Raw genomic sequence first — 165,660 nt, forward strand, 5'->3', positions numbered from 1 at the left:
CACCGCCGGACAACCTTTCCAATTAGGGCCACCCCCATCAGGGGTGGCCCTAATTGCGTTTCCCACCAATCTCTTGGACCTGCGCCGATGACCGGCACCAGCCGGGCCGCGGCACGTCGAGTCGGGGGATGGACCTGCACGCCGTCAGCCGTGACCATAGGTAGCTGACAGGGCGCGTTGCGTGGTGTCGGCGGCCCGCGGTTGGACGTACCGCCCGCTTGGCGCCGGCGACGACTCGGGTCCCCGACGAGGAGGCACGTCCGTGACCGAAACTGCCACCCACGCCGATCGCCCACCATCCGCAGGGCAGCCGGGTCCAGCCTCGGCCGAGTCGTTGCTGCCGGAGTTGCGGGCGATGTGGTGGGAGACGGGGGTGCGTGCTCGGGCCGAGGCGGGACTGTTCGCCGTCTTCGCCGAGTTGCCCCGACTGGTCTGGGCAGCGATCGGGATCAGCTGGCGGGCCGACCGGCTGCGTACCGGGGTGGTGGCCGCCGCGACGGTCGGCGCCGGTGTGATGGCGGCCTTCGGGCTGCTGGCGACCCAGCGGGTCCTGGTCGAGCTGTTCGCCGGCGGGCCGACGGCCGACAAGGTGATGGCCGCCCTGCCCGCGCTCGCGGCGTTGGGCGTGGCGACCGCGCTGCGCGCCGGAATGGGCATCGCGACCGGGTACGCGCAGAACGGCCTGACCCCTCGGGTGAGCCGTGAGGTGGAGCGGGGCCTGTTCGAGGTGACCACGGCGGTGCGACTCGAGGCGTTCGACGCCGACGCGTTCGCCGACGACATGGAACGTGCCTCCCGTGGCACCGACTCGGCGATCGACCTGGTGCAGGCGTCGATGAACCTGCTGGCCGGGATGGCCGGGCTGCTGGCCGTGACCGTCGCCGTGGTGGTCGTCCACCCGCTGCTGTTGCTGGCGTTGCTCGTCGCGACCCTGCCGAACGCGTGGGCGTCGCTGCGGGCGGGGCATCTGCGGTACCAGACCTACACCGCCGGTTCGGTACGGCGTCGTCGGATGTGGCTGCTGCACCGCCTGATGGCTGAGCGGGCCTCGGCGCCGGAGTTGCGCTCGTACGGGCTGCGCCGGTTCCTGCTGGACCAGTACGACCGGGTGATGGGTGTGGAGACCGACATCCAGCTGGCCCTGGCCCGCCGGGTCACCACGACCACCACGGTGGGCTCCATGATCGGGGGACTGGCCACCGCCGTGGTCTACGTCCTGCTCGGTCTGCTGCTCGTCGACGGGCAGATCCCGCTCGCCGCCGCGGCGACCTGCGTGATCGCGGTGCAGTCCGCGCAGCGGTCGCTGGCCATCGTGACCTACCAGGTCGACCGGATCTACACCGAGGGCCAGCACTTCGGTGACTACACCGGCTTCATGGCCCGTGCCGCCGCCTACCTCCCGGACCCGGTTGACGACTCCCGTACGGCGGTCGAGGAGCTGCGGGAGTTGACCATTCGTGAGGTCAGCCTGCGGTATCCGGACCGCGCGGAGCCAGCCGTGGACCGGGTGACGTTGAGCATCCGGGCGGGGCAGACGGTAGCCCTCGTCGGGGAGAACGGGTCCGGCAAGACCACCCTGGCCGCGATGATCGCGACCCTGCGCGTTCCCAGCGAGGGCGTCATCGAGTGGAACGGGCGACCGCTGGCCGACTGGCACCCCGATGGGCTGCGGGCCCGCATCGCGGTGGTGACCCAGGAGTACCACAAGTGGCCCTTCACGGCGGCCACCAACATCGCCGTCGGGGACGTGGAGACCGAGGCCAGACAGGACCGGATCGAGGTCGCCGCCGCCCGCGCGGTCGCCCATCAGATGATCGAGGAGCTGCCCCACGGGTACGAGACGCTGCTGGACCGTACCTTCGCGAAGGGCCAGGACCTTTCGGGCGGCCAGTGGCAGCGGATCACCGCAGCCCGCGGCTTCCTGCGCGACGCCGAACTGCTCATCATGGACGAGCCCTCGTCCTCCCTCGACCCCCGTGCCGAAGACGCGCTGTTCCAGGCCATTCGTGACCGCCAGGGCCGGGCCACCACCATCCTGATCACACACCGGCTGGCGAACGTGCGACACGCCGACCGGATCTTCGTTCTGCACCACGGCGCTCTGGTCGAGGCCGGCAACCACGACGAGCTGATGGCCGCCGGCGGCCGGTACGCCGAACTGTTCGCTCTCCAGGCCGCCGGCTACGACGCCACCCGTACCGGGCAGGCACCGGCACCGCCCCACCAGCGCCCGACCGCCTCCTGAGGACCACCGCGGCGGGCCAGGGGCGGGTCAGAGGTTGAGCGGCCCGGGGTCGGTGGCCAGCTCCCGGAACCGCTCGCGCGGGTTGGGCACCAGCCGCCGGGCCGACAGGTCCAGCAGGCCGGCCACTCCGGTCAGTCGTGCGACGGGCGTGCCGTCCGCGCGAGTGTAGTCCTGCTCGATGTGGAAGGCCCGGCCCTCACCCCAGCGGAACTGGCAGGTCACATCCACCTCGTCCCCGCCGCGCAGCTCCCGCAGGTACCGCACGGTGACCTCCATGGCGACCGGCCCCACGCCGGCGGCGAGGAGTCGGTCCTGTGCGATGCCGGCGGCGCGCAGGCACTCCCACCGGGCGTGCTCGCCGTACTGCAGGTAGACCGCCTGGTTGAGGTGGCCCTGGGTGTCGAGCTCGTAGCCACGGACGGTGATGCGTACCCGGAATGGATCTCCCATGCGCCCGAGGGTAGCGGGCCGCCCAGGCCCGTTGGCGGCACGCGGCCTCGCTGTCGCGAGTGTAGAGATCGACCAACCCCGCACCGAACACGCTGGACGGCGAAGGAGGATGACCGGTACGCGCTGGAAAGGCTGTGACGGCGGCCCGACGAGGTTTCTCCAGCGTTCGGCTGGCCACTATCGACGGTCGCGGCGCCACTGACCAATCGCGAGGACCAGGACCAGCAGCGGGACGATGACCCACAATTGGGCCACCGTGTAGTGGCGCAGCTCAGCGGGAACGTCGACGCCCTCGATCTCCGCTTCCAGCGCTCCCGGGCGGATGAGCGAGAGCGCGTGCGCCGAGAGGGGCACGTAGTTGGCCGCCAGGCCGATCAGCCAGCACCCCGCCACCGTCTGAAGGCCGCCACCGGACGCGAGGGAGACGAGGCCCAGTGCGGCGGCGCCCACGACCCCCAGCAGGAACTCGCCAAGGATGACCCACCGGCGCCAACGGACGCCGGCGGATCCCCACATGTCGATGGCGGCGAGGCGGCGCACGTCGAGTCCGAGGGCCATACCGGCATGCTGACATGGGGCCGCCCCGGCTCGCCATCCGGGGGGCGGGGACGGCGTACCGTTCCCGCGGGACGGCACGGGCCAGATCCCGATGGCACCCCTGGCTGGATCAGCCGGGCTGCGGCCAGGCGGGTCCGACTGGGCAACTGCGGCGCGACGGTAACAGGCCCTGCGGACAGAATGATCAGCAGCGGCGCGTGGTGGACACCATCCCCGAGGAGCGACCCGTGCGGGATCCCCCGGCGGCCCCAGGGTCCTACTCTCTCGACCATGAAGACGCGTCCATCTGTACGCCTGGCCCTGCTCGTCGGGGCGACCGGTCTGGTGGTGGTCGTCGGCACCGGATTCATGCTGACGCGGGGCGATTCGGCCCGGTCGCGTACCTGCGAGGAGTCGGCGGCCCTCTCGGCGGCGAAGGTCCGCACCGATCTCGGAGAACTGGCGGAGGAGGTGCCGGGCCTCGGCGAGCCGGTGGAGATCCACTGGCAGGTACGCGTGCGGGGCAACCCGTGCAGCCGCGTCCCCGGTCCGACGGACCGGGCATACCAGGGCGTCGTCACGCTACGGCCGCAGGACGCGCGCAGGCTGTCGGAGCAGCACGGGTTCACGCCCTTCTCGGCGATCGATCCGGGCGAACTCGACCACTCGAGCACGCCCGCGGACGTGTGGCCCGATCTTGTGCCGTTCCTGCCGCCCGAGCCCCGCTGGCGGTACAGCGCCTCCTACAACGCCCTGCCGCCCTCCTACCGCTGGCGGGTGGCGTTCCTCGACCTGGAGCACCACACGCTGGCGTTCATGCTGTACGACCACTAGGCGGTGCCCTTGCGCACTCACCCCCTGTCGTGGCTGGGGGTGGCTCAGCCCCGCGAGCTAGTCTTCGGCGCGCGTCGTGCCTGGTGACGGCCCTGGGAGCGGCGTACGCCCATGATTCGTGTCGCGGTGTCCGGGTCTGCCCGGACGCGGCGAGCGGTCGATGGGTGCTGGGAGGGGCCGCGGGGGCGGCTGGGGCGGGCGAACACTGCGCGACGCCGATATTGCCGGATTGTTACATTTTCAACACGCCCTCGCCTTGCGGATTACCCTCCCACCGCAATACGTTGCCGTCAACAACAAACCAAGTGAAGGTTCAACCTTCCGGAGGCAACCGATGACGTTGGCGAGGTGGTACGAACGATGAGCGACGTGCCCATCCTCCTGGAGATGCGCTCCATCACCAAGGAGTTCCCCGGAGTCAAGGCCCTCTCCGACGTCAACCTCGTGGTTCGCGCCGGCGAGATCCATGCCATCGCGGGTGAGAATGGCGCGGGCAAGTCCACCCTGATGAAGGTCCTCAGCGGGGTCTACCCGTACGGCACCTACGAGGGCCAGATTGTCTACCAGGGCGCGGAGGCGCGGTTCTCCGACATCCGCGCCAGTGAGAGCGCCGGGATCGTGATCATCCATCAGGAGCTCGCGCTCATCCCGCACATGTCGATCACCGAGAACATCTTCCTCGGCAACGAACCGCGCAAGCGGGGCGCGATCGACTGGAAGGCCGCGAACCGGATGGCGCTGGACCTGATGGCCCGGGTCGGTCTCCAAGAGGACCCGGACACCCTGATCAAGGACATCGGCGTCGGCAAGCAGCAGCTGGTGGAGATCGCCAAGGCGTTCGCCAAGGACGTCAAGCTGCTCATCCTGGACGAGCCGACGGCGGCGCTGAACGAGGCCGACTCCCGGCACCTGCTGGACCTGCTGCGCGGGTTCCGCTCCAAGGGCATCACCTCGATCATGATCTCGCACAAGCTCAACGAGATCGCGGCGATCGCCAACCAGATCACCATCCTGCGGGACGGCCGGACGGTGGAGACCCTCGAGGTCACCGAGGACGGCATCGACGAGGACCGGATCGTGCGGGGCATGGTCGGCCGCGAGCTGAGCAGCCGGTTCCCGGACCACACGCCGAAGATCGGCGAGGTCTTCTTCGAGGTCCGCAACTGGAACGTGCGGCACCCGATCTCGGCCGAGCGCATGGTGTGCAAGGACGAGAGCTTCGTGGTCCGCCGCGGCGAGATCGTCGGTTTCGCCGGTCTGATGGGCGCGGGTCGTACCGAGCTGGCCATGAGCGTCTTCGGTCGCTCCTACGGCGTGTACGAGTCGGGCACGATCATCAAGGACGGCAAGGAGATCGTGCTCAAGTCGGTGGCGGACGCGATCCACCACGGGCTGGCGTACGTCAGCGAGGACCGCAAGGCGATCGGCCTCAACCTGCTCGACGACATCAAGGCGTCCACGGTGGCCGCCAAGCTGTCCAAGATCTCGCACCGTGGTGTGCTGAGCGAGGTCGAGGAGTACCAGGCCGCCGAGAAGTACCGCAAGGAGTTGCGGACCAAGGCGCCGACGGTCGACGAGGGCGTCTCCAAGCTCTCCGGCGGCAACCAGCAGAAGGTCGTCCTGGCCAAGTGGATGTTCACCGACCCGGACCTGCTGATCCTCGACGAGCCGACGCGCGGCATCGACGTGGGTGCCAAGTACGAGATCTACGGCATCATCCAGCGGCTCGCCGACCAGGGGAAGGGCGTCGTCGTCATCTCCTCGGAGCTGCCTGAGCTGATCGGGCTGTGCGACCGCATCTACACCGTGTTCGAAGGCACCATCACGGGCGAGATCGCCCGTGCGGACGCCGACCCGGAAACCCTCATGAAGCAGATGACCTCGACGAAGAAGATGTTGACACGATGAGCCGATTGAAGGACCTTCAGAAGAACCTCTTCGGAGGTACCACCTCCAACGCTCGCCAGTTCGGGATGATCTTCACCCTGGTGGCGATCGTCGTCCTGTTCCAGATCCTGACCGACGGGCTGACCCTGCGATCGGACAACCTGATCGCGCTGTTCCAGCAGAACTCGTACATCCTGATCCTGGCCATCGGCATGCTGATGGTGATCGTCGCCGGGCACATCGACCTGTCGGTTGGTTCCGTCGCGGCCATCGCCGGCATCCTGGTCGCCAAGTCGATGGCCGAGTGGAACCTGCCCTGGCCGGTCGCCATCCTGTTCGGCCTGGCCATCGGCGCGGTGATCGGCGCCTGGCAGGGCTTCTGGGTGGCCTACATCGGGGTGCCGGCGTTCATCGTCACCCTGGCGGGCATGCTGCTCTTCCGGGGCGGCAACCAGTACATCGGCAACGCGAACACGATCCCGGTGCCCGAGGGCTTCCGAGAGATCGGCTCGGGGTTCCTGCCCGAGTTCGGGCCCAACACCGGCTACAACAACGCGACGCTGCTGCTGGGTCTGGCCGCCGCGTTGGCGGTGGTGTGGCGCGAGCTCCAGGCGCGCAAGACCCGCCGGGCGATGGACGCGGACCCGGCCCCGATGTGGATCTCGATCCTGCGGATGGCCGTCATGGTCGGGGTGATCGCCTTCGCGGCGCTGCGCTTCGCCAGCGGTCGTGTGGGCACCAGCTTCCCGATCTCCGGGATCATCCTGGTGGCGCTGGTCATCGCGTACTCCTTCTACACCCGCAACACCGCTGGTGGCCGGCACATCTACGCGGTGGGCGGCAACTCCCGCGCCGCTGAGCTGTCCGGTGTGAAGCTCCGGCGGGTCAACTTCTTCGTCATGATGAACATGTCCGTCCTGGCCGCCCTGGCCGGCATGATCTTCGTGGCGCGTTCGGCGGCCTCCGGTCCGCAGGACGGTAACGGCTGGGAGCTGGACGCGATCGCCGCGGTCTTCATCGGTGGCGCGGCCGTCTCCGGCGGTATCGGGACCATCAGCGGCTCCATCGTCGGTGGTCTGGTCATGGCCGTGCTCAACAACGGCCTGCAACTTCTGGGCGTCGGCACCGACCGCGTCCAGATCATCAAGGGCCTGGTCCTGCTGTTGGCCGTCGCGCTCGACGTCTACAACAAGAGCCAGGGACGTTTCTCGGTCATCGGGAGCATCACGCGCTCGTTCCGCCGGGACACGCCGACCACACCCGATGGACAGCCGGACGCGGAGCGCCAGCCCGCCACGGCGTCGGTGCCCGGCTGAGGCCCCACCGACCGCACCCCCCGTATCACCTCTTAAAGAAGGGCAAGTAGCTCGCCATGCGTAACTTCATTGGCAAGTCGGTCGCCATCGGCGCCGTCGCCATGCTGGCTCTCACCGCCTGCGGCTCCGGCCGCGACGAGGAGTCCGGCTCCTCGGGCAGCGCCGCCAAGGGCTTCCCGGCGAACTCCGTGATCGGTGTGGCCCTGCCGGCCAAGACCTCGGAGAACTGGGTCCTCGCCGGTGACCTGTTCACCAACGGCCTGAAGGAGGCCGGCTTCCAGAGCGACGTGCAGTACGCCGGCGCGTCGACCACGGTCGCCGACCAGCAGGCCCAGATCACCGCCATGGTCACCAAGGGCGCCAAGGTCATCGTCATCGGCGCGACCGACGCCGCGCAGCTGTCGACCCAGGTCGCCGCGGCGCACGCCGCCGGCGCGAAGGTCATCGCGTACGACCGCCTCATCACCAACACGCCGGACCTCGACTACTACGTCGCGTTCGACAACTTCAAGGTCGGCCAGCTCCAGGGTCAGGCCCTGCTGGACGGCATGAAGGCCAAGAAGCCGAACGGCCCGTACAACATCGAGCTGTTCTCCGGTTCGCCGGACGACAACAACGCCGGTGTCTTCTTCAACGGCGCGATGAGCGTGCTCAAGCCGGAGATCGACAAGGGCACCCTGGTCGTCGGCTCGAAGCAGGTCGACGTGAAGCAGACCGCCATCCAGGGCTGGAAGGCCGAGGGTGCGCAGGCCCGCATGGACCAGCTGCTGACCTCGACCTACGGCAACAAGGAGCTGGACGGCGTCCTCTCCCCGAACGACACGCTGGCCCGGGCGATCATCACCTCGATCAAGGGTGCTGGCAAGACCGTCCCGGTGGTCACTGGCCAGGACTCCGAGGTGGAGTCGGTCAAGTCGATCATGAAGGGCGAGCAGTACATGACGATCAACAAGGACACCCGCAACCTGGTGAAGGAGACCATCAACATGGTCAAGGCTCTCCAGGCCGGTAACACCCCGCAGGTGAACGACACCAAGTCCTACAACAACGGCAGCAAGGTCGTCGACACGTACCTGCTCCCGCCGGTCGCCGTCACCAAGGCGAACGCGGCTGAGGCGTACGCCAACGACCCGAAGCTCTCGCCGCTCACCAAGTAAGCACCGCGAGGTAGTCATCGACGGCCGATGGGTCCCGGAGTCTTCTTCCGGGACCCATCGGTCGTGATGGGCCCCGCGCACCGCGTGGAAATGGAAATGACCCGGAAGGAGGGCTGACCGTGGCTGCACCCGTACGGTCGCGGCCCTCGGGGGTCGGCCGTAACCCGGAGTTCGGACTGCCGTCGGTGCCCGGCGCCAGCCAGGAGGAGATCCGCCGGCAGAACCTCGGTGCCGTGCTGCGCTACGTGCACCTGCACGGCCCGACCTCCCGGGCAGAACTGACCAGTCGGCTCGGCCTCAACCGCAGCACCATCGGAGCGCTCGCGATGGACCTCGCCGCCAGCGGCCTGGTCACCGAGGAGGCACCGACCACCGCCCGCCGCGCCGGCCGGCCCTCGCTGGTGGTCAGCCCCCGCTCCGACCGCGTCTACGCGCACGCGCTGAGCATCGAGGCGGACCGGCTGCGCGCCGCCCGCGTCGGCCTCGGCGGTCGCATCCTCGACCTGCGTGAGGCCAGCCGCCCCGGTGGCATGTCCGGCTGCGAGGCCGTCGCCCCGCTGGCCGAGCTGGTCCGCGACATGCAACGGTCGGTCGTCCCGGACGCCCTGCTGGTGGGTGGCGCGGTCGCGGTCACCGACACCACCCGTGGCCGGGACGGGACGATCCGCATCAGCGGCGCCGACGAGGCGCTCAACGCCGCCCTCGAAGCCGAGTTCGTCGCCGGCCCGGGTTTCGTCGCCGGCGACATGGCCGACCTGGCGGCCCTGGCCGAGCACGTCCGGGGCGTGGCGACCGGCATCAACGACCTCGTGTACCTGCACGGCGACGTCGGCGTCAGCGCCGGCATCATCATCGGCGGCCGGCTGATGGTCGGCCACCGGGGACACAGCGGCAAGGTGGGCCACATGGTGGTCAACCCCGACGGGCTGCCCTGCGGGTGCGGCTCGCGGGGGTGCTGGGAGACCGAGATCGGCGAGGCCGCGCTGCTGCGGCACGCCGGCCGGCAGCCGGGTGGACCCGAGGTGGTCGCCGAGGTCCTGCGCGCGGCCACCGACGGCGAACCCGCGGCGCTGGCGGCCGTCGAACGGGTCGCCGACTGGCTCGGCTTCGGCGTGGCGAACCTGGTCAACGTGGTCAACCCGGACGCTGTCGTCTTCGGCGGCTCGCTGCGCGAGGTGTACACCATCGGCGCGGCGACGGTGCGGCGCCGCCTGGACACCATGGCGCTGCCCGCGTCCCGCGAGCACGTACGGCTGCTGGCGGCGGCGCTCGGCCGCGACGCCGCCCTGATCGGCGCGGCCGAACTCGCCTTCGACAAGCTGCTCGCGGACCCACTGAACGTCGACGTCGCGGGACGGGTGGGCACGGCCGACCCGGCGTAGGCTCCGCCGGCCCCCGCCGCCTCGTCCAGACGGTCGCGACCGGCTCCCGGCCCCGTCGGAGGTCGGGGAAGACCTCGGGCCCTCGGCCTGGTGATGCGGGGCCAGGGGGCGGTCGCCGGGGTGCAGGTCCTGGAGTTCCCGCTCGGCTTCCTGTCCAACGGGTTCGTCGCGCCGTCGACCATGCCCGGCTGGCTGGGCGCGGTGGCCGAGTGGAATCCGCTGTCGGTCACCGTCGGCGCGACCCGGGAATTGTTCGGCAACGCCGGCTGGGGCGGCGACTCCTGGGTGGTGCAGCAGTACCCGTTGCTGGCCGTGGCCTGGCCGTTCGTGCTGGTCGGTGTCTTCCTGCCGCTCTCGGTCGCCCGGTACCGGCGGTTGAGCCGTTGACTCCGGGGGCCCGGCCGGGCGGGAGGACGTCCCCGCCCGGCCGGGCCCGCACGTCGGCGTTCAGCCGCCCGGGCGGAGGACCCGTCCCGCACCGGCGGCGTTGTCGGCCGCGGCCTGACTGCGCTGGGTGCCGGTGACGCAAACGTCGTCGCCGAGGAACGCCTCCCGCCACACGTAGCCGGCGACGCAGGTGTGCGGGCCGTACGGGCCGCTGACCCAGCGGCTCGCGGCGACCGCGTTGTCCGCGAGGACCTGCGAACGGGTCGCTCCGGTGACGCAGACGTAGTCGGAGAGGTCGGCGTCGCGCCAGACGTACCCGCTGACGCAGGTGTTCGGGCCGGACACGAGCCGCGCCGGGTTGCGGCGGGACGCGGCGGCGGCGTTGTCCGCGGCGGCCTGGGTGCGCTGGGTGCCGGTGACGCACACGTCGTCGCCCGCGTACGCCTCGCGCCACACGTAGCCCGAGAGGCAGGTGTGCGGGCCGTACGGTCCGTTGACCCAGCGGCTCGCGGCGGCGGCGTTGTCCGCGGCCACCTGGCTGCGGGTGGCGCCGGTGACGCAGACCAGGTCACCGGGTCGGGCCTCCCGCCAGACGTACCCCTGCAGGCACCGGTTGACGACGTCGGTGGTGATGCTGACCGACGCGGCGTTGCCGGAGACCCAGTTGACGCCGATCTGCACGCCGTTGGCGTTCAGTGACTGCGCTGGCCCGCCGCCGGGTCCGGTACGCAGCAGGTACGGGGTGCCGTTGCGGACCTCGTGCAGCAGCACGGTGTCGGCGGGAATCCCGGCGCTCCAACCGGTCTTACGGCGGAACTCGACGGTGTAGTAGTGGAACAGGTCGGCCGGATCGAAGGGGATGCGGACCAGTTGCGGGCCGGCCGCCGCGGGCACCTCCAGCGGCGCGAGCGTGAGGTTCCGTGCGCCGACCCCGTCGGCGGCCATGGTGAACACCCGGTTCTTCGGCAGCCAGCCCAGCTCGTCGCGGTGGAACCCGTTGAGCCCGACGGCGCTGGTGCTGTAGTTGGCGGTGCCGAAGGCGTAGATGTGCATGGCGCTCATCTCGTCCCACGGGTCGTCGTACTCGCCCGGCTGCGACCACGGCGCGTTCTGGTAGCTGGTGTCGTTGGAGAACGAGTGCCCCAGGTTGTAGCCGTGCAGCATCTCGTGGGCGGCGAAGCCGACGTTCCAGGCGCCCGGGTCGAGCAGCACCCGGCCACCCGCCGCGCCGGAGTCCACCCAGTCGTTGAGCATGACCGCGATCCGGTGCCCGGCCGGCACGCTGTAGCCGGCCGCCGCAGCGGTGTCCACGCAGCGCTGGATCCGGGTCCAGCGGTCCACCGACTGGTTCTGGGCCAGCGTGGTGGGCATGGTGTACCAGCCGCGCACCACGGAGCCGGCCAGCGACACCCGGCCGCCGGACTGGTCGGCGAGGTAGTCGGCCACCCCGCCGGTGCCGAGCCCGGTGTGGGTGAGGAAGTTGGCGAAGAACGACGGCGGTCTCGGCTCGGCGGCTCGGTCGCTGAACTTGCACAGCAGCACCGACCAGGCGGTGTTGTTCCGGATCGGGCTGGCCGAGGCCGGCGCGGCCGGCAGCGCCACCGCGCCGATCGCCGCGCAGACGACCGCCACGGCCGTCGCGCCCATCCGACGGAGGAGTCTGGATCCCACTCGCGTGCTCCGTTCCCTGCGGCCCGACCGGCTCGGGCCTCGTGGTCCACATCGGAGCACCCTTCGTGATGGCGTCACCACACCCAGTCGCATTGGCGACGGGCCGGAATCCGACTTCGCCGGGCCGGCCGGTGTCGGGGGCCGCCGCTAGGCTCGGCGACGTGGGAGTGCACCACCGGCGGACGTCGGCGACGCGGGTGAGCCGGCGGTCGTCGAGGGTGTGCCGGGGATGTGGCGGGTGGACCCGGCCGCCCTCGGGCAACCCTTCACCGGTCGTACCGCGGTGTTGTCGCCCTTCGACCGGCTGGTGCACGACCGGGTCCGCCTCGCCGAGCTGTTCGAGTACGAGTACGCCCTGGAGATGTACAAGCCGAAGGCCAGCCGGCGGTGGGGCTACTTCGCGCTGCCGGTCCTGCATGGCGATCGGCTGGTGGGCAGGGTCGACGCCACGGTGGACCGCCGGCGCGGCACGCTCACCGTGCACGCCATCCACGAGGACGTGCCGTTCGACCGGGACGCGACCCGGGCCGTGCACGACGAGCTGCGCGACCTCGCGGGTTGGCTCGAGCTGACCGCCGAGGGTCTGCGCTGCCGGGTGGTCGCCGGCCCCGTGGCCCGGCGACCACCCGGCCCGGGCTACGCGATGCGGCGCACCCGGCGGACGGCGAGGAAGAGCAGGAGCAGGGCGAGCGCGACGAAGATGCCGGTCTCGATGCCCTGGAACAGCCAGAACCGGTCCGCCGGCTGGTACAGCTGCCAGTTGTAGGCGCCCGGCTTCGCGCCCAGCTCGGCGCCGCAGAGCTGGCCGGTCGGTCCCTTGCCACCCGGCGGGCACATGATCCGGGTGTCCTCCGCCACCGTCGTCCCGTCCGGGTTGCGGATCGCCATGGAGAGGATCCAGTCGCCGCGCTCCACCTGCGGCTCGGTGAGCCCTTCGATCGGGAAGGTGAGGGTCTTGGCGGGTTGGTAGTGCGGTCGGACCAGCACCTCCACCGCCGTCCGTACGCCGATGTACGCGGCCAGGGTGATGCCCATGGCGGGCAGCATCCGCTTCCACACGGTGCCGGCGAAGATGCCGAGCGCCACCGCGAAGAGGGTGTAGCCGATCGGGGCCACGCCCTGGAGGTCGAAGACGATCATGCCGAGCCGGCCCTCGCGGGCGGCCTCGGTCAGCGGGTCGACCCACCAGGACATGCCCAGCCCGTAGCAGACCGCCGCGAACAACGCGCCCGCGCCGACCAGCCCGAACTTCACCAGCGCCCAGCGGGTCCGGCCCACGCCCTGGGTCCAGACGAACCGGTGCGTGCCGTGCTCCACCTCGCGGGCCACCAGCGGGGCGCCCCAGAAGAGGCCGACCAGCACCGGCAGGGTGAGCAGCAGCACGGCCACCAGGTTCAGGCTGTCGTACCGGTTGCTGAAGCGCCGGTAGCCGGCCTCGCAGGTCTCCTGGGTCGCCGGGGTCACGTCGGCGGCGGCCAGTTGGCGTGCGCAGTCGGTGAGCCCGAGGTCGCTGAACGAGTGCCGCATCGACAGGCCGATGGGCACCATCAGGGCGGCCAGCGCCGCGAGGCCCAGCAGGGTGAAGAACGCCTGCTTGCGGTGTTGCCGCCAGGTCAGCCAGATCATGCCGGCACCCCCCACTCGTCGTGACTGGTCTGCGCGTGGCCGTCGGCGAGGTAGGCCAGGATGACGTCCTCCAGACCCACCTCGCGGACCGTCCAGGCCGGATCGGTGACCGGGCCTCCGGTGCGGACCAGCAGCGTGGACTGCCGGTCGGTGTGGCTGGCACGTACGACGGCGGCGACGCCCCCGATCGGACCGCCGTCGTGCCGGGGGCCGATCAGCTGCCGGTGGCCCGCGACCAGGTCGTCGACCGGGTCGGCGAGCTGCACCTCGGCGGCGTTGAGCACGATCAGGTAGTCGCAGACGCGCTCCAGGTCGGCCAGCAGGTGCGAGGAGAGCAGGACGGTGGTGCCGGAGTCGGCGACGCTGCCCATCAGCGACTGGAGGAACTCCCGCCGAGCGAGGGGGTCGAGGCTGGCGACCGGCTCGTCGAGCAGCAGCAGCCGGGGCCGCTTGGCCAGTGCGAGGGCGAGCGCCACCTGGGCGCGCTGCCCACCGGAGAGCTTCCCAACCGGCCGGTCCGGCGGTATGCCGAGCTGGGCCAGCCGGTTGCGGGCCAGCCCCGCGTCCCACCGCCGGTTCAGCTTGCCGCCCGCGACGACCAGTTCCGCGGCGGTGAAGTCCCGGTAGAGCGGCGTGTCCTGGGCGACGAACCCGATGTCGGCCAGCCCATCCGTGTCGCCGTACGGGACTCTGCCGAACACCCGTACCGCGCCAGCGTCGGGCTTGAGCAGCCCCACGGCCAGGTGCAGCAGCGTGCTCTTGCCGGCGCCGTTCGGCCCGACCAGCGCGGCGATCCGGCCGGCCGGCAGGTGCAGCGAGCAGTCGCGTAGCGCCCAGGTCTTCCCGTACCGCTTGCCCAGCCGGTCGGCTTCCAAGACCACGTCCATCCTCTGTCCTCTCGTTTCGCTCACGCGGGCTCCTTCTCCGGTGCGTCATCGGCGAGGGTGGCCCGCATGGTGGTCTCCACCAGGGCGATGACGTCCTCGGCCGTGAGGCCGGCGGCCTGCGCCCGGTGCAGCCAGGTCACCAGGTCGTCGCGCAGCTCGGCCTGGTTGGGCAGGGACGCGCCGGCCAGGGTGCGCTCGACGAACGTGCCCACCCCGGGTCGGCCGCCGACCAGACCCTCGATCTCCAGCTCCCGGTACGCCTTCAGCACCGTGTTCGGGTTGATCGCCAGTGACTGCGCGACGTCCCGGACCTTGGGCAGCTGGTCGCCCGGCGCCAGCAGACCCACGCGCAGCGCCTGTTTCACCTGCTGCACGAGCTGCATGTAGGTGTTCACCTTGGACCGGCTGTCCAGCACAAACTCGATCACTCGAGACGATCCTTCCTGTTGTCCTACGACAGTAGGACTAATAGACAGGATCGGGTCGGACGAGGGCGCTGTCAAGGGCCGTCCCGGCGCGCCGCGTCCCGACACACCCGCCCGGGCGCGCCGTACAGCGGCGGCGGCGCCGGTGGGCACGGCGCGACCGGGGCGTGTAGGTCGGGGGGCAACGGGTACCGCGATCGGGCTGGTCGGGGGCTTGGCCGGCGACGACCTGAGACAGCCGTAGCACGGGAGGGTCCTGCCGTGGGGTCATGCCGGACAGGGTGGATGGTTCGACCGGAGGCCATCGGGCGCCGGCCGCTGACCCGGCTCGCCACCGCGGGGCTGGCGGCACACGTCTTCTTCGAACTCGGCGCCGGCGTCGGCATGCCGGCGGCGTCGGTCCTCGGGCCGGTACCCGCCGCCGGATTCTGGGGGCTGAGCAGTGGGACGCTCTGGCACGCCGCGCGCACCCGTCCGGCGTCCAGCGACGCTGTCTTCGCGGTCGTCAACGGGCTCGGCCTGGCCGCGGTGATCGCGCACCTGCGTGGTTGGCCGTCCCGGCGGACCCGGCTCGGGCTGCCCTGGCTGCGCGAGTGCGAGGGGATGGGGCCGGAGCTGATGGCGTACTACAACCCGATCCTCTACGTCTCGGGCGCCGCGGCGCTGGGCGCGCTGCTGCGGGAGAACCGCTCGGCGCCGCGCTACCTGCCCCTGCTGGCCCTCGGCCTGATGCCGGTGTTCATCGTGACCCAGCACGCCGAGCACTGGCGGCTACGGGACCTGGCCCGTCGGCGGCCGGGCTGGTGGAACCGCAGACTGAATCGACTCGGCTGACCCGCCGCACGCGGGTCGTCCGGGCCGACCCGCCGCGCGGCGACGGCTATCGGCGGTCCTCGTCGCGGGTCGGGATCTGCTGGCGCTGTTCCAACGCGTCCGCCGGGTTGGCGTCCGCCGGCAGCGACATCTCCTCCTCCAGCGCGCCCGCCGGCAGGGCGCCGTGCTCGGCCAGGTCGGCCTCGGTCGCCTCCGGGTCGACGTCACCCGACATCCGATCCGGCGGCCCGTCGTCGACGGCGTCCTGGCGCTGCTCGGCGGCGTCGGCATCCGGCGGTCGACGGAGCGGATCGTCCTGGTACGTGCTCATCGCGGCCTCCTGCCCGGCGGCGTCCAGCACGCCGCCCGGCGGCTGCCTACCCGTCGCCGCCCCGCTCACGCGTGGTGGACCGGACGAGGCGTCGGGTGGGCCGTGGGCCCCGGGAACGTGCTGCCCCGGGCCCCGGCGCGTCGGTTCAGCCGACCGGGACGCAGACGGCGCGGACCACCAGGTGCCAGGTGGTGAAGTTGTCCGGCACCGCCTCGAAGGCCTGCACGTCCCAGCTGTCGTTGGGCCCGTTCAGTGAGAGCGGGAGGCTCGTGTGCACCGCGACCCGGTCGGCGACCCCGGAGACGCCGGTGTCGAAGACCACGAACGAGCCTCCGCCGACGACCTGCTTGCCGGCAGGGCAGGTGGCCACGTGGACCTTCGGGTCGGCGACGCTGGACGGGCCCGCCGACTGGACGATTTCGTAGCCGGTGAGCCCGGCCGGGCCCGCCGGTCCCTGCGGTTCCGCCGGACCGGCCGGCCCCGCGGGCCCAGCCGGCCCTACCGGCCCTGCGGGTCCGGCCGGCCCGGGCGGACCGGTCTGGCCCTGCTGGTTGAAGGTGATGGGGTGTCCGTCGCCTTGCACGCCTCCCCGATGGACGGATCGATGACCCGCAGGGTGCCGTTGCTCTTGGCGACGCAGTTACCGGACCTGGTAAGCGAGGCGGACGCGGGAAGTCTCTGATCATAGTCAACCTTCGTCCCGGAGCCGTCGTCCTTGGTTGCGACGGAAGGAGAGCCCCGTGCGGTGGAAGAAACGCTTTGAGGGTCTGGACACCCTCGTTGCTGAACGCGGCAGTTCCCTGCTCGCGACGGCAATACTGCTGACCGGCAGTCGCGCCGCCGGTGAGGACCTGTTGCAGGGCGCGTTGGAGCGGCTGATGCGGCACTGGAACCGGGTGCACGGCGACCGGGAGGGCTACCTGCGCCGCACTCTGTACCACCTCGCGGTGGACCAGTGGCGCCGCCGACGGCGCCGGCCGGAGGTGTTGGCCGACGTGGAGCCACCCGGCCAGCCCGACGCCACCGAGGCGCTGCACCTGCGCCAGGCGCTGGTCCAGGCGCTCGGCACGCTGCCGCCCCGGCAGCGGGCGGTGCTGGTGCTGCGCTACTGGGAGCAGTGCAGCGAGGCCGAAGCCGCCGAGATCCTGGGGTGCTCGATCGGCACCGTCAAGTCCACCGCCTCGCGAGGGCTGTCCCGCCTGCGCGAGGTCACCACCGCCTGGACGGTCGACGACGTCCCGGCCTCGAACGGAGCGAGCAGATGACCAACGACATCGAAGAGCAGTTGACCATGGGGATGCGCCAGGAGGTGGCTGGCGTCGAGTTCCGGACGGACGTGCTGGACGCGGCGACCCGCCGGAACGGGCGGCGGGTCGCGGCGCGGCGCGGCGCGTACGCCCTCGGGGTTGTGGGGCTGGCGGGGGTGCTGGCCGCCGCGGTCACCGTCAACGGGCCCGGACCCACGGCGCCGGGCGCGAACCCGGCGCCGGTGGCCAGCGCCGACTCGCCCCGGCTGCAACTGGCGTCGGCCATCACGGCCAGCCAGAACATCAGCTACCGGCTGAAGATCACCGCAGGGGACAGGGACGACCCGGACGCCTGGGGGAGCGCGGAGGGCGCCTGGGACCCGGCCGCGGCCACCGGCTGGCTGACCTCCACCGAGCCGGGCGGGGCGGCCTACCACCAGCGGTTGATCGACGGGAAGCTGTACCTCGGCTCCACCGGCACGAAGACTTGGAAGCAGGAGCCGGGCAACGGCAACTTCGAGTACGGCGACGTCCTCGGCGGTGCCTCGGGCGCGTCGGCCGACCCGCAGGAGTTGTTCAAGGCGTTGCGCGAGGTGCAGGCCAAGATCACCCGAACCGGCGCCACGAGCTACCACTTCGAGAGCACCCGCCCCTTCGACGACGAGTACGCCACCGGTACCCGGGGCCTGGTCGGCGACGTGACCCTCGATTCCGACCGGCGGATCGCGAAGGTGACCTACCTGTCAACGTACAAGGGGCGGGTCAAGCCGGGGGTGAAGAGCCCGAAGAGCGGCGTCAGCTTCGACAGCAGCCAGCGGCTGACCCTGGAGTTGTCCGACTACGGCACCCCGGTACGGGTGGAGAAGCCGACGGATGTGATCGTCGCCCGCTGACCGGGCCGGCACGGACCCGGTGCGAACCGCCCGCCGCACTCGGCGGCGGGCAGTGCGCCGGACGGGTCGGTTGCCAGCACCCACTCGTGAACACGATGGTGCCCAGCAGTCGGTGCGACTGCTGGGCACTGTCGAGAGCGCATCGATGCGTGGGCAAGACTTGATCGTTTCGACGCACCGGAGGAGCCAGGATCGGCCAGGATGGTGCTGGTGGCCGGGCCGGCCACGGGGCGAGGAAGGCGGGCGATGCGGGTACCTGACGAGATGATCCGGGGCGCGCGCGCCGCGACGGCGGCCGCCGCCCTGCTCGCGGTGGCGGTGGCGCCCGCCCCGGCGGCGGCCAGCCCGTCCGGTGCGCCGGTCTGCCAGGTACGCGACGACCGGCTGACCGAGATCTCCGGGATGGTCGCCACCGACACCGGCTTCGTGGTGGTCAACGACGGCGCCGACGAGGAGTCCCGCCGGCGGATCTTCTTCCTCGACGAGCGCTGCGCGGTGGTGCGCGCGGTGCCCTTCCCGTCGGAGCCCCGGGACACCGAGGACCTGGCGATCGGTCCCGACGGCACCGTCTGGGTGGGCGACATCGGCGACAACGACCGGACGCGGGAGACGGTGGCGCTGTGGCGCCTCGCACCGGGGGCGGACCGGCCGGTGCTGCTGCGGTTGGCGTACCCGGACCGCCCGCACGACGCGGAGGCGCTGCTGCTCACCGGGGACGGCCGACCACTGATCGTCACGAAGGGCACCGCCGAGGTGTACGCGCCGACCGGTGCGCTGCGTCCCGGTGCGACGGTGCCGCTGGCGAAGGTCGGCCAGGTGACGCTGCCGCAGACCACCACCAGCAACCCCTACTCGTTCGTGGGTCGGGGCGTCGTCACCGGCGCGGCGACCGCCCCGGACGGGCGCCGGGCCGTGCTGCGCACCTACGCCGACGCCTTCGAGTACGACGTCCGCGACGGCGACGTGGTCGCCGCCCTGACCCGGGGCACCCCCCGGATCACCCCACTGCCGGACGAGCCCCAAGGCGAATCGATCACCTACAGCACCGACGGCACCTCGCTGCTCACCGTCTCCGAGAGCGCCGACCAGCCGGCCGGCGCCCGGGCCACGATCCTGCGCTACCGCGCGGCGTCGGCGACCGACACCACCTCGAGCGGGGCGGCGCCCACCAGCCCGTCCGGGACGACGCCGGCGACGATCGCCAGCGCCGGAAACGGTCCCGCCGCACGGTCCGACGTGCCGGTGGGAGCGGGGATCGCCGGGGCGGCCCTGGTCGCCGTGGCGCTGGCCGGCCTGCTCTGGTGGCGTCGCGCGTCGCGTCGGTGACGGGGCCCGAGGACCGGGCGGTGCGGCAGGATGGGCGCATGTCCCTGCTGTCCACGTTGCGCTGTCCGATCGTCGCCGCCCCGATGGCCGGTGGCCCGTCCACGCCGGCCCTCGTGGCGGGCGTTTCCGCCGCCGGTGGGCTGGGTTTCCTGGCCGCGGGGATGATCGGCACGGACCGGATGGTCGCCGACGTCGCCGAGGTCCGCGCGCGCACCGATCGCCCGTTCGGGGTCAACGTCTTCCTGCCCGGCGACACCGACGTCGACGAGGCCGCCGTCCGGGCGTACGCGCAACGGCTCGCCCCGGAGGCCGCACGGCACGCGGTGACCCTCGGCGAGCCGACCGGCGGCGACGACGCGTACCCGGAGAAGCTGGCCGCGCTGCTCGCGGACCCGGTGCCCGTGGTGTCCTTCGCGTTCGGGCTGCCCGACCGGGAGGCCGTGGCCGCGCTGCGCGAGCGGGGCACCGAGGTCTGGGCCACGGTCAACCGGCCGGACGCCGCCACCGCGGCGGTCGGGCTCGGGGTGGACGCGGTGGTGCTGCAGGGCACCGAGGCGGGCGCCCACCGCGGCGGCCTGCCGGACGACGACGATTACGGCGTGCTGCCGCTGCTGCGCCTGGTCGCCGCCGCCGGCTGCGACCGGCCGCTGGTGGCCGCCGGCGGCATCGCCGACGGTGCCGGGCTCGCCGCCGTGCTCGCCGCCGGCGCGGCCGCGGCGCAGATCGGCACCGCCTTCCTGCGCTGTCCCGAGGCGGGCACCTCGCCGATGCACCGGGCGGCGGTGGCCAGCGCCGCGCCGACCGCGCTGACCCGCGCGTTCACCGGCAAGCGGGCGCGCGGCATCGTGAACGACTTCCTCCGCCGGCACGACCCGTCGGCGCCGGCCGGCTATCCGCAGGTGCTGCACCTGACCCGGCCGCTACTGGCCACCGCGCGTCGCGACGGGAACGCCGAGGTGGCGAACCTGTGGGCGGGTCAGGCGCACTCGTTGGCGCGGGAGGTGCCGGCCGGTGAGGTCGTGACCGAGCTGACCGCCGACGCCCGGGCCGCGCTCGCGGTGGCGGCCGACCGGTGGGCCCAGCGGGACTGAGCAGGCCGTCCTCTCCGGCCGTCGGGTCGCCGGCGGATCCCCCGTCAGCGACGACCGGCGACCGCGACCCGTAGAGTCGCGCCGTGATCGAGATCGGTGCCCAGGTCGAGCTGTCCCACCCTGCCGACAGGGTCTGGCTCGCATTGACGGATCGGCAGGTGCTCGGGCGGTGGTTCACCGAGGTGGAACCGGTGGCCGGTTCGCCGGACCGGCTGCTGCTGCACACGGCGGCGCTGCCCGGCTTCGAGGCCGCCCTGCAGGCGGAGGTGACCGAGCGGCGGGTGCCGGAGCTGCTCACGTTGCGCTGCGACGAGGCCGGCCGGCTCAGCATGCTCACCTGCGAGATCACCACCACCGCCCAGGGCTGCCGGCTGTCGGTCCGGGAGACGCTGGAGCACGGCATCTGGCCCGACGAGCTGCGCGGTCACCGCGAGCAGCAGCTCCGCCAGGCCGTGACCGTACGGTTGCCCGCCATTCTCGACTGGCTGGCCTTCCAGCAGGTCGACCTGCGTCGCGGCGAGGGCGGACTGACCGCCGAGCTGCCGATGGTGCCGGCGCCCGAGCGGCCCGGAGCTGACCGTCGGCGGCGCACCACCCTGATCGCGGTGGCGGCCGTGGCCGTGCTGGTCGCGGGCGTGGCGTTCTGGGCGGTCCGGCCGGGCGAGCCGCAGCGCTCCGCGGCTCCGGTGCGGGCGCCGCTGTCGGTGCCGACGGCCACCGCGGTCGCGAGCGCGGCACCGCGGCCCACGCCGTCGGTCCGCCCGTCGCGGTCCACCGCCGTCGCGGCCACCACCCGCCCGAGCCGCAGCCCGACCCCCACACCGTCGCGGACGCCCAGCTCCGCCGCCCCGCCACCGGCCGCCGCGCTGGCCGCCCGCTACCAGACCGTGTCGACCCGGCTCTTCGGCTACACCGGCGAGGTGGTGTTGGACAACAGCGGCAACGCCCCGGCAGACGGCTGGACCGTGGTGGTCGCCCTCGCCGACGGCAACACGGTCGACGACGTCGACGGGGCGGACTTCCGCCAGGAGGGACGGTCCGTCACCTTCACCGGACCCCCTCTGCCGGCCGGGCAGTCCCATACGTTCACGTTCGACGTGCGCGACACCCACCCGAAGGCCAAGGGGCCGGAGGGCTGTTCGGTGGGCGGCAAGCCGTGCGCGGACGGGTGATCCGCGATCGGCCGTCGTCCCTAGGATGCCCGGCATGGCTCTGCTGCACCGCGCGACGCTGCGCCCCTCGAAGCTCGACCTGCTCGCCGCATGGCTGCCCGACCGACGCTGGTGCCGGGGGGCGACCGGCGCCGACCTGGTGAGCGTGGGCTCCTACCGATTCGACGACCCGGCCGGGGCGGTCGGCATCGAGACGATCCTGGTGGGCACCGCGGACGGAACGATCCACCAGGTGCCGCTGACCTACCGCGACGCGCCCCTCGACGACGCCGACGAGTGGCTGGTCGGCACCACCGAGCACTCGGTGCTCGGCCCGCGCTGGGTGTACGACGGGTGCGCCGACCCGGTCTACGCCGCCGCCCTGGCCCGGGCGGTGCTGACCGGCGCCGGCCAGGCCGAAGAGTACTTCGAGGTCGACGGCCGGCGTCAGACGCGCGAGCCGAACATGACCATCACCGGCGGCGGCGACGCCGACGTGGCCCCGGCCGGCACCGTGCTGCGGGTGGTGGACGGCGAGGACGCGCTCATCGTCGCGGACACCGTCGAGCTGACCGTCGTCCGGCGGCCCGGTGCCGGCTCGGTCACCAGCACGCCGCCCGGCGCCACCCTCACCGGCGTCTGGAATGGGCAGTCGACACCGGTGCCACTGGCGTACGCCCGGCCCCGCTGAGGCCACGCGGGATCGACGGGCCTGCCGCGCGCCGCTACCGTCGGGACGTGGTCACCGTCGCCGACGTCCGGGCCCTGACCCGGACCCTGCCGCGCAGCAGCGAGCACCTCATCCGGGACCGGGTGAAGTTCCGGGTCGAGTCGATCGTCTACGTCGCGTTCTCCTCCGACGAGACCACGATGGGCTTCGGGTACCCGAAGGAGGAGCGAGCCGGGCTGGTCGCCGCCGAGCCGGAGCTGTTCTTCCTGCCCGGCGAGTCGGACCTGCGCTTCCACTGGGTGTGCTGCCACACCGCCCGGCTGGAGCACGCGTACATGACCGAGTTGGTGTGTGAGGCGTGGCGGATGGTGGTGCCGAAGTTCCTGGCCCGGCAGCGGCTGGGTGGCTGACCGCGGGCTCACCACGGCGAGGGCGGCGCGGGCGGCACCACCGGCGGGCGGTCGGCGCAGGTGATGGTGTTCGGCAGCAGCCACGGGGCCAGCCATCCGCCGTCGTTGCCGCCCAGGTCGGTGAGCGCGAACTCGGAGCCGGCAGGGGTGAAGTGGAACGAACCGCAGTTGTTGACGCCCACCGCACCGACGTTGCGGGCGTCCACGTTGGCGAAGGACGCCGAGCCCGCCGTGCGGGCGCTGACCACCGAGGTGCCGGTGCCGTCGACCCGGATATCCGTGAAGCGCACGTTGGTGATCGAGTAGAGGTCCTTCACCGGCCAGTCGCTGACCAGCATGATGGCGTTGTAGGTGCTGTCCAGGTAGGCGTCACCGACCACGTCGATGGTCGCGTCGATGCTGCGGTCCAGGGCGAAGAACCAGATCGCGCCGAGCCCGATGTTCCAGTTCAGCTCGTACGTGCCGGCCCGAGCGGTGGTGTTGCCGGTGATCCGCAGGTGCCCGGTGAACGGCTGGGCGCCGAACCGGGCGCCGACGTGGATGCCGCTGCCCTCGCGGACCGGGTCGGCGATCAGGTTGTTCGAGACGGTGTTGTCCGTGCCGCCGTAGATCGCGATGCCGTTGGCCAGCACCGGCGACTGCACGGTGTTGTGGTCGAAGGTGTTGCGGGCGTTAGCCGTCGTCTCCGACCACATGGCCAGGCCGTCGTCGCCGGTGTTGCGGACGAAGTTCTGGGCGACCAGCGAGTCGGTGACGCCGGTGTGGAAGTTCAGGGCGTCCGCGATCTGGTCGACGATGACGTTGTTGGTGATCCGGACGTTGCGCATCGGCCCGTCGAGCCAGATGCCGACCTTGGTGTGGTGCAGGTGGAGACCGTCGATGGTGGAGTCGTTCAGCGCCCCGCCGATGGCGTTGACCTGGTCGGTGTCGATGCGCTCCCGCACGTCACCCTCGATGGCGAAGCCGGACAGGTGCACGTCGTGGCTGCCGCCGTCCGCGGCGTCCCTGCCGTAGAAGCCGACGCCGGTGTGCACCGAGCCGTCCGGCGCCGGCGTCGGCAGGGTGACCTGCCGGCCCTTGATCGTCGTGTACCAGTTGCCGGCGCCCTCGATCCGCACGTCGTCCACGATGATGTGCCGGTTGACCTGGTAGGTGCCCGGCGGCAGGTAGACGGTCAGGTTGGCACGACGGGCGAAGGCGATGGCCCGCTCCAGCGCGGGGGCGGAGTCGCGCCGGCCGGTGGGGTCTGCGCCGAAGGCCAGCACGTTGGCCGCGACGAGACGGACGTGCGGCGGCGCGACCAGTTCGGAGTCGAGCAGGTCGATGACCGTCCAGGCGGCGGCGCTGCCGGGCGGAGCGGTGAGCCGCACCCGGTCCCCGGCGCGGTAGGTACGGCCGAGCAGCAGGCGCTGCTCGTCGTAGAAGTGGCTGGGCCGGAACGGCGTGCCGATGCTCGGGTACGGGGTGGTGGCCGACGGCACGCACGAGCACTCGGTGATCCACCAGTCCGGGTGCAGCAGCCCGGCCGTGGGGTCGTTGGAGAACGGGTACTGGTTGTAGAGCCACGAGTACTGCGACGTGAGGGTCATGGTGCGCGGATGCCGGCCGTTGACCGTGACGCCGAGCGGCGCCGTGATGCCGCCGCCCTGCGGCGCGTCCGGGATGCTGTAGCGCACCGTGATCGCGTTCGCCGCCCGGGGCAGGACGAACTCCACGTACCGGCCGGGGGTCAGCCGGACGGCCCGGCGGCCGGAGGCCTCCGCCGGCAGGGTGTACGCGGCCCGGTCGGGGCCGATGATCTCGCCGTCGGTGCGGGCGTTCTCCGCCTCCTGCTCGACGAAGTCGACGTCGGCGCCGCGACCGGCGACGAGCTGCGGGTCGAGGGCGGCCCGGGTGACCACCGGTGCCGCGGCGGCGTCGGGGGCGGCGCCCGCCGGGGTGGGCGCGGCGGCCAGCAGGGCGAGGGTGGTCGCGACGGCCACGGTGTACACAACCACCGGCCGGCGGTGGCGTGGCCGCGTCGGCTTCGTGCTCCGGGACATCGGGCTCTCCTCTGGGGTCCGCGGGCGCGTCGTGCCAGCGCTCGGCATCGAGCGTCATGATGCCAGTGTCTGACGTCAGACTGCAAGAGATGAATGGGTCGGTGAAAGCAATCGACGGAACGATGGAAGGAATGGACTCCTCGGTCCGCCACGCTCGGTCCGCGACCTGCCCTCCGCCGACCCGGCCCGGGCGTAGGCTGACCGGCGTGGAGCAAGAAGATCGAATCGCCCTCTTCCTCGACTACGAGAACCTGGCGCTGGGTGCCCGCGACCACCGGGGCGGCCTGGCCTTCGACTTCAAGCCCATCGCCGACGCGCTGGCCGAACGGGGCCGGGTCGTGGTGCGCCGCGCGTACGCCGACTGGTCCTACTTCGACGAGGACCGCCGGATGCTCACCCGCTCGCACGTCGAGCTGATCGAGATTCCGCAACGGATGGGTGCCTCCCGCAAGAACGCGGCCGACATCAAGATGGCGGTGGACGCGGTGGAGTTGGCCTTCGAGCGCGACTACATCTCCACCTTCGTGATCTGCACCGGCGACAGTGACTTCACCCCGCTGGTGCACAAGCTGCGTGAGCTCAACAAGCGGGTCATCGGCGTGGGCGTGGAGAAGTCCACCTCGGCGCTGCTGCCGCCGGCCTGTGACGAGTTCCTCTTCTACGACCGGCTGGAGGGCGTGGACATCCCGCCCACCCGCGCCCGGCGCGGCCGGCCGGCGCGGCCCGCCGGCGTGGAGCAGCGGCCACCGGAGCCGGAGCCCGTGCAGGAGCCGGAGCCGCAGCCGGTGGGGGAGGAGCCGGCGGCCGAGGAGCCGGTCCGCGACGAGGACACCCTCGCCGTGCTGGTGGCCCAGACCGTGGCCGGCCTGCAGGGCAGCTCCAGCGGTGAGGTGACCGCCTCCCGGCTCAAGCGCACCCTGCTGCGCAAGGACCCGACCTTCAGCGAGTCCGACTACGGCTTCCGCACCTTCGGTGAGCTGCTGCGCCACCTCGCCGGCCACAACGTGGTCGAGCTCGCCGAGGGCCCGGCCAAGGGCGACCCCGAGGTCTCGCTCCCCGAGCACGGCGACCGGGAGGTGGCGTTCGGCCTGCTCCACACGGTGGTGCTGGACCTGAGCCGCGGAGGCCAGCCGGTGGCGCTGTCCGGCCTCAAGAACCAACTGCGTCGCGCCCGCCCCGACTTCAGCGAGCAGAAGCTCGGATACCGCAGCTTCCTTCAGTTCTGTAAGGCCGCCGCCACCGGTGGGCTGGTCGACCTGCGGTGGAGCCCCGAGGCCGACGACTACCTGCTGACCGCGCAGGGCTGAGCGAGCGTTCGGGTTCTGAGTCGTCGATCAGCGCCGGCGAGGGTCCGCGAGTGTGGATTCCGGCCCGTTCCACGGCTCGACGGGCGCCCCGTACACCCCGAATGTGGCATTCGTCGCCGTGACCGCCCACCTGCGCCGTACCCCTCGCCGGGGAATTGCTATACGGTCGGCGAATGAAGGTCGAGGAGCACTGGTGGAACGGTGACACGACCGCGCGCGGGCGCCGGGACGTGTACATCCGTACCGACGGACAGGGATGGGAGGTCCGAGCCCAGATTGGCGGGGACTCGGGCCGTTACAAGGTGCAGCAGTGCCCCAGCCGGGCCTCGGCGGCGATTCTCGCCAACGCATGGCGCGGCAGCCACCCGTCCTGGCGGGAACTGACCCGCTGATCCGCCCCCGGGCCGGCTCGGCGGCGCACCGCCGACAACGGCCCGGTGTGACCACGGGCCGGCCCGATCACCTGGCTGTCGACCGCCAGGCAACCGCTCGGCCGTCCGGTGCACCCGGCGTCCGACCGGACGGTCGGCATCTGCCGCCCGCGAACCGTCGCTCATTCTCGGCCTGCCGTGTCGGCGGTCGACCTCCCGGGGACCGGTGTCCCAGCCGCAAGGCGGGGTAACCCGACCGGCAGGTTCCCGTCCGATGGAGGTCGATCATGTCCGCTGGGCCCGACAAGGAGAATCCCCGGATCGACGAGCAGGTGCGCGAGGCCGAGCGCCGGCTGGACCTGCCCGCCGACCGGCCCGAGGACGCCCTGACCGACGAGGAAGCCCTGACGCCGGACACCGAGCCGACCGAGCGGGACGCCCGGTAGCGGACGCGACCCGGACCCGACCGTGACCCGTCGCAGGTGTCGCGGCTCGTCGGTTTGACGAGGCCAGACGGTGGGCACGGGTGACGATCGGAGCGGGCACCGCTGTGACCCGCGAGACCGGACGGAACCGCGGGCCGGGGGGCCGCGGCGGAAGGAGCGTGCCATGGTCGACCGGATCGCCGACCCGTGGGGTCCCCGCACCCCCTACGGCCCCGGAGAACGATGGCCGACGCGGGTGGACCGCTTCCTCGACGGCGGCCGGAGCGAGGCTGACGTGGACCGGTGGGTGCAGTCCGCCTCGGTGCTGCACTCCAACGGCGACGCGCTGGACATCGCGGTGGCCGACGGCCGGATCGTCGGGGTGCGTGGCCGGGCGGTCGACCGGATCAACCGGGGTCGACTCGACCCCAAGGACCTCTACGGCTGGCAGGCCAACAACAGCCCCGACCGGCTGACCCGACCGCTGGTCCGCGAGGGCGGCCGACTGGTGGAGACCGACTGGGACACGGCGATGGACCGGATCGTGACCCGCTCGAAGGAACTGCTCGACGGGCCGGGCGGCTGGGGGCACTTCGGCTTCTACACCAGCGGCCAGCTCTTCCTGGAGGAGTACTACACCCTCGGTGTGATCGGCAAGGCCGGCCTCGGCACCCCGCACATGGACGGCAACACCAGACTGTGCACCGCTACCGCCGCGGCGGCGCTGAAGGCGAGCTTCGGCGCCGACGGGCAGCCCGGGTCGTACACCGACGTGGATCACTGCGACGCGATCGCGCTGTGGGGGCACAACGTCGCCGAGACCCAGACGGTGCTGTGGATGCGGATGCTGGACCGGCGGCGGGGGCCGAACCCGCCGGCGATGCTGGCGGTCGACCCGCGCGCCACCCCGGTGGCCCGGGAGGCGGACCTGCACCTCGCCGTGCGCAACGGCACCAACCTCGCCCTGCTGAACGGCCTGCTCCGCGAGATCATCCACCGGGGCTGGTACGACCAGGGGTACGTCGACGCGCACACCCTCGGTTTCGAGGAGCTGTGCCGGGTGGTCGACGGGTACCCGCCGCGCCGGGTGGCGGAGATCTGCGACGTGCCGGCGGCGGACGTGGAACGGGCCGCCGAACTGCTCGGCACCGCGCAGCGGCTGCTGTCGACGGTGCTGCAGGGTTTCTACCAGTCCAACCAGGCCACCGCCGCGTCCTGCGGGGTGAACAACCTGCACCTCGTGCGGGGGATGATCGGGCGGCCGGGCGCCGGGATCTACCAGATGAACGGCCAGCCCACCGCGCAGAACACCCGGGAGACCGGCGCCGATGGCGACCTGCCCGGGCTGCGGAACTGGGACAACGAGCGGCACATCGCGGAGCTGGCCGAGCTGTGGAACGTCGAGGTCGACACCATCCCGCACTGGGCGCCGCCGACGCACGCCATGCAGATCTTCCGGTACGCCGAGCAGGGCTCCATCAAGCTGCTCTGGATCAGCGCCACGAACCCGGCGGTGTCCCTGCCGAACCTCTCGCGGATCCGGCGCATCCTGGCCCAGCCGGACCTCTTCGTGGTGGCGCAGGACCTGTTCCGGACCGAGACCACCGAGCTGGCCGACGTGGTGCTGCCCGGTGCCACCTGGGGCGAGAAGACCGGCACCTTCACCAGCGTCGACCGCACCGTGCACATCTCCGACAAGGCCGTCGACCCGCCCGGCGAGGCCCGTGCCGACCTGGACATCTTTCTCGACTATGCCCGGCGGATGGACTTCCGCGACCGCGACGGCGCGCCGCTGATCCGCTGGACCACGCCGGAGGAGGTGTTCGAGGCGTGGAAGGAGTGCAGCCGCGGCCGGCCGTGCGACTACACCGGTATCACCTACGACCGGCTGCGCGGTGGCTCCGGCATGCAGTGGCCGTGCAACGACGAACACCCGGACGGCACCGAACGTCTCTACACCGACAGCGTGTTCCACACCGACCCGGACGACTGTGAGACCTACGGGCACGACCTGGCCACCGGCGCCGAGTTCAGCGAGTCGGAGTACCGGGCCCGGGAGCCGGGCGGGCGGGCCTTCCTGCAGGCCGTGGACTACCAGCCCTCGCCCGAGGTGCCCGACGACGAGTACCCGATGCTGCTGACCACCGGACGCACCGTCTACCAGTTCCACACCCGCACCAAGACCGCCCGGGCCCCGCAACTCGACGCCGCCGCTCCCGACGTGTGGGTGGAACTCAACCCCGCCGACGCGCAGCGGCTCGGCATCTCCGAGGGCGACCTGGTCGGCATCGCCTCGGCCCGCGGCGGCATCCAGGCCCGGGCCCGACTCTGCGGCATCCGGCCCGGAGTCGTCTTCCTGCCGTTCCACTACGGCTACTTCGACCAGGACCCGGCCGAGCGCACCCCCCGCGCGGCCAACGAGCTGACCATCACCGCCTGGGACCCGGTCTCCAAGCAACCCCTGTTCAAGGTGGCCGCGGTCGCGGTCGCCAAGATCGCGGACGGCGGAGGCGTACCCGCGCCGGCTCCCATGGTGGGCGGCAGCGCACCGCTGCCCGGTGCCGGGCTACCGGCGACCGTCGGCGGACCGGCCGCCGAGGCGACCAGCGGAACGGAGTGACCCGTGCACCTCGCCCACTACCTCGGCCTGCTGCACCGCGCCCAGATCAACCTGGCCGACGCGTTCCGCCAGGTCGCCGACGCGCATGCCGAGGAACCCGACCTGCACCACCTGTGCGAGCGGCAGGCGCAACGCTGCGACCAGCACGCCGCGCGGCTGCAGCCGTTCGCCGCCCGCTACTCCGAGGACGCCCCGAGCGAACCGGACCGGCTGCACTCCCAGCTCTTCTCCGGCACCCGCACCGGCGGCCTCGGCCTGCTCCGCGACCTGCAGGACCTCTACCTGATGGCCGCGGAGTGCGACATCGCCTGGACCGTCGTCGGTCAGGCCGCCTACGGCGCTCGCGACGAGGAGCTGATCGCCGTGGTGCGCGACTGCGAGGGGGAGACGGCGATGCAGTTGAAGTGGCTGCGTACCCGGATGAAGCAGGCGGCCCCGCAGGCCCTCGTCGTCGCCGAGTGACCCGCGGGGCCAGCGGTCAGGCGGCCGGGCCCGTGGGGACCGGGAGCACCGCACCCTCGACCGCCGAGCGGTGCGCCAGCTCGATCAGCTCGACGGTGGCGACCGCGTCGCGCGGGTCGACCGGCATCGGCGTTCCGTCGCGCAGCGCCGCCGCCACCTGCTGGTAGAAGCTCTGGTACGCGCCCGGCTCGGTGGGCACCGGCCGCAGCTCGCCGTCGACGCCGAGCTGGCCGTACTGCTCGGGGGAGACCTCGCCCCAGCCCGGCGCGTCGGGTCGCCCGCCGGCGTGCAGCGCCGCCTCCTGCACGTCCAGCCCGTACGTCGTGTAGCCGGCGCGGTCGCCGAGCACCCGCAGGCGCGGCCCGAGCTGGGCGGTGATCGCGCTCATCCACAGGTGCGAGCGGACGCCGCCGGTGTGGGTCAACGCCACGAACGCGTCGTCGTCGACCTGCGCGCCCGGGCGCCGACGGTCGACCTCGGCGTAGACGCTGCGCACCGGGCCGAACAGCTGCACCGCCTGGTCGATGAGGTGGGCGCCGAGGTCGAAGAGGGCGCCGCCGGCCTCCTCGGGACTGGCGAGCTCCCGCCAGCCGGGCTTGATGGTCGGACGGAAGCGCTCGAAGCGGGACTCGAAGCGGAGCACCCGCCCCAGCTCGCCCTGCTCGACGAGGCGGCGGGCGGTCAGGAAGTCGCCGTCCCAGCGGCGATTCTGGAACACCGTGAGCGGCACGCCCCGCCGGTCGGCCTCCTCGACCAGCGCCCGACTCTCCGCGCTCGTGGGGGCCAGCGGCTTGTCCACCACCACCGCCAGGCCGGCGGCCACCGCCGCCCGGGCCATCGGCACGTGCTGGCTGTTCGGCGTGGCCACCACGATCAGGTCCAACGCGTCCGACGCCTGCCACAGCTGGTCGGCGTCGTCGACCAGGCGGGCACCCGGGTGGTCCTGGCGTGCCTGCTCCTGGCGCTGCGGGTCGCGGGTCAGGATGGCGTCCAGCCGCAGCCCGGGCGTCGCGGCGATCAGCGGGGCGTGGAACACCCGACCGGCCAGCCCGTAGCCCAGTAGCCCGACCCGCAACGTCTCCGCCATGCCCGTCCTCCGTCTTCCGGTCCGCGCCTCGGTGACGGCGGTACCGCTGGTCGAATCTACGCCCGCCCCGGCGGGCCCGATGGGTGACCGGCGCGACCGTGATCAGCGCGACCGTGACCACCGCGACCGTGACCGGCGCGACGAGACCAACCCACCTACCCACCCACGCCGCCTTTGCTCTGCTTACCTCACCGCACCACTTTGGCAGCGTTGGTGGTGCGTGGAGGTAAGCAGAGCAAAGGCAGCGGTGTGGGTGGGCCCGGGCGCGGCGCGGTGGCTGCGGACCAGGGCGGTCGCCGCCGGGGCGGTCCCGGCTGGCGGTCGTGGTCGGGGCGGTCGTGGTTGGGGCGGTCGTGGTTGGGGCGGTCCCGGCTGGGGCGGTCCCCGGCTGGGGCGGTCACGGTCACGTTCGGTAGGGACCGGGGCCCGGCGGGGCGGCGCGCGGGAAGGTGAGTACCGCGAGCACCGACGGTTGGTGTCGTCGCTGAGGGCAGGTCGAGCTTCAGCAGGATGTTGCCGACGTGCTTGCCGATCGCCGCCTCGGTGACGTGCAGCCGGGCGGCGATCGCCGCGTTGGAGCGGCCCTCGGCCACCAGCGCCAGCACCTCCCGCTCGCGGGGCGAAAGCGCGGCCAGCGGATCGCGCGGGCGGTGCAGCAGGCGGTGCAGCAGCTGCCGCACCACGTCGGGGTCGATGGCCGTGCCGCCGGCGACGACCCGGCGCAGCGTGTCGACGAACTCGGTGACCTCGGCGACCCGGTCCTTGAGCAGGTAGCCCACCCGCCGGCCGTCGCCGCTGTCCAGCAGCGCGGCGGCGTACCCGGTCTGCACGTACTGGCTGAGCACGACGACCGCCAGGTCGGGCCGTTCGGCGGCCCGGTCAGGCCGGTGCCGCGGGTCGGGTCGGCGCCGCCCGTGTCATGCCGCTGACGCTAATCGGGGCGGCCGGGCCGACCCAGCCGTCCAGGGCCACGTCGAAGGTGGGTCCAGCCCTACCTCACGGCCCGGCCCGTCCGTGTTGAGCGCCGAGCATGAACCAGTCGAAAACGGGAAGAAGCCGTCGTCGTGCGCCTCGCGCGCCCGTTCGTTCGCCGCGGTGGCTGGAGAGACATGAGTGCGAAGACCGTCGCCGAGCCACGGTCCTCGGCGTGGGCGCCCCTGCGGACCGCGGTCTACCGCAACCTGTGGCTGGCGCTGCTGGCCGCGAACATCGGCACCTGGATGCAGACGGTCGGCGCGCAGTGGCTGCTGATCGACCACCCCAACGCCTCGACGCTGGTCGCCCTGGTGCAGACCGCCAGCCTGCTGCCGGTGCTGCTGCTCGCGCTACCGGCGGGCGCGCTGGCCGACACCTTCGACCGCCGGCACCTGCTGATCTCGGTACAGCTGTTCCTGGTGGCGGTGGCGGTGGCGCTGACCCTGCTCACCGCGACCGGACGGATGCCACCGGCACTGCTGCTCACCCTCACCTTCGCGTTCGGCGTCGGCCAGGCGCTCACCCTGCCGGCCTGGGCGGCCGTCATCCCGGAGCTGGTGCCGCCGGCGCAACTGCGGTCCGCGTCCGCGCTCGGGTCGATCAGCGTGAACGTGGCGCGGGCGATCGGCCCGGCGGTGGCCGGGGTGCTGATCTCCCGGACCGGCGTGGCCCCGGTCTTCGCCCTCAACGCGGTGGCGTTCGGAATCTTCGCGTACGCGCTGGTGCGCTGGCGGCCCGGCACCGCCCGCGCGGTCGAGGTGCCCGAACGGTTCACCGCCGCGCTGCGCGCCGGCGGCCGGTACGTACGGCACTCGCCGATCGTGCGGCGGCTGCTGCGCCGCGCGCTGGTGTTCGTGGTCCCGGCCAGCGCGATCTGGGCGCTGCTGCCGCTGGTGGCGAGCCGGCGGCTCGGGCTGGGCTCGGGCGGGTACGGCGTGCTGCTGGCCGCGCTCGGGGTGGGCGCCGTCGTGGGTGGGCTGCTGCTGGCCTGGATCCGGGACCGGCTGTCGGCCAACCAGTTCCTGCTGGTCGCCGGGGTGCTGTTCAGCGCGGCGCTGATCGTGGTGGCGACGGTCCGGTCGATGCCCCTGGTGCTGCTGGCCCTGCTGCCGGCGGGGCTGGCCTGGGTGACCGTGCTCGCCAACGTCAACGCGGAGATGCAGCTCTTCCTGCCCGGCTGGGTGCGGGCCCGTGGCCTGGCCGTCTACCAGGTCTTCTTCGCCGGCGGGCAGGCGGTGGGCGCGGTCGTGTGGGGTCTGCTGGCCGACCTGGCCGGCCTGGAGGCCGCCTACCTCACGGCGGCCGCGCTGATGCTGGTCGGCACGGTGACCAGCCAGATCTGGCCGTTGCCGGACCTGCGCGGCGTGAACAAGGAACCGGCGAGTTACTGGCCGCAGTTGCACCTCGCGCACGAGCCGGACCCCCGGGTGGGCCCGGTGCTGGTGACGGTGGAGTACACCGTCGCACCGGAGCGGACGCAGCAGTTTCTGACGGCCATGGACCTGGTGCGCGCCGCCCGGCAGCGCACCGGCGCGATGCGCTGGGGGCTGTTCCGACCCGGCGAGGAGTCCGACCGCTTCGTCGAGGTCTACCTCGTGCCGTCCTGGGACGAGCACCTGCGCCAGCACGGTGGCCGGTTGACCGGCGAGGACCGGCAGGCCGAGGAACGGGCCCGGGAGTTGACCGACGGCCGACCGCAGGTCCGCCACCTCCTGCCGGCCGCGGCCGGTCCGGCGCTTACCGACGACCGCGAGGCGCTCTGATCGACCGCTTCGGGCTTTCCGTGTGCAGACGCGGTGGGCCTGGAGGCCAGCCACGGCAGCGCGCACGTGCACGCGTACGACCGGGTCAAGCAGGCGGTCCGTTCGGAGACCGAGCGGCCGCACGCGCTGCGGCAGGCGATCCTGTCCTGCCGTAGCGGCGGCATCGTCTCGGTGATCGGGGCGTACGGCGGCCTGCTGGACAAGTTCCCCGCCGGCGCCTTCATGAACCGGTCGCTGACCCTGCGTACCGGGCAGTGTCATGTCCACCGCTACATGGCGCCGCTGCTGCGGCACATCGAGCGCGGCGAGCTGGACCCCACCCGGGTGATCACCCACACCCTGCCGCTGGAGGAGGCGCCGCGCGGCTTCGACATCTTCAAGAACAAGCAGGACGACTGCGAGAAGGTGGTGCTGAATCCCTGATCCACCGGACACCCGGTGGCGGGGCCCCGACCCACCACGGTCGGGGCCCCGCCGTCACCTCGTACGGCGTACGGGGCGGGGATAGGATGGCGGCACTATGTCACGTGAGCGCAGGGGCAAGGTCGATCCCGCCCGCAGCCTGGCCCTCCTCTGGCGCACCCGGGAGCCGACCAGCCGCAGCGCGGGGCCCGGGCTCACCGTCGACCGGATCGTCCGTGCTGCCATCGACGTCGCCGACGCGGAGGGCATCGACGCCCTGACCATGCGCCGGGTCGGCGAGGCGCTGGGCGTGGGCACCATGTCGGTCTACACCTACGTGTCGGGCAAGGCCGAGCTGCTCGATGTCATGATCGACACGTTGTACGGCGAGATGAGCCGCCCGCCGGACGTCGCGGGCGGCTGGCGGGGGCGGCTGGAGCAGATCGCCCGGGAGAACCTGGCGCTCTACCGGCGCCACCCCTGGATGCTGCGGGCCGAGACGACCCGGCCGGTGCTCGGCCCCAACCTGCTGGCCAAGTACGACTACGAGCTGACCGCGGTGGCCGGCATCGGGCTCACCGACGTGGAGATGGACGCGGTGCTCACGCTGCTCCTCGGGCACGTCAAGAGCGCGGCCCGCGCCGCGCTCGACGTGGTGAACCTGGAGCGGGAGACCGGCATGACCGACGCTCAGTGGTGGCAGTTGCACGCGCCCTGGCTGGAGAAGTTCATGTCCGCCGGCAGCTTCCCGACGGCCGCCCGGGTGGGCACCGCGGCCGGTCAGGCGCACGGCGCCGCGTACGGGCCGGAGCACGCCTTCGAGTTCGGCCTGCAACGGGTGCTCGACGGCATCTCGGTGGTCGTCGCCGAACGGGCCGCCATCGGGGCGGACCAGCCCGGTTGACCGGGCCTCGTCGCCCGGTCAGTGGTACTGGGTGACCAGCGGCTCGTTCTCGTCGACCAGGTACGTCGAGAGCATCCTCGTGGTGGTGTCGTCGGTGATGTTGCGGGCGTTGTGGATCGTGTGCGGGGGGATCAGGAACGGTTCGCCGGCGTGGATGGTGAGGGTCGGCCGGTCGTCGAACTCCATCGCCACCGTGCCGTGGATGAGGTAGCCGACCTCCTCGCCGGGGTGGCTGTGCCGCCCCGACGCCAGCCCGACCGGGATCTCGAAGAGCGTCTGCACGATCAGCTTTCCCGGCACCGAGGCCGGATGGCGTTGCAGCTCGGTGCGCTTGACGCTGGGCGCCGACGCGTCACCGGGATCCTTCGACATGGCGGCTCCTCCGGGTCTGCGGCACGGGCCGAACTGTCCAGATACGCCCGACTCTAGAGCTGTCCGCCGGGAGTGGCCGGGGAAATCGGCCGGGCGCGACCGGCCAACCGGGCCAGCGCCCGCAGCGAGCGTGCGGAGGTGCTGCCCGGCTCGGCGTGGTAGACGACAAGCGACTGGTTGGTGCCGGCGATGGTCAGCTTCTCGTACCGCAGTTCCAGCTCACCTACCCGCGGATGACGGAACATCCTGATCCCGCCGCCGGCGCGGGCGGTGACGTCGTGCCGGGCCCACAGCCGCCGGAACCGCTCGCTGCCGGTGGACAGTTCCTCGACCAGCTCGGTGAGGCGCGGCTCGTCCACCTCGGCGCCGACCAGCGAGCGCAGGCCGGCCACCGCGTTCGCGGCGACCGCCTCCGAGGCCGGATAGAGCGCCGGCACGCCCGGAACCAGGAAGACCGCGCGGAGCAGGTTCACCCCGACCGCGTAGATCGGCGCCAGCTCGGTCGCCACCGGGTTGGCGAACAGCACGTCCAGGTAGCGGCCGTGCACGAACGCGGGTGTGTCGGTCCACGAGCCGACCAGCTGCCGGATGCCCACCGGCACCCGCTCCGGGCGTCGCGCCGGCCACCGCGCCGGCGCCGGCCGGGCCAGCCGGTGCAGGTGCGCCGCGGCCTCGGCGTCCAGCCGCAGCGCCCGGGCCAGCGCGTCGAGCACCTGAGCCGACGGGTGCCGGTCGCGGCCCTGCTCCAGCCGCAGGTAGTAGTCGGCGCTGATGCCGGCCAGCAGGGCCAGCTCCTCCCGCCGCAGCCCGGGCACCCGGCGTCGCCCGTGTGCGGGCAACCCGACGTCGCCCGGAGCAATCAGCTCGCGCCGGGCACGCAGGTACTCGCCGAGCGGACCGGCCTTGCTCACCCGCCCATCGTAGGAGGCCCCGGCCCGGCCCAGCCTGGTCCTGGCACTACCAGGAAAACCGGGAACCCGGCTACCGGCGGCTGACCGGGTGACAGTGTCTGTCGTAAGCGTGATCGAGAGAGATGGGGCCTGTCATGACAGACCGGATCAAGACCCCGTTCGGTTTCGCCTCGACCGCCGACGAGGTCATCGCCGGGGTCGACCTGACCGGACAGCGGGCCATCGTCACCGGTGGCGCCGGCGGCATCGGCGTCGAGACCGCCCGCAGCCTGGCCCGCGCCGGCGCCGAGGTGGTACTCGCGGTGCGCCGGGTCAGCGCCGGCGAGCAGGCGGCCGCGGACATCGCGGCCAGCATCGGCGCGGACCGGGTCACCGCCCGCGAGCTGGACCTGGCCGACCAGGATTCGGTACGCCGGTTCGTCGCCGGCTGGGACCAGCCGCTGCACATGCTCATCAACAACGCCGGGATCATGGCGCTGCCCGAGCTGGAGCGCACCGCCGAGGGCTGGGAGATGCAGTTCGCCACCAACTTCATGGGGCACTTCGCGCTGACCGTCGGGCTGCACGACGCCCTGGTCGCGGCCGGGCGTGCCCGGGTGGTGTCGGTCAGCTCCAGCGGCAACCTCTTCTCCCCGGTGGTCTTCGACGACCTGCACTTCGCGTTCCGGCCGTACGACCCGCTGCTGGCGTACGGGCAGTCCAAGAGCGCCGAGGCGCTGCTCGCCGTCGAGGTGACGCGCCGCTGGTCCGCTGAGGGCGTCTACTCCAACGCGCTGAACCCGGGCGCGATTGCCACCGGCCTGCAGAAGCACACCGGCGGTCTGAAGTCCCCGAAGGAGATGCACAAGACCCCGCAGCAGGGCGCCGCCACCTCGGTGCTGCTCGCCGCGTCCCCGCTGCTCGACGGCGTGGGCGGCCGGTACTTCGAGGACTGCACCGAGGCGCCGGTGGTCACCGAACGGCCGGCCGACTACGCCGGTGTCGCGGCGTACGCGGTCGACCCGGGCAACGCCGAGCGGCTCTGGACCGTCGCGTCGGACCTGCTCGCCGCCCGGGCGGGTGCCCGATGACCCGGGTCGGTTTCATCGGGCTCGGCGACCAGGGCGCGCCGATGGCCCGCGCGGTCGGTGACAGCGCGCACGACCTGCACGTCTGGGCCCGTCGTCCGGAATCGTTGCAGGCCATCGAGGGGACGCCGTACACCGTCGTGGCGAGCGTCGCGGAACTGGCCGAAGCGGTCGACGTCCTGCTGCTGTGCCTGCGCGACGACGACGACATCCTCGACCTGCTGGACCATCGTCAGCTCCTGGACGGGCTGCGGCCCGGCAGCGTGGTGGTCAACCACGGCACCGGCGACCCCACGCAGAACGTGGCGTTCGGGGAGCGCTTCGCCGCGCACGGCGTGGCGTACCTGGACGCTCCGGTCAGCGGCGGTGGGCCCGGCGCCCGCGCCCGGACGCTGACCACGTTCGTGGGCGGCGACCGGGCGGCCCACGACCGCTGTCAGTCGATCTTCGACACGTTCTCCCGTCTGGTGGTGCACATGGGTCCGGTCGGCACCGGCCAGCTCACCAAGCTGCTGAACAACTCGATGACGATGAGCAACCTCAAGAACGCCGCCGACATGCTGCGCATCGCCGAGAAGCTGGACGTGGACATCCTGGCGCTCATCACGGCGCTCTCGGTGAGCAGCGGGGCCAGCTTCATGCTGGGCGCGCTGAACACCGAGATCACCCCGGATCTGGCGCCGCACCTGCAGTCGCTCATGCGCAAGGACATCGAGCACTTCGCCGACGCGGTCCGCGCGCGCGGGGTCGACCCGAGCGAGCTGCGCGACCGGGGCCTGGCCGGCGCGGACAGCCTGGTCGAGGCCGTCGCCATCGTCGCCGGGCGCCAGGAGCCGTCCCGCTGAACCCGACCGCCGGGCGCCGCCGGGGCGCGGCGACTCCCGGCGCATCGAGGAGGTGTCATGACCCAGCCCGACCCGCTGGCCCCGGGCGACCACACCGTGGTCATCGACGGGGTGCGGCAGAGCTACCACGTGGCCGGCTCCGGGCCGGTCTGCGTGGTCCACCCCGGCGGCCCCGGCTTCTCCTGGGACTACCTGCGGATCCCCGCCGCCGAGGGGCAGCTCACCATGGTCTACGTCCGGCCGATCGGCACCGCCGGCTCCGGCCGGCTGCCGAGCCACCCGCACGGCTACACGCGTGACCGCTACAGCCAGTTCCTCGACGGGCTGCTCGACCACCTCGACCTGCCCCGGGTGCACCTGCTGGGGCACTCGCACGGCGGCTTCGTCACCCAGCACTACGCGCTCCACCATCCGCAGCGGCTGGCCGGCATCATCCTCTACGAGAGCGCGCCGGCCGTCGGCGAGGAGCACTTCGCGGAGGCGATGCGCAACTTCGACGAGTTCGCCCGGCGCAACGCCGACAACCCGCAGCTCGCCGACGTCCTCGCCGCCTGGCAGTCGGTGCCCGGCATCACCGACGACGAGGCGTTCACCAGCGTCGCCCGGCGGCTGTTCCCGGCGTACTTCGCCGACTACTGGGCCCGGCAGGCGGAGTTCGCCCCGGCCCTGGCCAGCGTCGGCGGGGCGTACATCTCCGGGCTCGACGCGGACGCGGCACCGGTCGCCATCGACGACCGGTCGGCGCTCGGGTCGCTGCGCGTCCCGACCCTGGTCGTCGTCGGTCAGCAGGACTTCATCTGTGGGCCGCGGTGGGGCCAGGAGCTGCACGACCTGATTCCGGGCTCCAAACTGGTCGTCCTCCCGGAGAGCGGTCATTTCGGCCACCTGGAGGAGAGCGAGACCTTCACCCGGGTCGTGGTGGATTTCGTGACGTCCCGGCCGGCGTGACGCCGATGTCGGACGGGCTGACCTGGCAGCTACTGCGGCAGCGCGAGCGGCCGATCCGGGCGTCCTTCCTGGAACTCTTCTTCGACCTGGCGTTCATCTTCGCGTTGACCCGGCTGTCCCAGATCCTGCTGGCCGACCTGAGCGGCGTCGAGGCGTTCCGGACACTGCTGCTGTTCGCGGCGATCTGGTGGGTGTGGTTCGTGACCGCCTGGTCGGCGGACTGGTTCGACCCGCGTGCTCCGCTGATCGTGGTCCTGCTGCTCTGGGTGATGTTCGGCGACCTGCTGATGGCCGCGGCGGTGCCCACCGCGTTCACCGAGCACGCCCTGCTCTTCGCCGGCGCCTACGTGGCCATCCACCTCGGCCGGGCGGCACTGCTGATCCCGGCCCTGCGCGGGCACCCGCTGCAGGTGCGCACCGCGCGGGTGGCGATCTGGTTCGCGGTCTCCGGCGTGCTCTGGCTGGTCGGGGCGGCCGTCGCCCCGGCCCGGGAGGCGCTCTGGGCGACCGCGCTGGTGCTGGAGTACGCGCTGGCCCGGCTGGGCTGGCCGACGCCGGGGCTCGGCCGCAGCTCGTGGCCGGACCTGCGGGTGAGCGGCGAGCACCTTTCTGAGCGGTACGAGCAGATCTTCATCATCGCGCTGGGCGAGCTGATCCTGATGTCCGGCGTCGCTTACAGCCAGGGCGGTCTCGACCGGGACCGGACCGTGGCATTCGTCCTGGCGTTCCTCACCGCGGTGGCCCTCGGCCGGCTCTACCTCGTGCCCGCCGGCGCCCGGTTGGGCCGGGCGATCGACGAGGCCGGCCCGCCCGGCAGCAAGCTCGCGCTGCTCGCCGGCTACCTGCACCTGATCATGATCGCCGGGGTCCTGGCCACCTCGATCGCCATGGAACTGGCCATCGCCGAGCCGAGATCGCACGACCCGGCCCGGTTGTTCGTGTCCGCCGCCGGACCGGTGCTGTTCCTGGTCGGCCGCGTGCTGCTCACCGCCGTGGTCCACCACCGCCTGCCCTGGCCCCGGCTGATCGGGGTGCCGGTGCTCGTCGCGGGCGGCTTCGCGAGCGCCGGGCTGCCGTTGCTCGGCGCCAGCTCGGTCACCGTGGGACTGCTGGCGCTGATCATCGTGGCGGACGCGTTCGTCGACCGGCACACGCGCGGGGCGGTTGAGCTCGGGACGGGCGGGTAGTCCTCCCGGGCCAGCCGGGTGGTGGCCAGCGTGCCGCCACCCGCCACGAACTGCTGGCCGCGCCGCGGGGGTGGCAGGGGTGATGTCGCAGGTGTCACCACCGGGCCCCGACCACCCCGGCCCGGACAACGTGGTGCAACTGCGAGTGCACGGCGTATCCGGGGCCGGACCGAAGCAGGTGCTCGAACGCCCGGACGTCCGGCAGGTCGCCGGGGACCGGCGCGCCGGATTCCATCGCCCGGCCCCGGAGACCATCGGCTCGGACGGGACGGTGCTGGAAGCGTACCGGTGGAACGACCTGCCGTCGGGCACCATTGCCCGGACGCTGTCCCTGGTCATCCTGCTGCCGTTCATGCTCGCCAACCTCGCGGTGTGGATGCGCCCCGCCGGCCGGCGGACCGGCCCGGGCGTGACCGTGCTGTGCCGGCTCCTCGCGCTCAACCTCACCCTGCTGTACGTGCTGTCGGTCGCCGGCGTCGCCCTCGACCTGCTCGCCTGGCGGTGTCTGGGCGCGGGACGCTGCTCGGCCTGGGGCGGCTGGGCGGACGGGCTCGACGGATGGTCGGTCGGTCAGCGGCTGGCGGTGCTGGCACTGGTGCCGGTCGCCGCCGTCGTCTTCCTCCGGCTGCTCGGCAGCCGTCGGCGTCGCCCGACCGGCGCCACACCCTGGGCCGTCGAGCCACTGGTGGTACGGCTGCGGGCGATCCACATCGCCGCCGCGCTCGGCACGCTCGACCTCGTGCTGCTCGCAGCGCGTGGTGCCGGCGGCCGGACCCTCACCACGACCGTGCTGCTCGCGCTCACCGTGGCGGTACTGCTCTGCTGCGTCGGCCTGCTCGGCGCCCCGGGGCTGCTGGACCGGGCGGCGACCGCGCCGGCGGCCGACCGGTCCACCCAGGCGGTACGCGCGGTGGCGTACGGGGTGTCGGCGGCCACCCTCGCCGCCCTGGTCCTGGACCGGCGCGGCTGGCCGCAGTCGGCCGGGCTGCCCCGCTACGCCGAGATCGTCGCCTGGACGCACCTCAGCCAGATGACGCTGCTGGTGGTGCTGGGCGGGATGGTGCTGTGGCAGAACGGGCGGCGGGAGCGCCGCTCGGCGCTGCCGCGCGGGTTGGGTGCGGTCGTCATCGCGGCCATCGCGGTCGGCCTGGCCGGCGCGTTCTCCGCCGAACTGGCCTACCGGAGCGCCGAGCTGCTGCACCAGCGCAACGACACCAGCGGGTTGCCGCTGGCGTACCGCTGGACGATCCTGGCCATCTTCGTCCACATCGCGGCGGGGACGGTGGTGTGCGGGGCGATCGTCCTGTTCTCCCGCCCCCGCCGGCGGCGGGCCGCCACGGCGATCGCCGCCCGGGACTTTCCGACCGCGCCGCCCGAGGCCGCCCACCAGGTTCAGCGGGTGGCGAAGGCCATCGCGCGGGCGCGGTTCACCGAATGGCTCGGGCCGCTCTCCGTCGCGTTCGCGGCACTGGCGGTGATCGGCTTGATCGCGGGCGTGCTGGGCCTGACCCGACTCGACCCCGACCAACTGGCGCCGCGACTGTTCGGGATGCCCGCCCGGTACGTCGGCGTCGTGCTCGCGGCCGGCAGCTACCTCATCGCCGGCATCCTGTTCAGCCTGCTGCTGAGCGGGTTGTTCGCGTACCGGACGACGTGGTTCCGCCGCTACGTCGGGGTGCTGTGGGACCTGGGCACGTTCTGGCCGCGGGCCGCCCATCCGTTCGCGCCGCCCAGTTACGCCGACCGGGCGGTACCGGAGTTGGCGGCCCGGATCACCCAACTGACCGAGCGGCACGCCGGTGTGCTGCTCTCCGGGCACAGCCACGGCTCGGTGCTGCTGGCCGTCGCGGTGCTGCGGCTGCCGCCGCGGGTGCGGCGCCGGGTCGCGCTGCTGACCTACGCGTCCCCGCTCGACCGGCTGTACGCCCGGCTGTTCCCGGCCTACCTCGGCACGGACGTGCTACGCCAGGTGGGGGAGCGGGTCGGGTGGCGCTGGCTGAACCTGTGGCGCGACACCGACCCGATCGGCGGTTGGATCTTCGCCGCGCACCGGCCCGGCGACGCGCCCCCGGACCCGGCGGACCCCGCCGCGGGGGTGGACCAGCGGCTGCGGGACCCGGCGGACGTGGTGCCGGCGCCGGGGGAGGACCGCCCGCCACCGCTGCGGGGGCACCGGACGGTCGAGTCCGACCCCGAATACACCGCGGCGGTACGGGAACTCGTCGGGCGGCTCCGGGACGCGCAGCCCCGGTGAGCGATGGTGGGCGTCCGGCTGGTCGTTTCCGAGGCCCGTACACGGGGATGGGCCCAGAGGCGAGAGAGCCGTGGAATCCCGTTCGTCCGGCAGGAGGGCGCAGAGCCCCGCTCTACCTCTGAATCAGCCAAAACGGAGAAGGAGACCCACGTGGCTGTCAAGACCGCAACGCGAGTGGACACGAGCATCCGGCCGTTCAGCATCGAGGTTCCCGAGTCGGAACTCGAGGCGCTGCGCGCTCGTATCGCGGAAACCCGCTGGCCGGAGAAGGAAACCGTCGCCGACCAGTCGCAGGGCGTGCCGCTGGAGACGAGCCAGGCGGCCGCGCGCTACTGGGTGGACGGGTACGACTGGCGCAAGGTCGAGGCGCGGTTGAACGCCCTACCGAATTTCATCACCGAGATCGACGGGCTCGACATCCACTTCATCCACGTCCGGTCGAAACACGAGAACGCGCTGCCGCTCATCGTCACCCACGGTTGGCCGGGCTCGGTCATCGAACAACTGAAGATCGTCGGCCCGCTCACCGACCCGACGGCGCACGGCGCGGACGCGTCGGACGCCTTCCACCTGGTGATCCCGTCGATGCCCGGGTACGGCTTCTCCGGCAAGCCGAGCGAGCCGGGCTGGGGTCCCGAGCGCATCGCACGCGCCTGGACCGAGCTGATGAGGCGCCTGGGCTACGACGGGTTCGTGGCGCAGGGCGGCGACTGGGGCGCACTCATCACGGACGTCATCGGCCTGCAGGCGCCGCCGGAACTGCGCGGCATCCTGACGAACATGCCGGGTACCGTCCCGCCCGAGATCGACACGCTGCTCCAGTCCGACGTCACCGGAGTGGTCAACGCGCTGGACAAGCTGCCGTCCGGTCTCTCCGCGGAGGAGCGGAGGGCGTGCGAGCAGCTCGACTTCTTCTGGAAGCATTCCGCGTACGCCCTCATGATGGGCACGCGTACGGAGACGCTCACCGGTTTCGCGGATTCGCCCATCGCCCTGGCCAGCTACATGATGGACCATGACGCGGCCAGCCTGGAGCTGGTCTGCCAGGCCTTCGCCGGGAATCCGGGCGGCATCACGCGCGACGACATCCTCGACAACATCACGCTCTTCTGGCTGACCAACACGGGAGTCTCCGCGGCTCGCATCTACTGGGAGAACAAGCTCTCCTTCTTCGCCGCCAAGGGCGTCAAGGTCCCGGCCGCGGTGAGCGTGTTCCCCGACGAGCTGTACCAGACCCCGCGAAGCTGGGCGGAGCAGGCGTATCCGAATCTCATCCACTACAACCAGCTCGACCGGGGCGGGCACTTCGCGGCCTGGGAACAACCGCAACTGCTGACCCAGGAGCTTCGCGACGCCTTCCGCTCGCTCCGATAGCCCGGCCACGGTCGGAACCTGACGTCGCCCGGCGAAGCCGAATCGGCTCGTCTCCGAGCCGCCCGGCCCGTCGGGCGCGTCACCGGTCCTCCGGTAGCCGTTCGGACTCCGCCACCACCGCGCGAACCTTGCGCAGCGTGGCGTCGGGGGCGCGAATGGCGGTACGCCACCGCTCCAGCGTGCGGGTGAGCGTCCGGACCGCGAACTGGAGGTGGTTGACCTGGTCGCGCAGAATGCCCAGCTCCGACCGGGCATTCCAACTGCGCATGGCACAGCGGGCCGGTCTCGTGGCGGCCGGGCTCGCCCCCTTCGACGAACCCGGACGATCCGGGTCGGCTACCGGGTCAGCAGGGCACGCAACGCCTTGACCACCTCGGCGGGCGCCTCCTCGGCCATGAAGTGGCCGCAGGTGACCGTCGCGTGCGTCAGGTCCGGCGCCCACGCCCGCCACAGCGCCGCGGCGTCGTACCCGAGGGCGGCGCCCCAGTCCTGTTGGAGCACGCTCACCGGCATCCGCAGCCGGTTGCCGGCCGCCCGGTCGGCGGTGTCGTGCGTGACGTCGATGCCGGCCGTCGCCCGGTAGTCGGCGACGATCGACGTCACCGCGCCACGCGACGCCCGCAGGTAGGCGGCCCGTACGTCGGCCGGGATGGCCTCCGGATCACGGGTCCAGACGTCCAGGAAGTGGCCGAAGAAGGCGTCGGGGCTGGCCCCGATCAACTGCTCCGGCAGACCGGCCGGCTGGGCCATCAGATAGAGGTGGAAGCCGACCGCGGCGCTCGTGCCGTGCAGCACGTTCCACATGTCGAGGGTGGGCAGCACGTCGAGCAGGGCGAGGTGGCTGACCGCGTCCGGGTGGTCCAGGCCGGCGCGGAACGCCACCAGGGCGCCCCGATCGTGCCCGGCGAGGGCGAAACGCTCGTGCCCCAACGCACGGGCCAGCGCCACCACGTCGGCGGCCATGGTGCGCTTGGCGTATGCGGTGCCGTCGGGGTCGGCGGGCTTGTCGCTGTCACCGTAGCCGCGCAGGTCCGGGACGATGACCGTGTGGTCGGCCGCCAGGTCCGCGGCGACGTGCCGCCACATCAGATGGGTCTGTGGAAAGCCGTGCAGCAGCACGATCGGGCTGCCCGAGCCGCCGACGGCCGCGTTGAGCCGCACGCCGTCGGCGACGGTGACGCGTCGGTGGTCGAAACCGGTGATCCTGGGGTCCACGGGGAAACCTTCCTGGTGGGTGTCCGGCTCGGGGCGGTGCCCCTCGCCGCGTACGTCATCGAGCCTGCCCGGCGGTGATCAGTGCGGGATCAGCGTCCGATCAGTGCGGGCGGCGCGGGAGAGGGACGCGGAGCGCGCCTAGATTGGGGCCATGACCAGGCCGCCGACCGCACCCGAGGTGACCTTCGGGGTGCTGGGTCCGGTGATCGCCGCCACCCGGCGCGGTCCGGTGGCGCTGGGCGGGCCCCGACAGCGCACCGTGCTGGCCCGACTGCTGATCTCCCGGGACCGGGTGGTCCCGCTCGACCGGCTGGTGGAGGACCTGTGGGAGGTGCCCCCGCGGGGTGCGGTCGGTGCGGTCCGCACCTTCGTCGCTGACCTGCGCCGGGCGCTGGAGCCCGACCGCCCGCCCCGGCAGCCGGCCCGCCTGCTGGTCACCGAGCCACCCGGGTACGTGCTGCGGGTGACCGCGGACGCGGTGGACGCCGGGCGGTTCGAGGCGGCCGTCGGCGAGTCGGGTCCGCTGCTGGCGGCCGGATCAGCCCGGGCGGCCCTGGCCAGGCTGGACGCCGCACTCGGGCTCTGGCGCGGCCCGGCATACGCCGACAGCGCCGGGGAGATCTGGGCCCGCGCCGAGATCAACCGGCTGGACGAGCTGCGGCTGCTCGCGGTGGAACGGCGGGCGGAGGCGCTGCTGGCGCTGGGCCGGGCCGCCGAGGCCGCCGCCGACCTGCCGGCGCACCTCGACGACCAACCGCTGCGCGAGGACGCCTGGCGGCTGCTGGCCCTGGCGCTGTACCGCTCGGGTCGGCAGGGCGAGGCGCTGGCGGTCCTGCGCCGCGCCCGGGACACCCTGGTGACGGAGCTGGGTGTGGATCCGGGGCCGGGTCTACGGCAGGCGGAGGCGGACATCCTGGCCCATGCGCCGCACCTCGACCCGGCCGCCGAACCGCCGCGCACACCGTCCGCCACCCCGACCAGCCCGAACCCGCCGGTCTCCGCCAATCCGACCCTGGCCGCGCCGGTCCCCGGCGGTCCTTTGCCAGCCCGGGCCGGAGGGTCCGGCGCCACGGGCGGGCGGCGACCGTTCGTCGGTCGGGGCGCGGAACTGGACCGGCTGCAGGACGCGGCCGAGCAGGTCGCCCGGCGCGGCCGCCCCGCGCTCGCCCTGGTCAGCGGGGACGCTGGCGCGGGAAAGACGGCCCTGGCCGAGGCGCTGACCCGGCGGCTGAGCGCTCAGGGCTGGTCGGCGGCGTGGGGTCGCAGCCCGGAGTACGAGGGCGCCCCGGCCGCCTGGCCCTGGGCGCAGATCATCGAGACGATCGCCGGGACCGCGTCGGCGCACCCCGCTGCGGAGACGGCGACCATCCTGGACCCGGCATCGCCGGCCGGGGGAGCCGCGACGGTCGAGGACCCGGCCGTGGCCCGGTTCCGCCGGCAGCGCGCCGTCTCGTCGCTGGTCACGGCGGTCGCCGAGCGGCACCCGCTGGTGCTCGTCCTCGACGACCTGCACCGCGCCGACGCGGACACCCTGGACCTGCTGACCGCGCTGCTCACCGGACCGGACCCGGTCACCGGCCCGGTGCTCGTGCTCGGCACCTACCGGACCACCGCGATCACCCCGGAGCTGACCGCCGCCCTGGCGCGGTCCGCCCGGCTGGAACCGCTGCGCGAGTACCTGTCCGGCCTCACCGCGACGGCGACCGGGGACCTGGCCCGTGCGGTCGCCGGGACGGAGCTGGACGAGCCCACCACCCGGATGATCCACCGCCGCAGCGGCGGCAACCCCTTCTTCGTCCGCGAACTCGCCCAGCTCTACGCGGCGGAGGGCGCCGCCGCGCTGGAGGCGGTGCCGGCGGGGGTACGCGACGTGATCCGGCACCGGCTGGCGCAACTACCGGAGGCGACCCGCACCGTGCTGCGGCAGGCCGCGGTGCTCGGCCGGGACATCGACCCGGCGCTGCTCACCGCCCTGGCGGCCGGTGACCCGGACGGGGTCCTCGACGCCCTGGACCGGGCCTGGCAGGCCGGCTTCCTCACCGACCAGGAGCCCGACGGCCGGCTGCGATTCACCCACATCCTGGTCCGCGACACGCTCTACGCGGACCAGTCCGCGCCGCGTCGCGCGCACTGGCACGCCGCCGTCGCCGAGGAGCTGCAACGGCGCCAGCCACGCGACGCCGCCGCGCTGGCCCATCACCTGCTCCGCGCCGGAGACCCGGCTGCCGCCGGCCGTGCCGCCGGTTACGCGCGTACCGCCGCCGAGCAGGCCGAACGGCGCGGCAACCCGCATGAGGCGGCCCGACTGTGGGGGCAGGCGCTCGACGGGTACGACCGCGCCGACGACGCCGACCCGCGCGAGCGGCTGGTCGCGGTCCTCGGGTCGGGGCGGGCGCTGGCGGTGATCGGGCATCTGGCCGACGCGCGGCGCCGCCGGGCCGAGGCGATCGACGCCGCCGAGTCGCTGGGCGACCCCGGGCTGGTCGCGGAGGTGCTGGCCGGCTTCGACGTGCCCGCGGTGTGGACGCGCAACGACGACGAGCCCCTGTCGCAGCGAATTGTCCGGGCCGCCGAGCGGGCGCTGCCCGCCCTCGACGGGTCGGCCTCGGCCCAGCGCAGTCGGCTGCTGAGCACCTTCGCGCTGGAGTTGCGCGGCGCCACCACCGACCGTGGCCGCCGGGCGGCGGAGGAAGCCGAGGCCATCGCGCGGACCCTGGGCGACCCGGGGCTGCTCGCCTTCGCGCTCAACGCCCGGTTCATGCACACCTTCCACCGCACCGGCCTCGCCCGGCAACGGGCCCGGATCGGCGCCGAACTCGTCGAGCTGGCCGCCCGGCACCACCTGGTGACCGTCCAGGTGCTCGGTCACCTCGTCGGTCTGCAGGCCAGCTGCGCACTCGCCGAGCGGGCCGTCGCCGACCGCCATGCCCGCGCCGCCGACCGCCTCGCGGAGCGTTACGACCTGCCGCTGGTCGGCCTGTTCACCCACTGGTACGCCGCCCTGCGGCTGGCCATGGACGGCGAACCGGCCGCGGCGGCTGTCGCGTACCGGGCCGCGGCGGCCCGGCTGCCCGTCGAGGACATGCCGGGTCTGGCCCAGGGGCTGCTCCCGCTCGCCCTGCTCTGCCTGCGACTCTCCGCCGACGGACCGACCCCTGGCCCCGCCGACGAGCCGATCCCCGGGCCGGGCGACCGGGTGGGTGCCGGCCCGGCCGGTCGGGTCCTGGACGACTGGACCGGGTCGGACTGGGGGCCGCACGAGCCGTGGGTGCGCCCGCTGCTGCTGCTCTTCACCGGTCGCCGCGACGAGGCCGCCGTGGCGCTGCGTAGCCTGCCGGAAGGGCCGCACGACCTGCTCCGGGAGGCGCGGCTCTGCCTCGTCGCCCGGGCGGCGCTCGCCCTCGACGACCGCTCCCTGATCGCGCGGGTGTACGACGAACTGCGCCCCGCCGCCGACGAACTGGCCGGCGCCGGCAGCGGACTGCTCACTGTCGGCCCGGTCGCCGGCCACCTCGCCGACCTGGCCGCGGCCCTCGGTCGCGGGGACGAGGCAGCCGCCCACCGCCGTACCGCCCGCGCGGTCACCGCCCGGTCCCGCGGCGCCGCGCCCGCGGTCTGACGGTCCCGGCCGGCCCGCCACGGCGAGTTGCCGGTTTCTCAGGCAGCCCGCCGTTGTGGTGGCGTCGAATGGAAGCACCGGCGGGCTGCCGGCGGCGCGGCGTCGAGGGGGGTACGGCGTGGAGGTGCTCGTCCTGATCGTGGTGCTGGGCGTCACCGTCCTGGTCGGCACCACGCTCGGCGGCCGGTACAGCGTCGCGCCACCGGTGCTGCTCATCGCGATCGGCGTGCTGCTCGGACTGGCGCCGCCGCTGTCCGAGTTGACCCTGGAGCCGGAGCTGGTCCTGGTGATTTTCCTGCCGGCCATCCTCTACCGGGAGAGCCTCACCATCAGCCTGCGCGAGATCCGGGCCAACCTCCCGGTGATCGGGCTGCTCGCCGTGGTGCTGGTGGTGCTCACCATGATCATGGTGTCGGTGACCGTGCAGGCGTTCGGGTTGAGCGCCGCCGCCGCCTGGGTGCTCGGCGCCGTCCTCGCCCCGACCGACGCCGCAGCGGTCACCGGGCTGGCCAAGCGGCTGCCCCGGCGCGTCCTGACCACCCTGCACGCGGAGAGTCTGATCAACGACGGCACCGCGCTGGTGCTCTTCTCGGTGACCGTGGGTCTGCTGGTCGGCGCCTCGCCGCCGGGAGCGCTCGGCATCGGTGAGAAGTTCGTCGGAGCCAGCGTCGGCGGGGTGCTCGCCGGGCTGCTGGTCGGTGGCCTGGTGGTGCTGGTCCGCAAGCGGCTCGACGATCCGCTGCGGGAGGGCGGGCTGAGCGTGCTGACGCCGTTCGGTGCCTTCCTGCTCGCCGACGCGGTGCACGCCAGCGGCGTACTGGCGGTGGTGGTCGCCGGCCTGATGCTGGCCTACGCGGGGCCCCGGGTCATCCGCGCCCGGTCCCGGGTGCTGGCGTACGCGTTCTGGGACCTCTCCACCTTCCTGATCAACGGTGGGCTGTTCGTGCTGCTCGGCACGCAGATCCCCCGCGCGGTGCGGGGCGTCGCCGGCACCTCGGTGAGCCGGGCGCTGCTGATCGTGCTGGCGGTCACCGCGGTCGTCGTCCTCACCCGGATGGTCTTCGTCTACCTGGCGGCGGCGGCGACCAAGGCGCTCGAACACGGAAGGCATGCCACGGGGCCGGTGGAGTCGAGCTGGCGGACACGCACCGCGGCCGGCTGGTCCGGCTTCCGGGGCGCGGTCTCGCTCGCCGCCGCACTGGCCGTGCCGGCGACGACGACCGCCGGTGATCCGGTGCAGGAACGCGATTTGATCATCTTCACCACGGCGCTGGTGATCGTGCTGATCATGCTGATCCAGGGCACCACGCTGCCCCTCGTGGTCAGATGGGCCGGGCTGGTCGGTGACATCGAGCGCGCCGACGAGAGCCGGCAGGCACGGATCCAGGCCACCCGGGCCGGCCTGGCCGCGCTGCCCCAGGTGGCCGCGGAGGTCGGTGCCGGCGAGGATCTGGTCAACCGGCTGCGCGAGGAGTACCAGCGCCACGTCGACAAGATCGACGAGGGCGGTGAGCGGCTCGCCATGGACGTGGAGCTGGATCGCCGGCTGCGCCTCGGCGTCCTCGAGCACAAGCGGCGCGAGGTCACCCGGCTGCGCGACATCCGGCAGATCGACGACATCGTGCTGCGCGACCTGCAGGCCGCGCTGGACATCGAGGAGATCCGGCTGCTCGGCCCCACGGTCAACGACTGAGTCAGCGGCGTGGGGCCGGGCGACGACCCGATCCCCGCCGCGGCTCAGAGCACCTGGTCGAGGAAGCGGCGCAGCCGCGGATGTCCGGCCCGCTCGAAGACCTCCTCCGGCGGGCCGGCCTCCAGCACCACCCCCCGGTCCATGAAGGCGACGGTGTCGGCGACCCGCCGGGCGAAGCCCATCTCGTGGGTGACCACCACCATCGTCATGCCGGCCGCGGCGAGGTCCGCCATCACACCCAGCACGCCCTTGACCAGCTCGGGGTCGAGCGCGGAGGTCGCCTCGTCGAAGAGCATCACCTCGGGCCGCAGCGCCAGCGCGCGGGCGATCGCCACCCGCTGCTGCTGACCGCCGGAGAGCTGCGCCGGGCGGGCGTCGGCCTTGCCCGCCAGCCCCACCAGCTCCAGTTGGGCCCGCGCGACCGCCACCGCCTCGTCCTCGCCGAGCCCGCGCAGCCGGCGCAGCGCGAGGGTGACGTTGCGCAGCACATTCATGTGCGGAAAGAGGTTGAACTGCTGGAAGACCATGCCGATCCGCTGCCGCAGCGCGTCCGGGTCGTCGCGCAGCACGCTGCGTCCGTCCAGCAGCACGTCGCCGCGGTTTGGCTCGATCAGCCGGTTGATGGTGCGCAGCAGAGTGGACTTGCCGGAGCCGGAGGGCCCGATCACGCAGGCGGTCGTGCCGCGCGGTACGTCCAGGTCGACGCCGCGCAGCACACGGTTCGGCCCGAAGGCCAGGTGGACGTCGCGCACGCTCAGGCTCACCGATCCGGTGGTGCTCATCGCCCGCTCCCTTCCACCGCGCCGGGCAGCGCCGGCTCGGTGTCGTCCTCGTCGATGGGCGCGCCGGCCGGTCGGCCGTGGCGCAGCCGCCGGTCGATCCAGTTGACCGCGTGGGTCAGCGGCACGGTCAGCGTCAGGTAGAACAGGCCCGCCAGCAGCAGCGCGGACTCGTTGCCGGTGGTGGCCGCGTAGTCCTGCCCGATCCGGAACAGCTCCCGTTGGCTGGCCACCAGGCCGAGGAAGTAGACCAGGCTGGAGTCCTTGATCAGTGCGATGAGCTGGTTCACCCAGGCCGGCAGCACCCGGCGGATGCCCTGCGGGACGATCACCAGGCGCATCGCCTCGGCCCAGGAGAAGCCCAGCGCGCGGGCACCCTCCAACTGGGCGGCCTCCACCGACTGGATGCCGGAACGGAAGATCTCGCCGATGTACGCCGCCGCGATCAGCGACAGCGCCAGGATGCCCAGCGGGTACGGGTCGGGCCCCCACACCCGCATGCCCAGCGGCGCCAGCCCGACGCCGATCAGCAGGATCGTCGCGGCGGCCGGCAACCCCCGGAACACGTCGGTGTAGACCCGCGCCGGCCAGCGCAGCCACCGGCTGCGGGAGATGCCGGCGACGGCCAGCAGCAGGCCGAACACCGAGCCGAGCAGGGCGGCGGAGACCGCCAGGATCAGCGTGTTGGGCAACCCGACGGTCAGCATTTCGGGCAGCGCCGCACGCATCGCGTCGAGGTCGAAGAAGGTCTCCCACAGGGTGCTCAACGGATCCATGATTCGCCTCTCCTACCGCCCTGCTCGCTCGTCACCGGGTCAGGAGGCGGCCGACGCGGACGCCGCCGGCGCGGCCGGCACCGCCACCGTGCCGCTGCCCGGCTTGAAGTCCGCCGGGATCGGCCGGCCCGGGTAGTACTGGGACTGCAACCGGCTCCAGGTGCCGTCCGCGATGACCTCGTCCAGGCCCTTGTTCAGCGCCTCGCGCAGCTTGTCGTTGCCCTTCGCCACCGCGTACGCGGTCGGCGCTGGGCTGAGCTGCTTGGCCGCCACGGTGATCTTGCCGTTGCTGTCCGCGGCGGACTTCTCACCGATCTCCGCCGGGGCGATCCAGGCGTCGGCGGTACCCGCCTTGAGCTGGTTGATCGCGCCGTTGTAGTCCGGCACCCGCACCGGGTCGAGCTTCCTGCCGGTGGCGTAGTCGTCCTGCACGGTGCCCTGCACCACCACCACGCGCTTTCCGGCGAGCTGGTCGAAGCCGGTGATCGGCGAGCCGGCCGGCACGTCGAGGCCGAAGTAGCCGAAGTCGTAGCCGTTGCCGAAGTCGACGGTCTTCTTCCGCGCCTCGGTGATGGTGATCGAGGAGCTGCCGACGTCGAACTTGCGGTTGTTGACCTGGGAGAGCAGCGCGGAGAAGTCGGTGCCGACGAACTCCACCCGCAGGCCGACCTTGTCGGCCACGGCGGTCAGCAGGTCGTTGTCGAAGCCGGTGAACTTTCCGTCCTTCAGGTACACGTTCGGCGGGGCGTCGGTCAGCGTGCCGGCGCGCAGCACGCCCGGCTGGGCCAGGCCGTAGGGGTTGTCGGCCGCGCCGGAGGACGCGTCGTCGCCGCAGGCGGTCAGCGCGGTGGCGGCCAGGACGGCGGCCGCGCCGAGGGCGGCGGCCCGGGTCAGGGCAGGAAGGAATCGCACGGGTGTCTCCGAGAGGGTTGCGCGGGCGGGCACGGACGTGCGCCGCCGACGGTGCGCCCGGTGGGCGTACCGCTGGAAGGGTTTTCGGGTTGCGGGGTGCGCTAGTGCGCGGTGCGGCGGCGACAGGCCGCGCTGCAGACCCGCATCATGTCCACGTGCCGGCGCCGGGTCAGTGCGGGCGGCGGCGGCCAACCGACGCGGGCATCCGCGGCGTCGGCCGATGGGGTGGTGCTGAGAGTGATCATGGGCTCTCCCCGGGTCTGTGCTGACCTGGGTGCCAGGCCACGCTTGCACCGGCGTCGTGCCGGTGCCTGGTCTTCACCCGGGGCACCCCACCGCGGAGGAGGGTTGCCGGCCAGCGAGCCGGGGCTTGACGCTGGCGCTCATGACCTGCCGCCGAGGCTAGCAGCCCGGCCGGGTGGATCGTCCAGCCGTTATGACCACGCTCACCGACTGGCGGCCACAGCCGGCTGGGACGCCCACTCCGGCGGGCGGCGCGAGCGGGGTTTCGGTCTGGAGGCACGGGGGATGCAGCGCCTCCCGGCGTGCCCCCGGTTCGACCCTGCGCGGGTCCGCCGGCCGCCGGGTGGGACGTCGCCGGGAGGGGGCAGGGGCATGGTCGGCGGCCGTCGGTTCCGCCCGGGCGGCGGCTTCGGCCGTCAGCTCGACGAGCACGAGATGCGGTCGGGTGAGCCGCTTCCGCCGCAGCAGGACCATCCGGTTGCCGGTGGGCTGGTGGACAGCGCCGTCTACATCCGGGGACACCGGTACGCGTCGCCGGCGGGGCTGGCCGAGACGTACCGCTGCCTGCAGGAGCAGGACGACGCGGTGGCCTGGATCGGGCTGTACCGGCCGGACATCGACCAGATCACCTCGCTGGCCCGCGAGTTCCGCCTGCACGACCTGGCGGTGGAGGACGCGATCAACGCCCACCAGCGACCCAAGCTGGAACGGTACGGGCACACGCTGTTCGTGGTGCTGCGCGCCGCCCGCTACGACGACCAGCGCGAGGAGGTCGAGTTCTCCGAGCTGCACCTGTTCATCGGCCCTGGTTTCGTGGTGACCGTGCGGCACGGCGAGGCGCCGGACCTGGCCGCGGTGCGGCGCCGCATGGAGGCGGACGCGCCGATGCTCGAGCGGGGGCCGCAGGCGGTCCTGTACGCGATCCTCGACCAGGTGGTCGACGGGTACGCGCCGGTGGTGGCCGGGCTGGAGAACGACATCGACGAGATCGAGACCGAGGTCTTCGGCGGCGACCCGAACGCCAGCCGGCGCATCTACGGGCTCAGCCGCGAGGTGATCCAGTTCCAACGCGCCGCGCGCCCGCTGCTCGGCGTGCTCGACACCCTCGCCGACGGCGCGAGCGGCGTCGACACCGACGAGGAACTGCACCGCTACCTGCGCGACGTGACCGACCACCTGACCCAGGTGGTGGAACGGGTGGACGGCTTCCGGCACCTTCTGCAGGGCATCCTCACCGTCAACGCTACCCTCGTGTCGCAACAGCAGAACGAGGAGATGCGAACCCTGACCGCGGCCAGCTACGCGCAGAACGAGGAGCTGAAGAAGGTCTCCTCGTGGGCGGCGATCCTGTTCGCCCCGACGCTGATCGGCACCGTGTACGGGATGAACTTCGTGCACATGCCGGAGCTGCAGTGGCGCTACGGGTACCTGTTCGCGCTGCTGCTGATGGGGCTGGTCTGCGGCACGCTCTACCTGGTCTTCAAGCGCCGCGGCTGGCTGTGAGCCGGCGCCGCCCGGCGCGACTCAGTCGATGCCGCGCAGGATGTGGCGCTCGTCCTCAATGTCGTCCTCGCCGGTGCCCATCCGTCCGAGCAGGACGGCGGCGGCCCAGATGGTCAGGGGCGTGGCCGCTCCGGTGACGCCGCCGTCGGGCCGGTCCTCGCGGGTCCGGCTCCGCTCGATCCGCGGTGGTCTGCGCTGAGCCTGCATGGCGCTGCCTCTCCTCGTCGAAGCCGTCCCCGGCGGTGCGGCGTACGCCCCTTCGCCACCGGGCGGGTCACCCGCACACGAGCGGGCGGCCAGCGGTACGGCATCCATGTCGAACCATCCCACGTCCGGCCGCGTCCGCACCCCCGGTTTTCGGTTTCCCGACTGTCGCCGTCAGCGACGACGCTCACCAGCGGTGCAGCTGCGCCCAGGCGGCGGCGCGAGCGAACGCCAGCGCCCGGCGGCGTGCCGTGGACCGCCGGGCGTCGCCGTCCGCCCTCCGGCTGCCGAGCATCCTGCCCAGCAGCGCGAGCGGGCCCGGCCCTCGCCACCTGCGCCGGTCGCCACCGTTCGTCATGACCGTCTCCTCGCCCCGGCCCGCCCGGTGCGGGCCGTCCATCGAGATGACGAAGCCGTAGCCCAGACGCCGAGCTGAGCGACGGCTTGCTGTCGGACCCGGCCGCGCGGTCAGGCCAGCGGTTGGGAGATGTCGCGGGCGTGGTCGGTGAGCGCCGCGCCGACCACGGTCGCGGACAGCGGCAGCACCTCCAGGCAGCGGCGCACCGCGGCGGCCATCAGCGCGTACGGCAACCGCAGGGAGAGCGTGCAGTGCGGCACCCAGCGTCCCGGCTGGTAGTGCTCGACCAGGGTGATCCCGGCGGCGGCCAGCCGAGCGTGCACCATCCGGTGGTGGGCCAGCAGATCCGCGGTGGGTGTCACGCCCAGCCAGAGCACCCGGCCGACGAACTGCCCGGCGTGCTGGAAGTCCAGCCGCAGCGGTGCGGCCACCACTGTGTCGCGCAGCGCCGCGGCTACCTGCTCGGGGTCGAAGCGGGGGGCCACCGCCAGCGACACGTGTGGCCGGTGGCGCTGTGCCAGCAGCGACCGCATGCTCTGCACGCCCTCGGCCTCGAGCGCGTCCCAGAGCACCCGGATCCGCCGGGTGGCGTCCGGGTCCAGGTACAACTCGAGCGCCGCGACCACGTGATCACGGTAGCGGCCGAGGTTTGGTCGCCGCCGGTGGCGGTACCCGATCGGGGAGCGGAAGACCCTGGAGGTGCGGCCCATGGACGTGAGTGACCTGCTGACGGAGGCGTACGACCGGCTGCCCGACCTCGTGCGCGCCGCGGTCGACGGGCTCACCCCGGAGCAGTTGCGCCGGGCGCCCGGCCCGGGCGCCAACCCGGTCGGCTGGCTGGTCTGGCACCTCACCCGGGTCCAGGACCACCACGTCGCCGACCTGATCGGCACGGAGCAGGTATGGGTGAGCGGGGACTGGGCGGGCCGCTTCGGGCTCGTCGCCGACCCGGACGACACCGGCTACGGGTACTCCGCGCAGCAGGTGGCCGCGGTCCGGCCGGAGAGCGCGCAGGCACTGATCGACTACTTCCAGGCGGTCGCGGAGCGTACCCGGGCGTTCCTCGCCGGGCTGCGACCGGCGGACCTGGACCGGGTGGTCGACGAGGCGTGGGACCCGCCGGTGACCCTCGGGGTCCGGCTGGTCAGCGTGCTCGACGACGACCTGGAGCACGTCGGCCAGGCCGCCTACGTCCGTGGCCTGATCGCGGCCGACTGACCCGCTGACGGTCGGCCCGCCGCAGTCACCCGGTCCGGGTGATCCGGCGTCACCCGGATGCGGGTGATCCTGCGGGGAACGGGGGGAGGGCGCCGATGGGCACCACGATCGCGGAACGCCTGGACCGGTTGGACCCCGGGCGGCGGCCCGAGCTGCCGGAGACCACCGGGACGATACGGCTGGACGTGCGCGAGGACGGCCGGACCGAGCACTGGTACCTGCTCATCGCCGACCAGCAGGTACGGGTGATCCGGTCGGCCGAGGACGCCGACCTGGTGGTCCGCGCCGACCGGCGCATCTTCGACCGGCTGGCCGGCGGGCAGGACCATGTGGCGGCGTCGCTGCTGCGCAACGATCTGACGGTGCACGGCAACGTGGGACTGCTGCCGATGCTGCGCCGGATCTTTCCGGGGCCGGCTGGTGCCCGGCATCCGCGCGAACTGGGGCGGGCAGCGGTCGCCGGTCGGGATCAGCGATGAAGCAGGAACGGGTGCACGTGATCGCGGGCAACGTCTTCGCGATCAGCGACGCGCAGGGCGACGTGGAGGTCGACCTGCAGGCCCCGGTGGGGCTCTTCTCGTTCGACACCCGCTTCCTGTCCCGCTGGGTGCTGACCGTCGACGGTGAGCGGCTCAACGCGCTCTCGCGCGACGACATGACCTACTTCGAGACGCGGTTCTTCCTGGTCCCGGGCACGGCGAGCCACTACGTCGACGCGGACGTGTCGGTGATCCGGCACCGCTCCATCGATGACAGCTACAACGAGCGGCTCACCGTCCTCAACCACGCCCCGCACCCGGCCGAGCTGACCGTGCGGATGGAGATCGCCGCCGACTTCGCCGACATCAGCGAGTTCGGGCAACCCGCGCGGCGCTCCGTCGCCGTCACCGCCGACTCCGCGGGCCGGCAGCTTCTGCTCCGGTACGAGCGGGAGCGCTTCGGCCGGGAGACCGCCGTCACCAGCACCGCCCCCGTCGACGTGGACGAGCACGGCATGACCTTCCGGATCCGCGTCGAGCCCGGTGGACAGTGGGAGACCGACCTGCACGCCGCCATGATCATGCCGGGTGAGAGTGGGCGGGACCTGCGCGCTGACCTGAACTCGCACCGGCAACACGTACGCGTGGACATGCGCCGGGATCTGGCGGACTGGCTGGACCACGCCCCCGAGCTGGTCGCCGCGCGGGGCGGGCTCACCGCGACCTACCGGGGCAGCCTGGCGGATCTGGCCGCGCTGCGGTACGCGCCGCTGGCGAACGTCGGTCGGGTGCCGGTGGGCGGCCTGCCCTGGGCGATGGACCTGCACGGGCGGGACAGCATCATCACCTGCCTGCAGACCATGGCGTTCACCCCGGAGCTGACCCCGGCGACGCTGCGGATGCTGGCGATGCTCCAGGGCAGCCAGCTCGACGACGAGCACGACGAGGAGCCGGGAAAGATCCTGGCCCGGTTCAGCTACGGCGAGTCGGCCGCCTTCGGTGACCTACCGACCGCGCTGTACTACGGCGCGGCGGACACCACTCCGCTCTTCGTCGTCCTGCTCGACGAGTACGAGCGCTGGTCCGGCGACGCCGACCTGGTCCGCGAGCTGCGCCACCCGGCGCGGATGGCGCTGGACTGGATCGACGAGTACGGCGACCTGACCGGCGACGGCTACCTCCGCTACCAGCGCCGCAACGAGCGCAACGGCGTGGTCAACCAGTGCTGGAAGGATTCCCCGGACGCCATCACCGACCGGCAGGGGCGGCAGCCGGCGTCACCCCGGGCCACCTGCGAGTTGCAGGGCTACGCGTACGACGCCAAGCGGCGTGGGGCCCGCCTGGCCCGCGAGTTCTGGGGCGACCCGGCGTACGCCGACCGGCTGGAGCGGGAGGCCGCGCAGCTCAAGGAACGGTTCAACCGCGACTTCTGGCTGGCGGACCGGGAGTACTACGCGCTGGCCCTGGAGCCGGACGGGCAACCGGTCGACGCGCTGTCGTCCAACATCGGGCATCTGCTCTGGAGCGGGATCGTCGACGAGGACCGCGCCGGGGCGATCGCCGCGCACCTGGTCGGGCCTCGGCTCTTCAGCGGGTGGGGCGTGCGGACGTTCGCCACCGGGCAGCTCCCGTACAACCCGGTGGGCTCGCACCTGGGAGCGGTCTGGCCGTCGGACAACGCGCTGATCGCCGCGGGGCTGCGGCACTACCGGTGCGACGCGCAGGCGGCCCGGATCGCGGAGGGGATCTTCGACATGGCGCAGTTGCTCCGCGGCCCGGTGCCGGAGGTGATCGCCGGGTACGAGCGTGACCTGACCCGGTACCCGGTCCAGTTGCCCGCCGCGGGCCGACCCCAGTCGTGGTCCTCCGGGGCGCTGCTGATGCTGCTCGGCACCCTGCTCGGTCTGCGTCCATCCGGCGACAATCTGCTGGTCAACCCGGCCCTGCCGGAGGGATTCGGGCGGATCGAGCTGTTGGACATCCCGGGTCGCTGGGGGCGCTCGGACGCGTACGGCCGGGACCGGTCGGCCGCCGGACGTGGGCGTCGGGCCCGCTTGCGCTGACCTCCGGAGTCCCGCCCGGGGCGACCGGCGGCACTATCATCGCCGTCGGTCGCGGCGGACCCCGCCGGACCGTGCCGCCCGCTACCGATGGTTGGCGGTGGGCGGAGCGGGTCGGGCTTTCGTCGGCGGGACCGGAAGGGCGGTGGGCCGCCTGACGCGTTCGGATCCGGTGGCGGTGGGCTTACCGGTGGGGGGTACCGACGGTGGTTGCACCGGTGGCCCCGGCCGGCTCGGCGTGACGTCGGGCCGCCGGCTGGGGCGCAGGTCGCTTGGGGTCGGCCCCCCGGCCAGCACCCGGTCGCAGTACTCGCCCACCCGCTGCCGGTCACCGGCCGCGGTGATCAGCTCGGAGAGGACCGGATTGTCGAGGCTGCGCCCCGGGTTGTCGCCGGCATCCGCCCGGTACGCCCGGCACAGGTTCAGCAGAGCGGCGGCCGGCGTGGGCGTCGTCGGCCCGCCGGGGCTGCTCGCACCGGGACCCGGCGCGGGTCGCCCGTCGGGGGCGGTGCCGCCCCCCGGAGAGCCGGGAGGTGGCGGCGGGGTGGCCGTGGACGGGTGCGGAGGCAGGGGCAGAGTGCCGGTGGCGGCGGCCAGGGCCACCCCACCGGTGGCGACGAGCGCCACGGCTGCCGCGGTCGCCCGGATGCCGAAGCCAGCGAGGCGCCGCGTCGGGTGGAACGCCGTTGCCCTCTTGGTTGGCTGGGCCAGCGCGTCACGGTAGCCGCGGAGGGCGGCGCCCTCGCCGGCCAACTCGGCGGGGCGGGGGGCGGCGCGCACCGCGGTCAGCAGCAGCACGACCGGCCGTGGGCCGGCCGAAGGGTCGACGATGATCCCATCGAGCAGCCGCTCGACGGTTTCCTGATCCATCCGGTCCACGTTCATCTCGTGTCCCTCAGCGCCGCCCCCGGGCAGGGCGTCACATCAGTCCTGCTGACGGGACGAGCGAGGCTTGCCGGGAGCGGCCGGTGGGGCACCCGCCGGACAGGACGGCGGCCCGGGCAGGTCAGCCCATGGTCTTGGCGCCGTCGATGGACTCGCGCAGGATGTCGGCGTGCCCGGCGTGCTGGGACGTCTCGGCGATCAGGTGCAGCAGCACCCGCCGCACCGTCCAGCTCGCCCCCGGCTCGAACCAGGGCGCCTGCGGCAGCGGGTGGGCCGAATCCAGGTCGAGGGTGCCGATCAACTCGTCGGTCTCGGCGGCGACCTGCTGGAACCGGTCGACCAACGCGGCCAGCGTCTCGCCCTCGGCCATCCGGAACTGGCCGACCCAGTCGATCTCCTCGCTCTGCATCGCCTCCGCGCCACCCACGGCGAAACGCATCCACCGCTCCTCGGTGCCGGCGACGTGCTTGATCAGACCACCGAGGCAGAGCTCGCTCGCGGTGGGGCGGCTGGCCGCCTGCTCGTCGGTCAGCCCGTCGACGGTCTGCAACAGGAAACCCCGGTGCCGGCGCAGCGTCTGCAACAGATCAACCCGCTCGCCGGTCGTCACCTGCTCGGTACTGGTCATGCTCCGCCCCTCGGTCGATGTCCGCTGGCGTCAGCCTAGGACCGACGACCGTCACTTCCCCGGCTCCGACACGGCCGCGGCGGCGCCGCCCAGCGGTTGCCGATCCGCGCGCCGGGCGGTCCACTGAATGACATGGGTGTGATTAAGGTGGGTACGTCCTCCTGGGCCGACCAGTCGCTGCTGCGCTCCGGGTGGTACCCGCGCTCGGCGAACACCCCGGCCGGCCGGCTGGGCTACTACGCCGGCCGGTTCCCGCTGGTCGAGGTGGACACCTCCTACTACGCCGTCCCCGTTCCGGAAACCACGCAGGGCTGGGTCGACGCCACACCGGCGGAGTTCACCTTCGACGTCAAGGCGTTCAGCCTCTTCACCGGCCACCCGACGCCGGTGGCGGCGCTGCCCCGCGACCTGCGGCCGGCCACCGGCCCGAGCCGGGTCCGCCGCCGCGACCTGCCGGAGCGGGCGTACGACGAGCTGTGGTCCCGGTTCCGGGCGGCGCTGGACCCGATCGCGGGCGCCGGCAAGCTCGGCGTCGTGCTGCTGCAGTTCCCGCCGTGGCTGGTACGCAGCGCCGCGGCCGAGCGTCGGATCGTCGAGCTGGCGCGGCGGTGCCGGCCGTGGCGGGTCGCCGTGGAGCTGCGGCACGGGTCCTGGTTCGACGGTCGGGCGGCACTGGACACGGTGGAGCTGCTGCGCACCAACGACCTCAGCCTGGTCTGCGTCGACATGCCGCAGGGAAACCCGTCCTCGGTGCCGCCCATCCTGTTCACCACCGCCGAGCCGGCGGTGGTCCGGTTCCACGGCCACAGCGACGACTGGCGCGGCGGCGACAAGCAGGAGAAGTTCCGCTACGCCTACGACGAGGGTGAACTGCGGCACTGGGCCAGGCTGCTGTCCGAGCTGGCCCGGCCGGCCGACGAACTGCACGTGCTGTTCAACAACTGCTGCGCCGGCCAGGCCCAGCGCGACGCGACCCGGCTGGCGCAACTGCTCACCGAGCACGAGCTCGAGCTCGCGCAGCGGGCCGACCGCCGGCCACGACCGGGACGCCAGCCGGGGACCGCGGACCAGCCCGACCCGGCCCGTGCCACGACCGGCCGCTGACCGGTTTCCCCACCGGCCCTCCGGGTACCGCCGCTGGTCAGTGGTCAGTTCGCCGGCGCGACCTCGATCACCAGGCCGTCCACCGGGCGGGTGGGGATGCGGTGCAGCGGGATCCGCAGGTCCTGCTCGGGCACCCGGTACGACAGGCGGGCCAACCGGACCGCGAGGTCGCGCAGCAGCGCCACCGTGATCATCTCGCCCGGGCAGCGGTGCCCGGTACGCGGATCACCGCCGCCCTGCGGTACCAGCTCGAACGGGCCGATCTGCCGGCCGACGAAGCGGTCCGGGTCGAAGCGGTACGGTTCCGGCCACGACCGGGGGTCGTGGTTCTGGCCGTACAGGTCGAGCAGCACGATCGCGCCGGACGGGATGCGCTCGCCACCCCACGTCAGGTCGGCCACCGCCCGCGCGCCGACGAACGGCGCGAACGGGTAGAACCGGCGGATCTCGTGGGCGTACGCCTCCGAGAACGCCGGGTCGCCGACGCGCAGGCGGTCCCGTTGCGCCGGCCAGCGGTGCAGCGCGTGCCCGGCGAAGGCCACGAACCAGCTGACCGCCACCGTGGGTCGGATGATGTTGAGCAACTCGACCGCGGCGGTGCGCGCGTCCAGCGGCGCGCCGTCGGCGTCCCGGTGCTCGGCCACCGCCGCCGCCGCGGAGCCCGCAGGGGCCTTGAGTTCGCCCCGGCGTACCCGCTCGACCAGTGCGGCCAGCCAGTCCTCGCGTCGGGTCCGGGCCCGCCGCGCCCGCCAGTGCCGAGGCCCGGCGGTGGCGAAGCCGTCCACCATGGCCACCAGGTCGCCGGCGAGCGCCGGCACCTCGTCGCGGGTGAGCGGGATGCCGGTCCAGTCGCAGACCGCGCGGGTCAGCACCCGGCTCGCCTCGTCGAAGAGCACCACCCGCCGGCTCGCCCAGTCCCGGGCGGCCTCGTCCCAGGTGGCCTCGACCCGCTCGACCAGGCCGTCGATGCTCCCGTCCATGAGCAGCGCCACGAGCAGCGCCTTCCGGACGCGGTGCGCGTCGCCGTCGAGGGTGTGCACCGCGCCGTGTCCGAACAACGTGCTCTGCACCGGGCCGGGAATCGCCCCGTGCCGACGCACGTGCCGCTCGTCGTAGAAGAACTCGGCCGCCGCCGGCCCGTGCAGCGCGACCATCGGCAGCCCCAGCACGCGGGTCCGCAGCACGTCGGCATCGGCTCGGCGCAGGCGGTTGGGCAACCACGCGTAGCCCTCGAGGGCCAGCGGCAGAGAACTGTCGAGGCGGGTGGTCCGGGGCGTCGGCATGGGACCAGTCCTGCCCACCCGGTCGGTCGGCAAACCGCCAGCGCGCCCGCGTTTCGCGCTCCACCCGGCCGTCCGCACCCACCGGGAGGCGGATCCGCGGGTCGCCGCTGTCGCTACGAGCGCCGGCCCCGGCTGCGCAGCGCGTCCTGGGTGCGCTCGTTGACGTCCGCGTCGTCCGGGAACGACCGGCCGCTCGGTGCCGGGTCGGGTGGTGCCCCCGGTCCGGCCGACGGCGTCCGCGTCGGTTCCACCGAGCCGAAACCGTGCCGGCCGGCGGGCCCGCTCCGCCCGTCCGGGGCGCCAGCGCGGCGGTCCCCGCGCCGTCCCTCCGGCACCGCCGTCTCCTCGCTGCCCTCGTCCATCGGCGAGTCCTCGTCCGTGCCCCAGGGCGGCTCGGCGTCGAAGCCGTCGCGGGTGCCCCACGGGTTGAGTGCCTCCGGCTCCAACCGGTCGCCGCCGCCATCGCGTCCCTCGTGCGCCGTCATGGCCACCTCGCTCGTCGGTCCGTCGCTGTCGGCGGACGATTGCCCGTACCCGGGCGGGTTACGCCCGCCCGGATCCGCCCTTCGGGGCGAACCGGGGACGCGACCGGCCGGCGTCCCGCCGTCGAGGAGTCGGCGGGATGCCGGCCGGGCCGGTACCGGTGCGTCAGCGTCCGGCCATCGCCATGTTGCGCTTGTGCACGTTCCCGCCGTTCATGCCGCGCTTCCGCGCGCCCATGCCCGCCATGCCGCCCTTCTTCGCGCCCAGGCCCGCGAGCGTGGCGATCCCCATCGGGGCGGCCGCCACCTTGCTGACCCGGCCGAGCACCCCGCGCCACTGCTGGGTGGGCTTCTGCTGCTCACCCATGTACGAGGTGACCACGACCAGCGCGCCGGTCAGCGCCGGAATGGCCCACTGGAGCAGCTTCATCTGCCGCTGCGTGGACGCCACGTGGGCCGGCGTCTGGTGGTGGGGCTCGGTGGTGCCGTTCACCGGTGGACCACCGGCCTTCTCCAACTTCATGCCGAGCAACCGGCTGTAACCGGTCACCGCGAGCGCGCCCACGGTCAGTGCCGTCTTGATGGCGCTGGCCTGCGCTACTCCCCGCTGGGAGGCCACCCGTGGGCTCTCGGTCACCAGTTCGCCGACCGCGCCGGCGAGGTGCGCGCCGATGGCGGCCGCGTTCATCGGAGTCCACTTGGCCCAGGCCGCCGAGGCCACCGGGAGCCGTTGGGACGAGTCGTTGATTTTCGCCGCCGCGCTGTTGACGCCGAGCGCTCCCATGAGGGAGCCCCCGAACCAGGCCGCCAGGCCCAGATCGTGCATGGAGCGCAGTGCGGTATGCCGTTCGGACATGTGATCCCCTTCCGCCGTGTCGGGCGGTGCGGCTTACCCGCCGCCCGGGGGGCTAATCCCTGGTCGACGGGGCGAACCTGCCGACCTACGGCGCACCAGGGACGGCCGCCGCGGACAGTGCCGCCCGCGCCCCCGGCCGGGTGGCCTCCCGGCCGGGTCAGCATCGCGCGTCAGGCCCGTCCTGCGTCGGCGAGCATGTCGAGCGAGACCTGCCACAGCCGCTCGGCTGCCGCGGGGTCGACGGCGTGGTCGGCGACCCCTTGCAGCGGTGTCTCGGGGCTGTGTCGCGCCGCCTCGTTGCAGTCCTCGAAGTACCGGCCCCCGATCTCGTCCAGCCCCGGCCAGGCCGCGAGCAGCACCGAGGTGGCGGCACCCTGCTCCGGGGTCTTGAAGTCGTACGCCGGAAGCTGCGCGTAGTCCTCCTCAGTGAGGTGACGCCCCAGGTTGGTGGCGACCGCCCCCGGGTTGGCCGCGTTGACGGTGATGCCGTCGCCGGCCCAGCGCCGGTTCGCCTCGACCGCGAACAGCGCGGTGGCTGTCTTCGACTCGCCGTAGGCGAGCATCCGGTCGTAGGGGCGTTCGCGGAAGTTGACGTCCTCGAAGACCATCGGCGCCTGGACGTGTGCGATGGAGCTGAGCGTCACCACCCGCGCCCGGTCGGCCGCCGCGAGCGCCCGGTGCAGTCCGGTGGTGAGCGCGAAGTGGCCGAGGTGGTTGGTGGCGAGTTGCAGCTCCCAGCCCTCCGAGGTCCGCATCTCGGGGGTGGCCGACACCCCGGCGTTGTTGACCAGCATGTGCAGGGGGCCTTCCCAGGCGGCGACGAAGGCGGCGACCGACCCCTGATCGGAGAGGTCGAGCGGGGCGACCCGGACCAGCCGGTTCGCCGTGGTGGCGAGGATGTCCCGCGCCGTCCGTTCGCCGGCCGCCACGTCCCGCACCGCCAGGGTCACCTCTGCGCCCGCTGCGGCGAGGGCCCGGGCTGTCTCGACACCGATGCCCGAGGAGGCGCCGGTGACGATGGCACGCCGCCCGGTGAGGTCGATGCCGGCCACCACGTCGGCGGCGGTGGATCCGGCGTTGAACGGCGTGGTGACGCGTGGTGCGGTCATGATCGGGATTCCTCCGGTGCGTGGTCGTTGCGTCCTCCAGAAACGATCCTGCGGGGCCCGCGGAGCGGCCAACACTGTCTTCCTGGGGTGGTTACAGTCTGTTCCTGTGACCACCCCTGAACTGCGGCAACTGCGGTATTTCCTGGTTCTCGCGGAGGAGTTGAGCTTCACCCGGGCCGCCGCTCGCCTGATGATCGCCCAGCAGTCGCTGTCCCAGCAGATCACCGCCCTGGAACGGATCGTCGGGGCGAGACTGTTCGACCGCGACTCGCGCGGCACCACCCTGACCGATCTGGGTGCCCTGTTCGTCCCCGAGGCCCGCGCGGTGGTGGACCGCGCCGAGGAGGCCGTCGCCGTCGTGGAGAGGGCCCGGCGGGGGGAGGTCGGCAGACTCCGGCTCGCCTTCCTGACCACCGTCGCCAACCACCTCCTGCCCCCGGTGGTCCGGGCCGTGCGCCACCACCTTCCCGACCTCCAGTTGGCGACGGAGTCCACCAGCATCGCGTCCCTCGTCGAGGGCGTACGGGGCGGGAGCTATGACGCCGCCTTCACCCGCCCCCCGCTCGTCCCCGATCTGGAATCCAGGACGCTCGCGACCGAACCGGTGTGCGCCGTGCTGCCCGAGGATCACCCGCTCGCCGGCCGTGCCGAACTGGAGCTGGCCGAACTGGCCGACGAACCCTGGGTCATGACGCCGCGCAGCTCCTGGGAACCGTGGCACCGTTCCTACGACGAGCACTTCCGCCGGGCGGGTTTCGTGCCGAACGTCGTCCAGGAGGACGCCAGCGTGCAGAGCCTCCTCGGCCTCGTCGCCGCCGGGCTCGGCGTCACCCGGCTCGCCCGTTCGGCGCGGAGTCTGCGCCGCACCGGCGTGGTGTTCGTCCCGCTGACCGGCGCGTACGCGGAGACCGAAATGGTGTGGCGGTCGGGCGACACCTCGCCGGCCCTGCACCGGCTGGTGGCCGTGGTCACCGAACTGGCGGCGACGACCGACCTGACCGAGGCCGGCTGACCCGGTCCGGAAGGAGTCGTCCGGTCGGTGGCGGGTAGATCGTGACCTACGCCGAGCGCAGGAGAGGGGTACGGGATGTCACAGCCCGAGGAGAGCCGGGAGAAGACCGCCACCACGGACGCGGTGCTCATGCACCCCGACGACGACCTGAACCGGACCACGGCGGAGGTTCCGCCGCGCAAGGACCACGGCGAGATCCGGGTGGAGCGGGACGACGAACTGGTGCCGCTCGACCCTGAGGAGTGAGCCGGCCGGCGGCCGCTCAGCGACGCGGCAGGCCGCTGGCGAAGCGGGCGATCCGCTGCGCCAGCGGTGTGGCCGCGCGTACCCAGGTGAAGTGGTCGAGCGGGGCACCCGCCTGCGCGCTGGTGTAGCGCTCCCGGGTCACCGGTGCGGCGGCCAGCCTGCCGCAGAGGTTGTCCATGGTCTCGTGCGGGGTGTACTGGTCGTCGTCGACGCTCACCGCGAGGACCGGGCTCCGCACCGCGCGTACCGCCGCCTCGGTGTCCATGCCGTCCAGCCGGGGGAAACGGCCGGTCCGGGCGGTGTACGCCCAGTCCCGGATCACCCCGCGCGCCTGCCGGCCGCCGAAGCCCCAGCCGGGCCAGACCCGCAGCAGCGCGGTGGTGGCGGCGATGCCCTGGGTGTACGGCAGCACCCCGTAGCCCCGCAGGCCGGGATAGTTGCGCCAGTAGGGCAGGCCCACGGCGATCAGCGCCAGCCCGTCGGCCGCGTCGCTGCCGTCCAGGGCGAGGTGCAGGAGTGCGGCCTGCCCGCCGAGGGAGTGCCCGAGCAGCAGCCGGGTGCGCCCCTCCAGTCGGGGCTTCAGTGCGCGGAGCACGGCGCCGACGTCTCCGGCCAGCTCGGCGTAGCCGTACCGGTCGGCCCGGCTCGGCGCCGGCGTGCTCGCACCGGTGCCGCGCAGGTCGGCGACGACCACGGCGAGCCCGGCGGCGCGCAGCGCCGCCGCGAAGGGGCGGTAGTAACGCGCCTTCACCCCCATCGCCGGCCAGATCACCACCACCGGCGCGCCGGGCGGGCCGGCCGGCTCGGGATACATCTGCACGCCGAGCCGACCGCCGTCGACGTCCACGAACTCCTGTGTGTACTCCGGCTCCCCGTTCACGGCGCCAGCCTACGGCCCTTCGTTACCGGCGGGTAGCCACCTGTTCGACCCGCTCCACCGCGTCGAGCACCTGCGGCACCTGCACCGCCGCCAGCGCCGGGTGCGGGGCGCTCTCCACCGGACCGCGCGGGCGGGGACCCACCCAGAGCGCCCGGTGCCACGGCCGGTCCGGCGGTGGCCCCCACTGCGCCGGTGGCACCGGCCCGAACAGCAGCACCGACGGCGTGCCGTACGCGGTGGCCAGGTGCCCGATCCCGGTGTCCCCGCTGAGCACCAGCCGGGCGTGCGCGACCAGCGCCGCCAAATCGCCCACGTCGGTGCGTCCGGCCAGCACCGCCGCCGCCGGCAGCCCGGCCAACTCGGCCACCCGGACGCCGATCTCCCGCTCGTCGGTGCTGCCGGTGACCACCACGCGGTGCCCGCGCGCGGTGAGGTCCCGGGCCACCGCGGCGAAGCGGGCCGGTGGCCACCGGCGCTGCGCCGCCTTCGCGCCCGGGTGCACGATGCTCACCCCGGTGGGCAGGCCGGCCGGGTCCGGCCGGCGCAGCGCCAGGTCGGTGCGGTCGGCCTCGATCCCGTACCACGCCAGCAGCCGGCACCAGCGGTCCACCTCGTGCTCGTCGGCGGTCCACCGGGGGCCGTCGGCGTGCCCGGCGTCGGCGTTGGCGAAGGCGAGCAGCCGCCCGGGGCGCAGCCCGGCCAGCATCCGGTGCGACTGCGGCCCGCGACCGTGCAGGTTGACCGCCAGGTCGGGGGCCGGACCGGACCACGCCAGGTGGCCCAGCCCGGGAGCGTCGACCAGCCGGTCCACCCCGCCGACCAGCTCCACCAGCGGCGTCAACCAGCGCGGCGCGACCAGCACCAGCTCCCGACCGGGGTACGCGGCGCGCAGCGCCCGCAGCGCGGGCACCCCGGTCGCCAGGTCGCCCACGCCCAGCGCCCGCAGCACGACGATCACGGGTACGACGACTCCTGCTCGGCGCAGACCACGAGTTCGCGTACCGCGCAGCCGGGCGGTTGGCTCAGTGCGAACATGATCGCGGCGGCGGTGTCGGCCGGGTCGTTGAGGATCGCGTCCGGGCCGGGCTTGTAGCGCTCGTCCCGGTCGTCGAAGAAGGCGGTGCGCATCCCACCCGGGATGAGCAGGGTGACTCCGACGTGCCCGGCGAGTTCGGCGGCGAGGGCGCGGGTGAAGCCGACCACGCCGAACTTCGCCGCGCAGTACGCGGTGGCGTCGCTGACCGCCTTGACGCCCAGCGTGGAGGCGACCGTGACGACGGTGCCGTGCGAGCGTTCCAGCCACGGCAGGGCGGCCCGGATCACCGCGGCGGTGGCCAGCAGGTCCACCGCGACGATCCGGTCCCAGGTCTCCCCGGGCACGTCCGCCAGCCGGCCGGGCACGTCCATTCCGGCGGCGGTGACCACGCCGTCCAGGCCGCCGGCCTGCTCGGCGAGCTGCCGGGTGGCCGCCTCGGCGGCCCGGGTGTCGGCCAGGTCGCACTCCAGCCAGGGCACCCCCTCGGCGGGCGCCTGCCGGTCGAGCACGTACGGCCGGCCACCGGCCTTGGTCACCGCGGTCACCACTGCGGCGCCGAGGCCGCTGGATCCGCCGGTGACCAGGACCGCGGATCCGTTCAGGTCCCTGCTCATGCTGTCTCCTTCACACGCTGCACGAGGTGTCCGCCGCGCGAGCGCGCGGCGCTGATGGTGGCGGTCGTCGACCGCCCGTCCAGGTAGGGCACGGTGACCACCCGACCGCCCCAGCCGCGGATCAGCTCGGCCTCGGGCAGCTCCGGCGCGCCGTCCCCGGCGTAGTCGCCGCCCTTGACCCAGACGTCCGGCCGGAGCCGCGCGAGCACCGTGTGCGGGGTGGACTCGTCGAAGACGACCACGGCGTCCACGCAGTCCAGCGCGGCCAGCAGCCGGGCCCGGTCGGCCTCGGTGTTGATCGGCCGGCCCGGCCCCTTGAGGGCTCGCACGCTGCGGTCGGAGTTGAGGCAGACCACCAGGGCGTCGCCGAGGCGTCGGGCCGCCTGGAGGGTGGCCAGGTGCCCGGCGTGCAGGATGTCGAAGCAACCCCCGGTGGCGACCACGGTGCCGCCGTCGGCACGGACCCGGGCCACCAGCTCCATCCCGGGGCCGGCAGGGTCCGCCGGTGCCGGTGCGTCGACGTGCAGCCCGGCGGCGCCTCCGGCGGCGACGTACGCCGACGCGGCGGACACCGCCTCCCGGACCGCCTCGGAGACGAGTGCGCCTCCGGCGAGCGCGGTGGCGGCGGTGGCCGCGAACCGGTCCCCGGCTCCGCAGGTGTCCCGAACCTGATCTGGTGTGGACGATGGGGGCACCACCAGCGGGGTGGTGCCGGAGTGGCAGAGCAACGCCCCGTCCCGGCCCATGGTGACCGCCACCGCGCCGGCCCGCCACCGGCTGCGCAGCTCGTGCCCGGCCCGGGTGGCGGTGGACAGCGGCGAGCCGCCGCCGGCGTCGCCGGTGAGCTGCCGCAGCTCGGCCAGGTTGGGGGTGGCCAGCCGAACACCGGGCACCGCGGCCGGCCCGCGGGGGTGCGGGTCCCACACCACCGGTGCGGTCGTCTCGCCCAGCGCCGCGCGCAGCGTCGGCTGGCGCAGCAGCCCCCGGCCGTAGTCGCTGGCCAGCACGGCGGCGGCGGTACGCAGCGCGGCCAGCGCCGCCGCCGGGGGTTCGGCCGGCGGCTGCGGGGCGCCCCCGCGGTCCAGCCGCAGCAGGGTCTGCCCGTCCGCGCGCAGCCGGATCTTCTCCGGTGTCGCCCCGGGCAGCCGCAGCGGATACAGCGTGACCCCGGCCGCGGTGAGCAGGTCGGCCAGCCGGGCGCCCCCGGCGTCGTCGGCGAGCGCGGTCACCAGCACCACCTCGGCGCCCTGCGCGGCGGCGAGCAGCGCCGCGAGACCGGCACCGCCGGGCCGGTCGGTGGCGTCCCGCTCGTCGAGCACCGGCACCGGGGCGTCCGGGCAGACCCGGGTCACCCGGCCGGCGACGTCGCGGTCCAGCAGGGCGTCGCCGATCACCACCAGCGGCCCGTTCACGACCCGCTCCCGTCACCGTCACGGGCCGCCGGCACGTGCAGGTTGAGCGCGTGCCCGTTGGCACCGTGCCCGTTGGCGCCGTGCCCGTTGGCGCCGTGCCCGTTGGCACCGTGCCCGTTGGCGCCGTGCCCGGCGGTGGCCAGCGGGCGTTCACCCGGCCCGGGCCGGTGCGGGGCGCCGACGGTACGCGTCACCGGTGCCGGGAACCGGGGCAGGTCCTGCACCAGTGGTAGTGCCTGTTCGACGTATTCGCAGAGCAGGTGGCTGGTGACGAGGTGGAGTTCCTGGACGACCTGGGGGTCGGGGGAGTCGATGGCGAGGGTGTCGTGGCAGGTGTCGGCGAGGGGGTTGGGTGTGGGTCCGGTGAGGGCCCAGGTGGTGAGGCCGGTGTGGTGGGCGGTGTGGGCGGCGGTGAGGAGGTTGGTGCTGGTGCCGCTGGTGGTGAGGAGTAGGAGGATGTCGCCTTCTCGGCCGTGGGCTTGGACTTGGCGGGCGTAGACGTGGGGGTAGCCGTAGTCGTTGGCGATGGCGGTGAGGGCGCTGGTTTCGGCGTGTAGGGCGATGGCGGACAGGGGTTGGCGGTCGTGGTGGAGTTTGCCGACGAGTTCGGCGGTGAGGTGTTGGGCTTCGGCGGCGCTGCCGCCGTTGCCGGCGACCAGCAGCCGCCCACCGTTGGCCAGGGTCCAGGCCAGCTGGGTGCCCCACCCGACCAGCCGCTCGGCCTCCCGCCGGTACGGCAGCAGCGCCGCGGCCAGCCCGCTCAGGTGCGCGTCGATGATGGCGAATCCGTCGCTCATCAGACCACCGCCGGGGTGGGCCGGCCGACGGCGGTGACCGCGGCGTAGACGGCGCTGAGCTGCTCGGCCGCCCGCTTCCAGGAGTAGCTGCTGCGGATGCGGTCCAGCCCGGCGGTGGCGTACGCGAAGCGGCGCACCTTGTCGGCGAGCAGCCGGCGGATCGCCAGGCCCAGCGCCCGTGGGTCGCGCGGCGGCACCAGGTCCCCGGTCAGGCCGTTGACCACGGTGTCGGCGATCCCGCCGACGGCGGTGCCGACCACCGGCACGCCGCAGGCCATCGCCTCCAGCGGGGTCAGCCCGAACGGCTCGTACCAGGGAGCGGCGACCAGCAGGTCCGCCGAGCGGTACCAGCGACCCATCTCCTCACGCGGCACCGCACCCACCAGCCGCACCCGGTCGGCCACACCGCACGACTCCGCGAGGGTGCGCAGCCGCCGGGCGAACGCGTCGGCGGGCGGCAGGTCGGCCGAGGGGCCGCCGACCACCACGCACTCGGCGTCCGGCACCGCCGGCAGCGCCCGGATCACGTCGGGGAAGCCCTTGCGCTCCACCATCCGGCCGACCGTGAGGATGCGCGACCGGCCGGCGAAGCGCGGTTCGGCGGGACCGTCCGGGCGGAACATCTCCAGGTTCACCCCGGACGGGACGAGCGCCATCCTGGACCGGGGCACGCCGAGTCGGACCAGCTCGCCGACCTCGTCCTGGCACTGCACGATCACCCGGTCGGCGGCCCGGCCGAGTGTCCGTTCGTACCCGATCCGGCCTGGTGGACTGGTGTCGCGGGCACCCTGGTGGCGGCGCTTCACGGTGCCCAGCGCGTGGTAGGTGAGCACCACCGGCACCCCGGTACGCCGGCCCGCGTGCAGGGTCGCGAGCCCGCTCATCCAGAAGTGCGCGTGCGCGACGTCCGGCGTCCAGTCGCCGTCGCGCCACTGCTCGGCCAGCCAGCGACCGAACTCGCCCATGAACGGCAGCAGCTCGTCCTTGGGTACCCGCCGCGTCGGGCCGGCCGGCACGTGCCGCACCTGGTAACCGTCGGGGGTGGACACGGTGTCGGCGAGCGCGGCGGAGTCCCGCCGGGTGTAGACGCGTACGTCGTGACCCTCGCCGACCAGCGCGGCGGCCAGTTCGGCGACGTGCGTGTTCTGCCCACCGGCGTCCTCCTCGCCCAGGACGGCGAGCGGACTGGCGTGCTCCGAGATCATCGCGATGCGCATGTCTCCTCCTCCATCAGTCGGTCCCAGTCGGCCAGGAACCGGTCGAGCCCGAAACGTTCCTTGGACACCTCGCGCGCCCGCGCGCCCAGCCGGTACGCCGCGTCGCGGTCCTCCACCAGCCACCGGGCCGCCTCGACGAGCGTGTCCACGCGGGTGGAGAGCACCCCGGCGTCCGGCGGGACGGCGTCGACCGCCTCGGTGGTGGCCAGGGCGATGACGGGCATGCCCATCGCCATGGCCTCGATGAGGCTGAGCCCGAGTGAGGTCCACCGGCACAGGTGCAGGTACGCCCTGCGCCGGGCCAGCTCGGCGTGCATCCGGTCCTGCGGCAGGTCGTCGTACCCGGTCACCGCCAGCCCGTCGGACGCGGACCCGGTGGGGCGGGCGGCGATCAGCGCGTCGCGCAGCCCGGCCACCCCCATGCCGAAGACGTCCAGTGGCGCCACCCGCGCGAACCGGGGCATCAGGTCGGTGCCGGTGACCCGCCACCGCCGGACCGGCTCGTTGGTCACCACGGCCAGCCGGTCCAGTTCGCCGTTCCACTGCACCCGGGGCGCCACGATGCCGTGCTCGATGACGGTGGTGCGGGTGGCGCCGGTGTCCCAGAAGAGGTGGTTGAAGTGCGTGACGTGGGCGACGAGCAGGTCATCGCGGTCGGCCATGGGGTGGCGGGTGTCGGGGACGTCGCCTTTGGGGGTGTTGTGTTCGACGTAGATGGCGGGGATGTCGCGGCCGGGGCGGCGGTGCAGCCATTTCTCGGCGAGGTCGATCTCTTCGGGGCGTTGCAGGATGACCAGGTCGACGCCGGCGTCGGGTAGGTCGTCGGGGGTGACTTCGACGGCGGTGTCGGGCCAGGGGTAGGTGCGGGCGCGGCCGAGGCCGTAGGGGCCGCGGTCTGGGGTGGTGGGGATGAGGTAGCGGTGGGTGCCGTGCACGAACGAGGTGGTCCAGGAGCCGTGCACGTGCCAGAGCAGAACGTTCATGCCTCTCCTGTCGCGGATGTCGCGGATCTCGCGGATGGTCGGCGGGGCGGGTACGGGGCTGCCGTCAATCGGGGGAGGGTGGCGCCAGCCGGCGGACCGCCTCGACCACCTGGGTCGGGTCGATGCCGCTGAGGCAGGGGTGTCCGGGTACCGGGCAGTGCGCGGCGCGGGTGTCCCGGCAGGGTGCTCCGGCGTCGCCGAGGCGGACCGTGGGCACCCGGTACGGGCCCCATTGTCCGAACGGGACGGTGGGTGCGAAGAGGCTGACGACCGGGGTGCGGACCGCCGCGGCCAGGTGCGCCGGCCCGGTGTTGCCGACCACCAGACAGCGGGCCCCGGCGAGCAGCCGGGCCAACCCGGCCAGGTCGGTCCGGCCGCCCAGGTCGACGCCGCCGGCCGCGGCCACCCGGGCGGTGAGTTCCCGCTCGTCAGGGCCGCCGGTGACCAGCACCCGGTGCCCGGCGGCGGTCAGCGCCGCAACGATGTCGGCGTACCGGCCGGGGGGAGCGGCGCGGGCCGGCACCGACGCGCCCGGATGCACCACCACGTAGTCGCGGTCGGCGGTGTCCGCCGACCGGCTCAGCTCGGGGCGGAGGCGCAGGACCGGTTCGTCGTCGGTGGGCAGGGTGTGTCCGGCGGCGGCGGCGAGGGACAGTGCGCGTTCGGGTTCGGGGACGCCGACGGGGACCCGGTGGCGTACGTCGAGCAGGCTGCCGGGGTAGTCGTCGCTGATCGCGGCGATGCGGGGTACGCCGGCCATGCGTAGCAGCAGGGCCAGGGGCAGTGGTGACTGGTGGAACGAGGTGAAGATGATCGCCTCGTCGGCGTCGACCGTGGCGAGGCGGGCGGTCAGCGCCCGCATGTCGGCGGGGTCGACCGGGTCGGGTGTGGCCTCGATCCAGGGCAGCGGGTGTTCGATGATCTCGTCGACGCCGGGCAGCAGGGTCGCGGCGGCGCGTCCGCGTGGCCCGCACAGCAGCACCACCCGCTCGGCGTCAGCGGCCACGGCCCGGATCGCCGGCCCGGTGACCAGCACGTCCCCGGCCGAGTCCGAGCGCACCACCAGCACCGTGCCCGCCCGCCCGGGGATCCCGGCGGGCGGCGGGGTCGACGCCGGGAGCAGCGCCACACGCTGATCGGCGTCCGGCTCCCGCCGGCGTACCGCGTCCTGGCGGCGCAGGATCTCCCGCACCGCCGCCGGCAGGTCGGCGGCCACCCACCCGGCGGCCGCGACCTCCTCGGGCCGGGTCACCGGCGTCGGCACCAGCACCCCGGCCGCACCGGCGGCCAACGCCGCCTCCACATCCCGACCGATGTCCCCGACGAGGACGCACCGCGACGCGCTCGCACCCAACGTCCGCGCCGCCGCGTGCACCAGACCCGGCGCCGGCTTACGGCACCCGCAGCCGTCCGAGTCGTCGTGCGGACACACCAGCCACGCGTCGAAGCGACCCAACAGGGCCTCGATCCGCGCGTGCACCGCCTCCATCTGCTCAGTCGTGAAGTAGCCCCGGGCCAGGCCCGACTGGTTGGTCACCACCGCGAGCCGCAACCCGGCCGACCGCAACCGGTCCAACGCCTCCCGCGCCCCCGGCACCGGCCGCACCTTGTCGGGATCACCGTTGTACGGCACGTCCTCGACCAGCGTCCCGTCCCGGTCGAGCAACACCGCGTCGTACAGGCGGGGGGTCACCATCCGGTGCCGATCCGTGCGCCGCGGGCGCGCCACCAGCCGCGTACCCAGTGGGCGATCGCGACCGGCGGGATCAGCGCGCTGGTCACGAGCATGGTGGCCACCTCGTCGGCGGACCGGGGGCCGGGCGCGATCCGCAGCCGGGCGAACTCGGCGGTGCCGGCGGCCCAGCCGAACGCGGCCAGGCCGGTGCCGACTCCGAGCACGCGCCGGGTCGTGCCCCCGGGCGGCGCCGACCGGGCGGCGACCGCCCCGGCGACGGCGAGCACACCGGCGGCGGTGACCGCGGCGTGCCGGTGCCGACGCCCCGGCGGCAGCCCCAGCTCGGTGCGCCAGCGCGGGCCGTACAGCCGGCGCAGCAGCGCGTCGTCGGCGTTGCCCCGCTGGGTGCGCAGGCTGATCCAGCGCCCCTCGGGCCGTACCGGATGGGTCACCACACGCTGCCCGCGCAGCAGGTCCCAGCCGGCGCGGCGGACCCGGTGGGCCAGCTCGGCGTCCTCGCGGTAGGCGCGCGGAAAGCGTTCGTCGAAGCCGCCGACCGCGGCCAGGGCCGCCCGGCGGTAGGCCATGTCGGCGGTGATCCAGACGCCCTCGGCCAGGCCGGCGGTGCCGCGTTCCCAGTCGGTCGGCCGCCGGTGGGCCGGCAGCGGCACCCGGACGCTGCCCTGCACGCCGCCGAAACGCTCGCCGACGGCCAGGTCCGCGCGCAACCGGCGGGCCCAGCCGGCGGCCGGCACCACGTCGTCGTCGAGGAAGACCACCCAGGAGCCGCGGGCCGCCCGCCAGCCGACGTTGCGGGCCGCCGCCGGGCCCGCACCCCGACCGGTCAACACCTTGGTGTACGCGGCCAGCGCCCCCGGCACCGACAGCTCGCCGGTCTCGTCGCGCCGGTCGTCGACCAGCAGCAGCTCCACCTCGGGCAGCTCGGTGACCTGGTCGGCGAGCGCGGTGAGCAGCACGTCGAGGCTGGGTCGGCCGAGGGTCGGCACCACGATGCTGATCACCGGCCACCGCCCAGCGCCCCCCGGCGCACCGCGAACGGGCCGAGCGCGAGCAGCTCCACCGGTGCCGAGCCGAACAGCTCCATCGCTTCGCGCGGCGTGTCCACCATCGGGCGGCCGGCGGTGTTCAGCGAGGTGTTCACCACCACCGGCAGCCCGGTCAACCGTTCGAACTCGGCCAGCAGTTCGGCCACCACCGGCTCGGTGTCGGCGGAGACGGTCTGCACCCGGGCGGTGCCGTCGACGTGCGTGACGGCCGGGATCCGATCGCGCCACTGCGGGTTCACCCGGTGCACGAAGAGCATGTACGGGCTGGGCAGCACCCCGTCGAAGATCTCGGCGGCCCGTTCGGCGCGGACCATCGGCGCGATCGGGCGGAACTGCTCGCGGCCCTTGACGTCGTTCATCCGCGCGGTGGTGGCCGGGTCGCCGGGGTGCGCCAGCAGGGAGCGGTGGCCCAGCGCGCGCGGGCCGTACTCGCTGCGTCCCTGGTACCAGGCCACGATGCCGTTGTCGGCCAGCACCCGGGCGGCCTCGGCGGCGATCGACGCCGGCCGGGTGTACGGCAGGGCCGCTCGGCGCAGCTCCGCCTCCAGTTCCTCGTCGGACCAGCCCCGGCCGAGGTCCACGCCCGACATGGGCGTGGACCGGTCGCCGAGCGTGCCGGCCACGTGCAGGGCGGCGCCGAGCGCGGTGCCCGCGTCGCCGGCCGCCGGCTGCACCCAGACCCGCTGGTACGGGCCCTCGGCGGCGAGCCGGGCGTTGGCCACGCAGTTCAGCGCGACGCCGCCGGCCAGGGTCAGCGTGGACGCCCCGCCGGAGGCGGCGTACAGCCAGCGGGACAGGTCGAGGACGACCTCCTCCAGCCGGGCCTGGACGCTCGCCGCCAGGTCGGCGTGGTCGTCGGTCATCTCGCCGTCGGGATCGCGCGGCTTGGCCAGGCTCGCCCAGTCGATCTCATCGACGGTGAACCCGCCGTCGTCGGTGACCCGGACCAGCTCCCGCAGCAGCCCCAGGTGTCGTGGCCGGCCGTAGGAGGCCAGCGCCATCACCTTGTACTCGTCGCTGGAGTGCAGGAAGCCGAGGTGCCGGGTCAGGTCCTCGTACAGCAGGCCGAGGGAGTGCGGCAGCTCCTGCGTGCGCAGGGTGCGCAGTGCGCCACCGTCGTACACCCCGGCCAGGTGGCTGGCCACCTCGCCGCGGCCGTCGAGGACCAGCACGGCGGTGTCGTCGCCGGCCGTGGGTGCGGCCAGCCCGGCGGACGCGGCGTGCGCCACGTGGTGCGGGACGAAGCGCACCTTGGCCGGGTCGAGGCCCGGCAGCGCGGCGGCCAGGAACTGCGGCGCGCGGTTGGCGTACTCGATGCGCAGCCAGTCCCACGGGTCGCTGAGCCCGAGTTCCGCTGCGTCACGGCAGAGGCCCGGATCGAAGGAGTACGCCACCGCGTCGAGGTCGTCGACGTCGCACCCGGCGTCGGCCAGGCACCAGGCGGCGGAAAGTTCGGGCAGTTCCCACGCCGAGAAGGCGACCGGGCGCTTGCCGTGTTTGCGGCGGCTGAACCGCTCCTCTTCGGCGGCGGCCACCGCCCGTCCGTCGACCACCAGGGCGGCTGCCGGATCGTGGAAGATCGCATTGATACCGAGGACCCGCATGGCAGCTCGGTACCCCTGGTTCGCGCACCTAACCTGTAGATCATCGACTTCTCCGTCGAAGCGGACCGGCTGGTGACTGTCGTGATCGGACGATCACCGTACGTGGCGTCCCGGTGATCCCTTTCGATGGGGTTCGCCCCCTTGGGGGGGCACGACGGAGGCCCCGCCGAGCGGCGGGGCCTCCGGTGGTGGCGCAGGTCAGGAGACCGTGATCGTCCCGTTGCCGGCGCGTACGCAGGCCACCGCCCGGGCGCTGGTGGCGGCCGCCCCGGCGAGGCACTGCCCGAGCACCCGGTGCCCGGTGGCGTTCGGGTGCCACGACTCCTGGCAGGTCTGGAAGTACGTGACACACGTGTTGGCGATCCGTTGGATGGCGATCTTGTCCTTGCCGTCGAGGCTCGTGACGAAGGTGCCGTTCGGGTCGTCCTGGAGCCGGATCGGGGTGGCCAGCGCCCCGCTCGGGCTGGCCGGCGACTCGCACAGCCGGGCGCCGTCGAAGGCCCGCTGCACGTTGAGATAGACCAGGTCGGCGGCGGGGAACTCGGCGGCCAGAGTGTCCCGGGTGGACTTGACCAGGGTGCCCAGGTTCTGCGAGAAGTGGTGGCCCGGCAGCAGGCTGGCCCGGTGGATCGGGCAGCCGGCCGCGTACCGCTCGGCGCCCAGCGCCCGGAACTTGTCCCGGGTGTCGTCGCGGCTGTCCTCGCTGTGGAAGGTCGGGTCGAGGTCGAGCGGCAGCGGGTTGGTGTAGTCCTGGAACACGATCCGGTGCTGCCCGTCCGCGTCCACCTGGTCCAGTGTGGTGAGCAACTGGCGTACCGCGGCGGTGGTCTCCGCGGTCGCGGCGCTGAGCTGGGCGGCGGTGGCGAGGTCCGCGTCGCTGCACGGCTTCTGCTCCACCGGCCCGTTCAGGTACGCCCAGAACTCCCACCACCCGGTCCAGGCGTCGGCGATGAACCGGTTGGCGCAGGTCTCGGCGACGTTGCCGAAGGTGAACGAGCTGTTGTTGGAACCGAGACCGAGCAGCACCAGGTCGATGTCGTTGGTCTGCGCGACGGCGCGGAGTTGGTCGAGCTGCGCGGCCACCGTCCGGCCCTTCGCCCGGGCGGCGGAGGCGGTGGCGATGTCGTGGGGCTGGCCGCCGGAGCAGGCCAGGTTGAACCGGGCCTGGATGCCGGGCAGCGCCGCCTGGTGCAGCGAGGCGTTCGCCGAGCGGTGGCAGAAGTACGCGTTGCTGTTCGGCGCGGTCCAGCCGGGGAAGCCCTGGGCCACTCCGTTGGCGTCGACCACGGAGGTGTACGCCCCGGCGCCCTCGCCGCTGACGAAGCTGTCGCCGAGCGCCACCGCGGCGGTGGGCAGCGCAGCGGAGGCGGGTGCGGGCAACGCGACGGTTGTCGACAGCGCGGCCGTGGCGATCGTGAGTGCCGCGGCGAGCGTGGTACGCCGGAACCTGGACATGTGTCCCCCATCCATCCATCGAAAGATGAAAGATTCTCTGAGGGCGCGATCAGATCACCTTGGCACGACGGACGTCAATGCCTCGCAACAGAATCGTTCGGTGACCGACCACCCGCCCCCGACATCAAGGAGCCCGAGTCGATCAACCGCGAGCCGTTCGGCCCTTCAACACCGCCGCGCCGAGGGCGTTCAGACCGACACCCCAGATCAACAGGACGGTCAGCCACTGCGCCCACCTGAGCGGGCTCATGTCGCCGGAGAGCAGTTGGCGGACGCTGCCGTACGGCGTGAGCCACGGCTGGACGGGCCGGAGGGCGTCCACGGCACCGAGCAGGGCCCACAGGCCCAGCGGCAGCACGATGGTGGCGAGGAACGCGACGACGCGCGACCGCAGCAGCAGGCCCAGCCCGGTGCCGACCAGCCCGGCCACGATCTGCACCAGCACGCTGCCCACCGCGACGGTCCCGGCGTGCCGCCACGGCTGCCCGGCGATCTCCGCCGGTGCGAGCAGGAGCGTGGCGGCGCAGATGAGGACCCCGAAGACGCCCACGACGGCGGCGAGCACGATCGTCGCCAGCAGGATGGGGGTGACCCGGGCCGGGCGGGGCGCCCGCCGCAGGTCGTGGGCCAGCAGGATGCCGAAGAGCGGCACCACGACCGACATCAGGCTCTGCACCGTGTCGGAGAACGCGGCGAACGTCCGGTCGGCCGGGTTCGCCGCCGCGATCAGCGCCACGCCGGCGAGCAGACCCGCCAGCAGGGTGGCCCCGACCAGCCAGCGCCGGGCCCGCGTCCCGACCGAACGCCGGATCGCGGCGCCGACCGTCCCGTCCAGGGCGGTGGCCTCCGGGCCCGCCGTCCCGGTCGCTGCGGTCGCCGCAGTCGCCAGCGGCCCCTCCTCGCCCATGGTGACCCCCGTCTGCCGCCGCCCCGGCCGGGCGCGACCGTCGCTGACAGTACCGGCCGGCTCGCTCTCCCGCTGTCCCGCGACAACCGGCCGGCGACCGTGCCCACGGCCACCCGGAAATGTTCGTTGGCTCACGTCCGGCCTCCGGCGCGCGGCGGGTCGCGCGGGGCCTCCGGGCGTTGTCGGGGGCGCGGGCTAGGCTCGCTGCGGCGCGCCACGCCGGCCGATGCCGCCGGTGACCGGCAGCACAGCCGTCGGTGACCGGCAGCACACCGCAAAGACCGGGGAGTACGACCAGTTGACCGCAGAGCCTGACACCCTGTACGGGGCCGACGACCTCACCCACCTTGAGGGGCTGGACGCTGTCCGCAAGCGGCCCGGCATGTACATCGGCTCCACCGACAGCCGTGGCGTGGGTCACCTCGTCAACGAGATCCTCGACAACTCCACCGACGAGGGCGTCGCCGGTCACGCCACCAGCGTCCAGGTGACGCTGCACGCCGACGGCTCGGTGCAGGTCGACGACGACGGCCGCGGCATCCCCACCGACGTGCACGCCAAGTCCGGCATCTCCGGCGTCGAGCTGGTGCTCACCCGGTTGCACGCCGGCGGCAAGTTCGGTGGTTCCGGCTACAAGACCTCCGGCGGTCTGCACGGCGTCGGCGCCTCCGCGGTCAACGCGCTGTCCCGCCGGTTCGACGTGACCGTCCGTCGGGCCGGCAAGATCCACTCGATGTCCTTCCGGCACGGCGTACCGGGGATCTTCGACGGCGACGGGCCGGACGCCCCGTTCACCGCCGGCCCCGGGCTGCAGGTGGTCGGCGCCATGAAGCGCGGCCAGCGCACCGGCACCTCGATCCGCTGGTGGCACGACGCCCGCTACTTCGAGACCGGCGCCGCGCTCGACGTCGACGCGGTCCGGATGAAGCTGCGCAACACCGCCTTCCTGGTCCCCGGTGTCGGCTACCTGCTGCGCGACCTGACCGGCGAGGCACCCGCCGAGGAGCGCTTCCACTACCCCAACGGCCTGACCGACATGGTGGAGTTCCTCGCCCCGGCCGGCGACCGACCGGTCTCCGGCACCCTGCTGGTCACCGGCGAGGGCACCTACCGGGAGAACGCCGCCGACGCCAACGGCGTCATGCAGTCCAACGTGCAGCGCCGGGCCGAGGTCGAGGTGGCCTTCCGCTGGGGCACCGGCTACGAGCGCACCGTCGAGTGCTTCACCAACACCATCCGCAACGCGCACGGCGGCACCCACCGCAAGGGCTTCGAGCGGGCCCTGGTGCGCACCCTCGCCGACGCCGTGCGCAACACCCGCGGGCTGCTCAAGGCCAAGGAGGAGCCGCCCACCCTGGACGACGTCCTGGAGGGCATGACCGCGGTGGTGCACGTACGCATCCCCGAGCCGCAGTTCACCTCGCAGACCAAGGACGAGCTCTCCACCACCGGCATCACCAAGGTGATGCACAGCCTGGTGGAGGCGCACCTGAAGTCCTGGCTGGAAGACAAGCGCACCAAGGCCGAGGCGCGCACCGTGCTCCAGAAGATCGTCGACGCGGCCCGGGTCCGGCTCACCCAGAAGCAGCAGAAGGACGCCGCCCGGCGCAAGACCGCCCTGGAGGGCGCGTCGATGCCCCCGAAGCTGGTCGACTGCCGCGCCACCGGCATCGACCGCAGCGAACTGTTCATCGTGGAGGGTGACAGCGCCCTCGGCACGAGCAGAATGGCGCGCTCCTCGGAATACCAGGCGCTGCTGCCGATCCGGGGCAAGATCCTCAACGTGCAGAAGGCCAATCTCCAGCAGGTGCTCGACAACGCCGAGTGCGCGGCGATCGTGCAGGTCCTCGGCGCCGGCTCCGGGCGTACCTTCGACCTGTCCGCGCTGCGCTACGGCCGCGTGCTGATCATGGCCGACGCCGACGTGGACGGTGCGCACATCCGCACGCTGTTGATCACCCTCTTCGCCCGCTACATGCGTCCGCTGATCGAGGCCGGCCGGCTCTACGCCGCGATGCCGCCCCTGCACAAGATCACCACCAAGGGGCGGAACCCGCAGACGGTCTACACCTACACCCAGGCCGAGATGGAGACGACGGTCCGCAAGCTGGAGAAGTCCGGCAAGCAGATCGTCACCCCGATCCCGCGCTTCAAGGGTCTGGGTGAGATGGACGCCGACGAACTGTGGGACACCACGATGAACCCGGCCACCCGGGCGGTCCGCCGGATCACCCTCGACGACGTGGACGCCGCCGAGCGGATCCTCGAGCTGCTGATGGGCGAGAAGGTCGAGCCGCGCCGCAACTGGCTCATCGACTCCGCCGACCGCGTCGACCGCGAGGCGATCGACGCATGAGCACGGGTTCCGTACGAGGGGAAAGCTGAGTCATGGCACGCCGCAAGGAAAACAAGGTCGACCTCTCCTCGTTCGACCAGGCCGGCGCGCGGGTCTTCGACAACCCGCTGGTCACCGAGGTCTCCGACTCCTACCTGGAGTACGCCTTCTCGGTCATCCACTCCCGCGCGCTGCCCGACGCGCGCGACGGCCTCAAGCCGGTGCACCGGCGCATCCTGTGGTCCATGTACGAGCAGGGCCACCGGCCCGACCGCGGTTACGTGAAGTCCGCGCGTGTGGTGGGCGACGTGATGGGCAAGTTTCATCCGCACGGCGACACGGCGATCTACGACGCCATGGTCCGCCTCGCCCAGGACTTCTCGCTCAACGTCCCGCTGATCGACGGGCACGGCAACTTCGGCTCGCCCGACGACGGCCCGGCCGCCTCGCGCTACACCGAGGCGCGAATGTCGCGGGAGGCGATGCTGCTCGTCGGCGAGTTGGGCGAGGACACCGTCGACGTCGAGCCCAACTACGACGGCTCGCTGACCCAGCCCACCGTGCTGCCGGCCGCCTTCCCCAACCTGCTGGTCAACGGCGCGTCCGGGATCGCGGTCGGGATGGCCACCAACATGATCCCGCACAACCTCGGCGAGGTGGTCTCCGCCGCCCGCTGGTTGATCAACCACCCGGACGCCACGCTCGACAAGCTGATGGAGTTCGTGCCGGGTCCCGACCTGCCGACCGGCGGTGTGCTGCTCGGCCTGGACGAGGTGCGCCGGGCGTACGAGACCGGGCGCGGCGTGGTGCGCATGCGCGGCAAGGTGGAGATCGGCCCGATCGAGGGCAGCCGGGGCCGCCAGGCGATCACCGTGGTCGAGCTGCCCTACGGGGTGGGTGCCGAGAAGGTCATCGCGGCGATCACCAACGAGGTCACCAAGACCAAGCGGCTGACCGGCATCGCCGACGTCAAGGACCTCACCGACCGGGAGAGCGGCACCCGGCTGGTCATCGAGTGCAAGGTCGGGGTCAACCCGCAGGCGCTGCTGGCCGACCTCTACCGGCTCACCCCGCTGGAGCAGTCGTTCGGCGTCAACAACCTGGTGCTGGTCGACGGGCAGCCGCGCACCCTCGGGCTGAAGGCGCTGCTGGAGGTGTTCCTGGCGCACCGCTACGAGGTGGTGACCCGGCGCAGCTCCTACCGGCGTCGTAAGCGCCAGGAGCGGCTGCACCTGGTCGACGGTCTGCTGATCGCGTTGCTGGACATCGACCGGGTGGTCCGGCTGATCCGGAGCAGCGACGACGCGCAGGCCGCAAAGGACGGCCTGATGAGCCAGTTCGGCCTCTCCGACATCCAGGCCACCTACATCCTCGACACCCCGTTGCGCCGACTGACCAAGTACGACCGGATCGAGCTGGAGGCGGAGCAGGAGCGGCTGCGCACCGAGATCGCCGAGCTCTCCACGATCCTCGACGACGAGCGGGTGCTCAAGAAGCTCGTCTCCGACGAGTTGGCGTCGGTGACGAAGCAGTTCGGCACCGCGCGGCGCACCACGCTTGTCGACGGTGACCTCAAGGAGGTGCTGGCCGCGTCCGCGCCGGCCGGCCCGCTGGAGGTGGCCGACGACCCGTGCCAGGTCATCCTCTCCGCCACCGGCCTGGTCGCCCGCACCGCGGCCGAGTCGGAGGAGAGCGCCGAGGGGCGCCGGCGCAACGGCCGGGTCAAGCACGACACGGTACGCGCGGTCGTGCACTCCACGGCCCGTGGTCGGGTGCTGCTGGTGACCAGCGCCGGCCGGGCCTTCAAGATCGACGTGCTGCCGCTGCCGGTGCTGCCGGAGCAGGCCGGCACGGTGTCGCTGCGCGGCGGGATGTCCGCCGCCGAGCTGGTGCCGCTGGAGCCGGGGGAGACCGTGGTCGGCCTGGCGCCGCTGGGTGGCACGGCGGAGGGTTCCCCGGGTCTGGCGCTGGGCACCCGGCAGGGCGTGGTGAAGATTTGCGCGCCCGAGTGGCCGGTGCGCTCCGACGAGTTCGAGGTGATCGGCCTGCGCGACGGCGACGAGGTGGTCGGGGCGACCTGGCTCACCGACGGCGCCGAGACGCTGACCTTCATCACCTCGGAGGCGTCGCTGCTGCGCTTCGCCGCCGGGCTGGTCCGCCCACAGGGTCTCAAGGGCGGCGGGATGGCCGGGATCAACGTGCCCGCCGGGGCGCGCGTGGTCTTCTTCGGTGCGGTCGCCACCGACGATCCGACCCACGGTGAGCCGATGGTGGTCACGTCCACCGGCGCCACGGTCAAGGTGACGCCGTTCCAGGCGTACCCGGCGAAGGGGCGGGCGACCGCCGGAGTGCGCGCGCACCGCTTCCTCAAGGGTGAGACGGACGTGGCGGTCGCCTGGGTGGGGCCGCGGCCGGTCGGTGCGACCGGCACCGGCGAGCCGGTCGAACTGCCGGCCGCGGATCCGCGCCGCGACGGCTCCGGCTTCGCCGTGATGCTCGGCCCGACGGTGGTCGGTCACCTCATCGAACGCGACTGACCCGGTCCAGGGGTCGCCGCGCATCACCGAGGCGCCAGCGCGGCTGACCCGGCGCAGGGCCGCCCTGGTGGGCACGCGTCCCCGGGGCGCTAGCGGGGGCGGGCCCAGCCGGCGAACCGTTCGGCGACGTCGACGCGTGGTGTCCCGCCGTCCAGCTCGGCGAGCTGGACGGCGGCCTCCCGCTGGAGCGCCGTGAGGTGGGCGATCAGTGCCGCGCGGTCGTGCCGGTACCGGCCGAGCAGGCGCAGCTTCGCCGCCGAGCAGGGCCAGGCGATTCCGCACGCCTGGCAGCGCCAGGTCGGCCGGGTCGGCAGGTGCTCGGGGCTCCGCGTCACGCGCGCACCCGGGCGGCCTGGCGGCGGACCGGGAGCGCCGGAGCCGGCGGGTGGGCCCGCGACAACCACTCGACACCCTCGCGCAGGACGAACAGCTCCCGCCGGGCCACCGCCGTGTCGCGCGGACCCAGCTCGTACCCCTCGATCCAGGTCCACCCGTGGTACGTGGGCCGGTCAGTCAGCTCGCGGATCACGCGGACCCGGATCGGGCGGAGGAACTGGGGGCTCGCGGCGCGGATCAGGCGGATCATGTCGCCGGCGTGGAAGCTTCGGCCGGTCATCGCGAGACCCCGCGGGTCGCGGCGCGACGACGCCACGGTGGTCGGGCGCGGGGATGCTCCCGGTGCCGGGCGGGTGGGTGTGGGCTGCGGTTCGTCACCCGGCATGTCGTCTCCCGTCGGTGGGTGGGGTGGGGCCGCCCCGCACGTGCTCGCCCACGAGGCGGCCCCGGCACGAACGCGACCACCGGGCTTCGCACCGCCACCGGCCGCGCCGTCTTCCGCTAATCTGCCCTCTGTAGTGGGACCGGGACACTGCGTTAGTTCCGTTCCAATGGACGCTCCGGACGTCCATCCGGGAGGCACGGTGAATCACGGACTTGTCGCGGCCATGGCGGAGGCGGGCGAGACGGCGGAGAGCCTCGCCGCGCGGGTCGGCGTCGACCCGAAGACGGCGCAGCGGTGGGTCAGGCCGGGGCGGGTGCCACGGCCTCGCCACCGCGCGCAACTGGCCGCCGTCCTCAAGCGGGACGTGGCGGACCTGTGGCCGGACGTCCTCAAGCGGCGCGAGCCGGCCTGGTTCCGGCCGTGGGCCGACATCGAGCACGAGGCGGTGGCGCTGCGAGCGTTCGAGCTGGTGTGGGTGCCCGGCCTGTTCCAGACCGAGGCGTACGCCCGGGCGACGCTCGCCGGTGAGGCGTTGACGCCGGAGGAGGTGGACGAGCTGGTCGCGGCACGTTTGCAACGGCAGGCGATCCTGCGTCGGCCTCGGCCCCCGCAGGTCGTCGCGGTGCTCGACGAGGCGATCCTGCGGCGCCCGGTGCAGGGTGACGCCACGCTGATGCGCGAGCAGTGCGCGCGGATCGTGGCCTGCGCGGAGCTACCCGCCGTCCAGGTGCACGTGGTCCCGGCCGACACCGGCATGTATCCCGGCTTCGGCGGGCCGTTCGTCATCGCGGAGTCGCCCGACGGCACGCGGGTGGCGCATGTGGACGGTCAGGTCCGGGCGCAGATCATCGATGACCACGCTGACGTCGCTACGCTGGAGCGGCGGTGGGCGCGCATAGTGGGCGAAGCCCTCCCTCGGGCGCGATCTCTCGACCTCATCAGGAAAGCGGCGGCATCATGGACATGAGCGGAGCGCGGTGGCGCACCAGCACCCGGAGCGGCAACAACGGCGGCAACTGCGTTGAGGTCGCCGACAACCTGCCCGGTGTCGTCCTGGTGCGGGACTCCAAGGACCGCGACGGCGGCGTGCTGGTCATCGGGCCGGCGGCCTGGCAGGGGTTCGTCAACCTGGCGAGGGCCATCGGTCCGCTGGGCTGACCGCCACACCTGCGTCCCCGGCTCCGCCACCCGGCCCTCCCGACCTCCGGCTCGCTCGTCGATCATGAGCTTGACGGTGGATTCGATCACCAGACCACCCGTCAACCTCATGATCAACCGACGCGGGCACGGGGTGCGGTCAGGCGACGTTGACGGGGCGGAACTGGACGCTGACCCGGGGGCCGACGGGGCGGGCCGTCTTCGGGATGGCGTGCTCCCAGGTGCGCTGGCAGGAGCCGCCCATCACGATCAGGTCGCCGTGACCGACCGGGAAGCGCAGGCTGTCACCGCCGCCGCGCGGGCGCAGCAGCAGCGGCCGGGGCGCACCGAAGGAGACGATGGCGACGATCGTGTCGGTGTGTGCCGACCGGCCGATCGTGTCGCCGTGCCAGGCCACGCTGTCGCGCCCGGTGCGGTAGAGGCACATGCCCGCGGTGACGAATGGCTCGCCCAACTCGGGCGCGTAGTGCCGGCTCAGTGCCGCCCGCGCCTCGGTCAGTACCGGGTGCGGCAACTGCCGCTCGCCGTCGTACCAGCAGAGCAGGCGGGGCACGTCGACCTCGGAGTCGAACATCGTGCGGCGCTCGGCCCGCCACGGCACGTCTTGCAGCAGGGTGTCGAGCACCGCGTCGGAGCCGCGCACCCAGCCGGGAAGGTGGTCGACCCACGCGCCCCGGGTGAGCTGGTGCCGGCGCACCTGGCCCGGCAGCGGCCCCAGGCTCGGCGCCGCGCCGGCCAGGTCGAGCAGCGACGGCTGGTAGGCGGCCTGCGTCATCAGCCCACCCTAGCAGCACTTTCGTACACCCGTACTACTGCTCGGCCGTGTCCACCGCGCGGTCGGTGAGCTGGGCGCCTGCGGCGTTGTGCTTCGCGACCAGGTCGGGGAGTTCGTCCAGCGCGCCGATGCGGAACAGGCACCGCTCGGACACGGCTGGGTCGTCGAGGATGTGGCCCCACGGGCCGCGCCGGATCAGGCACGCCTTCATGCCGGCCTCGATGGCGGGGCGCGCGTCGTTGTCCGGCCGGTCGCCGACGTAGAGGATCGACGACGCGTCGCCACCGCCCTCGCGAACGACCCGCTCGAAGAAGCCCGGTGACGGCTTCGCCACGCCCCACCCCTCCGACGTGCCGATCACGTCGACGGAGAGGTCGAGAGCGCGCAGGATCGGCTCGGCGTGAGTCGGCTGGTTGCCGGCCAGGCCCACGAACAGGCCCTGATCCTTGAGGGAGGCCAGGCACGCTCGCGCGTCGGGATAGAGATCCTCTTCGCCGAACGACTCCGGCTTGTCGGCGGCTGCCCGGCGCTCCAGCTCGGCTGCGAGATCGAAATCGGGACGGAAGGCCCGGAACGTCTCCCGATAGTCCAGGCCCCGGGCGATCACCGCACCGAAGACCGCCGAGAACGTGTGCCGTGGAACGCCGAGCCAGTCCGCCCAGGTCTGGAACTCGCGGGACTCGTCGAGAATCGTCCCGCCCACATCGAAGAAGATCGCGTCGATCACCGGCGTTCCTCCGTGACGGTCGCGTTGCCAGTGGATCATAGACGGAATTCGACGTCGAGGCTGGGCGCGGAGGCGACCGCGCTGCGGAACGCGGTGGACCGTTCGTCGATCAGCCGCAGCAGGTCGGGAAACTCCAGAGGTCGAGCGGCGGTGGCCGACGGCCCGGGGTACCGGACGCGGGCCCGGCCCGATCGTGAGCCGGTAGGGTGCCCCGGTGCGGCCCGCCCGGGCCGCCGTGGACCGCGCCGCGCCTCACGGCCGGGCGGGTGGACGCCGCTCCGCCCGGCGTCGCGCCAAGGAGGAGAGGTACGTGCTGGTGACCCTGCGGAGCGTCGGAACCCAGGCATGACGAGCACCACGGCCGCCGTCGCGGAGGCCCGTCCAGAGCGCGTCGCCGGGCGCCTGCCCTCGCTGACCGGGCTGCGTTGGATCGCCGCGCTGCTGGTGTTCGGCTTCCACGTCGCCACCATGGGGATCATCGTCGAGCCCGACTACCGGGCGGTGGTCGACAAGGTGTTCGCCCTGGGCCTGTCCGGAGTGGAGTTCTTCTTCATCCTCAGCGGCTTCGTGCTGGTCTGGTCGGCGCGGGACGGCGAGCGGAAACGGTCCTTCTGGCGGCGGCGATTCGCCAAGATCTACCCGAACCACCTGGTGCTCTGGGCCGCAGCGCTGCTGGTCGCCCTCTGGTTCGCCGACCCGATCTCCCCGGCCGTCGCGGTGGAGAACCTGCTGCTGTTGCAGGCGTGGGACGCGCGGTCCGGCTGGTTCTACAGCGTCAACACGGTGAGCTGGTCGCTGTCCTGCGAGTTCTTCTTCTACCTCTGCCTGCCGCTGGCGCTGCCGCTGTTGCGCCGGGCCCGGCCCTGGGCGCTGTGGGCGGTGGTGGTCGCGGTGCCGCTGCTGATCCTCGCGCTCTGGCCGGCCCAGACGCTGGTGCCGGAGGTCAACCGGTGGTGGTTCGCCCAGATCTTCCCGCCGGTGCGGTCGCTGGAGTTCTGGATGGGCGCGGCGGCGGCTGAGCTGATGCGTCGGGGCTGGTGGCGGGGCCCTCGGCTGAGTGTCGCCAGTGTGCTCTTCGTGGTCGTCTGGGTGGCCGCCGCGCAGTGGGTCCGCGCGGAGCTGTGGGCGGCCCTGCTCGCGGCGGCGTACCTGCTGGTCATCACCGCCGCGGCCGACGCGGACGTCCGTGGCGGGTCCTCACCGTGGCGGTCCCGCCCGCTGATCTGGTTGGGTGAGGTGTCGTTCGCCTTCTACCTGGTGCACGTCCTGGTGATGACGGCCGTTCTGCGTTGGTCCGGGAATCTGGGCGTCGGCTTCACCGGCTGGCGTGGTCCGGCGGTGGTGCTCGGCTTCCTGCTGCTGACCCTGGTGCTGGCCGGGCTGCTGCACCGCTACGTGGAGACGCCGTTGATGCGCCGGCTCGCACCTCGCCGCGGCGGGGCGCCGCCGGGCGGCGGCATCCCGCGACCGCGGACCGGCGACGACGCCGCGGTCACTGACGCCGCGGTCACTGACGCCGTGGTCACTGACGCCGCCGTGATCGATGAGGCCGCCACGGTCGACGACGATGCGGTCGACGACGGGCGACGGGTACGCGTCGACTCGCGCTGATCGCGTCCATGCTGGACCGGAGCCCCGGCGCGGCGACAGCCGACACGCCCGGCGTCGATGCGTGCGGCCGGCGCCGGCGGTAGCGTGGGGCCGTGCCTCCCGTCGCGCTCACCTGTCCGTTGTGGTGGGTGGCGCGCTGGGCGACGCGGCTGCTGACCAGCCTGGCCGTGCTCGCCGCCCTGGCCCTCGGCGCCGGTGCGTCAGCCGCTGCGCCGGCCCAGGCCGGCCCGCCGCACATCTCGGCCGGGGCGACGGGCCCGCCGTCCTCCGGGTGGGTCGTCCCGTGCGGCGCCGCCGACCAGGCGGCCATGATCGCCGTCGGCCAGTCCACCCCGATCGCCGTGAGCCACGCCACCCCGGTCGCGGTCGACCACGCCACCCCGGTCGCCGTGAGCCAGGCGACCCCGGTCGCTGTGAGCCACGCCGGCTCGCCGACGTCACCCGACGCGCACGCGGCGGCGCCCGCCGTCGAGGCCGCCGGGCTGGCCGAGGGTGCCGCCGGCATCGCGGCACGGTGGTTGCCGCGTACCGCCGATCCGGCCACCCGGGCCTCCCGGGCCCCGCCGGCGCGCTGAGTCATCGGGGGCCCGCCCCGCCACCGCGCCTGTCGATCACCCATCTCCGCACCCCGCCCCGCCGAGCCGTGGCCCGCGCCGCGGCGGTCCCGGCGGCCGTGCGGCTTCCACCGCAGCGCTCTTCCCCCGAGGTGCCGACCATGGAGACCGTCCTCTACCAGTTTCTGACCGAGGTTCCGCAGGCCGCCGCCATCTGGTCGGCCCTGTTCCTCCTGGCCCTGACCGTGCTCACCGTGCTGGTCGCTCGCCCCGAGCGGGACCGGCCGGCCGTCGACCCGGCCCCGACGCCCACCGCCCGGGAGCTCGCCGCCGTCGAGGCGGCCGACCTGCGCCGGTACGCCGAGGAGGTGGCCGTCGCCGCGGCCGGCGCGGCGCAGACCGCCCGACGACGTCGCGCCGACTGGCTGGCCGCTCAGGAGGCGACCGAGCGGGCCTGGGTGGGGTACGACGAGGCGGAACGCGCCGCCCGCCGGTTCGCTGGCGCGGGTGCGCTCCCCAGCCCCCGCACGCCCCGCACCCCGACGGAGTACGCCGCCCGGGAGCGGTACCTGCACCGCGCGGCGATGGCGGCGCACTGGCGGGGTGACCTCTCGATGCGTCAGCTCACTGACGTGTTCGCGCACCGCAACGGGTGGGATCCCCGGCGGCACCCGGTCGAGCAGGAGGCGCTGCTGAGTCGCGCGATCCGGGACGGCAAGCTGCTCGCGCATCGCGCCGCGGCCGAGCGTGAGCAGGCCGCGTGGCGGAGTGCCGAGGTGGCCGCCGAGGCGGCTCGCGCGCTCGCGGAGGAGGCGTACGCGGCGGCGGCCCGGCTGCGACCGGTCCGGGTGCCGATCCGGCCGGCCACCACCACGGCGGCCCGCCCGGCGACCGCGGCCCGCTGGCGTCCGGCCCGGGTGGGCTGACTGTCATCGCCTGATGTTGAGGGGGCAGGCGCCGGGGTCGCCCGGCCGAAGATCGGTCCCGACCTGCGGTACGCAGACCGAAATCGTCCCAACCATGCCGTGAGCCGGGTCACACGACACCGAAACGGGCACCTGGCACGGCCGGGCGTAATCCTCACGCGAATGCGGCGTCATTGCCGGCCGGCTGTCCGGTTGTCGACCCCGGGTGCCGCCGTAACCGCTTGTCCCATCGAGTCACGTCAGCGGCGAAACGCGTAAAAATTGCCGCGCCAATTCAGGTTTACGCAGGTGAGCCTGGCTTGGCAGCGCGGGAGAGGACCAGTAGTGTTCGCTCGTCCGATGCGGTTACCGATCGCAAGAGGCGACGCCGCGTCGACCCGCTTAATCGTGATCTACGAGCCGGGGACCCAGGTACGTCCGGGGTGAATCCGCGAGCCACGGCCCGCGGTAGGGCGATCTTCCCGCCCGAATCCGTCAGCTAACCCGGTAGGCGGTTCCGGAAGGAGTTCCATTCCGTGCAGCACCATTCCACCCCCCGGTTGTTCCCCCGCCTCCACGGCGTCGCGGTACCCCCGCTCATTCGTCCGGTGACGGTGAGCTGACCCCCCGGGTCACCGCCCTTCCAGCCCGGCCCGGCCGGGCGTGCACCTGAGCTGCCACCACCCGCGCGGACCACGGTCCGCGCGCTGCCGCCTACCCGGATCCCGACCCGGCCCTGGTGCGCCGCTCTCGCCCCGAACCCGTGGAGGACCCCGTGAAGCACACTCTCAAGCGTCAGCTGCGTCGTCTCGCCAGCGAGCGCCCGTACCAGATCGTCGCCGCGTCCGCCGCGGCCCTGGCTCTCGCGTCCACCACCGGCGCCCTGCTCGCCAACGCCGACGACGCGCCCATCGGCCGTCAGACCGCGACCACCGTCGCCGCCGAACTTCGCAGCGACGCCGCCGCGATGGGCGGGGCGGGTGCCGCCGCGTCCGCGTCGACCAGCGGCTCGCCCGCCACCGCCGTGCCGGCCCCGACCAGCGCCTCCCGGGCCGCCAAGACCAGCGGTGACCCGGACCTGACCCGTAAGCCCGCGCCGCCGAAGCCGCCGGCGTCCAAGCTGCTGAAGTACGACTACCAGGCGCAGAACACCTTCTACAACTGCGGTCCGGCGGCCACCCGCAACGCGCTCAGCGCTGCCGGCATCGATCGCACGCAGGAGGAGCTGGGCGCCAAGCTGGGCACCACCGAGATGGGCACCAACTCGGCCGAGGACACCACCCGGGTGCTCAACGCCGAGGTCAAGGGCTCGCCGTACCGGACCCGGATGTTCCCGAACGCGCCCAGCCCGGCGCAGATGGACCGGCTCCAGGCTGACGTCGTGCGGGCGATCACCGACGGTCGCGGCGTGGTGGCGAATATCGTCGGGGACGCCACCGACACCGACGGCAACTGGCACTCCTACGGCGGCGGGCACTACATCGCCGTGGTGGGCTACAAGGACGAGGGCCGGACCGTGCGGATCGCCGACTCGGCCAACCCGGCCGACCCGTCCTACTGGATCAGCACCATCGACCTGGCCAACTGGATGACCACCCGGGGCTACTCCGCCTGAGTCACGCACGAGGCCCAACGGGCGCCGACCCCCTGCGCGGGGTCGGCGCCCGTTGCCGTCGCGGGCGGTCCGGAGCGCGACGAACCCGTACGCCGGGTGATTGGTGACGAATCCTCCACGATGGACCGACGGTGCGTAGATCCGAGTCTGGCCGGGCGATCGCCGGTGGTCGGGGTGGTGCGCGTCATGACAGACTGCGGCCGTGGCGGAGAAATTGCGCGGCGAGCCGGTCCTGTTGCTGCTGCACGGCATGGGGGCGACCGGGGACGTCTGGTCGCCCTGGGCGCCACTGCTCGAAGAGCGGTGGAGCGGGCGGTGGCTGGCACCGGACCTGGCCGGTCACGGCCGGTCGCCGTCGCTGCCGGAGTACTCGTTCGCCGGGATCGCCGACCGGGTCGCGCACGGCCTCGCCGTCGCCGACCGGGTGGTCGTACTCGGGCACTCCCTGGGCGGTGTGGTCGGTCTGGCACTCGCCGCCCGCCACGCGGGGGTGGCCGTCGACGCCGTGGTCGGGCTGGGCATCAAGGCGGTCTGGACGCCGGCCGAACTTGCCCGCGCCGGCGAGCTCGCCGCCCGCCCGGTGAGCTGGTTCGCCAGCCGCGATGAGGCGGCCCGCCGCTACCTGCGGGTGTCCGGGCTGGAGGGGCTGTTCCCGCCGGACCACCCGGCGGTGGACGCCGGGCTGCGGCAGGTTGACGGCCGATGGCGGCTGGCGATGGACCCCGCCGCGTTCGCCGTGGGTGCGCCCGACCTGGCCGCGCTGCTGGCGGCGACCGACGCGCCCGTACTGCTGGCCCGGGGCGAGCACGACCCGATGGTCACCGACGCCCAGCTCAGAGCCTTCGGCGTACCGGTCGTCACCCTGCCCGGGCTCGGCCACAACGCGCACCTGCAGGACCCGGCGGCCGTGCTGGCGCTGCTGGAGACGTACCGCTGAGCTAGGCGGTGGGGGAGAGCGACGGTGCCTGTCGCTCGGTCGCCTGATCCGGCGTCGCCGCCAGCTCCCGCCGGGCGGCGGCCAGGAACCCCTCGGCGTACGACTCGGCGGGGAAGTCGCCCAGGTAGCGGCGGCGGGTGAGCCAGCGGGCCTCGGCCAGCGGATCGGTGTCCAGCAGGGCGGTCAGCACCTCGTCGACGTTGGACATGTCCCGGCGCAGCACGTAGCCCGACCCGGCCAGCGGGAAGTGCTCGGTGAACCGGTCGCCCTCGTCGCCCATGTCGGTGACCGCGTACGGCTTGCCCGAGTAGAGGTAGTCGGAGATCACCCCGGACACGTCCGAGACCAGCGCGTCGGACCGGTTCACGCACTCGGCCAGGCTCAGCTCCCGGGCTGCGGCACCCACCACGTGCTGCCGCCCGGTGCTGGCCCGGTCGGCGACCAGCAGCTCGGTCAGCCGACCGAGCTGGCGGGCCGAGGCCGGGTTCTGCGCGGTGTACGGGTGGGCGCGCAGGATCACCGTCGCGCCGCGCTCCAGCAGCCGCCGCAGCAGCTTCTCGGCCACCGGCAGCGAGCAGTAGTCGGCGTCGGCGTGGTGCCCGGTCCAGGTCGGGGTGTAGAGCACCGTCGGCTGGGCCAGGCCGCGCACCGGCTCCTGGCGCACCTCGATCGACTCCACCTGCGGGCGGCCCACCACCACGAACTTCTCGGCCGGGATGTCCACCCCGGCTCGGGCGTACCGGTCGATCGCCGCCGGGCCGGCCACGAAGATCCGGTCGAAGATCGCCGACACCGGGTTGGCGCTCGGCGCCTTGTCGCTGTCACCGTGGTGCAGCTGGACGTGGGTGAGCTGGGTGAACCGGATGCAGTGGCTGTTCTTCGCGCCGTGGTTGACGTAGAACGCCGCCCGCAGGCTCGGCACGAAGACCTCGTCCATCGCCCGCAGGGTGGGGCAGTAGACCACCGGGGCCGTGGTGGCGGCGGCGATCGGGGCCAGGAACTCCGGCTCGCGCAGCAGGACCACGAACGGCCGGCCGATCCGCTCCAGGTACGGCAGCCACATGGTGACCTGGTACTCGGAGCCGGGCGGGGCGGAGAAGTAGAGCACGAACTCCGGCTGGTGCTGGCGCAGCGCCCGGGCCACCGGTCCGCCGCCGGCGGCCGGCCGGAACCGCCGCCGGGCCAGGTCGACCGCCACGGCCCCCGCGCCAGCGGCGACCAGCAGGCTGGCGACCAGGGCGACGGCGGCCGGCAGGACCAGCGCCGCTGCCCCGGCGACCACGGCGAGCAGCCCCATCAGGGCGGTGCCGAGCTGCTCGGCGACCAGCGGCGTCCAGGCCCGCACGGGCAGGTTGGCCACCCGGATCTCCAGGTTGCCGGCGTCGCGCAGCGGCCCGACCAGCAGGACCAGGCCCAGCAGCACCAGCGCGGTGGCGACCAGCACAGGGTCGAACCCGGCGTCGAGCCGGCGGGCGTAGCCGACGAGGATCCCGGCGGCGATCAGCGTCGTCTCCGCGACGGTGTCGGCGCCGGGCCGCACGCGCCGTTCCCAGCCGGCCGCCGCGAGGGCGGCCACCGCCAGCAGCAGCCCCCACAGGGTCGCACCGGTCAACGCGACCACGAGGAACGCGAGGACCGCCAGACCGGTACTCAGGCACCGTGCGATCAGCTTCCTGATCAGTGCACCACGCATGTTGCTCCGTTCCCCGCCGTTGTGGCCGACTGATGTCCGACGGTCAGCCGGCGGCCGTGCTGGTCGCCGCGTCCGTCTGTTCCGGCGTCCGCGGGGTCGGCACCCCACCCGGCGCCCGGCGTACGTCGATGACCTGACCGGTGAGGTCGGAGATCAGCACGTCCACCGAAGCCTGGGCGACGGTCTCCGCCGCGAGGAGGGTGTGCTCCGGCTCGTCGCCGAAGGCCCGCGTCCGCATCGGCGTCGCGGTGCGCTCCGGATTGACGCAGTTGACCCGTACGCCGAACTCGGCCCACTCGTCGGCGAGCGCCTGGGTCAGGTTCACCAGGGCGGCCTTGGTCGAGGAGTAGAGGGCGTACTGGGCGCGACCTCGGGTGTAGGAGCTGGACGTGTAGAGCAGCAGCTGACCCTTGGTCTGCTGGAGGTAGGGCAGAGCATGCCGGGCCACCAGCACCGGCCCGACGAAGTTGACCTGGAGCACCCGGTCCATGGTCTCCTGGTCCATCTCGGCCAGCGCGCCCTTCTCCAGGGTCCCGGCGGTGACCACCACGTGGTCGATCCGGCCGGTGGCCTCGTAGGCGGTCTTCAGCGCCGCCTCGACGTCCTCGGCCCGCTCGACGTGGGTGCCGGTGCTGGAACGGCTGAACGGGAAGACCTGCGCCCCGTAGCGCCGGCCCAGTTCGGCCAGGTCGTGACCGATGCCGTAGCTGCCACCGAAGATCACGATGGTGCGGCCGGTCAGTTCCTCGGTGTAGCTGCGGTGGTCGGTCAGCCGGGGCGCCTGCGCCGCCGCGAGCTGGAAGAGCTTGTCCGCCAGGTGTACGTCCACCGGGTGGGTGACTTTGATGTTCTCGTCCGAGCCGTCGATCACCTTGATCGGGGTGCCGGGCAGGTAGCGCAGCACCACGCCACAGTCGTCGGTGGCGGCGAAGTCGGGGTCGCCGCCGGCCAGCCGGTACGCCTCGCGGATGGTGCCGGACCGGAACGCCTGCGGGGTCTGCCCGCGGCGCAGGGTCGAGCGGACCGGAATGCCGGTGATGCAGTCGTCGGCGTCGACCTGGATGATCGTGTCGGCCGAGGGGATGGCCACGTCGACCGCGGAGTACGTCCAGAGGGCGTTCACGCACTCCCGCACGATCCGGGCGCTGACCAGCGGGCGTACCGCGTCGTGGAAGAGGATGTTGACGTCGCCGTCACCGATCGCCTCCAGCGCGAGCCGGGTGGTCGCGTTGCGGGTGTCACCGCCCTCGATCACTCTCGTCACCTTGCGGAAGCCGGCCTGCGCCACGATCCGCCGGGCGTCGGCGAGGTGGCTGGCGGCCATCATCACGATGATCTCGTCCACCTCGGGGGCGGCCTCGAAGACGGCGAGGGTGTGCTCGATGATCGGCTTGCCGGCGATCTTCAACAGCTGCTTGGGGATGCCGAGCCCGAGCCGTTCGCCGGTGCCGCCGGCCAGCACCACCGCCACCGTCCGGCTGGGTAGCCAGGACGCCGGCGAACCTGCCGCCACGGCGTCCGGGACGGGGGCCTGCTGCTGGGTCATTGCCGATCCTCACTGATCCACTCGTGGTGCCGAGCCGAGGTGCAGGTGGTGCGACGGGTTCGCCCGGGGACGTACGACCATAGCTTCCGGCGCGGACGAACCACGCCGGACGGGCACCCCGGCCGTCGGCCGGGGTGCCCGCGCCACCTACTTGGCGGTGTACGCCTCGTACTCCGCGATGACGTCGGCGGTCGGTCCGTCGGCGCGCATCACGCCGGACTCCAGCCAGATCGTCCGCTCGCAGGTTTCCTGAATGGTGCTGAGCTGGTGGCTGACCAGGAAGACGGTGCCGGCGCTGTCCCGCAGCTCGCGCACCCGCTGCTCGCTGCGCCGACGGAACTTGCGGTCACCGGTCGCCAGCGCCTCGTCGATGAGCAGGACGTCGTGGTCCTTCGCCGAGGAGATGGCGAAGCGCAACCGGGCGGACATGCCGGAGGAGTACGTCCGCATGGGCAGCGACCCGAAGTCCCCGCGCTCGTTGATGCCGGAGAACTCGAGCACCTCGGGCGTGCGCGCCTTGACCACCTCGGGCGAGAAACCCATGGCCAGCAGGCCCAGGGCGACGTTCCGCTCGCCGGTGAGGTCGTTGAGCAGGGCCGCGTTGACGCCGAGCAGAGCCGGCTGGCCCTGGGCGTAAACGGCGCCCCTGGTCACCGGCAGCAGGCCGGCGATCGCCCGCAGCATCGTCGACTTACCGGAGCCGTTGCTGCCGATCAGCCCGATCGCCTCGCCCCGGTAGGCGGTGAAGCTGACGCCCTTGACGGCGTGCACCTCGCGGACGGTGGGAGCGGGGACCCGGGTCAGGATCCGCTTCAGCGCGGTCGCCGGGGTGTTGCCGCCTGCGGAGCCGGCGCCGTGCACCCGGTAGATGACGTGGGCGTCGTCGACGATCACCGTGGGGATGCGCCGCCCGTCGGCGGTGGTCGTCGCGGACTGGGGCAGGGTCTCAGCCACGGCCGTACTCCGTTTCTCCGCGCCAGAAGTAGAGGAAACCGCCGACACCGACGACGACCGACCAGATCAGCGCCATCGCCCAGAGCCGGGGCGGGGACGAGCTGAGCGGAGCGTTCTCCATCAGCGCGTGCCGGATCAGCTCGATGTAGATCAGTAGCGGGTTGGCGTGCACGATCTCGAGTGCGATCGGGTTGTGGATGTTCGTCGCGAACTTGTCCACGCTGTAGAGCACCCCGGAGGCGTACATCCAGGTGCGCATGATGAACGGCATCAGGTTCTTGATGTCGACGATCTTGGCACCGATCCGGGCGAGCCCGAGCGCCAGGCCGGCGTTGAAGATCGACTGCAGGATCACCGCGGGCACCACCAGCAGCCACTCCACCGTGATCGGCTCGCCGGTGAAGAGCACGATGCCGATCAGCACCACCATGGCGGTGATCAGGTGCTGGAGCTGGATCAGGGTGGCCGCCAGCGGCATGGTGGCCCGGGGGAAGTGCATCGCCCGGATCATGCCGAGGTTGGCGCTGATCGACGACACGCCGGTGGACGCAGCCGCCGAGGTGAAGGTGAAGACGAAGAGGCCGATGCAGAGGTAACCGATGAAGTTGCTGACCCCGCCTCGGGTGTTCAAGATCACACCGAAGATCAGGAAGTAGACCGCCGCGTTTGTCAGCGGTGTCAGAACCTGCCACAGCCGGCCGAGCCGGGCCGTGCTGAACGACGCCACCACCTTGGCGTTCGCGTACGCCGCGAGGAAGTGTCGATAGGACCACAGCTGCCGCGTGTACGCGGCCAGAGAGGGGCGGGCCCCGGCGAACGTCAGGCCGTAACGCTCGGCAAGCTGCCGCTGCGTAAGCCCTGAGTCGGGGTCGGCCACCGCCGTGTTGGCCATGGGTAGGCGCTCCGATCTTTCAGTGTGCGGGTTGAGCGCGACAACGGTAGGTCGGGAGCGCGGAATCCGGCACCCCGCCCGTTCGCTGGACGCAAGGTAGTGCATCGCAACGTCGCGACGCAACCGTTTCGTCGCTGCGCTACATTGTTCCACGTGACGACCGAGAAGAGGCGTGCGCCGGCCGGTGCGGCGGTGCTCCGCGCCGACATCACCAGCGCGATCCGGGACGCCGTGATGCACGAACTCGCGGTGGTCGGCTACGCCCGCATGTCGATCGAGGCGGTGGCCCGCAGGGCCGGGGTGAGCAAGGCCGCCGTCTATCGCCGCTGGAGTTCCAAGCTGGACCTGGTCCTGGAGATCGTCGCCTCGGTCGCCGGTCAGCGACTCCTGCTGCCGGACACCGGCAGCCTGATCGGCGACCTCGAGGTCACCTACCTGATCATGTCGCGGGCCCTGCGCCACCCGCTGGCTTCGCAGATCCTGCCGGACCTGCTGGCCGAGGCCGCCCGCAATCCACAGATCGGGCAGACGCTCCAGCTGGCCCTGCGCAACCACCAGCAGGCGCTGGGCGAGCGGCTCGTCGGGCGCGCCGTCGCCAGGGGGGAGCTGAGCGCCGTCGACCCCGTCGCCGCCACCGACCTGATCGTCGGCCCGATCTACTGGCGGCTCGCCGTAGCGCGGGTTCCGCTGGCCGACGCCGAGGTCCCCCGCCTCGCCGCCGCCGTCGCCGGGGCCCTCCGCGCCTCCGCGGAGCCCCTACCGGCACCCGCTGAGGAGCGGCTCGTCGCCCAGTAGCAGTGACGTCGGCGGTGGCCAGCCCCTACCGGTACCGCCCATCCCATCCAAATCCGTACCGGCTAGCATCGCGGCCGGACGAGCTCCAACGACAGGAGGAAGCCCAATGCCCGGGCCCAATGCAGAGTTCATCCCCCCAGCCAGGCCGGTCATCGGCGAGGCCGAGATCGAGGCGGCCGTGCAGGTGCTGCGCAGCGGCATGGTCGTCCAGGGTCCCGAGGTGGCGGCCTTCGAGCAGGAGTTCGGCGAACTCGTCGCCGGTCGGCACTGCGTGGCGGTGAACTCCGGCACCTCGGCGCTGCAACTCAGCCTCATGGCCCTCGGCTTCGGCCCTGGTGACGAGATCATCGTGCCGTCGTTCTCGTTCGCGGCGAGCGCCAACGCCGTCCGCCTGGTCGGCGCGTCGCCGGTCTTCGCCGACATCGAGCCGGACAGCTTCTGCCTGGACCCGGCGGCCGTCGAGGCGGCGATCGGGCCCCGCACCGTGGCGATCATGCCGGTCCACCTGTACGGCCACCCGGCCGCCATGGACCAGATCATGGCGATCGCCGAGCGGCACAACCTGGCCGTCGTGGAGGATGCGGCTCAGGCGCACGGCGCCAGCCTGGGGGGCACCCCGGTCGGTGCCTTCGGCGCTGCCGGCTGCTTCAGCTTCTACCCCACCAAGAACATGCACAGTCTCGAAGGCGGCATGATCACCACCGCCGACGCCGGTCTGGCACGTACCCTGCGGCTGCTGCGCAACCAGGGCATGGAGCAGCGGTACGCCAACGAGATCGTCGGTGCCAACATGCGGATGACCGACGTCGCAGCGGCGATCGGCCGGGTGCAGCTGCGTCAGCTTCCGGACTGGACCGCCCAGCGCCAGGCGAACGCCAAGTTCCTCGACTCCCGGATCACCAGCATGGTGACCCCGCCGGTCGCCGACGGCGCGGCCCACGTCTACCACCAGTACACCGTCCGGGTCCGGGGCGATCGGGACGCGGCCCAGAAGCGCCTCACCGAGCTGGGCATCGGCAACGCCGTCTACTACCCGACGCCCATCCACCGGTTGAAGCCGTACCTGACCGAGGACGGCACGCCCGGCCCGTGGGAGCTGCCGGAGACCGAGCGGGCCGCCGCCGAGGTGATCTCCCTGCCGGTGCACCCGTCGCTGAGCTCGGAAGACCTGGAGCGGATCGCCGAGGGCGCGAACCTTGCCGGAGGCGCCCGATGAGCCGGGGCAAGCAGTTGCGCGCCGGCCTGATCGGCCTGGGCGCGATGGGACGCAACCACGCCCGGGTGCTCTCCGGCCTGGACGGCGTGGAGCTGGTCGGCATCGTCGACCCCGCCGGAGACACGACCGGGACGCTGCGCGCGCCGGTGGTGTCCACGCTGGAGGAGTTGCTCGCCCTCGGCATCGACTACGCGGTCGTCGCCTGCCCCACCGCTCTGCACGAACAGATCGGCGTGGAGCTGGCCCGCAACGGCGTCGCCGCCCTCATCGAGAAGCCGCTGGCGCAGTCGGTGGAGGCGTCGGTACGCCTGGTCGAGGCATTCGAGTCGGCCGGCCTGGTGGCCGGCGTCGGACACATCGAGCGGTACAACCCGGCCCTCCAGAGCCTGCGGGCCCGTCTCGAGGCCGGTGAGCTGGGCGAGGTCTACCAGGTGGTCACCCGCCGACAGGGCCCGTTCCCGCACCGGATCGCCGACGTCGGCGTGGTCATGGACCTCGCCACCCACGACATCGACCTCACCGGCTGGGTGACCGGGCGGGAATACACCTCGGTGTCGGCCCGGACGGTCTCCCGCAGCGGCCGGCTGCACGAGGACATGGTCGCGGCGGTCGGGCAGCTCTCCGACGGCACCATGGTCAGCCACCTGGTGAACTGGCTGAGCCCGCTGAAGGAGCGGTCCACGGTGATCACCGGTGACCGGGGCTGTTTCGTCGCGGACACCCTCACCGCCGACCTCACCTTCTACGCCAACGCGGCCATCGACACCGAGTGGGAGGCGCTGCGGACCTTCCGGGGCGTCGCGGCCGGCGACATGGTCCGTTACGCGATCCCGAAGCGCGAGCCGCTGCTGGTCGAGCACGAGCGCTTCCGGGACGCGGTCGAGGGCAAGGAGAGTGACATCGTCACCCTGCGGCAGGGCCTGCGGACCGTGCAGGTCGCTGCTGCGCTGCTGGAGTCGGCCTCGGTCGGGGTGACCGTGTCGGTCGTTCCGAACGACAGCGCGGACCCGCTGCGGGCCGTCGTCTCGTCCTGACGGCACGACACGAGGAGGCAGGAAAGCCGATGGAAGCCGGTGGCGCGCCGCGCCCGACCCGCGGCCGGGTTGTCATGCTCGTCGACAACGGCGTGCATGGCGACTCCCGGGTGCAGAAGACCGCCCGATCGGCGGCGGAGGCCGGATGGGACGTCGTGCTGCTCGGCATCCTCGGTAACGGGGCGCAGGAGAGCTGGACGATCGGGGACGCGCGGGTTCGACTGATCCGCGTGCCCCGATCGCTCGGCCAGCACCCCAGTCAGTTCCACCGCTCGCTGCGCCGGCCACTCGCGTATCCGCCGGGTCGGCACGGCGGCTACCGGATCCAGCGGATGAAGGCCTGGCAGGCGGCGGTCGAGGAACGACGGGTGGCCCGGGCGGTCGCCCGCCGCTCCGGCGCCGGGTCGGTCGCCGGGCAACTGGGCGACCTCGTTGACGCACCGGCCGCGGTGGCGGCCAGGATCCTGGGGCGGTGGGCCAAGTTCCGGGGTGGTGAGCTGCACCGCCTGCGGCTGCGCCAGCAGGATCCGGACGACCTCGTGACCCGTACCTCGATCCGGTTCTGGCAGGCGCTGTTGGGCCCGCGTGCCTGGCGCCGGCTGGATCGCGGGCTGTGGGACTACGAGCTGGCGTTCGGGCCGGTGATCGACCAGCTCGCGCCGGACATCATCCACGCCAACGACTTTCGAATGATCGGCGTGGGCGTCCGGGCAACCCGCCGCGCGCGCGCCCGGGGGCTCGGCACCCGGCTGGTCTGGGACGCCCACGAGTTCGTCGGCGGGGTGCTCGACCGGGCCGACAACCCGCGGTGGCTGCCCGCACAGGTCGCGCACGTGCAGGAGTACGTGGGCGCGGCGGACGCCGTCGTCACCGTCTCGGCGACCCTGGCTGAGCTACTGCAACGTACCCACCGGCTGCCGGTTCGCCCGGACGTGGTGCTCAACGCCCCGGCCCGCCCGGTGGCCGCGGCGCACGACACCGGGGTGGACGTGCGCGCCCGGTGCGGGCTCGACGCCGCGACGCCGTTGCTGGTCTACGGCGGCGGGGTCAATCAGTCGCGCGGCATCGAGCTGATGATCGACGCCTTGCCGCAGCTGGACGGCGTGCACGTCGCGCTGGTCACGCTGCACCCCACCGCGAACAACGCGGCCTCCGAGGCGTTGCGGGCCCGGGCGGTGGAGGTCGGCGTCGCCGACCGGGTGCACCTGCTGCCGTACGTGCCGCACTGGCAGGTGCCGGCCTTCCTGTCCGGGGCGGACGCGGGTGTCATTCCGATCCACCACAAGCCGAACCACGAGCTCGCGCTGATCACCAAGTTCCTGGAGTACTCCCACGCCCGGCTGCCGATCGTGGTCAGCGACGTCCGCACGATGGCGGACACCGTGCGCGAGACCGGTCAGGGTGAGGTCTTCCGCGCCGAGGACGTGGCCGACTACGTGCGGGCGGTGCGGGCGGTGCTCGCCGATCCGGCGCGGTACCGCGTCGCGTACGACCGCCCCGGCCTGCTCGACGGATGGACCTGGGAAGCGCAGGCCGAGGTGCTGGAAACCGTGTACCGCCGGGTCCGACCCGACCTGGCGCCGCTCGCGGCCGAACGCGCCGGCGCCACGTCCGGCGCCGGCTGACCGCGAGGTTGTAACCGACGGCCCGACGTGCCCGTCGGCACGTCCGCGCCCGGTCGGGGCCGATCGACCGCCCGGTCGGGGCCGGGCCGGCCCCGACCGGGCGGCCGTCAGTGCCGGCGGCCGGGCAGGAAGAGTTCGTCGAAGTCGTGCTGGACCACGCTCCAGTCCCACGTCTTCGTCACGTGCTCGGCCGCGGCGGCACCCTCGGATCGCCAGACGGCCTCGCTCGCGGTGACCGCCCGGATCCGCTCCGCGGCCTGCGCCGGGGTGCCGACCACCCAATCCGCGGGAAACAGGGTGTGCGCCCCGGTCGGTCGACCGGCGAAGAAGGGCCAGTCGCGCACGACCGGCACCGCCCCGCTGGCCGCGCCCTCCACCAGTGCACAGTGGAAGCTCTCCCGCACCGAACTGCTGAGGATGACGCCGATGCCGCTGAGGACCTCGGGCACGTCGTCGACGTGGCCGATCCGGGTGATCGCGCCGGTGGGCTCGAACTCCGCCAGGTCCGCCGACAACGCCGCCTGGTAGCGGCGGACGGACGCGCTGGCCTCGACGTCGAGGCCGCCACCGACCAGTACCAGCCGGTACCGCTCGTCGTCCGCCCGGAGCAGACGCAGCACCTCGATCGCCCACCGCGGGTCCTTGGCCACCGCGCTCGTGCCGATCAGGCCGAGGGTGAAGCGGGCCGCCGGGTCCTTCGCCCGCTCGAACCGCCGAAGGTCCATCGCGTTCGATACGACGTGCAGGGCGGGCGCTCGGTCACCGGTGAGGGCGGGCACCACCTCGCGGGTGAAGTCCCGGAGGTGGTCCGAGACGAAGACGAGATCGTCCACCCGGGAGAAGTCGATCAGATGCGGCCAGTAGCTGAACGCCTCGAAGCTGTGCAGCCGCATGACGATCCGGGTGTCACCAGGATCGACCAGGGTGGTCATGGCCGCCGCGGCGACACACCAGTCGACGAAGAGGGTGTCGGCCCAGTCCAGGTGCGGACGCAGCCACTCCTCGACCCGGTTGCCGTATTCGCTCTGGCCGGCGACGAGATGCTCCACGATGCCGGCCGGCTGGTGGGTCAGCGGCGCCGCCACCGGGTCGTCGGCCAGGTGCAGGTAGCGCAGCTCCACCCCCGGTGTCTCGGCGTATCGCTGCTTGATCTCCTGAAGGAAGTGGGCGCTGCCGTTGGTCATGATGAGCAGCCGTAGCGGCCGGTCCGCCGGAGGAGTGGCCGGCGGGGTCCGCCGCCCGCGCGGGGTGGTCGCGGCGCGCGCCGTCGCGCTGGCGAGAAGCGGGGCGAGGAACTCGACCGGCTGCTCGGCCAGCGGTGAGGAGAGCTGATCGAAGTGCGGCACCCGGTGGAACAGCAAGCGCAACGCCTTGTACAACGATTTGGCGGCCCGGGCCGGCTGACGTGCCAGGAACTGGTCGGCGAGCGCAAGCTCGGCCGCGACCGCGGTGGTCAGACAGACCGGGACGTGACCCAGGTCCAGCTCGGCGGTGGCCTCCCGGGTCAGCAGGTCGGCCCGTCCCTTGCCGCCGGCGATCCGGCCCGTGGCGGCGGCGGTCGTCGCGGCCGCGAGGCCGGGTCGCCCCGCCTGCACCGACCCTAGGTGCACCCGGTACGCGAGGGCCGCTCGGACCCGCTCGGGTAGACCAGGGGCGGCCACCGCCGCGCGCCACAGCCGACCGCCGGCACGGCTGCGCAGCACCGCCGGCGCCAGGGCGACCTCCAGCGACTGCCGCGCCCCCGTCACCGCCGTCCGGCGCGCCCCGCGCACCACGATGCCCGTCCGCGCGGACAGGCGCACGGACGTCCGGGCGACCCGGTGCGTGCCCTCCTGCCGGGCCTGGACGAGCCGCCCGGCCGCCCCGATCCCGTTGCAGGCGTCCGCCCGTGGCTGCCGCTGCGCCAACTCCCACACCGCGTGGACGGCCGTCGGGTCGAGCGCGACGAGCACGTCGGCGGCCCGCAGCCGGCGACGCACCCAGGTCTCAGCCCACACGCGCAGCCACAGGGCGCGGGACGGCTCGGGGACCCGGGCGAGCCGCCGGCGCAGCCGCGGGTCCGCCGGCTCGACGGGGAGGGCACGGACCTCGGCGAGGCCGGGTTCCAGCCCCAACTCGTCGGGGTCGAAGTCACCCACGATCCCGACTGCGGCACCCTGCTCGCGGAACCGACGCAGCGCCTCGACGAGCACCGACTTCTGCTGTGGCCGCTCACCGACCACGATGAGCACCTTCGTCATGCCTGTCCGCCTTCGCTGGAGGTGCCGTGACTGCCCGGGCCGGCGATCGCCGCACCGCCGACCGCGGCGGTCGCCTCGGCGACCGCAGGGGCGAGTTGCGCGCCGCGGGCGTACCGGCGGGCGTGCGTTCGGGCGGCTGCGCGCTGGTCGTCGGTCGCCTCGACCGTCAGCCGTGCCGCCCGGACAAAGGAGTCGGCCAGTCGCCGGGGATCGAGCCCCACTGCGCCGGTCCACAGCGGATGGCCGGCCAGCACCGCTGAGGCGTCGTGGTCGACCTCGTGCGCCGACACCACCGGCAGCCCGCTCGCGGCGTACTCGTACACCTTCCCGGAGGTCACGAAGCGGCCACCCACCAGCATCAGCACCAGCGCGTCCCACCGCCCGTAGGTGGCGGCGACGTCCGCCTTGGCCACCGGTCCGCCGAACTCGACGCCGTCGCCTGCGGCGGCCCGCAACAACTCCATGTGGGCGTTCGCCTCGCGCAGCGCGCCCGCCCCGATGTGCCCGCGCACCTCGAACCGGCTCCGGGCGAGCAGCGGATCCTGCCGCCGTGCCAACCGCCAGCCGGTCAGCACCGAGTCGAGCAGCGCGGGCGCGAAGTTGATCGACCCCAGGTATCCGAAGGTCAGCCCCTCGGCGGGATCGGCCCGGTGGGTGGCGCTCGGCACGCAGTCCTCGTCGTAGCCGTTGCGGACGACCCGGACCCGGTCGCGCAGAGCCTCGTACCGCTCCCGGTAGAAGTCCGCGATCGGCTCGTTGACGCACCACACCGCCCGCGCCTCAGCCAGCACCTTCTCCTCCCAGCGGCCGGCCGCGGAGTCCCGGTCGAACGCGGCCTTGCCGCCGATCACGTCCACCGACCAGCCGTCGCGGAAGTCGATGACGTACGGCACCCGGTGCTCCTGCCACAGCCGCCAGGTCACCGCGAGGTTGACGTAGGGCGCGCAGGTCGTCATCAGGAGGTCGGCCGCGTGTTCCCGGTGGACCCGCAGCACCGCACGCTCCAGCTCTGCCCGCCACCCCCCGAACACCGGCTCGGGAAAGATCCGCAGCTCCTGCCGGCGCTGCTCCTCGATCCACCGCTGCGGGTGCAGCGAGCGGGCCTCGGAGAAGGCCCGGATGTCGGTCTCCAGGTCCGCACGGGCCAGCGGCAGCCGTTCGACGACGATGCGCGGGTCGACGCCGTCGGAGAGGGTGTGGTCCAGGCCGTACTCCCGCTCCCAGGACTCGTCGGCGATGGTGATGACCGTGACGTCCCAGCCCCGGGCGGCGAACTGGTTGGCGGTCTCGCGCATCCGGTACGCGGAGCTCTTGGCGGCGGGCGGGAAGCCGATGGCCAGGTAGACGACATGCGGCCGGTCGCCTCGACGGGGAGGCCGGTGATCGGCGCGGGCGCGGGTGACGAGGGAGGGAAGTCTGATCTGCATCGTGCTGTCGGCGATCTCTTTCGGTGGGGGATGAGGGGAGAGTGATGCCGGGCGGAGGGTTCAGGCGATGGCGTCGGCGAGCACCTGGACGACCTTCTGCGCGGCCCGTCCATCCCCGAAGGGTTCGCCGCGGGCCGTGGTCGGGGCCGGTCGGGCGGTGGTCGCCGCCAACGCCGCCGGGCCCAGCAGATGCGGGTCGGGCAGGAGCCGGTTCCAGTCCCCGTTCAGGGTCTCCGGCCACTCGGTCTGCGGGCGCAGCGTCGTGCACGGGCGGCCCAGCAGGTACGCCTCCTTCTGCAACCCGCCGGAGTCGGTCACCACGCCGACCGAGCCGAGCACGGCGGCCACCATGTCCGCATAGGGCAGGGGCCGGCCGACCCGGAGCGCCCCCCGCTCCAGCTTGACGCCGTGCTCCTCGGCCCGGGCCGACAGCCGCGGGTGGGCCAGCAGGGCCACCGGCACCGGCAGAGCCGCCAGTGCGTCGACAAGCGCGGCGAGCCGGTGCGGATCGTCGGTGTTCTCCGCGCGGTGCATGGTGGCGACCAGGTACGGCTCGCCGGGATCGATGCCGGCGGGAAGCACGGGCGCCGGTCCGGCCGCGAGCACGGTGTCCCGGACGGCGAAGCAGACGTCGACCATGACGTCACCGACGAGCACCGAGCGGCTTGCCAGGCCCTCGTTCCGCAGGTGCCCCATGGCCTCCTCGGTGGGCGCGAGCAGCAGGTCGGCGGCGTGGTCGGTGAGTACCCGGTTGTGTTCCTCGGGCATCCGCCGGTTGAAGGAGCGCAGCCCCGCCTCCAGATGCGCGACCCGCAGGTGCTGCTTGACCGCGGACAGCGCCCCGGCCAGCGTGGAGTTCGTGTCGCCGTAGACCAGCACCCAGTCCGGCCGCTCCGCCGCCAGCACCGGGTCGAGGGCGGCCAGCGCGTGCCCGGTCTGGACGCCGTGGCTGCCCGAGCCGATGCCCAGGTGGACGTCGGGTGCGGGAATGCCGAGGCCGGCGAAGAACACGTCGGACAGGTCGGCGTCGTAGTGCTGGCCGGTGTGCACGATCACGTGCCGGTGCCCGGTGCCCGCGAAGGCGCCGGCGATGGGTGCCAGTTTGACCAGCTGGGGCCGAGCGCCGACGATGCTGACGACCTTCACGTGGCGGTACTCCAGAGTCGTTGGGACGGCCGGGGGGTCGGCGCCGTGCCGCCTGTCCCGTCCCGACGCGGACGGACCCCGCCGACCATGGGCTGCGGCGACCTTACAGGGGGAGTCTAGCCATCGCAGGGCGGTGGCTACCCTAGACTCTCCACGCCTCGACCGGGGCGGAACGACGAAGGGGACGCGTCGGATGACTCCCACAGCTGCCGACGGTGCCAGCCGCGGGCGGGTCGTGATGCTGGTGGACAACGGCGTCACCGGCGACTCCCGGGTGCAGAAGTCCGCCCGTTCGGCCGCGGCCCAGGGCTGGGAGGTCATCCTGCTCGGGCGGTCACCGTCCGGTCTCCCCGAGACGTGGCGGCTGGGCGAGGCCGAAGTTCGGCTGCTGCCCGTCCCGGCCACCCTGGCCCGGCAGCGGCACGAGTACCGCCGCCGCTGGCTGCGGGCGCCGCTGGCGTACCCACCCGGCGGGCTGGCCGCGCACCGCCGGCAGTGGGTGCGCGCCTGGAAGGCCGACCTGCGGCTGCGGGCCGCCCGATCGGCGTCGCCCCGGCTCCGGGCGGAGGAGGTCGCCGCCGGCTGGCTTGAGCGGTGGGTCGAGTTCCGGGCCGCCCAGCAGCGCCGCGCACCCCGCACCCTGCACGGACCATGGGACCGCGCGTGGACGGCGTTCTGGCAGCGGGTGATGGGCGACCGGGCGTGGCGGCGGCTGGCCCCCGGGCTGTGGGACTGGGAGGTCGCCTTCGGGCCGGTCATCGACCGGTTGGCGCCGGACCTGATCCACGCAAACGACTTCCGGATGCTCGGGGTGGGCGCGCGGGCGAAGATCCGGGCCCGGGCGAAGGGGCGCACGATCAAGCTGGTCTGGGACGCTCACGAGTTCCTGCCCGGGGTTCGGCCGGTCGCGCACAACGCCCGATGGCTGCCCGCGCACGTGGCGCACGAGCGGGAGTACGCGCCGCACGCGGACGCCGTGCTGACCGTTTCGGACTCGCTGGCTGAGCTGCTGCGCACCACCCACGGGCTGCGGGAGCTTCCCACCGTGGTGTTGAACGCCCCGGAGGCGCTGCCGGCGGAGGCGCGTGAGTCCGACGGCGGGGCGGTTCCCGACCTGCGCACCCGCTGCGGGGTGGGGCCGGAGGTGCCGTTGATCGTCTACAGCGGGGCCGCCGCCGAGCAGCGCGGGTTGGGCACGATGATCGAGGCACTTCCCCAGCTCGACGGCGTGCACGCCGCGTTCGTCGTCAACCGGCCGGACGGGCCCTACGTGCAGGGGCTGCTCGCCCGGGCCGCGGAGCTCGGGGTGGCCGACCGGGTGCACGTGCTACCGTACGTGCCGCACTGGCAGGTGGTGCCGTTCCTGGCCAGCGCCGACGTCGGGGTGATTCCGATCCACCACTGGCCCAACCACGAGATCGCTCTGATCACGAAGTTCTTCGAGTATTCGCACGCCCGACTGCCGCTCGTGGTCAGCGATGTGCAAACCATGGCGGCGACCGTGCGCTCGACGGGTCAGGGCGAGGTGTTCCGGGCGGACGACGTTGACGACCACGTCCGTGCCCTCCGTCTGGTGCTGGCCGATCCGCAGCGCTACCGGGAGGCGTACGAGCGCCCGGGCCTGCTGTCCGGCTGGACGTGGGAGGCGCAGGCGACGGTGCTGGACGAGCTCTATTCTCGCCTGCTGCCGTCGGCCCAGGACGGTCGTCCGGGCCGCACGGCCCGGGCGGACGAGCCGGACGTGCGGCACCATGTGGAGGCGTCGAGCAGCCTGTCCACCTGAGTGTTCCCCGACCGCCGGCCCGGTGCCCCCGCCGCGGCCACGACATCGACCGAAGAAAGCGCGATGCGACGAGACGTAGAGTCGACCGGCCCCGCTGGAGCGAGTGCGGCCGACCAGTCGACAGGATCCGCCGGTGCCGACCGGGTGGCGACCGCCCCACAGGAGAAGGCGGGCGATCCGGTCCGCCGGCCCCGCGTGCTCTACCTGGCGTTCTTCTTTCCGCCGAGCCGGGGCAGCGGGGTCTTTCGGGCGCGGGCCACGGCCAACCACTTCGCCGAGTCGGACTGGGACGTGACGGTGATCACCGCCCCCCGGGAGTTCTTCAGTTACTACCTGGAGGACGGCAGCGACGAGACGCTGGAGGCGACGGTCGACTCGCGGGTGCGCGTCGAGCGGCCGCCGATGAACACGTACCACTGGGAGACGGACGTGCGCCGGTTCAGCCGGCTGCGCAAGGCCGTACCCGTGCTGACCGACCGCTTCTACCGGCGGATGCAGAGCGTGTTCCTGCCGGAGCACTACATCGGCTGGATCCCCGGCCTGCTGCGTCGGGCCGCCAAGCTGCACGCTCGCCGTCGCTTCGACCTGGTCATCGCCACCGGCAACCCCTTTGTCTCCTTCGCCGCGGCCTGGTTCCTCGGCCGCACCTGGCGGGTGCCCTACGTCGTCGACTACCGCGACGCGTGGACCTTCAACCAGTTCACCGAGCAGGTCCGGTTCGGCCCCGGCACGCGGACCGCCAAGTGGGAGTCCCGGATCCTGCGGGACGCGGCCGAGATCGTCTACGTCAACGACGGCATGCGCCAGTGGTACGCCGAGCGGTACCCGTTCGCCGCCGAGCGGATGACCGTGGTGCCGAACGGGTGGGAGCCGGAGTTCGTCGGCCGCCCCGAGTTCCGCCCGCCGGCGCCGGACCGGCCGCTGCGCTTCGGCTACCTCGGCACGGTGACCCCGTACCTGCCGCTGGACGTGCTGTTCGAGGGATGGCGCCGCGCGCGCACCGATCCCATGCTGGCTGACGCCGAGCTGCACATCCACGGTCACCTGGGCTTCTTCGCGCAGACCGCGGAGGCGCTGCACGAGCAGTTGGCCGCACACGAGGACGCCGGGGTCCGCTACCGCGGCGCCTTCGGCAAGGCCGACGTGGCGCGGGTGTACGGGGAGACCGATGTGCTGGTCTTCTGCGTCCCGGGCGCGAAGTACGTCACCTCGGGCAAGATCTTCGAGTACATGGCCGCGGGCAAGCCGATCGTCTCGGTGCACCGGCCGGACATCGCCGCGGCCGAGGTGCTGGCGGGCTATCCGCTCTGGTTCGCCGGCGATCGGCTCGACCCGGACGTCGTGGCCGAGTCGTTCGTCGCCGCGGCCAAGGCGGCCCGAGAATCGGACCGGGCCCGGTACGACGCCGCACTGGCCCATGCCGAGCAGTACACCCGGGACGCGACCCTGCGCCCGTGGGAGACTCGAATGCGCGCGCTGGTGGAGGAGTCCCGGTGAAGTCCGTTCCCACCAAGGTGGTCTACCTCGCACTGGGCCCGCACCGGGTCCGCGCCGCCACGCAGCACGCCGAGCGGCTGCACGCGGAGGGGGTGCAGGTCGCGCTCGTCCTGCCCGACCTGCCCGAATGGCGTGACGTGACGCTGCCGCCCGGCAGCACCGTGCGCCGGGTCGGCGCCGCCGACTCCCGGGCCGCCGCCCGCGCCGCACGTCAGCTCCTGCGCGACGACAAGGGCCTGCTCCGCGACGCTGACCTCCTGGTCGTCGGAGACCCGTACGGCTTCCCTGCGGCCTGGGACGCGGCCGCTCGGCACCCGGAGCTGACCGTGGCCTTCGAGCCGCCGGCCGAGCCGGGACGACGCCCCAGCCCTGCGGACCTGGCCGTGGTCACCCCCTGGTACCCGTCGGCCAACAACCCGCTGGCCGGGGCCTTCGTCCCGGCGACCATCGCGGCGGTCCGGGCGGATCACGCCCGGGTCTCGGTGCTGCACACCGAGGACTGGCCCTACCGGCAGGACGCGCCCAACGTCGCGGCCATCGCGCTCGCCGCCGGCCGGTTGGCCCAGCGTGCCGAGCCGCCGGTGTGGGACACGGCGGAGGGGGAGGTGACCCGGATTGCGGTGCCGATCTCGTCTCACCGGGACTACGCCGCCTGGGCGCTCGGGCACGTCGAGGCGCTGCGCCGGACGCTGGCGACCGGGCGGATCGAGGCTCCGCTCGTGCACGCGCACACCGGCATCTACGGTGGGGTCGTCGCGCAGCGGCTGGCCCGCCCCGGCGCCCGGGTCGTCGTCACCGAGCACGCCAGCTTCCTGCGGCAGATCTTCAAGCAGCCGGCCGCGCGCCGGCTCTACGAGGAGGCGCTGCACCGGGCCGACGTCTTCCTGTGCGTCAGCCCGCACCTGCGCGACGAGGTCGCCGACGAGTTCCCGCACCACGCGCACAAGCTGCAGGTCCTGCCGAACGCGATCGACTTCAGCGACTTCACCCCCCGGGCCCAGCCGCCACGGGACCTGCTGCGCTGGCTCTACGTCGGCCGGTTGAGCGAGCAGAAGGGTGTGGACCGGCTGCTCGCCGCGTTCTTCGCGGTCGCGGCCGAGGAACGCGCAGCCACTCTCACGCTGGTCGGTGCCGGCCCGCTGGTCGAGCGGATCCGCGAGGAGGTGGCCCGGAGCCCGTACGGTGACCGGGTGGACCTCCGCCCGGCCGTCGCGCCGACCGAGGTGCCGGAGCTCATGCGGACGCACGACCTGCTGGTGCACGCCAGCCCGGCCGAGACGTTCGGCATGACCGTGGTGGAGGCGGTGGCGTGCGGCACCCCGGTCCTGGTGGCGGCCAGCCTGGGCGCGCAGGAGACGCTCCGCGGTCTGCACGGCCGGGCCGGGCTCATGGTGGAGGTCAGCGCGGACCCGTCCGTGCTCGTGGACGGCTTCCGGGAGCTGCGCAAGCGGTTCGGTGAGCTGGACCTGCCGGCCGCCCGGGCGACGCTGGTCGAGCGGTACGGACAGGAGACGGTCGCGGCCCGGCTCCGCGAGGTGTACGCCACCGCGCCGGCGGGCCCGGCCACCGCGCCGGCGGCCCCTGCCCCCGCGCCGGCTGGCTCGGCCACCGCGCCGGCTGGCCGGGCCGCCGGGCAGGGTGCGGTCGTCGAGGCGGCTACGGCGTCCGCCGCCGTGCCCGCGGACCGCGGCCAGGCTCCGCGTGTCGTCGTGGTGGCGATCAGCCCGCCGCAGTTCAAGCTCGTCCGGCAGTACGTCCGGCGGCTCGTCGAGCGCGGGTATGGCGTCGACGTGATCACCAACGACCCGCTGCAGTGGCGTCGCTCCGACATCGACGAACGGATCCGCCTGCTGCCGCTGGACGCCGCGGAGCGCCGGCGGCCGGTGCTGTGGGCCGAGCAGATGTTCGTCTACCGGGCGCCGGGTAAGGCACTCTCCGTGGCCCGCAGCCGGACCCGCGGCGCTGCCGCGCTCTGGCCGGAGCTGGCCGTGAACCGGCTCGAGCGCACCCACGGCTCGGTCGCCCGCTGGTTCCACACCTCGGTCTTCTACGCCGGGTACCGGGTGGTCCGCCCCCGCGTGCTCTGGCGGATCGTCCGCCGGGAGGTGCTGCCCAAGCTGGACCTCGCGCGGACCGAGCGGGTGGTGGTGGCCGGGGTCTTCGGCGTGTCGATCGGCTGGCAGCTGGGCCGCCTGCGGCCGGAGATGACCGTCACCACGTCCCTGGTGCCGCCGGACCCGGTATCCCGCTGACCTGGCGTCGACCTTGGCTGCGGCGAGCCGGTCGGCAGGCGGGCGGGTACCCGGCGGGCGGCAGTGAGGTGGCTACAGCTCACGGGGAGCCTCGCGTAGACTCGCCAGGGCTCGCGGGCCGGTCGTGGTGCGTCGGGTCGACGGCTCCGGCGGCGGCCCCACCGGTAGGTCGACCAGGGGTCTGCAGAGAGGCGGAGACGAGCACGATGGCGATGAACGGCGCAGCCATGCCGCGGGGACGGGTTGTCATGCTGGTCGACAACGGTGTCAACGGTGACTCGCGGGTGCAGAAGGCCGCCCGCTCGGCTGCGGCGGCCGGGTGGGAGGTCATCCTGCTGGGCCGATCTCCGGGCAGCCTGCCGCAGGAATGGCAGCTCGGCCGGGCCGAGGTGCGGCTGCTCGCCATGCCCGCCCCGCTCGCCCTCCGCCGGCACCAGTTCCGCCGGGCCTGGCTGCGCTGGCCGCTGGCGTACCCGCCGAACGGGGTCGCGGCGCACCGGCAGCAGAGCGTCAAGGCGTGGCGGGCCGACCTCGCGGTCCGGGCGGCCGAGCTGGCCGTGGCCCGCCCCGACACTCCGCGGCTGGGTCTGCGCCGGCGCCAGGTGAAGGCGGAGGAACTGGCGGTCCGGGTCGTCGGCAAGTGGGTCTCCCTGCGCCACTGGATGCTGACCCAGGCGCATCGGCGGCGCCGTTTCCGCAACCCGTGGGACCGGGCGTACACGCTGTTCTGGCAGCAGGCCAAGGGTGACGGCGCCTGGCGACGGCTGGAGCCCGGGCTGTGGGACTACGAGCTGGCGTACGGGCCGGTGGTGGACGAGCTGCAGCCGGACCTCATCCACGCCAACGACTTCCGGATGCTCGGCGTGGCCGCACGGGCCAAGATCAGGGCCCGGGCGCAGGGCCGCGACATCAAGGTCGTCTGGGACGCGCACGAGTTCCTTCCGGGGCTCAAGCCGTGGCAGGACAATGCTCGCTGGCTGCCCGCCCACATGGCCCACGAGCGGGAGTACGCCCCCTACGCCGACGCCGTCGTGACCGTCTCCGACGGGCTGGCCGAGCTGCTGCAGCGGCAGCACCGGCTGACCGAGCGTCCCGATGTGGTGCTGAACGCCCCGGCCGCCGACCACATGGAGCTGGTTCCGGACGCCCCTGCGCCGGACCTGCGCGCCCGCTGTGGCGTCGGCCCCGATGTGCCCCTGCTGGTCTACAGCGGTGCGGCCGCCCGGCAGCGCGGGCTGGACATCATGGTCGAGGCGCTGCCGCAGATGCCCGACGTGCACGTCGCGCTGGTCGTGAACAAGCCGGCCGGCCCGTACGTCTCCGGACTGCTGGCCCGCGCGGCGCGGCTGGGGGTCGGCGACCGGGTGCACGCGCTGCCGTACGTGGAGCACTGGCAGGTGGTGCCGTTTCTGGCCGGCGCCGACGTCGGGGTGATCCCGATCCACCACTGGCCCAACCACGAGATCGCGCTGATCACGAAGTTCTTCGAGTATTCGCATGCCCGGCTGCCGCTGGTCGTCAGCGACGTCAAAACGATGGCCGAGACGGTCCGTGCGACCGGCCAGGGTGAGGTCTTCGTGGCCGAGGACGTGGCTGACTACGTTCGCGCGGTCCGCGCCGCGCTCGCCGACCCGGCCCGCTACCGGGCCGCCTACGACCGCCCCGGGCTGCTGGAGAGCTGGACCTGGGAGGCGCAGGCCGAGGCCCTCGACGCCGTCTACCGGCGGCTGCTGCCGGGCCGTCCCGCACCAGCCTCGAGCGCTCCGGCCGAGGAGGCCACCCCCAGCGACGAGCCACGGCCCGCGGTGAGGACCGGCACGTGACCGTACCCGACGTCACCGTCGTCACCGCCGTCTACAACACCATGCCGTACCTGACCCGTTGCCTCACCTCCCTGGTCGAGCAGACCATCGGCCTGGACCGGTTGGAGATCGTCGCCGTGGACGATGGGTCCACCGACGGCAGCGGCCGTGAACTGGACCGTTTCGCACGGAAGTATCCCGGCACCGTCAAGGTCGTCCACCAACCCAACTCGGGCGGGCCCGCCGCGCCCAGCAACCGGGGGCTGGAGCACGCCACCGGGCGGTACGTCTTCTTCGTCGGCTCGGACGACCATCTGGGTCCGGAGGCGCTGGAGCGCCTGGTCGCGGCCGCCGACCGGTGGGACTCGGATGTGGTGCTGGGGCGCACCGTCGGCGTCAACAGCCGGTACATCCACCAGGCGATCTTCGCCACCACCGCCTCGGACGTCGACCTCTTCGACTCGGCGCTGCCCTGGTCGTTGTCGAACACGAAGCTGTTCCGGCGTGAGCTGATCGAGAAGTACGGGCTGCGCTACCCCGAGGACATGCCGGTCGGCAGCGACCAGCCCTTCACCATCGAGGCGTGCGTGCGGGCCCGGCGCGTCTCGGTGCTGGCCGACTATGACTACTACTACGCGGTCCGCCGGCTGAACGCCCGCAACATCACCTACCGCAGCCGGCATCTGGAGCGGCTGCGGTGCGCTCAGTCGATCGTGGCGTTCGTCGCCGACCTGATCGAGCCGGGCCAGCGCCGCGATGCGGTGCTGCTCCGGCACTTCACCTGGGAGATCGCCAAGCTCCTGGAGAACGACTTCCTGGGGTTGGACCGGGGCATCCAGGAGCAGGTCGCCGCTCGGGTGCGCGCACTGGCGGAGCGGTATCTCACCGACGAGATCCGCGACCGGCTGCCGGTGGAGTCCCGGGTCCGGCTCGGAGTCGCCCGGCACGGTGAGCTCGACGACCTGCTGGCGGTGATCCGACAGGACGCCGAGGTGGGTATCCCACCGGCGGTGGTCGACGGCGATCACTGGTACGCCGGTTACCCGGGTTTCCGGGACGCCCGGCTCGGCATGTCCGACCGCTGGTTCGACATCACTGACACGGCGGCCGACTGGATGGCCCGCCTGGACACCGTGTCGGTGGCGTTCGAGGGGAACCGGGCGTTGGTGGTGACCGCGCGCAGTCCGCGACCCGACCTGTCCCGACTGGTCCGCAACGTCCGCGTCTGCGCGGGGGAGACCGCCGGAGCCACCTCGGTCGTCAGCTCGGATGCCGACGGCACCACGGTGCGGGCTCGGATCCCGCTGCGCGAGCTGCTGGCGGGCATGGCGCCCGGCGGTGAGTTGCGGATCGTCCGAGCCCGGCTGGACGCCTTCGGCGGCACGGGCGAGGCGCCGCTGCGTGGGCCGGCCCGGCCGACCCGCCAGCGGACCCTGCTGCTGCGGGGCGCTCAGCTGTACGTCGTCACCAGCACGACGAACCACAAGGGGCAGCTCGTCATCGCCGTCGTACCGGTCACGGCCCGCCGGCTCACGGCCCGCCTGCGGAGCAGGCTTCCACGAGGAGGAAACTAGTAGTCATGAACATCTGTGTCGTCGCCCTCGGCAAGATCGGGCTGCCGCTGGCTGTGCAGTTCGCCTCGAAGGGGCACCGGGTCATCGGCGCCGACGTCTCCGAGCGGGTCGTCAAGCTGGTCAACGATGGTGCCGTCCCGTTCCCCGGTGAGGCCGACCTGGACGTCAAGCTCAAGGAGGCGGTCTCCGCCGGGCTGCTGACCGCCACCACGGACACGGCTGCCGCGGTCGCCGAGTCCGAGGCCGTCGTGGTGGTCGTGCCGCTCTTCGTCGACGCCGACGGGGTTCCGGACTTCGGCTGGATGGACGACGCGACCCGGGCGATCGCCCGTGGGCTCAAGCCGGGCACCCTGGTCAGCTACGAGACCACCCTGCCGGTCGGTACCACCCGCAGCCGCTGGGCGCCCATGCTGGAGGACGGCTCGGGCCTCACCGTCGGCAAGGACTTCCACCTGGTGTTCAGCCCGGAGCGGGTGCTGACCGGTCGGGTCTTCGCTGACCTGCGCCGCTACCCGAAGCTGGTCGGCGGCGTCGACGAGGCTTCCGCCGAGCACGGCGTCCGCTTCTACGAGGCGGTGCTCGACTTCGACGAGCGGCCGGACCTGTCCCAGCCCAACGGCGTGTGGGACCTCGGGTCGGCGGAGGCGTCGGAGCTGGCCAAGCTCGCCGAGACGACCTACCGGGACGTCAACATCGGGCTGGCCAACCAGTTCGCCCGTTTCGCCGACACCGTCGGCGTCGACGTCACCAAGGTCATCGAGGCCTGCAACACCCAGCCGTACAGCCACATCCACTCGCCGGGCATCGCCGTCGGCGGCCACTGCATCCCGATCTACCCGCGGATGTACCTGTGGAACGACCCGGCCGCCACCGTGGTGCGCTCGGCCCGGGAGGCCAACGCGGCCATGCCCGAGTACGCCGTCGACCTGCTCGCCGCCGCGTACGGTGACCTGTCCGGTGTGGGCGTGCTGGTGCTCGGTGCCGCCTACCGGGGAGGCGTCAAGGAGACCGCCTTCTCCGGGGTCTTCCCGACCGTCGAGGCGCTGCGCCAGCGGGGCGCCACGCCGTACGTCTCCGACCCGATGTACACCAACGACGAGCTGGCCGCGCACGGGCTGCCCGGCTACGACGGCCAGCCGATCGGCGCAGCCGTCATCCAGGCCGACCACGCCGAGTACCGCACCCTCGCCCCGGGCGACCTGCCTGGCGTGACGGTGCTGGTCGACGGCCGCCGGGTCACCGACCCGGCCCGCTGGGCGGGCGTCCGCCGGGTGGTCATCGGCGGCTGACTCCGGATCCGCTCCGGCGGGGGCGGTCGCCGACGGCGACCGTCCCCGCCGCGCCTTTTCAGCCCTGCTGCGGCGGGTTCTCCACGTCCCGGGAGATGACCTCGCCCTTGGCGTCGACCCAGCCCTTCGGCCGCGCCGGGTTGCCGGCGACCAGCTGGTACGGCTGCACGTCCTTCGTCACCACCGAGCCGGCGGCGATCATCGCGTACTCGCCCACCTCGATGCCGCAGACCAGGGTGGCGTTGGCGCCGATCGAGGCACCCCGGCGGATCAGGGTGGGGGTGATGGTCCAGTCCGGGTTCTGCGCGCGGGGGCGGAAGTCGTTGGTGAAGACGGCGCAGGGGCCGACGAAGACCTCGTCCTCGATGGTCACACCCTGGTAGACGGAGACGTTGTTCTGGATCTTGACCAGGTTGCCGACGGTCACGCCGGCGTCGACGTAGACGTTGCGGCCGATGACGCAGCCGGTGCCGATCTGAGCGGACGACCGGATGTGGGCCAGGTGCCAGACCTTCGTGCCATCGCCGATCGCGGCATTCTCCTCGACGTCGGCCGTCGGGTGGACGAAGACCGAGGGGGACCGGTCAGTGGTGTCAGTCATCGTTCAACTCGCATCGGTTTGGGCGCGCTGCCGCGCCGTCGGTGCCGCTCGACGGGCTACGGCGGGTGTCGGCCGCGGCCCGCGCGGTCAGGGCTGCCACGCCCGCCCCAGGTTCGCGACCGAGGCCCGGGCGGGCACGGACTCGGCGTAGCATAACGAGCCGCTCAGGGCAGCAGATCGGCGACCGCGTCGGCCACCGGGGTGTCCGCGGGCAGTGCCCGCGCGGCCACCACCGCGGCGATCGGCAGCGGACCGTACAGGTGCGGGAAGAGCGAACCGCCGCGGGACGGCTCCCAGCGCAGCGCCGCGCCCAGCCGGTCGGGGTCCACGGTCAACAGGGTCAGCCCGGTGGCGCCGGCGAAGTGCCGGCGTGCCGTCTCCACCACCTGGTCGGCGGCGGAGAGGTGGATGAAGCCGTCCTGCCGGTCGACCGCCGAGCCGGCCAGGTGGCCGGCCGCCCGGGCGTCGTCCCACTCGACGGTGGGCAGCAGCTTGTAGATCATCTTTGCAGCCTACGCGGGCCGGCACGCGTTTCGGCCGTACCGCTGCCGACGCCCGTCGCGGCCCGGCATGCTCAGATGGAGCAGGCCCGCGGGAGGGTGACGATGGAGAGCTACGACGAGGACTGGACCGACAGCCAGCGCGCGCTCTACGACGAGTGCTACCGGGCCGGTGGCGAGTGGGCGGAGGATCCCGACACCCCCACCGACGACGTGCAGCACGTGATCAACCTGGCCGAGGCGGACGACGCCAGCTTCACCGACGCCGAGATCGACTACCCGCCGCTGATCGACGCGGTCACCCAGGCCAGTGGAGTCACCGTGACCAGCGTGCCGGCACGGCACGACGACCCGGGCTTCCGCGGTTTCGTCGATGGCGTCCGGGACGGCCTCGACGACGACGTGTTCGGCCTCTGAACCCGGCCCTCCCGCTCGTCGCGCCCTTCTGCCACCATTCGCAGGACGACGCTGCGACGGACGGGGGCACGGGTGCGGATCCTGCTGGTCGAGGACGATCGCCGGGTGGCCGCCGCGCTGTCTTCGGCCCTCACCCGGCGCGGGTACGAGGTGGAGCACGCCGCCACCGTCGCCGCGGCCCTCTCCGCCGCCCCCTGTGACCTGGTGCTGCTCGATCTGACCCTGCCTGACGGGGACGGCACCGACCTGTGCCGGGAGCTGCGCCGCCGCAGCAGCCAGCTCGGCATCATCGCGGTGACCGCCCGGGGCGAGGAACGCGACCGGGTGCTCGGCCTGCGGATCGGCGCCGACGACTACGTGGTCAAGCCCTTCTCGATGGTCGAGTTGCAGGCCCGGATCGAGGCGGTGCTGCGCCGGGCGGCGCACACCGTCCCGGAGCGGAACCTGATCGAGGCCGGCGGGGTCCGCATCGACGTGGCCGCCCGCACGGTGACCGTCGACGGCCGGTCCGTGGCGCTCACCCGCAAGGAGTTCGACGTACTGCTGTCGTTGGCCCGCCAGCCGGGCGTCGCGGTGCCGCGCGACCGCATCCTGCTCGACGCCTGGGGCACCACCTGGACCGACCGGCACACGGTCGAGGTGCACGTCGGGTCGCTGCGCGGCAAGCTCGGCGACCCCCGCCTGGTGGAGACCGTACGCGGAGTCGGTTACCGGCTGCGCGGTGAGTGAGGGGCTGCCGTGCGCCGTCGACTGGTGATCAGCTACCTGCTGCTGATGGTGCTGGTCCTGATCGCGCTGGAGACCCCGCTGGCCGCCACCCTGGCCACCCGCGAGACGGACCGGGTCCGCGCCGACCGGCTCGCCGACGCGACCCGGTTCGCCTCGCTGGCCGGCCCGGCGCTGCGCGGCGGCGGGCCCGGCCCGCTCGAAGGTGAGCTGCGCAGCTACGACGAGCTGTACGGCATCGGCGCGGCGGTGGTCGACCGGGACCGGCGTACGGTGGTCGCCTCGACGAGCTGGCAGCCCGCCAGGGGCACCCGGACGGCGCTGGACACGGCGTTGTCCGGGCAGCAGTCCAGCGGCCCCGAGTCGGTCTGGCCGTGGGTCGACGGCCCGGTGGTGGTGGCCGTACCGATCAACGACGGCGGGGAGGTGCTCGGTGCCGTGGTCACGGTGACCCCGGCCGGGCCGGTCCGCCGTACCGTCACCGCCTGGTGGCTGCTGCTCGCCGCGGCGGGACTGCTGGCCATGCTGGCCTGCGTGCTCACCGCGTTCGGGTTGGCCGGTTGGGTGCTGCGCCCGGTCACCGAGCTGGACGCGGTCACCCACGAGATCGCTGAGGGCGACCGGGGCGCGCGCGTCCTGCAACGGCTCGGCCCGCCGGAGCTGCGCCGGCTCGCGGCCAGTTTCAACCACATGGCCGACGTGGTCTCCGACGTGATGGACCGGCAGCGGGCGTTCGTCGCGCACGCCAGCCACCAGTTGCGCAACCCGCTGACCGCGCTGCGGCTGCGGGTGGAGGAGCTGGGCCCGAGCCTCACCGACCCCGACGGGCGGGCCGAGCACCGGTTGGCGCTGGAGGAGACCGACCGGTTGGCGCTGGTGCTCGACGCGCTGCTCACCCTGGCCCGCGCCGAGCGGGAGGAGAACGAGCGGGTCACGGTCGACGCCGCCGCGGTGGCCGCCTCCCGGGTGGCCGCCTGGGCGCCCCTGGCCCGGCACCGGTCGGTCACGCTGTGCCTGGCCGCGACCGACGCCCCCGCGTACGCCCGGACCGTGCCGACCGCCGTCGACCAGGTTCTGGACGCGCTGATCGACAACGCGGTGAAGTTCAGCGGGGCCGGCGGGGTGGTGACGGTGACGGTGAGCCGCGGGGAGGACGGGGTGGTCCTGGAGGTGCGTGACACCGGCCCCGGCATGACCGAGAGTCAGCTCGGTCAGGCGACGGAGCGGTTCTGGCGGGCACCGGACGCGCAGAACGTCGACGGCGCGGGCCTGGGCCTCACCATCGCGGCGGTGCTGGTCGACGCCTCGGACGGGCGGCTCACCATGCGCCCGGGGGAGCCGCGCGGCCTGGTCGCCGGCCTCTGGTTCCCGGCGCCCGCGCCGGACGGCGACGCCGACCTGACCGACCCCGACGCCGCCCGGCCGCCCGCCGCCCGGACACCCACCGACACCGCCGAGATCACCGGCCGGCGGTGACGCAGGTCCACGCTCGTGGCGCGGCCGGTGGGTCAGGGCTTCGCGGAGCGGTACCAGGCGGCGGCGCCTGGATGCAGCGGCAGCGGGGCGGTGGCGATGGCCGAGCGGGGACTCATCCGGCCCGCCGCGGGATGGGCGGCGCCCAGCTCGGCCCGGCGCTCCATCAGCAGCCGGGTCACCTCCCGGACCAGGCGCTCCGGCAGGTCCGCCCGGACGATCAGGTAGTTCGGGTCGCCCACCGTGGTCACCGGGTCCACCCCGTACACCGAGCGGGGGATGTCCCGGGACACGTAGACCTCGCCGTAGCGGGCACGCAACGGCTCGGTCCACTCGCCGAGGTCCACGATCCGGGTGGCGCTCTGCCCGGCCAGATCGGCGATGGCCCGCACCGGCAGCCCACCCGAGAAGAAGAACGCGTCGATCCGGCCGGCGCGCAACGCGGTCACGGAGTCGTCCAGCCCCAGCCGCTCGCGCCGCACGCCGTCACCGCCGAGCCGGGCCACCTCCAGCAGCCGGGTCGCGGTGATCTCGGTGCCGGAGCCGGGGGCGCCCACCGAGACGCGCCGACCACGCAGGTCGGCGACCGTCCGGACCGGACCGCCGCCGGTGGTGACCAGGTGCAGCTGGTCGTCGTACACCCGGGCGACCGCGTCCACCGGCGGACCTGTCTGCGCGCCGGTGGGCAGCACGTCGGCCTGGGTGAAGCCCAGCTCGGCGGCGCCCGAGCCGACCAGTCGGACGTTCTCCGCCGAGGCGGGGGTGACCACCACGCTGGCCCGGACGCCGGGCAGCTCCCGGTTGAGGATGGCCGCCAGCGACTGCCCGAAGGCGTAGTAGACCGCGGTGGGACTGCCGGTGGCGATCCGGATCGGCACCGGTTCGGTGGGGGACTCCTGGCATCCCACGACGCCGGGCAGGGTGACGGCCAGCAGCAGCGCCAGCACCGCGCCCGTCGCGCGGCGCCGGCCGGGGCGGGCCGGCCCGGGGCGGCTCGCGCGAGGCGCCACGCTGCTGTGCCGGACGGGTCGCTCGCTCACGGCTGCACTGTGCTCGTCGGCACCGGCGCGCGCAAGCCCGTGGCCGTCAGCAGGCCGGTCGGTGCGCCGGTTGCAACGCGGCGCTGCTCAGGATCCGCTCGCGGTCCGGGCCGTCGGCGACGCTGACCAGGTAGCACCCGGTGCCCGGGCGGAGCAGGGCCGGTACGTCGAGCAGGCTGGCACCCCGGATCAGCACCGCGGCCAGCTCCCGGTCGGTGAGCCGCACCCCGAGGATGTGCCGGCGTACGTGACGCCCACCGGCCAGCAGCGCGGAGCGCCACGCCGCGGCGGCGAGCCGGGGCACCCACACCCGGCGGGCCGGCGACGCGCCCGGCACCGGCCCGCCCAACAGCTCCCGGCGCCCCTGCCGCCAGCCGGCCTCAACCAGCCGCGTGTACTCACCCCGGTGCTCCCGAGGCACCCAGAGTCGGTGCAGCTCGTAGCGGCGGCGCAGGCCGCCGACGGCCAGCTCGTGGGTGACCGGGATGTTGAGCCGGTGCAGCAGTTGCCGCATCCGCTGCGCGGCGTCCTCCCGGTTGAACTCCACAGTCGTGGACCGGTACAGCGCGACCGGACCCGGTCCGGCTGCGGCCGGCGGCGGCGTGCACCGCAGCAGACAGGCGGCCTCGAACGCGTCGCCCAGGGTCAGCCAGTCCAGCGGCGGTGGCGTGGCCGGGCGGGGCCGGTCGAGCAGGGCGGGTTCACGGGCCAACGGAGGCGCTCCCTTGTCGGCGTCGGGGTCCCCCTACCGTGGCCCGTAGGCCGCCCGGGCGGAACTGGTGCCACCCAGCCTTGAGCAAATCTTGCGGGTGCCGGGGCCTACAGCTCGGTGACCACCAGGTCGACCTGCCGGGGCCGGCCGGGCGCGACGGACTGCTCCAGCACCGTGTGCTTCAGCTCGCGCAGCGCGCCGATCAGGTCGTCGGCCGTGCGCGGGCGGACCCCGGCGACCAGCAGGTCGCGGACCAGCCGCCCCTTGGTCGCCTTGTTGAAGTGGCTGACCACCGAGCGGACCGGCACGCCGTCCACCTGCCGCTCGTGCAGCACCCGCACGGTCACCGTCCGGGCGGCCAGGTCGCCACGCGGTGTCCAGGTGGCCGCGTACGCGCCGGAGCGCAGGTCCAGCACCGGCCCGGTGCCGGCCGCCGCGGTCAGGGCCGGCGCCAGCGCCGTCCGCCAGTACGCCGACAGCGCCCCCACCCCGGGCAGCCGGGCGCCGATCGGGCACCGGTACGGCGGGATGCGGTCAGCGAGGCGAACCGCGCCCCACAGGCCGGAGCTGATCAGGACCGACCGGCGGGCGGCGCGCTGCGCCGGTGCGGGCAGCGAGGCCAGGTCCAGCGCCTCGTAGAGCACCCCGGTGTAGAGCCGGCCGGCCGGCGCGGTCGCCGCCGCGCGCAGCCGGGCATTGCGGCGCAGCTCGCCACCCTGGCCCTCGCTGAGCCCGAGCGCGGCCCGGGCAGCCGCCTCGTCCGGCCCGGCGCACAGCGCCACCAGCGCGTCCAGCACCTGCTCGCGGGCCGGGTTCAGCTCGGGCAGTGACATCCGGTCCGGGTCCCACCGCCGGCCCGTGCCGGTGTCGGCCTTCCCCTCCGAGGGCGGCAGCAGGATGAGCATTGGGGTCTCCTCGACGGGCGGGCGGCGGTGCCGGACACGCCGGCCCGGCCAGCGTACGACCCGCCCCTAGCGCCACGGCCGGACCGGGGTGTCGGGGTGGTACACGCGATAGCCGCCGACCTCCCGCACCGGAGCGGCGTCGGGCCGGTCGGCCAGCAGCCGGCGCAGCCGCCGCTCCATCGGCGAGCCGACCTCCACCACGTACCCGGGCCGCGCGGCCCGCCCGACCTGCCGCCAGTACGGCAGGTACCGGTTCTGCCCGGGGGTCAGGCTGCCGTCGAGCACCCCGCAGACCACCTCCTCGTCGGTGTTGAAGATCAGCCGGTTGCAGGTCCAGTAGTCCCCGTACACCTCGCGGGGGCCGTCGGCGCGCAGCGCGTCGGCCAGCTCCCGGGCCTGGCGCTCCTCGATCCGCGACGCCTCCGTGCCGGTGACCGCGAAGAGCAGGGTGACCACCAGGACGGTGGCGGTCAGCGCGGCCAGCACGGCGGTGGCCAGCGCGCCGGTGAGCCGGCCCAGCGCGCCGACCGTGCCCCGCCAGCAGGCCACCGCGGCCACCCAGAGCGGCCAGAGCACCGCCGGCAGGGACAGTTGCAGCACCGACAGGTAGCGGGCGTTGTCCAGCGGGCTGGTCGCGGCCTGCGGGCTGCGCACGTACGACAACAGGGTCAACGCGGCGCCGACGACCAGCGCGAGCTGCACGACCGGCCCGACCCGCTCCCCGCGCGGCGCCCCGGCGGCCCGCCGGTACGCGACCAGCGCGAGGGCCGCCGCGGCGACCAGGAGCACCGGGTAGAGCAGCCCGAACCACTCCTGCCAGCGGCCGCACCCGTCGACCGGGCAGAGGCCGTGCGCCAGCGGCACCCCCTCCAGTACGCCGCCCCGGATCCGCTCCGACCAGGGCGGCGCCGGGCCGGCCTTGGTGCTGATCTCCCGGAACACCGACAGCGAGTCCTGGCCGGGCTGCGCCCGCAGGTTGTCCCGGATCATCGGGGCCACTCCGAGCAGGAAGCCGGCCACCAGCAGCGCGCCGGCCCAGCCGACCAGCTCCCGGCGCAGCGCCCAGAGCAGCGCCAGCGCGGCCACCGCCAGATACGGCAGGATCAGCCAGTCCGACCAGACGGCCAGCCCGGCCAGCAGGCCGAACAGTCCCACGGCCAGCCGCCGCCAGCGGACCGTGCCGGCCGCCAACCCCACGACGACCAGCAGCATCAGCAGCACCGCCGGCTTGACCTCCGGCCGGCCGCCGACCACGGTCAGCTGGTCGCGCACCACCCGCTCCGGGCCCAGCGCCAGCAGACCCACGACGAAGGTGGCGAACCACGGCGAGCAGAGCCGCCGGGTCAGCCGGTGGATCAGGTAGAGGAAGACCGCGTAGAGCACGAGCATCGGCAGCCGCAGCAGCGGCCAGCTCGGCCCGGCCACCGCGATCAGCGGCGCCGCCAGGTACGACTCCAGCATTCCCATGTAGTGCTGGCCGTACAGGAAGACCGGGTGCTCCCGGCCCTGCGCGATGTGCAGCGCGGCGAGGCCGAACGCGGCCTCGTCGCTGTTCGACACCGGCACCGTCAGAAGCGTCAGGACCAGCCGGTATCCGACGCCGGCCAGCCCGAACAGCAGCGCGACGAGCGCCGGCCGGTCGAGCCGCGGACGCCACCGCCCGCGACGCTGCTCTGGATTCGACACGACCACGCCCCCGTCGTCGTCCCGACCGGAGTGTTTCACGGAGCACGCGCCGTCCGGGGTGGATCGGCCCAGCCGGACTTCTCTCGCGTGGCCGGTGTCGTCGGCGTGTGGCAGGGTTGTCGCGTGCCACCCACTCCCGCCGGCCAGTTGGCCGTTCCGAACCTGCACCGGGCTGCGCGGATCGAGGACGCCGTGCACCAGCTGGTGGAGCGCCGGCTGCGGCGCACCGGCTGGCGGGTCAACATCGTCGCCTACACCGGCTACGGCTCACCGGGTTGGGTGCGGGTGCTGTGCCGGGTGCTGCTGGGCCGGCCGGACACCCGCCAGCGGGGCCGGCTGGAGAAGGTGCGCGGTTGGCGCAGCTTCACCACCCTGCCCGCCAAACACGTCACCGTGACCATCGAGGCGGGCGGGGTGCGCTGCGAGGCGCGGGCCGACCGCAGCGGCTTCGTCGACACCGTCGTCGAGGCCGACCTGGCGCCGGGGTGGGGCACGGTCCGGCTGAGCGTGCCGGACGCCGAGCCGGTCGACGCCCCGGTACGCATCATCGACCCGGAGGTCCGCTTCGGCATCCTCTCCGACATCGACGACACGGTGATGGTGACCGCGCTGCCCCGACCGTTGCTCGCCGCGTGGAACACCTTCGTGCTCGACGAGCACGCCCGGGCGGCCGTGCCCGGCATGGCGGTGCTCTACGAGCGGCTGGTCACCGCGCACCCCGGCGCGCCGGTCTTCTACCTCTCCACCGGCGCCTGGAACGTGGCACCCACGCTGACCCGGTTCCTGTCCCGGCACCTCTATCCGGCCGGTCCGCTGCTGCTCACCGACTGGGGCCCGACCGCCGACCGGTGGTTCCGTAGCGGTCGCGAGCACAAGCGGGCCACCCTGGCCCGGCTGGCCCGGGAGTTCCCCGAGGTGCGTTGGCTGTTGGTCGGCGACGACGGCCAGCACGACCAGGAGATCTACCGGGAGTTCGCCGCCGCCCACCCGGAGAACGTCGCCGGCGTGGCGATCCGCCGACTCTCACCGACGCAGTCGGTGCTCGCCGGCAGCCTGCCCGCCCCGGCCGAACGCACGTCGGCCGGGCCGGTGGGGCAGAAGTGGCTCTCCGCGCCGGACGGCGCCGGCCTGTGGAAGCTGCTCCGCGACGCCGGCCTGGTCTGACGCCCTAGTCCCGGCGGAGCCAGATGACGCCGAGCGGGGGGACCTGGAGGGCGGCGGAGGCCACCATGCCGTGCCAGGGCACGTCCTCGGCGTGCACCTCGCCCAGGTTGCCCACCCCCGACCCGCCGTAGTGGTGCGCGTCGGTGTTGAGCACCTCGGCCCAGGTGCCGCCGGCGGGCAGCCCGACCCGGTAGTCGTGCAGGGGCAGGGCGGAGAAGTTCGCCACGCAGACCAGCGTCGAGCCGTCCGGGGCGATCCGGATGAACGACACCGTGTTGTTGGCGACGTCGTCGCCGGCGATCCAGCGGAACCCGGCCGGCTCGGTGTCCTGCGCCCACAGCGCCGGGGTGGCCCGGTAGATCCGGTTCAGGTCGCCGACGAGGCGCTGCACCCCGGCGCGGGCCGGGTCGTGCAGCAGGTACCAGTCGAGGCCGCGTTCCTCGCTCCACTCCCGGTCGTCGGCCAGTTCGGAGCCCATGAAGAGCAACTGCTTGCCCGGGTGCGCCCACATGTACGCCAGCAGCGCCCGCACGTTCGCCAGCCGCTGCCAGGTGTCGCCGGGCATCTTGCCGGCCAGGGAGCCCTTGCCGTGCACCACCTCGTCGTGGCTGATCGGCAGCACGTAGTTCTCGCTCCACGCGTACGCCAGGGAGAAGGTGAGCTGGTGGTGGTGGTGCTGGCGGTAGATCGGGTCCTTGGCGGTGTAGAGCAGGGTGTCGTGCATCCAGCCCATGTTCCACTTGAACCCGAAGCCCAGCCCGCCCTCAGCGGTGGAACGGGTGACACCCGGCCAGGCGGTGGACTCCTCGGCGATCATCACCACGCCGGCGTGGTGCTTGTAGACGGTCGCGTTCACCTCCTGCATGAACGCGATGGCCTCCAGGTTCTCCCGGCCGCCGTACTGGTTGGGGGCCCACTGGCCCTCCTGCCGGGAGTAGTCCAGGTAGAGCATCGAGGCGACCGCGTCCACCCGCAGCCCGTCGACGTGGAACTGGTCGCACCAGTAGAGCGCGTTGGCGACCAGGAAGTTGCGCACCTCGCGGCGGCCGAAGTCGAAGACGTAGGTGCCCCAGTCGGGGTGCTCGCCGCGGCGCGGGTCGGGGTGCTCGTAGAGCGGGGTGCCGTCGAAGCGGGCCAGGGCCCACTCGTCCTTCGGGAAGTGCGCCGGCACCCAGTCGAGGATCACCCCGATGCCCGCGGCGTGCAGCCGGTCCACCAGGTGGCGGAACTCGTCGGGGTCGCCGAAGCGTGAGGTGGGTGCGTAGTAGCCGGTGACCTGGTAGCCCCAGGAACCGCCGAACGGGTGCTCCATCACCGGCAGGAACTCCACGTGGGTGAAACCCAGCTCGGTGACGTACGCGGTGAGCTGCTCGGCCAGCTCGCGGTAGCTCAGCCCGGGCCGCCACGAGCCGAGGTGCACCTCGTACACGCTCATCGGTTCCTGGTGCGGCTGCCGCCCGGCCCGCCGCGCCAGCCAGTCCGCGTCGGACCACTCGTAGGTGGAGTGGTGCACCACGGAGGCGGTGGCCGGCGGCAGCTCGGCGTACCCGGCGAGCGGGTCGGCCTTGTCCCGCCAGCGCCCGTCGGCGCCGAGGACGCGGTACTTGTAGCGGGCGCCGGCCGCCGCTCCCGGAACGAAGACCTCCCACACGCCGGACGAGCCGAGCGAGCGCATCGGCCAGCCGTCGTCCGGCGCCCAGCCGGTGAAGTCACCGACGACCCGCACGCCGCGGGCGTTGGGCGCCCACACCGTGAACGCCACCCCCTCGTCAAAGACCCGGGCGCCGAGCGCCTCCCAGAGCCGCTCGTGCCGGCCCTCGCCGATCAGGTGCAGGTCCAGCTCACCCAGCGTCGGCGGGTAACGGTACGGGTCGTCGTGGGTCGCCCCGTCGACCTCCACCCGGTAGTCGAGGACCTCACCGGGCAGCACCGCCTCGAAGACGCCCGCGTCGTGCACCCGCTTCATCGGGTGCCGGTCGGAGCCCACGAGGACGGCCGCGTCGCCGGCGCCCCGGCGCAGCGTGCGGATGGTGGTCCGCCCGTCGGCGGGGTGGGCGCCGAGCAGGGCGTGCGGGTCGTGCGTCGCGCCGGTGATCAGCTCGTCCATCGGGGGTCCTTCGGGGCGGGAGTGGTCGGGGCGGTGCCGCCGGAGAGGTCGGCGGGGACGTCCGCGACGGTCAGCTCGGCCGGGACGCTGGCGGCGGGCGCCGGGGCGGCCGGGGCGCTCGCGCGGCGCACGGTCAGCACGTGCGCCGGTTGCAGGTACGGGTCGAGCCGTACCGCGTTGCGCTGGCCCCAGTCGTAGCTGGTGCCGGTCAGCTCGTCGTGCACGGTGAACCGTTCGTGCCAGTCGAAGCCGAGCGCCGGCATGTCGAGCGTCGTGTTGCCCCACTGCACCGCCCGCGGCTCGAACGAGCAGATCACGATGACCGTGTTGCCGGTCTGGGGGTCGTGCTTGGACCAGCAGAGCAGCGCCGGGTTGTCGATCTCGTGGAAGCGCAGGTTGCGGAGCTGGTGCAGGGCCGGGTTGTCCCGGCGGACCCGGTTGAGGGTGGCGATGAACGGCGCCAGTGAGCGGCCCTGCGCCTCCGCGCCGGCCCAGTCCCGCGGGCGCAACTCGTACTTCTCGTTGTCCAGGTACTCCTCGGCGCCCGGGCGGGCCACGTGCTCGAAGAGCTCGTAGCCGGCGTACAGGCCCCACGAGGGGGAGAGCAGAGCGGCGAGCACCGCGCGGATCTTGAACATCGGCGGGCCGCCGTGCTGCAGCGACTCGTGCAGGATGTCCGGCGTGTTCGGCCAGAAGTTGGGACGCATGTAGTCGGCCGCCGCGACCAGTTCCTCGCAGTACGCCCGCATCTCGGCCGCCGTCGTCCGCCAGGTGAAGTAGGTGTACGACTGGGTGAAGCCGATCTTGCCGAGCCCGTGCATGATGGCGGGCCGGGTGAACGCCTCGGCCAGGAACAGCACGTCCGGGTCGACCTTCTTCACCGCGGCGATCAGCCAGTGCCAGAAGTCGAACGGCTTGGTGTGCGGGTTGTCCACCCGGAAGATCCGGATGCCCTCGCCCACCCAGTGCAGCACCACCCGCAGCACCTCGGCCCGGATGCCCTCGGGGTCGTTGTCGAAGTTCACCGGGTAGATGTCCTGGTACTTCTTCGGCGGGTTCTCCGCGTACGCGATGCTGCCGTCGGCCCGGGTGGTGAACCACTCCGGGTGCTCGGTGACCCACGGGTGGTCCGGCGCGCACTGCAACGCGAGGTCCATCGCCACCTCCAGGCCCTGTGCCGCGGCCGCCTGGATGAAGGCCCGGAAGTCTGCCGGCGTACCCAGGTCGGGGTGGATGGCGTCGTGGCCGCCCTCGGCCGCGCCGATCGCCCACGGCGAGCCCACGTCGTCCGGCCCGGCGGTGAGCGCGTTGTTGCGGCCCTTGCGGTTGACCCGGCCGATCGGGTGGATCGGCGGCAGGTAGAGCACGTCGAAGCCCATCGCGGCGACGCCGGGCAGCCGCCCGGTGGCGGTGGCGAAGGTGCCGGAGCGGGCCGGGGCGTCCGCGGTGGCCGGCACCGCGCCCTCGGAGCGGGGAAAGAACTCGTACCAGGCGGAGTAGAGGGCCCGCTGACGATCCACCCACAGCGGGTACGTCTCGCCGGCGGTCACCAGCTCCCGCACCGGGTACGCCCAGAGCAGGTCGGCCAGGGCCAGCGCCGGGTCGACCCGCTGCGGCAACGGCAGGTCGGTGTCGACGAGTGCGGTGACCGCGGCGGCGACCCGGGCCCGTTCGGCCGCCGGCACGAGGTCGCGGGCGGCGGTGAGCACCCGGGCGCCCTCGGCCAGGTCGTTGGCCAGCTCGCCCGGCCCCTGCCCGGCGGCCACCTTCTTGGTAACCGCGTTCTGCCAGGTCAGGTACGGGTCGGCGAACGCCTCGACGGTGAAGGTCCAGGTGCCGACGGCATCTGGTCGGATCACCGCGTGCCAGCGGTCCTGGCCGGGCTCACCCGGACGCATCCGGGTGAACGGCCTGGTTTCACCGTCCGGGCCAGTCCAGACCACGTTGCAGCCCAGCGCGTCGTGCCCCTCCCGGTAGGCGCGGGCCGACACCGGAACCGGCTCGTCGACCACCGCCTTGGCCGGGTAACGCCCGCACGAGACGACGGGGGAGACGTCTTCGATCGGGAACCGTCCAGTCACCCCGCCAACCTACTGTGCGAGATCGCCTCGCGCGCGGCCAAGCACGTCGGTTGCCCTCTGCCGGCGCAACCGACCGGTGGTCCGACATCGTCAGCGGGCCAGGTCGGCGATGAGGTTGACGGAACCCGCCACGATCACCACACCGAACACGTACGACACGAAGGCATGGGACAGCACACTGCCCCGGATCCGCGGGTCGGAGATGGCCGTGTCCGACACCTGGTAGGTCATGCCGATCGTGAAGGCGACGTAGGCCAGGTCGCGGTAGGTGGTCTGCCCCTGCACGGGCTGGCCTTCGAAGCCGATCCCCCCGGTTGTGGACCGGTACTGCAGGTCGGCGTAGCGCAGGGTGAAGACCGTGTTGACGACGGCCCACGACAGCAGGACGGTCAGTAGTGCGACGCTGACGAACAGCACCCGCACTGAGCCGCCGTGCCGGCCGGCGTGGCTGAGGGCAGAGCCGACACCCAGCAGGCTGGTGACGCCCGCCCCTACCAGCAGCACTGCGGCGGTCACCCGCGTCTCGTCCTCACGCATGGCCATCATCTCGGTGTGGGAGCTGTCCGCTCGGAGAATGACGCGCCAGATGGCGATGAGGAAGGCGAGCGCGGCGATGTCCCAGCCCCCGACCGCGGCCAACTCCCACGGCATGAACGGCAGCAGCACGAGAGCGACCACGAGCCCGATGGAGGCGACGATGACGGCTCGCCGCAGGGCGGGAGCGTGCCAGCCCAGGCATCGGTGATACAACGTATCCGGGGGCATACCGGTCATCGTCCGAGTGTCCCGCACCGCATCGCATCGCGTGCTCATAGCCGCACACAGCGAGCCGGTTGGTCGCCCGGAGTGCCCACTGATCCAGCAATCGACATGCCTTTACGCCCCGTCGAGCAGCAATTCGACGGCATGAGAGTGAGTGGAACGGCCGTCTGAACGGATCAGCCCGCCGCGCCGACCGACCGGTACACCTCCAGCGTCTGCCGCGCCACCGCGTCCCAGGAGAAGTGCTCCACCGCCCGTCGCCGGCCGGCCCGGCCGAAACGCTCGGTGCGCCCCGGGTCGGCCAGCAGCTCGTTGATCCGCGCGGCCAGGTCGGCCACGAACCGCTCGGGCTCCAGCGGCCGGCCGGAACCGTCGCCGGCCTGCTCGATCGGCACCAGCAGACCCGTCTCGCCGTCGGCCACGACCTCCGGAATGCCGCCGGTGGCGGTCGCCACCACCGCCGTCTCGCAGGCCATCGCCTCCAGGTTGACGATGCCCATCGGCTCGTACACCGACGGGCAGACGAAGACGGTGGCGTGGGTGAGCACCTGGATCACCTCGGGCTTGGGCAGCATCTCGGCCACCCAGACCACCCCGGAGCGGTTGGCCCGCAGCTCGGCGGCCAGCTCCTCGACCTCGGCGGCGATGTCCGGGGTGTCCGGCGCGCCGGCGAGCAGCACCAGCTGGGTGTCGGCCGGCAGTTCCCGGGCGGCCCGCAGCAGGTAGGGCAGCCCCTTCTGCCGGGTGATCCGCCCCACGTACGCCACGCTGGGGCGGGCCGGGTCGATGCCGAGCCGGTCCAGCACGTCGGTGCCGGTGTCCGGGGCGTACTGCGCGGTGTCGATGCCGTTGTAGACCACCCGGACCTTGTCCGGGTTCACCTCCGGGTACGCGGTCAGCACGTCGCGGCGCATGCCGGCGCTCACCGCGATGACCGCGTCCGCGCCCTCCACGGCCGTGCGCTCGCACCAGGAGGAGAGCGCGTAGCCGCCGCCGAGCTGCTCGGCCTTCCACGGCCGCAGCGGCTCCAGGCTGTGCGCGGTCATCACGTGCGGCACCCCGTGCAGCAGCTTCGCGGTGTGCCCGGCCAGGTTCGCGTACCAGGTGTGGCTGTGCACCACGTCGGTGCCGGCGGTGCCGGCGGCCATCTCCAGGTCCACGCCCATGGTGCGCAGCGCGGCGTTCGCGCCGGTCAGGCCGGGCGGTTCGGCGTACGCGGTGACGCCCGGCTCGCTGCGCGGCAGGCCGAAGCAGTGCACCCGCACGTCGGCGAGGCCGCGCAGCTCCCGGGCCAGGTACTCGACGTGCACCCCGGCGCCGCCGTAGACCTCCGGGGGGTACTCGCGGGTGAGCAGGTCGACGCGGAGCGGGGTGGGTTCCGTCATGACCCCGCACCCTAGTGCAGAAACGTGCCCGTACGAGTGGTGAAGTCGGACGCGGGTGGATAGCGTCGTGGCATGGCTGCCAAGGTGCTCGCGATCGTCCTGGCGGGTGGGGAGGGCAAGCGCCTGATGCCACTCACCACGGACCGGGCCAAGCCGGCCGTCCCGTTCGGCGGGATGTACCGCATGGTCGACTTCGTCCTCTCCAACCTGGCCAACGCCGGCTATCTCAAGATCGTCGTGCTGACCCAGTACAAGTCCCACTCCCTCGACCGGCACATCACCAAGACCTGGCGGATGTCCACCCTGCTCGGCAACTACGTCACGCCGGTGCCGGCGCAGCAACGCCGCGGGCCCTGGTGGTTCGCGGGCTCCGCCGACGCCATCTACCAGAGCTTCAACCTGATCAACGACGAGCAGCCCGACTACGTGATCGTCTTCGGGGCCGACCACATCTACCGCATGGACCCGCGGCAGATGGTGGAGGACCACATCGCCTCCGGCGCCTCGGTGACCGTGGCGGGCATCCGCCAGCCCCTGTCGATGGCCGACCAGTTCGGCGTCATCGAGGTCGGCGAGGACGGCCGGCGGATCCGGGCGTTCCGCGAGAAGCCGACCGACGCGGTCGGCCTGCCCGACGCGCCGGACGAGATCTACGCCTCGATGGGCAACTACGTCTTCACCACCCGGGCGCTCTGCGAGGCCGTCGAGCGCGACGCGGAGGACAAGACCAGCAAGCACGACATGGGCGGCAGCATCATCCCGATGATGGTCGAGCGGGGTGAGGCGAACGTCTACGACTTCCGCGACAACGAGGTGCCGGGTACCACCGAGCGGGACCGCGGCTACTGGCGCGACGTCGGGACGCTCGACTCGTTCTACGACGCCCACATGGATCTGATCAACGTGCACCCGGTGTTCAACCTGTACAACTTCGACTGGCCGATCTACACCGAGCAGCCGCCGTGGCCGCCGGCGAAGTTCGTCCACCAGTGGGGCGAGCGGGTCGGCCGGGCGGTCGGCTCGATGGTCTCGCCGGGTGTGGTGATCTCCGGCTCGCTGGTGGAGAACTCGATCGTCTCGCCGAAGGTGCGGGTGCACTCCTGGGCGCACGTCGAGGGTTCGGTGCTCATGGAAGGCGTGGAGATCGGCCGGCACGCGGTGGTCCGCCGCGCCATCCTGGACAAGAACGTGTTCGTCCCCGAGGGCGCCGAGATCGGCGTCGACCTGGAGAAGGACCGGCAGCGCTACACCGTCTCCGACAACGGCATCGTGGTGATCGGCAAGGGCCAGAAGGTCGAGCCGTGACCGCCCGTACCTACCGCAGGAGGATCCCGCAGTGACCCACCCCCGTGCCGGCCAGCCGGCCGAGCCCGCCGACCTGGTCGACGTGCCGCGGCTGGTGACCGCCTACTACGCCGAGCACCCCGATCCCGCGGATCCGGCGCAGCAGGTCTCCTTCGGCACCTCCGGCCACCGGGGCTCCAGCCTGCGCAACGCGTTCAACTCCGACCACATCCTGGCGGTCACCCAGGCGCTCTGCGACTACCGGCGCGAGCAGGGCCTGGACGGCCCGCTCTTCCTCGCCCGGGACACCCACGCGCTCTCCGCCCCGGCCGCCGTGGACGCGCTGGAGGTGCTCGCCGCCAACGGGGTCACCGTGCTGGTGGACAGCCGCGACGGCTACACGCCGACCCCGGCGCTGTCGCACGCGATCCTCACCCACAACCGGGGCCGCACCAGCGGGCTCGCCGACGGCATCGTGATCACCCCGTCGCACAACCCGCCCGACGACGGCGGCTTCAAGTACAACCCCACCCACGGCGGCCCGGCCGACACCGACGTCACGAAGTGGATCCAGGACCGGGCCAACGCGATCCTCGCCGCCGGGCTCAAGGAGGTCCGCCGGATCACGTACGCGCGGGCCCGCGCCGCCGACACCACCGGGGAGTACGACTTCCTCGCCAACTACGTCGACGACCTGCCCGCCGCGATCGACATCGACGCGATCCGAGACGCCGGCATCCGGATCGGCGCGGACCCGCTGGGCGGGGCGAGCGTCGCGTACTGGGGCGAGATCGCCGACCGGCACCGGCTGGACCTGACCGTGGTCAACCCGACGGTCGATCCGACCTGGCGGTTCATGACCCTGGACGGCGACGGCAAGATCCGGATGGACTGCTCCTCGCCGAACGCGATGGCGTCGCTGATCGCCGCCCGCGCCGACTACCAGATCTCCACCGGCAACGACGCGGACGCCGACCGGCACGGCATCGTCACCCCGGACGCCGGCCTGATGAACCCCAACCACTACCTGGCGGTGGCGATCGGCCACCTGTTCCGTACCCGCACCAACTGGGGTCCGGCCGCCGCGGTGGGAAAGACGCTGGTCTCCTCGTCGATGATCGACCGGGTCGCCGCAGACCTGGGCCGGCCGCTCCTGGAGGTGCCGGTCGGCTTCAAGTGGTTCGTTCCCGGGCTGCTCGACGGGGCGGTCGGCTTCGGCGGCGAGGAGAGCGCCGGCGCGTCGTTCCTGCGCCGCGACGGCAGCACCTGGACCACCGACAAGGACGGCATCCTGCTCTGCCTGCTCGCCGCCGAGATCCTGGCCAGCACCGGCCGCAGCCCGAGCGAGCACTGGGCGGAGCTGGCCGAACGGTTCGGTGCGCCCGCGTACGCGCGCATCGACGCCCCGGCCACCCGCGAGCAGAAGGCGGTGCTCGGCAAGCTCTCCCCGGAGCAGGTCAGCGCCACCGAGCTGGCCGGCGAGCCGATCACCGCGACACTGACCACCGCACCGGGCAACGGCGCGGCGATCGGCGGGCTCAAGGTGAGCACCGCCTCCGGCTGGTTCGCGGCCCGCCCGTCCGGCACCGAGGACGTCTACAAGATCTACGCCGAGTCGTTCCAGGGCCCCGACCACCTGTCCCAGATCCAACAGGAGGCCAAGGCCCTGGTCGACGACGTACTCACCCAGGTCTGACCCGCCCCCTCCGCGCCCGGCCGGCGTCGGGCGCGGGCCGGGTGGGCGGCGTTCAGCAGGGTGGGGGAAGGTCGCGGTGGGTGCGCCGGCGTGCCTCCTCGGGCAGCAGCTCGCGTAGCTGCTCGGGCAGGAACGGCAGGTCCAGCAGGCTCATCTTCAACTGGTTGCGCTCCTGGTAGCGCAGCGGGTCGAAACGGACCACCAGGCCGGCGTCGCGCCGGTAGCTGATGTCCACCGCGCCCTCGGTGGCGGCGTCCCGGAACACGATCCCGTCCATCTCCACCGCCACCGCCGCCGAGTTCGGCTCCAGCTCCAGCCGGATCCGCTCGCCCGGCGAGAGCACCACCGACCGGGAGATGCCGGCCATCGGCGCCGACGGGGTCACCACCACCGCGTCGGCTGCCGGAGAGATCAGCGGGCCGCCCGCCGCGTAGCTGTACGCCGTGGAGCCGGTCGGCGTGCTGACCACCAGGGCGTCGCAGCGGTAGTAGCCGTACTGCTGGCCGTCGACGGCCAGGGTGGCGGTGACGAAACCGCTGCCGGGGTGCCGGACCAGCGCGATGTCGTTGAACGCCACGATGTCGTCGCCGCACACGTCGCAGGCCAGGCAGGCGTGGGACTCGATGGTGAAGTCCTTGGACAGCAACCGGCCCAGCGCGTTCGGCAGATCCGGTGGCTCGACCTCGACGAGGAAGCCGAGCCGTCCCAGATGCACGCCGAGCACCGGCTTGGGGTCGCGGACGGCGGAGCGCAACGCACCGAGCATGGTGCCGTCACCGCCGATGCTGATCAACGCGTCGGCGCGGGCGGCCACCTCTCTCTCCGGCACCGGCTCGACGCTGCCCGGGACGCGGTGGTGATCCTCCTCGCGCACCATGAGCGACTTGTGGTTGCGCGCGGCCCATCGTTCGATGATCTCGACCACCTCGGTGACATCCCGGGTGGGGTGCAGCACCAGACCCAGCCCCGACACCCGTACAGCTCACCACATCGGGGTGTGCCGCGCCGGGCGTACCGGCAAGGTGTGCCGACGAACCGGGAACCGCCGGCGCGTGCGGCGCCGGCACCGGCGCCGACTACCCCGATTGGGAGAATTCGAGTTCGTAACTGGCATTTTGTCCCCTCGTTGAAAGGTTGCTGACGAACGAGCGGGCCGGTGGAGGTCCGCTCCGCTCGCCGACGGGCGGCAGCGGAGCGAGGAGACGATTCAACGTGCGTGCCCTGATGGACCGCGGATGGCTGTTCGCGGAGCGCCGCCGGCGTCTTGAGCGGAAGATCGCGCTGTACCGCGAGCCGTTGTCCCGCGCGGAGATCGAGCGCATTCAGGTTGAACGCTTCAACAGGGTGTGGGCGTACTGCCTGACCCGGGTGCCGTTCTACCAGTCGTGGCGAAAGGAGCACGGTCTGCCCACGGGCATCTCTCGGCCGTCGGACCTGCGCCACTTTCCGACCCTCGACAAGGAACTGCTGATAAGCCGCTCCGCCGAGGTCTTCGCGAGTGGTTCGACGAAGCGGGCCTACAGCACCGGCGGGAGTACCGGCCAGCCCACCCGATTTCCCCGCGGCCGGGGCGAGTCGACCGATCGGTGGGCGAACAATTATCTCGGACGCGCTTGGCGCGGAGTCCGTCCGTTCGAGCCGCAGATCCTGCTCTGGGGGCATTCCCACCTTTTCGGGGACGGGATACGTAGCCGGATCGCCCGGTTGCAGCGTGATGCCGCCGACCGCTTGGTGAACATCACTCGGCTGAACGCCTACGACCTCAGTGACCCCGCGCTTCGAGGACACTACGAGGCGATCCGGTCACGGCACCCCGTGTTGCTGGTCGGCTACACCTCGGCGATCTTCAAGGTCGCCCGCTTCATCGAACGCAACGGCCTGGACCTGGGCGACATGAGCCAACTGCGGGCGGTGATCCTCACCGCGGAGACGGCCAGTGACGCGGACATCGCGATGATCGAACGGGTCTTCGGAACACAGGCGGTCATCGAGTACGGCGCTGCGGAGACCGGCCTGGTGGCAATGTCTCGTGCGCAGGCACGACCCATCCACGTCATCTGGGACAGCTTCATCTGCCTGATCGACGAGGACAACTCGCTCGCGGTCACCACCCTCGACGACCGCCTGTTTCCGCTGGTCAATTACTCGATCGGAGACCGGGTCGAACCCACCGACGCCGTCGACGGCAACGCGTTCGAGTTCCGCTCGGTCCTCGGCCGCCGGCAGGAGATCGTTCAAGTCGCCTCCGCGCACGGGACGCTCGACCTCTCCCCGATCCTGCCGGTGCACATCCTCAAGACCCACCCGGGAATAGTCGGCGTCCAGTTCCGCCAGGAGCGGCCCGACGCTCTGCACATCTATCTCCAGGCCGACCACGAGCTCGACCTGGAGGCGGTGAGCCTCTACTTCGCGCGCGAGCTGCGGAAGGACCACCCGGATCTTCGCGCCGACTCGATCGCGTTCCACCAGGTCGCTGACCAGACTCGGACCCGCGCCGGCAAACACGCACTGTTCGTGTCCTGATCCGTGGGCCGCCTCACCGGCGGATGAGGTCGGCGGGTGGCGCCGGCCCACGCTCCCGGTCGGAGGTGACGACCTTGGACCGGTGGGAACCGCGCCGCCGGTAGCGGCGGGAAACCGCCGTCAGGATGAGGATCCCCGCGACCAGCATCTCCGCGACGGTCGTCGCGGTAGCGGCGCCCGTCGGACCGAGTGCCGCCGCCTGGACGAGTAGTGCGGCGCCCAGGAGCAGCCCTATCGACAGGGCGATACGTGTGGCGGCGACGTAGTTTCCATCGCCGATGCGGTTGAGCGTGAAGGCACGGTTCACGGTGGTGAACGGTAGGGCGAGCGCCAACAGTTGCAGCCAGAGTGCCGACTCAGGTATCGGCAGCGACAGTAGGCTCGTCGTGAGCCATGGTGCGGTGACGATGACCCCGGCGGCGATGACGGTCGCGCCGATGACGGCGATGGTCTCGCTCTCCCGACTGACCGACTCGGTGGGTCCGAGGTTGTGTCGTCGCCGGGTCCGGATCGCCATGGGCACCCGGAGTCCGCTGAACGTCACGGCGACCAGTGCCTGGTAGATGTTGACCAGGGCGCCGTAACAGCCCACGACCTGAGGGCCCGCGACCAGTGAGAGAGCGACCGTGCTGGCTCGGCCCGTGAAAGCCTCGGCGAGACTGTAGGTGAACAGCGGCCGGCTCAACCGGAAGGCTCGTCCGGCCGCCCGCGGCGACAACCCCCTCCACATCGGAGGTGCGGCCGCGGGGCCCCGGCAGGCGAGTATCTCCGTACTGAGCAGGTAGGTGGCGGCGCCAACCAGCAGCGCGGTCGTCAGCGGTGCGCCGGCGATCAGCAGCACCATGGCGAGGAGTCGCGTGCTGGTTATCGCAGCGGAGGCGGCGATGAAGCGCATCTGGCGGGCGAGGTCCCCGAAGCGCAGGTCGGCGAGGCTGTTGAGCATCATGACGCCGCCGGCACTGAGCAGGGCCGGCATGCCGTAGCCCGCGTCGACATAGAGCGCGGCGATCACCAGGGTGGCGGTGGCCATGGCGGGCACCGCCACCAGGAGCCGCTGACTGTGTGCTGCGCGACGTTCCTCGTCATTGCCGGATACGTACAGCAGTGACGACCCGCCCATGACCAGGTTGGCCACCCAGGTCAGCGCTGCCGTCATGACGCTGTAGGCGGCGATTTCGGCAGTCTGGCCCTGCCGCGCGCTGTACGCGAGTATCCCGGCGTTGAGCAGGCCGCTCACCAGGCTGGACACCGACGCGACGAGGGTGTTGGACCGTACGCCCGCACGGCGGCTTCCTTCGGAGCGGACCGACTCGGTGGGCTCGGTGAGCATCTGCTTCGGAGTCGACCGTTCCTTCAATCGTGGGTCCTCTCACCGCGGCGTGGCACCGGCCGCCGCCAGGCGCCGGTCAACGCTTCTCGACGGTCAACCTGATCCGGTCGAGGATGTTCGGCCCGGCCGCCTCGGCCCGCCAGGACCGGTAGGCCTGCCCCGCGGCACGGCGCACCTCGAGTCGCTCCTTCGGGGTGTGCCGGGCGAACTGGTTGATCTGGTCAGCCAGGGTTGCCGCCGTGGCATCCGCCAGGACGATCCCACCGCCCGCCCGCAGTACCGGGCTCCAGGGTGTCTGGTCCGAACAGATGACCGGGCACGAGGCGGAGAGGCTCTCGGCGATGACGTGGCCGAAGTTCTCACCTTTGGTCGGGAAGACGAACACGTCGTACCGGGCGAAGGTGGACCGCACCGCCTGGGGAGCAAGCTCTCCCCGGTAGGTGAGTGTCACGGACGCCGGCAACCGTTGGGCCAAACGCTGGCATTCGGCCCAGTACGACGCGTCCTCGAGTGGCCCGTAGACATCGAAGACCACCGGCCGCGTCGTCAGTGTGAGCGCCTCGATCACCGTCGACAGGTTCTTGAGCGGGCTGATACGACCGATGAAGACCAGCCGGGGTGGCCCGTCGTTCTCGCACGGCGGGAAAGGCTCCGGCGGGAGTGACACCTCGTTGCGTCGGGTCTCGATCCGTGCCTCGGGGAAGACGCTCCGGATCCGCTGGGCTTCGTGCGGGCTGGTGGCGTGCCAATGGACCACGAGTCGCCCGAGCATCGGTCGCCAGACGCGTAGGAACAGATTCTTCTTTCTGCTTCTGACTCCTAGCGCACTTGCCGCAAGCTCACCTCGCGGAGCGATGAGTATCCGCTCGACCCGGATGACGCGAAATCGCGCCGCAAGAATCGACAAAATCGACGACCTTGCCCAGAGGCTGTTGACGTAGAGGAGGTCGAAGCTGGTTGATCGCAGCGCCTTCAGCATCGCGTACCACTGTCGGGGACGACGTGGATCGAGGTAGCAGATGCGAGCGCGGCCCCGGGCCACCCAGCGACCCGAGAGGCCAGGATACGGCTCGGTCGAGCCAAGGTCGCGATCCCTCGTCACCATCGTCACCTCGATGGCCGGCGATACGATGTCGAGCAGTTGGGCGACGGATCGGATCGGACCTCCGGCACGGAATCCCGGTTCGAAGTAGTCGCACGTCAGCAGCACGCGATAGGGCCGTGCCGGGTTTGCATTCTCGGGTTGTGCGACGTCGAGCCGGCCGTGGACCGTCGGAGGCAGTTCGTGAATGTCGTTCGCGGCTGCTGGGATGCTGCCATCGTGCAGCACATCGAAGGTTTCAGCCACGCCGGGCTAACGATGAATGGCGCGGATCGGTAACGCTTCGGGCGGTTGCCCGGAAGGATGTTGCGAAGACCGGCCGGAAGTTCGTGAGACGACGGGCTGAATTGGATGGCGGCTATATGCTCCGTTCTCATGGACTCATTGGCAGGGGTGCGTGCGATGGCGGGTGAGGACCGAGGCCTGCGCCCGCGTCACGCACACGGCATGCCCGACGATCGCGTACGGACCCCGACCAGCGCTCTCTGGCGCTGCTTCGCCGGGCTGGCATGGCTCGGGCTGGGCGGGGCGTGCCTGCTCATCGAGTGGAATTCCAAGATCGACTGGGGTCGGGACGGAAGCCTGGCGATGAGCGTGCTCGCCACCCTCTTCGGCGCATGGGTGTTCTGGAGCGACGGCGGTCGTCGGATCACCGCTGTCGGGCTCTACAACCTCGCCTTCGCATTCTTCGTCGGCTTCAGTGGGCTTTACCAGACGGTGAAGATGTGGACGAGCAGTCCGGGCGTACCGCTTTTCACCGCCGTCGCCGTCTGCTATTTCGTCCAGGTGGTGACGTGGTTGCTGTTCTGGAGTGGCACCGTGGCGCACCCGCGTCCGCTGCCGTCGAATGCCGGGCAGGCGGACGGCAGGACCGCTGGGTGGGCGGTGAAGTGCGGCCTGCTCCTCCTGATCCTCGCGGTGACCATGTCGATGGTCGCACCGGATTCGTTGCCGGTGGCCAATCCGATCGGTTTTGTCGGCGTCGTTCTCCTCGCCGTCGGGTTGTTGCGGGGGCCACTGGCGCACCACACGTTCCTCTGGGGTGTGGTCCTCCTGATCGCCTTCGGGTTCTACTTCACCTACCTATTCAACGGATTCGGACGAATCGTCGTCGGTACGCTGGCGCTCGCGCTGCTGGTGATATCGGCCCATCGTGATCAGCGGCCCTACACGAAGCTCCTCATCCTCGGTGGAACCGCACCCGCCCTGTGGTTCCTCGCCGGGCTTCGCGCCACCGGCGCACAGGGCTCACCGTTCACGAGCGACCAGGATGGATTTGAGTCCGCGATCAGTCCGCTTCGCTCGTTCGCCCAGCTCCTGCAACTGAATGAGATGGGCGTGCTGCCCAGGGCGTGGGGCGAGACGTTCGTCAACGCGGCGGTTGGCCTCGTGCCCCGGGCGCTGTGGGACGACAAGCCCATCGGCTTCGGTGCCGACCTCGTCCCGCTCCTGTCACCCGAACTGGTCGGCACGGGACACTCCGCGGCGGCGCTCTCGCACGGGGAGTGGTTGTACAACTTCGGCCTGCTGGGGCTGGCCCTGATGGTTCCGGCGACCGGTCTGGCCGTCCGGTTGATCGACCGAGTGCTGGCCTGGGCCTCGTCCAGCCCGCTGACCACGCCGTACGCCGTGGGAGCCTACGCCGGCGCGATCGTCACGGCCGTCAGTCTGTTCGATTTTCTCTGGGTGGGCAGCTTCACCTACGTGGTGCGTGGCGGTGGCCGCCTGCTGGTGCTGGCCGCGGTGGTCCTGCTGATCGGCTGGCGAGTCTCGGCGGCGGCGGTGCCGAACCACCTGGTCGACCGTAACTCCATCCACGCCGCCAGGCGCGCGCGGTCCGGTGGGTACACGACGACGGCGGCACCCGGCCCGATCGGTCGACCGTCCGGGCGCAGGCCGAGGCACCCGCGCCCTGGAGTCGACTCGATGTTCCGTTAATACCGTTCTGGGCGTTTCTCGGACGAGTTTCCGTTCGTTGCGGCAGTTGTGGGCCACCACGAACACGGCCCCGACCAGCACGTCCGACGCGAGCCACCAGAATGAACGGAGCGCCAGTGAGCCACTTGACCACCGGACGCCGGGTATTGATCACCGGCGGCACGGGTTCCTTCGGTCAGACCATGGTGCGCCGGCTCCTCGACCGCGGAGTCGAGGAGGTCCGGGTGCTCAGCCGGGACGAGGCCAAGCAGGACGCCATGCGCCGCTTGCTCGGCGACGAGCGCGTCCGCTACCACGTCGGGGACGTGCGCGACTTCGACTCGGTGCTGCGGGCCAGCCGGGGGATCGACTACGTCTTCCACGCCGCCGCCCTGAAGCAGGTGCCGTCCTGTGAGTTCTTTCCGCTGGAGGCCGTCCGTACCAACGTGCTGGGCAGCTCGAACGTGGTCGAGGCGGCGGAGCGCAGCGGGGTCGGCTCGGTGGTGGTGCTGAGCACCGACAAGGCCGTCTACCCGGTGAACGCGATGGGCATCAGCAAGGCGCTGATGGAGAAGGTCGCGCAGGCGCACGCACGCAACAACCCGAACAGCTCCACCATCGTCTCCTGCGTCCGCTACGGCAACGTCATGTACTCGCGCGGGTCGGTGATCCCGCTCTTCATCGAGCAGATCAAGGCCGGCCGGGCGCCGACGGTGACCGATCCGGGGATGACCCGGTTCCTGATGTCGCTCCCCGACTCGGTGGAACTCGTAGAGCACGCCTTCCGGCACGCCCGGCCCGGCGACATCTTCATCCGCAAGGCAGCCGCCTGCACGATCGGCGACCTGGCCGAGGCGGTCTGCCAGCTCTTCGACGTGCCGGCCAAGCTCGACGTGATCGGCGTCCGGCACGGCGAGAAGCTGGACGAGACGCTGGCCAGCCGGGAGGAACTCGCCCACGCCGAGGACTTCGGCGACTTCCTCCGGGTGCCCCTGGACGCCCGGAACCTCAACTACGCGGTGTACGTCTCTGAGGGCGGGCTCGGCGACGCGCCGGTCGAGGACTTCAACTCGGCGAACGCGCCGCGGCTCGGCGTACCCGAGATCGTCGAACTGCTGCAGACGCTCCCGGAGGTCCGGGCGGAGCTGGCGCTGCGCGACCCGGTGCTGGCGTGCTGACGCTCGCCGTCACCGGCGCCGGCGGGTTCCTGGGCTGGCACGTGCGGGTGCTGCTGCGCGCGCTCGGCTGGCCGGAGCCCACCGTCATCACGCGTGCCGATTTGGCCGACGCCGCGCTGGTCGGCGCGAAGGTGGCCGGCGTCGACCGGGTGCTGCACCTGGCCGGCGTCAACCGGGCACAGCCGGCCGAGGTGGCCGCCGGTAACGTGCGGCTCGCCGCCCAGCTCGCCGAGGGGCTGCGGTACGCGCCGGTGCCACCCGGGTCGGTGGTCTTCGCCAACTCGGTACAGGCCGGCAACGGCACCCCGTACGGCGACGCGAAGGCCACCGCCGCCGGCATCCTGGCCGACACCGGCCTGCCCTTCGACGACCTGCTCCTGCCGAACCTCTACGGCGAGCACGGTCGGCCGTACTACAACTCGGCCGTGGCGACCTTCTGCCGGGTGCTCGCCGAGGGCGGCGTGCCGGAGGTGCACGCGGATCGGGAGCTGAGCCTGGTGCACGTCACCGATGCGGCCGCCCGGCTCGTCGGCCTGCCGGCCGGCGGGTCGTGGGATCCGGCCATGCCGGCGCTGCGCACCGGTGTACGCGAGCTGGCGCACCGGCTCACCCAGGTCGCCGCCACCTACCGGACCGGCGAGATTCCGCCGCTGGTGGACCGGCACGACGTGCGCCTGTTCAACACCTACCGGTCGCACTGCTTCCCGGCGCACTACCCGTTGGCGCTGCCCCGTCGGGCCGATGCCCGGGGCGAGCTGGTGGAGACGGTCAAGGTGCACGGGGGAGGGGGGCAGACCTTCTGCTCCACCACTCACCCTCGGATCACCCGGGGTGAGCACTTCCACCTGGCGAAGGTGGAGCGGTTCGTGGTGCTGCGCGGCTCCGCCGAGATCAGCCTGCGCCGGGTCGGCGACACCGAGGTGCTCCGGTTCCCGGTCAGCGGGGCCGAACCGACGCTGGTGGACATGCCCACGATGTGGGTGCACAAGCTGGTGAACACCGGTTCCGAGGAGCTGGTCACCATGTTCTGGACCAACGAGCTGTTCGACCCGGACCGGCCGGACACCTGGCCGGAGCCGGTGGAGGCGGCCCGGGCGGCGCCGTTGGCGGTCGGCGCGTGAGGGTCGGCCTGATCAGCCAGTGGTACCCGCCGGAAGGGGTGTTCATCCCGAGCAACCTGGCGCACCAGTTGGCCGACCGGGGCCACCAGGTGCGCGTGCTCACCACCTTTCCGAGCTATCCCTACGGTCGGGTCTTTCCCGGTTGGCGGCAGCGCTGGCGGCACCGCGAGACCGACGGGCCGGTCGCGATCCGACGGGTGCCCGCGTACCCCAGTCACGACAGGTCGGCCGCCCGACGGGCGCTGAGCCATCTCTCCTTCGGTGCCAGCAGCGCGGCGGCCGGCGTGCGCTGGCTGGCCGACGTCGATGTCACCTACGTCTACCACCCGCCGCCGACGTCGATCGCCGCCGCGGCACTGCTGCGCGCGGCCCGTCGGACGCCGATCGTCCTGCACGTGCAGGACCTGTGGCCCGAGTCGGTGGTGCAGTCCGGCATGGCGCCGACCGGTTGGACCGGGCGCGGCCTGGGGCGCAGCCTCGGCGCGCTGATGCGCCGGACGTACCGGCTGGCCGAGGCGGTGGTGGTGGTGATCTCCCCGGCGATGGCGGAGCAGGTCGTCGAGCGTGGCGCCGACCCGGCGCGGGTGCGGGTGGTCTGGAACTGGACCGACGACGCGCTCTTCCGGCCGGTGCCGGTCACCGCCGACGCCCGCGCGGCGCTCGGTCACCGGGGACGCCCCACCGTGATGTTCGCCGGCAACCTCGGGTTGTTGCAGGGCCTCGAGACGGCGATCCGGGCGGCCGCCGCCGTGGGGGACCGCATCGACCTGGTACTGGTCGGCTCGGGCGCCGGTGAGGACGCCGCCCGCCGGCTCGCGGCCGACCTCGGCGCGGACAACGTGCGGTTCCTCGGCCGGCGTCCGCCCGAGCAGATGCCGCAGCTGTACGCCGCCGCCGACTGGCAGCTGATCTGCCTGCGGGACATGCCCGCCGTGCGGTCCGCCGTCCCGTCGAAGCTCCAGGCCGCCCTGGCCTGCGGCGCTCCGGTGATCGCCTCGTTGGGCGGCGACGCCGCCACCCTGGTCCAGTCGGCCGGAGTCGGCCTCACCTGCGCACCGGAGGACTGGCGGGCGCTCGCCGGCCGGTTCGTCGAGGCGGGTGCCCTACCCGTCGCCGTCCGCGCCGAGATGGGCCGCCGGGCCCGCCAGCTCTACCGGGAGCGGATGTCGCTGCGGGTGGGCGTGGACCAGTTCGAGGACATCCTGACCAAGGCGGCAGCACAGGGAGGACGGGCATGACCCGGATCATGACGGTGGTCGGTACCCGACCGGAGATCATCCGACTGTCCCGGGTGATCGCCCGGCTCGACGACACGGTGGAGCACCTGCTGGTGCACACCGGGCAGAACTGGGACAGCACGCTGTCCGACGTCTTTTTCACCGAGCTGCGCCTGCGCGAACCGGACCGGTTCCTGCGGGTCGACACCTCATCGCTCGGCCGGGTGCTCGGCGGGGTGCTGGTCGGCATGGAGACGGCGATCGCCGAGCTGCGGCCGGACGCGCTGCTGGTGCTCGGCGACACCAACAGCTGCATCGCGGCGCTGATGGCCCGGCGGATGCGGGTGCCGGTCTACCACATGGAGGCCGGCAACCGCTGCTTCGACCTGAACGTGCCGGAGGAGACCAACCGGAAGCTGGTCGACCACGTCGCCGACTTCAACCTGGTCTACACCGAACACGCCCGGCGCAACCTGCTGGCCGAGGGCCTGCACCCGCGCCGGATCCTGCACACCGGCTCGCCGATGCGGGAGGTGCTGGAGCACTACCGGGCACCGATCGCCACCTCGCCGATCCTGCGCCAGCTGGAACTCGACCGGGGCCGCTACTTCCTGGTCAGCGCGCACCGGGAGGAGAACGTCGACCGGCCGGACCGGCTCCAGCGGCTGCTGGACTGCCTGGTCGCGGTGCGCGACCGGTGGGGCTTCCCGGTGCTGGTCTCCACCCACCCGCGTACCCGCAAGCGGCTGGAGGCGTTGGCGCCGGACACCACCGCGCTGGACGGCATCTCCTTCCACGAACCGTTCGGGCTGATCGACTACGTGCACCTTCAGACGAAGGCGTACTGCACGCTGTCCGACAGCGGCACGATCAGCGAGGAGGCGGCCATCCTGGGCTTCCCCGCGGTGACCCTGCGCGAGTCGATCGAGCGGCCCGAGGCGCTGGACGCCGGCGGGATCATCATGACCGGCCTCGACCCGCAGGGCGTCGTCGAGGCGGTCGAGGTGACGGTGACCCAGGTCGCCGCGCAGGGGGTGCCCTGCCCGGTCGACTACCAGGTGCCGGACACCTCCCGCCGGGTGGTCGACTTCATCCTCTCCACCGTGCGTCGCCACCACGACTGGGCCGGCATCCGGCGCTGAAACCGGAGCTCACAGGGCCGGCGACCGCAGGATGCGGTCGCCGGCCTCTCGTGGTCAGCGCGACTGCAGCGGTACGCCCAGCGGACCGTCCACCACCGGGCCGGACGGCTGCGCGCAGAGCAGGCTGAGCTGCTCGATGATCGTCACCGGGTCGCCGTACGGGTCGAGCCCGCTGACCTCCATCGGATCCAGCGCGGGCACCGCCACGTGTGACACCAGCGGATGGAACGGTCGGGTGTCGATCTCACCGGTGCCGAGCAGGTCCTCGTGCAGCTTCTCGCCGGGCCGCAGTCCGGTGTAGACGATCGGGACGGTGCTGGCCGCCTGCTCGGCCATCTGCCGGGCCAGGTCGGCGATCTTCACCGGCTCACCCATGTCCAGCACCAGCGCCTCACCGTCCTGGCCGATCTCCGCGGCCTGGAGCACCAGGTGCACCGCCTCCTGCACGGTCATCAGGTAGCGCGTCACCTCCGGATGGGTGACCGTCAACGGGCGGCCCGCCTCGATCTGCTGCTGGAACGCGGTCACCACGGAACCGCGGCTGCTCAGCACGTTGCCGAACCGGACGCTGAGGAAGGTGCCGGGAAAGCGTGAGGCCGCGTGGGCGGTCAGCCGCTCGGTGATCCGCTTGGAGTAGCCCAGGACGCTGATCGGGTCGGCGGCCTTGTCGGTGGAGATGTTGACGAACTTCGCGACGTCCCGGCAGGCGTCCAGCACCGACAGCGTGCCCCAGACGTTTGTCTTGACCGCCTCGCCGGGGTGCCGCTGCAGCAGCGTGAGGTGCTTGAGCGCCGCGGCGTGGAAGATGACGTCCGGCCGGCGTTGCTGGATGATCCGGCGGATGGCCTCGTCGTCGCGCAGGTCGGCGAGGATCAGTTCGGGCCCGTCCAGCAGGGCCCGCCCGGCCAACGACATCTGCAGGCCGTGCAGGGCGGACTCGTCGCGGTCCAGCATCATCAGCTCGCCCGGGTCGGCCTTCATGACCTGCCGGCAGAGTTCCGAGCCGATCGAGCCGCCGGCGCCGGTGACGAGGACCCGCCGACCGGTCAGGCTGTTGGTGCTCAGCGGCAGGTCACCGACGATCTGCCGGCGTCCGAGCAGGTCGCTGATCTGGACGTCCCGAACGTCGGTGACCGTGATCCGATGATCGACCAGGTCCCGTACCGGCGGCAGCACCTTGAACGCCGCACCCGCCTCGAGTGTGGCCTCGCGGATCTCGCGGATCAGGGCGGCGTCGGCGTTGGCGACCGAGAAGATCACCGTCGTGGCGCCGGTACGCCGTACGGCCGTGTGGACGTCCCGCCGCCCACCCAGGACCCGTACCCCGCCGATGCGCAGGTCGCGCTTGTCCGGGTCGTCGTCGAGCGCGCCGACCGGCAGATACCGGCCGCGCGGGTCGCCGAGCATGGCGCGCAGCAGACCCTGCCCGGCGTCGCCCATCCCGAACAGCAGGACCGGCGACGACGACCGGGCGTCCGGACGCATCGCGAGGTCGCGCCGCTGCCGGTACGCGAACCGGGCGGTGAGCATGAACAGCAGGGCCAGTGCGCCGCCGACCAGGGGCGTACTCGCCGGCACGGGCCGCTCGCCCATCGGCAGCAGGCCGGCCAGGACGATCGTCATGGTGATGGCCGCCGTGCCGGCGACGCCCTGCACCTCCTGAAGGCTGCCGAGCGGGTGCCGTCCTGAGTAGATCCGGCGCAGCGCCGCCACCGCGACGTGTACCGCCGCGGCGATCGCGCCGCAGGCGGCGGTCCGGACCAGTTGCCCGGGGGTCAGGTCGAACTCGTACCGGCTCCAGGCGGCAGCGACGAAGCCGCCGATCCAGGCCGCGGTGTCGGTGCTGAGGAAGCCGGCGGTGCGCTGGCGCGCTCTGGCCCGGCGTGATCGCTGATCCGTGCGTGGGGTGCTCTGTGTGTCGCGCGGCATGTGGTGACTCCCTGTTCCGTCTCCGGGCGCTTCCACCGCTGGGCGGAAGGGTTTTGTGTTTCTTTGTCCTTGTTACATGCCGAAAGTACGTTTTGGGGGGGTTTTAAGAGTCGCCGGGCCGAGTGTCGTACTGCCGCTACCGGTCAGCGGGCCGGCACTCCCTTGACGACCACCCCGTCCGGAACGTCGCGGATGACGCACGCGCCGGCCCCGACCGTGCTGTCCCGCCCGACCCGCAGCCCCTGCAGCACCGCGGCGGTGGTGCCGACCAGCACGCCGTCGGCGAGGTGACAGTCGCCGGACACGGCGGCGAGCGGATTGACCGAGACGTAGTCGGCCAGGGTGCTGTCGTGACCGACCGTGGCGTTCTGGTTGAGGTGGACGTGCCGGCCGATGACGACGTTCGTCGTGACCCGGGCGCCGGCGAACGCCACGAACCCCGGCCCGTGCACGGTGTCGGGGCCGATCGTGGCGGCCGGGTGGACGAGACTCGCCGCCGATGTCCGGTAGCCGTCGACGCGTTGGCCCACGGCGCGCCGGACCCGGGGGTCTCCAATGCCGATCACGTGCCGCACGTCCGGTGACGCGTCGTGCAGCCAGGCGACCCCGCCGAGGTACGGCACGTCGAGCTGCTGCAGCCGCTTGAGGTTCTCCTCCGTGGGCCGGTCGTCCACGACGCCCAGCAGGTGCCACGGGGGCCGCCCGGGGGCGACGTCGTTCATCGCCCGGGCGATGGTCAGCACCTCCCGGCCGTGCCCGCCGCAGCCGACGACCACCAGTCGGGTCGTCATGCCGTCGGCGCTCCCGCCCGGGCCGTCAGGAAGTCGTCGATCGCGCCGAGCACGCGGGTGACCTGCGGCCCGCTCAGCGCGCTCCCGCTGGGCAGGGTGAGCCCCTCGGCGAAGAGCCGCTCCGCCGCACCGGTGAGAAGGCTCTCGCTGCCGGCGTAGGCGGGTTGCAGATGCATCGGCTTCCACACCGGCCGGGTCTCGATGTCCCGGTCGGCCAGGTGGGCGCCGAGGTCGGCGGCGTGCCAACCGCACCGGTCCGGCTCGACCACGATGCTGGTGAGCCAGCAGTTCGACTCGCTGTCGTCGCCGCCGATGAGCCGCACGCCGGGAACCGGGGCGAAGAGCTTCGCGTACCGCTCGCGCAGCTGCCGGCGGCGGACGATCATCTCGTCCAGCCGGACCAGTTGGGCGCGGCCCAGCGCGGCGAGCAGGTTGCTCAACCGGTAGTTGTAGCCGGTCTCGCGGTGCTCGTAGTGGGGCGTCGGTTCGCGGGCCTGGGTGGAGAGGTGCCGGGCCCGGGCGAGCAGCGCGGCGTCGTCGGAGACGAGCATCCCGCCGCCGGAGGTGGTCATGATCTTGTTGCCGTTGAAGGAGAGGACGCCGGCCTGCCCGAAGGAGCCGGCGGCCCGCCCGTGATGGCTCGCTCCGAGCGCCTCGGCGGCATCCTCGACCACCGGGATCCCGGCGCAGAGCGGCAGCAGGGCCGAGTAGTCCGCGCAGCTGCCGAACATGTCGACCGGGACGACCGCGGCGATCCGCTCGCCCCGGGACCGCAGCCGACGCACCAGATCGGCGAGGAGATCCACGTCGGCGTTGCCGGACTGCGGGTCGCAGTCGACGAAGACCGGCCGAGCACCCGTGTAGCGGACCGCGTTCGCGGTGGCGACGAAGGTCAGGGTGGGCACGATGACCACGTCGTCGGCACCGACGCCGACGCCGAGCAGGGCCAGGTGTAGGGCAGCCGTGCCCGAGCTGACCGCGACCGCGCCGCCGGTGCCGACCCGCTCGGCGATGGCGCGTTCGAACGCCTCGAGATCCGGGCCGGCCGGTGCCACCCACCCCGACCGTAGGGCCGCGACGACGTACGACTCCTCCAGCGGCCCGACGTCGGGCGCCGACAGGTGGATGCTCGGGCTCATCGGACACCTCCGGCGCAGGTCGCCGTCATGCCGGTGTCCGGTCGCGCTGCGGCGGCGCGGGCGGGCGGGGCGTACCCAGGAACTCCGGCGCGGTGGCCGATCCCGGGGCGCTGATCCCGTCGCGCCGCAGCACCGTGCGCACGGTCGCGGCGAGGATCGACAGGTCGAGCCGGAGGTCGCGGTCGTCCACGTACCGGACGTCGAGCTCCAGCTTCTCCTCCCAGCTGAGGCCGTTACGGCCGCGTACCTGCGCCAGGCCGGTGACGCCCGGCCGCACCTCGTGCCGCCGGGCCTGTTCCGGGGAGTACCGGTCGAGGTAGTCGGTGAGCAGCGGTCGTGGCCCGACCAGGCTCATGTCCCCGCGCAGCACGTTCCACAAGGTGGGCAGCTCGTCGAGGCTGGTGGCCCGCAGCCACCGGCCGAACGGCGTGAGCCGATCCCCGTCCCCGACGCGTCCCTGGCCCGGGGCGGGCGGGTGCATGCTGCGGAACTTCACCAGTTCGAAGGGGGCGCCGTGCCGTCCGGCGCGGCACTGCCGGAAGAGCACCGGTTGGCCGAGCCGACTGGCCACCAGGATCGCCACCACCCCCATCAGTGGGGCGGTCACCAGGAGCAGGGCCGCCGCACCCACGACGTCGACGAGCCGCTTGAGGCGGTCGGGGCCGGTGGTCCGGTTGAAACCTGGGGGGATGGTCAGTGGACGAGTTACGGGCACCGCTCGGCCTCCACGCAGCATCTCAAAGCGCCTCAGAGTGGTCGTGTGGGTCGCAAACTTCCCACCAGGGTCGAATGGTGACACTCGGGCCCTTCGCTCCGACCAACCCCCAAACCCCCCATCTGGACACGGGTCACCTCGTGCGTCCTCGCACGTCCCGTCACCCCCGTCCGGCGAGCGGTAGAGTCTCGCGACGACCCGGCGGGCGGGAGGGGAAAAGTGCTGCACCTGAGAGTGATCACCCCGTCGGACCAGTCGGCGGCGGTGGCCGACCTGCTCGCCGCCGACCCGGGGGTGACCCACCTGGCCGTGCTCACCGGCGCCGCACGACAGCCCCACGGCGACCTGATCCTCTGCGACGTGGTCCGGGAGAGCGCGGACAAGGTTCTGAACGGGTTGCAGGAGCTCGGCGTGGAGGCGCGCGGCGGCATCGCCGTCGACGATGTGGAGCTGACCCTCTCCGCCTCCGCTCAACGGGCGGCCCGGGAGGCCCCCGGCAGCGGCGCCGACGCGGTGGTGTGGGACGAGATCGCCGCGAAGACCGGCGAGCAGACCGAACTGTCCGGCACCTACCTCGTGCTGATCGTGGTCGCCACCATGATCGCCGGTATCGGCGTCCTGCTGGACCAGCCGATCCTCATCGTCGGCGCGATGGTGGTGGGTCCGGAGTTCGGCCCCCTCGCCGCGCTCTGCGTGGCGTTGCTGCGGCGCCAGACCGACACCATCAGGCGCTCGGTCCAGGCCCTGCTGGTCGGTTTCCTCGCCGCCATGGTCGCCACCGTGCTGAGCACCTGGGCGCTCGACGCCGCCGGCCTGGTCGACCGCGGGATGCTGCTGGCGGAGCGCCCTCTGACCGACTTCATCTGGCGGCCGGACGCGCTCTCCTGGGTGGTCGGTCTCCTCGCCGGGGTCGCCGGGATGCTCTCACTGACCTCGAAGAAGTCCGGTTCCCTGGTCGGCGTGCTGATCTCGGTCACCACCGTGCCGGCCGCGGCCAACGTCGCCGTCGCCGTCGCGTACCGGGTCTGGCACGAGGCGTCCGGGTCGGCAATCCAGCTACTGATCAACCTCTGCGCGATCGTCCTCGCCGGACTGCTCACCCTGGCCGTGCAGCAGCTCTCCTGGTGGAATCTGGCCCGTCGTTCCCGGCGTCGAGCCGGCGGGTGAGCAGGGTCCGCAACGGGATCGACTCGCCGTCCCGGCCGCCAGCCCCGATCACCAGCGGCGGTGGGCTGGGCTGCGGGTCGGCGCCGAGCAGCCGGGCGCGCAGGCCGCCCGGCACGGTCAGCAGGTGAAACCGGCCGGCCTCGTCCACCGCCCGGGTCTCGGCCCGGTCGATGTACCAACCGGTCAGCCGGGTCCGGTAGCGCCCGCGCCCGTCGTACCCCCGGGCGGTCAGCCGGGTGGTGGCCAGGCCCCGCCGAGTCGCCTCGGCCACGAACCAGGCCACCAGCTCCGCCGCCTCGGCCTGCTCGGCCGTCCGCCGCCGCGCGTCCGCGTCGGCGTGCGCCCGCACCGCCTGCCGCTGCCGCTCCCGCCACTCCCGGCCGTCGTCCCGCTCACCCACATGCCGACGGTACGCCCGCACGTACCCCCGCGCCGGCCGGGTCGGCCTCCCGGGTACCAGCGTCGAGCAGGGCCCACGCCGAGATCGTCACTGCCCGCACCGGGTCGCCGGACCCCATCGCGCGGCTCCATCCCCTCCCACCCACCCCGCGACGGAGCCTATCGAGCTGCCCCAGATATGGACCGCCCCGAAGAGATGACCCGACACCGCGACACCCTGGCACCCCGGCGCGTCGGCATCCCGGAGCGGTCTCGGACGCCGAGGTGCCACCCTGCCGGGTCGGGCGACCGCCCACCCGGCCTCTTCGCGGGTGCGAGGCCGGGTGGGAGGGTTGAACGTCAGGCCAGACCAGCTCGACGAAGGGCGTCGGCCAGCGCGGTGTCGGCCGGCGGTGCGCTGGCACCGCGGCCCTGCCGCTGCTGCCCGCCACCCTGACCGCCGCGTCCGCCACCCTGGCCGCCGCGTCCGCCACCCTGGCCGCCGCGTCCGCCACCCTGCCGCTGCTGCCCGCCGCCGCTCTGCCCGCCGCGTCCGCCCGCGCCCTGTCCGCCGCGTCCGCCGCCACCCTGTCCGCCGCGTCCGCCCGCGCCCTGACCGCCGCCCTGCCCGGCGCCGTCCGCTCCACCACGGCGGTTCTCGCCGCCACCGGGAGCGCGGCGCTGGTTGTCGGCGCCCGGCTCGTCCTCCAGGCGCAGAGTCAGCGAGATCCGCTTGCGCGGCACGTCCACGTCGAGCACCTTGACCCGGACCACGTCGCCGGACTTCACCACCTCGCGGGGATCCTTGACGAAGTTCCGGGACATCGCCGAGACGTGCACCAGCCCGTCCTGGTGCACCCCGACGTCGACGAACGCTCCGAAGGCGGCCACGTTGGTGACCACACCCTCGAGCAGCATCCCCGGCGTCAGGTCGCTGATCTTCTCCACGCCCTCGACGAAGGTGGCGGTGCGGAACTCCGGGCGTGGGTCGCGACCCGGCTTCTCCAGCTCGGCCAGGATGTCGGTGACGGTGGGCAGGCCGAAGCGTTCGTCGACGTAGTCGGTCGCCCGCAGCCCTCGCAGGATGGTGCTCCTACCGATCAGCGAGCGCAGGTCCTGACCGGTGCTGGCCAGGATGCGGCGCACCACCGGGTACGACTCGGGGTGCACGCTGGAGGAGTCCAGCGGGTCGTCCCCGTCGGGGATACGCAGGAAGCCCGCGCACTGCTCGAACGCCTTCGGGCCGAGCCGGGCGACCTTCTTCAGCTCCGAGCGGGACCGGAACGGCCCGTTCGCGTCCCGGTGCAGGACGATGTTCTCGGCCAGACCGGCGCCGATGCCGGAGACCCGGGTCAGCAGCGGCGCGGAGGCGGTGTTGACGTCCACGCCGACCGCGTTGACGCAGTCCTCCACCACCGCGTCCAGCGACCGGGACAACTTCACCTCGGACAGGTCGTGCTGGTACTGCCCGACGCCGATCGACCGTGGATCGATCTTGACAAGCTCCGCGAGGGGGTCCTGGAGGCGGCGGGCGATGGAGACCGCGCCCCGCAGCGACACGTCCAGCCCGGGCAGCTCCTGCGAGGCGTACGCGCTGGCCGAGTAGACCGACGCCCCGGCCTCGGAGACCACCACCTTGGTCAGGTTGAGCTGCGGGTGCCGCTTCATCAGCTCACCAGCGAGCTTGTCGGTCTCCCGGGAGGCGGTGCCGTTGCCGATCGCCACCAGCTCGACGCCGTGCGCCCCGGCCAGCTTCGCCAGGGTCTCGATCGAGGCGTCCCACTGCCGGCGCGGCTCGTGCGGGTAGATCGTGTCGGTGGCGACCACCTTGCCGGTCGCGTCGACCACGGCGACCTTGACGCCGGTACGCAGCCCCGGGTCCAGACCCATCGTCGCGCGGGTGCCGGCGGGCGCGGCCAGCAGCAGGTCGCGCAGGTTGGTGGCGAAGACCCGGACGGCTTCCTCCTCGGCCGCCTGCCACAGCCGCATCCGCAGGTCCGCGCCGAGGTGGATGAGGATCCGGGTACGCCACGCCCAGCGCACCGTGTCGGCCAGCCACCGGTCGGCGGGGCGGCCGGCGTCGCTGATGCCGAACCGGCCGGCGATCGCGGCCTCGTAGCGGCTCGGACCGGTGGGAGCAGCGTCCGCCGCGCCGGCCTCCTCCGGCTCCATGGTCAGGTCGAGCACGTTCTCCTTCTCGCCCCGGAACATGGCCAGGATCCGGTGCGAGGGCAGCTTCGGGTACGGCTCGGAGAAGTCGAAGTAGTCGGCGAACTTGGCGCCGGCCGTCTCCTGCCCCTCGCGTACCCGGGACACCAGCCGGCCCCGCGACCACATCTGCTCGCGCAGCGTGCCGATCAGGTCGGCGTCCTCGGCGAATGTCTCGATCAGGATCGCCCGCGCGCCCTCCAGGGCGGCGGCGACGTCGGCCACGCCCTTCTCCGGGTCGACGAACCCGGCGGCCACCGTCCGCGGGTCCTGGGTCGGGTCGGCCAGCAGCGACTCGGCCAACGGCGCCAGCCCAGCCTCGCGGGCGATCTGCGCCCTGGTCCGCCGCTTCGGCTTGTACGGCAGGTAGATGTCCTCCAGCCGGGACTTCGAGTCGGCGGCCATGATCTGCGCTTCCAGCGCGTCGTCCAGCTTGCCCTGGCTCCGGATCGACTCCAGCACCGCGGCCCGCCGCTCGTCCAGCTCCCGCAGGTAGCGCAGGCGCTCCTCCAGGGTGCGCAGCTGGGTGTCGTCGAGCAGGCCGGTGGCCTCCTTGCGGTAGCGGGCGATGAACGGCACGGTGGCGCCGCCGTCGAGCAGCTCCACGGCCGCCCGCACCTGACGCTCGGCCACGCCGAGCTCGTCGGCGATCCGCTGATGAACAGACTGGGTCACGATCTCGTTCCGCCTTCGGGAGTGGGTACCGCCCTGCATTGTGCCGGGCGCCCCCGGGCGCCGTCGTCGCGCCTGGCCGGGTTGATCCGTCTCGCCCGGCGGGGCCGAACCGTCGCGCCTGGCCGGGTTGAGCGGCGGCGGCCCCGCCCCGGCTGCGCTAGCGTTGCGATCATGGAAGCACCTGCGGAGCCGCGTGCCCGGCGGCTCTTCGGCGGCAGCGCCCGGGCCCTCGGCGACCTCGCCGCCAGCCCGTTCCGCGCCGACCGGGACCGAATCGTCGGCTCACCGTTCTTCGCCCGCCTCGGCGGGGTCACCCAGGTGATCAGCCCGGTCGGCTCGGGCCTGCTCGTGCACAACCGGCTCACCCACAGCCTCAAGGTGGCCCAGGTCGCGCGGGCGGTGGCCGAGCGGCTCACCGCCGACGACCGCTGGCGGGACCTGCTGGACAAGCTCGGCGGCTGCGACCCCGACGTGGTGGAGGCCGCCGCGCTCGCGCACGACCTCGGCCATCCGCCGTTCGGTCACCTGGGGGAGCGGGTGCTGGACCGGCTGGCCCGGCAGCGCCTCGGCCTGACCGACGGGTTCGAGGGCAACGCCCAGTCGTACCGGATCGTCACCAGCACCGAGATCCGGGGCGCGGCGACGACCGGGCTGGACCTGACCGCCGCGGTACGCGCGGCGATGCTGAAGTACCCGTGGACCCGGCTCGACCACCCCGACCCGCATCCCCGGCTGCTGGACCCGCCGCCGCGCGGGGCCACGCCGCCCCCGGACGACCCGGAGAGCGGCTCGTCGAAGTTCGGCGCGTACCGGACCGAGGTGGACGACCTGCGGCAGGCTCGGGAGCCGTTCGCCGGGCGCATCGCCGACTGGCAGCAGACCCCGGAGGCGTCCGTGATGGACACCGCCGACGACATCGCGTACGCCATCCACGACGTCGAGGACTTCTACCGCGTCGGTGTGCTCCAGCAGGGCGCGGTCTCCGCCGAGCTGATGGCCTGGCAGCGGGAGAGCGGTCACTTCCGGGCGATCACCGACGCCGCGCTGGCCACCGTGGCCCGCCGGCCGGGCGCGGCGATCGAGCGGCTGCGGCGGCAACTGCACCGCAAGGACGCCTGGATCGCCGACGACGACGCGTTCGCCGCCGCCGTCGAGCACGTCCGGGAGGAACTGGTCGAGGGGCTGCTGGCGATGCCGTTCGACGGCTCGATCGAGGCCGAGCAGTACGTGGCCCGGTTCTCCGCCCGCTGGTCGACCCGCTTCGTCGAGGCGATCACCGTGACCGAGCACCCGTCGATGCGCTCCGGGCACGTGCTGCTCGGCTGCGCGCAGTGGCACGAGGTGCAGGTGCTCAAGTTCGTCCACCACCGGTTCGTGCTGGCCCGACCGGATCTCGCCCTGCACCAGCGCGGCCAGGCGCGGCTGCTGGGCACGCTGGTCGAGGCGCTGTGGGACTGGCTGCTCGACCCGGAGGAGGAGTCCCGACTGCCCCGCCGGTTGCACGACCTGGTGGAGCTGGCCGAGGCGGAGCTGCACCCGCGTACCCCGGACCGGATCGACCGGGCCCGGGGTCGGGCCATCGTGGACTTCGTGGCGCAGCTCACCGACGGCCAGGCGGTGGCGATGCTGGACGCGCTCTCCGGCCGCTCCGGCGCGCTGTGGACCGACGCCTTCGTGCTCTGAGCAGATGTAAGGAAGGGCCCCTTGTTAACGCCTAGGCGTTAACAAGGGGCCCTTCCTTACATCTCAGGCGACCGCCTGCCACCAGCCGTCCACGGCGGGTGGGTCGTCGACCACCACCCGCTCGCCCGGGCGGGGAACCGCCAGCCGGACGTCCCGGGCCTTCGCCTCCGCCCAGAGCCGGTCCACCGGCTCCGACCAGTCGTGCAGCGCCAGGTTGAACGTCGCCCAGTGCACCGGGATGAAAAGCCCGCCGCACAGGTCGATGTGGGCGTCGACCGCCTCCTCCGGGAACATGTGGATGCTCGGCCAGGCCCGGTCGTACGCGCCGATCTGCATCAGCGTCACGTCGAACGGGCCGTGCTCGGCGCCGATCTCGGCGTACCCGGCGAAGTAGCCGGAGTCGCCGGTGTAGAAGACTTTGCGCCGCTGCCCGGCGACCACCCAGGAGCTCCAGAGCGTGCCGTCGCGGCGCAGCCCCCGACCGGAGAAGTGCTGCGCGGCGGTGGCGGTGATCTCCAGCCCGTCGAGCCGGTGGGACTCGGACCAGTCCAGCTCGATGATCCGCTCGGCGGGTACGCCCCACCGGTCCAGGTGCGCACCCACGCCGAGCGGCACCAGGAACGGCGCGGACTGGCCGGTCAGCAACGCCTGCACGGTGGCCATGTCCAGGTGGTCGTAGTGGTCGTGCGAGATGAGGATGGCGTCCAGCGTGGGCAGCTCGTCGAGGCGCACCGGCGGCTCGTGCAGCCGGCGGGGGCCGACCAGGGCCGAGGGGGAGCAGCGCTCGCTCCAGACCGGGTCGAGCAGCACCCGACGGCCCTCGATCTCGATCAACGCGGAGGCGTGCCCGTACCAGACGATCGTGAGCTCGTCGCCGGTGTCGGCGGGTCGCGGCGCGCTCGGACGCAACAGCGGCACGGGTGTGCTCGGCCGTCGCTTCTGCTTGCCGAAGATCAGCTCCCGGAGCAGGTTGCGGCCGGGCTCGGCCACCATCGTGCGGGTGCCGACCGGGTTGTGGAAGGTGCCGTCGTGGAACTGCGGCGAGCGGGCCGCCCGCTCCGCCCGGGCCCCGGCCAGCCGGCCGCCGAGCGCCGCCGGCACGTCCCGGGCCACCCAGGCCAGGCCGGCCAGCGCGGCCAGCCCCGCCGCACCGCGCATCCGTCGCCCGAGCGACCGTCCGACTTCCTGCTCCGCTGGTGCCATCGCCGTCCCTCCGCCGTGTCCCGCACTACACGGTAGTCACACCGGCCGGCTCCTGCCCCGTCGAACCCCGGGCGTACCCGGGCCGGTCGCCGTCGCGACGACCGACCCGGGGCATCGGCTCAGCCGCCGTTGCTGGGCCGCCGGACGGGTGCCCGGTACGCCCTGCCGGTGCCGGCCAGGCGGTCCACCGCGGCCAGGAACCGCGGGCCCATGGCGGCACGGGCCTGCACCGCCGGGTGGGTGGTACCGAAGTTGTCCGGGTCGGCCTGCCCGTCGGCGAAGAGCGCGTAGGTGAGCACCGCGGCGCCGGACCGGTCGAAGATCACTCCGGCCTCGTGCCGGGCGTCGGCGAACCAGCCGGCCTTGGTGGCGATCCGGGCCCGCTCGTCAGACGACATCGTGCGCCGGATCCCGTCGGTGAACGCCACCGGGGAACGCAGCAGCTTGAGCAGGAACGCCGTCGAGGCGGGGGAGAGCAGGGTGCCGGCCACCAGGGCGCGCAGCAGGTCGTGCGTCTCCCGTGGGGTGCTGGTGCCGAGGAAGAACCGGTTGGGGTTCGCCACCGGCTCGACCTGGGTGTTCGGGAAGCCCTTGGCGACGAGGATGGCGTTCAGCTCGGCCGCCGGGCAGACCAGCCCGCACAGCCGCACCGCCGTGTCGTCGGAGACGGTCAGCAGGTTGGCCAGCACGTGCCCGAGGGTGACGCTGCTCGGGTACGCGCCGTCCAGGCTGAAGATGCCGTCACCGCCCGGCACGACGATCGCCGCGGTCACCTCGACCCGCTGGTCCAGGGTGAACAGACCCCGGTCGACCTTGTCGAGCACCGCCGTGGCAACCGCGATCTTGTTGACGCTGTACGCCTCGATCCGCCGATCCGCCTCGTCCGCCACCGCGACCACCGGCTCGCCCGCTGGGTCGGTCACGCTGACGTACGCCTGCCAGTTGCCTCCGGCCTCGCTGCTACGCCGCTCGTAGACGGCGGCGACCCGCCGGGCGGCCTGGGCTGGGGTGGTGGGGGTCGGCTCGGTCTCCTCGGCGGCGGACGCCGGGGTGGCGGCGCCGAGCACCGTGCCTGCGGTGGCCACCGTGCCCAGACCGAGAGCGGTCCTGCGGTTCAGTCGGATGGTCAATCGTCTCCCCCGTCGTGATGAGCCGGAACGCTTTCTGGCCCACCACCTTAGGGGAGCTGATCGATACGGGTTGCCCCGTGGAACGCTCACCCCAGCCGCCGGCGCAGCGCGGCGCCGACCGCGCCAACCGGCCCGGTCACGGTCCGGGTGAGCTGCCGCAGGTCGGGCAGGTGCCCCCCGCGCAGCGCTTCGCCGGACGGGTTCGGCGCGAACACCGAGCCGTCGTGTGCGGCCACCGGCCGACCGCTCAGGCCGGCCAGCCGCATCAACGGCCCGACCAGTACGTCGTAGACGCCCGGCAGCACCGTGAACCCGACCCGCATCACGACGTTGAGGCGGCCCACCGACACCTCTCGGCGGGGCCGGTCGACGCAGTCCACGATCGCTCGGGCCACCCGCTGCGGGCCGGCGACCGGCGGCGGTGGCCGGCCGATGCGGCCCAGGTAGTTGGCCGCCTGCTCGTAGACCGGAGTGTCCACGCTGCCCGGGTTGACCAGGCAGAGCCGCACCCCCGGCGTGTCGCGCAGCTCCTGCTGCACCGCCCGGGCGAACCCCTGCAGGCCCCACTTGCTGGCCACGTACGGGCTCATGTACGGCGCGGTGATGTGCCCGAGCACCGAACCGGTGAGGATCAGGGTGCCCGTGCCGGTGGCCCGGAAGTGCCGCAGCGCCACCCGGGCCGCACCCGCGGCGGCCAGCAGATCCGTCCGCACCACCTGGTCGAACACCCGCTCCGGCAGCTCGTCGAAGCGCCCGTAGGCCATCACCGCCGCGGTGTGCACCCAGACGTCGATCCCACCGAATCGGTCGACCGCCGCGTCCGCCAGGGCGTCCAGTGCGCCCGCTTCGGTGACGTCCGTGGTCACGGTTAACACCTCGACGTCGGTGCACTCCGCGCGTACCTCGGCCAGGGTCTCGGGCGCGCGGGCCGCGAGGACCAGGCGGTCGCCGCGGTCGGCGAACGCCCGGGCTGTCGCCCGGCCGATCCCGCTGCTCGCGCCGGCGATCACCACCACCCGGCTCACGGCGCGAGCACGACCTTGATGCAGCCGTCCTCCTTCTTCTGGAACATCTCGTACGCCTGTGGCGCCCGCGCCAGCGGCACCCGGTGGGTACGCAGGTCCTCCACGCCCAGCGGGTCGTCGTCGCCCTCCAGCAGCGGCAGGATTTCGTCGGTCCACCGGCGCACGTGGCACTGCCCCATCCGCAACTGGACGCCCCGGTCGAACATCTCCATCATCGGCATCGGGTCGGCCTCGCCGCCGTACACGCCGGAGAGCGAGACGGTGCCGCCGCGGCGCACCGCCTTGAGCGCGGCGTGCAGCACGGCGAGCCGGTCCACGCCGATCCGGTCGGTCATCGCCTGGGCCAGCTTGTCCGGCAGCAGCCCGGCGGCGGTCTGGGCCAGCTTCCCGGTCGGCGAACCGTGCGCCTCCATGCCGACCGCGTCGATCACCGCGTCCGGCCCGCGCCCATCCACCAGGTCGATCAGCGCGCCGGGCACGTCGTCCAACTCGCGGACGTCGAGCACCTCCACGCCGTGCCGGCGGGCCAGCTCCAGCCGCTCGGGCACCAGGTCCAGCCCGATCACCCGGCCGGCGCCGAGGTGGCGCCCGATCCGGGCGCAGAACTGGCCGACCGGACCCAGCCCGAACACCGCCAGGGTGCCGCCCGGCGGGGTGTCGGCGTACTTCACCGCCTGCCAGGCGGTGGGCAGGATGTCGGAAAGGTAGAGGTAACGTTCGTCGGCGCCGGTCGACGGAATGACGATCGGCCCGAAGTGCGCCTGCGGGACGCGCAGATACTCGGCCTGCCCGCCGGGGACCGATCCGTAGAGAGACGTGTAACCGAACAGCGCCGCTCCCTTGCCCTCGCTGCGCACCTGCGTGGTCTCGCACTGCGCGTAGAGCTGGCGCTGACACATCCAGCAGCTCCCACAGGAGATGTTGAACGGCACCACCACCCGGTCGCCGGGCTTGAGCCGGGTGACCTCCGACCCGACCTCCTCGACGATGCCCATCGGCTCGTGGCCGAGGACGTCGCTGGGCTTCAGGTACGGCCCGAGCACCTCATAGAGGTGCAGGTCCGAGCCGCAGATCGCAGTCGATGTGATCCGGACGATCGCGTCGGTCGGCTCCTCGATGCGGGGGTCCGGCACGTCCTCCACCCGTACGTCCCGCTTGCCGTGCCAGGTCAACGCCTTCATGTCCGTCCCCTCTCGCCACCGCCTCCTCGACTGCTACCCGGGCTCGGGCGCTTGAACCGGCCTCAAGGCTCCGGTGGCAGTCGCTTCCGCTCCGTCGGTGGTCGCGCTGGGGGGCGCTTTCGGCTCCGTCGGTGGTTGCGCTTAGGGCTGGGGGCGACCGTCCCCGGCTCCGGGCGGTCAGGCTTGATCCCTCCGCCGGGAACGATCGCCCCCAGCCCGTGGGTGGTCGCCGTCCGCCCGCGCGCCCGCCGCTCGTCCGTCGTGCGTCCCACGCTCGTCCGTCGTGCGTCCCACGCTCGTCCGTCGTGCGTCCCACGCTCGTCCGTCGTGCGTCCCACGCTCGTCCGTCGTGCGTCCCACGCTCGTCCGTCGTGCGTTCGCCGCTCGTCCGTCGTGCGTCCGTTGCTCGTCTAGCCGGGGGGTCGGCGCTGGTCGCCTGTGGGGTGAACGCTCGTCGCCTGTGGGCCGGCGTCCGTCTAGCCGTGGGGTCGGCGCTTGTCCGCCCGTGGCTCGGCGCTCGTCCGTCCGTGGGGTCGACGCCCGTGCGCGCAACCCTCGTCCGTGCGCTGATGAGCTCTGCCGTCTGCGGTGCCGTTCCGCCCCTGCCGCTCCGGGGTGAGCCATCGAACCCGATTTCCGCGAGGTCGGGTGTCCTGGCTGTGTGGTCGGCCGTCCGGTGGCGTGGCCGACTTGATCCACTCGACTTCCTTGAAGTCGGGGTGTCCGGTGCGTGGCGACAGGCCGCCTTCAGGGAAATCGAGTCGATCTGGCTGATGTCGCCGTCGAACAGCCGCTGGGCTGAGGATCTCGCGGGCAGGGGGAGCCCCGAGAGTGGTCACGTTCGCCCTGCACGTTCTCACGCAGATCGCGGTCGTGCCGGACGTATGGCCCGGTGGCGGTCGATATCCGAATGAGCGCGATGACTCTGAGGCATAAATAAATATGGGTCTTGTGACGTGTCTGTGGGTGGTTGGGCGCGTCGTTTATGGCGCACGCCGTTGTCCTGCCTAGGTTCTGGCTTGTCGAAGGTCAGAACTGGATGGGCGGGAGAACGGCGTGCGTTCTGCCAGGGTATGGGCTGGGCTGCTCGGGGTCGAGCAGGCGGTGGTCGAGGGTGTGGAGTTCGACCCGGTCGAGTCGGTGTTGGTGGCTCGGGTGAGGGTGCGTAAGGGCGCGTCGCGGCGGTGTCCGCATTGCGGGCGGCGGTGCGCCCGCTATGACGCGGGTGTTCGTCGTCGGTGGCGGGCGTTGGATCTGGGAACGGTCCGGGCGGTGGTGGAGGCGGACGCGCCGCGGGTGTCATGTCGGGTGCATGGGGTGGTGGTCGCGGCGGTGCCTTGGGCGCGGCATGGGGCGGGGCATAC

General features: G+C 72.9%; 145 protein-coding genes, 2 pseudogenes and 2 riboswitches. Of the genes and pseudogenes, 73 read left to right on the forward strand and 74 right to left on the reverse strand.

Annotated features, from left to right (window positions below; all coding sequences use genetic code 11):
• The first annotated feature begins 262 nt into the window (after positions 1 to 262).
• Positions 263 to 2,245 carry an ABC transporter ATP-binding protein gene (locus tag ACFOW4_RS00550; RefSeq protein WP_377523448.1) on the forward strand — a complete coding sequence of 661 codons (1,983 nt, stop codon included), beginning with the start codon at positions 263 to 265 and terminating at the stop codon, positions 2,243 to 2,245.
• A 27-nt stretch (positions 2,246 to 2,272) separates the two neighbouring features.
• Here the strand turns inward: ACFOW4_RS00550 and ACFOW4_RS00555 are convergent, their stop codons facing one another.
• Both ACFOW4_RS00555 and ACFOW4_RS00560 read right to left on the reverse strand, forming a co-directional pair.
• Positions 2,273 to 2,695 carry an acyl-CoA thioesterase gene (locus ACFOW4_RS00555; protein WP_377523449.1) on the reverse strand — a complete coding sequence of 141 codons (423 nt, stop codon included), beginning with the start codon at positions 2,693 to 2,695 and terminating at the stop codon, positions 2,273 to 2,275.
• Between the two features lie 177 nt (positions 2,696 to 2,872).
• Entirely contained in the window at positions 2,873 to 3,253 is a 381-nt protein-coding gene (locus ACFOW4_RS00560; RefSeq protein WP_377523451.1) for a hypothetical protein, read from the reverse strand.
• A 270-nt stretch (positions 3,254 to 3,523) separates the two neighbouring features.
• Between ACFOW4_RS00560 and ACFOW4_RS00565 the strand changes: the two genes are divergently transcribed.
• The 6 genes from ACFOW4_RS00565 (at position 3,524) to ACFOW4_RS00590 (ending at position 10,195) form a co-directional block, all read left to right on the forward strand.
• Entirely contained in the window at positions 3,524 to 4,066 is a 543-nt protein-coding gene (locus ACFOW4_RS00565) for a hypothetical protein (RefSeq protein ID WP_377523453.1), read from the forward strand.
• 360 nt (positions 4,067 to 4,426) lie between these two features.
• Positions 4,427 to 5,974: a multiple monosaccharide ABC transporter ATP-binding protein gene (gene mmsA / locus ACFOW4_RS00570; protein WP_377523455.1), complete on the forward strand. Its 1,548-nt coding sequence runs from the start codon at positions 4,427 to 4,429 to the stop codon at positions 5,972 to 5,974.
• Positions 5,971 to 7,269, forward strand: a complete 1,299-nt coding sequence (mmsB, locus tag ACFOW4_RS00575) for a multiple monosaccharide ABC transporter permease (protein ID WP_377523456.1) — start codon at positions 5,971 to 5,973, stop codon at positions 7,267 to 7,269. Before mmsA ends, mmsB begins: the two co-directional genes overlap by 4 nt.
• 56 nt (positions 7,270 to 7,325) lie before the next feature.
• A complete protein-coding gene (locus tag ACFOW4_RS00580; protein ID WP_377523459.1) occupies positions 7,326 to 8,426 on the forward strand; it encodes a substrate-binding domain-containing protein in 1,101 nt (366 codons plus the stop codon).
• 119 nt (positions 8,427 to 8,545) lie between these two features.
• Positions 8,546 to 9,808, forward strand: a complete 1,263-nt coding sequence (locus ACFOW4_RS00585; RefSeq protein ID WP_377523460.1) for an ROK family protein — start codon at positions 8,546 to 8,548, stop codon at positions 9,806 to 9,808.
• A 90-nt stretch (positions 9,809 to 9,898) separates the two neighbouring features.
• Positions 9,899 to 10,195: a hypothetical protein gene (locus ACFOW4_RS00590; protein ID WP_377523462.1), complete on the forward strand. Its 297-nt coding sequence runs from the start codon at positions 9,899 to 9,901 to the stop codon at positions 10,193 to 10,195.
• A 60-nt stretch (positions 10,196 to 10,255) separates the two neighbouring features.
• Here ACFOW4_RS00590 and ACFOW4_RS00595 read toward each other — a convergent pair whose 3' ends face one another.
• Entirely contained in the window at positions 10,256 to 11,842 is a 1,587-nt protein-coding gene (locus ACFOW4_RS00595; RefSeq protein ID WP_377523463.1) for a hypothetical protein, read from the reverse strand.
• Between the two features lie 241 nt (positions 11,843 to 12,083).
• On the opposite strand from ACFOW4_RS00595, the pseudogene ACFOW4_RS00600 reads away from it, so the two are divergent.
• Positions 12,084 to 12,416 (forward strand): annotated as a pseudogene (locus tag ACFOW4_RS00600) (DNA glycosylase AlkZ-like family protein); the annotation flags it as partial.
• A gap of 86 nt (positions 12,417 to 12,502) precedes the next feature.
• On the opposite strand, the gene ACFOW4_RS00605 reads toward ACFOW4_RS00600, so the two are convergent.
• Genes ACFOW4_RS00605 through ACFOW4_RS00615 form a run of 3 tightly spaced genes read right to left on the reverse strand, consistent with a single transcriptional unit; the run spans position 12,503 to position 14,807 of the window.
• Positions 12,503 to 13,492, reverse strand: coding sequence for an ABC transporter permease (locus ACFOW4_RS00605; protein ID WP_377523465.1), 990 nt, complete (start codon positions 13,490 to 13,492; stop codon positions 12,503 to 12,505).
• Positions 13,489 to 14,379, reverse strand: a complete 891-nt coding sequence (locus tag ACFOW4_RS00610; protein WP_377523672.1) for an ABC transporter ATP-binding protein — start codon at positions 14,377 to 14,379, stop codon at positions 13,489 to 13,491. Before ACFOW4_RS00610 ends, ACFOW4_RS00605 begins: the two co-directional genes overlap by 4 nt.
• A 20-nt stretch (positions 14,380 to 14,399) precedes the next feature.
• Positions 14,400 to 14,807: a GntR family transcriptional regulator gene (locus ACFOW4_RS00615; protein ID WP_377523466.1), complete on the reverse strand. Its 408-nt coding sequence runs from the start codon at positions 14,805 to 14,807 to the stop codon at positions 14,400 to 14,402.
• 282 nt (positions 14,808 to 15,089) lie between these two features.
• Between ACFOW4_RS00615 and ACFOW4_RS00620 the strand changes: the two genes are divergently transcribed.
• On the forward strand, positions 15,090 to 15,638 hold the full coding sequence (locus tag ACFOW4_RS00620; protein ID WP_377523467.1) for a hypothetical protein: 549 nt from the start codon (positions 15,090 to 15,092) through the stop codon (positions 15,636 to 15,638).
• A gap of 46 nt (positions 15,639 to 15,684) precedes the next feature.
• On the opposite strand, the gene ACFOW4_RS00625 is transcribed toward ACFOW4_RS00620, so the two are convergent.
• Both ACFOW4_RS00625 and ACFOW4_RS00630 read right to left on the reverse strand, forming a co-directional pair.
• Positions 15,685 to 15,948, reverse strand: a complete 264-nt coding sequence (locus ACFOW4_RS00625; protein WP_377523468.1) for a hypothetical protein — start codon at positions 15,946 to 15,948, stop codon at positions 15,685 to 15,687.
• Positions 15,949 to 16,093: 145 nt separating this feature from the next.
• The gene (locus ACFOW4_RS00630) at positions 16,094 to 16,318 is read right to left on the reverse strand and encodes a hypothetical protein (RefSeq protein WP_377523470.1); all 225 of its coding nucleotides are present in this window, start codon (positions 16,316 to 16,318) and stop codon (positions 16,094 to 16,096) included.
• A gap of 370 nt (positions 16,319 to 16,688) precedes the next feature.
• Between ACFOW4_RS00630 and ACFOW4_RS00635 the strand changes: the two genes are divergently transcribed.
• The 7 genes from ACFOW4_RS00635 (at position 16,689) to ACFOW4_RS00665 (ending at position 22,736) form a co-directional block, all read left to right on the forward strand.
• Positions 16,689 to 17,213, forward strand: a complete 525-nt coding sequence (locus tag ACFOW4_RS00635) for a SigE family RNA polymerase sigma factor (RefSeq protein ID WP_377523471.1) — start codon at positions 16,689 to 16,691, stop codon at positions 17,211 to 17,213.
• The gene (locus ACFOW4_RS00640) at positions 17,210 to 18,088 is read left to right on the forward strand and encodes a hypothetical protein (RefSeq protein ID WP_377523474.1); all 879 of its coding nucleotides are present in this window, start codon (positions 17,210 to 17,212) and stop codon (positions 18,086 to 18,088) included. Before ACFOW4_RS00635 ends, ACFOW4_RS00640 begins: the two co-directional genes overlap by 4 nt.
• Positions 18,089 to 18,334: 246 nt before the next feature.
• Complete coding sequence (locus tag ACFOW4_RS00645) at positions 18,335 to 19,414, forward strand: hypothetical protein (RefSeq protein ID WP_377523476.1); 1,080 nt, start codon at positions 18,335 to 18,337, stop codon at positions 19,412 to 19,414.
• A 38-nt stretch (positions 19,415 to 19,452) separates the two neighbouring features.
• On the forward strand, positions 19,453 to 20,505 hold the full coding sequence (locus ACFOW4_RS00650) for a nitronate monooxygenase (RefSeq protein ID WP_377523477.1): 1,053 nt from the start codon (positions 19,453 to 19,455) through the stop codon (positions 20,503 to 20,505).
• 83 nt (positions 20,506 to 20,588) lie between these two features.
• Entirely contained in the window at positions 20,589 to 21,677 is a 1,089-nt protein-coding gene (locus tag ACFOW4_RS00655; RefSeq protein ID WP_377523479.1) for a cellulose binding domain-containing protein, read from the forward strand.
• Positions 21,678 to 21,711: 34 nt separating this feature from the next.
• Positions 21,712 to 22,347, forward strand: coding sequence for a hypothetical protein (locus tag ACFOW4_RS00660; RefSeq protein ID WP_377523480.1), 636 nt, complete (start codon positions 21,712 to 21,714; stop codon positions 22,345 to 22,347).
• Positions 22,348 to 22,394: 47 nt separating this feature from the next.
• The gene (locus tag ACFOW4_RS00665) at positions 22,395 to 22,736 is read left to right on the forward strand and encodes an MmcQ/YjbR family DNA-binding protein (RefSeq protein WP_377523482.1); all 342 of its coding nucleotides are present in this window, start codon (positions 22,395 to 22,397) and stop codon (positions 22,734 to 22,736) included.
• An 8-nt stretch (positions 22,737 to 22,744) separates the two neighbouring features.
• On the opposite strand, the gene ACFOW4_RS00670 is transcribed toward ACFOW4_RS00665, so the two are convergent.
• Entirely contained in the window at positions 22,745 to 24,778 is a 2,034-nt protein-coding gene (locus ACFOW4_RS00670; RefSeq protein WP_377523483.1) for a glycosyl hydrolase family 28-related protein, read from the reverse strand.
• 206 nt (positions 24,779 to 24,984) lie between these two features.
• Here ACFOW4_RS00670 and ACFOW4_RS00675 point away from each other — a divergent pair, with 206 nt between their 5' ends.
• The 5 genes from ACFOW4_RS00675 (at position 24,985) to ACFOW4_RS00695 (ending at position 29,963) form a co-directional block, all read left to right on the forward strand.
• Positions 24,985 to 26,085 carry an NYN domain-containing protein gene (locus ACFOW4_RS00675; RefSeq protein WP_377523485.1) on the forward strand — a complete coding sequence of 367 codons (1,101 nt, stop codon included), beginning with the start codon at positions 24,985 to 24,987 and terminating at the stop codon, positions 26,083 to 26,085.
• Positions 26,086 to 26,258: 173 nt separating this feature from the next.
• The gene (locus ACFOW4_RS00680; protein ID WP_377523486.1) at positions 26,259 to 26,477 is read left to right on the forward strand and encodes a hypothetical protein; all 219 of its coding nucleotides are present in this window, start codon (positions 26,259 to 26,261) and stop codon (positions 26,475 to 26,477) included.
• A 266-nt stretch (positions 26,478 to 26,743) separates the two neighbouring features.
• Positions 26,744 to 26,902, forward strand: a complete 159-nt coding sequence (locus ACFOW4_RS00685) for a hypothetical protein (protein ID WP_377523489.1) — start codon at positions 26,744 to 26,746, stop codon at positions 26,900 to 26,902.
• 163 nt (positions 26,903 to 27,065) lie between these two features.
• Positions 27,066 to 29,501: a molybdopterin oxidoreductase family protein gene (locus tag ACFOW4_RS00690; protein WP_377523490.1), complete on the forward strand. Its 2,436-nt coding sequence runs from the start codon at positions 27,066 to 27,068 to the stop codon at positions 29,499 to 29,501.
• Between the two features lie 3 nt (positions 29,502 to 29,504).
• Complete coding sequence (locus tag ACFOW4_RS00695; protein ID WP_377523492.1) at positions 29,505 to 29,963, forward strand: hypothetical protein; 459 nt, start codon at positions 29,505 to 29,507, stop codon at positions 29,961 to 29,963.
• Positions 29,964 to 29,979: 16 nt separating this feature from the next.
• Here ACFOW4_RS00695 and ACFOW4_RS00700 read toward each other — a convergent pair whose 3' ends face one another.
• Together ACFOW4_RS00700 and ACFOW4_RS00705 are read right to left on the reverse strand one after the other, a co-directional pair.
• Positions 29,980 to 31,050, reverse strand: coding sequence for a Gfo/Idh/MocA family oxidoreductase (locus ACFOW4_RS00700; protein ID WP_377523493.1), 1,071 nt, complete (start codon positions 31,048 to 31,050; stop codon positions 29,980 to 29,982).
• Positions 31,051 to 31,453: 403 nt separating this feature from the next.
• A pseudogene (locus ACFOW4_RS00705) lies at positions 31,454 to 31,955 on the reverse strand (LuxR C-terminal-related transcriptional regulator); the annotation flags it as partial.
• Positions 31,956 to 32,159: 204 nt separating this feature from the next.
• On the opposite strand from ACFOW4_RS00705, the gene ACFOW4_RS00710 reads away from it, so the two are divergent.
• The 3 genes from ACFOW4_RS00710 to ACFOW4_RS00720 all read left to right on the forward strand — a co-directional run bounded on the left by ACFOW4_RS00710 (position 32,160) and on the right by ACFOW4_RS00720 (position 35,094).
• Complete coding sequence (locus ACFOW4_RS00710; RefSeq protein WP_377523496.1) at positions 32,160 to 33,788, forward strand: MFS transporter; 1,629 nt, start codon at positions 32,160 to 32,162, stop codon at positions 33,786 to 33,788.
• 33 nt (positions 33,789 to 33,821) lie between these two features.
• Positions 33,822 to 34,211: a hypothetical protein gene (locus tag ACFOW4_RS00715; protein ID WP_377523497.1), complete on the forward strand. Its 390-nt coding sequence runs from the start codon at positions 33,822 to 33,824 to the stop codon at positions 34,209 to 34,211.
• Between the two features lie 97 nt (positions 34,212 to 34,308).
• Positions 34,309 to 35,094 (forward strand): TetR/AcrR family transcriptional regulator, encoded by a 786-nt coding sequence (locus tag ACFOW4_RS00720; RefSeq protein ID WP_377523499.1) that lies wholly within the window; start codon positions 34,309 to 34,311, stop codon positions 35,092 to 35,094.
• An 18-nt stretch (positions 35,095 to 35,112) separates the two neighbouring features.
• Here the strand turns inward: ACFOW4_RS00720 and ACFOW4_RS00725 are convergent, their stop codons facing one another.
• On the reverse strand, positions 35,113 to 35,466 hold the full coding sequence (locus tag ACFOW4_RS00725; RefSeq protein WP_377523500.1) for a cupin domain-containing protein: 354 nt from the start codon (positions 35,464 to 35,466) through the stop codon (positions 35,113 to 35,115).
• A 53-nt stretch (positions 35,467 to 35,519) separates the two neighbouring features.
• Positions 35,520 to 36,377 (reverse strand): helix-turn-helix domain-containing protein, encoded by an 858-nt coding sequence (locus tag ACFOW4_RS00730; protein WP_377523502.1) that lies wholly within the window; start codon positions 36,375 to 36,377, stop codon positions 35,520 to 35,522.
• 134 nt (positions 36,378 to 36,511) lie between these two features.
• Here ACFOW4_RS00730 and ACFOW4_RS00735 point away from each other — a divergent pair, with 134 nt between their 5' ends.
• The 6 genes from ACFOW4_RS00735 (at position 36,512) to ACFOW4_RS00760 (ending at position 44,052) form a co-directional block, all read left to right on the forward strand.
• Positions 36,512 to 37,447 (forward strand): SDR family NAD(P)-dependent oxidoreductase, encoded by a 936-nt coding sequence (locus ACFOW4_RS00735; RefSeq protein ID WP_377523504.1) that lies wholly within the window; start codon positions 36,512 to 36,514, stop codon positions 37,445 to 37,447.
• Complete coding sequence (locus ACFOW4_RS00740; protein ID WP_377523506.1) at positions 37,444 to 38,289, forward strand: NAD(P)-dependent oxidoreductase; 846 nt, start codon at positions 37,444 to 37,446, stop codon at positions 38,287 to 38,289. The genes ACFOW4_RS00735 and ACFOW4_RS00740 overlap by 4 nt, the downstream gene beginning before the upstream one ends.
• A 57-nt stretch (positions 38,290 to 38,346) precedes the next feature.
• On the forward strand, positions 38,347 to 39,237 hold the full coding sequence (locus ACFOW4_RS00745) for an alpha/beta fold hydrolase (RefSeq protein ID WP_377523508.1): 891 nt from the start codon (positions 38,347 to 38,349) through the stop codon (positions 39,235 to 39,237).
• 5 nt (positions 39,238 to 39,242) lie between these two features.
• Positions 39,243 to 40,424, forward strand: a complete 1,182-nt coding sequence (locus ACFOW4_RS00750) for a low temperature requirement protein A (protein WP_377523511.1) — start codon at positions 39,243 to 39,245, stop codon at positions 40,422 to 40,424.
• An 82-nt stretch (positions 40,425 to 40,506) separates the two neighbouring features.
• Entirely contained in the window at positions 40,507 to 42,678 is a 2,172-nt protein-coding gene (locus ACFOW4_RS00755; RefSeq protein WP_377523512.1) for a hypothetical protein, read from the forward strand.
• 150 nt (positions 42,679 to 42,828) lie between these two features.
• On the forward strand, positions 42,829 to 44,052 hold the full coding sequence (locus ACFOW4_RS00760; protein ID WP_377523514.1) for an epoxide hydrolase family protein: 1,224 nt from the start codon (positions 42,829 to 42,831) through the stop codon (positions 44,050 to 44,052).
• A gap of 79 nt (positions 44,053 to 44,131) precedes the next feature.
• Here ACFOW4_RS00760 and ACFOW4_RS00765 read toward each other — a convergent pair whose 3' ends face one another.
• Both ACFOW4_RS00765 and ACFOW4_RS00770 read right to left on the reverse strand, forming a co-directional pair.
• Positions 44,132 to 44,320, reverse strand: a complete 189-nt coding sequence (locus ACFOW4_RS00765) for a hypothetical protein (protein WP_377523515.1) — start codon at positions 44,318 to 44,320, stop codon at positions 44,132 to 44,134.
• A 68-nt stretch (positions 44,321 to 44,388) separates the two neighbouring features.
• The gene (locus ACFOW4_RS00770; RefSeq protein ID WP_377523517.1) at positions 44,389 to 45,267 is read right to left on the reverse strand and encodes an alpha/beta fold hydrolase; all 879 of its coding nucleotides are present in this window, start codon (positions 45,265 to 45,267) and stop codon (positions 44,389 to 44,391) included.
• 151 nt (positions 45,268 to 45,418) lie between these two features.
• Here ACFOW4_RS00770 and ACFOW4_RS00775 point away from each other — a divergent pair, with 151 nt between their 5' ends.
• Positions 45,419 to 48,886, forward strand: coding sequence for a BTAD domain-containing putative transcriptional regulator (locus tag ACFOW4_RS00775; RefSeq protein WP_377523518.1), 3,468 nt, complete (start codon positions 45,419 to 45,421; stop codon positions 48,884 to 48,886).
• 118 nt (positions 48,887 to 49,004) lie between these two features.
• Positions 49,005 to 50,579 (forward strand): Na+/H+ antiporter, encoded by a 1,575-nt coding sequence (locus ACFOW4_RS00780; RefSeq protein WP_377523520.1) that lies wholly within the window; start codon positions 49,005 to 49,007, stop codon positions 50,577 to 50,579.
• 44 nt (positions 50,580 to 50,623) lie between these two features.
• Here ACFOW4_RS00780 and ACFOW4_RS00785 read toward each other — a convergent pair whose 3' ends face one another.
• The 4 genes from ACFOW4_RS00785 to ACFOW4_RS00800 all read right to left on the reverse strand — a co-directional run bounded on the left by ACFOW4_RS00785 (position 50,624) and on the right by ACFOW4_RS00800 (position 53,291).
• Positions 50,624 to 51,361, reverse strand: a complete 738-nt coding sequence (locus tag ACFOW4_RS00785; protein WP_377523521.1) for an amino acid ABC transporter ATP-binding protein — start codon at positions 51,359 to 51,361, stop codon at positions 50,624 to 50,626.
• Positions 51,358 to 52,134 carry an amino acid ABC transporter permease gene (locus tag ACFOW4_RS00790; protein WP_377523523.1) on the reverse strand — a complete coding sequence of 259 codons (777 nt, stop codon included), beginning with the start codon at positions 52,132 to 52,134 and terminating at the stop codon, positions 51,358 to 51,360. The genes ACFOW4_RS00785 and ACFOW4_RS00790 overlap by 4 nt, the downstream gene beginning before the upstream one ends.
• Before the next feature lie 39 nt (positions 52,135 to 52,173).
• Positions 52,174 to 53,046, reverse strand: a complete 873-nt coding sequence (locus ACFOW4_RS00795; protein WP_377523524.1) for an ABC transporter substrate-binding protein — start codon at positions 53,044 to 53,046, stop codon at positions 52,174 to 52,176.
• A 101-nt stretch (positions 53,047 to 53,147) separates the two neighbouring features.
• Positions 53,148 to 53,291: a hypothetical protein gene (locus ACFOW4_RS00800; RefSeq protein WP_377523526.1), complete on the reverse strand. Its 144-nt coding sequence runs from the start codon at positions 53,289 to 53,291 to the stop codon at positions 53,148 to 53,150.
• Positions 53,292 to 53,325: 34 nt separating this feature from the next.
• Positions 53,326 to 53,437, reverse strand: a riboswitch (SAM riboswitch).
• Between the two features lie 224 nt (positions 53,438 to 53,661).
• Here ACFOW4_RS00800 and corA point away from each other — a divergent pair.
• On the forward strand, positions 53,662 to 54,792 hold the full coding sequence (gene corA / locus ACFOW4_RS00805; RefSeq protein ID WP_377523527.1) for a magnesium/cobalt transporter CorA: 1,131 nt from the start codon (positions 53,662 to 53,664) through the stop codon (positions 54,790 to 54,792).
• A gap of 21 nt (positions 54,793 to 54,813) precedes the next feature.
• Here the strand turns inward: corA and ACFOW4_RS00810 are convergent, their stop codons facing one another.
• From ACFOW4_RS00810 to ACFOW4_RS00820, 3 genes are all read right to left on the reverse strand, one after another.
• A complete protein-coding gene (locus ACFOW4_RS00810) occupies positions 54,814 to 55,107 on the reverse strand; it encodes a hypothetical protein (protein ID WP_377523530.1) in 294 nt (97 codons plus the stop codon).
• A gap of 76 nt (positions 55,108 to 55,183) precedes the next feature.
• Complete coding sequence (locus ACFOW4_RS00815; protein WP_377523532.1) at positions 55,184 to 55,354, reverse strand: hypothetical protein; 171 nt, start codon at positions 55,352 to 55,354, stop codon at positions 55,184 to 55,186.
• A 110-nt stretch (positions 55,355 to 55,464) separates the two neighbouring features.
• Positions 55,465 to 55,980, reverse strand: coding sequence for a 2'-5' RNA ligase family protein (locus ACFOW4_RS00820; RefSeq protein ID WP_377523533.1), 516 nt, complete (start codon positions 55,978 to 55,980; stop codon positions 55,465 to 55,467).
• An 82-nt stretch (positions 55,981 to 56,062) separates the two neighbouring features.
• Here ACFOW4_RS00820 and ACFOW4_RS00825 point away from each other — a divergent pair, with 82 nt between their 5' ends.
• From ACFOW4_RS00825 to ACFOW4_RS00835, 3 genes are all read left to right on the forward strand, one after another.
• The gene (locus ACFOW4_RS00825; protein WP_377523535.1) at positions 56,063 to 56,572 is read left to right on the forward strand and encodes a DinB family protein; all 510 of its coding nucleotides are present in this window, start codon (positions 56,063 to 56,065) and stop codon (positions 56,570 to 56,572) included.
• A gap of 95 nt (positions 56,573 to 56,667) precedes the next feature.
• Complete coding sequence (locus ACFOW4_RS00830) at positions 56,668 to 57,051, forward strand: SCP2 sterol-binding domain-containing protein (RefSeq protein WP_377523536.1); 384 nt, start codon at positions 56,668 to 56,670, stop codon at positions 57,049 to 57,051.
• Positions 57,048 to 59,114, forward strand: coding sequence for a glycogen debranching N-terminal domain-containing protein (locus ACFOW4_RS00835; RefSeq protein WP_377523538.1), 2,067 nt, complete (start codon positions 57,048 to 57,050; stop codon positions 59,112 to 59,114). Before ACFOW4_RS00830 ends, ACFOW4_RS00835 begins: the two co-directional genes overlap by 4 nt.
• An 81-nt stretch (positions 59,115 to 59,195) precedes the next feature.
• Here ACFOW4_RS00835 and ACFOW4_RS00840 read toward each other — a convergent pair whose 3' ends face one another.
• Positions 59,196 to 59,981 (reverse strand): hypothetical protein, encoded by a 786-nt coding sequence (locus tag ACFOW4_RS00840; RefSeq protein ID WP_377523539.1) that lies wholly within the window; start codon positions 59,979 to 59,981, stop codon positions 59,196 to 59,198.
• Between the two features lie 136 nt (positions 59,982 to 60,117).
• Complete coding sequence (locus ACFOW4_RS00845) at positions 60,118 to 60,624, reverse strand: DinB family protein (protein ID WP_377523541.1); 507 nt, start codon at positions 60,622 to 60,624, stop codon at positions 60,118 to 60,120.
• Positions 60,625 to 60,756: 132 nt separating this feature from the next.
• Here ACFOW4_RS00845 and ACFOW4_RS00850 point away from each other — a divergent pair, with 132 nt between their 5' ends.
• Positions 60,757 to 61,728, forward strand: coding sequence for a DUF72 domain-containing protein (locus ACFOW4_RS00850; protein WP_377523542.1), 972 nt, complete (start codon positions 60,757 to 60,759; stop codon positions 61,726 to 61,728).
• 44 nt (positions 61,729 to 61,772) lie between these two features.
• On the opposite strand, the gene ACFOW4_RS00855 is transcribed toward ACFOW4_RS00850, so the two are convergent.
• The 4 genes from ACFOW4_RS00855 to ACFOW4_RS00870 all read right to left on the reverse strand — a co-directional run bounded on the left by ACFOW4_RS00855 (position 61,773) and on the right by ACFOW4_RS00870 (position 65,458).
• A complete protein-coding gene (locus tag ACFOW4_RS00855) occupies positions 61,773 to 63,011 on the reverse strand; it encodes a cytochrome P450 (RefSeq protein ID WP_377523544.1) in 1,239 nt (412 codons plus the stop codon).
• 113 nt (positions 63,012 to 63,124) lie between these two features.
• A complete protein-coding gene (locus ACFOW4_RS00860) occupies positions 63,125 to 63,496 on the reverse strand; it encodes a hypothetical protein (RefSeq protein ID WP_377523545.1) in 372 nt (123 codons plus the stop codon).
• A gap of 163 nt (positions 63,497 to 63,659) precedes the next feature.
• Positions 63,660 to 64,349, reverse strand: a complete 690-nt coding sequence (locus ACFOW4_RS00865; RefSeq protein ID WP_377523547.1) for a hypothetical protein — start codon at positions 64,347 to 64,349, stop codon at positions 63,660 to 63,662.
• A 170-nt stretch (positions 64,350 to 64,519) separates the two neighbouring features.
• Positions 64,520 to 65,458: an SDR family NAD(P)-dependent oxidoreductase gene (locus tag ACFOW4_RS00870; RefSeq protein WP_377523548.1), complete on the reverse strand. Its 939-nt coding sequence runs from the start codon at positions 65,456 to 65,458 to the stop codon at positions 64,520 to 64,522.
• Positions 65,459 to 65,564: 106 nt separating this feature from the next.
• On the opposite strand from ACFOW4_RS00870, the gene ACFOW4_RS00875 reads away from it, so the two are divergent.
• The gene (locus ACFOW4_RS00875; RefSeq protein ID WP_377523550.1) at positions 65,565 to 66,470 is read left to right on the forward strand and encodes a LysR family transcriptional regulator; all 906 of its coding nucleotides are present in this window, start codon (positions 65,565 to 65,567) and stop codon (positions 66,468 to 66,470) included.
• Between the two features lie 75 nt (positions 66,471 to 66,545).
• Complete coding sequence (locus ACFOW4_RS00880) at positions 66,546 to 66,716, forward strand: hypothetical protein (protein WP_377523551.1); 171 nt, start codon at positions 66,546 to 66,548, stop codon at positions 66,714 to 66,716.
• Positions 66,717 to 66,732: 16 nt separating this feature from the next.
• Here ACFOW4_RS00880 and ACFOW4_RS00885 read toward each other — a convergent pair whose 3' ends face one another.
• From ACFOW4_RS00885 to ACFOW4_RS00940, 12 genes are all read right to left on the reverse strand, one after another.
• Positions 66,733 to 67,530: an alpha/beta fold hydrolase gene (locus tag ACFOW4_RS00885; protein ID WP_377523674.1), complete on the reverse strand. Its 798-nt coding sequence runs from the start codon at positions 67,528 to 67,530 to the stop codon at positions 66,733 to 66,735.
• 88 nt (positions 67,531 to 67,618) lie between these two features.
• Positions 67,619 to 68,554 carry a glycosyltransferase family 9 protein gene (locus ACFOW4_RS00890; RefSeq protein WP_377523553.1) on the reverse strand — a complete coding sequence of 312 codons (936 nt, stop codon included), beginning with the start codon at positions 68,552 to 68,554 and terminating at the stop codon, positions 67,619 to 67,621.
• Positions 68,551 to 69,246, reverse strand: a complete 696-nt coding sequence (locus ACFOW4_RS00895) for an SDR family oxidoreductase (RefSeq protein WP_377523554.1) — start codon at positions 69,244 to 69,246, stop codon at positions 68,551 to 68,553. The genes ACFOW4_RS00890 and ACFOW4_RS00895 overlap by 4 nt, the downstream gene beginning before the upstream one ends.
• Positions 69,243 to 70,658 carry a PfkB family carbohydrate kinase gene (locus ACFOW4_RS00900; RefSeq protein WP_377523556.1) on the reverse strand — a complete coding sequence of 472 codons (1,416 nt, stop codon included), beginning with the start codon at positions 70,656 to 70,658 and terminating at the stop codon, positions 69,243 to 69,245. The genes ACFOW4_RS00895 and ACFOW4_RS00900 overlap by 4 nt, the downstream gene beginning before the upstream one ends.
• Positions 70,655 to 71,455 (reverse strand): SIS domain-containing protein, encoded by an 801-nt coding sequence (locus tag ACFOW4_RS00905; RefSeq protein ID WP_377523557.1) that lies wholly within the window; start codon positions 71,453 to 71,455, stop codon positions 70,655 to 70,657. The genes ACFOW4_RS00900 and ACFOW4_RS00905 overlap by 4 nt, the downstream gene beginning before the upstream one ends.
• The gene (locus ACFOW4_RS00910; protein WP_377523559.1) at positions 71,455 to 72,672 is read right to left on the reverse strand and encodes a glycosyltransferase; all 1,218 of its coding nucleotides are present in this window, start codon (positions 72,670 to 72,672) and stop codon (positions 71,455 to 71,457) included. The genes ACFOW4_RS00905 and ACFOW4_RS00910 overlap by 1 nt, the downstream gene beginning before the upstream one ends.
• The gene (locus tag ACFOW4_RS00915) at positions 72,657 to 73,655 is read right to left on the reverse strand and encodes a glycosyltransferase (protein ID WP_377523560.1); all 999 of its coding nucleotides are present in this window, start codon (positions 73,653 to 73,655) and stop codon (positions 72,657 to 72,659) included. Before ACFOW4_RS00915 ends, ACFOW4_RS00910 begins: the two co-directional genes overlap by 16 nt.
• Before the next feature lie 64 nt (positions 73,656 to 73,719).
• On the reverse strand, positions 73,720 to 75,351 hold the full coding sequence (locus ACFOW4_RS00920) for an HAD-IIIA family hydrolase (RefSeq protein WP_377523562.1): 1,632 nt from the start codon (positions 75,349 to 75,351) through the stop codon (positions 73,720 to 73,722).
• Entirely contained in the window at positions 75,345 to 76,352 is a 1,008-nt protein-coding gene (locus tag ACFOW4_RS00925; protein ID WP_377523563.1) for a glycosyltransferase family 2 protein, read from the reverse strand. Before ACFOW4_RS00925 ends, ACFOW4_RS00920 begins: the two co-directional genes overlap by 7 nt.
• Positions 76,349 to 78,001: a carbamoyltransferase gene (locus ACFOW4_RS00930; protein ID WP_377523565.1), complete on the reverse strand. Its 1,653-nt coding sequence runs from the start codon at positions 77,999 to 78,001 to the stop codon at positions 76,349 to 76,351. The genes ACFOW4_RS00925 and ACFOW4_RS00930 overlap by 4 nt, the downstream gene beginning before the upstream one ends.
• Before the next feature lie 198 nt (positions 78,002 to 78,199).
• A complete protein-coding gene (locus ACFOW4_RS00935; RefSeq protein WP_377523566.1) occupies positions 78,200 to 79,456 on the reverse strand; it encodes a hypothetical protein in 1,257 nt (418 codons plus the stop codon).
• 142 nt (positions 79,457 to 79,598) lie between these two features.
• Positions 79,599 to 80,363, reverse strand: coding sequence for a hypothetical protein (locus ACFOW4_RS00940; protein WP_377523568.1), 765 nt, complete (start codon positions 80,361 to 80,363; stop codon positions 79,599 to 79,601).
• 226 nt (positions 80,364 to 80,589) lie between these two features.
• On the opposite strand from ACFOW4_RS00940, the gene ACFOW4_RS00945 reads away from it, so the two are divergent.
• Both ACFOW4_RS00945 and ACFOW4_RS00950 read left to right on the forward strand, forming a co-directional pair.
• The gene (locus ACFOW4_RS00945; RefSeq protein ID WP_377523569.1) at positions 80,590 to 82,719 is read left to right on the forward strand and encodes a type IIA DNA topoisomerase subunit B; all 2,130 of its coding nucleotides are present in this window, start codon (positions 80,590 to 80,592) and stop codon (positions 82,717 to 82,719) included.
• 32 nt (positions 82,720 to 82,751) lie between these two features.
• Positions 82,752 to 85,235, forward strand: coding sequence for a DNA topoisomerase (ATP-hydrolyzing) subunit A (locus tag ACFOW4_RS00950; protein WP_377523570.1), 2,484 nt, complete (start codon positions 82,752 to 82,754; stop codon positions 85,233 to 85,235).
• Positions 85,236 to 85,324: 89 nt separating this feature from the next.
• Here the strand turns inward: ACFOW4_RS00950 and ACFOW4_RS00955 are convergent, their stop codons facing one another.
• Together ACFOW4_RS00955 and ACFOW4_RS00960 are read right to left on the reverse strand one after the other, a co-directional pair.
• Positions 85,325 to 85,570 carry a flavin reductase gene (locus ACFOW4_RS00955; RefSeq protein ID WP_377523572.1) on the reverse strand — a complete coding sequence of 82 codons (246 nt, stop codon included), beginning with the start codon at positions 85,568 to 85,570 and terminating at the stop codon, positions 85,325 to 85,327.
• Positions 85,567 to 85,851 (reverse strand): hypothetical protein, encoded by a 285-nt coding sequence (locus ACFOW4_RS00960; RefSeq protein ID WP_377523573.1) that lies wholly within the window; start codon positions 85,849 to 85,851, stop codon positions 85,567 to 85,569. The genes ACFOW4_RS00955 and ACFOW4_RS00960 overlap by 4 nt, the downstream gene beginning before the upstream one ends.
• 304 nt (positions 85,852 to 86,155) lie before the next feature.
• Between ACFOW4_RS00960 and ACFOW4_RS00965 the strand changes: the two genes are divergently transcribed.
• On the forward strand, positions 86,156 to 86,923 hold the full coding sequence (locus ACFOW4_RS00965) for a Scr1 family TA system antitoxin-like transcriptional regulator (protein WP_377523575.1): 768 nt from the start codon (positions 86,156 to 86,158) through the stop codon (positions 86,921 to 86,923).
• The gene (locus tag ACFOW4_RS00970) at positions 86,914 to 87,114 is read left to right on the forward strand and encodes a DUF397 domain-containing protein (RefSeq protein ID WP_377523576.1); all 201 of its coding nucleotides are present in this window, start codon (positions 86,914 to 86,916) and stop codon (positions 87,112 to 87,114) included. Before ACFOW4_RS00965 ends, ACFOW4_RS00970 begins: the two co-directional genes overlap by 10 nt.
• Before the next feature lie 139 nt (positions 87,115 to 87,253).
• Here ACFOW4_RS00970 and ACFOW4_RS00975 read toward each other — a convergent pair whose 3' ends face one another.
• Both ACFOW4_RS00975 and ACFOW4_RS00980 read right to left on the reverse strand, forming a co-directional pair.
• Complete coding sequence (locus tag ACFOW4_RS00975) at positions 87,254 to 87,889, reverse strand: alpha-ketoglutarate-dependent dioxygenase AlkB (protein ID WP_377523578.1); 636 nt, start codon at positions 87,887 to 87,889, stop codon at positions 87,254 to 87,256.
• A 34-nt stretch (positions 87,890 to 87,923) separates the two neighbouring features.
• A complete protein-coding gene (locus tag ACFOW4_RS00980; protein ID WP_377523579.1) occupies positions 87,924 to 88,616 on the reverse strand; it encodes an HAD family hydrolase in 693 nt (230 codons plus the stop codon).
• A 345-nt stretch (positions 88,617 to 88,961) separates the two neighbouring features.
• On the opposite strand from ACFOW4_RS00980, the gene ACFOW4_RS00985 reads away from it, so the two are divergent.
• The 5 genes from ACFOW4_RS00985 to ACFOW4_RS01005 all read left to right on the forward strand — a co-directional run bounded on the left by ACFOW4_RS00985 (position 88,962) and on the right by ACFOW4_RS01005 (position 94,238).
• The gene (locus tag ACFOW4_RS00985) at positions 88,962 to 90,227 is read left to right on the forward strand and encodes an acyltransferase family protein (protein ID WP_377523581.1); all 1,266 of its coding nucleotides are present in this window, start codon (positions 88,962 to 88,964) and stop codon (positions 90,225 to 90,227) included.
• Positions 90,228 to 90,319: 92 nt separating this feature from the next.
• Positions 90,320 to 90,802, forward strand: a complete 483-nt coding sequence (locus tag ACFOW4_RS00990; protein WP_377523582.1) for a hypothetical protein — start codon at positions 90,320 to 90,322, stop codon at positions 90,800 to 90,802.
• Between the two features lie 140 nt (positions 90,803 to 90,942).
• Positions 90,943 to 91,707, forward strand: a complete 765-nt coding sequence (locus tag ACFOW4_RS00995; protein WP_377523584.1) for a hypothetical protein — start codon at positions 90,943 to 90,945, stop codon at positions 91,705 to 91,707.
• Positions 91,708 to 92,075: 368 nt separating this feature from the next.
• A riboswitch (cyclic di-AMP (ydaO/yuaA leader) is annotated at positions 92,076 to 92,215 on the forward strand.
• Between the two features lie 246 nt (positions 92,216 to 92,461).
• The gene (locus ACFOW4_RS01000; protein ID WP_377523585.1) at positions 92,462 to 93,301 is read left to right on the forward strand and encodes a C39 family peptidase; all 840 of its coding nucleotides are present in this window, start codon (positions 92,462 to 92,464) and stop codon (positions 93,299 to 93,301) included.
• A gap of 202 nt (positions 93,302 to 93,503) precedes the next feature.
• On the forward strand, positions 93,504 to 94,238 hold the full coding sequence (locus ACFOW4_RS01005) for an alpha/beta fold hydrolase (protein WP_377523587.1): 735 nt from the start codon (positions 93,504 to 93,506) through the stop codon (positions 94,236 to 94,238).
• Position 94,239: 1 nt separating this feature from the next.
• Here the strand turns inward: ACFOW4_RS01005 and ACFOW4_RS01010 are convergent, their stop codons facing one another.
• The 4 genes from ACFOW4_RS01010 to ACFOW4_RS01025 form a co-directional block, all read right to left on the reverse strand.
• The gene (locus tag ACFOW4_RS01010) at positions 94,240 to 95,931 is read right to left on the reverse strand and encodes a CDP-glycerol glycerophosphotransferase family protein (protein WP_377523588.1); all 1,692 of its coding nucleotides are present in this window, start codon (positions 95,929 to 95,931) and stop codon (positions 94,240 to 94,242) included.
• A 43-nt stretch (positions 95,932 to 95,974) separates the two neighbouring features.
• The gene (locus ACFOW4_RS01015) at positions 95,975 to 97,477 is read right to left on the reverse strand and encodes an SDR family NAD(P)-dependent oxidoreductase (protein WP_377523590.1); all 1,503 of its coding nucleotides are present in this window, start codon (positions 97,475 to 97,477) and stop codon (positions 95,975 to 95,977) included.
• A 147-nt stretch (positions 97,478 to 97,624) separates the two neighbouring features.
• The gene (locus tag ACFOW4_RS01020) at positions 97,625 to 98,431 is read right to left on the reverse strand and encodes an ABC transporter ATP-binding protein (protein WP_377523592.1); all 807 of its coding nucleotides are present in this window, start codon (positions 98,429 to 98,431) and stop codon (positions 97,625 to 97,627) included.
• Positions 98,424 to 99,323: an ABC transporter permease gene (locus ACFOW4_RS01025; RefSeq protein WP_377523593.1), complete on the reverse strand. Its 900-nt coding sequence runs from the start codon at positions 99,321 to 99,323 to the stop codon at positions 98,424 to 98,426. The genes ACFOW4_RS01020 and ACFOW4_RS01025 overlap by 8 nt, the downstream gene beginning before the upstream one ends.
• Before the next feature lie 153 nt (positions 99,324 to 99,476).
• On the opposite strand from ACFOW4_RS01025, the gene ACFOW4_RS01030 reads away from it, so the two are divergent.
• From ACFOW4_RS01030 to ACFOW4_RS01045, 4 genes are all read left to right on the forward strand, one after another.
• Positions 99,477 to 100,118 (forward strand): TetR/AcrR family transcriptional regulator, encoded by a 642-nt coding sequence (locus ACFOW4_RS01030; protein WP_377523596.1) that lies wholly within the window; start codon positions 99,477 to 99,479, stop codon positions 100,116 to 100,118.
• Positions 100,119 to 100,224: 106 nt separating this feature from the next.
• Positions 100,225 to 101,334 (forward strand): DegT/DnrJ/EryC1/StrS family aminotransferase, encoded by a 1,110-nt coding sequence (locus tag ACFOW4_RS01035; protein ID WP_377523597.1) that lies wholly within the window; start codon positions 100,225 to 100,227, stop codon positions 101,332 to 101,334.
• Positions 101,331 to 102,368 (forward strand): Gfo/Idh/MocA family protein, encoded by a 1,038-nt coding sequence (locus ACFOW4_RS01040; RefSeq protein ID WP_377523599.1) that lies wholly within the window; start codon positions 101,331 to 101,333, stop codon positions 102,366 to 102,368. The genes ACFOW4_RS01035 and ACFOW4_RS01040 overlap by 4 nt, the downstream gene beginning before the upstream one ends.
• Before the next feature lie 29 nt (positions 102,369 to 102,397).
• A complete protein-coding gene (locus ACFOW4_RS01045; protein WP_377523600.1) occupies positions 102,398 to 103,993 on the forward strand; it encodes a glycosyltransferase family 4 protein in 1,596 nt (531 codons plus the stop codon).
• Between the two features lie 107 nt (positions 103,994 to 104,100).
• Here the strand turns inward: ACFOW4_RS01045 and ACFOW4_RS01050 are convergent, their stop codons facing one another.
• The 3 genes from ACFOW4_RS01050 to wecB (ACFOW4_RS01060) are packed head-to-tail and all read right to left on the reverse strand — an operon-like array spanning position 104,101 to position 108,806.
• Positions 104,101 to 106,233, reverse strand: a complete 2,133-nt coding sequence (locus tag ACFOW4_RS01050; RefSeq protein WP_377523602.1) for a glycosyltransferase — start codon at positions 106,231 to 106,233, stop codon at positions 104,101 to 104,103.
• Positions 106,230 to 107,660: a glycosyltransferase gene (locus ACFOW4_RS01055; RefSeq protein ID WP_377523603.1), complete on the reverse strand. Its 1,431-nt coding sequence runs from the start codon at positions 107,658 to 107,660 to the stop codon at positions 106,230 to 106,232. The genes ACFOW4_RS01050 and ACFOW4_RS01055 overlap by 4 nt, the downstream gene beginning before the upstream one ends.
• A gap of 60 nt (positions 107,661 to 107,720) precedes the next feature.
• Positions 107,721 to 108,806 (reverse strand): non-hydrolyzing UDP-N-acetylglucosamine 2-epimerase, encoded by a 1,086-nt coding sequence (gene wecB / locus ACFOW4_RS01060; RefSeq protein ID WP_377523605.1) that lies wholly within the window; start codon positions 108,804 to 108,806, stop codon positions 107,721 to 107,723.
• A gap of 193 nt (positions 108,807 to 108,999) precedes the next feature.
• On the opposite strand from wecB (ACFOW4_RS01060), the gene ACFOW4_RS01065 reads away from it, so the two are divergent.
• From ACFOW4_RS01065 to ACFOW4_RS01090, 6 genes are all read left to right on the forward strand, one after another.
• Positions 109,000 to 110,589 (forward strand): glycosyltransferase, encoded by a 1,590-nt coding sequence (locus tag ACFOW4_RS01065; protein ID WP_377523606.1) that lies wholly within the window; start codon positions 109,000 to 109,002, stop codon positions 110,587 to 110,589.
• Between the two features lie 63 nt (positions 110,590 to 110,652).
• Positions 110,653 to 112,086 (forward strand): glycosyltransferase, encoded by a 1,434-nt coding sequence (locus ACFOW4_RS01070; RefSeq protein ID WP_377523608.1) that lies wholly within the window; start codon positions 110,653 to 110,655, stop codon positions 112,084 to 112,086.
• Positions 112,083 to 114,338 (forward strand): glycosyltransferase family 4 protein, encoded by a 2,256-nt coding sequence (locus ACFOW4_RS01075; protein WP_377523609.1) that lies wholly within the window; start codon positions 112,083 to 112,085, stop codon positions 114,336 to 114,338. The genes ACFOW4_RS01070 and ACFOW4_RS01075 overlap by 4 nt, the downstream gene beginning before the upstream one ends.
• A gap of 248 nt (positions 114,339 to 114,586) precedes the next feature.
• Positions 114,587 to 116,161 carry a glycosyltransferase family 4 protein gene (locus ACFOW4_RS01080; protein ID WP_377523611.1) on the forward strand — a complete coding sequence of 525 codons (1,575 nt, stop codon included), beginning with the start codon at positions 114,587 to 114,589 and terminating at the stop codon, positions 116,159 to 116,161.
• The gene (locus tag ACFOW4_RS01085; RefSeq protein WP_377523612.1) at positions 116,158 to 117,714 is read left to right on the forward strand and encodes a glycosyltransferase family 2 protein; all 1,557 of its coding nucleotides are present in this window, start codon (positions 116,158 to 116,160) and stop codon (positions 117,712 to 117,714) included. The genes ACFOW4_RS01080 and ACFOW4_RS01085 overlap by 4 nt, the downstream gene beginning before the upstream one ends.
• A gap of 5 nt (positions 117,715 to 117,719) precedes the next feature.
• Positions 117,720 to 119,003 carry a nucleotide sugar dehydrogenase gene (locus tag ACFOW4_RS01090; protein ID WP_377523614.1) on the forward strand — a complete coding sequence of 428 codons (1,284 nt, stop codon included), beginning with the start codon at positions 117,720 to 117,722 and terminating at the stop codon, positions 119,001 to 119,003.
• 58 nt (positions 119,004 to 119,061) lie between these two features.
• Here the strand turns inward: ACFOW4_RS01090 and ACFOW4_RS01095 are convergent, their stop codons facing one another.
• Complete coding sequence (locus ACFOW4_RS01095) at positions 119,062 to 119,604, reverse strand: acyltransferase (RefSeq protein ID WP_377523615.1); 543 nt, start codon at positions 119,602 to 119,604, stop codon at positions 119,062 to 119,064.
• A 164-nt stretch (positions 119,605 to 119,768) separates the two neighbouring features.
• Positions 119,769 to 120,107, reverse strand: coding sequence for a DUF952 domain-containing protein (locus tag ACFOW4_RS01100; RefSeq protein WP_377523617.1), 339 nt, complete (start codon positions 120,105 to 120,107; stop codon positions 119,769 to 119,771).
• Between the two features lie 102 nt (positions 120,108 to 120,209).
• Here ACFOW4_RS01100 and ACFOW4_RS01105 point away from each other — a divergent pair, with 102 nt between their 5' ends.
• From ACFOW4_RS01105 to ACFOW4_RS01115, 3 genes are all read left to right on the forward strand, one after another.
• Positions 120,210 to 120,521 (forward strand): hypothetical protein, encoded by a 312-nt coding sequence (locus ACFOW4_RS01105; protein ID WP_377523618.1) that lies wholly within the window; start codon positions 120,210 to 120,212, stop codon positions 120,519 to 120,521.
• 72 nt (positions 120,522 to 120,593) lie between these two features.
• The gene (locus tag ACFOW4_RS01110; protein WP_377523620.1) at positions 120,594 to 121,250 is read left to right on the forward strand and encodes a response regulator transcription factor; all 657 of its coding nucleotides are present in this window, start codon (positions 120,594 to 120,596) and stop codon (positions 121,248 to 121,250) included.
• Between the two features lie 9 nt (positions 121,251 to 121,259).
• Positions 121,260 to 122,723, forward strand: coding sequence for an ATP-binding protein (locus tag ACFOW4_RS01115; RefSeq protein ID WP_377523621.1), 1,464 nt, complete (start codon positions 121,260 to 121,262; stop codon positions 122,721 to 122,723).
• Between the two features lie 32 nt (positions 122,724 to 122,755).
• Here ACFOW4_RS01115 and ACFOW4_RS01120 read toward each other — a convergent pair whose 3' ends face one another.
• From ACFOW4_RS01120 to ACFOW4_RS01135, 4 genes are all read right to left on the reverse strand, one after another.
• Positions 122,756 to 123,730 carry a TAXI family TRAP transporter solute-binding subunit gene (locus ACFOW4_RS01120; protein WP_377523676.1) on the reverse strand — a complete coding sequence of 325 codons (975 nt, stop codon included), beginning with the start codon at positions 123,728 to 123,730 and terminating at the stop codon, positions 122,756 to 122,758.
• Positions 123,731 to 123,806: 76 nt separating this feature from the next.
• A complete protein-coding gene (locus ACFOW4_RS01125) occupies positions 123,807 to 124,472 on the reverse strand; it encodes a hypothetical protein (protein WP_377523623.1) in 666 nt (221 codons plus the stop codon).
• 107 nt (positions 124,473 to 124,579) lie between these two features.
• Entirely contained in the window at positions 124,580 to 125,377 is a 798-nt protein-coding gene (gene yaaA, locus ACFOW4_RS01130) for a peroxide stress protein YaaA (protein ID WP_377523624.1), read from the reverse strand.
• A 66-nt stretch (positions 125,378 to 125,443) separates the two neighbouring features.
• On the reverse strand, positions 125,444 to 127,063 hold the full coding sequence (locus ACFOW4_RS01135; RefSeq protein WP_377523626.1) for a hypothetical protein: 1,620 nt from the start codon (positions 127,061 to 127,063) through the stop codon (positions 125,444 to 125,446).
• 123 nt (positions 127,064 to 127,186) lie between these two features.
• Here ACFOW4_RS01135 and ACFOW4_RS01140 point away from each other — a divergent pair, with 123 nt between their 5' ends.
• A complete protein-coding gene (locus ACFOW4_RS01140) occupies positions 127,187 to 128,227 on the forward strand; it encodes an App1 family protein (RefSeq protein WP_377523628.1) in 1,041 nt (346 codons plus the stop codon).
• A 4-nt stretch (positions 128,228 to 128,231) separates the two neighbouring features.
• Here the strand turns inward: ACFOW4_RS01140 and glgB are convergent, their stop codons facing one another.
• The 4 genes from glgB to glgA form a co-directional block, all read right to left on the reverse strand.
• A complete protein-coding gene (glgB, locus tag ACFOW4_RS01145; protein ID WP_377523630.1) occupies positions 128,232 to 130,334 on the reverse strand; it encodes a 1,4-alpha-glucan branching protein GlgB in 2,103 nt (700 codons plus the stop codon).
• A complete protein-coding gene (locus tag ACFOW4_RS01150) occupies positions 130,322 to 132,415 on the reverse strand; it encodes a maltotransferase domain-containing protein (RefSeq protein WP_377523631.1) in 2,094 nt (697 codons plus the stop codon). The genes glgB and ACFOW4_RS01150 overlap by 13 nt, the downstream gene beginning before the upstream one ends.
• Before the next feature lie 90 nt (positions 132,416 to 132,505).
• Complete coding sequence (locus tag ACFOW4_RS01155) at positions 132,506 to 133,189, reverse strand: DUF1345 domain-containing protein (protein WP_377523634.1); 684 nt, start codon at positions 133,187 to 133,189, stop codon at positions 132,506 to 132,508.
• Between the two features lie 164 nt (positions 133,190 to 133,353).
• Positions 133,354 to 134,562, reverse strand: coding sequence for a glycogen synthase (glgA, locus tag ACFOW4_RS01160; RefSeq protein WP_377523635.1), 1,209 nt, complete (start codon positions 134,560 to 134,562; stop codon positions 133,354 to 133,356).
• Between the two features lie 72 nt (positions 134,563 to 134,634).
• On the opposite strand from glgA, the gene glgC reads away from it, so the two are divergent.
• Both glgC and pgm read left to right on the forward strand, forming a co-directional pair.
• Positions 134,635 to 135,867: a glucose-1-phosphate adenylyltransferase gene (glgC, locus tag ACFOW4_RS01165; protein WP_377523636.1), complete on the forward strand. Its 1,233-nt coding sequence runs from the start codon at positions 134,635 to 134,637 to the stop codon at positions 135,865 to 135,867.
• 31 nt (positions 135,868 to 135,898) lie between these two features.
• Positions 135,899 to 137,542, forward strand: coding sequence for a phosphoglucomutase (alpha-D-glucose-1,6-bisphosphate-dependent) (pgm, locus tag ACFOW4_RS01170; RefSeq protein WP_377523638.1), 1,644 nt, complete (start codon positions 135,899 to 135,901; stop codon positions 137,540 to 137,542).
• A 52-nt stretch (positions 137,543 to 137,594) separates the two neighbouring features.
• Here pgm and ACFOW4_RS01175 read toward each other — a convergent pair whose 3' ends face one another.
• Positions 137,595 to 138,506: an NAD(+)/NADH kinase gene (locus ACFOW4_RS01175; protein ID WP_377523678.1), complete on the reverse strand. Its 912-nt coding sequence runs from the start codon at positions 138,504 to 138,506 to the stop codon at positions 137,595 to 137,597.
• A gap of 260 nt (positions 138,507 to 138,766) precedes the next feature.
• Between ACFOW4_RS01175 and ACFOW4_RS01180 the strand changes: the two genes are divergently transcribed.
• On the forward strand, positions 138,767 to 140,065 hold the full coding sequence (locus ACFOW4_RS01180; RefSeq protein WP_377523640.1) for a phenylacetate--CoA ligase family protein: 1,299 nt from the start codon (positions 138,767 to 138,769) through the stop codon (positions 140,063 to 140,065).
• Between the two features lie 13 nt (positions 140,066 to 140,078).
• Here the strand turns inward: ACFOW4_RS01180 and ACFOW4_RS01185 are convergent, their stop codons facing one another.
• Both ACFOW4_RS01185 and ACFOW4_RS01190 read right to left on the reverse strand, forming a co-directional pair.
• Positions 140,079 to 141,422: a hypothetical protein gene (locus ACFOW4_RS01185; protein WP_377523641.1), complete on the reverse strand. Its 1,344-nt coding sequence runs from the start codon at positions 141,420 to 141,422 to the stop codon at positions 140,079 to 140,081.
• Between the two features lie 49 nt (positions 141,423 to 141,471).
• Positions 141,472 to 142,743: a glycosyltransferase family 4 protein gene (locus ACFOW4_RS01190; RefSeq protein WP_377523643.1), complete on the reverse strand. Its 1,272-nt coding sequence runs from the start codon at positions 142,741 to 142,743 to the stop codon at positions 141,472 to 141,474.
• A gap of 156 nt (positions 142,744 to 142,899) precedes the next feature.
• On the opposite strand from ACFOW4_RS01190, the gene ACFOW4_RS01195 reads away from it, so the two are divergent.
• The 5 genes from ACFOW4_RS01195 to wecB (ACFOW4_RS01215) all read left to right on the forward strand — a co-directional run bounded on the left by ACFOW4_RS01195 (position 142,900) and on the right by wecB (ACFOW4_RS01215) (position 149,072).
• Positions 142,900 to 144,435, forward strand: coding sequence for a hypothetical protein (locus ACFOW4_RS01195; RefSeq protein WP_377523644.1), 1,536 nt, complete (start codon positions 142,900 to 142,902; stop codon positions 144,433 to 144,435).
• 116 nt (positions 144,436 to 144,551) lie between these two features.
• Entirely contained in the window at positions 144,552 to 145,592 is a 1,041-nt protein-coding gene (locus ACFOW4_RS01200) for a polysaccharide biosynthesis protein (RefSeq protein WP_377523646.1), read from the forward strand.
• On the forward strand, positions 145,586 to 146,713 hold the full coding sequence (locus tag ACFOW4_RS01205) for an NAD-dependent epimerase/dehydratase family protein (protein ID WP_377523647.1): 1,128 nt from the start codon (positions 145,586 to 145,588) through the stop codon (positions 146,711 to 146,713). The genes ACFOW4_RS01200 and ACFOW4_RS01205 overlap by 7 nt, the downstream gene beginning before the upstream one ends.
• On the forward strand, positions 146,710 to 147,951 hold the full coding sequence (locus ACFOW4_RS01210) for a glycosyltransferase family 4 protein (RefSeq protein WP_377523649.1): 1,242 nt from the start codon (positions 146,710 to 146,712) through the stop codon (positions 147,949 to 147,951). The genes ACFOW4_RS01205 and ACFOW4_RS01210 overlap by 4 nt, the downstream gene beginning before the upstream one ends.
• A complete protein-coding gene (gene wecB / locus ACFOW4_RS01215) occupies positions 147,948 to 149,072 on the forward strand; it encodes a non-hydrolyzing UDP-N-acetylglucosamine 2-epimerase (protein ID WP_377523650.1) in 1,125 nt (374 codons plus the stop codon). Before ACFOW4_RS01210 ends, wecB (ACFOW4_RS01215) begins: the two co-directional genes overlap by 4 nt.
• Before the next feature lie 54 nt (positions 149,073 to 149,126).
• Here the strand turns inward: wecB (ACFOW4_RS01215) and ACFOW4_RS01220 are convergent, their stop codons facing one another.
• The 4 genes from ACFOW4_RS01220 to ACFOW4_RS01235 all read right to left on the reverse strand — a co-directional run bounded on the left by ACFOW4_RS01220 (position 149,127) and on the right by ACFOW4_RS01235 (position 153,646).
• Positions 149,127 to 151,001, reverse strand: a complete 1,875-nt coding sequence (locus ACFOW4_RS01220) for a polysaccharide biosynthesis protein (RefSeq protein WP_377523652.1) — start codon at positions 150,999 to 151,001, stop codon at positions 149,127 to 149,129.
• A gap of 143 nt (positions 151,002 to 151,144) precedes the next feature.
• Positions 151,145 to 151,792: an acetyltransferase gene (locus tag ACFOW4_RS01225; RefSeq protein WP_377523653.1), complete on the reverse strand. Its 648-nt coding sequence runs from the start codon at positions 151,790 to 151,792 to the stop codon at positions 151,145 to 151,147.
• Positions 151,789 to 152,931: a DegT/DnrJ/EryC1/StrS family aminotransferase gene (locus ACFOW4_RS01230; protein WP_377523655.1), complete on the reverse strand. Its 1,143-nt coding sequence runs from the start codon at positions 152,929 to 152,931 to the stop codon at positions 151,789 to 151,791. The genes ACFOW4_RS01225 and ACFOW4_RS01230 overlap by 4 nt, the downstream gene beginning before the upstream one ends.
• Before the next feature lie 25 nt (positions 152,932 to 152,956).
• Positions 152,957 to 153,646: a sugar transferase gene (locus ACFOW4_RS01235; RefSeq protein ID WP_377523656.1), complete on the reverse strand. Its 690-nt coding sequence runs from the start codon at positions 153,644 to 153,646 to the stop codon at positions 152,957 to 152,959.
• 219 nt (positions 153,647 to 153,865) lie between these two features.
• Between ACFOW4_RS01235 and ACFOW4_RS01240 the strand changes: the two genes are divergently transcribed.
• Positions 153,866 to 154,813 carry a DUF389 domain-containing protein gene (locus ACFOW4_RS01240; RefSeq protein ID WP_377523657.1) on the forward strand — a complete coding sequence of 316 codons (948 nt, stop codon included), beginning with the start codon at positions 153,866 to 153,868 and terminating at the stop codon, positions 154,811 to 154,813.
• Here the strand turns inward: ACFOW4_RS01240 and ACFOW4_RS01245 are convergent.
• Entirely contained in the window at positions 154,743 to 155,213 is a 471-nt protein-coding gene (locus ACFOW4_RS01245; protein ID WP_377523659.1) for a hypothetical protein, read from the reverse strand. The genes ACFOW4_RS01240 and ACFOW4_RS01245 overlap by 71 nt on opposite strands.
• Before the next feature lie 338 nt (positions 155,214 to 155,551).
• Complete coding sequence (locus ACFOW4_RS01250) at positions 155,552 to 158,074, reverse strand: Tex family protein (protein ID WP_377523660.1); 2,523 nt, start codon at positions 158,072 to 158,074, stop codon at positions 155,552 to 155,554.
• Positions 158,075 to 158,245: 171 nt separating this feature from the next.
• Here ACFOW4_RS01250 and ACFOW4_RS01255 point away from each other — a divergent pair, with 171 nt between their 5' ends.
• A complete protein-coding gene (locus ACFOW4_RS01255) occupies positions 158,246 to 159,757 on the forward strand; it encodes a deoxyguanosinetriphosphate triphosphohydrolase family protein (RefSeq protein ID WP_377523663.1) in 1,512 nt (503 codons plus the stop codon).
• Positions 159,758 to 159,820: 63 nt separating this feature from the next.
• Here ACFOW4_RS01255 and ACFOW4_RS01260 read toward each other — a convergent pair whose 3' ends face one another.
• The 4 genes from ACFOW4_RS01260 to ACFOW4_RS01275 all read right to left on the reverse strand — a co-directional run bounded on the left by ACFOW4_RS01260 (position 159,821) and on the right by ACFOW4_RS01275 (position 164,296).
• Complete coding sequence (locus ACFOW4_RS01260) at positions 159,821 to 160,960, reverse strand: MBL fold metallo-hydrolase (protein ID WP_377523665.1); 1,140 nt, start codon at positions 160,958 to 160,960, stop codon at positions 159,821 to 159,823.
• Between the two features lie 119 nt (positions 160,961 to 161,079).
• Positions 161,080 to 162,090: a serine hydrolase gene (locus ACFOW4_RS01265; protein ID WP_377523666.1), complete on the reverse strand. Its 1,011-nt coding sequence runs from the start codon at positions 162,088 to 162,090 to the stop codon at positions 161,080 to 161,082.
• Positions 162,091 to 162,176: 86 nt separating this feature from the next.
• On the reverse strand, positions 162,177 to 163,115 hold the full coding sequence (locus ACFOW4_RS01270; RefSeq protein WP_377523668.1) for an SDR family NAD(P)-dependent oxidoreductase: 939 nt from the start codon (positions 163,113 to 163,115) through the stop codon (positions 162,177 to 162,179).
• The gene (locus ACFOW4_RS01275) at positions 163,112 to 164,296 is read right to left on the reverse strand and encodes a zinc-dependent alcohol dehydrogenase (RefSeq protein ID WP_377523669.1); all 1,185 of its coding nucleotides are present in this window, start codon (positions 164,294 to 164,296) and stop codon (positions 163,112 to 163,114) included. The genes ACFOW4_RS01270 and ACFOW4_RS01275 overlap by 4 nt, the downstream gene beginning before the upstream one ends.
• Before the next feature lie 1,056 nt (positions 164,297 to 165,352).
• Between ACFOW4_RS01275 and ACFOW4_RS01280 the strand changes: the two genes are divergently transcribed.
• Positions 165,353 to 165,660 (forward strand): transposase family protein (locus ACFOW4_RS01280; protein WP_377523671.1); only part of this gene is annotated, 308 nt, incomplete at its 3' end.

The organism is Micromonospora sp. GCM10011542 (assembly GCF_042650685.1).
Classification (GTDB): Bacteria; Actinomycetota; Actinomycetes; order Mycobacteriales; family Micromonosporaceae; genus Micromonospora.

Coding starts and splice junctions, on each gene's coding strand:
- ACFOW4_RS01090 (WP_377523614.1), top strand. CDS start 117,720: ATGAACATCTGTGTCGTCGCCCTCGGCAAGATCGGGCTGCCGCTGGCT.
- ACFOW4_RS00710 (WP_377523496.1), top strand. CDS start 32,160: ATGAGTGCGAAGACCGTCGCCGAGCCACGGTCCTCGGCGTGGGCGCCC.
- ACFOW4_RS00800 (WP_377523526.1), bottom strand. CDS start 53,291: ATGATCACTCTCAGCACCACCCCATCGGCCGACGCCGCGGATGCCCGC.
- ACFOW4_RS01045 (WP_377523600.1), top strand. CDS start 102,398: ATGGAAGCCGGTGGCGCGCCGCGCCCGACCCGCGGCCGGGTTGTCATG.
- ACFOW4_RS00625 (WP_377523468.1), bottom strand. CDS start 15,948: ATGAGCACGTACCAGGACGATCCGCTCCGTCGACCGCCGGATGCCGAC.
- ACFOW4_RS00940 (WP_377523568.1), bottom strand. CDS start 80,363: ATGGGCGAGGAGGGGCCGCTGGCGACTGCGGCGACCGCAGCGACCGGG.
- ACFOW4_RS00680 (WP_377523486.1), top strand. CDS start 26,259: ATGAAGGTCGAGGAGCACTGGTGGAACGGTGACACGACCGCGCGCGGG.
- yaaA (WP_377523624.1), bottom strand. CDS start 125,377: ATGCTCATCCTGCTGCCGCCCTCGGAGGGGAAGGCCGACACCGGCACG.
- glgB (WP_377523630.1), bottom strand. CDS start 130,334: ATGGACGAGCTGATCACCGGCGCGACGCACGACCCGCACGCCCTGCTC.
- ACFOW4_RS01070 (WP_377523608.1), top strand. CDS start 110,653: ATGCGACGAGACGTAGAGTCGACCGGCCCCGCTGGAGCGAGTGCGGCC.
- ACFOW4_RS00595 (WP_377523463.1), bottom strand. CDS start 11,842: ATGGGCGCGACGGCCGTGGCGGTCGTCTGCGCGGCGATCGGCGCGGTG.
- ACFOW4_RS00920 (WP_377523562.1), bottom strand. CDS start 75,351: ATGGTGACCCCCCGCCTGTACGACGCGGTGTTGCTCGACCGGGACGGG.
- ACFOW4_RS00835 (WP_377523538.1), top strand. CDS start 57,048: ATGAAGCAGGAACGGGTGCACGTGATCGCGGGCAACGTCTTCGCGATC.
- ACFOW4_RS00685 (WP_377523489.1), top strand. CDS start 26,744: ATGTCCGCTGGGCCCGACAAGGAGAATCCCCGGATCGACGAGCAGGTG.
- ACFOW4_RS00740 (WP_377523506.1), top strand. CDS start 37,444: ATGACCCGGGTCGGTTTCATCGGGCTCGGCGACCAGGGCGCGCCGATG.
- glgC (WP_377523636.1), top strand. CDS start 134,635: ATGGCTGCCAAGGTGCTCGCGATCGTCCTGGCGGGTGGGGAGGGCAAG.
- ACFOW4_RS00790 (WP_377523523.1), bottom strand. CDS start 52,134: ATGGATCCGTTGAGCACCCTGTGGGAGACCTTCTTCGACCTCGACGCG.
- ACFOW4_RS00910 (WP_377523559.1), bottom strand. CDS start 72,672: ATGCGCATCGCGATGATCTCGGAGCACGCCAGTCCGCTCGCCGTCCTG.
- ACFOW4_RS00845 (WP_377523541.1), bottom strand. CDS start 60,624: ATGACCAGTACCGAGCAGGTGACGACCGGCGAGCGGGTTGATCTGTTG.
- mmsB (WP_377523456.1), top strand. CDS start 5,971: ATGAGCCGATTGAAGGACCTTCAGAAGAACCTCTTCGGAGGTACCACC.
- ACFOW4_RS00660 (WP_377523480.1), top strand. CDS start 21,712: ATGGCTCTGCTGCACCGCGCGACGCTGCGCCCCTCGAAGCTCGACCTG.
- ACFOW4_RS01260 (WP_377523665.1), bottom strand. CDS start 160,960: ATGGCACCAGCGGAGCAGGAAGTCGGACGGTCGCTCGGGCGACGGATG.
- ACFOW4_RS00830 (WP_377523536.1), top strand. CDS start 56,668: ATGGGCACCACGATCGCGGAACGCCTGGACCGGTTGGACCCCGGGCGG.
- ACFOW4_RS01275 (WP_377523669.1), bottom strand. CDS start 164,296: ATGAAGGCGTTGACCTGGCACGGCAAGCGGGACGTACGGGTGGAGGAC.
- ACFOW4_RS00950 (WP_377523570.1), top strand. CDS start 82,752: ATGGCACGCCGCAAGGAAAACAAGGTCGACCTCTCCTCGTTCGACCAG.
- corA (WP_377523527.1), top strand. CDS start 53,662: ATGGTCGGCGGCCGTCGGTTCCGCCCGGGCGGCGGCTTCGGCCGTCAG.
- ACFOW4_RS00930 (WP_377523565.1), bottom strand. CDS start 78,001: ATGCGGGTCCTCGGTATCAATGCGATCTTCCACGATCCGGCAGCCGCC.
- ACFOW4_RS01100 (WP_377523617.1), bottom strand. CDS start 120,107: ATGATCTACAAGCTGCTGCCCACCGTCGAGTGGGACGACGCCCGGGCG.
- ACFOW4_RS00610 (WP_377523672.1), bottom strand. CDS start 14,379: ATGGACGTGGTCTTGGAAGCCGACCGGCTGGGCAAGCGGTACGGGAAG.
- ACFOW4_RS00885 (WP_377523674.1), bottom strand. CDS start 67,530: ATGTATCCCGAGCCGGCCGGCCCGCCCGGCGCGCCGGTGGTGGTGATC.
- ACFOW4_RS00565 (WP_377523453.1), top strand. CDS start 3,524: ATGAAGACGCGTCCATCTGTACGCCTGGCCCTGCTCGTCGGGGCGACC.
- ACFOW4_RS00935 (WP_377523566.1), bottom strand. CDS start 79,456: ATGTCCAGGTTCCGGCGTACCACGCTCGCCGCGGCACTCACGATCGCC.
- ACFOW4_RS00995 (WP_377523584.1), top strand. CDS start 90,943: ATGGAGACCGTCCTCTACCAGTTTCTGACCGAGGTTCCGCAGGCCGCC.
- ACFOW4_RS00810 (WP_377523530.1), bottom strand. CDS start 55,107: ATGGATGCCGTACCGCTGGCCGCCCGCTCGTGTGCGGGTGACCCGCCC.
- ACFOW4_RS00880 (WP_377523551.1), top strand. CDS start 66,546: ATGTCACAGCCCGAGGAGAGCCGGGAGAAGACCGCCACCACGGACGCG.
- ACFOW4_RS00755 (WP_377523512.1), top strand. CDS start 40,507: ATGTCGCAGGTGTCACCACCGGGCCCCGACCACCCCGGCCCGGACAAC.
- ACFOW4_RS00870 (WP_377523548.1), bottom strand. CDS start 65,458: ATGACCGCACCACGCGTCACCACGCCGTTCAACGCCGGATCCACCGCC.
- ACFOW4_RS00725 (WP_377523500.1), bottom strand. CDS start 35,466: ATGTCGAAGGATCCCGGTGACGCGTCGGCGCCCAGCGTCAAGCGCACC.
- ACFOW4_RS01080 (WP_377523611.1), top strand. CDS start 114,587: ATGCTGGTCGACAACGGTGTCAACGGTGACTCGCGGGTGCAGAAGGCC.
- ACFOW4_RS00960 (WP_377523573.1), bottom strand. CDS start 85,851: ATGACCGGCCGAAGCTTCCACGCCGGCGACATGATCCGCCTGATCCGC.
- ACFOW4_RS00905 (WP_377523557.1), bottom strand. CDS start 71,455: ATGAGCGACGGATTCGCCATCATCGACGCGCACCTGAGCGGGCTGGCC.
- glgA (WP_377523635.1), bottom strand. CDS start 134,562: ATGACGGAACCCACCCCGCTCCGCGTCGACCTGCTCACCCGCGAGTAC.
- ACFOW4_RS01105 (WP_377523618.1), top strand. CDS start 120,210: ATGGAGAGCTACGACGAGGACTGGACCGACAGCCAGCGCGCGCTCTAC.
- ACFOW4_RS01015 (WP_377523590.1), bottom strand. CDS start 97,477: ATGACCCAGCAGCAGGCCCCCGTCCCGGACGCCGTGGCGGCAGGTTCG.
- ACFOW4_RS01255 (WP_377523663.1), top strand. CDS start 158,246: ATGGAAGCACCTGCGGAGCCGCGTGCCCGGCGGCTCTTCGGCGGCAGC.
- ACFOW4_RS01035 (WP_377523597.1), top strand. CDS start 100,225: ATGCCCGGGCCCAATGCAGAGTTCATCCCCCCAGCCAGGCCGGTCATC.
- ACFOW4_RS01225 (WP_377523653.1), bottom strand. CDS start 151,792: ATGACGACCCGACTGGTGGTCGTCGGCTGCGGCGGGCACGGCCGGGAG.
- ACFOW4_RS01010 (WP_377523588.1), bottom strand. CDS start 95,931: ATGCGTGGTGCACTGATCAGGAAGCTGATCGCACGGTGCCTGAGTACC.
- ACFOW4_RS00840 (WP_377523539.1), bottom strand. CDS start 59,981: ATGGATCAGGAAACCGTCGAGCGGCTGCTCGATGGGATCATCGTCGAC.
- ACFOW4_RS00700 (WP_377523493.1), bottom strand. CDS start 31,050: ATGGCGGAGACGTTGCGGGTCGGGCTACTGGGCTACGGGCTGGCCGGT.
- ACFOW4_RS00945 (WP_377523569.1), top strand. CDS start 80,590: ATGCCGCCGGTGACCGGCAGCACAGCCGTCGGTGACCGGCAGCACACC.
- ACFOW4_RS00785 (WP_377523521.1), bottom strand. CDS start 51,361: ATGAGCACCACCGGATCGGTGAGCCTGAGCGTGCGCGACGTCCACCTG.
- ACFOW4_RS00970 (WP_377523576.1), top strand. CDS start 86,914: ATGGACATGAGCGGAGCGCGGTGGCGCACCAGCACCCGGAGCGGCAAC.
- ACFOW4_RS01220 (WP_377523652.1), bottom strand. CDS start 151,001: ATGCCGCGCGACACACAGAGCACCCCACGCACGGATCAGCGATCACGC.
- ACFOW4_RS00860 (WP_377523545.1), bottom strand. CDS start 63,496: ATGACGGCGCACGAGGGACGCGATGGCGGCGGCGACCGGTTGGAGCCG.
- ACFOW4_RS00865 (WP_377523547.1), bottom strand. CDS start 64,349: ATGTCCGAACGGCATACCGCACTGCGCTCCATGCACGATCTGGGCCTG.
- ACFOW4_RS01065 (WP_377523606.1), top strand. CDS start 109,000: ATGACTCCCACAGCTGCCGACGGTGCCAGCCGCGGGCGGGTCGTGATG.
- ACFOW4_RS00720 (WP_377523499.1), top strand. CDS start 34,309: ATGTCACGTGAGCGCAGGGGCAAGGTCGATCCCGCCCGCAGCCTGGCC.
- ACFOW4_RS00735 (WP_377523504.1), top strand. CDS start 36,512: ATGACAGACCGGATCAAGACCCCGTTCGGTTTCGCCTCGACCGCCGAC.
- ACFOW4_RS01025 (WP_377523593.1), bottom strand. CDS start 99,323: ATGGCCAACACGGCGGTGGCCGACCCCGACTCAGGGCTTACGCAGCGG.
- ACFOW4_RS00555 (WP_377523449.1), bottom strand. CDS start 2,695: ATGGGAGATCCATTCCGGGTACGCATCACCGTCCGTGGCTACGAGCTC.
- ACFOW4_RS00650 (WP_377523477.1), top strand. CDS start 19,453: ATGTCCCTGCTGTCCACGTTGCGCTGTCCGATCGTCGCCGCCCCGATG.
- ACFOW4_RS00915 (WP_377523560.1), bottom strand. CDS start 73,655: ATGAACGTTCTGCTCTGGCACGTGCACGGCTCCTGGACCACCTCGTTC.
- ACFOW4_RS00815 (WP_377523532.1), bottom strand. CDS start 55,354: ATGACGAACGGTGGCGACCGGCGCAGGTGGCGAGGGCCGGGCCCGCTC.
- ACFOW4_RS00895 (WP_377523554.1), bottom strand. CDS start 69,246: ATGAGCAGGGACCTGAACGGATCCGCGGTCCTGGTCACCGGCGGATCC.
- ACFOW4_RS00620 (WP_377523467.1), top strand. CDS start 15,090: ATGGTTCGACCGGAGGCCATCGGGCGCCGGCCGCTGACCCGGCTCGCC.
- ACFOW4_RS00750 (WP_377523511.1), top strand. CDS start 39,243: ATGTCGGACGGGCTGACCTGGCAGCTACTGCGGCAGCGCGAGCGGCCG.
- ACFOW4_RS01055 (WP_377523603.1), bottom strand. CDS start 107,660: ATGCAGATCAGACTTCCCTCCCTCGTCACCCGCGCCCGCGCCGATCAC.
- ACFOW4_RS01180 (WP_377523640.1), top strand. CDS start 138,767: ATGGACCGCGGATGGCTGTTCGCGGAGCGCCGCCGGCGTCTTGAGCGG.
- ACFOW4_RS00850 (WP_377523542.1), top strand. CDS start 60,757: ATGGGTGTGATTAAGGTGGGTACGTCCTCCTGGGCCGACCAGTCGCTG.
- ACFOW4_RS01095 (WP_377523615.1), bottom strand. CDS start 119,604: ATGACTGACACCACTGACCGGTCCCCCTCGGTCTTCGTCCACCCGACG.
- ACFOW4_RS00605 (WP_377523465.1), bottom strand. CDS start 13,492: ATGATCTGGCTGACCTGGCGGCAACACCGCAAGCAGGCGTTCTTCACC.
- ACFOW4_RS00690 (WP_377523490.1), top strand. CDS start 27,066: ATGGTCGACCGGATCGCCGACCCGTGGGGTCCCCGCACCCCCTACGGC.
- ACFOW4_RS01230 (WP_377523655.1), bottom strand. CDS start 152,931: ATGAGCCCGAGCATCCACCTGTCGGCGCCCGACGTCGGGCCGCTGGAG.
- ACFOW4_RS00985 (WP_377523581.1), top strand. CDS start 88,962: ATGACGAGCACCACGGCCGCCGTCGCGGAGGCCCGTCCAGAGCGCGTC.
- ACFOW4_RS00580 (WP_377523459.1), top strand. CDS start 7,326: ATGCGTAACTTCATTGGCAAGTCGGTCGCCATCGGCGCCGTCGCCATG.
- ACFOW4_RS00645 (WP_377523476.1), top strand. CDS start 18,335: ATGCGGGTACCTGACGAGATGATCCGGGGCGCGCGCGCCGCGACGGCG.
- ACFOW4_RS01050 (WP_377523602.1), bottom strand. CDS start 106,233: ATGACGAAGGTGCTCATCGTGGTCGGTGAGCGGCCACAGCAGAAGTCG.
- ACFOW4_RS00855 (WP_377523544.1), bottom strand. CDS start 63,011: ATGCCGACGCCCCGGACCACCCGCCTCGACAGTTCTCTGCCGCTGGCC.
- ACFOW4_RS00670 (WP_377523483.1), bottom strand. CDS start 24,778: ATGTCCCGGAGCACGAAGCCGACGCGGCCACGCCACCGCCGGCCGGTG.
- ACFOW4_RS00775 (WP_377523518.1), top strand. CDS start 45,419: ATGACCAGGCCGCCGACCGCACCCGAGGTGACCTTCGGGGTGCTGGGT.
- ACFOW4_RS00640 (WP_377523474.1), top strand. CDS start 17,210: ATGACCAACGACATCGAAGAGCAGTTGACCATGGGGATGCGCCAGGAG.
- ACFOW4_RS00825 (WP_377523535.1), top strand. CDS start 56,063: ATGGACGTGAGTGACCTGCTGACGGAGGCGTACGACCGGCTGCCCGAC.
- ACFOW4_RS01155 (WP_377523634.1), bottom strand. CDS start 133,189: ATGACCGGTATGCCCCCGGATACGTTGTATCACCGATGCCTGGGCTGG.
- ACFOW4_RS01195 (WP_377523644.1), top strand. CDS start 142,900: ATGGCGGGTGAGGACCGAGGCCTGCGCCCGCGTCACGCACACGGCATG.
- ACFOW4_RS00975 (WP_377523578.1), bottom strand. CDS start 87,889: ATGACGCAGGCCGCCTACCAGCCGTCGCTGCTCGACCTGGCCGGCGCG.
- mmsA (WP_377523455.1), top strand. CDS start 4,427: ATGAGCGACGTGCCCATCCTCCTGGAGATGCGCTCCATCACCAAGGAG.
- ACFOW4_RS00745 (WP_377523508.1), top strand. CDS start 38,347: ATGACCCAGCCCGACCCGCTGGCCCCGGGCGACCACACCGTGGTCATC.
- ACFOW4_RS00560 (WP_377523451.1), bottom strand. CDS start 3,253: ATGGCCCTCGGACTCGACGTGCGCCGCCTCGCCGCCATCGACATGTGG.
- wecB (WP_377523650.1), top strand. CDS start 147,948: ATGACCCGGATCATGACGGTGGTCGGTACCCGACCGGAGATCATCCGA.
- ACFOW4_RS00765 (WP_377523515.1), bottom strand. CDS start 44,320: ATGCGCAGTTGGAATGCCCGGTCGGAGCTGGGCATTCTGCGCGACCAG.
- ACFOW4_RS01040 (WP_377523599.1), top strand. CDS start 101,331: ATGAGCCGGGGCAAGCAGTTGCGCGCCGGCCTGATCGGCCTGGGCGCG.